Raw genomic sequence first — 212,479 nt, 5'->3', positions numbered from 1 at the left:
GCCCGCCACCCCGGCCCCCCCCCCCGGGGGCGGCCCGTGCGGCCGCCCCCCGGGGGGGGGGCCCCCGGGCCCGGGGGCCCCCCCCCCCCCCGGGGGGGGGGGGCCCGCCGCATGTGAAAAGCCGCGCTCAGGAGAGCTGGGTGGGAATCGGGCGGTTCCTGTCGAGTGAGGCGACACCGCCGGGAGTGAGTGCCTCGGTGAAGAGCTGTACGTCGGCCACCTTGCCGCTGGCGTACTCCCCATAGCGGCCCTCTGCGATCCTGCGCCCGATCTGCAGCGGCCCGTTCGCGTTCCACACCTTGCCCTCGTAGGAGGCGGTGGCGGCCAGGTCGCCGTTCACGTAGAGACGCAACTGCTGCGTGTCGGCGTCGAAGACGCCGACGAGGTGGAACCACGTGTTGGTCTTCGGGCTCTGTGCCCCCGTGTCGGGCCCGTAGGCACTGGTGAAGTCGCCTGAGGTGTCGTCCGCGTGGGCGTGGCCGAAGGCGAAGGCGTGCGCGCCGCTGGAGTAGTACAGCTGGAGGCCGTTGGCGCTGGTGCCGGACTGGGAGACGAAGGTGGAGTTCGCGGTCAGGCTGCTGAGGTTGGCCCAGGCCGAGACGGTGTAGCTGCGGCTGGTGTCGAGTGCGGGTCCTTGGGTGGCCGCGTATCCGGTGCTGCCGTTGAGGGCCAGCGCGCTGCCGCGTGCGGTGTCGGCGGTCACGGTGGCGCCACCTTGCAGGGTGAGACTGCCCTCCGGGCGGACGCTGTCGGTGGTGCCGTCCAGCTTCCACCAGTCGGCCGGCCGGTGCACGTGACCGATGCTCACCGGGGCGGTGAACTGTGCCAGCCCGCCTTCGGCCGCCGCGCCGGGGTACTCGACCATTCGGCCGGACCGAGAGGCCGCGTACAACGCGGGGAAGCCGGTGCCCTGCACGTCACCCGGAGAAGCGGCGGTCGGGAAGTCCTGCCCTCCGACGCCGACCGGGAGCACCGGCTGGGCGGCGGGCAGTGTATTGCCGCTCGTAGCGGCCCACTTCTGGTCGGCGATGTTCTTGCAGTCCCAGATGACGACCTGTGTGCGCGGGTTGCGGTTGCCGGCGGGGTCGGCGAGGCAGCGGCCGGACTGGGGGTTCTTGAGCGTGCCCGGGTACGGGCCGGAGACCCACTCCTGGGAGCCGGTGTTGTTGCACTGGTAGAGCTGCACCAGGGTGCCGTTGTCGGTGTCGCCCTTGGTGACGTCGAGGCACTTGCCCATGACGTGCACGGTGTGGTCGGTGCCCAGGGTGAAGTTCTGGGCGTCTGTGCCGTTGCAGGTGTACATCTGCGCCGGGGTTCCGTTGGCGGTGCTTGACTTGGCGATGTCCAAGCAGAGGTTCTTGTCGTCGGTGTCGAGTACTCCGGAGACCAGCGGCGCGTGCCGCGGGGCGGCCAGCTTGCTGGTCGGCACCCCTGCGGAGAAGGTCAGCGGGAAGCTGCTGACCGCACCGGTGGCGTTGTCACGGGCCCACAGGGTCGGAACGCCGCCCACGGTGCCGGGGGCGAGCAGGGTGGTGTCGGACCAGTCACCGGTACCGATCTTCACGCCCTTGCCGAGGTTGCAGCCGGCCTGGAAGGTGCCGGGGTAGTACCAGAGTTCTCCGTTGTCGACCGTGATGAGGTCGGGCACGTCCGCGTACTGGGCCAGTTTGCCGGGCGCCAGGATCTGCGTCACGTTGTTCCAGGTACGGTCCGAGCCCTTCGCGGGGCAGGAATCGGAGTTGCGGATCGGAACGACGTTCTGGGTCAGGGTGAAGTGCCCGGCGGTCCCGCCCGGGGTGACGGCGTCGTTGGCGTAGAGGTACAGCTCGTGGGTCGTCTTGTTGTAGGCGAACAGGTCGTCCACGTTGCTGCCGGTGGCAGTGCCGCGGTGGGCGAGGAGGTAGTTGTCCCAGCCGGTGCCGTCCGGGCTCTGCGCCTTGGACGACATCGTGCTGGGCGGAGCGGCCGGATCGGCGTTGCCGCGGACCAGGACCAGGTCGCCGTCGCGGGTGGGAGCGGCGAGGTCGGGTACGGCATCGCCGTCGAGGTCACCGGCGGTGACCTTGGTCTTCGGGTTCCAGGGTGCGAAGAAGCTGTACTGACCCACGGTGCCCTGGGTGTTGCCCGCGTTGTCGACAGCCCGGACGTAGAGCGTGTGCGCGCCCCACTGCGCGGCGCTCAGCACGATCGGGACCTCCGCGGTGGCCTTGCCGCCCGTACCGGCGACGGCGTCCACCTTGGCCGCGCCGCTGCCGGGGATGTTGGCGTCCAGCGAGTACTCGAACCGGTCGATGCCGCTGCTGACGCAGCTGCCCCGGGTGCAGCCGGCGGGCGTCGGGTCGCTCGCGGCCACCTTGATCTGGACGCCCTCGTCACCGGCGTGGCCGGTGGGCGCCTGGTCGGCGCCGAGCGGCGGGAAGACGGTGGAGTCGGTGAAGGAGGGAATGCTCGGCGCGCTGAGGTCGATCTTGAAGTAGCAGTTCGGCGACCAGCCGCTCATCAGCGTGTCGTCGTCGGCCCTGACGTGCCAGCCGTACTGGTGCCCGTCCGCCACCTTGAAGCCGATGTTGACCCGGGTCGTGCCGCCGTCGCTGACCCGGCCACTCACCGGTTTGCTCTTGCTCGTGGAGCTGCCGTCGTCGTCCGCCATCTTGGTGTCCCACACCTCGTACCGGGCGCGCAGGTTGACCCCGCTCATGTCGGTGTTCAGGTGCGCGTTCAGCGTGATGTCGGAGGTGTTGCCGGCGAGCCCGGACTCACCGATCCAGCCGTCGGCCGCGCCGTCGCAGCCGTTGCTCGCGGGGTTGATGGTGGCCGGTGTGGTGCCCAGACGGTCCGGCTCCGCGGGCGCGATGTCGAACACCGTGGTCAGGTACGGGTTGGTCGCGAACCGCACGAAATCGTAATTGTCATAGGACTTGGACTCGTTGCCCCACAGGCCGAAGGTCCAGCTGTCGTCCTTGCCTGCCAGCTTCCTGATCTGGCCCGTGACGTCGAAGTTGAGGTCGTGGTCGCCGCAGTGCTGGCTCATGTTGGAGCTCTTGACTTTCTGCGTACCACCGATGTAGCCGTCGCCGGCGAGCTTCGGCTGGTGGTCCCAGTCGGTGTTCTTGCTGATCCCGGTCACCGTGGCGAGCCGCACGCCCGTCTCGTGGTCGCAGTCGAAGGAGGCACCGTAGGTCGAGGTCAGGTGCACGACGGACTTGGAGATCACCATCGACTTGGTGAGGTTGCCGGTGTTGAGCTCGTAGTACGCGCGGTTGAGGCCGAAGCAGTTACGCCAGTGCTCGTAGCCGACCCCCTCGCCGTTGTCCTGTGCGTCGTCGTACGGGCTCTGCGAGGGGCAGCCCTCCTTGACCGTGATGAAGTGGCTCTTCTTGCTCGTGATCGGGCTGGTGTACGGATCGATGTAGAGCGGCCAGACCGTGTCCTTGCCGCCCAGCAGGTCCGCGTCCGGGGTCAGGGTGAGTGCGCCCGGTTCGCTGGTCACGCCGATCGGCTTCACCTGTGCGCCGCTGCCCGGCTGTTCCGGGGTCGAGGCGGTCTCACCCGTTGCGCCTTCCGCCGCCGTGGCGTTCGCCGCGCGGGAGGAGCTCCGGACCACCGTCTTCGGTGCCGCGGCAGGGGACTGAGACTTGGAGGAGTCCCACATCACCGGAGTGGGCGAGCTGAACAGGGCGGTGCCGTCCGACGCCGTGGCGGTCACCTGGCCGTCCCGGTCGGCGCTCACGGTCATGCCGTCGCTCGTGCCGGTGGTCAGCCGGAGCGAGTCGAGGGCGGGGTTGGTGGCGGCCTCGGCGTCGTGGACGATCAGGACCTCATGGAAGCCGCCCTGATCGGTGGTTCTCACCTTGAGGTCCACTCCGGGCAGGACATCGCTGTACAGCGCGCTGTCACCGCTGACGGCAGGGGTGGGCAGGTCGAACGGGAGGGTGTACGACAGCCGGTGCCCGGCGTCGTCGGTGAGGGTGGCCAACGGGCCGTCGCCTCCGCCGGACAGGGTCAGCGCCGACGGGGTGGCCTTGGTGGAGAACGTGCCGTCGGCGTTCCGGGCCAGGCCGGCGTCGACGTCCGTCCACGCGCCGTCCTTGCGGACGCGGGCGGGCTGCAGGTGGGTCGTCAGTGTGAAGGTGCCGTCCGCGTTGGCGACGGTCTCTGAGGTCTCAGTGGTCAACTGGTCGACGGTGACCGACTGTCCGGTCCTGGCGGCCTCGGCACGGGCAGTTGCGAGCGGCGAGCTGTCCGCGCCGTCGGCTGCCACCGACGGTTCTGTCGCCGCGACCGGGCCGACGGCGCCGAGCACCAGGCCGGTGACGGCCGTCGTCAGCGCCAGCCGACGTGTCAGATTGCGCCCCACATGCCTTCGGAAGCGGGTGCGTTCCCCCATGAATCGCCCTTTCGAGGAGCGTGGGCGTCGTCCCCCGGCGTGCCACTGTGGTCCTTCTCCAGGGCGCGTCCCCCCGAAGGTCGCCGCGTGTCGGATTTGCGGTACTTCTTCTCGCCGTGTCCCGCTGTGAAGGACGTATGAGGGACCTGTGTGAAGGCTGAGAGTGGTGCGACCGCTGGGGAAGGGTATTGCTGCGCGCATGTCATGGCAATACGGTTCCGATCTGACCAGACGGGCCGTCAGTTGACCACTGCACAACGGCTCCTGGACTTCTTCTCATGGGGGATCACGCATGCGCGCAAGACCGCGCGGAATCCAAGCTGCCCGAAAACGTGCATGGTTGCGGCGGGCGACCATCTGGGCCGCAGCAACTGCCGCCTTCACGCTGACCGTTCAGCCGGCCGTCGCCGACGTCGTGGTCGGCGGCTACGAGTACAAGGACGAGGTCTGGGCGGCCGATCCGCTGCCCGAGCAGCCGAAGGTCCCGGGCCACCCCGCGGACAGCCCCGGCGTCGACGAACCCACCCCGCCCCCCGGCGCCCACAAACTCGCCCGGCACCAGGTGAAGGCCCCCAAGTGGCCCGCCGACGCCACCGCCACCGTCGACCTCGGCAAGGCCACCCAGGTACGCAGCCGGGCCGCGGCCGCGGCCGGGGGCAAGGTGAAGGCAGCCTCGCTGCCCGTCTCGTTGTCGCCCGCCGCACCGTCGGCGATCGGCGGACGCGCCCGCGCACTCGTCGGCCGCGGCGCGCCGCTCGAGGCGGCCCATGCCGTTCGGGTGCAACTCGCCGACCGTGCAAAGGCCAAGAAGGCCGGCGTCGACGGCCTGCTGGTCGGCCTGTCACGTGCCGACCACCGCACCGGCGCCGGCGGTGTCTCCGTATCGGTGGACTACGGCGCAGTCGAGCAGGCGTACGGCGGTGGCTGGGCATCCAGGCTGCGCCTGGTGGCGATGCCCGCCTGCGCCCTGACGACGCCCCAGGCGGCGCAGTGCCGTGTCCGCACGCCGCTGGAGTCGGTCAACGACCCGCTGGCCCGGAAGGTGACCGCAACGGTCGCAGTGCCCGCCGGAACCTCTGCCAAGCCGTCCGACAAGCCCGCCGCTCCCTCCGCCCGTACCGCCCTTGCCTCCTCGGGCATGGCGGTCGCGGCGGTGGCGGGCAGCAAGGGTTCACAGGGCGACTTCGGCGCCACCTCCCTGTCCGCCTCGGGGGCCTGGTCCTCCTCGGCGTCGGGCGCCTTCACATACAACTACCCGATCACGGTGCCGCCCTCCCTCGGCGGTGAGGCGCCCAACGTCGGCCTGTCGTACGACTCACAGTCGGTCGACGGCGAGACCTCGGCGCGCAACTCCCAGTCCTCCTGGGTCGGCGACGGCTGGTCCTACAGCCCCGGGTTCATCGAGCGCTCCTACAAGAGCTGCAAGGACCAGGGCATCAAGGACTCCGGTGACGAGTGCTGGGGCGGCTGGAACGCCACCATTCAACTCGGCACCCACAACGGTCAGTTGGTCCGCGACTCCGACGGCGAGTACCACCTCCAGGCCGACGACGGAACCCGGATCCAGCGGCTCACCGGAGCGGCCAACGGACTGTGGGACGGCGAGTACTTCAAGGTCACGACGACCGACGGCACCGCCTACTACCTGGGCCTCAACCATGCGCCCGGCACCATCGACGACGATGCCACGAACAGCGCCTGGGGTGTGCCGGTCTACCACCCCAAGTCCGGCGACCCCTGCCACGACTCTGACAAGGGCGACGACTCGCAGTGCGACAAGCCGGTGGGCTACCGGTTCAACCTCGACTTCGTCGTCGACCCGCACGGCAACGTCCAGCGCTACGACTGGGCGACCGAGTCCAACTACTACAACATGGGCTACGGCCAGGTCGCCGACGACGACAAGGGTGGCAAGATCACCAAGTACGTCCGCGGCGGGCACCTCACCCGGATCTCGTACGGCTACCAGCTCGCCGACGCCAAGGCGGGCCGCGAGCCGGCGGCCAAGGTGGTCTTCCGCACCGCGCAGCGCTGCACCACCTCCGACACGGTCTGCAAGGCGGACAACCTCTCGTCCAAGACCGCGAAGGACTGGCCGGACACACCGTACGACCTGCACTGCGAGTCAGACTGGAAGAACAAGGTCGAGGACGACGACACCGACGGCGTCTGCCTGACCTCCGGTCCGACCTTCTGGACGACGTACCGCCTCAAGGGCATCGACACCTCGGTGCGGACCGCCTCCGGTTGGCAGGACGTCGACAGCTACGACCTCAAGCAGGTGTTCTCGGACGCGGGCGGCACCTACGACCCGGTCACCGGCAACACCCAGGACCCGAAAAGCACCGGCTCGCTCCAGTCGGTGATGTGGCTGTCCTCCATCGTCCACACCGGCAAGGACACCTCGGCCGGCGGCGACAAGCCCATCGCCCTCGACCCGGTCACGTTCGCCGGCATCGAGATGGACAACCGCGTGGACGGCCTGACCCCGGCCGCCCCGCCGCTGTTCCACCCGCGGATCACCAGCGTGCAGACCGAGACCGGTGAGTCGGTCGCCGTCACCTACCGCGCGCCGGAGTGCTCGCGGGAGAAGAAGAACATGCCGGACTCGGCCGACAGCAACACCATGGCCTGTTATCCGGTGTGGTGGAACACACCCGGCGGCGTGGAGCCCATCAAGGACTGGTTCCACAAGACGCTAGTCGCGCAGGTCACCGACAGCGACCGCACCAAGGCCGGTTCGCCCGCCAAGGTCACCAACTACACCTACAGCGGCGGCGCGGCCTGGCACCGCGACGACTCCGACCTGACCGACGACAAGCACCGGACCTGGAACGACTTCCGGGGCTTCCGCACCGTCACCACCACCACCGGCGCGGCGCCGGACCCGGTCACCCAGAACACCGTCTCCTACCTCCAGGGCATGGACGGCGACTACAAGTCCGACGGGTCCAAGCGCAGCGTCAAGGTCAAGAACGCCCTGGACGAGGAGATCACCGACAGCCCGTGGCTGGCCGGTACCCCGTACCAGTCGCTGACCTACACCAAGGCCGGCGGCACCGTCGTGGGCCGTACCCTCACCGACCCGCCCACCTCCAAGGTCACCGCCTCGCGGGACCGCACGGCATGGACGTCCGAGGACCCCAAGCCCGACAAGCTCTCCACCCTGCCGGACATGACGGCACGCCGGATAACCGCGACCTCGTCGCGCACGATGGGCCTGCTCTCCGACGGCACCTGGCGGACCACCCGCTCCAGCACCACCTTCGACGACAAGGGCCGCACCTGGAAGGTCGACGACGAGGGCGACGTCTCCAAGCCCGAGCAGGAGACCTGCACCACCACGACCTACGCCGACGCGCCCGCCGGCAACCCGATGATGCTGGTCTACCCCAAGGAGACCATCAGCGTCGCCGGGCCCTGCGGCACCACCCCCGGCAAGGACACCACCCTCTCCGACAAACGCATCTTCTACGACGGGGACGGCTCGGTCGACAAGGTCGGCACCCTTGGCAAGCTCGGCCAGAACGGCGACTCGCTCGGCCTGGTCACAGCGACCCAGTCGGTCACCTCGTACGACGCGAGCGGAGACCCGAAGTACCAGACGCTCGGCGGCATGTCGTACGACAAGTACGGCCGGGTCGTCGCGAACACGGACGCAGCGGGCAACACCACGGCCTCGTCGTACGAGCCTGGTTCGGGCATCCTGCCCACCACCCTGTCGACGACGAACCCGCTGAAGTGGACGGCCACCAGCACGGTCTCACCGGGCCGCGGATCGGTCACCCACGCGGTGGACGTCAACAAGCAGGTCACCGACGCGACCTACGACGCGCTCGGGCGGCGGGAGAAGGTCTGGGGCCCGGGGCGCGACAAGGACCGACAGAGCCCGGACCATGTCTTCAGCTACGACGTGCACGGAGCGGGGGACAACCCCACCCCGTCGTCCGTGACCACCCGGAACCTGCGTGAGGATGGCTCCTACAGCACTTCCGTCAGCATCTACGACGGCACTCTGCAGCTTCGCCAGACCCAGGCGACCGCTGCGGACAACTCGGCCGGACGGCTGGTCGCCTCGACGTACTACGACTCGCACGGTTGGAAGGTCGCCGACATCGCGGCCTATTCCGATGCTGAGCACGAGCCGGGCAACACCATGTGGGCGGAGACCAACCGCACCGGCCCGTCGGTCACGCGCACGGCGTACGACGGGCAGGGCCGACCGGTCAGCGCCACCCTGGCGTCCTTCGCCAGCACCATCTCCACGTCTTCGGTGACCTATCCGGGTGCCGAGCGGGTTGACACGACTCCACCGCACGGCGGCAAGACCATCACGACCTACACCGACGCGCTCGGCCGCACCACGTCCAAGGTGGTACGCGACACCACGCCGGACCGCAAGCTCGCCGGGGGCGGGAAGCTGGCGTCGGGCACGTCGCTGGTCTCTGCGGGCGTCAGACTGGCGATGCAGGCCGACGGCAACCTGGTGCTGACCTCGCTCGTCGGCGACAAGGTGCTGTGGTCGTCCGACACGGCTGGCAAGCCAGGTGCTTTCGCCGTCATGCAGACCGACGGCAACTTCGCGGTCATGGACGCCACCGGCAAGACCGCCCTGTGGTCCAGTCGGACCTCGGGCCACACCGGCGGCTATCTGAAGGTGCAGTCCGACGACAACGTCGCGGTGTACGACGCGTCGAACGCCGTGGTCTGGTCGACCGGCACCGCCGACAAGGCGGCGACAGCGGACATCACCACGCGCTACGCCTACACGCCCGCCGGGCAGGTCGACACCATCAAGGACTCGGTGGGCAACACCTGGTCCTACGAATACGACCTGCGGGGTCGCGTGGTGTCCCAGACCGACCCCGACGCCGGTACCTCCACCTCCCACTACGACGACCTAGGACGGCTGGACCGCACCACCGACGCCCGCAAGCAGACGCTGTCCTTCACCTACGATCTGCTGGGCCGCCGGAAGGCCGAGTACTCGGGTGACGGTACGACGGATCCGTCCAAGCTGTTGGCGGAGTGGACCTACGACGAGCTGGGCAAGGGGCTGCCCGTCGCGTCGATTCGCTATGTCGGCGGCAAGAACGGCAGCGCCTACGTCCAGCGGATCGACTCGTACAACGCGGTCGGCCAGCCGACCAGCACCTCGACAGTGATCCCGGAAACCGAGGGCGGCCTGGCCGGTACGTACACCGCCAAGGCCTCCTACACCGACAACGTCGGCCTGCTGGCAACGACCACGTACGGCGCCGACGGCGGTCTGCCGACCGAGACTGTCGGCTACGGCTACAACCTCCAGGGCGGCCTGGTCAGCATGGGCACGCCCACCCGACCGTACGTCGCCACGGTCAACTACAGCCCGCTCGGGGAGGTCCTACAGACAACTGTCGGCACCCCGTCCAAGCAACTGCGCACCGCGCAGACCTACGACCAGGCGACGGGCAGGCTGGCGACCAACCGGGTCACCCTGCAGACGAACACCGCCAACCCGATCTCGGACACCACCTACGGCTACGACCAAGCAGGGAACATCACCGCGGTCTCCGACATCCGCTCCAGCGGCGGCTCGGACCGGGTTGCCGACACCCAGTGCTTCGCATATGACGCCCAGAGCCGGCTGACCACGGCCTGGACCGACACCAAGGGGCTCACCACGGTCACAGCGGGCCAGCTGGCGCGGTGTGCCACCTCACGCCCAAGCCCGGCGACCGTCGGCGGACCGGCCCCGTACTGGATGGACTGGCAGTTCAACCAGCTCGGGAACCGCGCCCAGCAGGTCGCGCACGACGTGACCGGCAACGCGGCCAAGGACACCACCCAGACGTTCGTCTACCCGGGTGCCGGCACGGTCCCCGCCAAGCGGCCCGACGCGGTGTCCACCGTCACCACCCGCAACCCCACCACCGGCACCTCCGTGCTGACCCCGGACTACGACGACGCGGGCAACACGAAGGCCCGAACCACCACCGGAGCCCGCACGGGCAGTCAGAGTATTGAGTACAACGAGGAAGGCCTCACCTCCGCCACCACCACCGACGGCAAGAAGACCGGGTATCTGTATAACGCCGACGGCGAGTTGCTCATCCAGCGCAGTCCGGGCAGTAACACGCTCTACCTTTTCGGCGGCACCGAGCAGCTAAACCTCGACACCCAGACCAAGGCCGTCACCGGACTGCGCTACTACTGCGCGCCCGACGGAACGCTGACAGTCCGCTCCAGCAAGGGCGGGATCAGCTACCAGCCGACAACTCCACAGGGTACCGCCCAGCTCCAGGTGGACGGCGCCACGCTGGCCCTCACCCGGCGCGCCTTCGACCCGTACGGCAACGCGCGGGGCTCCGCACCGAGCGGTTGGGCCGACAACCATGGATTCCTAGGCAAGCCCGCCGACGCCACCTCGGGTCTGAATCTCTTCGGTGCGCGGAACTACGACCCGGTCACCGGCCGCTTCCTCTCGGTCGACCCGCTCTTCGAGACGAGCGACCCGAACCAGATGGGCGGCTACGGCTACGCGGCCGACAACCCCGTCTCCGGAAGCGACCCCAACGGTCTCTCCTGGTTCTCCGGCTGGGGTAGTTCGATCGGCGGCTTCTTCTGCGGCGTGGGCGACAGCTTCGTCGGCGACCCGTGGCAGTGGGGTGTCAACAAGTTCTCCGACAGTTGGAATGGGTTCGCCAGCATCGTCAACGGCGACAACCCGTGGTTCAACGGCTGGACGGGCTACTCGAACGAGACCCCGTTTCAGCTCGGTTACACCGGCTACGTCGACGACCATCCGCTGGCCAACCTCTTCGGCGTCGATACCGGCTCGAAATCGTATGTAGCCGGTCAGTGGACGGGCACGGTCGGCACCTTCGCCGCCGACGGCTACGGCGCCTACAAGCTGATCAGCGGCGGAGTCAAGGCCGTCAAGGCGATCAGGCTCGCGATGACGGAGGGTGACGACCTCGTCACCGCCGTCAAGAGGTTGCTCTCGGGCGACCTGCCCACCACGACGCCGGCTGACCCCGCGCCCACAACACCCAAGTCCGGTGACGCACCCTCGTCACCCAAGTCCGGCACGGGTAAGGGTGGCAAGGAACCTGGGGGCAGCGGCAAAACTCAGGCCAAGGGTGACAGTGGATCCGGCGGATCAGGGAGGTCCGGCAAGCCGAGCCCGACTTCCAAGGGCGCTGGCACCTCCGGCAAGGGTGAGGTGATGATCGACACTGGCACTGCCCGCGCGCTGACCAGTACCGACCGTACGGTGGCCGATCGGCTTACCGCACATATCGGCGGGCGTGGAATGGTCATGACCCGCACAGCGGTAACCGAATTCGAAGGCGCGGTCGCGAAAAATACCGCCTCCGGCTGGATCGGTCCCGATGAAGCGGGCATGATCTCGAATCTGCTGGGACAGGTCCGGGTCGTCCCCGACGCCCCTTCACCGAGATCTCTGGGGCTCAAAGTCACCAAGAAGGTCGGCGCTGAGGACATCCAGATCTTCGGTACTGCGGATGCCATGGGGCTTCAGATGTTCACATCCGACGAGAAGTTCCTGCGGGGCGCGGAAGCGCAAGGAGTAGTGTTCGATGCCATTGTCCATCCGCCAAGTTCCTGGAAGGGGAAATGATGCTGGAGGACAACCCCGAGTTGGCGGAAGTCGTACGGGAACTCGTCGAGGTCTTTCCGGATGGGGTCGATGATGATGACTACTATCCCCTCCTGGTGATCCTTTCCGGCGCACTGTCGGAAAGGAATCTGGGAGTGGCCGTGCACGCCGCATTCGGCCGAGACCCACACGTCGCTCGAAACGAAGCCGCCGATGCATGCACCGGTAACAAGCCTTCCCGACGCAGGATCGAGGACTTGCGAAGCCGCATGACGGCGAAGGGCTGGTCCATCGTCGAAGACGAGGACTGACGTCATGATGTGTCTGAAATCCGGCGCTGAGGTGACCTGACCGGCCGGGCGCCGCGGACAACGCCGCCACCCGGCTTTCGCCGCGGCGTCCGGCCTCACCAGAGAATCGACAAATGTCCTACTACGCGGATTTCTCGCTTTACGACTACGACTACCACGAAGAGCCGGAGGGTCTCACGGTCGGCTGGCTCGAGGATGGCTACGACTACGCCATCGACGAGGTCTCCGAGGAAGATCTCGCCAACATCATCGATCTCGGTTCCCTGCGGCAGCACGGGAGCAGGGGCTGGCACTCGTGCACCCTCTGCCCGGAGTACACCGAGCACACGGCGACCTCCGCACGGGAGGGTTTCACCTACCGGCTCGGCCATGCCGAGATCAGGGCCGTCTCGGACGATGGAGTGCTCTACGTCGCCCCAAACCTGATCATCCACTACATCGTCGACCACCTCTACAGGCCGCCCGCCGAGTTCATCCACGCCGTCCGGTCCGAAGTCCGAAGGCGATGGCCCGACGGGAAATGACCCGTCAGAAAGCTCGGGAATTCCGTGTCCCACCCCACCGAACGGGATACGGCTGGGCCGAACCCGCGTGGAGCAACTACTGAGTACTGAGGTGACCTGACCCGCCGGGCGCCGCGGTCAACGCCGCCACGCGGCTTTCGCCGCGGCGCCCGGCCCCGCCTCGTACACCGGAACGTCGGCCTGCTGGCAGCGACCAGACAGGGCGCCGACGGCGGTCTGCCGACCGATACCGTCGGCTACGGCTGCAACCTCCAGGGCGGTCTGGTCGGCGTGGGATCACCCGGCCGGCCGTACGTCGCCACGGTCAACTGCAGCCCGAAGTCCGAAGGCGCTGGCCTGACGCGAAATGACCCTTCGGAGAGGCATGGGACACCACTGTTGGAGCCAACATAGGGATCTGCCACTGGGGCGCATGCCGACGACCTGGAGTTGGGAATGGCTGAGTACGAGGAACTGTCCGTCTACAGTGACGGCTACTCCCCGTTTGAAATGCTCAATATCGGGTGGCTCGGAACCGCCTGCGGGGTGACGTCAGACGGTACTCGCATATCTGGCCGACTGTGCGATCGGTTGGCGGAGGAAGCGCGAAAGCCGCGAAGTCTGACTTGGGACGCATGGCTGCGAGTTCTGTGATGACGAGGACGGGCGTGGCGGAAACGGGGAAGTCCACCTGTACTCTGCCGAGGACTCTGCAGTGTTTTCCGCCCCTCTGCTCATCCTTCACTATGTGAAGCGCCACGGATATACGCCACCCTCGGATTTCCAGAAAGCTTTGGTGCCCGTGGACGAGCCTTTGGACTGGGATTCCCGGGCCGAAACCCTGGCTTCCATACTCGCGGATCCCGCAGGTTATGCGGGCTGGCGAATCAACGCTCTTTACGAGCTACCTAGATGGCGCAACGACGAACGATCCTACAGGGCGGTCGTCGACTCGGTGAAGGACGAAGAAATTCAGGAAACAGCGGAATACGAGCTCGGTGTTTCCCTGTCTCGGTTCTGGGTTGCGGCCGGAGGTGTTGACGAGGTGGTCTATTCTCACCTGTCTCCAGCGACTCGACACGTTGTTGGCGAGAAACTCTTCCGGTGCAGCGAAAGGCTGATGGATGAGGGAGATTTTTCGGTGATCCGCTGTCCACCTGCGGGTACGACCGGCATCAGCTGAGCTGAAGGCCATCAAGTCTGCTGCGACGGGTCGCCTCCCGTCGCAGCCGCCCCGTGCGTTGCCCATCGCCCCCAGAGAGGCCCGGAATTCCATGGCTCGCCCTTACGGTGAACATCACAGTGAGGCGCTCGGCGCCCAACTGCACCTACCGCTGTCCGAACGGATCTGCCCGATCTGCAACTACATGGCCATGCGCGTCTACCACCACACGAAGTACGGCCGGACCGAACCCGCGTGGATCAACTACCTGTGGTGTGGCAACTGCCGTGCCTACTCGTCGTCCTTCACGGGCGCCGGCCGCAAGATGGTCGAGAGCGACCCACTTTTTGAGCAATACGGCGACCGGATCAAGGAAGTCTTCCGCGATCACGAGCGCCTGCTCAAGATCCTCGACGGCCACTGGAAGGCGGGGCAACTCCCACAGGTGATCTCCCGCCGGCAACGCGGACGCTGACGGCTTCCTATCGTCCAATTCTCGCCGGGGTTGACGGCCCGCCCGTGACACCTGGTGACGTTGTTCCGGATAACGCGCCTGGCCCCACCCAAGAATCGACACATGACCTACTACGCGGATTTCTCACTCTACGACTACGACTTCCACGCAAAGCCCGAGGGTCTCACCATCGGCTGGCTGGAGGGTGGCCACGACTACGCCATCTACGAGGTCTCAGAGGAAGATCTCGCGAACATCATCGATCTCGGTTCGCTGCGGCAGCACGCGAGCAGGGGCTAGCATTCGTGCACCCTCTGCCCGGAGTACACCGAGCACACGGCGACCTCCGCACGGGCGGGCTTCGCGTACCGGCTCGGCCATGCCGAGATCCGGGTCGTTTCGGACGACGGGGTGCTCTCCGTCGCCCCGAACCTGATCATCCACTACATCGTCGACCGCCTCTACGGATCGCCCGCCGAGTTCATCGACGCCGTCCGGTCCGAGGTCCGAAGGCGTTGGACCCGCGGACAGTGACCCTTCAACACGAGGGCTGCCACTGGCCGCATGCCGAAGACCTGGAGTGGAGTGACGGCGACTCCCCGTTTGAAGTGCGACTACAACGGGGGCTGAGCTGATGACTGGCCGAGCCGCGTGGCTGGCACTGCTGCCCGTCATGACCGGTAGCCGGCAGGGGTGACCGGCCTGCCCGCGTTGCGGTTGCTGATCTGCATGCTCGCTACATCGTGATCGTGAGACCTGTGTGGGGTACTTGCTGATCTCGTGCGGCGTCTGTCTGCACCGTATTTCGGTCTCCCGGGTCCGGACACATGATGGAGCCGAAGCTCGCTGGTCCGGTGATGCAGACGCTCTTGAGGGCGTACCCGATTTCGTGCGTTGCGAGTGAGCCTGCGTTTGCCGGTTTGTCCCACGGCACGACCTGCCTGACTGCGCTCAGCGCGTGGTCGTCGATGCCCCAGTTGTTCCGAACTGAGTGATCCGGAATTGACGAGACGCGGAACATGGGCACCGTGGCCGAGGGCATCGCCGTCGTAGGGGTGCCAGGTGGAGAAGTCGCGGCCCCCGACCCTTCGCAGCCGACGAAGCCCGCCTGATGACGCGTCACGAAAGTCAGCAATCAGTCAGTGTGAGTCCTGAAACACCTGGCGACAGCTGACCACCCATGCGAAACGTTGTAGCCTCCGAACATCGCCCTTGACCTGCAGAAAGCAGGCAGGGAGCAGACAAACCGGGAGTTTCCCATGCTTCGCACCATGTTCAAGTCCAAGATCCACCGCGCCACCGTCACCCAGGCCGACCTGCACTACGTGGGATCGGTGACCATCGACGCCGACCTGCTCGACGCCGCCGACCTGCTGCCCGGCGAGCTCGTGCACATCGTCGACATCACCAATGGCGCGCGCCTGGAGACGTACGTCATCGAGGGGGAGCGCGGGTCGGGGGTGATCGGGATCAACGGGGCCGCCGCGCATCTCGTGCACCCCGGGGATCTGGTGATCATCATCAGTTACGCTCAGGTGACCGACGCCGAGGCGCGGGCGCTGGAGCCGCGGGTCGTGCACGTCGACCGCGACAACCGGATCCTGGCCCTGGGCGCGGACCCGTCCGAGCCGGTGCCGGGCTCGGACCAGCAGCGCAGCCCGCAGGCCGTACAGGCCTGACCTACGCCACCAGGAGCGTGCCCATGAGCGACATCGATATCCGCGACGACCGGGCGGCGGGGCGCCTCGAGGCGGTGGCCGGCGGGGAAGTCGTCGGGCATGTCGAGTACTTCGTTCTCGACAGCCCCGCGCGGGCGCTGGTGCCCGTGCACACGATCGTGGAACCGGCCCACGAGGGGAAGGGCATCGCCGGCTCCCTCGCCCGCGAGCTCTACACCATCGCCGAGCGCGAGGGCGTCCCGGTGGCGCCGCTGTGCCCGTATGTCGTCAAGTGGGCGGAGCGGCACCCGGACGTCGCCCCGGCATCCGACCCGGAACTGCTGCGCGCCGCGAAGGCGTGGCTGGTGGCGCACCCGGGCCGGTTCTGAGGCTCGTCCCGTCCTGCGCGGCGCCCACCCGGCCGCTCCGCCATACCCCCGGCGGGTGAGTGGCGGAGCGGCCGTCGGGTACGTGGGGGAGTAGTCCAGAGCCCACGTCGAGTGACTGGCCGGAGGACACCATGACGAACCCGTACCCCGACCCGGTCCGGCCCGGACCGACGCCGGGCCCGGACCCGCAGCACCCCGAACCGCCGCCGAACCCGGTCCCGCCCCCCGAGCCGTCCCCCGCCCCGGCACCGCCCCCGGTCCCGGGGCCGAACCCGGTTCCGCAGCCGCCGCCCGAGCCGGGCGGCCCGCCGGAGCCCTCGCCGTCCCCGGTCCCGCCCGGCCCCGAGCCGGTTCCGGACCCCGAGCCGGGACCACCGCTGAGCTGAGCCCGTCAAGAGGAGCGAACACGCCGGTGGGCGGCCACCCGGGCCGCCCACCGCTGCGTACGTCCTCCTGCCGGGAGGCCTACGCGGAGACCTCCGACCGGTCCCCGCCCCACAGCGTGTGGAAGGAGCCGTCCCGGTCGACCCGCCGGTAGGTGTGCGCACCGAAGAAGTCCCGCTGGCCCTGGGTGAGCGCGGCGGGCAGACGCTCGGCGCGCAGGGCGTCGTAGTAGGCGAGGGCGGCGGCGAAGCCGGGGGTGGCCACACCCTGCCGGGTCGCGGCGACGATCACCTCGCGCCAGTCGTCCTGGGCGTCCGCGATCTCCTGCGCGAAGGTCTCGTCCGACAGCAGGCTCGGCAGGTCGGGCCGGGCGTCGTACGCGGCGCGGATGCGGTCCAGGAAGGCCGCGCGGATGATGCAGCCGCCGCGCCAGATCGCGGAGACGGCGCCGAGGTCGATGTCCCAGTCGTACTCCGCGCGCGCCGCGTCGATCTCGTGGAAGCCCTGGGTGTACGACACGATCTTCGAGGCGTACAGCGCCTGCTCCACCCGGTCCGCGAAGGCCCCGGCCTCCGCCTCGCTCAGCGCGGCCGGCTTCGGCCCGGCCAGGCCCCGCGAGGCCTCCCGCAGTGCCGCGTGGCCGGAGAGGGAACGGGCGAAGACCGCCTCGGCGATACCGGAGACCGGGACGCCGAGGTCCAGCGCGATCTGGACCGTCCAGCGGCCGGTGCCCTTCTGCTCGGCCTGGTCGACCACCACGTCCACGAACGGCTTGCCGGTGGCCTCGTCCACGTGGGACAGCACCTCGGCCGTGATCTCGATCAGGTAGGAGTCCAGCCGGCCCTGGTTCCAGGTCCGGAAGATGTCCGCGATCTGCGCGGGGGAGTACCCGGCGACGTCGCGCAGCAGCTGGTACGCCTCGCCGATCAGCTGCATGTCGGCGTACTCGATGCCGTTGTGCACCATCTTCACGAAGTGACCGGCGCCGTCCGGGCCGACGTGCGTGACGCAGGGCGCGCCGTCCGCGGCCTTCGCCGAGATCTTCTCCAGCATCGGGCCGAGCGAGTCGTACGACTCCTTCGGGCCGCCCGGCATGATGCTCGGCCCGTGCAGTGCGCCCTCCTCGCCGCCGGAGACGCCCATGCCGACGAAGTGGATGCCCTGCTCACGCAGCGCCGCCTCCCGGCGGCGGGTGTCCGCGAAGTGCGCGTTGCCACCGTCGATGATCATGTCACCGGGCTCCAGGAGCGGGGCGAACTCCTCGATCACCGCGTCCGTCGGACCACCGGCCTTGACCATGATGACCAGCCGGCGCGGCCGCTCCAGTGCCGCCACGAACTCCTTGGCGGTCTCGGCCGCGATGAAGTCGCCCTCGTCCCCGAACTCCTCGACCAGGGCGTGCGTGCGCGACGCCGTCCGGTTGTGCAGCGCGACCGTGTAGCCGTTGCGCGCGAAGTTCCGGGCCAGGTTGCGGCCCATCACCGCGAGTCCCGTGACGCCGATCTGGGCTGAAGTGCTCATACCGCATGCTCCCTAACTACTTCGTGAGTACGGCCCTGCCAGTATTGCCGCAGTGGTGCCCTCAGCCCATCCTGACGTGCCGCTACGGCGGGCGCACATCCGACCCGCCAGGCTTGATTACGCACGGAAGGCGCCCCTTGCCTCACCGCGCGTCCGGTCCGTCCGGAAGCGGTCCGGACGAGGCCCCGGCAAGAAGGGCCGATTCCCGGCCACTTGGGCGCCGCAGGCGGCCGATTGCCGTCTTGTCATGGCCTGTTCGCAGCGCTTACTTTTGCCGCTCCTGACGCATGGCTAGGGGGCTTGAGACATGGCCGTACGCGGCCGGCACCGCCGGTATCAGCCGAACAGGATCAACCGCGCCTCGCTCACCGTCACCGCCGGCGGCGCGGGCCTCGCCATCCCCCTCGTCGCCGCCGGCAGCGCCGACGCGGCCGACGCGGCCACCTGGAACAAGGTCGCCGCGTGCGAGTCCAGCGGCAACTGGAGCATCAACACGGGCAACGGCTACTACGGCGGGCTCCAGTTCACCCAGTCCACCTGGGAGGCCTACGGAGGCACCGCGTACGCGGCCCGCGCCGACCTCGCCACCCGGGACCAGCAGATAGCCGTCGCCGAGAAGGTCCTCGACGGACAGGGACCCGGCGCCTGGCCGGTGTGCTCGGTACACGCCGGCCTCACCCGGGGCGGCGGCACACCCGGCGTCCACCCGGACGGGGCCGCGACCCGCCCGGCGAAGACCGCGCACGGCTCGCACAGCTCGCACAGCTCAGTGAAGGACGTTCAGCCGCAGACCACACCGCAGTCCCGGGCCGGCAAGGCCGAGATGTACACGGTGGTGCACGGCGACACGCTCTCCGGGATCGCCACCGACAAGCACGTGCAGGGCGGCTGGCAGCGGCTGTACGCCGGCAACCGCACGACCATCGGATCCGATCCCGACCTGATCATCCCCGGGCAGCGGCTGAGCCTGCGCGCCCAGGCGTCCCCGGCCGCCGACACCCGCACCCCGGCGAAGTCCGCGAAGAAGAAGGAGCCTTCGCAGAAGAAGGCGTCCACGCACCACAGCCACGCCACGCACCACACCCACGCCACGTCCACGAGCGGCCATTCGCTCGTCGCCCCCGTCGACGCCGCCATGGGCACGCCCTACCACGCCGCCGGTTCGCACTGGTCGAAGGGCTACCACACCGGCGTCGACTTCCTCGTACCCACCGGCACCTCCGTCAAGGCGGTCGCGGCCGGCCATGTGGTCGCCGCGGGCTGGGGCGGCTCGTACGGCTACCAGGTCGTGATCCGGCACTCCGACGGCCGCTACTCCCAGTACGGCCATCTGTCGGCCATCTCCGTGAAGGCCGGGCAGTCAGTGGGCGAGGGCCAGCGCATCGGCCGCTCGGGGGCCACCGGAAACGTCACGGGCCCGCATCTGCACTTCGAGGTGCGGACGGGGCCCGGTTTCGGTACGGACGTCGACCCGGTCGCCTATCTCCGGGCCGGCGGCGTCAGGATCTGACCCGCGCGCGGCGCCGTTCGAGCACCGGCAGCGGGACGTACAGGCCCGCGTAAGGGGCCGGGATCAGGAGCGCGACGTCGTCGTCGACCAGGCTCTCGACGTCGTCCGGGACGGTGTCCGGGACGACGGCGTCCGCCAGTACGGCCTCGACGGCGTCGACCTGGGCCGCTTCGCCCAGGGGCTCCGAGGTGCGCTGCTGGGGAAACGCCGGGACGCCCTCCCCGAGGCCGCCGAGCGGTGACACCGGCCCGGCGGCCCTGCCGACCGCGGACTCCGGCACGAGCCCGGCCTCTTCCGGCAGCAGCTCGGCTTCCGGCACAAGTCCGGCCTTCGGCAGCAGCTCCGCCTCCGGCACGAGCCCGGCCACCGGCGACAGTTCCGGCCCGGCCACGGCCACGGCCGCCGTCTCCTCGGCGTGGGCGTGCGGAGCGTGCTCCAGCCGTTCCGTCGTCAGCAGGATCAGGCCACCGGCGGCCACCACCCCGCAGCTCAGGGCGAGAGTCGTGCCCGTGGCGCCGTACCGGAAGGTCTCGCCGAACATCGTGATGCCGACCGCGGCGGCCAGCACCGGGTTGACCACCGTGAGCGTGGCGAGCGGCGCCGTGAGCCCGCCGCCGCGGTAGGCGGCCTGCGACAGCAGCACGCCCGCCACGGCGAAGACGCCGATCATCCCCAGGGAGGGCAGGTCCGCCGCCGAGACCCCGTCGGTCCAGTCGACCGCGACGGTCTTGGTGAACACCGACGACATGCCGAAGGCTATGCCGGAGCCGGTGGCGAGCAGCACGCTGCGCACCGCCGGGTGCCGGTGCGCGGCGCGGCCGGCGATCATCAGCGCGACGACCGCCCCGCCGGTGACCACCGCGACGCCGACCCGCTGGGCCGCGTCCAGCGCGTGACCGTCGGAGGTGCCGACGAGGGAGAGCAGGCCGGCCAGGCCGACGGTGGCCATGACGGCACCGCGCCAGGCGGTCGCCCCTGCCCCGCGGCCGACGAACAGGGCGGCCATGGGCAGCGCGAAGACGATGGTCAGCGCGCCCAGCGGCTGCACCAGGCTGAGCGGACCGTAGGCCAGCGCCACGACGTGCAGCACTCCGCCGAGGCCGTTCAGCGCGAGCGCCGCCCACCAACTGGCGCGGCGCAGCGGCGCGTACTGCCCGTCGGGAGAGGACAGCGCCACCTGCTCCTGCACGATCGCCCCGCCCGCGTACGCGACGGCGGAGACGAACGACAGCAGCACGGACAACGCGAGGGCGCTCATCAGCGGCTCCTCTGCGTGTGGCGGGGGCCCGGGGCCCGGCGCGGCGAACGGTCGGCTTCCATGAAGAACACTCTGCCCGCTCGGGTTGTTCCCGTCGTCGTCCCTGAGCAGGCAATGGGTCCTACTGCCGATGGAGTACGCGTGGCGTCCGATCCTCCCCAGGGTGGGCGACGCAGGGCGGAGACCGCCTCGACCGGGGCCGTGCCGACCCTGGTACTACTCTCCTCCGTGGACCTCGACCCCCAACTCGCCGCGCTCCGCCCGCTAGGCGGCTTCTTCGTCCTGCGCACGACCGCGGGCGCCGGCGCGGCCCCGCCCACCGCGCTGCCGACGCTCGCGCAGACCTATGCGGGCACGGCATCCCACCTGCGGCCAAGTGCCCTGACCGCGCGGGTCGAGACCGTCGCCGGCCGGCTGCGCACCCCCGAGCCGCGGGTCGCCGCGTCGATCGCCCACCAGGGACTCGCGGCCCGTCTGTGGTCGGCGGCCCTCGGCTGTGCCGCCCTGTACGGCCGCCTCCCCGACCTGGACCCGGCGCTGCTGCTCTGGGACTTCGCCGCGACCGCCCCCGACGACCTGTGGCTCACCGAGGTGCGCCCGCTGCCGTCGGACCCGTACCCGCCGGCCCCGTACCCGACGGACGCCGACGCGCTCGCGGACGCCGTACTGCGCGGCCACCTCGGGCCCCTAGGGGACGCCCTAGGGGCCCGCTACGGGGTCGCGAGGGGGCTGCTGTGGGGCAACGCGGGCTCCGCGCTGGCCGGCGCGGCCCGCCAACTGGAGCGGTGGGCGCGGACGAACGGCCGTACGGACATGGCAGACCGGACCCGTACGCTCACCACGGCCCTCTTCACCCACCCCTTGCTGAGCACCACCGGCACCCGCACCGGAACCGCCTTCCGGCGCCGCAGCTGCTGCCTGTACTACCGGGTGCCGGGCGGCGGTGTCTGCGGTGACTGTTGCTTCCCACGACCGCCGCGCCCTTCCCCACGGGCCGCATCTGGGTGACCATGGAGGTCCGGCCGTGTGAGACCAGGGAGTTGCCGGTGCGAGTGGGACTGCTGACCCGGGAGTACCCCCCGGACGTGTACGGCGGTGCGGGAGTCCACGTCGAGTTCCTCGCCCGGGAGTTGCGGCCCCTGGTCGACCTCGAGGTGCACTGCTGGGGCGAGGGCCGCGGGGTCGGCGTCGTCCGCCACCGGCCGTGGTCCGTGCTGGACGGCGCCAACGACGCGCTGCGCACCTTCTCGGTGGACCTGGCCATGGCCGGCGCCCTGGAGGGCCGCGAGCTCGTCCACTCCCACACCTGGTACGCGGGCCTCGCGGGCCATGTCGCCAAGCTCCTGTACGGCGTCCCGCACGTGGTCACCGCCCACTCGCTGGAGCCGCTGCGCCCCTGGAAGGCCGAGCAACTCGGCGGCGGATACGCCCTGTCCGGATGGGCGGAGCGCACCGCGGTCGAGGCCGCCGACGCGGTGATCGCGGTGTCGGGCGCCATGCGCGAGGACATCCTCGGCTGCTACCCGGCGCTGGACCCGGCGCGCGTGCACGTCGTGCACAACGGCATCGACACCACCCTGTACCAGCCGGACCACGGCACCGACGTGCTGCGCCGCCTCGGCCTCGACCCCGACCGGCCCTACGTGCTGTTCGTCGGCCGCATCACCCGCCAGAAGGGCGTGCCCCATCTGCTGCGCGCGGTCCGCGACATCGACCCCGCGGCGCAGGTCGTGCTGTGCGCGGGCGCGCCCGACACCCCGGAGATCGACCGGGAGTTCCGCGACCTGTTCCAGGAGCTCAGCCGCGTCCGCCCGGGCGTGCACTGGATCCCGCAGATGCTGCCGCGCGCGGAGGTGATCCAACTCCTCACGCACGCCGCCGTGTTCGTCTGCCCGTCGGTGTACGAACCGCTCGGCATCGTCAACCTGGAGGCGATGGCGTGCGGTACGCCGGTCGTGGCCTCCCGGGTCGGCGGCATCCCCGAGGTGGTGGAGGAGGGTGTGACCGGTCTCCTCGTGGAAGCCGACGACGACTTCGAGACGGGCCTCGCCCGCGCGCTGGACACCGTGCTCGGCGATCCGGCGGCGGCCGGGCGGATGGGCGAGGCCGGCCGGGAGCGCGCGGTGGGCGAGTTCGGCTGGGACGCGGTGGCCCGGCGTACGGTCCGGTTGTACGAGGAGATCCTCAAGCAGGCTTAGTCCCCGGGGACCGGGGGCAGGCATGGTGTCAACCACGGTGAGGGGAGCGGCCATGCGTCGTGGCGGACCTTCGGTGCTCGGAATCGTACTGGCGGGCGGGGAGGGCAAACGCCTGATGCCGCTGACCGCCGACCGGGCCAAACCAGCGGTCACCTTCGGCGGTACCTACCGCCTCGTCGACTTCGTGCTGTCCAATCTCGTCAACGCCGACATCATGCGCATCTGTGTGCTGACCCAGTACAAGTCGCACTCGCTGGACCGGCACATCACCACCACCTGGCGGATGTCCAGCCTTCTCGGCAACTACGTCACGCCGGTCCCGGCCCAGCAGCGGCTCGGCCCGCGCTGGTACCTGGGCAGCGCGGACGCCATCCTCCAGTCGCTGAACCTGGTGTACGACGACGGGCCCGAGTACGTCGCGGTGTTCGGCGCCGACCACGTGTACCGGATGGACCCCCGGCAGATGCTCCGGCAGCACATCGAGGGCGGCGCGGGCGTGACGGTGGCCGGGATCCGCGTGCCCCGCTCGGAATCCTCCTCCTTCGGGGTGATCACCCCGGCCTCCGACGGGCAGACCGTGGAGCGGTTCCTGGAGAAGCCCGCCGATCCGCCGGGCCTCGCGGACGACCCGGAGTGCGTCTTCGCCTCGATGGGCAACTACATCTTCACCACCAAGGCCCTGATCGAGGCCCTCCACCGGGACGCGGAGGACGACGGCTCGGTGCACGACATGGGCGGCTCGATCCTGCCCCAGCTCACCGCCCGCGGCGAGGCGCAGCTGTACGACTTCAGCGCCAACCACGTCCCCGGCGAGACCATCCGTGACCAGGGCTACTGGCGGGACGTCGGCACCCTCGACGCCTACTACGACGCCCACATGGACCTGATCGCCGAGCGCCCCGCCTTCAACCTCTACAACCGCCAGTGGCCGATCTACACCCACTCCGGCCAGCTCTCGCCCGCCCGCTTCAACGCCGGCGGCATCGCGAGCGAGTCCATCATCAGCGCGGGCTGTCTGATCCGCGGTCAGGTCACCCGGTCCGTGCTGTCCCCGGGCGTGCGGGTCGACCCGGGCGCGGTCGTCCAGGGCTCCGTGCTGCATGACAACGTCCGCATCGGCCGGGGCGCGGTCGTGCGCGGGGCGGTCCTCGACAAGAACGTCGAGGTGCCGCCCGGCGCGACGATCGGCGTCAACCCGGAGCGGGACGCGGAGCTGTACACGGTGTCCAAGGGCGGGGTGATCGCGCTCGGCAAGGGGCAGCAGGTGTCGTAGGCCCCGCTCAGCCGGTCAGCGGCGGGAAGTGGGTCATGGTCACCTCGCTGGTCCGGCGCAGGTCCTCGGCGAGGCTGAACTGGAGGTACTCGCTGCCCGGCTCGGTGTGCACGGGTACGTGCCCCGGCGGGGCGTAGAAGGCCTCCCCGCCGCGGTACACCTCGTCGTGGTCCGGGTAGCGGAACGTGAGCTCGCCCCTGAAGACGTACCCCCAGTGCGGGCACTGGCAGCGGTGCTCGGGCAGTCCCTGGAGCAGCGGGGTGTGGTCGACGTCCTCGCGGAACGTCAGGAAGTCCACCGTGTAGGGCTCGAGGTCCTCGGAGTGGTCGACCACCGGGCCGTAGTCGCCGCCCTGCGTGGCCGTGTCCCTGGAAACCTTCGGCATCGTCCTCGCCTTCTTCCCGCTGAGGGTGCCGCTGTGGACGGTCCGTCGTCGGTGCCGTCCTCCCTCCGCCGAGGGGGCTGCCTCCATTGTTGGCGCGCGACGCGTTCCGCGCGATCCGCGCGCCCTCCCCGGCTTCACGGCCTCGGGCCCGCAGGATGCGGACAACGATGTCGAACCTCCCGGAGGTCACATGAGAGGGACCCGGCGCCCGCGGCTGTGCCTGGCCGGGGTGATGATGGCGTCCGCGCTGCTCGCCACCCCCGTCGCACGGGCCGCCGAGCCGCCCGACGGCCACCTCACCGACCTGGTCAACCCCTTCATCGGGACCCAGAACGAGGGCAACACCTTCCCCGGCGCGGCCGTGCCCTTCGGCATGGTGCAGCTCTCGCCCGACACCGGGCACAGCACCGGCTACGACCACTCCCAGGACCACATCCGCGGCTTCTCCCTGGTCCACCTCTCGGGCGTCGGCTGCCGCATCGGCGGCGACCTGCCCGTGCTGCCGACCACCGGCGAGGTCACGGAGACCGACTACGCCCGGTACGCGGCCGGTTTCCGGCACGCGGACGAGACGGCGAGCCCCGGCTACTACCGGGTCGGCCTGGACTCGGGCATCGAGGCCGAGCTCACGGCCACCGAGCGCACCGGCGTGCAGCGCTACACCTTCCCCGCCACCGACCACGCCAACGTGCTGCTGAACGCGGCGCAGGCACTGCACAAACCGGTCGCCAGTTCGGTGGAGATCCTCGACGACCGGACCGTGCGCACCGCGATCACCGGCCACGGCTTCTGCCGGGAGACCGGCCCGTACACCGTGTACACGGTCACGCGTTTCTCCCGGCCCTTCACCGCGTACGGCACCTGGGACGGCACCACGGTCGCCGCGGGCTCCCGGGCCGGGCACGGCGGCGCCTACGTACGCTTCGACACGACCGGGGACCGCACAGTCGAGGCGACCACCGCGCTGTCGTACGTCGACGCGCGCGGCGCCGAGGTCAACCTGCGCGCCGAGGGCGGACGCCCCTTCGACGCCGTCCGCGAGCGGGCCCGGCAGGCCTGGGAGCGCCGGCTCGGCGCCGTCCGGGTCCGGGGCGGTGACGCGACCCTGCGCCGCACCTTCTACTCGTCCCTGTACCGCTCGTTCCTGGCACCGAACACCGGCAGCGACGCCGACGGCCGCTACACCGGCTGGGACCGGCGGATCCACCGGGCCGAGGGCTTCACGTACTACCAGAACTGGTCGCTGTGGGACACCTACCGCACCCAGTGCCAGCTCCTCGCCCTGCTCGCGCCCCGCGAGGCCCGGGACATGGCGATCTCGGTGGTCAGGGTCGACGAGGACGGCGGCTGGCTGCCCAAGTGGGGCTACGGGCCCGTCGAGACGAACATCATGACCGGCGACCCGGTGACCCCGTTCCTGACCACCGCCTACCAGTCGGGCCTGCTCAAGGGGTACGAGGAGCGGGCCTACCGGGCGCTGCGGAAGAACGCCGACGGGGTGCCGCCGGCCGGCTACCCGGGGGTGGGCCGGGAGGCCAACGCGGAGTACCTGGCGAACGGTTTCGCCCCGTACATCAAGGACCGACCGCGCACGAAGCCGGGGGACTCCGACTACCACGAGGGGGCCTCCGTCACCCTGGAGTACGCCCTCTCGGACGCGATGCTCGCGCAGATGGCCCGGAGCCTCGGCCACCACGAGGACGCGGCCCGCTACGCGGCCCGGTCGCGCAGTTACCGCAACGTCTTCGACCCCTCGACCGGCTTCTTCCGGGCGCGCGACGCCTCCGGCGCCTTCACCGGGCCGGCCGACCCGGCCGCCGGCGTGGGCTTCCACGAGGGCACCGCCTGGCAGTACCAGTGGCTGGTGCCGCAGGACATCCCCGGCATGGTCGGCCTGATCGGCGGCGAACGCGCCGCGAACGACCGGCTCGACGCGTTCTTCGCCTACGACCGGCTGCTCGCGGACCCGGCCCGGACCGCGCGCGAGGTGTGGGTGCACGGCGGCGCCTACGACTACTACGGCGCGGACAAGTACAACCCGCAGAACGAGCCCGACCTGATCGCGCCCTACACCTACCTCTCGACCGGCGAGCCGTGGAAGACGACGGACGTGGTGCACGCGGCGCTGACCCTGTTCACGGACAGCCCGACCGGCATGACCGGCAACGACGACCTGGGCACGATGTCCGCCTGGCACGTGCTGTCGTCGATCGGGATCTTCCCGGTGCAGCCCGGCTACGGCACCTGGGGACTGTCCACACCCGTGTTCGACCGGGTCGACCTCACCCTGGACCGCCGCTACTGGCCCAGGGGCGCCCTCACGGTCACCGCGCCGGGCACCTCGGCGAGCGAACGCTACGTCCAGGCCGTGCGCGCGAACGCGAGGGCCCATGACCGGACCTACCTGACGATGCGTGAGCTGCGGTCCCTGCGCTCCCTTGCGTTCACGGTCGGCCCGCGCCCGTCGGAGTGGGGTACGTCACCCCAGGCGGCGCCTCCGGTGCTGAAGTGACCTCAGGCGTCCCGTGTGTCCCGCCGGTTTCACCGGGGGCGGGACTTAATCTGCTGTTAACTGAGCGTAGCCTGACCGTACTTGACCGTAATCGCCTGGCGGGGATTGACTTCAGACTCACCGCCCACCCCCCTCCACCCGTCGTCGACGCGAGGCAAGCCATTGACTTCCGACCCGCTCGCTCCTCTGGATCTGGCGTTCTGGAACATCGAGTCCGGCCGGCACCCGATGCACCTGGGCGCGCTCGGCGTCTTCTCCGCGCACTCGCCCACCGCCGGCGCGCACGCGGCCGACCTGCTCGCCGCCCGTGCCGCCGCCGTGCCCGGCCTCAGAATGCGCATCCGCGACGTGTGGCAGCCGCTCGACCTGCGCCGGCCGGGCCGGCTCGGCTCCTTCGGCGGCGCGGCCCGTGAGCCGGACCCGGACTTCGACCCGCTCAACCACGTGCGGCTGCATGCCCCGACGGGTGACTTCCACGCCGTGGCCGGCCGGCTCATGGAGCGCCCCCTGGAGCGCTGCCGGGCGCCCTGGGAGGCGCACGTCATGCCGGGCGAGGACGGGGTGTCCTTCGCCGTCCTGTTCAAGTTCCACCACGCGCTGGCCGACGGCCTCAGGGCGCTGACGCTGGCCGCCGCCGTGCTCGACCCGATGGACATGCCGGAGCGCCGCCCACGCCCCGTCGAGCCGCCGCGCGGGCTGCTGGCCGAGTTGCGCGGGCTTCCCGGCCGGCTGCCGGGCCTGCTGCGCGGCACGCTGTCCGACGTGGGCCGGGCCCTGGACATCGGCGCCTCCGTCGCCCTGTCCACCCTGGGCGTGGCCTCCTCCGCGGCGCTGGCCTCCGGCTCCAGCGGCACCCGGTGCACCGCCGGGGTCGACCTGGACATCGACGACGTGCACCGGGTGCGCAAGGCCGTCGGCGGCACCGTCAACGACGTCCTCATCGCGGTCGTCGCGGGTGCGCTGCGCCGCTGGCTGGACGAGCGCGGCGACGGCAGCGAGGGCGTGGCGCCGCGCGCCCTGATCCCGGTCTCCCGGCGCCGCCCGCGCACCGCGCACCCACAGGGCAACCGGCTCTCCGGGTACCTGATACGGCTCCCGGTCGGCGACCCCGACCCGCTCGCCCGCCTCGCCCGGGTGCGTACGGCGATGGACCGCAACAAGGACGCCGGCCCCAACCGGGGCGCGGGCGCCGTCGCGCTGCTCGCCGACCACGTGCCCGCGCTGGGCCACCGGCTCGGCGGACCGCTGGTCGGTCAGGCCGCCCGGCTGTGGTTCGACATCCTGGTCACCAGCGTGCCGCTGCCGGGCCTCGGCCTCCGGCTCGGCGGACACCCCCTGACCGCGGTCTACCCCTTCGCCCCCCTCGCCCCCGGCCAGTCCCTCGCCGTCGCCATCTCCACCTACCGCGGCCACGTCCACTACGGCCTCGTCGCCGACGCCGAGGCGGTACCGGACCTGGACCGGCTGGCCCGAGCGGTGACGGCCGAGCTGGAGATGCTGCTCGCGGTTTGCGTCCCCTGACCGGGCGGGGCCCGGCCGCTGCCGTGCGCGTCGCGCATGCCCGAGGCCGGTATCGGCCGACGGGGCCGGGCACGGCCCGCACGGGTTCGTCGCTGACACCGAGGCAGCGCCGAAGCCGGGCCGGCTGGCCCGGGCGATGACGGACGAGGCGGAGGCGCTGTCCTGGCGAGGGGGCGTTCGGCGGCGGGGGCGGCCGCTGCTGTGGGCGTCGCCACTCGTTGCCGATGCCGAAGCGGTACGGGGCTTGGACCGGTCGCCCGGGCAGGTGAGGTGCGCGTACCAGCACGCCCAAGGCCGGCTCCGGACGGTGGGTTCGCGCGCGGTTCCAGGTGCGGTGCCATGGGCTCTCCCGGGCCCGGGCCCGGGGCAGGCCGGGCGGGCCTCGGCAGGCCGACCCGGTGGTGACGGATCCGTTCCCCCGGGCCGAGCCGGGCGTGTCCGGTCGGGGCGTCGCCGGTGGTGAGGCCGTGGTGGGCCTCGGGGCCGGGCAGGTCCCGCCGACCCGGGCGGCGTGGGGGTGATGGTCCGAAGCCGTGGGGCCCGAGCGGAACGGTTTGGCGGTGGGGGCCCGCGCTGCCGTAAAATCCCCCGTTCGAAAGCGGGCGCGAGTCGGAGCGCTGCGCAAGTGATCAGGGAAGCGGCAGCGCGATGACGGTGACACAGGACGGCCCGATGGCCGAGGACGAGGCGGTCTACGGCCCCGGCATCGACCCCGAGCGCCTGGCCGTCTGCCTCAGTGTGCTCGATGAGCTCGACAAGCTGGACGTCGACCACCCCGACGCCATCGCGGTGCGCCGGGCCACGGCCGGCATCTACCGCACGGTCAAGCAGCGCCGCCGCCAGGAGCGCCGGGCCGCCAAGACCGCCCACGACAAGGCGGTCACCGAGGCCACCGCGACCGGTTCCGCCCAGCGCATCGACGACGAGACGGAGGGGATCCTGCCGTCCTCGGTCACCGAGGAGGGCAGGATCGCGGGCATACTCCAGCGCCCGCGCTCCTGCTACACCTGCAAGAGCAGGTACGTCGAGGTCGACTACTTCTACCACCAGCTCTGTCCGGACTGCGCCCGGACGAACCGGGTCAAGCGTGACGTCCGGGCCGACCTCACCGGCAAGCGCGCGCTGCTCACCGGCGGCCGCGCCAAGATCGGCATGTACATCGCGCTGCGGCTGCTGCGCGACGGCGCCCACACCACGATCACGACCCGCTTCCCCAAGGACGCCATCCGCCGCTTCAAGGCCATGGACGACTCGGCGGACTGGATGCACCGGCTGGAGGTCGTCGGCATCGACCTGCGCGACCCGGCGCAGGCCGTGGCCCTCGCCGAGCAGGTCGCCGGGGCGGGCCCGCTCGACATCCTGATCAACAACGCGACGCAGACCGTGCGCCGCCTGCCCTCCGCGTACGCGGCCCTGGTCGAGGGCGAGAGCGCCCCGCTGCCCGCAGGGGAGCTCCCCGCCCACCACATCATCGGCGCCTTCGGCTCCGGCGCCGTCGACGGCATCGCCGCACTGCCCCTCGGCACCAGCGGCCTGGACGCACAGAAGGTCGCCGACCTCGCGCTCGTCGCGGGCAACGCCAGCGTCGCCCGGCACCTCGACGGCACCGCCATCGACGCGGGCGGCCTCGTCCCCGACGTCGTCGAGACCAACACCTGGGTGCAGACCATCGACCAGATCTCGCCGGTCGAGCTGCTGGAGACCCAGCTGTGCAACTACACCTCGCCGTTCATCCTGATCAGCGCCCTGCGCCCGGCGATGGCGGACGCCGCGAAGAAGGCCGCCAGCGGCCGTGCGTACGTCGTCAACGTCTCGGCGATGGAAGGCGTCTTCGGCCGCGGCTACAAGGGTGCCGGGCACCCGAACACCAACGCCGCCAAGGCGGCCATGAACATGGTCACGCGGACCAGCGCCCAGGAGATGTTCCAGTCCGACGGCATCCTCATGACCTCCGTCGACACCGGCTGGATCACCGACGAACGTCCGCACTACGACAAGCTGCGCCTGGCCGAGGCCGGCTTCCACGCCCCCCTCGACCTCGTCGACGGCGCCGCCCGCGTCTACGACCCGATCGTGCGCGGCGAGGCGGGCGAGGACCTGTACGGCGTCTTCCTGAAGGACTACGCGCCGGGCAAGTGGTGAGTAAGGCGACCGAGCAGGTCCAACGGGCTTAAACCGTTGGCCTGTTCGGGCAGCGGCGCCCTACCGTGGGGGACCAAGCGCCGAAGTGCCCGGTGCGCAGGTGACGCGTTCTTCGTGGTTCGACTCCACACAGGTCCACCACCCCGGGCCTGTGGCCCCTCGGGGGGCAAACCGCGTCACCGACCCGAACTCGGGCACCCGGCGCCCCCCGCTGCCCGCCGTGTCCTCGGCGGTCAGTCGACCGCCCCCAGGCGGGAGTTGCGCGCCGCCACCAGCTCGAGCACCGTGCGCCAGTCCTCCAGGACCCCGGCGTCGAAAGCGACGGCCGCGCCCTCCTCGGCGGCGTGACGCAGGCGCAGCAGATCGTCGTCGCCGCCGGGACCGTCGTCGCCGGGCTGCCCGCGTACGAGCCGGCAGACCCGCTCCCCGAGCAGGGGGCGCACCGCGCGGGCCGCGGCGTGCGCCTGCCCCGCCCGGTCGCCGGGCACGAGCAGCCGTCCGATGCCCGAGACCAGCCCGGCCACCTGGAGTTCCTTGTCGGCGGGCCGGGCGCGGCGCAGCAGCGCGGCGGTGCGCAGCCCGGGGTCGTACCGGCAGGCGTACAGCAGATCCATCAGCTCCTCGACGCTGCGCAGCTCCATGCGTCAGTCCTCCCGCGAGACAGCCGTTGCCACCCGCCAGCAGATCATGGCCTGCTTTCGACTCGGCCAACGGCACCTGAACTGCGCGGCGTGTGCCCCGTTCAGCCCCCCGCCTGATGGCCATGAGCGCCTCGCCGACCTTCTCGGCGTCGAGCAGCCGCGAAACAATAATCGAAGTTAGGTTCGATTATGTAGGCCGATCTGCTGACCCTCAAAAGGTGCGTCATGCGGCAAATGGGCGCATAGTCGGCCGATGGGCGACCGGATGACGCACGAAAGTTACCCCTTGTTTGCATTCCCTATCGAGCGGACCCCCGCTCATTTGGTTAATCTGGAGCGGACGGACAAGCAGCACGGGGTCCCACCCACACCCATGGTCCGTACGAGTTACCGGCGCCACCGCGTCCGAACTGGCCTTCTATCCAGACCCAAGCGGGCGTCAGGCGGCGGATCACAGACTGTCCGGTACGCCCCGAGGGTGACCCGACACATAAGGAGTGCGCGGTGACACCGGAGAAGACGAATCGCGATCAGCGCCCCAAGGAACGCACGGAGCGAGCGGGCCGCGGGCCCACGGAGCTCGGCAGCCTCGACGTGTGGGCCAGGTCCGCCCCGATCCGCCTCGCAGGCTACGAGGACGACCTCGCCGAACCGCACATCCTGCCGAGCGTGGACTGACCCCGCGCGGGGCCGTACCCCTCGCGATCGCCGAAGGCATGGGCCTGCGGGACCGGCGCCGTGCTGATCAGGGAAGCCGTGGCCGACGACTGGCGACGCATCTGGCCCATCTGGCACCGGATCGTCGCCGCGGCCGAGACGTACGCATGGGACCCGGACACCTCGCAGGAGGCTGCCCGCGCCCTGTGGATGGGCCCGGCCAAACGCGTCTACGTGGCCGAGGACCCCGGCGGAGCCGTGGTCGGCTCCGCCTATCTCACCCCCAACTACGGCGGTCCCGCCGCCGCGGTCGCGGGCGCCGGCTTCATGGTCGACCCCGACCAGGGCGGCCGTGGCATCGGCCGCGCCCTCGCCGAACACGTCCTCGCCGCCGCCCGGGCCGCCGGATACCGGGCGATGGTCTTCAACGCCGTCGTGGAGACCAATCCCGCCGTCAAGCTGTGGACGTCCCTCGGCTTCCGGATCATCGGCACGGTCCCGGAGGCGTTCGAGCACCCCCGGCACGGCCGGGTCGGCCTGCACATCATGTACAAGTCGCTGCACTGAGCGGCGTGTCAGCCGACCGGTGCCGTCCGCTGCCACGGGCGCAGGCCCTCCAACTGCTCCGCGACCTCCAGCAGCAGCCCCTCGGACCCCGGACGGGCGGCCAGTTGCACGGCGCAGGGCGCGCCGGAGGGCAGCGTGCCGAAGGGAACGGACATCGCAGGCCAGCCGGTCAGGTTCCAGGGCGGGGTCAGCGGCGAGTAGTTCGTGTTGGCCAGCACATTGCGCAGCCAGCCCCGCTCGTGCCAGGGCCCGGCCTCGGGCGAGCGCCGGGCGAGGGCCGGGGTGAGCAGCACGTCGTGCTCGGCGAAGAACGGCTCCAGGCGGCGGCGCAGCCGCTCCCGCTGCTCCCCGGTGCGGACCGTGCCGACGAAACGCCCCCCCACCGCCGCGTGCACCCGGGTCCGCCGGGTCAGCCGTGCCGGGTCCAGGCCTTCGGCGTCCACCGCGGTGCCCGCCGTCCAGTGCGTCAGCGCGGTGACGCCCAGCGACGCCGGATACGGCGGCTCGGCGCGCCGCAGCCGGTGCCCCGCCCCGGCCAGCAGCCCCGCGGCCTCCCGGACCGCGGCCGTGTACGGCTTGCCGACGCTCACCCCGGGCATCGGGCTGCGCAGCGAGACGGCGATGCCGAGCGGGGCCGGGTCCGCCCGGGGGCCGAACCCGGCGTCCGCCAGGACCGACAGCACCAGCCGCAGGTCCTCGACCGTGGTCGCCAGCGGCCCGTTCTCGGACATGCCGAACCAGTCGCCGTGGCCGATGCCCGCCGGCACCACCCCGTGCCCGGGCTTCAGCGTGACCAGGCCGCAGTTGGCGGCCGGGATGCGCAGACTGCCCATACCGTCGTTGCCGAGGGCGACCGGCACCAGCCCCGCGGCCACCGCGGCGGCGCTGCCGCCGGAGGAACCGCCCGCGGTCCGCGAGAGGTCCCACGGATTGCGCGCGGTGCCGTGCACGCCCTCGGTGGTGCCGAAGACGCAGAGTTCCGGCACGTTCGTCAGCCCCACGACCACCGCGCCCGCCGCCCGGAGCCGGGCCACGGTGACATGGTCGTCGGCCGCGGGCTCCTCGGAGGTCGCGGCGGAGCCGTTGCGGGTCGCCTCGCCGCGAACGGCCAGGTTGTCCTTGACGGCCACGGGCACGCCGGCCAGCGGGAGCCCGGCCAGGTCGGTGCGGTCCGCCACCTCGTCCGCCTCGACGAGCGCCGCCTCGGCCCGTACCGTCCGGAACGCGCCGGTGCGGGCGCCGAGCCGCTCGATCCGGGCGAGGTGCTCCGCCACCACCTCGCGCGGCGTGGCCCGCTTGTCGCGTACGGCGGCGGCGATCTCGGCGGCGGTCCGGCCGACCCAGCTGGTCACGGGCGCTCCTGGAGGGGAGGGGGCATGGGCGTACCGGTCGGTAGGCCCGGTACGTAGGGAGAACTGTGCCCGTTCGCCCGCCCCGCGTCGAGAGGCCCCGACCGCCGCTCACCAGGTGGTGAGCAGCAGATGGTTGGCCAGCAGGGCGAGGACGGCCTGGGCGGCGAGCCAGACGCGGGGCCGGGTGAGGAACGCGCAGGCCGGCAGGAGCCACATCGCGAACGGCAGCCAGATGCGTTCCGTCTCCGCCTTGCTCATGCCGGACAGGTCGGCGACGAGGAGGGCCAGGAGGGCGGCGAGGACGAGCAGGGCCAGGCGTGCCTCGCCGGCGGCCACCGGGGGAGTGCCGGCCGGCGGCCGGTCGAGCGGGGCGCGGGGTTCACGGGCGAGCGTGCCGCCGGCCCGGAGCAGGCCGGCCGCCGTGGCGAGCCCGGTGATCACCACCGTGCAGGCCAGGTTCGCCCAGACCCAGTAGCCGTAGGGCCGGGTACCGCCCACTCCCTGGTAGTAGCGCGTGATCAGCAGGCGGTAGGCCTGCCACCAGTCGAACCCGGCGAGGATGAAGGCGAACGGCACCACGGCCGTCGCGGCGAGCAGCGCCCCGAGCAGCAGCGGACGCTCGCGGACGCGGTGCCGGCCGAGGAACAGCACCGCCGCCAGGAGCACCGCGAAGAGCGTGAGGCCGTAGGAGAGGTAGCAGGTGAGCCCGAACAGCAGACCGGAGCCGGCCGCCCACCACACCGACCGCCCGGTCACCGCGAGGGCGAGCAGCGCCACGGCCCAGGAGGCGACGGCCGCGAAACACGCGTCGGCCGAGACGCCCAGCCACACCGCGGCCGGCGCCAGCACCAGAAACGGCGCCGCCCGCCGCGCCGGACCGTCCCCGGCGAGGGCCCGTACCGCGATCAGAACCGCCACACAGGCCGTGGCGCCCACGGTGATGCACCACGCCGCCGCCCAGCCACCGCCGCGCAGCCCGATCCGGTCCAGGAGGACGAACATCAGCGTCGCCGCCGGAGGGTGCCCGGCGACGTGGGCGGGCCACGGGTCGGGCGTGCCCCAGACGATGTGGTGGGTGAAGTCCCTCAGGGCGGCCGGGATGTCGTCGAAGCGGCCGACGGCCCGGAGGTACTCGGTGCGGGTGGTGAGCCGGCCCGCGACGCCCCGCTGCCAGCCGTCGACCAGCGCGAGGGACCAGATCCAGGCCATGGCCGTCACCCAGGCCGCGGCGAGCAGCGCCCCGGGGCGCAGCCGTGCGGCGACCCCCGGCCCGCAGGCCACCACGGCGGCCGCCACCAGGACGGCGGCGGGGGTGCCCGGCCCGAGGTGCGGGTCCCAGTCGGCGTGCAGCGGCGGCCAGTGCACGAACAGCGTGTGGCGGCTGTCCTGGATGCGGCGGCCGACGAGGACGGCGGTCAGCACCAGCAGGACGGCGGCCACGACGGCGTACAGGTCGCGGCGGTCGGGCGAGTCACGACGGTCGCGCAAGCCATGGCGGTCGCGCGGGTCACGGCGGAGAGGGCGGGTCACACCGGCACGCTAGGCCGGACGACGGGCGCGGTCCCGCCGCGCGCGGCGGACGTCAGCGTTTCGTCATGGGTCGTGGGCCCGCCGCCGGGCCCGTACCGGCCTACGGTCGGAACATGAGCGATCCACGGCTCCCCACCTCTCCCGCTTTCTGGCGCAGCCCGCTGCGCGGCCCCTGGTTCACCTCGGTGCTCGGCCTCGTCCTCCTCGTCGGCGTGACCGTGCTGTTCGTGACGGGCCTGGTGTCGTACGCCGCCTACAACCCGGGCCTCTCGCCGGTCAACGACAAGACCCCGGACAAGGGGATCCTCGGCTTCTACCTGTTCGCCTGGCCGACGAACCCGTACTGGCTGTACCGGCTCACCCAGGGTGTCCACGTCACGCTGGGCATCACCCTGATCCCGGTGCTGCTGGCCAAGCTGTGGTCCGTCGTGCCGAGGCTCTTCGCCCTGCCGCCGGCCCGTTCCCTCGCCCACGCGCTGGAGCGGATCTCGCTGCTGCTGCTGGTCGGGGGCGGCCTGTTCGAGTTCACCACCGGCGTGCTCAACGTCCAGCTCGACTACGTCTTCCCCGGGTCCTTCTACCCGCTGCACTTCTACGGCGCCTGGGTCTTCTTCGCCGCGTTCGTCGCGCACGCCGCGCTGAAGCTGCCCCTGGCGGTGCGGAGCGTGCGCCGGATGCGGGAGGGGAGGGGAGGGGCCGGGAACCCCGTGGAGAGCGCGGAAACCGGGACCCTCGTCCCACCGCGGCCCGATCCGCCCACCGTGTCTCGGCGCGGCGCGCTGTGGCTGGTCGGCGGCGGTTCGCTGCTGCTGTTCCTGACCAGCGCCGGCCGCAGCTTCGACGGGCCGCTGCGCCGCACCGCCCTGCTCACCCCCCACGGCGGCGCCGAGCCCGGCGGCGGACCGAACGGCTTCCAGATCAACAAGACGGCCCGCTTCGCGGGCATCGACACGGCTCGGACGAGCGAGGAGGCGTGGCGGCTCGTCGTCACCGGCCGCACCGGCACCGTCCGGCTCAGCCGCGCCGACCTGCTGCGCATGCCGCAGCACAGCTCCGCGCTGCCGATCGCCTGCGTCGAGGGCTGGTCCACCGCCGACCAGTGGTGGCGGGGCGTGCGGCTGCGCGACCTGGCCGCCCTCGTCGGGTACGACGACCCGCCCGACGTCTTCGTAGAGTCCCTCCAGCGGCACGGCGGCTTCCGCCGGGCGGCCCTGCGCGCCAATCAGACCGCCGACCCGCGCTCCCTGCTCGCCCTGGCCGTCAACGGCGAGGACCTGAGCCCCGACCACGGCTACCCGGCCCGGGTCATCGTGCCCGCGGCGCCCGGTGTGCTCAACACCAAGTGGGTGGCCCGGATGACCTTCGGAGACCTGTGATGCGTGTGATCGGAGACCTGTGATGCGTGTGAAGCGCCGCTGGATCCCGCTCGGCAGCCCTCTGCAACTGCTGCTGCTCGCCTGCTCGTTCGCGCTCGCCGGATACGCGGGGCTGCGGCTCCTCGCGGGCGACTGGTTCAAGGTGGCGCTGTGGTTCGTGGGGGCGGCACTGCTGCACGACCTGGTGCTGCTGCCGCTGTACGCGGCGGCCGACCGCGCCCTCGTCCGCTCGCTGGGCGCGGCCGGGCGGCGCGGCCGGGTGCTGTACGTCCGGGTGCCCGCCGCGCTGTCCGGGCTGCTGCTCCTGGTGTGGTTCCCGCTGATCAGCGGCCAGGTCGACGCGCGCTACCGGTCGGCCGCGGGGCTCTCGGCGGACGGCTTCCTGTCCCGCTGGCTGCTGATCACCGCCGTGCTGTTCGGCGGCTCCGCGCTGCTGCTGGCACTGCGAGGGGTGCGGTCGCGGCGGTTGCGCAGGGCCACGAAGCTGCGGGAACCGGCCGTCCACTGATCCTCGGCACGCCAGCCCGCCCGGGCCGCGTGCCGGAGCAGGGCCGGTGTGCCCAGCCGCGCCCAGGGGAACGGGCGGGTGGCCGGCCCCGGCGCGACGCCCGCGTCCACGACCTGGACCCGGGCGCGTTCGTCTACGTCGACCGGAGCGGTCTCGGCGACCAGCAGCCCGCCCGGGGCGAGCACCCGGGCGAGCCGTTCCAGCAATGCCACCGGGTCACCGCCGATGCCGATGTTCCCGTCCAGCAGCAACGCGGTGCCCCAGCCGCCCTCGCCCGGCAGCGACTCGAAGACGGAGCGGCACAGCGCCGTCCCGCCCCGCCGGACCGTGCGGGCGACGGCCGTCTCGCTGACGTCGATACCGAGGACCCGCCGCCCCTGCGCCGCGAGCGCGGCCACCAGCCGGCCGGGGCCGCAGCCCACGTCGATGACGGCGCCCTCGCACCGCGCCAGCACGGCCAGATCCGTCTCGTCGGCCCGTGCGCACCAGCGCTCCACCTCCAGCGGCAGCAGCCACCCGTCGGCCCGCCGCAGGAACAACGGGCCGCGCCCGGCCCGCAGCGCGGCGGAGTAGGAGTCATCGGCGGACCAGGCGGACCGGGCGGGCGAGGACGCGCCGGGGCCGGGGACGGCCGCGCACGGGCCGTCGACCGGCCGGGCGGGCCCGGGTACACGTGCGCCGAGGGCCGTGGGCCGGGTTTCGGCAGGGCCGGGGACGTCCTGCGGCCAGGGGCGCGGGCCGGTCGTCCGCCCGCAGGGCGCGGCCGCGGCCGCGGCCGCGCCGTCGGCCGGCGGTGCGGGGGAGCGGAGGTCGCCGGGCGGGCGGAGCGGGGCCGTGGGGCCGGTGCCGGCCGCCTGGCCCGCCCGGCGGGGGCCCGGGTGGCCGAGGCCGTGGGCCGCGGTCATCGGTCCGCCACCGAGGTGAGGCGGGCGAGCCGGGCGGCGAAGCGGCCGTGCGGGGCGAGGGCGGCGACCGCGCGCGCGTCGGCGGCCGTGTCGACGTCCCGCAGCCGGGGCAGATCACGCACCCGCAGGCCCGCCGCCACCAGCCGGTCCCGCTGCACGGCACCCGTGACCGGCGTCGACATGGGCACGCCCCGCAGCAGACCGGGATCGGGTGACGCCAGACCGAGCGCCCAGAAGCCGCCGTCCTCGGCCGGGCCGAACCACGCGTCGCAGTCGTCGAAGCCGACGGTCAGCAGGCGGGGGGTCACCTGCGGGGTGTCCATGCCGATGAGCAGGGCGGGCCCGTCGCAGCCGGCGAACGCCGCGGCCAGCCGCTCGTCCAGCCCGCCCGGGCACTGCGGTACGACGTCGAAACCGGGCGGCAGCCACGGCCCCGGGCGTCCGTCGAGGACGAGGACCCGCCGGCCGGCGGGCGCCGCGGCCACGGCGTCAAGGGTGTCCGCGAGGGCCGCCTCGGCGAGCCCGGCCGCCTCCCGGGGCGTGAACGGCGGGGTCAGCCGGGTCTTGACCCGGCCCGGCCGGGGCTCCTTGGCGATGACGAGCAGAGTGATCACCGGGGGCCGCCTCCTCGGACTGGCGGCCGGGCGGGCGCCTCGGCGAGGACGCGGCTCATGTCCCGTACCGCCTGCCAGGTGCCGCGCCAGGTGCCGGTCACCTTGGACACGCCGGAGCGCGGCCGGTAGGGGACGTCGTGCTCGGTGATGCGCCAGTCGGCGTCGGCGGCGCGCACCACCATCTGGAGCGGGTAGCCGCTGCGCCTGTCGGTGAGGTCCAGGGCGAGCAGCGGTTCGCGGCGGGCGGCGCGCAGCGGCCCGAGGTCCTTCAGGCGCAGTCCGGTGCGGCGGCGCAGCATCCCGGTGAGCGCGAGGTTGCCGGCCCGGGCGTGCGCGGGCCAGGCACCCCGGCCCTGCGGGCGGCGCCGGCCCAGCACCAGATCGGCCCGGCCGGAGCGCACCTCCCGTACGAAGGGCACCAGCAGTGCCGGGTCCAGTGAGGCGTCGCAGTCGCAGAAGCACACGACATCGGCGTCGGCGGCGGTCAGCCCCGCGTGGCAGGCGGCGCCGAAGCCACGGCGCGGCTCGTGCACCACGGTCGCGCCGAGCGCGCGGGCGACATCCGCCGAGCCGTCGGTGGAGCCGTTGTCCACGACCAGCGCGCGCCAGCCGGGAGGGATGCGGGCCAGGACCCAGGGCAGCGCTTCGGCCTCGTCGAGACAGGGGAGCACCACGTCGACCCCTGTGGGTGTGGGAGTGGTCGTCACGGCTCTCACCCTACGAACGCAAAACAGGCATACCGGGCTTCGGCTTCTTACGAAACGCGGACGTCAAGGTCCCGGCCGCGTCCGGTGGCGGCGCGGGCGGGGACGGCGGTGCGAGGCTGTACGCATGCAGCAGCCGTACGAGTCCACGCGGCCGGGGACCCCCGCCGAGCCGCTGGTGCCCGCCTCTGCCCGGGTCCTGGTCGTCGACGACGACCCGACGGTCGCCGAGGTCGTCGCCGGCTACCTCGGCCGCGCCGGTTACACGGTGGACCGGGCCGACGACGGGCCGGCGGCGCTCGCCCGGGCCGCCGCGCACCGGCCCGACCTGGTCGTGCTGGACCTCATGCTGCCCGGCATGGACGGCCTGGAGGTGTGCCGCCGGCTGCGCGCCCACGGGCCGGTGCCGGTCATCATGCTCACCGCCCGCGGCGACGAGGACGACCGCATCCTCGGCCTGGAGGTGGGCGCCGACGACTACGTCACCAAGCCCTTCAGTCCCCGCGAACTCGTGCTGCGCGTGGAGTCGGTGCTGCGCCGCACCCGGCCAGCCGCCCAGGCGCGCACGCTGAGCTCGGCCGGCCTGACCCTCGACCAGGCCGCCCGCCGGGCCACCAAGAACGGCGCCGAACTCGCCCTCACCCTGCGCGAGTTCGACCTGCTCGCGTTCCTGCTGCGGCACCCGGGGCGGGCCTTCGCCCGGGAGGACCTCATGCGTGAGGTGTGGGGCTGGGACTTCGGCGACCTGTCGACGGTCACCGTCCACGTCCGCCGGCTGCGCGGCAAGGTCGAGGACGACCCGGCCCGGCCCCGCCTGATCCAGACCGTGTGGGGCGTCGGCTACCGCTTCGACCCCCAGGGCCGGGAGGCGGGCTGACCATGCACGACACCCTCCTCATCGCCCTGTACGCCTTCCTCGGCGCCGCCGCCACCGGGCTGGCCGGCGCGGTCGTGCTGCGGCTGATCCGGCGGCGGTCGCTCACGGCGTCGCTCGGCGTGGTGGCGGCGGTCGGCGTGTTCGCGATGCTCGCGGGCACCATGGCCGTGGCGCAGGCGATGTTCCTGTCCGCGCACGACCTGAGCGTCGTGACGACCGTCGTCGCGATGGCGGCCGTCGTGTCCCTGGCCATCGCCCTGCTGCTGGGCCGCTGGGTGGTCGCCCGCAGCCGCGAACTCGCTCTGGCCGCCCGCTCCTTCGGTGACCGCGGCGACTTCGCCGCGCCCGCCCAACCGGCCACCGCGGAACTGGACGCGCTCAGCCGGGAGCTGGCCGCCACCAGTGCCCGGCTCGCCGAGTCCCGGGAGCGGGAACGCGCCCTGGAGTCCTCCCGGCGCGAGCTCGTCGCCTGGATCTCGCACGATCTGCGCACCCCGCTCGCCGGGCTGCGGGCGATGTCGGAGGCGCTGGAGGACGGGGTGGCCGCCGACCCGGCCCGCTACCTCACACAGATCCGCGCCGAGGTGGAACGGCTCAACGAGATGGTGGGGGACCTCTTCGAGCTCTCCCGCATCCACGCCGGGGCGCTGGCGCTGAGCCCCAGCCGGATCTCCGTGTACGACCTCGTCGGCGACGCCCTGGCCGGCGCGGATCCGCTCGCGCGCGAGCACGGTGTACGTCTCGTCGGCGACCGGGTCGAGCCGGTGCCGGTCGAGGTGGACGGCAAGGAGATGAGCCGGGTCCTCGGCAACCTGCTGGTGAACGCGATCCGCCGGACCCCGGCCGACGGCACGGTCGCCGTCGCCGCCTCGCGCTCACCGGAGGGCGTGGTGCTCTCCGTCACCGACGGCTGCGGCGGCATTCCCGAGGAGGACCTCCCCCGCGTCTTCGACACCGGCTGGCGCGGCACCCACGCCCGCACGCCTCCCGCCGGGGCGGGCCTCGGCCTCGCCATCGTCCGCGGCATCGTCGAGGCCCACCAGGGCCGGGCCACCGTCCACAACATCCCCGGCGGCTGCCGCTTCGAGGTGACCCTCCCGACAGCCGGGACGTGAACGACACCGAACCCGAGGTTTCCTCGCCCCCGCCGCCCCTACCCATTCCCATCCCCAGGGGCTCCGCCCCTTCAACCCCCGCCGGGGGCTGCGCCCCCGAACGTCCACGGGGCTTATGCCCCGGGCCCCCACGGGGGCTGCGCCCCCGGGCCCCGCCGGGGGTTGCGCTCCCGAAACCCCCACGGGGGCTGCGCCCCCGATCCCCCGCCGGGGGCTGCGCCCCCGAACGCCCACGGGGCTATGCCCCGGGCCCCCACGGGGCTACGCGCCCCGCATCGCCGACGCGGGTTCCGTCCCTTCGGGTCCACGAGGCTGCGCCCTTGCCCCCACGGGGCTACGCCCCGAACCGCCGCCGTGGGTTCCACCCCCTTCGAGCCCGCGGGGCTGTGCCCCCGAACGCCCACAGGGCTGTGTCCCCGAGCCCCCACGGGGCTGCGCCCCCGAGCCCCCACGGGGCTGCGCCCCCGAGCCCCCACGGGGCTGCGCCCCCGAACCCCCCACGGGGCTGCGCCCCGCCCCCCACCATGCTGTGCCCCGAACCGCCGCCGCGAGCTGCGCCCCCTTCGAGCCCACGGGAGCTGCGCTCCCGAGCTCGCGCCGCGGGCTCCGCCCCGTCAGCCTCACGCGGGCTGCGTCCTCGAACCCCCGTAGGGGGCTCCGCTGGTCGCCGAGGCGTGGGCGGTGGCCGTCGCCGCCCGCGTGGCGGCGGTGTGCGGCTCGGTTGTGGCGTACCGGCTTCGTCAGGCTTCTCGGAGGCGGGCCCGGGCGAACTCGCGCATGCCCTCCTCGAAGCTCACCTCCGGCTTCCAGCCGAGTTCCGTGCGCAGGCGGGCGGAGTCCGCGGTGATGTGGCGGACGTCGCCCAGGCGGTACTCGCCGGTGACCACGGGCTCGGGGCCGCCGTGGGCCGCTGACAGGGCGTGGGCCATCTCGCCGACCGTGTGCGGCTCGCCGCTGCCGGTGTTGTACGCCGTGAGCGTGCCGCCGGGCGGGCTCGCCTCCAGCGCGGCCACGTTGGCGGCGGCCACGTCCCGTACGTGCACGAAGTCCCGCCGCTGGCGGCCGTCCTCGTAGACCCGCGGGGCCTCGCCGCGTGCCAGCGCCGAGCGGAAGAAGGAGGCGACGCCCGCGTACGGGGTGTCCCGGGGCATGCCCGGCCCGTACACGTTGTGGTAGCGCAGCGACACCGCCGAGCCGCCGGTGTCCCGCGCCCACGCGGCCGCCAGGTGCTCCTGGGTGAGTTTGGTCGTCGCGTACACGTTCCGGGGGTCGGCCGGGGCGTCCTCGCCGATCAGCCCGGGCGCGAGATCGGCGCCGCAGAGCGGGCAGGCCGGCTCGAAGCGGCCCGCGTCCAGGTCGGCGACGGCGCGCGGGCCCGGCCGCACCACCCCGTGCCGGGGGCACTCGTACCGGCCCTCCCCGTACACGACCATCGACCCCGCCAGGACGAGGCGCCGTACGCCCGCCTCCGCCATGGCGGTGAGCAGGACGGCCGTGCCGAGGCAGTTGTGGGAGACGTAATCCGCCGCGTCGGCGAACCCGGTGCCGAGGCCGACCATCGCCGCCTGGTGGCACACGGCGTCCACGCCGGACAGGGCACGGGCGACCGCCGCCGGATTGCGCACGTCGGCGCCCGGTGCCCGCCGCACGTCGAGCACGAGCGGCTCGTGCCCGCGCGCGGTGAGCGCGTCGACGATCTGGGACCCGATGAACCCGGCACCGCCGGTGACCAGTACACGCATGCGGCCAGGCTAGGTCCGCGAGGGCGGCCCGCCGCGAGAGCGGGCCGCCGTGTCACCACTCCGTAAGACCCGGCGGGCCGGCGCGCTCGTCAGCCCGTCAGACCGCCCCGGCGGGTGTCGACGCGCGCCCACTCGTCGTCCCACTGCCGCAGCCGCCGCCGTTCCAGGCCCGCCCGTGCCAGCTGGGCCGTGCCGAACACGGCGGCGACCGTGCCGGTGGCGACCAGGGTGCCCGTCCACGCCGCCCGGAACCCGGCCTCGCCGGGCGACAGGGGCTTCGCGGTGACCCGTTGCCGCTGGTCCGTCCACACCGTGATCGCGGCGCCCGACTCCGTGCCGGGACGTACCTTCGCCCGGTCGGTGTGCACCGCGCCGTCCGGCGTCGTCCAGCGGACGGTGACCCAGACCCGGCCGTCGTTGCCGGTCCGCCCCGAGGCGACGTCGGGCGCCCGCCCCACGAGGACCGCGTGGACGGGGTGGCGCTGCTCCCACTGCCGGTCGAGTCCGCGGGCCACGGCGTTCGCCGCCACCAGCCCGGCGAGCACACTGCCCACCAGGGCGGCCAGCCACGCCACCAGCACGATCCAGGCCTCGACGACATCGCTGCGGCGCCTCAGTGAGTTGCGGCGCCACCGCCACGCCCACGGGCTGCCGTTTCGGGTCCTGGCCATGGTCACACCCCCTCGCGCGCACCGACCATCCGGCCCCTCCATCCCAGTGTCCGCCCGCCCGCGGTCCCGGGCACCCCCGGAGCCCGCGCTGCCCCCGGCACTAGGCCCGCGCCGCCCCCGTGCTGTCCCTCCCGACCAGCCGCGGCACCGGCACCCGTACGGTCCGCGCCGGGCCCCCGTCCAGCAGTGCGGTCAGCTCGGCCGCCGCCGTGCGGCCGAACTCCACGCTGTCCCGGGACAGCGCGGACAGCCACGGCTTGACCATCCGGCACAGCGCCGAGTCCTCCCAGGAGACGACCGACACGTCCCCCGGCACCGAGTAGCCGAGTTCGGCGGCGGCGGCGACCCCGGCGACGGCCATCACGTCGTTGTCGTAGATCAGCGCGGTCGGGGCGGGGGAGCGGCCGAGGACCCGGCGGGTCACGGCGGCGCCCTGGGCGTCCGAGTAGTCGGTGGTCACGGACCGCACCTCGGTCAGCCCGCGCCGCTCGGCCTCCGCCCGCAGGGTGCGTACCCGGCGCTGGGTGTGCGCGAGGACGGGCAGGCCGGCGATGTGCACGATCCGGCGGTGGCCCAGGGCGGTCAGCTCGTCGACCACGGACGCCATCGCGCCCGCGTCGTCCGCCCAGACGGCGGACAGGCCCGGGTGCCGCTCGTCCGGCGCCCCGCCGATCACCACGGCGGGCAGGCCGAGTTCGTCGAGCAGGCCCGGGCGCGGATCGTCGGTGCGCGGGTCGACGACCAGCACCCCGTCCACCCGGTGCTCGGCCCACCAGCGCCGGTAGACCGCGCACTCCTCCTCGACGTCCTCGGCCACCTGGAAGAGCAGCCCGAGGTGCCGCTCGGCCAGCACCTCCTGGATGCCGGAGACCAGTTGCAGGAAGAAGGAGTCCACGCCCAGCGTGTGGGCGGGGCGGGCGAGGACGAAGCCGACCGTGGCCGCGCCCTCCCCGGACAGCGCGCGCGCCGCCGTACTGGGCCGCCAGCCCAGCTGCTCGGCGACCCGGCGTACCCGGTCGCGGGTCACCTCCGACACTCCGGGACGGCCGTTGAGCGCGAAGGAGACCGCGCTCTCGGAGACCCCGGCACGCCGCGCGATGTCCTTCATCGTCGGCCGGCGCGCGGGGGACCTTTTGTCCGGCATGTTCCTCCATCCTCTTCTCTTCGTTCTCTGCGTCACTGTAGCTAATGCGCTTGAGTGACTTCAGTGTCCGGTCGTTCTAAAGCGCATTAGTGGAAAGCGGTCGAATCTCGCCAACCTGCCTTCTGACGTGCACTAATGAAGGCCGGATTTCTTTAGTTCGGGTGAATGCATTGACTTTCCCCGAAGCCGCCGGGCAAGGTCCTTCGCGTCACCGCCACCGAGGCCGCAAGGGAGCCGTGTCACCGTGCCCACATCCCGCAGAACCCTCGCCGCCGCCGTCGTCGTCGCCCTCGTCCTGCCGCTGAGCGCCTGCGGCTCGGGGGCCGGCGGCGGCGGTTCGACCGACGCCTCCGGCAAGATCGAGGGCGACATCACCTTCCAGACCTGGAACCTGCGCGCCAACTTCAAGTCGTACTTCGAAGGCCTGATCGCCGGCTTCGAGAAGCAGCACCCCGGCACCCATGTGAAGTGGATCGACCAGCCCGCCGAGGGCTACGCCGACAAGATCAGCGCCGACGCGGCCGGCGGCACCCTGCCCGACGTCGTCAACGTCTCCCCGGACCTCGTCGCCCCGCTGGCCAAGGCCGGCCTGGCGCTCGACCTCGACAAGTCCGCCGCGAAGTACCGCAAGGAGTACCTGGCCGGAGCCTGGGCCGGCCACCGGATACCGGGCATGACCGGCACCTACGCCTTCCCCTGGTACCTCAACACCGGGCCGCTGTTCTACAACAAGTCCCTTTTCCGCAAGGCCGGCCTCGATCCCGACCAGCCCCCGAAGACGTACGACGACCTCTTCGCCGACGCCCTTCGGATGGCGAAGGAGAGCGACGGCAAGGTCGCCACCCTCGCGGGCGTCCCCACCGTCGAGGACTTCGGCCGCTACGGCGTCGAACTCATGAACAAGCAGGGCACCGGCTTCGCCTTCAACGACGCCAAGGGCGTGGAACTCCTCAGCAAGTACAAGGAGTTGTACGACGCCAAGGCCCTCGACCCGCAGGCCCTGACCGCCACCCCCGAGTCCTCGGGGAAGAAGTTCCTCACCCAGGCCGTCGCCATGAACCCGGGCAGCGCCCTCGACCTCGGCAACTTCAAGAAGCAGGCGCCCGGCCTGTACGAGAACATCGGCATCACCGACCAGATCACCAGCACCGGTCACGTCAACATGTACGTCATGGGCGTGATGGTCAACTCCAGGACCAAGCACACCCCGGCCGCCGTCGCCTTCGCGCACTACGTCACCGACGCCCGCAACCAGATGTCCTTCGCCAAGAAGGTCGCCATCTTCCCCAGCACCGCGGGCTCCCTCGACGACCCGTACTTCACCAAGGAGGACGGCAGCGACGAGACGCGGGTGCGGATCGCCGCCGCCAAGTCGCTGAAGAACGCCGTCAACTACACGCCCGTGCTGTTCAGCGAGCAGATGAAGACGGCACTGCGCAACGAGGTCGCCAAGGCGCTCCAGGGCAAGGAGAGCCCGAAAGCGGCCCTCGACAACGCTGTCAAGGCCTGCGACACGCTGCTCCAGCAGCAGGGATAGCGTGCGATGGCCACGTCCACCCTCTCCCGCGTTTCCCGGGTACGGCGTCAACTGCCGTCCAGTCCCTGGCTGTTCGCCGCGCCCGGGCTGCTGATCACCGGTGCGTTCGTCCTGTACCCGTTCCTCTCCACGCTCGCCAACGCCTTCACCGACCGCCGAACCCTCGTCCCGGGCCGCTTCGTCGGCCTCGCCAACTTCCGCGAGCTGCTCCACGACGACATGTTCTGGACCGGCCTGCGCAACAGCACCCTCTACGTCCTCGGAGTCGTCCCCGCGCTGGTTATCCTGCCCCTGCTGCTCGCCCTGCTGGTGCAGAAGAACATCCCCGGCATCACCTTCTTCCGGTCCGCCTTCTACACCCCGGTCGTCGCCTCGATCGTGGTGGTCGGGCTCATCTGGGTGTGGCTGCTCGACGAACGCGGCCTGATCAACTCGCTGCTGGCGACCGTCGGGGCCGGCCGGGTCGGCTTCCTGAGCGACCAGTGGCTGCTCCTGCTGAGCGCCATGGCCGTCACGGTGTGGAAGGGCCTCGGCTACTACATGATCATCTATCTGGCCGCGCTGGCCGATGTGCCGCGTGAGCTGCACGAGGCCGCCGCCGTGGACGGGGCGGGCGCGGTGCGCCGCTTCCTGACGGTCACCGTGCCCGCGGTCCGCTCCACGATGGTCCTGGTCGGGGCGCTGTCCTCGGTCGCCGCGTTCAAGGTGTTCTCCGAGGTGTACCTGATGGCGGGCCCGAACGGCGGCCCGGCGGGCGAGGACACCACGCTCGTCATGCTCGTCCAGCGCACCGGCACCGGCCTGACCGGCCGCGTGGGCTACGCCTCCGCCCTCTCGGTCGTCGTCTTCGCCGTCACCGTCGCCCTGATGCTGCTCGTGCTGCGGGCGGACCGGAGGGACGAGGCGTGAGCATCACCGACCAGCACGGCCGCCGCATACCGGTGTGGGAACTCGTCCTGCGCTACGCGCTGCTGCTCGCCGTACTCGCCCTGACCGTCGGCCCGTTCCTGTGGCAGCTGTCCACCTCGCTCAAGGGCCCGACGGAGGACGTCTTCAGTTCGCCGCCGAAATTCCTGCCCAGCCATCCCACCCTGCACAACTACGAGCGGGTCGCGGACACCATCCCGGTGTGGGACTACGCCCTCAACTCCCTCAAGGTCGCCACCGCGAGCGTCGTGACCAACTGCGCCGGCTCGGCCCTGGCGGGCTATGCCCTGGCCCGGCTGCGCTACCGGGGCCGCGGCGTCGCCACCCTCGTCTTCGTCCTGGCGATGCTGGTGCCCGTCGAGGGCATCATCATCGCCCAGTTCACCACGATGCGGGAGCTCGGCCTCAACAACACCCTCATCGGCGTCGTCCTGCCGGGCTGCGTCGGCGCCATGAACGTGCTGCTGATGCGCAACGCCTTCCGCAACCTGCCGTACGAGATCGAGGAGGCCGCCTACGTCGACGGCGCCAACGTCTGGCAGCGGTTCCTGCGGATCGCCCTGCCCTCGGTGAAGGGAACCCTCGCGGTCGTCGCGATCCTCGCCTTCATGGGCGCCTGGGACGACTTCCTGTGGCCGCTGATCGTGCTGAGCGACCCCGGAAAGTTCACGCTGACCATCGGCCTCAACTATCTGCACGGCACCTTCGCCAACGACGAACGCCTGGTCGCCGCGGGGACCGTGATCGCCGTGGCGCCGCTCATCGCCCTCTTCGCCTGCCTCCAGCGGTACTTCTTCCGCGGCGTCGGCGAGGGCGCCGTCAAGGGCTGAACCCCGCCGCCCCGTTCCGAGGGATCTCCACACATGCCTCCTGCCGTGCGCTTCGGCGTCAACTACACCCCGAGCGAAGGGTGGTTCCACCACTGGCTCGACTTCGACCTCGACTCCGTGCGCGCCGACCTGGACTCCATCGCCGCGCTGGGCCTCGACCACATCCGGGTCTTCCCGCTGTGGCCGTACTTCCAGCCCAACCGCACCCTGATCCGGCCCCGCGCCGTCGAGCAGCTTCTCGCCCTCGCCGACGCGGCGGCCGAACGCGGCCTCGACGTCAACGTCGACGGTCTCCAGGGGCACTTGAGCAGCTTCGACTTCCTGCCCGCGTGGACCCGGACCTGGCACCGGCGCAACCTCTTCACCGACGCGGAAGTCGTCGACGGTCAGGCCGCCTACCTGCGCACCCTCGCCGCCGCCCTCGCGGACCGGCCCAACTTCATCGGGATGACGCTCGGCAACGAGGTCAACCAGTTCGCCGCCGAACCCCATCCCGACCCTGACCGGGTCACCGCCGAGGAGGCCGAACGGTGGCTCGTACGCCTGCTGTCCGCCTGCGCCGAGGGCGCCCCCGGCCGGCTCCATCTGCACGCCTCCTACGACGCCGCCTGGTACCAGGACGACCAGCCCTTCACGCCCGCCCACTCCGCCCGTCTCGGCGAGGTCACCGCCGTGCACTCCTGGGTGTTCGACGGCACCGCCCAGCGCCACGGCCGCACCTCCGTCCAGACCGAGCAGCACGCGGCCTACCTCGTCGAGTTGAGCAAGGCCTGGGCCGAGGACGCGCGCAGGCCCGTATGGCTCCAGGAAGTCGGCGCGCCCGCCCCGCTGGTCCCCGCCGAGCACGCGGCCGCGTTCGCCGAGGCGACCCTCACCGCCGTACTGGACTGCCCCGACCTGTGGGGCGTCACCTGGTGGTGCTCCCACGACGTGAGCCGCGGCCTTGCCGACTTCCCCGAACTCGAATACAGGCTCGGCCTGTTGACCAACGACCGCAAGCCCAAGGACATCGCACGCGTGCTCGCCGACGCCTCCCCGACCGGGCCGCCGGCCGCACGGGGCACAGCCCTCGTCGTGCCGTCCGACCCGGCCCGGCGCTCCGGGTGCGCGCCCGGCGGACCCGTCTTCGACGCCTGGTTCCGGCTCGCCGCCGACGGAGCCCGGCCCACGGCCGTCCTCGACACCCACGCCGACGACCGGGACCATCTGACGGCGCGCGGCATCACCGAAGTCGTCACTCCCGAACAGGTACTCCCCATCCCACGAGGACCCCAAGGAGGCACCAACTCGTGAACCCCTCCAGACGCACCGTGCTGGTCGCCGGCACCGCCGCGGCCCTGCTGCCCGCCCCGTCCGCCGCGGCGGCCCCGAAGACCAAGGAGGCGGCCACCCCGCCGTACGCCTCCTACTGGTACCCGGACTCGCTGCCCTCCGGCACCCCCGGCACCGGCATCACCTGGCGCAGCCTGAAGACCTGGAGCGCCGCCGACGACGCCGACCTCGCCTTCAACGCCGCCTCCGTGCCGCTCGCCCCCCGCTTCACCCCGGTCCCGGCCAACACCACGGCCCGCACCGGCCAGGCCCGCGTCCAGGCGCTGGTCTCCTTCGGTCCCACCTCGGCCAACCCCTCCCAGGGCTCGGCCACCGCCGACTACTACACGCCCACCCACTGGGCGTACCTGGACGAGCTGGTGTTCTGGGGCGGCTCGGCCGGCGAAGGCCTGATCCTGGCGCCCAACGCGCCGGTCGTGGACGCAGCGCACCGGCACGGCGTGCCCGTCCTCGGCACCATCTTCCTGCCGCCCACCGCCTACGGCGGCCAGCTGCGGTGGACCCGTGACCTGGTGCAGAAGGACTCCGCCGGGCACTACCCGCTCGCCGCGCGGCTCGTCGCCGTGGCCGCCGCGTACGGCTTCGACGGCTGGTTCGTCAACGCCGAGACCGGCGGCGGCAACACCGCGCTCGGCAGCGACATGCTCGGCTTCGTCCGGGAGCTGAAGACCCTCGCGGCGGCGAGGGGGCAGCGGGTCACCTGGTACGACGCGATGACGGTCAATGGCACGGTGAACTGGCAGGGCGCCCTAGACAGCCAGAACCAGGCGTTCTTCCAGGCCGCCGACGACATGTTCGTGGACTTCCGGTGGAGCGCGGGCACACTGGCCTCCTCCGGGCAGAAGGCCGTCGGGCTCGGTCGCGGCCGCTACGAGCTGTGGGCGGGCGTGGACGTCGAGTCGAACGGCTCCAGCACCTCGGTGAACTGGGACGCGATCGTGCCGACGGGCAAGTCCCACATCGCCTCGATCGGCTTCTACCGGCCCGAATGGACCCGCAACCACCTGCCCGCGGGGCGCACCCCGGGCGACTTCCACGCCGCCGACGACCGGTTCTGGACCGGGCGCTCGCTGGATCCGTCGCGGCCGGACGGCACCGACCCCTGGCGGGCGCCCGCGGTGTCGGTCGCGGACCGGTCGACGGTCTCGTCGGTGCCGTTCGCCAGCGTCTTCAACACCGGGCACGGCCTGCGCTGGTACGAGGACGGCCAGGTCACCTCGGACCTGCCGTGGAACCACCTGGGGCTCCAGGACCGGCTGCCGTCACGCCGCTGGACGGTGCGCACGGCCGGGGAGCGGCCGGCCGTCACCTTCGACTTCGCGGACGCGTGGCGGGGCGGCAGCAGCGTGCTCGTCGACGGTGAACTGGACGAACCGGCGGTCCTAGACCTGTACGTGACACAACTGCCGATCACTGTTGACACGGTTGTCGAACTCACCCATCGGACCGACGCCGGCCGTGTGAACGTCGAGCTCGCCGTCGCCACGGCCGAGCCGGGCGGCGCCGGTGCGACATCCCCGTACACGTACGTGCCCGTGAACGCGGTCGACACCTGGCAGACCTCGACCGTACGGCTCACCGGGCTGTCCGGCACCGTCCACGCGCTCGGCGTCCGGCTCACCGCGACCGACGGCCCCGTGCGCTGGCGGCTCGGCGGACTCACCGTCCGGGACGCGGTCACCACCCCCGCCGCGCCCACCGGCCCAAGGATCACCGCGGCCACCGGAGGCGACCTGCGCCTCGCCTGGGACGCGGCCCCGGGCGAGGTGCGCCACTACACCCTGCACCGTGTGCTGCCCGACGGCACCCGCCGCTTCCTCGGCGGCACCTGCCAGCGGGCGTACTTCGTCTCCGGGCTCCAGCCGGAGCAGGGCGAGCGGGCCGCACGGTTCGAGCTGCGTTCCGTAGGGGAGCTCTACACCTCGTCGGCACCCGTGGCCGTGACCCACCCCTGGCCGTGATCCACCCCTGGTAACCGTCCCCCCAGCCTTGGAGCACCCCGCATGCATGACGACCGCAGCCTGGTCGAAGCCCGCCTCAGGCGCGTCCTCGACGAGCGTGTCCGCCCCGCCGTGTACCCCGAGTCCGTGCCGCTCAAGGTCGCGGTGTGGCACGCGCCCGGCGAACCCGTACCCGTCGCCGAGGGCCTCGCGGCCGAGCCCGAGCCGATCGAGGTGGGCGCCCGGTGGGGTGCTCCGTGGGGCACCAGCTGGTTCCGGGTGACCGGGACCGTGCCCGAGGCCTGGGCGGGCAGGACCGTGGAGGCCCTGCTCGACCTCGGCTTCGACGAGAACATGCCCGGCTTCCAGTGCGAGGGCCTCGTCCACCGGCCCGACGGCACCCCCGTGAAGGGCCTCAACCCGCGCAACCAGTGGGTCCGTATCGGCGCGCCCGTCGAGGGCGGCGAGGAGGTGCGGCTGCACATCGAGGCCGCCTCCAATCCCGTCATCCTCGACTACCACCCGTTCCTGCCGACCCGGCTCGGCGACAAGGAGACCGCGGGCAGCGAACCCCAGTACACCCTCGCCCGCATGGACCTCGCCGTGTTCGACGAGACCGTGTGGCACCTGGTGACCGACCTGGAGGTGCTCGGCGAGCTGATGGCCGAGCTGCCCGAGGACTCCGCGCGGCGCTGGGAGATCCTGCGCGCGGTGGACCGGGCACTGGACGCGATCGACCTCCAGGACGTGGGCGCGACCGCGGGGGAGGCCCGGGCGCGGCTGGCGGACGTACTGGCCGCCCCCGCCGTCCCCTCCGCCCACCGCGTCAGCGCCGTCGGGCACGCGCACATCGACTCGGCGTGGCTGTGGCCGCTGCGCGAGACGGTCCGCAAGGTGGCCCGCACCACCGCCAACATGACCGCGCTGATCGATGACGAGCCGGACTTCGTCTTCGCCATGTCACAGGCCCAGCAGTGGGCCTGGGTGAAGGAGCACCGGCCCGAGGTGTGGGCGCGGGTGAAGAAGGCGGTGGCTGACGGGCGGTTCGTGCCGGCCGGCGGGATGTGGGTGGAGTCGGACACCAACATGCCCGGCTCTGAGGCGATGGCCCGGCAGTTCGTGCACGGGAAGCGGTTCTTCCTGGACGAGTTCGGCATCGAGAACCAGGAGGCCTGGCTGCCCGACACGTTCGGCTTCGCCGCGGGCCTGCCGCAGATCATCCGGGCGGCCGGCGCCAAGTGGCTGCTGACCCAGAAGATCTCCTGGTCCCGCACGAACAGGTTCCCGCACCACACCTTCCGGTGGGAGGGCATCGACGGCACCCGGATCTTCACCCACTTCCCGCCCGTCGACACCTACAACTGCTCCATGAAGGGCAGCGAACTCGCCCACGCCGCCCGCAACTTCCGCGACAAGGGCCGCGCCCGCCACTCGCTGGCGCCCACCGGCTGGGGCGACGGGGGCGGCGGCACCACCCGCGAGATGGTCGCCAAGGCGGCCCGCCTGCGCGACCTCGAAGGCTCGCCCACCGTCACCTGGGAGACCCCCGAGGCGTTCTTCGCCCGGGCCGAGGCCGAATACCCCGACCCGCCGGTCTGGGTCGGCGAGCTGTACCTCGAACTCCACCGGGCCACCCTCACCAGCCAGGCGAAGACCAAGCAGGGCAACCGGCGCAGCGAACACCTCCTGCGCGAGGCCGAACTGTGGGCGGCCACGGCCGCCGTCCGCACCGGATTCCCCTACCCGTACGGGGAGTTGGACCGCATCTGGAAGACGGTCCTGCTGCACCAGTTCCACGACATCCTGCCCGGCTCGTCCATCGCCTGGGTCCACCGCGAGGCCCGGGCCACCTACGAGCGGCTCGCCGGGGAACTGACCGGGATCATCGACGCGGCCCAGCGCGCCCTGGCCGGCGAGGGCACCACACCGCTCCTGTTCAACGCGTCGCCGCACACCGGCGCGGGCGTCCCGGCGGGCGGCGCCGCCACACCGGTGACGGAGGGCCGCACCGCCCTCACCCCCCGCGCCGGCGGCGGACACGTCCTGGACAACGGTCTGCTGCGGGTCGAGATCGACGGCCGCGGCCTTGTCGTCTCCGTGTACGACCCCGAGGCGGACCGCGAGACCGTCGCCCCTGGCCGCGCGGCCGGCCTCCTCCAGCTCCACCCCGACTTCCCGAACATGTGGGACGCCTGGGACGTGGACGAGTTCTACCGCAACACCGTCACCGACCTGACCGGCGCCGACGAGGTGACCCCGGGCGAGGACGGCGCGTCGGTGCGGGTCGTGCGGTCCTTCGGAGCCTCCCGCGTCACCCAGGTGCTGTCGCTGCCGCCGGGGGAGCGGCGGCTGGTCCTCGACACCGAGGTCGACTGGCACGAGACGGAGAAGTTCCTCAAGCTCGCCTTCCCCCTGGACGTGCACGCCGAACGGTACGCGTCGGAGACCCAGTTCGGGCACGTCCACCGCCCCACGCACACCAACACCAGCTGGGAGGCGGCCAAGTTCGAGGCCTGCAACCACCGCTTCGTCCACCTGGAGGAACCCGGCTGGGGTGTCGCGCTCGTCAACGACTCGACGTACGGCCACGACGTGACCCGTACGGTACGCACCGACGGCGACCGGGGTACGACCACCACCGTGCGCGCGTCCCTCCTGCGGGCCCCGCGTTTCCCGGACCCCGAGACGGACCAGGGCGTCCACCGTTTCCGGCACGCGCTGGTGCCGGGCGCGTCCATCGGTGAGGCGGTGCGCGAGGGATGGCGGATCAATCTGCCCGAGCGGCGGGTGACCGGCGCCGGGGAGGTGGCCCCGCTGGTGACGGTGGACCGGGACGCGGTGGTCGTCACGGCGGTGAAGCTGGCCGACGACGGCAGCGGGGACGTCGTGGTGCGCTTCCACGAGGCCCACGGCGGGCGCGCGCGGGCCACCCTGACCGCCGGGTTCGAGGTCGCCGGCGCGGCGGTGACGGACCTGCTGGAGCGCCCGCTGCCTCAGGCCGGCACGCCGGAGCGGGACGGCCCCCGGTTCACGGTGCGGCTGCGGCCGTTCGAGCTGGTGACCCTGCGGCTGCGGCGGACCTGAACGGGCCCGCTACTCACCCAGCTGCGCCCGCAGCCACTCCTCCACCTCGCCCACGTGCGCGGCCGCCGCGGCCCGCGCGGCCTCCGGGTCGCGGGCGGCCAGGGCGCGGTGGATGGCGGCGTGCTCGCGGCGGGTGCGGGCGAAGGCGCCCTCCTCCTGGTAGCCGCGCCAGACGCGGGCGCGGAAGGTGCGGGAGGACAGGCCCTCCAGGATGGCCGCCATGGTCTCGTTGCCCGCGGCGGCCGCGATCTCGCGGTGGAAGGCGAGGTCGTGGGCGAGGATCTCCTCCGGGTCGTCGGTGGCGTTCATCGCCGTCAGGTGCTTCTCGACCTCCGCCAGCTGGTCCGGCGTGATGCGGGCCGCCGCCAGGGCGGTCGCCGTGGACTCCAGGACCCGGCGCACCTCCAGCAGCTCCACCAGGCGCGGGCCCCGGGACAGGTCGGCGACCACCCCGAAGGTCTCCAGCAGGTCACCGGCCTGGAGCTGGGTGACGTAGATCCCGGAGCCGTGCCGGGCCTCCAGCACGCCGAGCACCGTCAGCGCGCGGATCGCCTCGCGCATCGAGCTGCGGGAGATGCCCAGCTGGGCCGCGAGATCGCGCTCGGTGGGCAGCCGCTGGCCCGGTTCGAGGCGGCCCTCGCCGATCATCACCTTGATCTGTTCGATGGCGCGCTGCGTCACCGTGCCCTTCTGCGGGGCCGTCCCGTCCACGCCATACCTCCACTCACCGGGGTGCGCCGCAGTCTAACCACCAGGTTGGTCGGACCACTACGGCCCAGAACCGGGAAAATCTGCCGACGAAGGGTGTTGTTTCGTGGAAGTGGTCTGATAAGTATGCGGTCGTCTGCTCGAAGTCGCTCAACGAGGAGCCGTCAGATGCCCGGCAGGAAAATGTGGAAGCGAAGCAGGACCCGGATCGTCGGCGCGGTGGCCACAGCCGTCGGCGCCGCGCTCGCGCTCGCCGCGTGCGGCAGCACCAAGGACACCGGCGCGGGAAGCGCCCAGGGCGGCGGCACCGGCAAGGTCGGGGTGATCCTGCCCCTGCTGACCTCGCCGTTCTGGCAGTCGTACAACGACTACGTACCGAAGATGGCCAAGTCCCAGAGCGTCGAGACGCTCAAGACGGTCAACTCCAACAGCGACCCCTCGCAGCAGATCACCGACATCAACAACGAGCTCAACCAGGGCGTCAAGGGCCTGGTCGTCGCCCCGCTGGACAGCGCCGCCATCGAGGCCGGCCTCGACCAGGCCGAACGCAAGGGCGTACCGGTCGTCGCCGTGGACGTCGCGCCCGACAAGGGCAAGGTCGCCATGGTCGTACGCGCCGACAACGTCGCCTACGGCGAGAAGGCCTGCGACTACCTCGGCGGACACGTCACCAGCGGCAAGGTCGTGCAGATCATGGGCGACCTCGCCTCCGTCAACGGCCGCGACCGCTCCGCGGCGTTCCGCTCCTGCGTGAAGAAGAAGTACCCGAAGCTGAAGGTCCTGGAGATCCCCGCCAAGTGGGAATCCGACACCGCCGCCTCGAAGCTCGACACGCTCCTCAACGCCAACCCCGACATCAAGGGCATCTACCTGCAGGCCGGCGGCGTCTACCTCGCCCCCACCCTCCAGACCCTGAAGTCCAAGAGCATGCTCAAGACGGCGGGCCGGCAGGGCCACATCGTCATCGTCTCCAACGACGGCATCCCGCAGGAGTTCGACGCCATCCGCAAGGGCCAGATAGACGCCACCGTCTCCCAGCCCGCCGACGCCTACGCCAAGTACGGCATGTACTACATCAAGGCGGCGATGGAGGGGAAGACGTTCAAGCCCGGCCCGACCGACCACGACTCCACCATCGTCAAGCTGCCCAGCGGCATCCTCGAGGACCAGCTGCCCGCGCCCCTGGTCACCAAGGACAACGTCGACGACCCCAAGCTCTGGGGCAACACGGTCAAATGAGCACCCCACCCGCAGAGGCGCTCGTGGAGGCGCGGGGCATCGTCAAGCGGTACGGCCCCACCACCGCCCTCGCCGACGGCCGGCTCACCGTACTGCCCGGCGAGTCCCACGCCCTGGTCGGCCGCAACGGCGCCGGCAAGTCCACCCTGGTCAACGTCCTCACCGGCCTCCAGGCACCGGACGAGGGCACGGTCCGCTTCGACGGCGAGCCCGCGCCGGCGCTCGCCGACCGGGACGCCTGGCGCCGCAGGGTCGCCTGCGTCTACCAGAAGCCCACGGTCGTACCGGAACTGACGGTCGCCGAGAACCTGTTCATCAACCGGCAGCCGCTCAAGGGCCGTCTCATCAGCTGGCGCAGGCTCAGGGCCGAGGCCGCGCAGCTCCTCGACACCTGGGACGTGCGCGTCGACCCGGAGGCCCGCACCGCCGACCTCAAGGTCGAGGACCGGCAAATGGTGGAGATCGCCCGGGCGTTGAGCTTCGGCGCCCGGTTCATCGTCCTCGACGAACCCACCGCCCAGCTCGACAACCGAGAGATCGAGCGGCTGTTCACCAGGATGCGCGCCCTCCAGGGATCCGGCGTCACCTTCCTGTTCATCTCGCACCACCTGCAAGAGGTGTACGAGGTCTGCCAGACCGTCACGGTGCTGCGCGACGCCCGCTGGATCGTCACCGCGCCCGTCGCCGAACTGCCCAGGGCGGCACTGGTGGAGGCGATGGCGGGGGAGTCGGTGGCCGACCACCGGCCCGCGCACGCCGCCGCCGCGGCCGCCGAGGGGCCCGTGGTGCTCGACGTGCGCGGGCTCGCCTCCGACGCGTACCAGGACATCGCCCTGAGCGTCCGCCGCGGCGAGGTCGTCGGGCTCGCCGGATCCAGCGGCAGCGGCAAGACCGAGCTCGCCGAGGCCATCGCCGGACTGCGCACGCCCACGGCCGGGACCGCGCGGCTGGAGGACCGGGACCTCCCCTTCGGCGACGTACGGGCCACGCTGGAGGCGGGCGTCGGCTGCGTGCCCCGCGACCGGCACGACCAGGGCCTGGTCCCCGGCATGACCATCGGCGACAACACCACCCTCGGCGTCCTGGACCGGCTCGGCCGGTTCGGCTTCGTCGCCCCCGACCGCAAACGCGGTTTCGCCACCGACCTCATCGAACGCCTCGACATCCACGCCGAGGGCCCCGACCAGCCGGTCTCCGACCTGTCCGGCGGCAACGCGCAGAAGGTCGTCATGGCCCGCGCCCTCGCCCGTGACCCCCGACTGCTCGTCCTGATCAACCCCACCGCCGGCGTCGACGTGAAGTCCAAGGAATCCCTGCTGGCCCGGGTGGACGCCGCCCGGGAGGACGGCACCGCCGTCCTCGTCGTCTCCGACGAACTCGACGACCTGCGCCGCTGCGACCGCGTCCTCGTCCTCTTCCACGGCCGTGTCGTCGCCGAACACCCGGCCGGCTGGCACGACCACGAGCTGATCGCCTCCATCGAAGGAGTGGACCATGGCTGAAACCAAGGCAGCTGTGCCGCTCGCCCCCCTCGGGGCCCCCGACCCGCGCGCCACCAAGGCCGTCCTGCTCCGCCGGGCCCGCGAACTCGCCCTCGTGCCAGCTCTGTTGCTGCTCATGGTGCTCGGCGCCGTGGTCAACGACTCGTTCCTCACCGAACGCAACCTGATCTCGATCCTCGGCGCGTCCGCCGCGCTGGCCATGGTCGTGCTCGCGGAGTCCCTCGTCCTCATCACCGGCAAGTTCGACCTGTCCCTGGAATCCGTGGTCGGCATCGCGCCCGCCGTCGGGGCCCTCCTCGTGCTGCCGTCCGCGCAGTCCGGCTGGGGCACCGAACTCCCCGCCCCGCTCGCCCTGCTGGCGGTGCTCGTGGTGGGCGCGGCCGTCGGCGCCTTCAACGGCGTCCTCGTGGTCAAGTTCAAGCTCAACGCGTTCATCGTGACGCTGGCGATGCTGATCGTGCTGCGCGGCCTGCTGGTCGGCGCGACCAAGGGCAAGACGCTCTTCGGCATGCCGGACAGCTTCTACTCCCTGGCCACCAGCACCTTCCTCACCGTCCCGATGTCGGTGTGGCTGGCCGCCGCGGCCTTCGCGGTCGCCGGGTTCCTGCTGAAGTACCACCGCGTCGGCCGCGCGCTGTACGCCATCGGCGGCAACCAGGAGGCGGCCCGGGCGGCCGGCATCCGCGTGGAGCGGGTGATGCTCGGCGTGTTCGTGGTCGCCGGGGTCCTCGCCTCCGTCGGCGGGATCATGCAGACCGGGTACGTCGGCGCGATCAGCGCCAACCAGGGCAACAACATGATCTTCACCGTGTTCGCCGCCGCCGTGATCGGCGGCATCAGCCTGGACGGCGGCAAGGGCACCATGTTCGGCGCGCTGACCGGCGTACTCCTCCTCGGCGTCGTGCAGAACCTGCTGACCCTCGCCCAGGTGCCGTCCTTCTGGATCCAGGCCATCTACGGCGGGATCATCCTCGTCGCCCTCATGATCGCCCGCGTGACGACGGGCCGGGCCCAGGACTAGGCCCTGTCGTTTGGATCAGGCCGGTCTTGGGTCACGGTGCCTTGCAGCCGACCCGAGCGGGGTCTGGTGCGTGCAGCTGCAAGGCGGAGGAGGGCGCCAACGCGGAGCGTTGGCAACCGACGACAACGCCGCAGATGTGCGTGCCAGACCCCGCGACGCCGGGATGATCCAAACGACAGGGCCTAGCCCCGGCGTCCACCCAACCCCTGACGGAAAGGCCTGCTGTGTCCCCGACCCCCGCCCGTGTCACCGCGGTCGACACCTACGACATCCGCTTCCCCACCTCGCGCGAGCTGGACGGCTCCGACGCGATGAACCCCGATCCCGACTACTCGGCGGCCTACGTGGTGCTGCGCACCGACGCGGCCGACGGGCACGAGGGACACGGGTTCACCTTCACCATCGGGCGGGGCAACGATGTCCAGGTCGCCGCGATCGACGCGCTGCGGGACCACGTGCTCGGCCGCCCGGTGGCGGAGATGTGCGCCGACCCCGGATCGCTCTTCCGGGACCTGATCGGCGACAGCCAGCTGCGCTGGCTCGGCCCCGAGAAGGGTGTGATGCACATGGCGATCGGCGCCGTGGTCAACGCCGTCTGGGACCTCGCCGCCAAACGCGCCGCAAAACCGCTGTGGCAACTGCTCGCCGACGCCGAACCCGAGTGGCTCGTCGGGCAGATCGACTTCCGGTACCTCACCGACGCCCTCACCCCCGAGGAGGCCCTGGACCTCCTGCGCCGGGGCCGGGAGGGCGCCGCCGGGCGCCGGGCCCGCCTCCTGGAGCGCGGCTACCCCGGCTACACCACCTCCGCCGGCTGGCTCGGCTACGACGACGACAAACTCACCCGGCTCGCCGCCCAGGCCGTCGCCGACGGCTTCACCCAGATCAAGCTGAAGGTCGGCGCCGACCTCGACGACGACGTACGCCGCTGCCGGGTCGCCCGCTCCGTCGTCGGACCCGGCGTCCGCCTGGCCATCGACGCCAACCAGCGCTGGGACGTCGAGGAGGCCATCCGCTGGACCAAGGCCCTCGCCGAATTCGACCCGTACTGGATCGAGGAGCCCACCAGCCCCGACGACGTCCTCGGCCACGCCGCCATCCGCGCCGCCGTGGCCCCGGTCAAGGTCGCCACCGGCGAACACGTCCAGAACCGGATCGTCTTCAAACAACTGCTCCAGGCCGGCGCCCTCGACATCGTGCAGATCGACGCGGCCCGGGTCGCCGGAGTCAACGAGAACCTGGCGATCCTGCTGCTCGCGGCCAAGTTCGGCGTCCCCGTCTGCCCGCACGCGGGCGGCGTGGGCCTGTGCGAACTCGTCCAGCACCTGTCGATGTTCGACTACCTGGCCCTCTCCGGCACCACCGAGGACCGGGTCATCGAGTACGTCGACCATCTGCACGAACACTTCCTCGCCCCGGTGGTGATCCGCGAGGGCCACTACACGGCACCCACCGCGCCGGGCTTCTCCGCCGCCCTGCGGCCCGAGTCCATCGCGCGGTACACGTTCCCCGGCGGCACCTTCTGGGCCACCGACCCCGAGACGCGGAAAGGAAAGGCCGCATGAGCGACTTCGAGGGCCTGAAGGCCCTGGTGACGGGCGGCGCCTCCGGCATCGGCCGGGCCACCGCCGAACTCCTCACCGAGCGCGGCGCCCGGGTGGCGGTGCTCGACCTCGACCCCTCCTCCGTCGACAAGCCCCTGCTGGCCTTCCGCGCCGACGTCACCGACGACGCCTCCGTACGCGCCGCCGTGGACCGGGCGGCCGAGAACCTCGGCGGACTGGACGTCCTGGTCAACAACGCGGGCATCGGCGCCCAGGGCACCGTCGAGGACAACGACGACGAGGAGTGGCGCCGCGTCTTCGACGTCAACGTCCTCGGCATGGTCCGCACCGCCCGCGCCGCCCTCCCGTACCTGCGCCGCTCCCGGCACGCCGCGATCGTCAACACCTGCTCCATCGCGGCCACCGCCGGCCTGCCGCAACGCGCCCTGTACAGCGCAACCAAGGGCGCCGTGCAGTCGCTCACCCTCGCCATGGCCGCCGACCACGTCCGCGAGGGCATCCGCGTGAACTGCGTCAACCCCGGCACGGCGGACACCCCGTGGATCGGCCGGCTGCTCGACGCGGCCCCCGACCCGGCCGCCGAACGCGCCGCCCTTCAGGCCCGCCAGCCCACCGGCCGCCTGGTCTCGGCCGCCGAGGTCGCGGGCGCCATCGCCTACCTCGCGAGCCCCCTGTCCGGCGCCACCACCGGCACCGCCCTCGCCGTCGACGGCGGCATGCAGGGCCTGCGCCTGAGGCCGGTGGGCCAGTGAGGACGCTCGGCCGCAGCGGGGTCCGGGTCAGCCCGCTGGGCTTCGGCGCCGCCGTGATCGGCAACCTGTACACCGAGATCGTCGACACCCAGGCGTACGAGGCGGTCGGCACGGCCTGGCAGCGGGGCATCCGCTACTTCGACACCGCCCCGCACTACGGCCTCGGCCTGTCCGAACGCCGCCTCGGCGCGGCCCTGCGGGACTTCCCCCGCGCCGAGTACACGGTCTCCACGAAGGTGGGCCGCCGCCTGGAGCCCTCGGACGCGGGCGGCGACGACCTCGCGCACGGCTTCGCCGTACCCGCCACCCACCGCCGCGTCTGGGACTTCAGCGCGGACGGCGTACGGCGCTCCCTCGAGGCGAGCCTGGAACGCCTCGGCCTGGACCGCGTGGACGTCGTCTACCTCCACGACCCCGACGACCACGCCGAGCAGGCCTTCCGCGAGGGCTACCCGGCCCTGGAGAAGCTCCGTGCCGAGGGCGTGGTCGGCGCGATCGGCGCCGGCATGAACCAGGCCGGGATGCTCACCCGGTTCGTCCGCGAGACGGACGTAGACGTGGTGCTGTGCGCGGGCCGGTACACCCTCCTCGACCAGAGCGCGGCGGCCGAGCTGCTGCCCGCCGCCGCCGAACGCGGCGTGTCGGTGGTCGTCGGCGGCGCCTTCAACTCCGGCCTGCTGGCGGACCCCAGGCCCACCGCGACGTACGACTACACCCGGGCGCCGGCCGAGCTGCTGGAGCGTGCCCTGCGCATGAACGAGGCCGCCACCCGGCACGGCACCACCCTGCGGGCCGCCGCCCTCGCCTTCTGCGCCGCGCACCCGGCCGTGGCGAGCGTCCTCGTCGGTGCCCGCTCGGCGCACGAGGCCGGCGACTGCGCCGAGCAGTTCGCCGCCCGCGTCCCGGCCGCCTTCTGGCAGGAGCTGCGGGACACCGGTCTGCTGCCCACGCAGGAGCCGTCATGAGAGTCGCCCTGCACACCAGGGTCCGCGCCGACCGCGTCACCGAGTACGAGGCCGCCCACCGGGAGGTCCCGGCCGAACTCACCGACGCGATCCGCGCCGCCGGCGCCACCTCCTGGACGATCTGGCGCAGCGGCACCGACCTCTTCCACGTCCTGGAGTGCGAGGACTACCCGCGCCTGCTCGCCGAACTGGAGAAGCTGCCGGTCAACGTCGCCTGGCAGGCCCGGATGGCCGAGCTGCTGGACGTCGTGCACGACTACTCGGGGGCGGGCGCGGACGCCGGCCTGCCCGTCGTCTGGGAGCTGCCATGACGGTGGACGCCCACCACCACGTGTGGGACCTGTCGGTCCGCGACCAGGGGTGGATCACCGGCCCGGCCCTGAGGCCGCTGCGCCGTGACTTCCGCGTGCCGGACCTCGAACCCCTGGCCCGCGCGGCCGGCGTCGACCGCACCGTCCTGGTGCAGACGGTCACCGTGCCGGAGGAGACCCCGGAGTTCCTCGCCCTGGCCGAGGAGCACGGCCTGATCGCCGGCGTCGTCGGCTGGACCGACCTCACCCGTCCCGACGTGGCCGAGGAACTGGCCCGCCTGCGCGAACTGCCCGGCGGCCGGTACCTGAAGGGCATCCGCCACCAGGTCCAGTCCGAGGCCGACCCAAGGTGGCTGCTGCGCCCGGACGTGCGCCGCGGCCTGGCCGCGGTCGCCGGGGCGGGCCTCGTCTACGACCTGATCGTCCTGCCGCACCAGCTCCCCGCCTGCGTCGAGGCGGCCGCGTCGCTGCCCGGTCTCACCTTCGTACTGGACCACCTGGGCAAGCCGCCCATCGCCTCCGGCGCCCGCGAGCCCTGGGCGTCCGCCCTCCGGTCGCTCGCCGCGCTCCCCAACACCGTCGCCAAACTCTCCGGCCTGCTCACCGAGGCCGACCCCGCCGCCCGGACCGCCGCGGACCTGCGCCCCTACACGGACGTGGCCCTGAGCGCCTTCGGCCCCCACCGGCTGATGTCCGGCTCGGACTGGCCCGTGTGCACCCTGGCGGCGACCTACGAGGAGGCGCTCGCCGTGGTGGGGGAGGTGACGGCCGGCCTGAGCGCGTCCGAACGCTCCGCGGTCCTCGACACCACCGCCACCCGGGTCTACGACCTCTGAGCCATCCCCGCCAGCCGCGTCGGCGGCAGGTACTCCCGGACGAAGGTCCGCTCCCAGCACGTGCCCGTCTCCCGCAGCTCCCGCCAGGTGGTGTAGCGGTAGCGGAAGAGACGGGCGCGGACGTGACGCGGGGGCTCACCGGGCGGGAAGGGGGAGCGGCGCAGCAGCCGGAGGGTGTCGGGGTCGTTCTCCAGCAGGCGCTCCACCAGACCGCCGAACCACGCCCCCGCGTACCCGGGCGACAGCGCGGCGAACCACATCAGCCAGTCGAGGCGCAGATGGTAGGGCGCGAACTGGCGCGGCCAGCGCCCGGGATCTCCCGGCTTGCCCTTGAACTCGTACTCCCGCCAGCCCGAGTCCTCCCGCGGTACGGCGTCGAGCGTGCCCTCCACCACCACCTCGTACCGGATCCGGCTGACGCTGCCGAACGCGCCGTAGGTGTTCACCAGGTGCAGCGGGTCGAAGGAACGGTTCATCACCTGGGCGCGCGAGACCATGTTCACCACCGGGTGGTAGCTGAGGAACACCAGCAGCGCGGCGACGGCCAGGACCACGATCTCGTACCACAGGGGCGCCGCGGGCACGGACGGCGGACGTGTGGGGAACCGGACCGCCGACAGGGCCACCACGATGGTGATCCAGTTCAGCCACGCGAAGTTGCCGGACAGCACCAGCCACAGCTGGGTGACGATCATCAGGGCGGCGGCGGCCGTCGCCACGGGCTGCGGGGCGAACAGCAGCACCGGCACGACCAGTTGGGTGAAGTGGTTGGCGGCCGTCTCCACCCGGTGCACGGGCCTGGGCAGATGGTGGAAGAACCAGCTCAGCGGGCCCGGCATCGGCTGGGTCTCGTGGTGGTAGTCCAGACAGGTCAGCTTCCGCCAGCAGGCGTCCCCGCGCATCTTGATCAGGCCCGCGCCGAACTCCACCCGGAACAGCACCCAGCGCAGCAGGAAGAGCACCACGACCGGCGGGGCGACCTCGTCGTTGCCGAGGAGGACGGCGAGGAAGCCGACCTCCAGCAGCAGCGACTCCCAGCCGAACGCGTACCAGGTCTGGCCCACGTTGACGATGGACAGGTACAGCGCCCACGGGACCAGCCACAGCAGCATGCCGCCCCACAGCGGCAGCCGGGAGTCGAGGCCGGCGAGCAGCGCCGCCGAGACGGCACAGCCCGTCCAGGCGCAGGCCGCGAAGAGGCGGTCCGAGTAGCGCAGATGGAACAGGCTCGGGGCGCGCCGGAACGGCACCCGCTCGACGAACCGGGGGATCGGCAGCATGCCCCGCTCGCCCAGCAGGGCCCGGAACTGAAGGGCCGCGCCGAGGAACGCGACGAGGTACAGGGCGGCCAGCGCCCGCTGGAAGACCAGCCGGCTCAACCAGTACTCGGGTGCGGTGAACCAGTTCACGGCCGTGCGCTCCTCCCTCCACGGTGGACGCCCCGGATGCCCGTCACTCCGTGTACCGCACGCCGGCGGTTGCGTAACCCGGCCGGTCCCGGGCCGTCGTCCCACTCGAAGAATCGCCCGAATCCTGGCAAGGTGGCTCCATGGCTCACCGGGGCGCGAGCGCCCTGTCACTCCCGGACGACTGGACCGCCCATCCGGATCCGATCCTGGCGCTCAACCACATGGGCACCTTCGACTGGGACCTGGACACCGGTCTGTTCCACATGGACGCCCAGGCGCACGAGGTCTTCGACATCCTCCCCGAGGAGTACGACGGCCGCCCGGAGACCCTCGCCAGCCGGGTGCCCCCGCCGGAGGCCGGCCAACTGGACGCCGTGGTGGCCCGGGCCATCAAGGACGGCAGCGAGAACTACGGCGCGTACTTCCGGCTGCGCTGCCGCGACGGCAGCCGGCGCTGGACGCACACCCAGGGTTACATCCGGCGCGACGAGACGGGCCGTCCGCGCCGGGTCATCGGCATCGTCCGGGACGCCACCCAGGAGCTGGCGGAGAGCGAGGCCCGCAGCCTGCGCGCCGCCCAGGACGCGGCGGTGCGGCGGCAGACCGGCGTCGTACAGGTGATCACCGCGGCCCTCTCGCACGCCCGCAGCGTCCAGGACGTCATCGACGTCCTCAAGGACACCCACGGCGTCCGCCACCTCGGCGCGACCAGCCTGGTCATGGGCCTGGTGGAGGCCGGCCGGATCCGGATGGTCGCCGAGGGGCCGGAGACGGGCATCGTGCCCGGCACCAGCATCACCCGGATCGACGAGCCCTACCCGATGAGCGAGGTCGTGCGGACCCTCGCCCCGCGCTTCATCGAGTCCCCGGAGGAGTTCGCCGAGGGCTACCCGATCCTGTGGCCGCACATCACCGACTTGAGGATCACCTCCGCCGCCTATCTGCCGCTGATCGCGCAGGCCCGCCCGATCGGCGCGATGGGCCTGCTCTACGGCGACCGGCGCGGCTTCTCCGACGAGGAGCGCACCGTCCTGGTCGCCCTCGGCAGCAGCATCGCGCAGAGCCTCCAGCGGGCCATGCTGTACGAGGAGGAGAAGGACCTCGCCCAGGGCCTCCAGCAGGCGATGCTGCCCCGCACGATCCCCAGCGTGGCCGGGGCGGACGTGGCGGTCCGCTACCGCTCGGCATCGCTCGGCCGGGACATCGGCGGCGACTGGTACGACCTGATCCCGCTGCCCGGCGGCCGGGTCGGCGCGGTCATCGGCGACGTCCAGGGCCACGACACGCACGCGGCCGCCGTCATGGGCCAGCTGCGCATCGTGCTGCGCGCGTACGCCGCCGAGGGGCACACCCCGGCCACCGTGATGGCCCGCGCCTCCGGGTTCCTGCACGAACTCGACACCGACCGGTTCGCCACCTGCCTGTACGCGGAGGCCGACCTCGCCACCGGCGTGGTCCAGATGGTCCGCGCCGGCCACATCGACCCGCTGATCCGGCACACCGACGGGTCCTGCCGCCGGATATCCGTCGAGGGCGGCCTGCCGCTGGGACTGTCCGCCGAGTTCGGCCGCCTGGAGTACCCGGTGTCCACCGTCGAGCTCGACCCCGGCCAGACCCTGCTGCTGTGCACCGACGGACTCGTCGAACAGCCCGGCGCCGACCTCGACGACGGGCTGCGCACCCTGACCGCGCTCATCGAGTCGGGCCCCGACGACGTACGCGACCTCGCCGACCGGCTGATCGACGTGGCCGAGGAACGCGGCGGCGACGACGACGTGGCCCTGCTCCTGCTGCGCCGCCGCGGCCGGGACCTGCCGCGCACCGGCGGCCGGCTCCAGCAGCACGTGGCCCCCGGCGACCCCGAGGCCCTCAGACTCGCCCGGCACATGATCCGCGCCGCGGTCCGCGCCTGGGGCATCGGCGAACGCGCCGACGAGATCGAGCTGGTCGCCGACGAACTGATCACCAACGCCCTGATGCACACCGAGGGCTCCGCGATCGTCACCCTGCGGGTCCTCAGCGGCATCGACCACCGGCTGCGCGTCGAGGTCGAGGACTCCTCCAGCGCCCTGCCCCGCCGCCGCGACGCGGGCGAGTCCCAAGTCTCCGGCCGAGGCCTGCTCCTGGTCGACCAGCTCGCCGACGCCTGGGGCGTGGAGGCCAGGGGCGGCGGCAAGTGCGTGTGGTGCGAGTTCACGGTCCCGGACCAGGCCTGACCGCGCGGGCCGCGGTAGATGTACGCCCACACGCCGGCCGGGTGGCCGACGTGCGGGGTGCGGGTGGGGCGGTACCCGCGGTGCGGGTGCACGGTGCCGGGCCAGGTCTCACCGCATGGGTCCGGGACGGCGCCCGGGCGCTCGGGCGCTCGCAGGAGGTGTCTGGGGTGGGAGTTCGCGGTGCCGGAGCTGACCTGACCGAACCGGTCCCGGATGGCACTCTGGACGTATGCCGGAACTGCCAGAGGTGGAGGCGCTGAAGGACTTCCTGGCCGAGCACCTGGTCGGCCACGAGGTGGTGCGGGTGCTGCCCGTGGCGATCAGCGTCCTGAAGACGTACGAGCCGCCGCTCACCGCCCTGGAGGGCCGCGAGGTCACGTCCGTGCGGCGGCACGGCAAGTTCCTCGACATCGCGACGGACGGCGGCCCCCGCCTGGTCACCCACCTGGCCCGCGCCGGCTGGCTCCAGTGGAAGGAACGACTCCCCGACGGCCCGCCCCGCCCGGGAAAGGGCCCCCTCGCCCTGCGCGTGGCCCTGGAGACCGGTGAGGGCTTCGACCTCACCGAGGCCGGCACGCAGAAGCGCCTCGCGGTGTACGTCGTGCACGATCCACGGGAGGTCCCGGGCATCGCCCGCCTCGGCCCGGACCCGCTCGCCGGCGACTTCGACGCCGACCGGCTCGCCGCCCTGCTGAAGGACGAACGCAGACAGCTGAAGGGCGCCCTGCGCGACCAGAGCCTCATCGCGGGCGTGGGCAACGCCTACAGCGACGAGATCCTGCACGCGGCGCGCATGTCCCCGTTCAAGCTGGCCGCCTCCCTCACCCCGGACGAGGTGCGCACCCTGCACACGGCCCTGCGCACCACCCTCACCGAGGCGGTCGAACGCTCCCGCGGTCTGGCCGCCGGCCGGCTGAAGGCGGAGAAGAAGAGCGGCCTGCGGGTGCACGGCCGCACCGGCGAGCCCTGCCCGGTCTGCGGCGACACCATCCGCGAGGTCTCCTTCAGCGACTCCTCGCTCCAGTACTGCCCCACCTGCCAGACGGGCGGCAAGCCACTCGCGGACCGCAGGATGTCACGGCTGCTGAAGTAGCCGCCCGCCCGCACAGCGGCTACCCGGCGTCCAGCGTCAGCAGCTTCTGGCCCTCCGCGGTGCGCACCTCGTACGTGGCGACATCGGCCATGTGCATCGAGGAGCCGCCCTCGACGGTGGCCATGCCGGCGCCGTGGCCGGCCTGGGCCCAGCTGGTGATGACCTGCTCCGAGCCGTCGCGGCCGACGGCGACGAGCCGGCAGGAGCGGGAGCCGACGCCGTCCTTGACCTTCAGCTGCACGTCGCTGCCGTGCTCGTCGTCCTTGACGGTGACCTGGGCCCACACACCCGAGTGCGCGTCGGTCGCCGCCATGACCTGCGCGGTGGCGCCGCCGGTGCCGCTCCCGTGGGTCGCGTACATGGCGATCGAGGGACCGGCCACCGCGAACACCACCGAGGCGGCCAGGCCGTACAGGAAGCGCCGGCGGCCGGCCCGCCGCCGGGTGGACACCGCGGCCAGCAGGCCGTCCAGCATCCGGGGCCCGGGCTGTGCCATGGGGTGCACGAAGCGCGGGGTCGCCCGCCGGTACAGCAGCAACTGCCGGGCCGCGGGCCCGAATTCGGTCACGTGTGCCGCGCACTGGGGGCACTCCATGAGGTGGTCCTCGAAGCGGAAAGCCTCCGCCTCGTCGAGCACGCCGAGCGCGTAAGCGCCGACGTCGCGATGCCGTTCCAGGGACCTCATGCCGAATCCTCATGCCGATGGGTGCGGGTGGGGTTACTCCTTGCTCCCACCCGTACGCACCGGACAGAGGAATCACTCAAGGCGCGTACAGAATCGTAACCAACGGATTCGTAACGGCCGGGCACGCGGATTGGTCCGTCTTCGAAAAAAGTTCAGAAGGCACTTCAGAAGAGGTGGATGGCCAGGTGGCCGAGCGGCAGTCCGAGCCGCCACGCGGGCGTCCAGACCTTCGGTCCGTCCTCCTCGCCGACCACCGGTCCGCCGCCCGGCACGGCGTCCAGATCGGGCGCGAGCAGCTCGGTCTCCTCCAGCCACCGCCAGGCGTCCGCGGCCAGCGCCAGGTCCGGCGACGGGGTGTCCGTCGGCTCGGCGGCGAGCTCCGCCATGCGCTCGCGCACCCAGTCCTGCCACGGCTGGTCGTACGCCGTCAGCGACAGCCAGGTCTCCAGCTGGGAGACGACCCGGATGCCGGAGAGCTCGCCGTCGGTGTCGGACAGGAAGACGGTCAGCGCCAGCGCGTCCCGGCCGGCCCGGAACTCGAAGGACGTCGGCGGCATCAGGTCCCCGGTCCGCAGCAGCTCGTCGGCGATGTACTCGGCGTACAGCCAAGCCATGGGGACGGTCAGTTCACCGCCGTCGGCACCGGGCGTGCCTTCTTGGCCTCTGTGCAGCATCCCTTCCTGCCTTCCTCCGGTACGTGCGGTACGTGCGCGCGTCGCCCGAACCCCCAGTCCGGAACACGGATGAAGACAGCTGATTGCTCAACCGGGGTCCTCAGCAAGGCGCTTTACGAAGCCTTTGCCCTGAAGAGGTTTCATCGCAGGTCGGCCGCGTAACCCGGAAGCACCCGGCGCAGGGCGCGCAGCGCGTAATACGCGCGGGACTTCACGGTACCGGGCGGAATCCCGAGGGTTTCCGCGGCCTCCGCAACACTCGCCCCTTGGAAGTACACGAGCACCAGGACTTCACGGTGCTCCGGAGTGAGTGTCTTCACAGCCTCGCGCACGTCGAGCATCGCGGCCGCCCGCTCGGCGTGGTCGCCGATCACCCGGGCGTTCTCCAGCACCGCGTCGCCGACCTCGGGCGGCCGTGCCTGCCGGGCCCGGCGGGCGTCGATGGCGAGCCGCCGGCCCACGGTCAGCAGCCAGGGCCGTACGGAGTCGAAGTCGTCGGCGCGCAGCGCCTCGGGATGCTGCCAGGCGCGTACGAGGGTCTCCTGCGCGAGGTCCTCGGCGCGCTGCCGGTCCCCGTCGCACAGCCGCAGCAGCAGCGCGAAGAGCGGTCGGCCGTGCTCGCGCTGGAGCGCGGCGAGCTCGTGCTCGGCGGTCGTCGTCCCGGTGGGCAGGGTGGTTCCGGCCGTCATGGCCGTATGGCACCGCAGGGTCCGGCCCGGCGACAGGGGGCGCACGGGGATCTGCGACGGACGGTCGATCGCGTCGACGAACGGTTCGGTGAACGGTCCGCTCCGCTGCCGCGGTGACACCGGACGGGTCAATGAGGGCGCCTGAGCCGTTTGCGACGCCATCCAGCTTCGTACCTATTTATCTGTTTTATCGGTTTTATCTTTAAATGCGATAACCGTGGGGTGAACTGATGATCGCACTCAGACGGCAGGTGGCCCTGGCCCTGACCGCGCTCCTCGCAGGGGGCGCCGCCTGCCAGGCCCAGATGCGGGACGAGCCGAGGCCGCCGGGCCCCTCGGCACGGCCGGGAAGGCCCGCGCCGCCCGCGCTCGCGCCCGGCTTCACCCTGGTCGCCTCGGGAGCCGTCCTGCCGGACGGTGCCGCCGTGGACCGGGCCCGCTTCGACGCCCGCGGCACCGGCCACGACTTCCGCCCGATGCTGGCCGGCTCCCAAGGTGCCGTCTACACGGCCGACCTGGCCCTGTGTCACCTGGAGACCGTCCGGGGGGCGCGGCCCGGCACCGGCGGGCGTCCGGCCTTCGAGTCCCCGCCGGAGCTGGCCGAGGCGCTCGTCGCCACCGGTTACGACAGCTGCTCCACCGCCTCCGACCACGCCACCGACAGCGGCCCGGCCGCCATCCGGCGCACCCTGGACGCCATGGACAGGGCGGCCCTGCGCCACACCGGGACCGCGCGCACCGAGGCCGAGGCGCACACCCCGACGATCCTGCGCGCGGGCCCGGCGAAGGTCGCGCAGCTCGCGTACACGGACGCCACCGACGCCCTCCGGATGCCCCCGGGGCAGCCCTGGGCCGTCGACCTGATCGACGAGAACCGGGTCCTCGCCGACGCCCGCGCCGCCCGGCAGGCCGGCGCCGACGTGGTCGTCGTCTCCCTGCACTGGGGCACCGAGGGGCAGGCTGCCCCCGACCGGCGCCAGCTCGCCCTCGCCGAGCGGCTCACCGCCGCGCGTACGGGCGGCCGCCCCGACATCGACCTCGTCCTCGGCACCGGCGCCCACGTCCCGCAGGCCTACGAGAAGGTCAACGGCACCTGGGTGGCCTACGGCCTGGGCGACCAGATCACCGGCACCCCGCCGGACGACCGGAACGTCCGCAACCGGGGCGGCAACGAGTCCACCCTCGGCCGCTTCACCTTCACCCCGCCGACCCGTCCCGGCGGCCGCTGGGAGGTCACCCGCGCCGAGTTCGTCCCGCAGATGTACGACCTCGACGCCGGCCGGGTGGTCGACCTCGGCCAGGCGATCGCCGGCGGCGCCGACCTGACCGGTGTGCGCGACGAGATCCGCGGCACGGTGCTCGCCCGCGGCGCGGCGAGGGACGGCCTGCTGATGGGCCGGTGACACCGCGAGCGCCCGCCCTGACCGTCAGCCGGCCCGACCCTCCGCCGGCCTAACCCTCCGTCGGCGCGCTTCTCGCCAGCGCCGACCGCCGGTACGAATAACCGAAGTAGATCACGCAGCCCACCACGAACCACACGGCGAACCGCACCCACGTCTGCCACTGGAGGAACGTGATCAGCCAGATCGAGAAGACGACCCCCAGCGCCGGCACGAACGGCATCCACGGTGTGCGGAAGCCGCGCGGCAGGTCCGGCTGCCGGTAGCGCAGCACGATGACCGCGGTGCACACCACCACGAACGCCAGCAGGATGCCGATGTTGGTCAGCTCCGCCGCCTCCGCGATCGGGACGAACCCGGCGATCAGGGCCGACGCCGCGCCGACGATCCACGTGACCCGTGTCGGCACGTGCCGCGTCGGGTGCGTCTTGGCGAACCACTGGGGCAGCAGCCCGTCGCGGGACATGGAGAACCAGACCCGGGTGACACCCAGCATGAAGGTGAACATCACCGTGAGGATGCCGATGATCGCGCCCACCGCGATCACGTCCGCGAGCCCGTTCAGCCCCACCGCCTTGAACGCCGAGGAGAAGCCGCTCTCCGGGTCGATGTCCTTGTAGTTCTGCATGCCGGTCAGCACCAGGCAGGCCGCCACGTACAGGACCATCGAGATCGCCAGCGAGTAGATGATCGCCTTCGGCATGTGCCGCTGGGCGTCCTGTGACTCCTCGGCCGCCGTCGACATCGCGTCGTAGCCGAAGACCGCGAAGAACACGGTCGCCGCGCCGGTGAACGCCCCGCTGATCCCGAACGGGAAGAACGGGTGGTAGTTCGCGGAGTCGATGTGGAACACGCCCACGCCGATCACCACCAGCACCACCAGCACCTTCACCGCCACCACGAACGTCTCGAAGCGGGCCGCGCTGCGGATGCCCTGAGTCAGCAGCCAGGCGATGAGCAGGCAGAGGATCGCGGCGAACAGGTCGACCCGGTGCCCGTTACCGGTTCCCGGCGCCCCCAGCATCCAGGCGGGCAGGTGCGCGCCCAACTCCTCGACCAGGAACCCGAAGTACCCGGAGATGCCGATCGCGACCACCGCCACGATCGCGGTGTACTCCAGCAGCAGGTCCCAGCCGATGAACCAGCCCGCGAACTCGCCGAGGACGGCGTAACCGTAGGTGTAGGCGGAGCCGGCCTTCGGGATCAGCCCCGCGAACTCGGCGTACGACAGGGCGGCGCAGGCGCTGGCGAGACCGGCGATGAGGAAGGAGACCAGCACCGCGGGCCCCGCCGTGCCGTTGGCCACCGTGCCGGCCAGGGTGAAGATGCCGGCCCCGATGATGCCGCCCACGCCGATCGCGGTGAGCTGCCACAGACCGAGCGATCTGTCGAGGCGGGGACCCTCGCCGAGCTCGGTCTCCTCGATGTGTTCGATGGGTTTGCGGCGGAGAATGCCTTCACCCGCGCGGAGCCTGGCCATGCGCCTCACCTCTTCGCCCACCGTAACGGCTGACGGCGGATCATGATGGCTCAGTGGCGCGCCGGAGTGAACCCCCCGCGCACGGACGCCCGAGTTCGCGGCGGGCGGGCGGAGGCACCGTACAACCCACGGTTGTGAAAGATCGCCCCGGAGGTTGTTTGATCCGGCGGTCACCCGCCCGATTTCATGTCCCGGGGCTACGGGGAGGTCGGGCATGGGACGGCGGTTCGGGTGGCTGTGGGCCGCGTACTCGGTGAGCGCGGTCGGTACCTGGCTCGCCTTCGACGCGTTCTCGGTGATCGCGGTTCTCGCGCTGCACGCCGGGTCCGCCGAGGTGGCGCTGCTCGCCGCGACCGGGCCCGCCGTGGGTGCCGTGGCGGCGGTGCCGCTCGGGCCGTGGGTGGAGTTCCGGCGCAAGCGGCCGGTGATGGCGGGGATGGACCTGATCAGGTGCGCCGCCCTGCTGACGATCCCCGCCGCCTACGCGTTCGGCTGGCTCGGCCTCGGCCAGCTGCTGCTGGTCTCCGTGATCGTCGCGGCCGCCGACATCACCTTCAACGCGGCCTCCGGCGCCTTCCTGAAGAGCCTCGTGCCGGCCGACCGACTGCTCATCGCCAACGCCCGGTTCGAGTCCACGAACTGGACCGCGCTGGTCCTCGGGCCGCCCCTCGGCGGCGCCGCGATCGGCCTGTTCGGCCCGGTCACGACGGTCGTGGCGAACGCGGTCAGCTTCCTGCTGTCGGCGCTCGGCATCCGGGCCGTCGGTGGCGGCGAGCCGCACCCCGAGCGGGGGAAGGCGGAACGCCCGCGGGCCGCCGACCTGCTCGACGGCTGGCGGCACATCCTCACCAGCCCGGAGCTGCGGCCGCTGTTCTTCAACAACCTCGCGGCCAACGCCCTGATCATGGTCGCCGTGCCGCCGCTGGCCGTCCTCATGCTCGGCCCGCTCGGCTTCGCCCCCTGGCAGTACGGCCTCGCCTTCGCCGCGCCCTGCCTCGGCGGCCTGGTCGGCTCCCGGCTGGCCGGACCGCTGGTCGCCCGCCACGGGCAGGTGCGGGTGCTGCGCGCCGCGGGCGCCCTGCGCGTCGTCTGGCCGCTCGGGCTGGCCTTCGTCCGGCCCGGGCTGCCCGGACTGCTGCTGGTGATGGTCCTGGAGCTCGGGGTGATCACCTGCTCGGCCGTCTACAGCCCGGTGTACGCCACCCGCCGCCTTCAGTGCACCCCGGACGACCGGGTCGTCCGCACCCTGTCCGCCTGGTCGGTCACCGGCAAGGCCACCACCGCCGCGCTGACCGCCCTGTGGGGCCTGCTGGCCGGTCTCACCGGCCCGCGCGTCGCGATCGCCCTCGCCGGCGTCCTGCTCCTCGCGACCCCGCCGCTGCTGTGGCGCGGACCCCGCGAGGCTACGGAACGACCGTCACCGGCCACCGCCCCGCCTTCACCAGCCGGATCGCCACCGAGCCGATGATGCGGTGCCCGGCCTGCTCCGAGGCACCGACGACCACGGCGTCGGCCTTCAGGTCGTCCGCCGCCTTCACCAGGCCGCTGAAGGGGTCGCCGCGGAAGGTGTGGAACTCCCAGCGGACGTCGTAGATGCCCTTGACGCGCTCCGCCGCCTCCCGGATCTGGGCGGCCAGGTCCTCGGCGATCTCGTCGGTCGTCTCCGCCACCGGCGCCCCGAGGGCCGCGCCCGCCGCCATCACCGGCTGTACGTACACGACCGCGAGCAGCGCGTGCTGGCGCCGCGCGAGACCGCCCGCGTAGGCGGCGGCCCTGAGCGAGGACTCGGAGCCGTCCACGCCGGCGACGATGACCTTGGGCCCGTCCGTGCCCCGTTCGAACTGGTGGGAGTGCTGTTCCGTCACGGCTGCGAGGCTATCGGAACCCCACCGGCGCGCCGGTGCCGGAGTCCGCCACCGGGGCCCGCCACCGGGCCGCCTCCGGGCCGCCACCGGGTCCCGCGTTCGGCCGGACACGGCTGGGCCGGGCGAGTGCTTCCGTGCCTCCGCACCGGTGTCGTCGTGGTGCGCCGACGGCGTGCGGGCGACTGATGAGTCATGACGAAGGACCAGTTGCTCACGCGCCGCCAGGCTCTCCTCGCCGGCGCCGCAGCCGTGGGGGCCGCGGGGACGGCCGGACTGTTCATCGCGGGGACGGGCGGGGAGGAACCCCTGCGGGCCGGTGCCGGTCCCGCCGCCGGCCCGCAGGCCCGCGCCGCGCTGAGGCCGTCCGCCTACCGCCTTCGGCCGCTGACCGGAGACGCGCCGCCGCCCGCCCGGCCCGGACGGCTCGCGGTACGCAGTGAACCCATCATGCGGTTCCCCGTACGCGGCCGGACCATGGTGCTGACCTTCGACGACGGACCGGACCCCCGCTACACCCCGCACATCCTGGACACCCTGGCGAAGTACGACGTCCGCGCGATGTTCTTCGTGTGCGGCGAGATGGCCGTCGACAACAAGGAACTGCTGGCGCGGATGGCCGACGCCGGGCACGTCGTGGGCAACCACACCTGGACCCACCCGCAGCTCACCCAGCTGGACCGGGCGGAGATCCGTGACGAGATGGAGCGCACCAGCGACGTCATCGAGGACGCCTACGGCGAGCGCCCCCAGTGGTTCCGCGCCCCCTACGGCGCCTGGAACCGCGCGGCCTTCCAACTGGGGGCCGAGATGGGCATGGAGCCGCTCGCCTGGACGGTCGACAGCCGCGACTGGACGACCCCCGGCACCCGCACCGTCGTCGACCGGGTCGAGAGCGGCGCCGGCCCCGGCGTCGTGGTCCTCTCCCACGACGCCGGGGGCGACCGCTCGCAGAGCGTCCAGGCGCTGCGCACGTACCTGCCGTACCTCCTGGACTCCGGCTACCACGTCACCGTCCCCCACCGGCGCCGCGGTTGACCGGAAGTGCCGAGGCGCTCAGCGGACCTCGGTCAGGCGGGCGAAGACGACGACGTTGCCGTCGTAGCCGTTCTGCTTGGAGAAACCTCCGCCGCACGTGATGACCCTGAGTTCCGGTGTGCCCTTCGACGCGTAGACCCGGTCACCGGGGAAGTCCTTCTTCGCGAAGACCTCGACGCCGTAGATCTCGAACACCGCGATCTTTCCGTCCTGGCGGGCCACCTCGATCCGGTTGCCCTTCTTCAGGGCCCCGAGCCCGTAGAACACGGCGGGGCCCTGCTGGTTGTCGACGTGGCCGACGATGACGGCCGTGCCCTTCTCGCCGGGGGACACCGCACCGGTGAACCAGCCGGCCAGGTTGGGGTTGTCCGGGGGCGGCGCGGCGACCCAGCCGTCCGAGTCCAGACCGACCGGGACGACCGGGGCGTCGACCTGGATCGCTGGGATCCGCACCCGGTCGACCACGGAGAACGCCAGCGGGGCGGGGGAGTCCGCGAAGGCGCCGGCGCCCGCGCCGCTGTCCGCGGCCGCCGCCGACGCGGGCTGCGGCGGGCCTGTGTCGAACTCTCCCGAACCGTTGCGGATCAGGGCCAGTCCGGTCAGCAGAACCAGCGCGACCACGCCCCAGGGTGCGCGCTTCCGCCGCCGCGCCTCCTCTTCGGCCAGCGCGGCCGGATCGGACGCGGGCGTGCGCCATCCCCAGTCGACACGGCCGTCATGACGTCCCTCGCGCATGGGCAAACGCTAAGTCCCCCGGACGCGCCCGGCGACGGGGCGGCGGGCGAACGGGTGGCCCGAACGGAGTGGCCGTGCGCCATCCGAGTTGCCGTTCCGAGAATTTTTCTGACGGCCCGTGACCTGCGCAATTATCCGATGGTGCGCTTTTCTCGGGGGGTGCTGTCTCACCCGGACGGACCATTCTCGACATGCGGGCGTGTTCCGCGCGCCTCAGGGTCTATGCGGGAGGTGCTTTCTCGCCGATCGTCCGGGGACGGACCCCGGAACGCCTCCCGCGGAGGATCACATGCGCAACTCTCGTGCCCTGGCGGCCGCGTGCACAGCGGTCGCCGTTCTCGGGCTCACCGCCCCCGTGGCCGTCGCGGACGGCATGGGCAACGGAGGCGTGACGGGCAACAACGACCTGGGCGGTGCGAGCGGTGTGGTCATCGACCCGTTCGCCGGTCAGGGGCGTAGCAACTTCGGCAACCAAGGCCGTGGCAACATCCCGGGCAACGGCAACTTCCCGGGGAACGGGAACGTCTCGGGCAACATCCTCGGCAACGGCACGCTCCAGGGCAACGGCGCCCTCCAGGGCACCGGCAACAATTTCGGCACGCGCAACATCGTCGCCTCGCCCAGCGCGATCGCCCCCGGCGGACGGCTCAGCGTCACCGTGGAGGGGTGCAACGGCGGAAGCATGACCTCGCCGGCCTTCGGCAGCGCCGTGCTGACGGCGATCGGCAACAACGTCTCGAGGGGCATCGCGACGGTCAACAGCGGCGTCCGTCCCGGCACGGACGAGATCAGGGTCAACTGCAACGGCCGTACCCTGACCAACCCGACGGCGTTCACCGTGATCGGCGGCGTACTGGGCGGGGTCGGCGGCAGCAGCTCCTCCGGGGCGACCGCGGCCGACATGGCCATCGGCGGCGCGCTGGTCGCCTCGGCCGTGATCGGCGGAGGCGTGTACGTGCTGCGCCGGCGCAACGAGAAGCGGACCTGACCGGGTCTGACGGGCTTTCGCCCCGGACTCCCGACGGAGCCGGGGCGAAAGCCCGTCAGGTCACCCCCTGATGCTCGGGAAGAGGTTCAGGAACGGCTCCGCCGAGGCCGCGATGCCCCGGCTGTAGGGCGCGTCGAAGTCCCAGATCAGGAAGAGCAGGAAGGCGATCAGGGCGGAGAACAGCCCGGCGAGGACCAGTTCGCGTGCCGTACGTCTGATCTGCAACGCGAAGACCATGCAGATGGTGATCACGGCACCGGTCAGCAGCCCGAACCAGACCACGCCCGGCATGGTCGAGCCGGTCGAGTCCGCCCGCGCGTTGCGCGCCTGGTCGGCGGCGGCCACCTGGTCGACGAGCGGCTGGTACGCCTGCGCCTGGAAGTCCGTCTTGGGCTCGTAGTCCGTGACGTCCTCGCGGACGCGCTTCAGCAGCGCGGTACCGCGCGCGGTGACGTGGCCGTGGTCGGACATGGTCTTCCACTCGGTGGTGACGACGTGTCCGACATAGGCGTTGACATCGGCTCGAATGCGGTCACGGACGTCGGGCGGATAGACCCGGACCCGCTCGGAGATCTCGTGCAGCGCCTGGGCCTCCGCCTGCACGTGGTCCTGGGCGGCGCTGCGGGCCTCCCACACCCCGGCGATGGCCAGGCCCAGCACGATGGCGTACACGACGCCGATCCACATCGTCATGTACTCGATGACGTCGGGGGTGTCGCTGGGGTCCTCGTCCTCCGGCGCCCTGCGGTGCCTTACCAGGGTGATGACGACCACCACGGCGCACGCGGCCAGCATCGCGAAGGCGAGAACAAGCCATTCCGACAAAGGACTCCTCCAAGGTTCGGCGCTTCACCGCGGGCGCAGCGCGGCGACGGCGACCACCGCGGGCACGGTGATGAGCAGGACGTAGGTGACGGGAGAGGTGCCGCCGTGCGACGGGTGGTGGGGCGGCTGCGGCTGGTACCGCGGATAGCTCACCGGGGTCGGCGAGGGGTGCGGGGTGGGCCTGGGCGGCGGGGTCGGCTTCGGCGGGGGCGGTGGGGGCGGTGTCGGTGTGGGCTTCGGCGGGGGCGGCGCCGGGGCGGGAGGCGGCGGCTTCGGTCTCGGCTCGGGGGCCGGGGCCGGAGTGGGCTTCGGCTTCGGCTTCGGCGGGGGCGGGGGTGGTTCGGGCGTGGGGGTGGGCTTGGGTGGCGCGGGCGTCGGTGTCGGGGTGGGGGTCGGCGTCGGGCACGGCGGTGGAGTGGGCGTCGGGCAGGGCGGGGGCGTCGGCCAGGAGTCCCCGGCGACGGCCACCGCCCATGTGCCGTCCGGGCCCGTGGAGGCGTACGCGCAGGCGTCGGCCGTCGCCGTGCCGACCGGACAGCCCACGAGCCCCCAGGTCAGCGCCGCCAGGGCCAACACCCTTGCGGCGGACGCGAGTCGGGTCGGTTCGGGTCCATGCACGACGGAGATCATGAGGCGTCGCCGGGCTCCGTAAGCCGGATAGCGGGCGGATTGACCCGAAGGGTGGACAAACAGTGCGGGGTGGTTTGTCCGCCAGCGGACGGCGCGGACCCCGGCAGGCACAGAGTTCCGAAAGAAATTTGTGCGCCCGTTGAACACTTCCGCCCGTCCCGTCCGTACCCAGTGTCGTGCGGCGGCGCAGCAGGCGCTGCAATATCCAGGCGATTATGGGGAGTTAGCGATGAAGACCTCCTGGCGGAGCGCCTCACTGGCGGCGACAGCCGTGTCGGTGCTGGCGCTGACGACGGCGTGCGGTCAGGACAATTCCACGACCCCGTCGTCGGCGGCCCAGAACGTCGGCGCCACGGCCCCGGCGACGTCCGGCGGCGTCGGCACGGGTACCGGCACCGGGACCGGTACGGGCACCGGTGCGGGCAACGGCTACGGCGCCGACGGGCAGCAGAGCAGCGCCTCCCCCGCCGCGGTGGAGCCCGCGGGCAAGCTGACGGTGGCCAGCAACCCCGACCTCGGCAAGGTACTGAACGACGGGGCGGGCCTCACCCTCTACCGTTTCGACAAGGACACCGCCAACCCGCCCAAGTCGAACTGCGAAGGCGACTGCGCCACCACCTGGCCGCCGGTCCCCGCGGACGACGCCGAGGCCGGTGCCGGCATCGACAAGTCGCTGCTGGGCGAGGTCACCCGCCCGGACGGCACCAAGCAGCTGACCATCGGCGGCTGGCCGGCCTACCGTTACGCCAAGGACGTCAACGCCGGTGACGTCAACGGCCAGGGTGTGGGCGGCAAGTGGTTCGCGCTGGCCCCCGATGGCAAGAAGGCGACCCTCTCGGCCCTGCCCGGCCTGTCCGTGCGCAAGGACGCCAAGCTCGGCGACATCATCGTCGACAAGAACGGCATGACGGTCTACCGCTTCATCAAGGACAAGGCGTGGCCCAAGCCCGTCTCGAACTGCACCGGCGCCTGCCTGGAGAAGTGGCCGGCCGTCGCCGAGGTCAACGCCAACGACACCAAGGGCGTCGAGAAGAAGGGCTTGATGGGCTTCGCCCGTACCGACAACGGCGAGAAGCAGATGACGGTCGACTGCTGGCCGATCTACACCTTCTCCGGCGACAAGAAGGCCGGGGACACCAACGGTCAGGGCGTGGGCGGCACCTGGTACGCCGTCTCGCCGACCGGCAAGCTGGTCGGCGCCCCGTCGAAGTAGTCATCACCTCCCCAGGGTTGATCGCACGACGACAACAGGCGCCCGGCCACCGGTCCGCCCCCTCCGCACCGCACGGAGGGGGCGGACCGCTGTGCCGGGCGCCCGTCACGTGGCGGCACCGCACCGGCACACACCGCAGGCCGTGACCGGGAACGGATGGTCAATTTCCGTTTCGGGTCGCTCCTTTGGCGGGCGATCAGTAGCCTCAGCTCGAACACCGGATCGCCTATGCCTTGGAGAGATACATGGAACGTCCCGCCTGGGCTCCACGGAGCATCGACATCTCGGTGCCGAGCGTCGCGCGCATCTACGACTACTACCTGGGCGGTTCGTACAACTTCGAGGTCGACCGGGAAGCGGCCCGCAGGGCCCTGGACTTCATGCCGGGACTTCCCAAGATCATGCAGGCGAACCGGGCGTTCCTGCGCCGTGCCGTGCGCTTCGCCTGCGCCGAGGGCGTCACCCAGTTCCTCGACATCGGCTCCGGCATACCCACCTTCGGCAACGTCCACGAGGTGGCGCAGGCGGCCGCCGAGGACGCACGCGTGGTGTACGTGGACCACGACCCGGTGGCCGTGTCGCACACCGAGGCGGTCCTGGCGGGCACCACCGGCACGGGTGTGGTCGCCGCCGACCTCCGCAAGCCCGACGAGATCCTGGCCAGCCCCCAGGTCGGGGCACTGATCGACCTGAATCGGCCAGTCGCCCTGCTTCTCGTTGCCATACTGCACTTCGTGGAAGACGCGGACGACCCCTACAGTGCGGTGGCCCGGCTGAGCGAGGCGCTCGCGCCCGGCAGCCTGCTGATCCTCACGCATGCCTCGTACGAGGGAATCCCCGTCGCCGCCGAGCGGGCCGAGGGCGCGGTGGACGTGTACAAGGGCATTCGCAATCCGCTGATCATGCGCTCGCGCGACGAGATCGCGCGGTTCTTCGAGGGGTACGACATGGTGGAACCCGGACTGGTGCCGATGCCGCACTGGCGGCCTCAGACGCCGCCGGAGGAGGAGGATCCGTACGCCTTCTCCGGATTCGCCGGCGTGGGGCGTACGGCGTGAGCGCGGAGCCGGACGGGCCGGAGGACAGACTTCGCCGGTTCGCGACGATCTGGAGCCGGGCGGTGTTCCCGGTGACCTCGACGTCGCTGACCCGGCCGGAGTTCGAGGAGCAACTGCTGCCGCTCGCACGCCGGCTGAGCGAGGTGGTGCGGGCGCGCAGCTTCGACGCGGACGAGGGCAGGGCGGTCGGCGCGGCGCTGATCCAGGCGCACTGCACCGACCCCGAGGCGCTCAGCCGCACCCTGGACTGCGTCGACGCCTACCTGGTGCTCTACTGCGGCGCGGACGGCCCCCAGGACGAGCTCCGGATGCGTTCCTCCAGGCTCCAGCACGCGATGGCCGCCGGGTTCGCGCAGGCGCTCAGGGAGCGCACCCTGGCCGAGCAGGAGGCCATCGCCCAGGCCGCGCTCAGGGCGCAGGGCGTGGTGGCGCAGGCGCTGCACGCCAGCGAGGCCCGCTTCCGCGCCGTCTTCGAGGGCGCCGCGATAGGGATCGGCATCGCCGACCTGGACGGCAACATCCTCCAGGTCAACACCGCGCTGCTGCGCATGTTCGGCGGCTCCGAGCAGGCGATGCGCGGCCGCAACGTCATGGAGTGGACGCACCCCGAGGACGCGCCCCACGTCTGGAAGCTCTACGACGAACTCGTGCGCGGCGACCGCGAGCACTACCACGTGGAGAAGCCGTTCAACCGCCCGGACGGGACCGTCCTGTGGACCAACCTGACGGTCTCCCTGCTGCGCGACGCCGACGGCGACCCGCAGTACCAGCTCGCCCTCATGGAGGACACCACCGAGCGGCGGCTGCTCAACCTCCGGCTGCGCTACGAGGCCACCCATGACGCGCTGACCGGCCTGCCCAACCGCACGCTGTTCTTCGAGCGCCTGGAGAAGGCGCTGAACGCGGGCGAGGGCCAGCGCTTCGGGCTGTGCTACCTCGACCTCGACGGCTTCAAGACCATCAACGACAGCCTCGGCCACGCGGCCGGGGACCGGCTGCTGGTGGAGGTCGCCGACCGGCTCCAGTCCTGCGCGACCGCGCCCGGCGAGATGGTCGCCCGGCTCGGCGGCGACGAGTTCGTGGCGCTGACCACCGGGCCCGGCACCGAGCAGGAGGTCGACGAGCTCGCCGAGCGCATCATGCACGCGCTGGTCACCCCGGTCAGCATCGACGGCCGTGACCTGCTGGTGCGCGGCAGCATCGGCATCGTCGAGGGCCCGGCGGGGGAGCGGACCCCGGCGGAGGTGCTGCGCAGCGCCGACATCACCATGTACCGGGCCAAGTCGGCGGGCGGCAACCGCTTTGAGCTCGCCGACCCGGAGGCCGACGCCCGCGCCATCACCCGCCACGGGCTGACCACGGCCCTGCCCACGGCCCTGGACCGCGGCGAGTTCTTCATCGAGTACCAGCCGCTGGTGCACCTCGGCGACGGCAGCGTGCGGGGCGCGGAGGCGCTGGTGCGCTGGCTGCACCCGCAGCACGGGGTGCTCGGCCCGGACCGGTTCATCCCGCTCGCCGAGCACACCGGTCTGATCGTGCCGCTCGGCCGCTGGGTGCTGGAGGAGTCCGTGCGGCAGGCCCGCGACTGGCGGGAACGGTACGGCGACCAGGAGGCCTCCGGTCCGCTGCGCATCAACGTCAACCTCTCGCCGTGCCAGCTGACCCACCCCGGGCTGGTGCAGGACACGGTGGACATCCTGGAGCGGATCGGCATCGCCCCCGACTCGCTGTGCCTGGAGGTCACCGAGTCCGCGCTCATCGGCGCCGACGACGACCTGCTCAAACCCCTGCGCCGGCTGCACGAGATGGGCGTCGACATCGCCCTCGACGACTTCGGCACGGGGTACTCCAACCTCGCCAACCTGCGCCGCCTGCCGGTGAGCATCCTCAAACTGGACCGCTCCTTCACCCAGAGCATGCAGCGCTTCCCGGCCGACCCCGTCGACCTGAAGATCGTCGAGGGGATCGTCTCCCTCGCCCACAGCCTCGACCTCGCGGTCACGGTGGAGGGCGTGGAAACCGGCGCCCAGGCCGAACAACTCCGCATCCTCGGCTGCGACACCGCCCAGGGCTGGTACTACGCCCGCCCGGGCCCCCCGGAACGACTGCACGACCTGGCACTGGTGGACGCGACGGGGTGACTTCGCATGAGTGATGCGAGCGATGTGCAGGGGGCCGTCGACGGGGAGCTCCGGCTCATGCACCCCGTGGTGCGGTCTTCGCGGGCCCTCGCTCTGGAGCTGCTCGATCCGGAGTTCGTCGAGGTCGGCGCCTCCGGACGGCGTTACACGTACGAGGAGATGATCGCCGGCCTGCCCGACAAGCCGGGCAGCTCGGCGGACGGCCCGCGTTACGAGCCGTCGGACATCCGCGGCGTCCTGCTGGCACCCGGCCTGGTGCACCTCACCTTCGAGACGGTCTTCGCCGGGCGGCGCGCCCGCCGCACTTCCCTGTGGCGCAAGCGCGATGAGGAGACAGGCTGGCGCATGTACTACCACCAGGCCACCCCGGTGCCCCCGGACACGGCCTGACCGACCCGCCCCGGCAGGGGCACGGGGCCGTCGCGGGCGGCGCTCGCGGGAAGGTACGGCCGGCGGAGCCTCACCGCTCCAGCAGCATCCGCTGCAACTCCCTCGCGGCCCGAGGCGGAGCCACATCGCTGCGGTGGGCCAGCGCGATCGTGCGGTGCAGGCCCGGCCGGGCCAACGGGGTGACCCGTAGTCCGTGTCCGGACCTCGTCGCGACCATGCGCGGTACGACGGCCACCCCGAGCCCCGCCCGTACGAACCCCAGCACGGCGTCCATCTCGCCGCCCTCCACCGCGAAGTCCGGCTCGAACCCGGCGGAGCGGCAGGCGGCCACCGTCAGCTCCCGCAGGTCGTAGCCGTGCCGGAACATCACCAGCCGCTCGGTCTCCAGGTCGGCGATGCGGACCTCCCGGCCGCCCCGGCCCGGCGCCGTCGACTCCGGTGACGACACGACCACCAGGTCCTCGCGCAGCAGCTCCACCGTGTTCAGCGCCGGCGACGGCGTCGGCAGCGGGAGCACGACCAGGGCGAGGTCCAGGGCGCCGCGCGCGAGCTCCCGTACCAGGTCGTGGGAGCCGCCCTCCTCGACCAGCAGCCGGATGCCGGGATACCGGTCGTGGAAGGCGCGCAGCACGTCCGGCAGCAGACCGGTGCACAGGCTCGGTGTGGCGCCCAGCCGGACCCGGCCGCTGCGCAACTGCACCAGCTCCTGCACCTCGTGCCGGGCGGTGTCCGCGTCGGCCAGGATCCGCCGGGCCAGCGGCAGCAGTGCCTCACCGGCGTCGGTCAGTGTGATGTTGCCGCGCGCCCGCAGGAAGAGATCCGCCCCGAGCTCCCGCTCCAGCGCCTTGATCTGCTGCGACAGCGAGGGCTGCGCCACATGGACCAGATCGGCGGCCCGGGTGAAGTGCCGGGTCTCGGCGACCGCGACGAAGTACTGGAGCTGCTGGAACTGCACCCTCCCAGCATAGCCGTTCTCTATCGAAACGAGCCGTACCATGTCTTGGACCGATGAGCATGCCTCGCTTTAGCGTCTTGTGCCATGGCACTGGCAACGCGGACGGACCGACGGCCGTCCATGGCACGCACCGTGTGGGACTCGACCGTCGGCAAGAAGACCGTGATGGCCGTCAGCGGCCTGATCATGCTGCTCTACCTGGTCGCCCACGTGATCGGCAACCTGAAGATCTTCTTCGGGGCCGGGGAGTTCAACCACTACGCGCACTGGCTGCGCACCGTCGGCGAGCCGTTCATGCACTACGAGTGGACGCTGTGGCTGGTCCGAGTCGTCCTGGTCGTCGCCGTGGCCGCCCACGCCACCTCCGCCTACCAGCTCAGCCGCCGTGACATCAGGGCCCGGCCGAACAAGTACGTGCACAGCCGGCCACGGGCCAGTTACGCGACCCGCACCATGCGGTGGGGCGGGATCATCCTCGGCCTGTTCATCGTCTGGCACGTCCTGGACCTGACCACCGGCACCGTGCACTCCGGCGGCTTCCAGGAGGGCCACCCGTACCAGAACGTCGTGGACACCTTCTCCACCTGGTACGGCAACGTCATCTACATCGTCGCGATGCTCGCGCTCGGCCTGCACATCCGGCACGGCTTCTGGAGCGCGGCCCAGACCCTCGGCGTCGGCAGCCGCACCCGCGACCGCGCCCTGAAGGCCGTCGCCGACGTCCTCGCGCTGCTGCTCACGGCCGGCTTCATCGCCGTACCCGTGGGCGTCATGACCCAAGTGGTGAGCTGACATGACCTCTTATGCGGACTACGCGACCGGTGAGCCGGTCGTCGACACCAAGGCCCCGTCCGGACCCGTGGCCGAGCGCTGGGACAAGCGCCGGTTCGAGGCCAGGCTGGTCAACCCCGCCAACCGGCGGGGGCACACCGTCATCGTGGTCGGCACCGGGCTCGCGGGCGGCTCGGCCGGCGCCACCCTCGCCGAACAGGGCTACCACGTCGTCCAGTTCTGCTACCAGGACTCCCCGCGCCGGGCGCACTCGATCGCCGCGCAGGGCGGCATCAACGCGGCGAAGAACTACCGCAACGACGGCGACTCCGTCCACCGCCTCTTCTACGACACCGTCAAGGGCGGCGACTTCCGGGCCCGGGAGTCCAACGTCCACCGGCTCGCCCAGATCTCCGTGGAGATCATCGACCAGTGCGTGGCGCAGGGCGTGCCCTTCGCCCGCGAGTACGGCGGCCTGCTCGACACCCGCTCCTTCGGCGGCGTCCAGGTCTCGCGCACGTTCTACGCCCGCGGGCAGACCGGCCAGCAGTTGCTGCTGGGCGCCTACCAGGCCCTCAGCAGGCAGATCGCGGCCGGGAACGTCGAGATGCATCCGCGCACCGAGATGCTGGACCTGATCGTCGTCGACGGCAGGGCGCGCGGGATCGTGGCCCGGGACCTGATCACCGGGAAGATCGGCACCTACTTCGCCGACGCCGTCGTACTGGCGAGCGGCGGCTACGGCAACGTCTTCTACCTGTCGACGAACGCCATGAACTCCAACGCCACCGCGATCTGGCGGGCGCACCGGCGCGGCGCGTACTTCGCCAACCCGTGCTTCACGCAGATCCACCCCACCTGCATCCCGCGCACCGGCGACCACCAGTCCAAGCTCACCCTGATGAGCGAGTCGCTGCGCAACGACGGCCGGATCTGGGTGCCCAGGGCCAAGGGCGACGACCGGCCGCCCCGCGAGATCCCCGAGGACGAGCGCGACTACTACCTGGAGCGCATCTACCCGTCCTTCGGCAACCTGGTCCCGCGCGACATCGCCTCCCGCGCCGCGAAGAACGTCTGCGACGAGGGCAGGGGCGTCGGCCCCGGCGGGCAGGGTGTGTACCTGGACTTCGCCGACGCCGTCGAGCGCATGGGCCGGGCGGCGGTGGAGGCCAAGTACGGCAACCTCTTCGACATGTACCAGCGGATCACCGACGAGGATCCGTACGAGGTGCCGATGCGCATCTACCCCGCCGTGCACTACACGATGGGCGGCCTCTGGGTCGACTACGACCTCCAGACCACCGTCCCGGGCCTGTTCGCGGTCGGCGAGGCCAACTTCTCCGACCACGGCGCCAACCGGCTCGGCGCGTCGGCGCTGATGCAGGGCCTGGCGGACGGCTACTTCGTGCTTCCCGCGACGATCAACGACTACCTGGCCCGCAACCCGCACCAGGAGACGGTGACCGAAGAACACCCCGTGGTCCAGGAGGTGCTCGCCGAGACCGAGGACCGGCTGGGCCTGCTCCTCGCCGTCGACGGCGACCGCACCCCCGACTCCTTCCACCGCGAACTCGGCGAACTGATGTGGGAGTTCTGCGGCATGGCCCGCAGCGACGCCGGACTGCGCAAGGCCCTGGAGCGGATCCCGCAGATCCGCGAGGAGTTCTGGCGCCGGATCAAGGTGCCCGGCACCGGCGAGGAGTTCAACCAGTCGCTGGAGAAGGCCAACCGGATCGTCGACTACCTCGAACTCGCCGAGCTGATGTGCCTCGACGCGCTGCACCGCACCGAGTCCTGCGGCGGTCACTTCCGCGAGGAGTCCCAGACCCCCGACGGCGAGGCCGCCCGCAAGGACGACGAGTTCTCCTACGCGGCCGCCTGGGAGTTCACGGGTACGGGCGAAGCCCCGACCCTTCACCGAGAAGACCTGGTCTTCGAGTACGTCCACCCCACCCAGCGGAGCTACGCATGAAGCTCACCCTGCGCGTCTGGCGGCAGCGGAACACCGACGCCGAAGGCGCCATGTCCACGTACGAGGTGGACGGCATCTCCTCCGACATGTCCTTCCTGGAGATGCTCGACACCCTCAACGAGGAGCTCATCCTCAAGGGTGAGGACCCCGTCGCCTTCGACCACGACTGCCGTGAGGGCATCTGCGGCGCGTGCTCCCTCGTCATCAACGGCGACGCGCACGGCCCGGAGCGCACCACCACCTGCCAGCTGCACATGCGGTCCTTCAGGGACGGCGACACGATCGACATCGAGCCGTGGCGGGCGGCGGCGTTCCCGGTGATCAAGGACCTGGTGGTGGACCGGTCGGCGTTCGACCGGATCATCCAGGCCGGCGGATACGTCACCGCGCCGACCGGATCCGCGCCGGAGGCGCACGCCACGCCGGTGCCCAAACCGGACGCCGACTTCGCATTCGAGCACGCGGAGTGCATCGGCTGCGGGGCGTGCGTCGCCGCGTGCCCCAACGGGGCGGCGATGCTGTTCACCTCCGCCAAGGTCAACCACCTGAACGTGCTGCCGCAGGGCGCGCCTGAGCGGGAGACCCGGGTGCTGGACATGGTGGCGCAGATGGACGACGAGGGCTTCGGCGGGTGCACGCTCACCGGTGAGTGCGCGACCGCCTGCCCCAAGGGCATCCCCCTCATGTCCATCACCGGCATGAACAAGGAGTGGCTGCGGGCCACGCGGAAGGCGGCGAAGCGGTAGCGGCGCGCGGGGACGTGCGCCGTTCAACATCCGCACATCCCTTCTCCTGGCTTCGGTCACACGGTCGCCAACCGGCGTCGGAAGAACTTGGGGGAGCGGGCCGCGTCCGAGCGGTCCCGCCGTCCCCGCCGACCCGGCCCGTGTCCAGGAGTAAGCCATGACCGGCGTCATCACGCTCGACCGCGCTCCGCAGTCCGCCGCACCCGTCCGCTACACCGTGACCCTCGCCCGCGACGAGGCCGACGTACGTGCCGCGCAGCGGTTGCGGCACGAGGTCTTCGCCGGGGAGATGGGCGCCCTGCTGTCCACCCCGCAGCCGGGGTACGACATCGACCCCTTCGACGCGTACTGCGACCACCTGCTCGTGCACGACACCGTGACCGGGCAGGTGGTCGGCACCTACCGGCTGCTGCCGCCGGAGCGGGCCGCCGTCGCCGGGCGCCTGTACTCCGACGGCGAGTTCGACCTCGCTCCGCTGGACGCGATCCGGCCGGGCCTGGTCGAGGTCGGCCGGTCCTGCGTGCACCCCGACCACCGCGACGGCGCGGTCATCGGCCTGATCTGGGCCGGGATCGCCCGCTACATGACCGACCGCGGCCACGAGTGGCTGGCGGGCTGCTGCTCCATCCCGCTGGCCGACGGCGGTGTGCTGGCGAGCGCCACCTGGGACCGGGTGCGGGACAAGCACCTGGCTCCTCAGGAGTTCCGGGTACGCCCGCTGCTGCCCTGGACCCCGAACGAACCGGCTCCCCCGGCGCGCACCGAACTCCCGGCCCTCCTGCGCGGCTATCTGCGCCTCGGTGCCTGGGTGTGCGCCGAGCCCGCACACGACCCGGACTTCCGTGTCGCCGACCTGTACGTGCTGCTGTCGATGCGCCGGGTCAACCCGCGCTACCTGCGGCACTTCCTCTCCCTCGTACCGGCCTGATGAGCGTCTGGCTGCCCAGCGCGCCCTGCACCCCCAGGGCGTGCGTGGAGCGGGCGGGGTCCGCGGCGGCCGTGCCGCGTGCCGTGCTGCGGCTGGCGGGGGTCACCGCCCTGCTGCTGGCCGGGATCGCGCTGTCCCCACTCGGCGGGAGGATCCCCGCCGGGTGGGTCAGGCGCTGGTGCCGGGCGGTCGTCCGGGCCGCGGGGGTCCGCGTCCGCGTCACCGGTGGCGTCCCGCCCGCCGGCGGGCTGCTGCTCGTCGCCAACCACATCTCCTGGCTGGACATACCGCTCCTGGCCGCCGTGCGTCCGGCACGGATGCTCGCCAAGAAGGAGATCCGCGGCTGGCCGGTGGCGGGCGCGCTGGTGGCCCGGGGCGGTGCCCTGTTCATCGAGCGGGACCGGCTGCGTGCCCTGCCGGACACGGTCGCCCGTGTCGCGGGGGCGCTGCGGGGCGGGGCGGCCGTCGTGGCCTTCCCCGAGGGCAGCACCTGGTGCGGGCGGTCACAGGGACGCTTCCACCGGGCCGTCTTCCAGGCCGCGCTGGACGCGGGCGTGCCCGTGCAGCCGGTGCGGCTGCACTACCGGGCCGCCGGGGGCGCGGCCAGCACGGTCCCCGCGTTCGTCGGCGAGGACACACTGCTGGCCTCGGTGTGGCGGGTGGTCTCGGCACGCGGCCTGGCCGCCGAGGTGGAGGTGCGTCCGCTGATCGAACCGGGCACCCACCCCGACCGCCGCTCCCTGGCCCACGCCGCCCAGCCCCTCACGACCGAGCCCGCCTGGACCCACACGGCCCTGGTGCTCAGCGGCCGCACTCCGGGCCCGGGTTCGAGCAGCCACCGGGACGGCGCCGGCTCCCGCGCCGGGTAGGACGCCGTCGCGCTGCCCGCGCCGCGCCCCGGTGCGGCTTGCGCAGGCCGGGAGTAGGCGCGGCTCACCGGGACGGTGCCGGCTCCCGGGACAGGTAGGGTGCCGTCGCGCTGCCCGGCGCCCGTGCCACGTCCGCCGGGGGCCCCGTCGCGACGACCCGGCCGCCCGCGTCGCCGCCGCCCGGGCCCAGGTCGATCACCCAGTCGGCGCCCGCGACCACGCTCATGTCGTGCTCGACGACCACCACGGTGTGCCCGGCGTCGACGAGCCCGTGCAGCTGGCGCATCAGCACCTCCACATCGGCCGGATGCAGACCGGTGGTCGGCTCGTCCAGGAGGTAGAGCGTGTGGCCGCGGCGCCCGCGCTGGAGCTCCCCGGCGAGCTTGATGCGCTGGGCCTCCCCACCGGACAGCTCCGTCGCGGGCTGCCCGAGGCGCAGGTAGCCGAGACCCACGTCGAGCAGTGTGCCAAGGCTGCGGACCGCCGCCGGGATGTCCGCGAAGAACTCCGCCGCGCCCTCCACCGTGAGGTCCAGCACCTCGGCGATGTTCCGCTCCCGGTACGTCACGTCGAGCGTCTCGGGGTTGTAGCGGGCCCCGCCGCAGTCCGGGCACGGCGCGTACGTGCTCGGCAGGAAGAGCAGCTCGACGCTGACGAACCCCTCGCCCTGGCAGGTTTCGCAGCGCCCTCCCGGCACGTTGAAGGAGAACCGGCCCACGCCGTAGCCGCGCTCCCGGGCCGCGTCGGTCGCCGCGAACACCTTGCGCACGACATCGAACAGGCCGGTGTACGTGGCCAGGTTGGAGCGCGGGGTACGGCCGATCGGCTTCTGGTCGACCGAGACGAGCCGTCCGACCCCGGGGAGCTCCTGAGTGATCGCGCCGATGAGCGTCGACTTCCCGGATCCCGACACCCCGGTGACGGCGGTGAACGCCCCGAGCGGGAACGCGGCGGTCACGCCCCGCAGGTTGTGCCGGGTGACCGGGCCGACGTCCAGCCACCCGCGCGGAGTGCGGACCCGGCGCCCGGTCCCGGAGGACCGGCCGAAGAGGAAACGGGCCGTCGCCGACTCGTCGACCGACGCCAGCTCCGCCACCGGGCCGCTGTGCAGCACCCGCCCGCCGTGCTCGCCCGCGCGCGGGCCGACGTCCACCAGCCAGTCGGCGCCGCGCACCACATCCAGGTGGTGCTCGACCACGAACACCGAGTTGCCCGCCGCCTTCAGCCGCGCCAGCACCGTCAGCAGGGCCTCGGTGTCCGCCGGGTGCAGTCCGGCGGACGGCTCGTCCAGGACGTACACCACCCCGAACAGCCCGGAGCGCAGCTGGGTGGCGAGCCGCAGCCGCTGGAGCTCGCCCGCCGACAGGGTGGGCGTGGCCCGGTCGAGGCTCAGATAGCCGAGGCCGAGCTCGACGACCGGTGCGATCCGGGACCGCAGGTCCTCGGTGAGGACCCGCGCGGTCTCGGAGCCGCCCACGAGCAGGCCGGTCAGCTCCGTGAGCGGCAGCGCGGCCAGCTCGGCGATCGTGCGGCCGGCGAAGGTCACTGCCAGCGCCTCGGGCCGCAGCCTGCTGCCGCCGCACGCCGGGCAGGGCGCGCCGGTCAGGAAGCGTTCCGCCTTGGCACGCAGGGCCGGGCTCCTGGAGTCGGAGAAGGTCTTCATCACGTACCGGCGGGCGCTCGTGTACGTGCCCTGGTACGGGCGCTGGATGCGGTCGGCGTCCCGCACCGGGTGGACGGTGACCACCGGCTGCTCGTCCGTGAACAGGATCCACTCCCGCTGCTCGGCCGGCAGCTCGCGCCAGGGCCGGTCCACGTCGTACCCGAGCGCGTCGAGGATGTCCCGCAGGTTCTTGCCCTGCCAGGCACCCGGCCAGGCGGCGATCGCACCCTCCCGGACGGACAGCCCCGGATCGGGGACCAGCAGTTCCTCGCTGGTCCGGTGCACCCGGCCCAGCCCGTGGCACTCCGGGCAGGCGCCGGCCGCCGTGTTGGGGGAGAAGGCGTCGGAGTCCAGCCGCTCGGCGCCCGGCGGGTAGCTGCCGGCGCGGGAGAAGAGCATGCGCAGCGAGTTGGAGAGGTTGGTCACCGTGCCGACGGAGGAGCGCGAGGTCGGCGCCGCGCGGCGCTGCTGGAGCGAGACCGCGGGCGGCAGCCCGGTGATCTCCCCGACCTTCGGCGCCCCCACCTGGTGGATCAGCCGGCGGGCGTACGGGGCGACCGACTCGAAGTAGCGCCGCTGGGCCTCGGCGTAGATCGTGCCGAACGCCAGCGACGACTTCCCCGACCCCGACACGCCCGTGAACACCGCCACGACGTCCCGGGGGATGTCGACGTCCACGCCCCGCAGATTGTGCTCACGGGCACCGCGGACGCGGACGTACGGGTCGTGAATTCGGTGCGGCCCGTCGGGACGAAGATCCGAATGAGGAAGATCCGAATGAGAATGCTTGTGAGTCAATTCACTGGGATTCAACTGGATTGCTCCTAAAGCCGGGCTCTAGTGTCTTCGTCATACATGTGACTCTCATGGGTGATATCCGGAGAGACTCGACCCTGGAAGGTGGACAAGTGAGCGAAGACGCCGTGTGGGTCCGAGGCGTGACCGGAATCCAACTGCACCACGTCACGGATCTCCAGGACGCCCGTCGGTTCCTGGGTAACGCTGTCATGGCACTGAGCGCCGCCCATGTGCGCACCGGCGACGACAGGTTCTCCGGCCTCGCGGACCAGCTCAAGAGCGTGGTAGCCGCGGCGCGCGATCTGGAGGGCGAGGCCCGGGAGCGTATGCACCAGCTGCACACCACGGACCCCGAGCGGTTCGTGCGCTGCCGGGAGGGCGAGGAGCCCTGGCCGGACGAGCATCAGGCGGGCTTCGTGCCGCGCCACACGTGCCGGGACGAATGCCTTTACCACGACCACGGGGTGCTGGGCGGAATCATGCAGTGCACCTGCGGCCGGCCTCCGTGCCGCGCGTGCGCGATTGCGGGTACGCCCTGACGTCGCACCGGCACAATCGCCCTTAATTACCTCCGGCACACATACTCACAGCTCAAGGCGGCGCCCCGCGGGCGCCGCCTTGAGCTGTCTTGAGCTGCCTTGACACCCGGCCCTCCGAGGCGTTGCCTGGTAATTAAGTACGGAGCATTGCGACGCCCTTCGGCTTGATGCGAGTTGGAGGTTATATGGCCACGTACGAATATTCGTGCAGCCGCTGCGGAGCGTTCGACGTACGGCTGCCGATCGGGGCCGCACCGGCGCGGCAGAGCTGCCCCCGATGCTCCGCACCGGCGCGGCGCGTGTACTCCGCGCCTGCGCTGGTGTCCACGTCGCCCGCCGTCACGGCCTTGCATGAGCAAGAAGAGCGGTCGCGGGAAAACCCGGCGGTGGTCACGCGAGTTCCGCCCAGGAGAGCTGTGCGGAGGCCGGCCCATCCGGCGGTCGCCCGGCTCCCCCGGCCGTGAGAATCGGGAGGTGAGTCCCCTTGGGCAACGTCGGACTTCTCTTCGTCGGTGCGGTGCTGTTCATGAACGGGCTGATGCTGCTGGGAAAGGTGGACGCCCGGGCAGCGGCGGTCTTCAACCTGTTCGTGGGCGGGCTTCAGGTCCTGACACCCACCTATCTCATCATCGTCGCGAACGGTAATCCCAGACTGATAATGCTGGCCTCCGGCATATTTCTCTTCGGTTTCACGTACTTGTATGTGGGAATCGGGCTCCTGATCGGGCTGGACTCGACGGGCGTGGGATATTACTCGCTGTTCGTGGCCATCGTGGCCTGTGGTTATTCGTTCGTCAGCTTCCGGCTCGTGAACGACAAACCCTTCGGGGTGATCTGGCTCTACTGGGCGTTCCTGTGGTTCCTGTTCTTCCTGCTCCTGGGACTGAAAATGGAGGCCCTGACGACCTATGTCGGCTGGGTGACCGCGATCGAGGGCTGGGTGACCGGTGTCATACCGGCATTCCTGCTCCTGACCGGTTACTGGGTCGCGCCGAACTACAACGAGACGGCGATCGCGCTGGGCGCGTTCGGAGTGCTGGTCTTCGGGGCGCTCTGGTTCGTTCTCCGGCACAGGGAGCACGGAAGGCCTTCCCCGGAGTACGGCGCCGCGGGCGCCCCGACCGGCAGCCCCGGCTGACGGCCGGTGCCACCACCGTGCGGGAGGTGGTCGACGGGACAACAGAGGCGCACAGCGGGGGACGGCAGCACCACACTAGGAACCGACATGCCAGAAATAATCTTCAGCGTCGACCAGTCCCGGCCGATGGCTGAACAGGACGTACCGGGACACAACAGGTGGCATCCGGACATACCGACTGTCGCCATGGTCCGCCCGGGCGACGAGTTCCGTGTCGAATGCCGCGAATGGACCGACGCCCAGATCGGCAACAACGACTCCGCCAACGATGTCCGTGACGTCGATCTGATGCGGGCCCACATGCTCAGCGGACCGATAGGCGTCGAAGGCGCCGAGCCGGGCGACCTGCTCGTCGTGGACATCCTCGACCTGGGGGCGGTACCCCAGGAGGTGGGGGAAGCGCCGGGTCAGTCCTGGGGATACACCGGTGTCTTCGCCAAGGCCAACGGCGGAGGCTTCCTGACCGACTACTTCCCGGACGCCTACAAGGCGATATGGGACTTCCACGGCCAGACGGCGACCTCCAGGCACCTCCCCGGTGTCCGCTTCACCGGCATCACCCACCCCGGCCTCTTCGGCACCGCACCGTCCGCGGAGCTGCTGGACCAGTGGAACAGGCGTGAGCAGGCACTCGTCGACACCGACCCGGACCGGGTCCCGCCCCTGGGACTCACGCCCGACCCCGACAAGGCCCTCGCCGGCCAGGCGACCGGATCGGACGCCGAACGCATCGCCCGGGAGGGCGCGCGTACCGTCCCCGCACGGGAGAACGGCGGCAACCACGACATCAAGAACTTCACCCGAGGAGCACGAGTCTTCTACCCCGTCCACGTCAAGGACGCCAAGCTGTCGGGCGGTGACCTGCACTTCAGCCAGGGCGACGGTGAGATCACCTTCTGCGGCGCCATCGAGATGGGCGGCTTCATCGACTTCCACGTCGATCTGATCAAGGGCGGCATGGAGAAGTACGGCATCAGCACCAACCCCGTCTTCATGCCCGGCAACGTCGAACCGCGGTACTCGGAGTTCATGTCCTTCATCGGGATCTCCGTGGACCACGACACCAACACGAACTACTACCTGGACGCGACGGTCGCCTACCGCCGGGCCTGCCTGAACGCCGTCGAGTACCTGAAGAGGTTCGGCTACAGCGGAGAGCAGGCCTACCTGCTGCTCGGCGCGGCCCCCATCGAGGGACGCATCAGCGGAATCGTCGACATCCCCAACGCCTGCTGCTCCCTCTACCTGCCCACGTCGATCTTCGACTTCGACGTCCGTCCCACCGCGGAGGGACCGAAGCGCGCGGAACGCGGGCAGTGCGCGGTGACCTCCTGACACCCGGGGATGCCCGGATCGTGGGTGATCCCGCCTCCCGGCACCCGCACGGCGGACCACCGGCCTCGCCGTGCGGGTGCGCATCCGTCCGGAGGAACTTGCCCCGCGGTGCCGCCCGGGTCCTTCCCGGGCCACCGTCCGGCGACGATGCTGAGGCCGTATGGACATCCTCCTCGTCGCCAGCGCCTTCAACAGCCTGTGCCAGCGCGTCCACGTCGAGCTCGCCGACCGGGGCCACCGCGTGGAGGTGGTGCTGGCCTCGCACGGGGACGACGCGGTGCGCGAGGCCGTCCGGGACACCGCTTGCGAGCTGATCGTCGCGCCGATGCTGAAGACCGCCCTCCCCGAGGACGTGTGGCGGGAGCGCGCCTGCCTGATCGTGCACCCCGGCCCGCCCGGCGACCGGGGCCCGTCGTCCCTGGACTGGGCCGTCGACGAGGACGCCGGACGGTGGGCGGTGACCGTGCTCCAGGCCGAAGCGGGCATGGACGCCGGTGCCGTCTGGGCGTCGGTGCCGTTCACCGTGGAGCCCGTCGGCAAGAGCGACCTGTACCGGGGCGAGGTCTCCGACGCCGCGGTGACCGCCGTCCTGCTGGCGGTGGAACGCTACGCCGGCGGCTCGTACAAACCGCGCCCGCAGAGCGACCCCGCGATCTCCGTGACCTGGCGCGACTTCTTCCGGCAGGAACGGCGCCGCATCGACTGGTGCTACGACGACACCGCCACCGTGCTGCGCAAACTGCGCTGCGCCGACTCCCAGCCGGGCGTCCTCGACGACCTCCTCGGGCACGAGGTCTTCCTGCACGGCGGCCACCCCGAGGACGAGCTGCGGGGCCGCCCCGGCGAGCTGCTCGCCACCCGGAACGGCGGCGTCTGCCGGGCCACCCGGGACGGCGCGGTGTGGATCCCGGAACTCCGCCCCCGCCGCGGCTCCGGCGACCCCGCGCCCTTCCGGCGCCCGGCGGCCGACGTGCTCGGCGACCGGCTGCCCGGCGTACCGGAGGTGCCCGCCCCCCTGGAGCCGCTCCCGGGCAGGCACACCTGGAGCGACATCCGCTACCACCGGCACGGCGACGTCGGCCACCTGGCCTTCTCCTTCCCGGGCGGCGCGATGAGCACCTCCCAGTGCCGCCGCCTCCTCGCCGCCTACCGGCACGCCCTGACCCGGCCCACCTCCGTCCTCGTCCTCGGCGGGGTGCGCGACTTCTTCTCCAACGGCATCCACCTCGGCGTCATCGAGGCCGCCGCCGACCCGGCGGAGGAGTCGTGGGCCAACCTGGACGCCATGAACGATCTGGTCGAGGCGGTGCTGCGGACCACGGACCGCCTGGTGGTCGCCGCGCTCGGCGGCAACGCGGCGGCGGGCGGGGTGATGCTGGCGCTGGCGGCGGACGAGGTCTGGTGCCGCTCCGGCGCCGTCCTGAACCCGCACTACCGGCGGATGGGCCTGTACGGCTCGGAGTACTGGACGTACAGCCTGCCCCGGCGCGTCGGCGAGACCGCGGCCGAGCGGCTGACCCGCGAGGCGCTGCCGGTGAGCGCCGCCACGGCCGTCCGGCTGGGCCTGGCCGACCGGGTGGTGACCGCCGCCCCGGGTGCGTTTCCCGAGCGGGTGCGCCGGCTCGCCGCCGCCCTCGCCGCGACACCGGACGTACGGGAGCGGATCGCGGGCAAGACGGCGGCACGGGCCCGGGACGAGGAACGGCGGCCGCTCGCCGCGTACCGGGAGGAGGAGCTCACCCGTATGCGCCGCGTCTTCTTCGACCCGGGGGCGCCGTACCACGCCCTGCGCTCCGCGTTCGTCCGCAAGCAGCCGAGCGGCTCGCCCCGGCCGCTGTCGCCCGCCCCGGCACCGCTCGGGGAGGCCCGATGACGGCTCCGCGCCTGCTGGTCGCCGGCATCGGGAACATCTTCCTCGCCGACGACGCCTTCGGACCCGAGGTGATCAAGGCCCTGGCCGGGCGGCCCCTGCCCGCGGAGGTCCATGTGCGGGACTTCGGTATCCGCGGCATGGACCTCGCGTACCAGCTCCTCGACGGCTACGACGCCGCCGTCTTCGTCGACGCCGCCCCGCGCGGCCTGGCACCGGGCACGTTGTCGTTGATCGAGCCCGATCTCCCCGACGCCGCGGACACCGCCCGGCACGTCCCCGAGGCGCACGGCATGGACCCGGTGAAGGTCCTGGCGCTGGCCGCGCACCTCGGGGAGGGCGCGCTGCCCCGCGTCGTCGTCCTCGCGTGCGAGCCCGAGGCGGTGCCGAGCACTGACGACCCGGACGTCACCGTCGGCCTGAGCACGCCTGTGCGCGACGCCGTCGAACGGGCCGTGCCGCTGCTCCACACGGTGGTGGAGCGGCTGCTGGCCGACGCCGGCGCCGCGCTCGCGGCCGGCTGACCCCGCGGGTCAGTGGGCGTGCCGCACGCCCGAGGAGGAACCGGCCATGCGCCAGATCCTGATCTCGCGCATCAGCCCGGGGAGCTCCCAGGCCAGCAGGGCCAGCGCCGCGCTCCCGACGAGCACCGCCTGTGCCGTCAGTACGCCTTTGGCCGTCACCGTCGTCCTGGTCCTTGTCGTCCTTGCCCTTGCCATCTCTGCTCCCTAAGCGCGCTCAGCCCGGCGGAATGTTCGGCATGATCTTCAGGATCGCCTGGTGCTTCTTCCAGTGGATGCCCGTGGACCGGCGCGCGTCGGCGGTGCCGTCCCCGTGATGCCCCGTCTGGTGCTCGTACGGGCCCTTGTTGCCCTGGTGGAGGCCGAAGACGTGGGTGGGTGTGTCGGGCTTCGCCTGCGCTCTCCCGACCCGGATGCTGCCCATGGTGTCCTCCTTACGGTTGTGCGGCCAGCTCGGTGAAGAACCGCTCCAGTACCGGCCAAATCGTCTCTCCGCCGGACATTCCCTGCCACTCCTGGCGTACCAGCCCGACGATCCGGAAGCAGTCGTCGACCGGCACGATCCAGTGGTGGTCGAGGCCGCGGGCGGTGTTCACCAGCAGCGCCTCGACCTCGGGCGCCAGGCCGGCCAGCGGCGGACAGCCGGCCACGACCTTCCGCCAGGCGTCCGCGTCCACCTCCCAGCGGGTGGCGCCCGCCGGGCTCGGGTAGTGCGCGAGGACCGTGCCGTCCGGGCGGGCCACGAAGAAGGCCAGCCCGACGGGCACGCCCAGCGGTCCGGTGTCCACCGGGGGCAGCCGGAGCCGGCGCAGCGGGATCAGCCGGTAGCGCCCGTCGCCCTCCTCGCCCTCGGTGAACAGCAGCGCACAGGGCCGGCAGGCGCACAGCACCTCTTCCCGTACGCCGTCGTGGAGGTGGCGGTGGTCGTCCGGCACCGGGGCCGCGCACAGGTCGCACAGTTCCTCGGCCGCCGTCCGCCGGGCGGCGGCCGAGCGGATGACCCGCCCCAGCGCGCCGCCGGTCACGGTGCCACCCGCGGCTGCCGGGCGCGGTGGGTGAGGGTGTCCAGCGGTACGAACGCGGGGGCGGGGGCGTCCCGCACCTGCTCCACCGCCTCGAGCTCGGGGGCCACCCCGAGGACCGCCTCCCGGACCGCGTCCAGGATCCCGGCGGACGACGAGCCGCAGCCCCTGACCGTCAGGCGGACCCGGACCACCGCCCCGTCGATGCCGACCAGTTCGAGGTCGCCGCCCCGCTCGCGCAGTTCCCCGCGCAGTCGCTCCACCTGCCGGGCCACCCGGGCCCGAACCGGTTCCGGGTGGATGCCGTGCAGGACCATCAGGTGGGCGAGGAGTTCGTCCTCGGCCAGTGCCCCGGACAGCCGGGCGTCCGCGCGGTCCAGGACCCTGGCCAGCGCCTCGCCGTAGACCTCGGCCAGCGCCCGGACCGCCTCCAGGGCCTCCCGGGCGGTCGGGCCCGGGGTCTCCTCCAGATGGTCCAGCAGACCGTCGAGGCGGGCCAGCCGCGCGGCGAGGGTCGCCTCGTCGAGCCGGGTGCCGTCAGCCATGGCCGGCGGCACCGTACGTCGGCGAGTGCAGCGTGGTCAGCGTCTTGCCCTTGCCCACGTACATGTGCACACCGCACGGCAGACAGGGGTCGAAGCTGCGCACGGTGCGCATGATGTCGACGCCCTTGAAGTCGTCGGGGCCGTTCTCCTCGAAGATCGGCTGTCCCTGTACGGCGTCCTCGTACGGGCCGGGGGTGCCGTAGATGTCCCGGGGGCTGGCGTTCCACGGGGTGGGCGGGTACGGGTGGTAGTTGGCGATCTTCTTGTCCCTGATCACCAGGTGGTGGGAGAGCACCCCGCGCACCGCCTCGTGGAAGCCGCAGCCGATCGCCTCGTCCGGCACCTCGAAGTTCTCGAAGATCTTGGTGTCGCCGGCCCGGAGCAGCCCCATCGACTCCTCCAGGAACTGAAGGGCCATGGCGGCGGCGTAGGCGATGAAGTACGGCCGGGCGCGGTCCCGTTCGATGGTGTTGCTCCACTTGGGGATGCGCCACTCCAGCGTCGTCTCGGGCAGGCTCTCGCCCTTGGGCAGCGAGATGCGCACGCTGCTGCCGGTGGCCTTGACGTACGGGGTGTCGACGATGCCGCTCAGCGCGGTCGACCACAGCCGGGCCAGCGGGCCGCCGCCGGTGTCCAGGGCGAGGTGGTCGCCGGTGCGCTGGTCGTACCAGCGCGGGCTCATCACCCAGCTGTACTTCTCGGCGAAGTCACGTTTCTGCGGTACCGGGACGGTCGTCTGGTTCCACGGGTGGCGCATGTCGACCGGGTTCCCGAGCGGGTCGTGGGTGACGAACGGCTGCTCGTTGACCCAGTCCTCGTAATACGAGCTGCCGAGCATGATCCGCATGCCGAGGTTGATGTCGATCAGGTTGTTGGTGACCAGTTTGCCGTCGACGATCACGCCTGGGGTGACGTACATCGCCTTGCCCCACTGGTTCATCGTCTCGTAGCGGTAGTCGACGACGTCCGGGTTCTGCCAGGCGCCCCAGCAGCCGAGCAGGATGCGGCGCCTGCCGACCTCCTCGTAGCCCGGCAGCGCCTCGTAGAAGAAGTCGAAGACGTCGTCGTTCATCGCGACGGCCTTCTTCACGAAGTCGATGACCCGCATCAGCCGGCTGAGGTAGTCGGTGAAGGTGTTCGGCTGGGGCATCGTGCCCACGCCGCCCGGGTACAGCGTCGACGGGTGGACGTGCCGCCCCTCCATCAGGCAGAACATCTCCCGGGTGACCCGGCTGACCTTCAGCGCCTCCTTGTAGACCTCGCCCTCGAACGGGTTGAAGGCCTTCATGATGTCGGCGATGGTGCGGTAGCCGTGGATGTCGCCGTGGGGCGCGTCGGTGCGCTCGGCACGGGCCAGCAGGCCGGGGTTGGTGGCCTTGACCATCGCCTCGCAGAAGTCCACGAACACCAGGTTGTCCTGGAAGATCGTGTGGTCGAACATGTACTCGGCGGCTTCGCCGAGGTTCGTGATGTAGTCGGCCAGCCGCGGCGGCTTGACGCCGTAGGCCATCTGCTGGGCGTAGTTCGAGCAGGTGGTGTGGTTGTCGCCGCAGATCCCGCAGATGCGCGAGGTGATGAAGCCGGCGTCGCGCGGGTCCTTGCCCTTCATGAACACCGAGTAGCCGCGGAACAGCGACGAGGTGCTGTGGCATTCGACGACTTCCCGGTTGGCGAAGTCGATCTTCGTGTAGATGCCCAGGTTGCCGATGATCCGGGTGATCGGATCCCAGGACATGTCCACGAGCTGGGCGGGCTTGCGCCCCGTGGACCGGGCCTCGGTTGTCGTCATCTGGCTTGCTGCCCCTCGCTGTTCGGGTTCCGTCGGTGAGTGGTGGTCCCCCCCATCCCCCCGCGTGCCGCCGTGTCAGGCGCGCCAGTGCGGGTCGTAACCGCTGGTGAGCTTGCGCTTGTTGTGCCGCCACTTGGGCTCGTGGTTCACGATGTCGTTGGTCAGGCCGCGCAGCCGGCGCACGACCGCCCCGTACGGCTTGACGACCAGCGACGACAGCGTCGCGCCGGGAGGTTCGTCCATGAACGGCATGAACGCGTCGGGGAAGCCGGGCATCGTGCAGCCGATGCAGATGCCGCCGACGTTCGGGCAGCCGCCGATGCCGGCCATCCAGCCGCGCTTGGGCACGTTGCAGTTGACGACCGGGCCCCAGCAGCCCGTCTTCACCAGGCACTTGGGGGAGTTGTAGTCCTTGGCGAAGCTGGCCTGCTCGTAGTACGAGCCCCGGTCGCAGCCCTCGTGCACGGTCTTGCCGAACAGCCACTGCGGGCGCAGCATGTGGTCCAGCGGCGGCGGGGGAGCGGCCCCGGCCGCGTGCTGGAGCACCCAGATCAGGGTCTCCATGAAGTTCTCGGGCTGGATGGGGCAGCCGGGCACGTTGACGACGGGCAGACCGCCCTGCGACACGAAGTCCCAGCCGAGGTAGTCCGCGAGGCCCATCGAGCCGGTGGGGTTGCCCGCCATCGCGTGGATGCCGCCGTAGGTGGCGCAGGTGCCGGCGGCCACCACCGCCCAGGCCTTCGGTGCCAGTTCGTCGATCCACCAGTTCAGGGGCAGCGGCTGGCCGGTGTCCGGGTCGTTGCCGAACGACGTCCAGTAGCCGTCGCCCTTGATGATGTTCTGGTTCGGGATCGAGCCCTCGATGACGAGCATGAACGGGGCCAGCTCGCCGCGCGCCGCCGCCCGGTACGGAGCGAGGAAGTCCTCGCCGCCCAGGCTCGGTGACAGCACCTTGTTGACCAGGTTCACCTTCGGCAGACCGGGGATCAGGCCGAGCACCACGTCCTCGATGGAGGGCTGGTCGGCGGCGGTGAGCGAGACGGTGTCGCCGTCGCAGCTCATGCCCTCGGAGATCCACAGGATGGTGATCTCGTCGAAGCCCTCGCGCCGTTCGGACCGGCTGGGGTCCTGGCTGACTTCGGTGGTGCCGCTTTGGGTGGTCATGTCCTCGGCCTCCGCTGCAATCGGTCCCTGAGTCGGTCGAACGCCGCGGCCACCGGCCCGGCGAAGGTGAGCGCGGGTGGATGGTCCGGCGCGTGGGGGTGGGGGCGGGTCGGTACGTCCTGCCTGGCTCTCGCCAGCAGCCGCCCGAGGTCGTCGAGTTCCTGCCGGGGGACACAGGCGCGCAGCCGGGGCATGAACACTTCCTCCTCCTCGCGCACGTGCTCCTCGACCTCGCGGCGCAGCCGGGCGACGAGTTCGTCCGTGCGCTCGTCGCCTTCGGCGAGCCGGTCCAGGGCGAGCAGCGACTCCTTGACCGCCATGTGCTCGCCGAGGTGCTCGTCGATCTCGCGTCCGCCGTCGGCGAAGACCTTCCTCGCCAGCGGGTAGACGTACATCTCCTCCAGGGCGGCGTGCCGGGACAGTTCCCGCACGAGCAGTTCGACGACACCGCGCCGCTGCCGGTCCGAGGCGGCCGAGTGGTAGTCGCGGAACAACTGTTCCACCCTGCGGTGGTCGTGGGTCAGCAGCTCAAGGGCGTCCATCGGGCGCTCCCTCGTCGACGGCGGCGGCCAGTGGCTGAAGTTCGTGCGGGCGGAAGTAGAGGTAGCGGCCGTACCAGGCGTTGAGCTCCGCGGCCGGATCGTCGTCGAGCGTGACGGCCAGGTGCGTACTGCCGTCCACGTCGTGGAACACGGCCGCCACGCGGGCGGTGCGGCCGGCCAGGAACATGTCCTGCGCGTCCGCTCCCCGCCCGGCCGGACGCAGCCGCACGGTGCTGCCGGCCGCGACGGGCACGCCGTCCACGGTCACGCTGTCGGTCGTGGGCGACAGACCCTCCTCGCCTCCCTCCTGCCACCAGGGGACCACTCCACGCGGCCCGGCGGCCACCGGCGCTACGCCGAACGGGTCTTCGCCCCCTCGGCCCCCCGCCCCGGCGGGACGGGTGGGAGCGGGGTCGGGTCGATCGGCGCCGGGCTCGGGGGTGCCGGCCGGGGTGACGCAGTGATGGGCCGTGTCCGAACGGGTGGGGTCGGCCGATGGCGGAGCGGCGGCTGTTGTGGTGGGGGCCGTCGGCCGGAGGGAGCGGATCGCGCCGTGCAGGCGGGCGAACATCTCCGGTGGCATGTTCTCGACCCGGTCGAGGATGTCCGCGGCCCGCGGGTCGGTGGCGCGGGCCTCGCGCTTCTCGTCGTCCGTCAGCAGCAGTGTGCGCAGGCTCAGGATCTCGTCGATCTCGGCGGCGTCGTGCAGGTCGCCCGGGCTCTCGGGGGCCACCTGCGGATGGTCCGGCAGGATGATCGGCGAGGACAGGACGGTGTCGCCGCGGCCCGGTTCGCCGCCCAGGACGGGGAAGGTGAACAGGTTCCGGCAGCCGCGGGCGTGCTCCTCGTCCGCCTCGGGCGGCTCGATCAGGGATCCGAACTCGACGCCGGTGCCGCAGAGCAGGGTGTGGGTGGCCATGAGGGCGTACCGCAGCGCCTCGGCGCGGGGCACGCCGGCACCGCCGGGCAAGGACCCGGTGTTCTCGGTGCGCACCCGCAGCCGGTACAGCGCGCTGCCGTCGCCGTCGTCCCGGACGAGCTCGGCCCGGACGGTCGTCACGGCGTGGACCGGGTCCCGGCGGCGCACCACCCGGCCCGCCCCGCCGCCCAGTTGCTCCGTCCCCGCACCGCCGGGCGACCCCACCGTCGTGCGGTGGGGGCCCTGGAGGAGCCGGGCCAGCGGGATGTCGATCTCCGCCTCGCGGGGAACCGCCTCGTCGAAGGTCAGATGGACCTCCGCCCCGGTCCGAAGCGTCTCCACCGGCCGGTGGAGGCCGTCGCCGGTGGACTGCTCCACCTGCTTGCGCTGGAGCTGGAGGTAACGCACCGTCACCCGCAGCCGGGCGTCGCCGGACGCCCGCAGCAGGCACTCGGTCTGCTGGTACCAGGAGTCCACCGAGCCGGACACACCCGGCGGCACCGGCCCGTCCGCCTCGGCCCACTCGCGCGGGGTGAGGACGCCGAACTGCCATCGCACCCGGTTCTTGGGGGATGACCGGCGGTACGGATAAAGAAGGTAGCCCTCGTAGAGCACGGCGTCGGCGACCGTGCGCAGCCGCTGGAGCGCCTCGTCACGTGATGCGAGCGCAGCGCATCCGCTCCGAGCGGTACCGTCCACCATCCTGTCTCCTGTCACGCCGGCCATCCCTTCCACCAGCGTCACACCGCTCACACCGGTCGGCCTCCTGTGGCCCACCGAGTTGGTCCACTCGGGGGACCGCCACCGCGCGGCCCCCTCGTCCGCCGGGCCGCGCGTCCGGCCCAGGCGGGACTCAGCGCCGTACCCCCCGCCCGCGCGGCGCCCGGACGGGGCCGTCGGCCGGGGTGTGCGCAGGCGGCCGGCGGGTGGCCGCCCGGGGAGACGATGTCAGCCGCGCGGGCGGCGGTGGATGGCCGTCCGCCATGCCGCGAGCAGCAGCGCCGCCAGTTCGGCCGCCGCCTCGGGAGACACGTGCCCGAGGGTGATGAGCAGCCAGCCGGTGACGACGATCGCGAGGAAGTCCGACCGGCCGTCGTCGGCGGCCGGGCCCTGAGCCGGACGCGGGTGGTTCGACATCTCGGTTCCTTTCCTGAAGCGGTACCGCCGTGGTGCGGCATCTGGGGACACGGTTGCTCAGGAACACGGCAAGCAGCGTCAGTTGGCGGTTGTCGCCGTCAATAGCTGCTAGTCATCGGTCCGTTGACAAATCTCGCATTCTGATTGACATGCGTACGGCCTGTGCAGGAATGTCGTTTGACGGTCCTTGACGAGCGGGCTCCCTGCCGTTGCTCGGTACGGTGGTGGGGAGGGACGCGTGAGCGTGAACGGCGGCTTTCTGTCGGAGTCCCACCGTGCGCTCGTGGAAGCCATGAACACGCTCTACAACAGCGCGGGACGGCCCGCTCTGCGCAAGGTCAGCCGGGAAGTCACGGCGAAGCGCCCCGAGGAAGGCGTGAGTCATGAGTGCTTCCGCTGGATGCTGTCGGGGGAACGCCTGCCCAAGTGGGCGAAGTGGGAGCCCGTCGTGCGGCACCTGTCGGCCGTAGCCGGCGAGCGGCTGGACGTCGACGGGGAGGTACGGCGGTTCCAGGTCCTCTGGTACAGCGCCTATGCCGACGATGCCCGCCCGTCACCGGGAGCGGCGTCTGCCGGTGCGGCGGACGCGGAGAGCGTCTCGGTCCTGCGGTCACGCCAGGAGACCGTGGCCGAGGAACAGCTCGCTCGGGAGCGTGCCGCCGAAGAGGCGCTCGGCCGGGCCTACGCCGCCGCGCACGAGGAGGCCCAGAGAATCCATGCCGCCGCCCGCGCCGAGGCCGCGGAAATCGTCGCCAGGGCGCGGGCCGAGGCCGAGGCCGTACGGTCGTTCCCGGCTCGCGGTGTCGGCCCCGGACGGGAGGACCTGTCGCACTGCCTCGCCGGTCTCGCGGCGTTGGCCCTGTTCGGCGCTCTGGTGGGGGTGATGGTGGGGGCGCTGGACCACGGCATCCTCGCCCCGACCGTCAAGACCCAGTGGTACGGATTCGTCTGCGTGGTGACGGGACCCGTGGTCGGACTGTTCGCCGGAGCCGCCATCGGTGGCATGGCCGGTACCGGCCTGGAGCGTCTGCTGGCCGACGACGACGTCCTGCTGACCTTCGTCGCGTGCGGCGGGTTGGTCGGTCTGGCAGTCAGTGTCGTAACCGTCCAGGGGCCGTCGAGTGGATTGTGGTTACCGGTGCTGGCGGCGGGGGCGGGCTGCGTCTTCGGAGGCGCGGCAGGTTTGATCGTGTCCGGTGGCCGACTCGTGGGAAGAGACCGGGAGGCCGTGACGGACCGGCGGGAGGAGCTTCTTGACTGAGAGCCGCGGCGCCGTGCTGCCCTTCTACATCGCCGTCGACGAATCGGCCTCCATGACCCCCTACCTCGGCGACCTCAACGAGTCTCTGCGGGCCCTGCACCACGTGCTTCTCGGTGAGCCGATGGCAGCGTCCAAGGTCCGCATCTGCGTCATCGGCTTCTCGGACGACGCCGTCGAGCGCCTCCCGCTCAGCGACCCGCGCGGGCTGGACCGGATGCCGGCGCTCTCATCGCGCGCCCACACGAGTTACGGCGCGGTCTTCGGCTGGCTCGTGGACCGGATCCCGCTCGACGTGGCGCGGCTGAAGGCGGAGGGGTACCTGGTCCACCGGCCGGCCGTCTTCTTCATGACCGACGGTCAACCCAACGACGACTGGAAGCCACTGTGGATCCGGCTCACCGACCGTGGAGTGACGCCGGCCGCCCCCAACATCATCGCCTGCGGCATCGGAACCGCGGACGCGTCGACCATCGCGGCCGTGGCCACGGCACCGCAGTTCGCGTTCGTCTCCCAGGCGGTTCTGGAACTGAACACGGCCGTGGCCGCCTTCTTCTCGTCGCTGACGCACAGCGTCGTGGCGTCGGGATACAGCCTCGGCAGCGCCTCTCCAGAGCTGATCGTGGACAAACCGGAGGGCTTCACACTGGCCATCGACGTGATCTGATCGCATTACAGGCGGAGGGCGGAGAAAGGGGAGCCGATGACGGGAACGGAGCCCGGTGTGTCCTGCGAGACGGTCGTCGTCGGCCGTCCCATCGACGCGTTCGAACCCCTGCCTCCGTCCGCTTCGCTGTACCGGCCCGACACGGTTTGCGACGGCTGGTCGACCGCCGCGGCCACCGTGAGGGCCGCCTCCGTACGTGGCTACCGGCACAGGTTCGAAGGGCGGCCCCGCGAGGACGACTTCGCGCTGGCAGTGCACGAAGCCACCGGAACCGTCGTCTTCGCCGTCGCAGACGGTGTGTCGGCGGCCTGGCAGCCGCACGTGGGGGCCGCTCTGGCATGCCGGACCTCCGTCGACGACGTGCTGGCCCAACTGAACGCAGGCGCCGAGGAGATCGACTGGCGCCGGACCTGCGGGGCAGCGGCCTGGCAGCTCGTCATGCGCATCACAGGTGGAGCCGAGCCGGGCCCCACGTCCCGGCAGGAAGCGGAACGGCAGCTGGCCACCACCCTGGTGTGCGGTGTCGTACGTCCGGTCTCCGACGGGTCGCTGGCGCTGGCGCTGACGCGGATCGGTGATTCCGGGGCCTGGATTCTGCGGGACGGGCGCTACTCGCCGCTCTTCGAGGACCCTGAGGTGGCTGCGGACGAGCCGGAGTCCTGCGCCGTCACGCCGCTGCCCAGGGTTCCCGCAGAACTCGTGCCGGTGTCGGTCCTCGTGCCGCCAGACGCGGCGCTGCTGATCGGCACGGACGGGTTCGGTGACGCTCTCGGGGACGGCAGCGGCTCGGTCGGGGACCTGTTCGCCCGGCTCCTGCGCAACCCGCCCGCTCCCGTGGTGCTCGGCCATGTCCTGGACTTCTCGAGGGAGAACTTCGACGACGACCGTACGCTGGTGGCCGTCTGGCCCCGTCTCGCGGGGGAGGTCCACCGATGACGGGGGAGACGGCTGTCGTCCGCTGGGACAGCCGGCGTCTCGCCCTGCGTGAGGTCCTCGGACGCGGCGGTCAGGGCGTCGTCCACGCCGTGCCCGACGTGAAGATCGACGGCGTGTGGCCGGCCGTCTGCAAGAGGTACGCTCCTGGCCTGGTGGACCAGGTGGACGAGGCGGCGCTCGAAGCCATGGTGTCGTTCCCGCACAGTCTCGCTCCCGAGCCGCGGGCCTGGCTGGGGGACCACGCGGCCTGGCCCGCCGCCCTGCTCGTGGAGGAGGGACGGACCAGCGGGTTTCTGATGAGGCGGGTGCCCGAACAGTTCTACCTGAAGCTCAGGGTGGACGCCGGCCCGGCCAGGGTCGCAGGTTTCGAGTATCTGCTCAACCCACCCGCGTACCTTCAGCGGATCGGCCTCGCCGTGTCGTCGGCGCAGCGGCTCACGCTGCTGGCCGAGCTCGCGGACACCCTGCGGCGGCTGCACGCCATGGAAGTGACCGTCGGCGACCTGTCGCCGAAAAACGTCCTCTTCACGCTCGAGCCGCGGCCCGCCTGCTTCATCATCGACTGCGACACCATGCGGTTGCGGGGGAGGGACGTGCTTCGCCAGATCGAGACGCCGGGCTGGGAGTTGCCGTCCAGGGCGGAGACGGGGACGTCGGCCGGTGACGTCTACAAGTTCGGCCTGTTGGTCGTCCGGGCCCTGTCGGGTTCCCAGGACTCGTACGACCTCGGTGGTGTCCGCGCGGTGAGCCGGGAGCTGGCCACCCTTGCCCAGCGCACCATGTCCGCGGATCCATCGCGCAGGCCGTCGCTCGAGGAGTGGGCACGTGCGCTGGCCGGCGCTCGCCGCCACACGGTCACGAGGTCGGAGGCGCACCCGCCCGACGAGAGACCGCGACCGGTGTCCGCCGGCCCGGTCCCCGCGCCGATGCGGCCCAGCAACCGCCGGAGGCGCTTGGCTGCCCTCCTGTCCGCCACCGTCCTGCTCGTGCTCCTGCTGATCGCCGTGGCCGTCCTGATGACCTGAGGGCTGGCTAGGCTGGCCGTGTGACAGACAGCAGCCGGCGGCCGCTCGCCGTGTTCGATCTCGACAACACCCTCGCCGACACGGCGCACCGGCAGCGGTTCCTGGAGCGCAAACCGCGGGACTGGGACGCCTTCTTCGCCGCCGCGCCCGCGGACCCGCCGCTCGCCGAGGGCGTGGCGCTGGCGCGTGGCAGTGCCGAGGAGTGCGAGGTCGTCTATCTCACCGGGCGGCCCGAGCGCTGCCGGCGGGACACGCTCGACTGGCTCGCCGCGCACGGTCTGCCCGAGGGGCGCGTGTTCATGCGGCGCGACGCCGACCGCAGGCCCGCCCGTCGCACCAAGCTGGAGATCCTGCGCCGGCTGGCCCGGGACCGGGAGGTCCGGGTCCTGGTGGACGACGACGAACTGGTGTGCGGCGACGCCGAACGGGCCGGGTTCACCGTCGTACGGGCCCGCTGGGCCCAGCCGTCAGCCGCGCTGGCCGACGCCCAGGAGCGGGAGGGGCGGACCTGAGGAGGGCCGGGCCGGTCACCCCTCGTCCTCGAGGCGGAAGCCCACCTTCAGCCCGACCTGCCAGTGACCGATCTCGCCGTTCTCGATCTGCCCCCTGACCTGGGTCACCTCGAACCAGTCGAGGTTGCGCAGGGTCTGGTTGGCGCGCGCGATGCCGTTGCGGATGGCCTGGTCGACGCCTTCGGGGGAGGTGCCGACGATCTCGGTGACCCGGTAGGTGTGGTTCGACATGGCGGGTGCTCCTCTCCTTGGTGACAGGTGTGCCACGCGTCACTCCACCGTGCCGTATGCGGAGGTGGATTGCGAGGCGTCCGGCCGTAACCCCGGGTAGGCCTTGACCTCCGTATTGGTCCATACCAAAATCCACCACGCCCGTACGAGCGCCCGTGCTCGTCCCCCACGTCGGGCCCCCTCCCCTGTCCGCCAGACAGAACAGGACCCCTCGTGCGACGTCGACTCCTCGCCCTCGTCTGTGTCTCCGCCGCCCTCGCGGCCGGCTGCGGTGTCCTGCCGGGCGGCAGCGAACGGCACACCGTCACCGTGTGGCTGATGAAGGACAGCGCGTCCAAGGACTTCCTGCGCCGCTTCACCGAGGACTTCGAGCGCACCCACGGCGACATCCGTCTCGACATCCGCATCCGGGAATGGACCGGCATCGTCGACAAGGTGCAGAGCGCGCTCAGGAGCGACGCCGAGGACGGCCCCGACGTCATCGAGGTCGGCAACACCCAGGTCCCGCGCTACGTCGAGGGCGACCGCCTCACCGACCTCACACTGGAGTCGGTGCGCGACTGGGACAAGGAGCACTGGCTGCCCGGTCTGACCGAACCCGGGCACCAGGGGACCCAGCAGTACGGCATCCCCTGGTACGCCGCCAACCGCGTCGTCATCTACCGCAAGGACCTCTTCGAGCGGGCCGGCATCACCGCTTCGCCGAAGACCCGTGAGGAGTGGCTCGCCGACACGGAGAAGCTCGACTCCGGGGGCAACCAGGGCATCTACCTGGCGGGACAGGACTGGTACACGCTCGCCGGATTCATCTGGGACGAGGGCGGCGACCTGGCCGAGGAGAAGGGCTTCCGCTGGAAGGGCGCCCTGGACACCCCGGCGGCGCTGCGCGGCATGGACTTCTACCGCAGGCTCCAGGCGCTCGGCAGGGGACCGGTCGGCGCCGACGAGGAACACCCGCCCCAGGCGGGCGTGTTCGCGGGCGGCAAGGTGGCGCAGATCGTGGCCGTCCCGGGGCTCGCGCAGGCGATCGTGCAGCAGAACCCCCGACTCAAGGACGAACTGGGCTACTTCCCGGTGCCCGGGAAGACGGCGAGCCGGCCCGGCACCGTGTTCACGGGCGGCTCCGACCTCATCGTGCCCCGCAAGACCGACCAGCCGGACCGCGCCGTCGAGGTCGTCGCGGCCCTCACCGGCGCCAAGTGGGACACCGAACTGGCCCGCACCATGAACTACGTGCCCAACAGGACGACCCTGGCGAAGGCGGTGGCGGGCGAGGAGGGGGTCGCCGCCATGGCGGCGGGCGCCGCGCACGGGCGGGCGACCCCCAGCACCCCTCAGTGGACCGCGGTCGAGACCGACAACCCGATCAAGGAGTACATGAGCAAGGTGCTCGGCGGTGCCGACCCGGCGACCGAGGCCCGCCGCGCCTCCCGCCGGATCACCGGCGAACTCGCGCCCGACCTGAACTGAGGCGGATGGCGCGGACGGGCCCCCGAGGTCACCGGGCCATGCTCAGCGACAGCGCGAAGCGCCCTTGCGAGTCGGTCCACCAATGGGTCAGATCCAGCCCGGCGAGGGCCAGTTCGTCGGTGATCCCGTCCCGCCGGAACTTCGCCGACACCTCGGTGCGCAGTTCCTCTCCCGCCGCGAAGTCGACCGCGAGGTCCAGCGCGGGGACCTTGACGGTCTGGGCCGCTCGGGAGCGCAGCCGCATCTCGATCCACTCGTTCGCCGTGTCCCACAGGGCCACGTGCTCGAAGGCACCGGGATCGAAGTCGGCGCCCAGTTCACGGTTGACGACGGCCAGGACGTTCTTGTTGAACTCGGCCGTCACCCCGGCCGCGTCGTCGTAGGCCCGGACGAGGACGTCCTCCTCCTTGACCAGGTCCGTGCCGAGCAGCAGGGCGTCGCCCGGCGAGAGCAGGGCGCGGACGGAGGCGAGGAAGCGGGCGCGTTCGGCGGGCAGGAGATTGCCGATGGTGCCGCCCAGGAAGGCCACCATCCGGGGGCCGGGCGTGTCCGGAAGGGTCAGCGCGGCCGTGAAGTCGGCGATCAGGGCGTGCACTTCGAGCCACGGCCGCTCCTCGGCGAGGGCCTGTCCGGCCTGGGTCAGGGCGCTCTCGCTGACGTCGACGGGGACGTAGACGCGCAGGCCGGTGAGCGCGTCGATGAGGTACCGCGTCTTCTCGGAGGAACCGGAGCCCAGTTCGACCAGCGTGCGGGCCCCGGTCGCTGACGCGATCTCGCCGGAGCGGGTGGTGAGGATCTCCCGTTCGGCGCGGGTCGGGTAGTACTCGGGCAGTTCGGTGATCTGCTCGAACAGCTCGCTGCCCCGGGCGTCGTAGAACCACTTCGGCGGCAGGGTCTTGGGGGTGGCGGTGAGGCCGTCGAGGACGTCGGCGCGCAGCGCGGCGTCCGTGGCGTCCTCGGGAAGGGTGCGGGTGACGTGCAGGGGACTCACGTGCAGGGCTCCTTCGGTGGTACAGGGGCGAGGGCTTCCGTCAGGGGGGTCAGCCGGGCGCCGGCCCGGTCGGCCGCGAGCAGCGTGCGGTCGGGGACCTCCTGCCAGCGCGGGTCGTCGTCGTACGGCTCGGAGGCCACGACGGCGCGGCCGGGTTCCGTGCGGTACCAGAGGGTGTCGCCCCAGGCGGTGGCGGTGATGGTCTCGCCGTCGGTGAGCAGCAGGTTGAGCCGGGAGGCGGGGGCCGCCTCGGCGACCTGGAGAACCGTTTCGGCGAGGGCTGGTCCGGCCTCCTCGCCGGAGTGCAGCCGGTGCAGCACCAGCGCCCAGACGAAGGCCGAGTCGGTGCGCGCCTCCAGCGACAGCAGGTCGACCGGCGGCAGTGTGGGGGCCAGCGGGGCCACGGACCGGGGCCAGCCCCTGATCGCGCCGTTGTGGCTGAACAGCCACCGGCCCGCCGCGAACGGCGCCGCGGCGGCCTCCGCGTCGGCGCCCGCCAGGGTGGCGTCGCGCACCGCGGCGAGCAGCGCGCTCGTCCGGACCACCCGGGCCAGGTCCGCGAAGGACTGGTCGGCCCAGATCGGCCCGGCCCGCCGGTAGCGGGCCGGCACCGGGTCGTCCGGGGCGTACCAGCCGACCCCGAAACCGTCGGCGTTCACCGTGCCGTACCGCTGCCGCCGTGGCGCCCACGACTGGCGGTACAGGCCGTGCGGGGGCTCGGTGATCAGCTCGCCCAGCGGCTCCGGCGGCCCCACGTACGCCAGGTGACGGCACATCAGACGTCCTCCGAGCGGGCGGTGCGGAAGCCGGAGAAGATCTGCCGCCGGATCGGGTAGTCCCAGTTGCGGAACGTGCCCCGGCAGGCCACCTGGTCCACGGCGAACGAGCCGCCGCGCAGCACCTTGTACTCGGGCCCGAAGAACACCTCCGAGTACTCCTTGTACGGAAACGCGGTGAACCCCGGGTACGGCAGGAAGTCGCTCGCCGTCCACTCCCACACGTCGCCGATCAACTGGCGTACGCCGAGCGGCGACTCGCCCGCCGGGTAGCTGCCCGCCGGGGCGGGGCGCAGGTGCCGCTGGCCCAGGTTGGCGTGGACCGGCGCCGGGTCGGCGTCGCCCCACGGGTAGCGCCTGGAGCGTCCGGTGGCGGGGTCGTGCCGGGCCGCCTTCTCCCACTCGGCCTCGGTGGGCAGCCGGCGCCCGGCCCAGCGGGCGTAGGCGTCGGCCTCGTACCAGCACACGTGCAGTACGGGCTCGTCGGGCGGGACGACCTCGGTGACGCCGAAGCGGCGCCGCAGCCACTGGCCGCCGTCACGGCGCCAGAACTGCGGTGCGGTGATGCCGTGCCGGCGTATGTGCGCCCAGCCCTCCTTCGTCCACCAGCGCTCGGTGTCGTAGCCGCCGTCCTCGATGAACGCCAGGTACGCGGCGTTCGTCACCGGTGTGGTGTCGATGCGGAAGGGGGCCACCTCCACGCGGTGCGCGGGACGTTCGTTGTCCAGCGCCCATGGCTCGGTGGACGTGCCCATGGTGAACGGGCCGCCGGGGACGAGGACTTCGGCCGGCCCGGTGAACAGCGGCGCCGGCTCCGGGTCGGGTGCGGTCAGGACCTGTGGGCCCTTGCGGAGCTGATGGGTGATCAGCATCGTCTCGTCGTGCTGCTGTTCGTGCTGGGCGATCATGCCGAAGGCGAAGCCCGCCTCGGTCAGCCGGGTGCCGTGCAGCGCCGCGCTCTCCAGCAGGTCCAGGGCCCGGCCGCGTACCTCGGCCGCGTAGCCGCGGGCCTCCGCGGGCGGCAGCAGCGGCAGCGAGGGCCGTTCGGCACGCGAGTGCTCGAAGGCGTCGTAGAGGCCGTCGATCTCGGGCCGCATCGGCTCCCGGCCGCCGACCGCCCGCAGCAGCCACAGCTCTTCCTGGTTGCCGATGTGGGCGAGGTCCCACACCAGCGGGGACATCAGCGGCGAGTGCTGCGCGGTGAGGTCCGGCTCGTCCACGCAACTGGTCAGCAGGGTGGTCCGGGCGCGCGCGGTGGTCAGGGAGGCCAGCGCCCGCTCCCGGACGGCTCGGTGATCGCTCTCGTGCTCGGTCTCGTGCTCGGTCTCGGGGGCGGTCATGGGCGGATGTCCTTCCCGTGGGTGCGGGGAGCCGTGCCGCGCAGGCGGTCCAGCATGTCGTCGGCGGGGCAGCGGCCCCGGGCGACGTAGCGGTCGTGGTACGCCGCCACGGCGTCCGTGACCTCGGTCGTGGCGCCGAGCCGGGGGAGCGCCTCCAGCGCCGCCGCGAAACACGCGACGGCGGCCTCCCGCAGCTCGGCGTCGGCCAGCGCGTACCGGGCCGCGTCCGTCCACAGCGGGTTGTGCGGCGCCGGCAGCCCCAGCGTCCGTTCGGCCAGGGGCTTCACGGTGCGGTACGCGGTCTCGGCGGCCTGAGGATCGTCGAAGAGCGCGGCCGTGACCGCGAGCGGCACGATCCACCCGTCGTCGCCGGGCTGCGCGTCGATCATGCGCAGCTCCAGGTGGCCGCGCGGTCTGACCGGCGGGAAGAGCGTCGTGAGGTGGTAGTCGAGGTCCGCGCGGGTCGGTGGCCGGGGCCGCGCCCCGCGGATCCAGTCCCGGAAGGTGAGCCCCTCGGGCACCTCCCAGGGCGCGCCGTCGAGCCGTACGCACATCACCGGCGCGTCGAGCACGTGCCCCGCCCAGGCGGCGCGCGGTTCACCGGCCGGGGGCGCGCCCGCGCGGCCCGCGCCGATCTCCATCCACAGCAGCTGCCGGGTGGACAGCCAGCCTGTGGGTTCCCCCGCGACCAGCGGGGAGTTGGCGAACGCGGCCACCAGGACCGCGCCCAGCTGGTGCGCCAGCCACCAGCGCCGCCCGTGGCCCAGCGGGCCCGGCTCCTCGTACCCGGCGTCCAGGCACACCTGGACGGATGCGGAGGTGCACATCATGTGGCGGCCGGCCGCTCCCGTGCGGTCCAGGCAGGTCTCCAGGGCGTCGTAGCGCGGTTCGCGCAGGAACCTGCGGGGCTCGTGCCAGGGGTCGTGGCCGACGCCGACGAGACCGAGGCCGTCCTCCGCCAGGACCGCGCGGACGGCGTCCAGGTCGGCGGAGACGGTGCCTATGCACTCCATGAGGGAGGCGGCGGGCGGCGAGCTCAGTTCCAGCTGGCCGCCGGGTTCGACGGTGAGCGCCGAGCCCAGGGGGACGGTGCGCAGTGCGGCATAGGCCGCTTCGAGTCGTTCGGGTGTCACCGGCAGCCGCGGCCGCCGGAGCTCGTGAACGAGCCATTCCACTTCGACCCCGAGCGTGCGGGGCGGTCCGGTCTTGAAGCAGATGCCCCTGACCAGGGCCTCTACCTCGGGTTCGGTGACGGCGGTGCGGTCCTCCGTACAGTCGCCACAATCACTTACCGAATCGGACATGTCGGGATCCTCCTGAGATTCCACCATGCCACCGCCCGGCCGGGGTGGGCCGGGACGGCATCATCCGTCCCACCCAAGACCTTCTCGCCGATTCGCACAAGGGTGCAAATCGGGGCAACCGGGTGCTGGAAACTCTCTTTCCTCGGCCGGGAAACTCTGTTGCACCCCAGGACCAGCATCGCTCACGATGCGTTCATGAGCACGACGGGGGAAGCCGCGCGGGCCGCGGTCATGGCGCCGACGGGGGTGGTGCCATGAGCGCGCGCCTGCGCGGCATCGCACGCGAGACCGAGGAGATCGTGGCGGCGGGCGCGTACCGCGCGCCCGGCGGCCGTGAGGTCGCGCTGGCGGCGGAGATCGAGGCCGCCCGGGCCGGCACGCGGCTGCACGGCCCCGACCCGGTGCCGGTGCCGGCGGCCCCCGTGGCCGACACGGTCTTCGAGGTCACCGGCGAGAGCAGCCTGGAGGCCGCCCGCCGCCTCACCGGACCGGCCGCTCCGGTCGCCGTGCTGAACTTCGCCTCCGCCCGCAATCCCGGCGGCGGCTACCTCAATGGCGCCCAGGCGCAGGAGGAGGCCCTGTGCCGCGCCTCCGCCCTGTACACGTGCCTGCTGCGGGCCCCGGAGTACTACGACCACCATCGCGCCCACCGCGACCCGTTCTACACGGACCGTGTCATCCACTCACCGGCCGTGCCCGTCTTCCGGGACGACCGCGGCCGCCTGCTGGACGAGCCGTACGCGGCGGGATTCCTGACCTCGCCGGCCCCGAACGCCGGAGTCGTCCGGCGTACGGCCCCACAGCGCGCGGCCGGGCTGCCGTCCGCCCTGTCGGCACGCGCCGAGCGGGTGCTGGAGACCGCCGCGGCGCACCGGTACCGGCGGCTGGTGCTGGGTGCCTGGGGCTGCGGGGTCTTCCAGAACGACCCCGCGCAGGTCGCGGGCGCCTTCCACGGGCTGCTCGGCCCCGGGGGGCGGTTCGCGGGGGCCTTTGAGCACGTCGTGTTCGGGATCCTGGACCGCACACCGGGAGCCGTGGTGCGCGAGGCCTTCGCACGGGCCTTCCCGGAGCGTCAGCTCCAGCCGTAGCGCTCGTGCAGCCGGTGCCTCACCAGGTTGAACCGGCCGCGGTCCAGCGCGCACGCCTCCCGGCGCATGCCCTCCTCGTGGAGCCGCAGGACGCGGTCCACGTCGACCCAGGAGTCGCGCCCCGTACGGTCCCAGGGCCCGCTGCCGATCGCCACCCACTCCCGGTCGCCGTCGTGCCGCTTGCTGGACAGCTGTACGGCGAGGAACGTGCCCGCGGCCTCCCGGGCCACCACGAGCACGGGGCGGTCCTTGCCCCGCCCGTCGTTCTCCTCGAAGGGCACCCAGGTCCACACGATCTCCCCGGGATCGGGGTCGCCGTCGTGCGCGGGGGAGTACTCGGTGCGCACCCGGCCCACCTCGCGGGGGTCGGCCTCGGTGGTGGCGCGGTGGCCGTGGCGGCCGGGGGTGTTCTCGTCGGTCTCTTCGGTGAAGGCGGTCACGGGTGGCACCCTACGGGGCGTCGTGCGCGACCTGCCCACCGGTCCGGCGCAGATGCTCGTCCACCAGCGCGAAGGTGGCGTCCGGCCGTTCCAGTTGCGGGAGATGACCGGCTTCGGGGACGAGTTCGAACCGCCCCCGGGCGAACGCGGCCGCGTAGGCGGCACCGTAGGCGGGGGTGGCGATGCGGTCGCTCTCGCCCCACAGCAGCAGGGCGGGCTGCTCGACGCGGGCGAGGCGGCGCAGGAGCTTGGGGTCGTGCATGTACGGGTCCGAGGCGAGGAGCCGCATGGTGGCCATGTTGCCCTGGCGGCGGGCCAGTTCCTCGGCGGGGAGGCCGGCGGGGTCGACGTGGAACCGGTCCGGATCGTGCCAGGAGTGCTCCGCGGCGGCGCGGGCGTCGAGCGCGAAGAAGTCCGTGACCGGCTCCGAAGGGATTTGCACGCCCACGGCGTTGATGAGGACCAGCCCGCTGATCAGGCCCGCCGTGTCGCGTACGGCCATCTCGGCGGCGATCCAGCCGCCCAGTGAGGATCCGACGACCAGGACGTCGTCCAGGCCCCGGTCCTGGAGCAGGTGCAGGTAGGTCAGGGCGAGGTCGTCGACGCCGGTCAGCCAGTCGGGGCGGTGGGTGCCGTCCCAGCCGGGGTGCACGGGCGTGAGGACGTGCGCGGTCGCGGACAGCCGGTCGGCGAGTCCGGCGACCGTGGCCCGGCCGCCGCCGCCGTGCAGGACGAGCACCGGTCGGCCGGATCCGGCCTCGGAGAGGGTGAGGGGCAGGTCGGAGTACACATGAGTGATCTGGTCCGTCAGCATGCGAGGAGTCTAACTAAAGATCTTTATATAAGCTAGTTTAATCGTCGGTTAGACTTGGCCCATGCGCGATGAGCTGCAACTTCTCGGCAGGGCGGTCAAACAGGCCCAGTACCGGCAGCACCGGGCCCTCGACAGCGCCCTCACCGCCGTCGGCACCACCCTCGCCCAGTGGGACGCGCTGCGCGCGATCGACCGCTCACCGGGCGCGTCCGCGCGCGAACTGGCCGCGGCCACCTTCCAGACCGAGCAGGCCTTCGGGGCGCTCGTGGGCCGGCTGGCCGCCCAGGGCCTGGTCGAGCGCCGCCCGGGCCACGGCCGGCGCATCGAGCACCACCTCGCGCCCGAGGGCGAACGGATCCTGGCGGCGGGCCACGCGGTCGCCGACGAGGTGCTGGCCGAGTGCTTCTCCGCCCTCCCGGCGGCCGACCGCGCCACCCTGCTGGCCCTGCTGCGACGCCTGAACGACACAGGCGGCGCACGCTGACCGCGTGCGCCGCCCCCGCGTCCGAGCCGGGGTCTACCTCCCGTCGTCCTCCACCGGCACCTTCTGTGCCGCGGGCGGCGCCACGACTCCGTTCAACGGCGAAGTCCCCGCCGGGCCCTGCCCGTCGTGGTGCATCGAGGAGAGCAACTGGCGGGCCAGCCCCAGGCCCGTGCCGCCCATGGTGAGCGCCTTCGCGAACAACTCGGCCATGCCGTCGGCGCCGTTGAGCAGCACCATGTTGTCCACGTTGCCGAACGCCGACGCGCCCGCCTGGACGATCTCCGGCCAGTTCTCGGCGAGTTGCTGGGCGACGACCGCCTCCTGGTTCTCGGCGAGGGCGGCGGCACGGGCCTTGATCGCCTCCGCCTCGGCGAGACCCTGGGCCCTGGTCGCCTCGGCCTCCGCCAGACCCCTGGCCTGCGCGGCGGCCGCCTCGGCCTCACCGGTGGCCCGGGTCGCCGCCGCGGTGGCCGCGCCCCGGGTCTGCGTCGCCTCGGCCTCGGCGCCCGCGGCCGTCTTCACCCGGGTCGCCTCGGCCGCCGCCGCGAGCTCCGTCTCCTTCGCCTTGGCCTGCGCCGCCGAGATACGGGCGTCACGCTCGGCCTCGGCCAGCGTGCGCTTCTCGTAGGCCTTGGCGTCGGCGGGCTTGCGGACATCGGCCTGGAGCTGCTGTTCGCGCCGGTGCGCCTCCAGCTCGGCGACCCGCGTCTCCTGGACGACGACCTCCTGCCGGGCGGCCGCGTCCGCGAGCGGACCGGCCTGCCTGGCCTTCGCCGCCGCCTTGTCCCGCTCGGCCTGATAGCCCGCCTGGAGGATCTCACTGTCCCGGGTGGCCTCCGCCATCCGGGCGAACGACTGCTGCTCCGCCTCGGTGGCGAGACGATTCGCCTCCGCCTGCGCGATGCGCGCGTCCCGCTGGACGGCCGCCGCGTGCGGCATCGCCAGGTTCTGGATGTACCCGGTCGGGTCCTCGATCTCGTGGATCTGGAGCGAGTCGACGATCAGGCCGAGCTTCTCCATCTCCGTACCGCAGGCCGCCCGGGTCTGCCCGGTCAGCTTCTCCCGGTCGCGGATCATGTCCTCCACCGTCAACCCGCCCACGATCGAACGGAGATGGCCGGCGAAGACGTTGTGCACCCGCTCCGACATCAGCTTCTGCTGGTCCAGGAAACGGCGGGCGGCATTGGCGATCGACACATAGTCGTCGCCCACCTTGAAGATGACCACGCCCCGCACCTTCAGCGGGATGCCCTGGTGGGTCGCGCAGTCCACGTGCAGTTCGGTCTCGTTCAGGTCGAGGGAGAGCTTGCGCACCGCCTGCACGCCGGGCAGCACCATCGTGCCGCGCCCCGTGACGATGCGGAACCCCATGCCCTCCTCGAGGCCCTCGGTACGGTGCTTGGAACCGGAGATGATGAGCGCCTCGTTCGGCTCGGCGACCCGCCACATCATCTTGAAGAGACCGATCAGTACGAGAACGGCGACGACCGCCGCCCCCGCAACGACGCCGACAACCATCGGCATACGCCCCCTTTGCATGGTGCCCTTTCGGCACCGAACGAAGGGAGTGTGCTCCTCGGCGAGACCGGGGAGAAGGCGCCGGCGAATCCTTGTTGCAATCTTGACGCACACACCCCTCACCTGCGGCGCGGCATGCTCAACTGTCGTACGCGGGAGCCACGTACACCGTTCTCGGCGGCAGGTACTCGACCACCATCACCACCGTGCCCGGCTCGATCCGGCCGCCGCTGTCGGCCGCGTACGCCAGGAAGTGCTCGGCGCCGCCCCGCACCCGGACGATCACCTCGCCGACCAGACCGGGTCCGATCGTCCCGGTGACCCGCCCCATGAGCCCGACCATCGACGCATCGTCCATGGCCACAGCGTACGGGCCGAGCCACGTCACGCGGCCGGGGTGTCCATGAGCTCGTGCTCCGGCGGCCACAGCTCGTACCACCGCAGCTCCGCCTCCAGTTGGGCGGCGAGGGAGAGCAGCAGCGGCTCGCTGTTCGCCGGGCCGAGCAGTTGGGCGCCCACCGGCAGGCCGCCGTCGACGAAGCCGGCCGGGACGTTGACACCGGGCCAGCCCAGCACGTTCCACGGCCAGGCGTAGGGGCAGGCGGCGATCATGGCGCGGTCGGTGGCCAGGCCGCCGAGGTCGTGGAAGGCGCCGATGAGGGGCGGGGGAGCGGCCGTCGTCGGGGCGAGGACGACGTCGTACGACTGGAAGAACCCGCCGATCCTGCGGTGCAGAGCCGCCTCGGCGCGCCGGGCCGCCCGCAGCGGGGCCCCGCCCAGCAGCCGGCCCATCCGGGCGGCGCCGTGGGTGCGCCGGTCGAGCAGCGCGGGCTCGGGCGCCTCGCGGACCCGTTCGGCGATGCCGGCCGTGGCGCGGGGCACGAAGGTCAGCCCGATCTGCCCGTACGGCGGGTCGGCCTCCTCGACGGTGTGCCCCAGCGCGGCGAGCTTCCCGGCGAGTTCGACGACCCGGGTCCGCACCTCCGGCCGGAGCCGGGCGGGCACGGCGGTGAACGGCGGTTTGAGGGAGAGCGCGATGCGCAGCCGGCCGGGGTCGCGCCCCACCGCGGCGAGGGCGTCGACGGCCGGCGGGCGGTGCGGGTCGAGCGCGTGGTTGCCGCTCGCCGCGTCCAGCAGCAGGGCCGCGTCCGCGACCGTACGGGCCAGGGTGCCGTTGACCGTGATGCCCTGGAAGGACTCGCCGCGCGGCCAGGTGGAGACGCGGCCGCGCTGCGGTTTGACGCCGATCAGATGGGTCCAGGAGGCCGGGATCCGCACCGACCCGGCGCCGTCGGAGCCGAGCGCGGCCGGGACCAGACCGGCCGCGACGGCGGCGGCCGAACCCCCGGAGGAGCCGCCCGGCGTGTGCTCCGTGTGCCACGGATTGCGGGTCTCGCCGAACGCGGGCCCCTCCGTGAACGGCCACTGCCCGAACTCGCAGGTGTTGGTCTTGCCGACGATCACGGCCCCGGCCGCCCGCAGCCTGCGTACCGCCTCGCCGTCCTCGGGCACCGCCGGGAACGTGCCCCGGCAGCCGAACGCGGTGGGCTCGCCCGCCACGTCCATGTCGTCCTTCACCGCGACGGGCACCCCGAGCAGCGGCCGCCGGGCTCCGGTGGCCAGTTCCCGGTCGGCGGCGTCCGCCTCGCTGAGCGCGGCTCGGGTCCGGACGATCCGGAAGGCGTTGAGCGAACCCTGGGTGGCCTCGATCCGCGCCAAAGCCGCCTCGACCAGGGCACGGGAGGTCACCTCCCCCTCGGCCAGGGCGCGAGCGGACTCCGCCAGGCCTGCGGCACGGTCGAGCGTCATTGCGGGACACCTCCGGGAGCGGACGTCGTCTACCGAACGGTAACGTCCGAGAGGCGCGACGGACAGCTTTTCCACAGGTGGCATCCAGCCACGTCGAAAGCATTGACGTGCACCTGCCGCAATTCTTCGAGTTCCCTCAGGGAGAGCCGCCCGCGAACCACCCGCCCCCAGCCCCCGCCCCGTCCCGCCGCAGCCTCCTGCGCGCCCTGGCCGCCCTGCCCGCCTCGGCGGTCGTGCTGGGCGAGCTCCCGGGCCTGCTCGGCACGGCCGCGGCCGCCCCGCCCGCGAGCGGCTCCGCCACCCGCTACACGATCGTGCCGTTCCTCGACAGCGACGACGGTACGGTCGACGTCTACCAGTCGGACGACGCCACCGACTTCCGCCTGGTGAAGGCCTCCGCCCGCGACAGCTACGACACCTTCGCCACGTGGAGCACGCCGAAGGCGCTGCCCGGCATCTCGGGCACCGCCCGCCACTTCACGGTCGTCAAGGAGACGGTGCCCGGCGGCGCGAGCCTCACCGTGAACGCCACCCGCTCCTTCCGGTCCGCCAACTACCCCACCCGGTACTGGCAGGAGCAGTCCGCCCTGCTCAACCTGCCGGTGGTGACCGCCTCCAGCGCCACCGCCGACAAGCAGGCCGCCACGTTCACCGTGGTCGCCGGCCTGGCGGACGCGGGCGGCTACTCGTTCCGTGACGCGTCGGGCAACTACCTGCGGCACTACGGCTTCCGAGACCGCTTCGACGCCGATGACGGGACGGCGACGTTCGCGAAGGACGCCACGTTCATCGCGCGGGTGGGCTCGGCCACCGGGTCGGTGCGCTTGGAGTCGTACAACTACCCCGGCCACTACCTGCGCCACTACGGCTACCAGTTGCGCGTCGAGGTGTCCGACGGCACGGACCTGTTCCGGCAGGACAGCTCCTTCGTGCCGATGACGGCCTGGGGCTCGTAGGGCGGGGTCAGGGGTGGAGCGGCCGGATCCGCATGCCGGGGCGGCGCCGGTGGACGGTCAGGTACGACAGGCCGGCCGCGCCCGCCACCAGGCCCCGGGTGCTGCCGTGCGGCAGCCAGACCAGGCTCCCGGTGCCCAGGGGCTGCGAGCCCTCGGTGGAGACCAGCGTGCCCTCACCGGCGACGACCAGCAGCAGGACATCGAGGTCCGGCTCGGTGTGCGGGTCGACGCGCCGCGTGGGCGGCAGGCGGACGACGTTGGCGTCGAGCTGCCGTCCGGGTTCGGCCAGCCGCCACAGCGCGCCGGCCGACGTGTCGTCGGACGGGGCGAGCGACCCGGTGTCGCACAGGACCCGGGGGACCGGGGTGCGCGCGGCCGGAGGGGGGTGGCCGCCGTCGTCATGTGTCACGCCCATAAATTAGCATCCAGCGTGCATATTTCTGATGCGCGAGTGCGCGGATGCGGAAGGGAAGGGGTGACGGTATGGCGACCGGGTCGGCAGCCGTGGCGGCGGGGGTCACGTTCGTCTGGCTGGGGATGGTGCTCGCCATCTCCTTCCTGGAGGCGCCGCTCAAGTTCCGGGCCCCGGAGGTGACCGTGCGCATCGGGCTCGGCATCGGCCGTCTCGTCTTCCGGGCCCTCAACCTCGTCGAGGCGGTGCTGGCCGCCGCCGTGGTCACAGCCGTCGCCGTCGGCGGTCCGCCCGCTCCCGTGGCCGTCCTGACCGGACTGGCGGCGGCCCTGCTCGCGGTGCAGATCGCCGGGGTGCGCCCGGTGCTCAACCGCCGCTCCGACCGGATCCTGGCGGGCGAGGAGGCCGGGCGTTCCCGCGCTCACCTGGTGTACGTGGCCTTCGAGGCGGCCAAGGTGGTGGTCCTGCCGGCGCTGGGCGTCACCGCGCTCGCGGCGATCACCTGACCGGGCATGTCCTGGTCAGCTCGGGTTACTCCGCTCGTATGGCACCCACAACGCGATCCACTCAGCCGGACGAGCCCGTACAACCATCCCAACTGTCCTGGTGGGCGGTGCTGAAGGGCACGGTCAAGGAGTTCCAGGACGACGAACTGGCCGACCGGGCCGCGGCACTGACGTACTACGGGGTGCTGTCGATGTTCCCGGCGCTGCTCGTGCTGGTCTCCCTGCTGGGCATCGCCGGCGAGTCGGCGACCAGGGAAGTCCTGGACAACATCAGGAAGCTGGCCCCGGGGGCGGCCCGGGACCTCATCGGCCAGGCGGTGCAGCAGTTGCAGGGCAGGGGCGGCATCGGGTCGCTCATGGCCGTCGTCGGCATCCTGCTGGCGGTCTGGTCGGCCTCCGGCTACATCGCGGCGTTCATCCGCTCGGCCAACGCCGTCTACGACATCCCCGAGGGCCGGCCGGTGTGGAAGGTCCTGCCCGTACGGGTGGGCGTGACGGTCGCCCTGCTGTTGCTCGCGGTGATCAGCGCGCTGATCGTGGTCTTCACCGGCGGCATCGCCCGCCAGGCCGGCGGGGCGCTGGGCATCGGCGACCCGGCCCTGACGGCCTGGTCGATCGCGAAGTGGCCGGTGCTGGTCGTTCTGGTCATGGGCATGATCGCGCTGCTGTACTGGGCGGCCCCGAACGTGAAGGGCCGCGGCTTCCGGTGGATCACTCCGGGCAGTGTGCTGGCCCTGGTCGTCTGGATGATCGCGTCGGCCGGTTTCGCCTTCTACGTGTCGAACTTCGCCTCGTACAACAAGACCTACGGCACGCTCGCCGGTGTGATCGTCTTCCTGGTGTGGCTGTGGATCAGCAACATCGCGATCCTGCTGGGCCTGGAGTTCGACGCCGAGATGGCCCGTCGGCGCGCCGTCGCCGAGGGTCTGCCCGAGGACGCGGAACCGTATCTGCCGCCCCGCGACACCCGGGCCTGGAGCGAGGAGGAGCAGCGCCACATGGAGGAGGTGGAGGAACGGGCGCAGGAGGAGGCCCGGCACCACGGCGAGTGAGGGCGCCCGGTCACGGCTCGCGGTGCTCGTGCGCCGCGCTCTCCAGCGCAGCCGCCTCGGCCTCCGCCAGCCGTGTCTCCGCGGCCACGTCGATGTCGCGGGTCAGCAGCCAGTACAGGACCGCGGACACCGGCAGGCCGACGAAGAGGGAGATGTCCGCGCCGTCGAGCGCCCTGGCGATCGGGCCGACGTACAGGGTGCCCACGGAGAAGAACGGCACCATCACGGCGAACCCGACCAGGTAGGCGATGATCCCGTGCCAGCCCCAGCGGCCGTAGATCCCGTGCGGGTGGAAGATCTCGGCGATCGCGTAGTGCCCGCGGCGCACGACGTAGTAGTCCATCAGGTTCACCGCGGTCCAGGGGATGAAGAGGTAGAGGACCAGCAGCAGGAAGTTGTTGAAGTTCTCCAGGAAGTTCGCGGTCGCGGCGAGCGCGCCGAGCAGGGACAGGACCGCGGTCAGCCCGATGGTCACCAGCCGGACGCTCAGGGTCGGTGTGACCCGCCGGAAGGAGTCGATGGCGCTGATGAGGGTGAGCGACCCGCCGTACATGTTCAGCGCGGTGACGGACACCAGGCCGAGCGTGGCGAAGAGCAGCACGATCGCGCCGAACCCGTCGAACACCTTGTCGCCCGCCGCGTTGATCGAGGCGATCGTGTCGAAGCCCTTGCCCGCCCAGGCGGCCAGCAGCGTCCCGAGGACCATCAGCCAGATGCCGCCGAGCGCCGAACCGAAATAGGTCCAGTAGAAGGTCTTGCGGACGGTGACGTCCGGCGGGAGGTAGCGGGAGTAGTCCGAGACGTAGATGGCCCAGCTGATCTGGTAGCCGGCCACCACGCCGAACTGGGCGAGGAACGGCGTCCACGCGAAACCGGCGAGGTCGAAGGAGCCCGGCGGGTAGTGCAGGGTGGTCAGCACGCCCACCGTGAACACGCCGAACACCACCAGGAAGGTGTACGTCAGGACGCGCTCGGCCTTGTGGATGACGTCGTAACCCACCAGCGCGATGACGAACCCGACCGCGGTCACCACGACCACCCACAGCTTGACGCCCCCGTGCAGCGTGCTGTGCAGCGCCTCTCCGGCGAGGATGGTGTTGAAGACGTTGAACCCCGCGTACTGCACATACGCGAAGATCCACACCAGCAGGGCCCCGACGTAGCCGAACTGGGGCCGCGACTGGATCATCTGCGGGAGTCCGAGCTGGGGGCCCTGGGCCGAGTGGAAGGCCATGAAGAACGTGCCGATGACCGTCCCGACGACGATCGCGATGAGCGACCAGATGAGGTTGCCGCCCGAGGTGATGCTGATCAGCCCCACCGCGAGCGTCGCGATCTGCGCGTTGGACATGAACCACAGGGGTCCCAGATGCCACAGCTTGCCGTGCCGCTCGTCCAGCGGCACGTAGTCGATCGAGCGGACCTCCAGACCCGTCACCCGGGGAGCCGTTGGGGTGGTCATGGTGCCTCCCGAGTGCTCGATCGCCTCTGTGGCCATGTTCTTCCCCTCGCGGCGGAAGTACCAGTCCTGTGCGGCTGCCCCGCGCGGCACCGGCCGGGAGCAGCCGCGTTCCGCGTGTCGACCCCCAGGCGCCGGGTACTAGGAGAACCCGGCCGGAGGCCGGGGCCGAAGGGGACCGCGCGGGGCACGGCGGGGCGTGGAGATGGGAGTGGCCATGACGCAGAACGGGGAGGACGTGACACTTGCCCGGCGACGGGCGGAACTCCACCTGGCGGCGGAGGGCTCCGGGCCGCCCCCGGTGCCCACGGAGTCCGTACCCCCCGTGCCCACGGAGCCCGTACCGCACCCGCAGGCACGCGAACTCCCCCAGGACCGCAGCCAGGCGATCCTGGAGGCGGCCAAACGGGTGGGCGCGGTCCTCAAACGGAAGGGACACACCTTCGCGCTGGCCGGCAGCGTGGCCGTGTACGCGCACGGCGGCAGCCGGCACCTCCAGCACGACGCCGACTTCTGCATCCTCCCTCAGGACGCCGAGGCGGTCGCCGCGACCCTGCGCGAGGCCGGGCTCGGCGTCCGGGTGCCGCCCGAGGACTGGCTGCTGAAGGCGACCTGCTTCGAGCAGGACGTCGACATCATCTTCGAACTGGCGCAGCAGCCGGTCAGCCCCGACCTGCTCCAGCGGGCGCAGTACCTCCCGGTCGACTCCGTGCACATGCCGGTACTGGCGCCTACCGACCTCATGCGCAGCCTCATCAGCGCCTTCTCCGAGCACCACTGCGACTTCGGGTCGGTACTGCCCGTCGCCCGGGCGCTGCGCGAGAAGGTCGACTGGGAGGAGGTGCGCAAGAGCTGCGGGGACGAGCCGATGCCCGCGGCCTTCCTCTTCCTCCTCGAACGACTGCACGTCATCGAACCGCGTAAGGAGCAGCCATGACCGACCAGGGCGCCGTCCACGCGCCTGGCCCGGAGACGGTCGAGCACCTGGACTACCGCGTCGCCCACCTCGCCGACCGGCTGGCCGCGGGACCCCTCGGCGAGCTGGGGGTCCGTGCCGAGATCCGGGGCGAGGCGGTCCTGCTGACCGGCACCGTGCCGTCCGCGCAGTGCCGCGACGACATCCTCCGCCTGGCGCGCGAGGCGCTGGCGGGCCACCCGGTCCACTCGGACATCTGCGTCGCGGGGACCTCCTCGCCCGGCGAGGCGGAGGAGCTCGCATGATCCGCGTCGCGGCCGTGGGGGACATCCACATGGGGCTCGAGAGCCAGGGCGTGCTCCGGCCCTCGTTCGAAACGCTGCACGACTGCGCCGACGTGCTGCTGCTGGCCGGGGACCTCACCCGGCACGGCACACCCGACGAGGCGCAGGTGGTCGCCCGGGAGATCAAGGATCTCGGCGTACCTGTGGTCGCGGTGCTGGGCAACCACGACCACCACGACGACCGGCCCGAGGAGGTCACCGCCATCCTGCGGGGCGCGGGCGCGCACGTGCTCGAAGGACAGTCGGCCGTCGTGACCGGCGCGGACGGATCCCGGATCGGCGTGGCCGGCACCAAGGGGTTCGGCGGCGGGTTCGTCGGGCGCTGCGCCGGGGAGTTCGGCGAGCCGATCATGAAGGAGTTCGTCCGGTACTCACGGCGGTGCGCGGACGCCCTGTGCGCGGCCCTGCGGGAGCTGGACGAGTCCGGGTGCGACGCGCGGATCGCGCTGACCCACTTCTCGCCCGTGCCGGACACCCTCGCCGGGGAGCCGCTGGAGATCTATCCCTTCCTCGGCAGCTATCTGCTGGCCGAGGCGATCGACACCGGCGGTGCCGATCTCGCGGTGCACGGGCACGCGCACGCCGGTACGGAACACGGGATGACCGGGGGTGGCGTCAAGGTCCGCAATGTGGCCCAGCCGGTCATCGGGCGCGCCTTCCACGTCTACCACCTGCGGGAACGGGAGCCGGTGGCGGTGTCGGCGGGGGACGGGTCGGCGTCGGGCTGAGGCGGGGTGTGGTGGGGTCTGGCGGGGTGTGGCCGACGACACGTCAACGGCGGGGGTCGGCGGGGCTACCGTTTTACGTAGTCACCTTTTGTCCCCCTTCCCCGGCAACTCGGACGGCCCCTGAGTGCTCTCAGACCTCTCCCCGCTCATCGCGGCTACCGCCCACTGGCTGACCCGCGCCTACCCGCCCAGCGGCGGGGCGCTCGCCTCCGCCCTGTGCGAGGTGCAGGCGCGGCAGGCCGTCACGGTCGCCGCCTGGCTGCGGTACCCCACCGCCATGGACGCCGCCCTGGTCGGCATGGCCGGTCCCGGAGGCTCCGGCGCGCTGGACTGGATCACCGGAGTGACCGTCTCCGAGGACGACGAGCCGGAGACGTGGGCGTGGCGCACGTGGGTCGACGAGGTCGTCGCCAGCTGGGCGGCCGGCCTGCTCACCGACCCGGAACTGGCCGCCGAGGCGGTGGCCGCGCTCGCGGACGGCGAGCACACGGTGGGCACGCCGGTCGAGTTCCGGCGCCTGACCGGCCCCGACGAGGCCGACCGCCGCGCCGCGGCCCTGCTGCGCCACCCCGACCTCCTCGCCCCGGTCGCTGAGCTCCACCGCGCCCAGCTCCTGGACCGACTCGGCCCGGGCCGGGCGCTGGCCGCCTGAGGGGCGGAAGCCCGGCGGGGCCGGCGAGCGCCCGTAGGCTGTGCCGGCCCTGGCCCCCGGCCGGGAGAAGCGCCCGCCGGAACGCCCACCACGTGTTTCCCGCCCCCGCCGCCCCTACCCATTCCCCTCCCCAGGGGCTCCGCCCCCCGACCCCACCGGGGGCTGCGCCCCCGAAGCCCTGCGGGACTGCGCTCCTGCGCCCTGCCGGGGGTTGGGCCCCGGACCCCTGTGGGGCTGCGCCCCCGAACCCCCTGTGGGGTTGCGCTCCTGCACACCGCCCAGGGCCTGCACGCTCGCGTCCTTGCGGGGCTCCCCCCGCGCATCCCGGCAGGGCTGCGCCTCTCGGCTGAGGCTGTGCGACCGGACCCCCTGCGCGGCTGCGCCCCTGTGCCCTGCCCAGAGCCTGCGCGCTCGCGTCCTTGCGGGGCTGCGCCTCCTGGGGCCGTTGCGGGCTTTGCCCCTGCGCCCGGCTGGGGGCTGTGCCCCGGGCCCCTTGCCGGGCTGCGCCCCTGCATCCCGCCGGGGTTGCACCCCCGAACCCTTGCGGGGCTGTGGCCCCTGGGCCCCTTGTGGGGGGGGCTCCGCGCCTGCGCCCCGTACCCTTGCGGGCTCCCTGGTCCTGTGTGCTCTGCCGGGGCTGTGCCCCTGCGGCCCGTCGGCATGCCCGGACACTTGCGGGGCTGTGCCACCTTGGCCCCGCGGGATCGCTGCTTTCGGGCCCCGCCGGGGCTGCCCGGGCGCGCTGCGGGGTTACGCCTCTGGCTTTGCCTGGGCTGCGTTCCCGGGCCCTTGTGGGCCCCGCCCTGTGCTCGGGGCTGTGTCCCTGGGCCCCTGCAAGGACTCGCCCGGTTGTCGAGAGCCCGCGAGGGTGTCTGGGGCCTGTGCGCCCCGTCAGGGGGTGCCGGCCGGGCTTCGTCGCGTTGGTCCGGCTGTCGGGGTGGGGCCTCAGGCCGCTGTTTCCAGGGCCGCCTGGTCCGTGATGTCCCCCTCGCGGGTCGGGAGGGGGAGGGGGGTCGGGGTGCGGCGGGAGCGGAGGAGGAGGGCGGTCGTGATGGGGGCGGCGATGAGGAGGCCGCCGGCGATGAGGGCGCCTCGGGCGCCGGCGTGCTCCATGAGGAGGCCGAGGGCCGGCGGTCCGCCGAGGCTCCACACCGTGCCGATGCTGCTCCAGACACCGAGGACGCGGCCGCGCAGGCGGGCCGGCGGGTCGGTCTGGAGGACCGCCGTGCCCGCGGTGTCGGAGACGGACTCGACCACGGCCATCGGGAGGACCAGCACCAGCAGGACGGCCAGCGACGGGGACAGCCCCGCGGCCACCTGGAGCAGCGCGCCGGCGGCGGCCAGCGTGCCCACCAGCCGCACCGAGGGCCGGCGCATGCGGGCACCGAGGACCGCGCCGAGGATGCCACCGACCGCGAGGACGGTCGACACCGTGCCGAACGCGCCCGCACCGCCCGCGAGCGGCCCGGTGACGAGCACGGCCAGCGTCAGCTGGTAGTTGCGGCCGAAGACGGAGCTGAGCCCGGTGACGGCGGCGAGCGCGACCAGACGGGGGCGGCGCGCGAAGAACAGCAGGCCCTCGCGCACCGTCATGGCGGGAGTGGAGGGGGTGGAAGAGGGGGTGTTCGGGGGTGTCTGGGGCGCCGCTGTCCGCGTCGGGCGCAGGAACGGGACCACCGAGGCCACGAAGAGGAACGACAGGCCGTTGGCCGCGTAGGCGGCGGCCGTGCCGAGGAAGCCGACCGTCAGGCCCGCCAGGCCGGTGCCGACGAGCCGCCCCGAGCTGTGCACGAGCGCGCCCACGCCGATCGCGGAGGGCAGGTCCTCCGCCGGTACCAGGTCGTTGCCCAGCAGGGCGCACGCCGGCCCGTCGACGGTCGCGATGATTCCGGTCACGGCGGCCAGCACCAGCAGGGCGGTCATGTCGAGCCGGTCCAGCGCCACCAGGAGGGCCGTAGTGAAGGCGACCGCGCCGAGGAGGGCCTGGCTCGCCGCGACCGTCAGCTTCCGCGGCCAGCGGTCGACGGCCGCGCCGCCCAGCAGGCTCATGAACAGCGCGGGAGCGGCCTGTACGGACATCGACAGACCGGTGGCCGCGGCGGAGCCGGTGATCTGGAGCACCAGCAGGTTCTGCACCGTCAGCTGCATCCACGTACCGGCGTTGGACACGAAGTTCGCGGCCGACCACCAGCGCATGCTCCGGTGCCGCAGCGACCGCCACGGGGAGCGCGAGGGCTTCCGGGGCGGCACGGGCACGGTTTCGGGCGCGGGGGAGGGCAGGGCGGGGGCGATAGACACAGTGAGGCTCGGCAAACGTCAGTCAGAGGGGACCGGCGGAAACCAAGGAAGCCGGCTGTACTGCACGGCCGCTCCACCGAGTCGGTCACGGCGTCGACCATGGTGACAGACCGGACGGCCGAGCCGACGGCACCGCCCACCCGCAGGGGGCCGAGTGAAGCCTCAATTGCCGGGCGTGACGCGGGGTTTGGTCCGGCCAGTGGGTTTGCTCACAGGTGTCTCGCGGTGTCGGTTTCAACAGGTGAAGCCGACTGCGTACGGGGGCGGGGGCGGGGGCGCGGGCAGGGGAAGGGCCCGCCGCTCACGGCGACGGGCCCGCCTGCGCCCCGGCCTGGAAGCCCGGCCGGGCGTCAGTCCGTCTTGCCGCGGCCGGACAGCGCGTCCCGCAGCCGGTCGACCAGCCCGGCGCCCGGCGCCAGCATCTTGTTGGCCGGCGGCTTGTCCGGGGCGGCCGGGTGGGGCCGGGTCGGTGCCGTCTTCTTCGCCTGCCGGACCTTGTCGCCGAGCTCGTTCAGCGCGTCCGCGGGGCACGCCGCGCGCAGCCGGGGGAAGAGGTTCTGTTCCTCGTCGTCGACGTGCATGCGGATCTCGCTCATCAGCGAGGTCATCAGCCGGTCGAAGTCGGGGTGATCGGCCTCACAGCTCTCCAGGTCCTTCATGATCTGCTCGGCCTTGGCGTGGTCCTCGAGCTCCTTGTCGGCCAGGGGGCCGCCGCCGTCCACGTGCTCCCGCACGGCCGGGTACAGATAGGCCTCCTCGGCCACCGAGTGCCTTACCAGCTCCATCGTGGCCTGGTCGGCGTAGAGCTTGCGCTTCTTGTCACCGGACGGCAGCGCCTCGATCTTGCCGAAGAGGTCTTCGACCTCCCGGTGATCGGTCACCAGTTCGTCGATGACGTTCCCACCGTGTCCCATGTCCTTACCTCCAGCCTGAGCACGACGGCTCCGGTCGGATCCGCCACGGACCCCGAGTGCCCGGCGACGGTCGACTCACACGAATCGCGCGTACCGGCGGGTTCTCGCACACTAGGCATAAACGTGTGAAAACTACTGAGACGGGCACTCCGTGTCAGTGCCGTCGGGACCACGGCGGCGACAGGAGCGGCACGGTCGCTCCGACCACGACTGCCGACTGTCCCCACGACCGGCTCTTTCACTTCCCCCACAGTTTCTTTTCCCGCTTCTCCCCCCGCGCCGGGCGGGTCGCGCCCGGCCGCCGGGCTCCCGTGCGCCCATGCGCGCCCTCCCGGGACCCGTGACGCGGACGAAGGGCCTTCCATGACTGATGCGACGACGCGCGCCCCCTGGGGGCGGGCCGTGGTGACCGGCGGTGCCGGTTTCCTCGGCAGCCACCTGTGCGAGCACCTGCTGAATGCGGGTGTCGAAGTCGACTGCGCCGACAACCTGCTGTCCGGATCGCGCGAGAACATCGCCCACCTCGACGGCCGCCGGGGTTTCCGGTTCGTCGAGTGCGACGTCTGCGCGCCCGACGCGCAGCGCCGGCTGGCGGGACCGTACGACCTGGTCCTGCACTTCGCCTGCTGTGCCTCGCCCGCCGACTATCTCCGGCTGCCGCTCCAGACGCTGGACGCCGGCAGCCTCGGCACCCGCAACATGCTGGCCCTCGCCGAGCGCGACGGCGCACGGTTCCTGCTCGCCTCCACCTCCGAGGTGTACGGCGATCCGCTTGTGCACCCGCAACGCGAGGACTACTGGGGCAACGTCAACCCGGTCGGCCCGCGCAGCGTGTACGACGAGTCCAAGCGGTTCGCGGAGGCGCTGGTCACCGCCCATGTGCGGGCCAAGGACGCCGACGCCGGCATCGTCCGCCTGTTCAACACCTACGGCCCCCGGATGCGCGCCCACGACGGCCGAGCCGTGCCCACCTTCGTCTGCCAGGCCCTGGCCGGCGAGCCGCTGACCGTCGCGGGCGACGGCAGCCAGACCCGCTCCCTGTGCTACGTGGACGACACCGTCGAGGGCGTCCTGCTGGTCGCGGCGAGCCGCTCGGTGCGCCCCGTCAACGTCGGCGGCACCGACGAGGTCCCGGTCCGGGACATCGCCCGCCGCATCGTGGAGCTGACGGGCTCCTCCTCCCGCATCGAGTTCGTCGACCGCCCCGTCGACGACCCGCAGCGCCGCCGCCCCGACACCACCCTGGCGCGTGAACTCCTGGGCTGGGCGCCCCGCGTGCCCTGGGAGGAGGGCATCAAGCAGACCATCGCCCACTTCGCCGCGGACCGGCCGGCCCGCGAACCGGCCCGGCAGCCGTAGCGAAGCCGCCGGAAGCCGCCCGCAGCCGCGGGAAGCCGCCCATCACGCCGCCACGGAGGCAGTATGCGCGTCCTGGGAATCAACGCCCTCTTCCACGACCCCGCCGCGGCCCTGGTCGTGGACGGCCGGATCGTGGCAGCCGCCGAGGAGGAGCGCTTCAGCCGGCGCAAGCACGGCAAGCGGCCACTCCCCTTCTCCGCCTGGGAGCTGCCCGAACTGTCCGCCCGATGGTGCCTGGACCAGGCCGGGCTGACACCGTCCGACCTGGACGCGGTCGCCTACTCCTACGATCCCGAACTCGCCCGGCCTGCCGAGCGGATGGGCCTCGACGACCCCTGGGACCACCTGCGCCAGGAATACGCCCGCCGGGCACCGGAGTTCCTCGCCGAGGCGCTGCCCGGACTGGACCCGGAGAAGGTCCGGTTCGTCGCCCACCACGTCGCCCACGCAGCCTCGGCCGGGCAGGCCTCCCCGTATCCGGACTGCGCCGTGCTGGTGCTGGATGGCCGCGGCGAATGCGGTTCCCACCTCGCCGGACACTACGTCAACCGCGAACTGACCGTGCTGGGCTCGCAGTCGCTGCCCGACTCCATGGGCCTGTTCTACGAGGACCTCACCCAGCACCTGGGATTCCTGCGCAGCAGCGACGAGTTCAAGGTGATGGCCCTCGCCTCCTACGGCACACCCCGCCACCTCGACCGGCTGCGCGAGTACGTGCACCTCGACGACCGGGGCGGCTTCCGGGCCCGGCCCGTGCCCTGGGCGTCGCTGGTCCCGCCCCGCCCGGCCGGCGGCCCCTGGTCGCAGGACCACGCGGATCTGGCGGCGAGCGCCCAGGCCTGTCTGGAGGAGGTCCTGCTCGGCCTCGTGCGGTCGCTGCACGAACGTACCGGCGGCGAGGACGTGCTGACGCTGGCCGGCGGTGTGGCGCTCAACTGCGTGGCCAACACGCGGCTGCACCGCGACGGCCCCTTCGAGCGGATCTGGGTGCAGCCCGCCGCCGGCGACGCGGGCACCGCGCTGGGCGCCGCCCTGCACATCGCCCACCAGAAGGAGACGGTGGAGGCCATGCCGACCGCCGCCCTGGGGCGCGGCTGGGGCGACGACGAACTGCGCGCCTGGCTGGAGCGGGCGGCCGTCCCCTACGAGGAGCCCGCCGACATCGCCGAGACGGTCGCCGAGGAGCTCGCCCGGGACGGCGTCGTGGCATGGTTCCAGGGGCGCAGCGAGTACGGTCCCCGCGCCCTCGGCCACCGCTCGCTGCTCGCCCACCCCGGACGCGCCGAGAACCTGGAACGCCTCAACGCCGTCAAGGGACGCGAGGAGTTCCGGCCCGTCGCCCCGATGGTGGCGGCCGAGCGGGCCGCCGAGCTGTTCGACGGCCCGCTGCCCAGCCCGTACATGCTGTTCGTGCACGACGTCGCGGAAGAGTGGCGCGCGCGGATCCCGGCCGTCGTCCACGTGGACGGCACGGCCCGCATCCAGACCGTGGACCGCGCTGACGAGCCGCTGGTGGCCCGGATGATCGACGGGTTCGAACGGCGGACCGGGCTGCCCGTGGTGGTCAACACCAGCCTCAACACCGCGGGCCGGCCGATGGTCGACGACCCGCGCGACGCCCTGGAGTGCTTCGGTTCCGCGCCCGTGGACCTGCTCGCGCTCGGCCCGTACGCGATCCGGCGGAAGAAGGTGTTCGCATGACGGATGCCCGCACGGCGGGTGCCCCCGCCTACTCCGTGGTCATCCCGACCATCGGGCGTGACTGCCTCGCCGACTGCCTGCGCGCGCTCGCCGCCGCCACCGCCTTCTACCAGCCCGAGGACGTCGTCATCGTCGACGACCGCACCGTCCCGGCCGAGCCGCTGCCCCTACGGGCGGCCGGGGTCCTCCTCGACCGCGTGCGGGTGATCGGCAGCGGGGGCCGCGGCCCGGCCGCCGCCCGCAACGCCGGGTGGCGCACGGTCGGTTCACCCTGGACCGTCTTCCTCGACGACGACGTCCAGGTGCTGCCCGACTGGTCCGACCGCCTCGCCGAGGACCTCACCGAGGCCTCCGCCACCACCGGCGGCATCCAGGGCCGGCTCACCGTTCCGCTGCCCGCCGACCGCCGGCCCACCGACTTCGAACGCGGCACCGCCGGGCTGGAGCAGGCGGCCTGGGCCACCGCCGACATGGCCTACCGGACGGCGGCGCTGGCCGGCGTCCAGGGCTTCGACGAGCGGTTCCGCCGCGCCTTCCGGGAGGACGCCGACCTGGCCCTGCGGATCCTCGAAGCCGGCTGGACGCTGCACCGCGGGCGGCGCACCACCCGCCACCCGGTGCGCGACTGCGACCGGTGGGTGTCGCTGCGGGCCCAGCGCGGCAACGCCGACGACGCGCTGATGCACCACCTCCACGGCCGCGACTGGTGGGACCGGGCCCGGGCCCCGCGCGGCCGGCTGCCCCGGCACGCCCTCGTCACCTCCCTCGCGTGCGCCGCGCCCCTGCTCGCCCTGACCGGCCGCCGCCGCGCCGCCGGTGCCGCCGGCGCCCTGTGGGCCCTGGGCACCGCCGAGTTCGCCCTGGCCCGCATCCGGCCCGGGCCCCGCACCGCCTCCGAGATCGCCACCATGGCCGCGACCAGCGTGGCCATCCCCCCGCTCGCCGTCCGGCACTGGCTCACCGGCATGGTCCGCCACCGCGGGGCCGCACCGCTCGGGAGCACGCCGTGAACGCACAGACCGCACACCACGGGGCCGAGGAGCACTCCCCGGACGCCTGGTCCGCGGAGCCGGCCGCCGTGGAGGATCCGGTGCACCCCCGGACACCCAACCGCACCGCCGTGGCCGCGGTCCTCTTCGACCGCGACGGCACGCTCGTCGAGGACGTCCCCTACAACGGCGACCCCGACCGGGTGCGGCTGCTGCCCGGCGCCGCGGAGGCCGTCGCGCTGCTGCGCACGGCCGGCATCCCGACCGGGGTGGTCAGCAACCAGTCCGGCATCGGGCGCGGGCTGCTCACCGACGCCGACGTGCGGCGCGTCAACGACCGGGTCGACGCCCTGCTCGGCGGGCTCGGCACCTTCGTGTACTGCCCGCACCCGCCCGAGGCCGGCTGCCCCTGCCGCAAACCCCGCCCGGGCCTGATCCTCGAGGCCGCCCGGCGCCTGGGCGTGGACCCCGGGCACTGCGTGGTGATCGGCGACATCGAGGCCGACGTCCTGGCCGCCCGAGCCGCGGGCGCCCGGGCCGTACTCGTGCCCAACCCCGCCACCCGCCGCGAGGAGATCGCCGCGGCCCCCGACACCGCCACCGACCTGCTCACGGCCGTACGGGACATCCTCACCGGGGAGCGAGGTGACCGCTCGTGAGGAGCCTGGTCATCCACCCGGACGGCTTCGGCGACGTGCCGCTCGCCGGCTCCGGCGCGCGAGTGGTCGGGGCGCGCTGTTCACGGGGCGGGTCGCGGTGCGGACCGCGTGGTGCCTGCGCGGCCGGCCCGCTGACGGCGCTTCGTGGCGGCCTCGCCCCGCAGGGAGGTGACCGTTCGTGAAGAGCCTGGTCGTGCGCCTGGACAGCTTCGGAGACGTGCTGCTCGCCGGCCCCGCCGTGCGCGCGGTCGCCGCGCACTCCTCGCACGTCACGATGTTGTGCGGCCCACGGGGGGAGCCCGCCGCGCGGCTGCTGCCCGGTGTCGAGGACGTGATCGTCTGGGAGGCGCCCTGGGAGGGCTTCGAGCCGCCCGAGGTGAGCGAGGCGGACGTCGACGGGCTGGTGGGGCGGCTGAAGGCGGCCGCCTTCGACACCGCCCTCGTCCTGACCTCCTTCCACCAGAGCCCGCTGCCCACGGCCCTGCTGCTGCGGCTGGCCGGGGTCGGCCGGATCGGCGCCGACAGCGTCGACCACCCCGGCCGCCTCCTCGACGTACGCCACCGGCGGCTGCCAGGCCGGCACGAGGCCGAGGCCGCGCTCGACACCGCCGCCGCGATGGGCTTCACGCCGCGGCCGGGCGACGACGGCAGGCTGCGCGTCGTACCCCCGCCCGACACGGCCGCCCTGACCGGCGACGGCCCGTACGTCGTCGTCCACCCCGGCGCCAGCGCACCCGCCCGCGCCTGGAGCCCCGGGCGCTGCGCGGAGGCGGTCGCCCTGCTCGCCGACGCCGGACACCGGGTCGTCGTCACCGGCGGCCCGGGGGAGAGGGACCTCACCCGGCGGGTCAGCGGTGACACCGGGGTGGACCTCGGCGGCCGTACCGACTCGCGCACCCTGGCCGGCGTGCTGCGCATGGCCGACGCCGTGGTGTGCGGCAACACCGGACCCGCGCACCTGGCGGCGGCCGTCGGCACGCCCGTGGTGTCCCTGTTCGCGCCGGTGGTCCCGGCCGAGCGGTGGGCGCCGTACGGCGTGCCGTGCGTGCTCCTCGGCGACCAGCGGGCGCCGTGCGCCGACAGCAGGGCCCGGCACTGCCCGGTCCCCGGCCATCCGTGTCTGACGGAGGTCACGGCCCAGGACGTGGTGAGCGCGGTGCACAAGCTCCGCAAGGAGAGGACCAGGGAGAGCACATGAACATCCTTGTCTGGCATGTGCACGGCTCATGGCTGACCTCGTTCGTACAGGGGCCGTACACCTTCCTCGTGCCGGTGCTCCCCGACCGCGGGCCGGACGGCCTGGGCCGGGCCCGCACCTGGCAGTGGCCCGAGTCGGTGCGGGAGACGACCCCCGAGGAACTGCGCGAGGCCGACATCGACCTGATGGTGCTCCAGCGGCCGCACGAACTGGAGCTGGCCCACCGGTGGACGGGCCGCCGCCCCGGCATCGACGTGCCCGCCGTGTACGTCGAGCACAACGCCCCGCACGGGACGGCCGACGGCAGCCGCCACCCGCTCGCCGACCGCACCGACATCACCCTCGTCCACGTCACCCACTTCAACCGCCTGATGTGGGACAACGGCAGGGCGCCGACCGACGTCGTCGAGCACGGCATCATCGACCCGGGCCACCTGTGGACCGGCGAGGAGCCCCGCGCCGCCGTCGTCGTCAACGAACCGGTGCGGCGCGGCCGTACGACCGGCACGGACCTGCTGCCGACGTTCGCGCGCTGGGCGCCGCTGGACGCCTTCGGCATGCGCACCGAAGGCCTCGCGGACCACCTCGGCATCCCGCCCGGCCGCTGCCGCGGCCGTGACCTGCCCCAGGGAGAACTGCATCCGGCGATGGCCCGGTGCCGCCTCTACGTCCACCCGATCCGCTGGACCTCGCTCGGACTGTCCCTGCTGGAGGCCATGTTCCTCGGCATGCCGGTGGTGGCCCTGGACACCACCGAGGTGCGCGAGGCCGTCCCGGACGGAGCGGGGGTGGTCTCCAACCGGTTCGACGTGCTCGAGGACGCGGTGCGGGGCTTCCTCGCGGATCCCGCCCACGCCCGGCTGACAGGGGAGGCCGCCAGGGCCGCGGCACAGGCCCGCTACGGAGAGCGGCGCTTCCGGGACGACTGGGAGCGACTGATCAAGGAGGTCACCCGATGAGCCACAGCTACCCCTCGGCCGGCCGCGTCGCCATGGTGTCCGAGCACGCCAGCCCACTGGCCGAGCTCGGCGGACCGGACGCGGGCGGCCAGAACGTGTACGTGGCCCAGGTCGCCCGCCAACTGGCCCGCCGCGGCCACGAGGTCGTGGTGTACACGCGCCGGGACGACCCACGGCTGCCGGACCGGGTCACCACGCCCGACGGCGTGCGGGTCGCCCATGTGCCCGCCGGACCGCCGGCCCCCATACCGAAGGACGAACTCCTGCCCTACATGGCGGAGTTCGGTGCCTGGCTGGCCCAGGAGTGGGCCACGGAGCCACCCGACGTCGTGCACGCCCACTTCTGGATGTCCGGGATGGCGGCCCTGACCGGCGTACGCGGGACGGGCATCCCCGTGGTGCAGACCTACCACGCCCTGGGCACCGTGAAGAAGCGCCACCAGGGTGCCGCCGACACCAGTCCGGCCGACCGCATCGCGATCGAGACAGCCGTGGGCCGCGAGGCCGACGCCGTCATCGCCACCTGCCGGGACGAGGTGGCCGAACTCCAGGCCATGGGCCTGTCCTCCCGGACCATCTCCGTCGTGCCCTGCGGGGTCGACCCCGAGCAGTTCGCACCGGTCCCCGGCGCCAGGCGCGAACGGCGCGCGCCGCGGCGGCTGCTGACGGTCGGCCGGCTCGTCCCCCGCAAGGGCTTCGACCGCACCATCCGGGCCCTCGCCGACGTCCCCGACGCCGAACTCGTCATCGCCGGCGGGCCCGAACAGGCCCTGCTCGCCGCCGAACCGGAGGCCGAGCGGCTCTGGACGATCGCCGAGGAACACGGAGTCGCCGACCGCGTGACCCTGCTCGGCGGAGTGAGCCGCGAGGCGATGCCCCGGCTGATGTCCAGCGCCGACCTGGTGCTGTCCCTGCCCCGCTACGAACCGTTCGGCATCGTCCCGGTCGAGGCCATGGCCTGCCGGGCCCCCGTGGTCGCCACCGCCGTCGGCGGGCAGCTCGACACCGTGGTGCACGACCGCACCGGCGTCCTCGTCCCCGCCGACGACTCCGCGGGCGCGGACCGCGACATCGGTGCGACCGTCCGCCGCCTGCTGGACGACCCGGCCCTGCTCGCCCGGTACGGCGCCCAGGGACGGCAGCGCGTCCTCGACCGCTACACCTGGGACCGCGTGGCCGACGGCGTGGCCCGGGTCTACTCCGCAGTCTCCTCCGTCCCCTCGCTCTCGGGAGTCGTCCGATGAAACTCGTCACCGAGGTCACGCACTGCGACGACCTGATGAAGGCACTCGAAGGGTTCCGCGAGGACGCCCCGCTCATCCAGCGCTGGGGCACCGCACTGGCCGGCCGTCTCGGCGGCGGCGCCCGGCTGCTCGTCGCGGGCAACGGCGGCAGCGCCGCCCAGGCCCAGCACCTGACCGCCGAACTGGTCGGCCGCTACCGCGAGGACCGCCCCGCGTTCTCCGCGCTCGCGCTGCACGCCGACACCTCCTCCACCACCGCCATCGCCAACGACTACGGCGTCCAGGAGATCTTCGCCCGGCAGGTCGCCGCGCACGGCCGGGACGGCGACCTGCTGGTGCTGCTGTCCACCAGCGGCGCCAGCGCCAACCTGCTGGTCGCGGCGGACGCGGCGCACCGGCTCGGCATGGCCGTCTGGGCCCTGACCGGCCCCGCGCCCAACCCGCTCCAGGCCGCCGCCGACGAGGCCCTGTGCGTCGAGGCGTCGACCGGCGCCACCGTCCAGGAACTGCACCTGGTGGCCGTGCACATGCTCTGCGAGGCCTTCGACCGGGCCGTGGCGGAGCGGGACCGGGAACAGCGGACCGTCGGCCGGGAACAGCACGCCGTCGGCCGGGAACAGCGGGCCGCGGCCCGGGAGCGGCGACGGCGCTGGACGGCGCCGGGGGAGGACGCCGTATGACCACCCCCGCACCGCTGCTCGTCGTCGGGGACGCCCTGCTCGACCACGACCTGACCGGCCGCGCCGAGCGGCTCGCCCCCGACGCGCCCGTGCCCGTGGTCAGCGGCGTCCGGCGCGCCACCCGCCCGGGCGGCGCCGCCCTCGCCGCCTGCCTCGCCGCCGTTGACGGCCGCGAGGTCACCCTGATCACCGCGCTGGGCGACGACCCCGCCGGCGAAACGCTGCGCGCGCTGCTGGCGGGCCGGGTCCGCCTGGTCCGGCTGCCCATGACCGGCGCCCTGTCCAGCAAGACCCGCGTCCTCGCCGAGGGCCGGCCGCTGCTGCGCCTGGACGACGGCGACGGCCGGGCCCGCGACGCCACCGACGAGGCCCGCCGGACGGTCGCCGAAGCCGGGGCCGTCCTCGTCGCCGACTACGGCCGCGGCACCGCCGACGTCCTGCGGGACACGCTCACCGGCGCCGCGGCGCACGTCCCCGTCGTCTGGGACCCGCACCCGCGCGGCGGCCCGCCCGTGCCCGGCGTCCGCACCGCGACCCCGTCGGCGACCGAGGCCCGCGCCCTCGCGAGCCGCCTCGGCGGCGACGGCGAGCCGCGGCCCGGCGGTGAACTCCGCAGCGCCGCCCGGGACGCCGACACCCTCGTCCACGCCTGGCGGGCCGCCTCCGTCACCGTCACCCTGGGCGGCCGGGGCGCGCTGCTGTCGCACGGCGGGACCCCGCTGATGGTGCCCTCACCGATCACCGCCGAGGGCGATGCCTGCGGGGCCGGGGACCGGTTCGCCGCGACGGCCGCCGGACTCCTGGCGGACGGCGAACTCACCGAGACCGCCGTCCGGGCAGCCGTGCACGCCGCCACCCGGTACGTCGCCGAAGGCGGCGCCCGCTCCCTCGGCACCCTCGACTCCGCGAGCTCCCCGGACTCCCGCGCCGATGCCGCCGGCGAACCCCGCCCGACCGCCGCGGGCGAGCCGGCCGAGCACGCGCTGCGCACCGCCGCCCGGGTCCGCGCCGCGGGCGGCACCGTCGTCGCCGCCGGCGGCTGCTTCGACCTGCTGCACGCCGGACACGTCGCGCTCCTCCAGGCCGCGCGCCGGACCGGTGACTGCCTGATCGTGTGCGTCAACTCCGACGCGTCCGTGCGCCGCCGCAAGGGCGACGGCCGCCCGCTCGTGCCCCAGGCCGACCGGATCAGGGTGCTGCGCGCCCTGGAGTGCGTCGACGCGGTCGCCGTCTTCGACGAGGACACCCCCGAGCGGCTGCTGGGCGAACTGCGCCCGCACATCTGGGCCAAGGGCGGCGACTACGCCCTGGCCGAGCTGCCGGAGGCGTCGCTCGTGGCGAGCTGGGACGGGCAGGTCGTGCTCTTCCCCTACCTCGACGGCCGCTCCACCACCGGCATCGCCGAGCGGGCGGCCCTGGGACCGCGACCGGAGCACCTGGCCCGCACCGGCCCGAACGGACGGAGGTGACGGTGACCGCCCCACCGGAGAAGCGTGAGAAGCTAGGGAAGCCCCGTCTGCTGGTGCTGCGCGCGCTGGGCCTCGGCGACCTCCTCGCCGCCGTACCCGCACTGCGCGGCATCCGCCGGACCTTCCCCGGGCACCACATCGTCCTCGCGCTCCCCGCGGCCCTCACCGAAGCCGCCCACGCCACCGGGACCGTCGACGACGTGCTGCCCGCCGAGGCACCCGGCCGGGGCGTGCCCTCGCTGGAGCACTGGCCGGGACCGCCCCCCGACCTCGCGATCGACCTGCACGGCAACGGCCCCGCCAGCCGCGACGCCCTCGCCGCCCTCGGCCCCCGCCGCCTGCTCGCCTTCGCCCACCCGGACCAGGCCCCCCGCCGCCCCGCCGACTGGCGGCGGGACGAGCACGAACGCGAGCGGTGGTGCCGCTTCCTGCGGGCGTACGGCATCCCCGCACACCCCGCCGACGTACGGCTGCCCCCGCCGGCCACGCCGTCCCCGGCGCCCGGCGCGGTCGTCGTCCACCCCGGTGCGGAGTCCGCCGCCCGCCGCTGGCCCGCCGAGCGCTACGCCGAGGTGGTGCGGCGGCTGCGGTCCGGCGGGCACCGGGTCGTCCTCACCGGCGGTCCGAAGGAGGACGACCTGGTGCTGGACCTGGCCGCCCGCAGCGGCCTGCCCCCACGGGACGTGCTGCGCGGCGGACTGCCCTTCGGCGCCCTGTCGGCGCTCGTCGCCGACGCCGCGCTGGTCGTCAGCGGTGACACCGGCCCCGCCCACCTCGCGGTGGCGCACGGCACGCCGTCCGTCACCCTCTTCGGCCCGGTGCCGCCCCACCTGTGGGGCCCGCCACCGTCCCCGCACCACCGCGTCCTGTGGCATCCCGGCCCGCCCGGCGACCCGCACGGCGCCGCCCCCGACCCGCAGCTGCTGCGGATCACGGCCGACGAGGCGGCCGCCGCGGCGCTGGCGCTGCTGCGGCCCGACCAGTCAAGTGCCGTCGCCTGGAGGGGAGATGAGTCCCGTGTTCCCACGGACCGGCCCTGACGCGCCGCCCGCCCGTGCCACCGCGCCGGACGGCCGGGTCACCGTCGCCGTGATCACCCGGGACCGCCGCGCCAGCGCGCTGCGCACCCTCGACGCCCTGACCGCGCTGTCCGAGCGGCCGCCCGTCATCGTCGTCGACAACGGCAGCGACGATGCCACCCTGCGCGCGATACGCCGCCACCCGGTGGCCGCCCGCGTCCTGAGGCCCGGCCGGAACACCGGCGCCCTCGGCCGCAACCTCGCCGTGGAGTACGCCCGCACCCCCTATGTCGCCTTCAGCGACGACGACTCCTGGTGGGAACCGGGCAGCCTCGGCCGGGCCGCCGACGTGCTCGACGCCCACCCCCGCCTCGGCCTGCTGGCCGCCCGCACTCTGGTCGGCCCCGAGGGCACCGAGGACCCGCTCAACGACGTGCTCGCCGCCTCCCCGCTGCCGGACGAACCCGACCTGCCGGGCCGCCCGGTCCTGGGGTTCCTCGGCTGCGCGTGCGTGGTGCGCCGGGACGCCTTCCTCGCCGCGGGCGGCTACCACCCGGTGCTCTTCTTCGGCGGCGAGGAGACCCTCCTCGCCTACGACCTCACGGCCGGCGGCTGGGGCGTCGCCTACGAGCCCTCCCTGACCGCCCGCCACCACCCCGAGCCCTCCCACCGGGCGGGACGCGGCCCTCTCCAGCTCCGCAACGAGGTCCTCACCCTGTGGCTGCGCCGCCCGGTCCCGGTGGCCCTCAGGGCCAGCGCCCGGCTGACCGCCGCCGCCGTCACCGGCCGGCCCGCCGCCCGCCCGGCCCTGCGCGGGCTCGTCACCCGCCTGCCGGCCGCGCTCGCCCGGCGTCACCGGCTGCCCCCGCACGTCGAACGGGCGGCCCGGCTGCTCGACGAGCGCCCACTCGCGCCGACCCAGGGGAGCGCACCGGCATGAGCGCACACGCCGCCGAGCGGGACGGCCGTACGACCGTGGTGGTGATCACCCACAACCGGCGCGCCGAACTGCTGCGCACCCTGCGGCTGCTGCGGGAACTGCCCGAGCGGCCCCCGGTGATCGTCACCGACAACGCCTCCACCGACGGCACCGCCGACGCGGTCCGCCGCGACTTCCCCGAGGTCCGGCTGCTGACCCCCGGCCGGAACATGGGAGCCGTCGGCCGCAACCTGGCGGTCCGCCGGGTACGCACGCCCTACGTCGCCTTCTGCGACGACGACTCCTGGTGGGAGCCGGGCAGCCTGCGGCGCGCGGCGGACATCCTCGACGAGCGGCCCAGGCTCGCCGCCGTCACGGCCCGCATCGTCGTGGAGCCCGCCGGCACGGAGGACCCCGTCGTACGGGAGCTGCGGGAGTCCCCGCTCACCGGTCCCGACTGGCTGCCGGGGCCGCCGCTGGGGTCCTTCCTCGCGGCGGCCACCGTGCTGCGGGCCGGTGCCTTCCGCGGCGCGGGCGGCTTCCACCCCGGACTCTGGCTCGGCGGGGAGGAGGAACTACTGGCCACCGACCTCCAGCGGCAGGGCTGGTGGCTCAGCTACGCCGAGGACCTGACGGTCCATCACGCGGCGTCCGAACTGCGGGACAGCACCGACCGCCGGATCCTCGGGCTGCGCAACACGCTGTGGTTCACCTGGCTGCGCCGCCCCCTCCTGCCCGCGCTGCGCCGCACGGCCCACCTGATGGCCACCGTCCCCCGGGACGCCGCCTCGGCCCGCGCCTTCGCCCACGCGGCGGCGGGGCTGCCCTGGGTCCTGCGGCAACGCGACCCCGTACCGCCGGAACTCGAACACCGGCTGACGACACTGCAACACGCCCGGCGCGACTCGCCGGCCCGGCGGTACGTGGGGTGAGCGGCCGGGGGCGGCCCGCTCACTCCTCGGTCGTCTGCTGGGTCCAGGTCCAGGCGTACTGGAGCCAGTCCGCCACGGTCAGCGCGCCGAGACCGCCGCACACCAGGCGGGTGGCGCGCGGCGCCGAGGCGTAGCAGCACACCAGGACGCCCGCCAGCCAGGCCGAGGTGCAGAACGGACAGGACACCAGCTCACCGACGGCCCGCCGGACCCCGCTGCCGCGCGGTGTGTCCGAGACCTCGCTCGCCTCGCCCTCGGACTCGCGGCGGGTGAACGGCGCCCTGACGAAACTGGTCACCTTGTCCCTGGTCAGCAGCCTCGAGCCCTTGTACGCGGCGGTCCCCATCAGGGCGACGTCCCAGGGCGGCACCCGCTGCGGCAGCCGTACACCGCGGCGGCGCGCCACCGCGGCGAACGCGGCCGCACCCGCCGTGAACACACCCGCGAGCACGGCGTAGCCGCCGAGGGGCTCCTCGCCCTCGTCGTCGTAGCGCACGCTGTCCGTCGTCATGGCACCTCCCCGTGGCACAACGGCCCTCGCCCCCGGTGGGCCGGCCCCGAGTTCCCCGGGGCGCGGCCGTCACACGTCGTCCTGAGGCGGGGCGCGACCCGACCGCCCATACTGTTGCTACGTACGGATCTGCGTACGGAGCCCTTCCCGGAGATGAACCCGCCGTCGTGCGGCTGCCCCGGACCGCTGTCCGGTCCCCTCACCTCCTTCGACAAGGAGTTCCGGATGACCCAGACCCAGCGTCCGTCTCCCTCCCCGCCCGCTCTGCGGATCGGCCTGCTCGGCTCGTACGGCGGGTGCAACATCGGCGACGAGGCGATCCTGAAGTGCGTGCTCAGCTGCCTGCGCGGGCACCGCCCCGACGCCCGCCTGGTCGTCTTCAGCCGGCACGCCGAGCACACCCGGCTCCACCAGCCGCAGGCCGACGAGGTGGTCGCCTGGGAGGGAGTCCCGCAGAAACCCGTGCTCGACGCCCTGGCGGGCCTGGACCTGCTGGTGCTCGGCGGCGGCGGAATCCTCTACGACGGCGAGGCGCGCCGCTACCTGAGGCTGGTCCGCGCGGCCCACGAAAGGGGAGTGCGCACCTTCGCCTACGCCGTCGGCGCCGGCCCCCTACGCGAGCCGGAGGACCGGGAGGCGGTGCGCGCCGTGCTGCCCGCGATGGACGACGTCGTGGTCCGCGACGAGGAGTCCCGGCTGGTGCTGGAGGAGGTCGGCGTCGAGTGCGAGCTCACCGTCACCGCCGACCCCGCGCTGCTGCTGCCGCCGGAGCCGTTCACCGAGAAGATGATGCGCGAGGAGGGCCTCCCCGTCGGCGGCCGCCTCATCGGGATGTCCGTACGGGAACCGGGCCGGGCGGCGGAGAACCTCGACGAGGCCAGCTACCACGCGCTCCTCGCCGACGTGGCCGACTTCCTGACCCGGCGGCTGGACGCGCACGTGGTCTTCGTGCCGATGGAACGCCAGGACGTCCACCACGCGCACGGCGTGCTGTCCCGGATGAGCGCCCCGGACCTCGGGCGCATCCTCCACAACCGCTACAGCCCGGGCCAGGTGCTGGGCTTCATGCGCCAGCTCGATCTGGTCGTCGGCATGCGCCTGCACTTCGTGATCTTCGCGGCGGTCACCGGCCTGCCCTTCCTGCCGCTGCCCTACGCCGGCAAGGTCTTCGACTTCGCCCGCCGCACCGGCGCGCCGACGCTGGTCGGCGTGGCCCGGGAACAGGCCGGGCTGCTGCTCGCCGAGGTGGACCGGCTCTGGGACGAGTTCCCGCAGCGCCGCGGGGACCTGGGCACCCGGGTGGCCGGGCTGCGGGCACTGGCCGGGGAGACCTGTGTCCGCTGCGGCGACCTCATCGACTCCCTCGACGGCGGCCCGCGGGACACCGCACGGCACCTGGTGCCCGAGCCCGGCCTGTGCCTGTTCACCACGGGCGCGGCGGCGGTGCGGGCCGACGGGAGGTAGCGCGGCGATGCCCCTGCTGGAAGAACCGAGCCGGCCCAGGACCGTCACCCTCCCGCCGCGCCCCGCCCGGCACGGCGGGAGGGCGGACGTCCTGGTGGTCGGCGGCGGCCCGGCCGGCACCGCCGCCGCGTACGCGGCCGCCGACGCCGGCGCCGACGTGGTGCTCGTGGAGCGCTACGGCTTCCTCGGCGGCAACGCCACGGTGGCCCTGGTGATGCCGCTGATGTCCTTCCACAACGAGCACAAGCAGGCCGTGTTCGCCGATCCCTGGGAACAGGGCGACCGGCTGCTGCCCGGCGACCACGGCGAGGGCGAGGCGGTGGTCGCCGGCTTCCTGTGGCGGCTGCTGGACCGGCTCACCGAACGCGGCGGATGTATCCCACCCTCGCTGGAGACCGGCTACACCGTGCCGTTCGACCCGGAGATCTTCAAGCTCGTCCTGCTGGACCTGCTCGACGGCGCGGGCGTGCGGCTGCTGCTGCACGCCTTCGCCTCCACCGCGCTGCCCCTGGACGACGGCTGGCGGGTGGCGTTCGAGACCAAGTCGGGACCGGTGGTGATCGACGCCGCGGCCGTGGTCGACGCCACCGGCGACGGCGACGTGGCCACCGCCTGCGGAGCGCCCTGCGAGATCGGCCGCCCCGAGGACGGCCTGGTGCAGCCGATGACGCTGATGTTCCGGGTCGCCGACTTCGCGCGGCCGCGGTTCGCCGAGTACGTGCGCTCCCACCCCGACCAGTGGCGCGGTGTGCACGGGCTGTGGGACCTGGTCGAGGAGGCCACCGCGGCGGGCGAGCTGAACCTGTCCCGAGAGGACATCCTGTTCTTCGGCACCCCGCACCCGGGCGAGGTCGCCGTCAACAGCACCCGGGTCACCGGCGCGCTGGGCACCGACGTCTGGGACCTGACCCGGGCCGAGTACCTCGCCCGCCACCAGATGGCCCAGATCGACCGGTTCCTGCGCAGCCGCGTCCCGGGCTTCGAGAACGCCTACGCGGTGCAGAGCGGCACCCAGATCGGCGTCCGGGAGACCCGCCGCATCCTCGGCGACTACCAGCTCACCGGGCACGACATCCTCCAGGCCCGCGCCTTCCCGGACGTCGTCGCGCACGGCGCGTACCCGATCGACATCCACAACCCGCAGGGCACCGGAACCGTCCTCAAGCGCGTGCCCCGGGGGCGTTTCTACGACATCCCGCTGCGCGCGCTGCTGCCCCGCGGCATCGAACGGCTGCTCGTCGCCGGCCGCTGCATCTCCGGCACCCACGTGGCGCACTCCTCGTACCGCGTGATGCCCATCGCGATGGCCACCGGCCAGGCCGCGGGCGTCTGCGCCGCGCTCGCCGTCCGCCTGGGCCGGCGCCCCCGCGAGGTGCCCCACCGGGTCGTCCAGCAGGAACTCCTGCGCCAGGGCGCCCGCCTGCACTGCGAGACCACCGACCTCGCGCCGACCCCTCGGTGACCGTCGGGGCTCACACCGGGGACGGCTCCGGTACGGGACCGGGCTCGGGCGGACGCGGGTCGGGGGGCGGGGTGGGCGACGGACCGGGCGGCGGTTCGGGCACCGGGTCCGGCAGCGGGGGACCGGGCGCCGGATCGGGGCGCCCCGGACCCGGCACCGGCGGTGTGGGCTCCGGCGGGACGGGGATGGGTGGCTGGACCATGTTCGCCTCCTTCGTCAGAAATGCTGTGTGTTCCCCGTATCCCGCGCGCCACGCCCGCGCCACTGGAAGACTGCCCCCGTGATCGACGATCTTCCCGAGGGCCTGACGGCCCGGCACCCCGCCGCCGACGACCACCCGAGGGTGCTGGCCGTGCTCGAGGCGTGGTGGGGCGGCCTCAAGGGCGCGGCCGGGGCCCGGGAGCGCGCCCTGCTGCTGCCCCGCCTGTACTTCCAGCACTTCACCACCACCAGTTACCTGGTCGAGCACGCGGACGGCGAGCACGGCGACGGCGCGCACGCGGACGGCGAACTCGCGGCCTTCCTCGTCGGGTTCCTGTCGCAGACCGACCCCGACGCCGCGTACGTGCACTTCGTCGGCGTCGACCCGGCACTGCACGGCCGGGGTGTCGGCCGTGCCCTCTACCGGTCCTTCTTCGAGCTGGCCCGGTCCGACGGCCGCCGCTTCGTGCACTGCGTCACCAGCCCGCAGAACACCGCCTCCCAGGCCTTCCACACCCGCCTCGGCTTCACCGTCTCCCCGGTCCGGCCCGACTACGACGGCCCCGGCCTCCACCGCGTGACCTTCACCCGGGACCTGGCGTAGACCTTGCCTGAGCTCGGGTGCTCGGCGCACGCTGGTGGTATGCCTGGTCACGACGGCCCGACGCTCATCGGCTCCGTGCAACGGGCGTTCCGCCTGCTGGAGGCGGTGAGCGCGCACGCCAACGGCGCGCCGGCGAAGCAGCTGGCGCGGGAGACGGGCCTGCCCCTCGCCACCGCCTACCACCTGCTGCGCACGCTCGTGCACGACGGGTACGTGCGCAAACTCGACGACGGTGTCTTCGTCCTGGGCGACAAGCTCCAGACGCTGCACACCAGGGGCAGCGGGCAGGCACTGCTCAGCCGGATCCGGCCCACGCTCGCCGCGCTGCGCGACGAGTTCGCCACCGCCACCTACCTGACCTTCTACGAGGAGGGCGAGATCCGGGTCGCGGAGATCGTCGACGGTCCCAGGGCGCCCCGGGTCGACCTGTGGGTGGGATTCGAGGACGCGGGGCACGCCACCGCGCTGGGCAAGTCCGTGCTGCGCGAGCTGGACGAGGATTCCCGCCAGGACTACCTCTCCCGCCACCACCTGCCCGATCTCACCCCGCGGACCATCACCAGCGCCGTCGAACTGCTCCGGCGGCTCGACACCTCGCCCGTGGCCCCGGCGGTCACGGACCTGGAGGAGTACTCTCTCGGCACGGTGTGCATCGCGGTGCCCGTCTACAGCGGGGACACACTCGGCTCGCTCGGCGTCTCGCTGCCCGCGGACCGGATCTCCCGGATCGAGGAGATCAGGGCGCGGCTGCTCCCGACCGCGAGCCGCGTGACCAGAGGCCTGTCGCTCACTATCTGAAATTCCGCTGCTTGTCTCGCGGGGGAACAAACCCGTTTCCTGGATGAAACGGACTTTTCGGGAGTCTCCCCCCGGCGCACAGGTGAGGACTGCGGAAAATACATGAGTCAGGCCCGAAACCATGGCCTCGGCCACTGGCCGACACGACTGCTCAGTGGCCGAGCGGCCGGTCATCGAGCGGCCCCCGTACTGCCCGTGCTGATCGTCTGCCTCGTCGTGCTCGTCGACCTCCTCGGCGGAGCAGGGATGATCTGGCTGCCCCTGCTCGCCGCCGGACCCGCGCTGTCCGCCACGACCAACGGTCCGCGCGGAGTGCTGTGCGTGGGGCTCCTCGCCGCCACTCTGAGCGCGACGCTGGGCGCCCGCGACGGTGTTCCGCTCGGCGAACTGACGGCCGTGCTGTCCGCCCTGCTGGCCGTCACCCTGGCCAGCTGCCTGACCAGCGCGCGGCGCGGCCGCCGGGAAAGGGTGCTGGCGGCCGTCCGGTCGGTCGCGGAGGCCGCCCAGCACGCGCTGCTCAAGCCCGTACCCACGACGGTCGGACCGTTCCAGGTGGCCGTCCGCTACAGCGCCGCGGCGGCGGAGGCCCGTATCGGCGGGGACCTCTACGCCCTGGTGCCCACCCCCTACGGGGTGCGGCTGATCGTCGGTGACGTGCGCGGCAAGGGACTGCCCGCCGTGGGCACCGCCGCCCTGGTCCTCGGTGTCTTCCGGGAGGCCGCCTACGACGAGCCCGATCTCCTCGCCGTGGTCGGCAGGATCGAGCGGAGCCTGGCACGCAACCTCGGAGACGACGACTTCGTCACCGCCGTGGTCGCCGGATACCCGTCGCCCGGACGTCTGGAGGTCGTCAACTGCGGCCACGCGCCCCCGCTGCTGGTGCGCGACTCCGGAGGCGTCGAGGCGGTGGAACCGGCCCACCCGACCCCGCCCCTGGGCCTGCGCGCCCTCTCCGGCCAGGCCCCCAGCCTCCAGGTGCTGCCGTTCGCCGACGGGGACCAGCTGCTGCTGTACACGGACGGGGTCACGGAGGCCCGCGACCACGACCGTGAGTTCTACCCTCTCGCCGAGGGGCTGGCCCGCCATGTCTCCGGCGAACCGGCACGCACCCTCGACGCGCTCCATGACGAACTGCTGGCCCATGTGGGCGGCCGGCTGCACGACGACGCCGCGCTGCTCCTGCTGCGCGTACCGGCCGACACGGAAGGGCCGGCCGCCGGGTCCGCCGTCGCCGGGTTCGCTCAGGTCTGAGCCGTCCGGCCGTGTGCCGCCGTGACGAGGTCGGCCCACCGGGTGATTCCGCCGGAGTGGATACGGATGCCGTGCCGGGCGGCCAGCGCGTGGACGATGTGCTCGCCCCGGCCGTGCTCGTCCGGGTCGACACAGGCCGGTGACTGCCCAGCCGTGCGCGCCGGCCCCGCGTCGGTGACCTCGACACGCAGGGTGCCGGTCCCCTCACCCCGGACCCAGGACAGCCGCAGCTCCGCCGGGGGCAGGGCGTGCACGAGCGCGTTGGTGAGCAGCTCCGACACCACGAGCAGGGAGTCCTCGAGGATCTCCGGGGACACGTCCCAGCCGGCCAGCACCGCCCCGGCCCGTCGGCGCACGGCGGAAACGGCCCCGCTGACGGGCGGCAGCGCGAAGACGTGCTCCACTGTGTCGCGAGGCATCGGATCGAGCTCCAGCTGTACCGACATCAGGTCTCCTCCCGTGAACCGGCGGTGCGCCTGGCCTCAGCGCGCGGTGCCGGGCCTCGTAGCAAACTATGAAGCCGGACGAACCCGGTCAATGAACGTCGGTCGGCATTGCCGAACGCTCCCGAGCGGCCCCCGCCGACCCCTTCGACCTGCACGAAAAGCGGACAGCCCACAGCGGTAATAGGCTCGGTCCATGACCGGCCCGGTCCAGTCGATCGAACGGGCGGCGGCGATCCTGCGTCTGCTCGCCGGTGGCCCCCGCCGACTCGGACTCGGCGAGGTGGCGGCCTCGCTCGGGCTGGCGAAGGGCACCACCCACGGCATCCTGCGCACACTCCAGCACGTCGACTTCGTGGAGCAGGACGCGGCGACCGGTAAGTACCAGCTCGGGGCCGCCCTGCTGCACCTCGGCACCAGTTACCTCGACGTCAACGAGCTGCGGTCGCGCTCCATCAACTGGGCCGACGCCCTGGCCGCCCGCAGCGGCGAAGCGGTCCGCCTGGGTACCCCGCTGGAGGGCCAGGTCCTCGTCGTCCACCACGTCTTCCGGCCCGACGACAGCCTCCAGACCCTGGACGTGGGCTCGCTGCTGCCGCTGCACGCGTCCTCGCTCGGCAAGGTCCTGCTGGCCTTCGGGACCGCCCCCCTGGAGGAGGCCCTGGAACCCGGCCTCGAGGCGTACACCCGTCACACCCTCGCCGTCCCGGAGCAGCTCAACCGGGCCCTGGCCGAGGTCAGGGAGGTCGGCTGGGCCGCCGAGGTCCAGGAGATGAGCATGGGCGAGGCCGGTGTCGCCGCGCCGATCAGGGGGCACGGCGGCCTCGTGGTGGGTGCCATCGGACTGTCCGGCCCGGTCGAGCGGATCTGTGACAGTCAGGGCCGGCCCCGGCCGAACCTGATCACGCTGCTGCGCGAGGCCGCCCGGGCGATCTCCAGAGACCTGGGAGCGGCCCGCTGGTGATGCGCCGCCAGCACCCGCCGCGACACATCGGAAGGACAGAACCGATCATGGTTGAGCGGTATGTGATGTCCGTCGATCAGGGCACCAACTCCACCCGATGCATTCTGTTCGACCACCATGGCCGGCTGGTGACCGTGGCCCAGCGCGAGCACCGTCAGCACTTCCCCAGGCCCGGATGGGTCGAGCACGACGCCGTCGAGATCTGGCGCAACCTGGTGCGGATCGTGCCCGAGGCCCTGTCCGGTGCCGATGTCGCCGTCCAGGAGGTCGCCGCCATCGGCATCACCAACCAGCGGGAGACGACGGTGCTCTGGGACCGGCGGACGGGCGAGCCGGTGGGCAGGGCGATCGTCTGGCAGGACACCCGCACGGCACCGCTCGTGGAGGACCTCAAGCGCGAACCCGGCGAGGAGTTCTTCCTGGACCGCTGCGGCCTCCCCCCTTCGACTTACTTCTCCGCGCTGCGCATCCGCTGGCTGTTCGACCGGGTCGACGGGCTGGAACAGCGGGCCAGGGACGGCGAGGTGCTGTTCGGCACGATGGAGAGCTGGCTGATCTGGAACCTCACCGGAGGCGTGGACGGCGGCCTGCACATCACCGACCCCACCAACGCCAGCCGCACCATGCTGATGAACATCCGCACGCTCACCTGGGACGAGGAACTGCTGGCGTTCTTCGGTGTGCCCCGGCCGATGCTGCCCGAGATCCGGTCCTCCGCCGAGACCTACGGCGAAGCCCGCTCGGTCATGCCGGGCATCCGTGTCACGGCCGCCCTCGGCGACCAGCAGGCCGCACTCTTCGGGCAGACCTGCTTCTCCCCGGGCGAGGCGAAGTGCACCTACGGAACGGGCAGCTTCCTGCTGCTCAACACCGGCGCCGACGTCATACGGTCCCGGCACGGGCTCCTCACGACCGTCGCCTACAAGATCGGCGCCCAGCCCCCGGTCTACGCCCTGGAGGGCTCGATAGCCGTCACCGGCTCCCTGGTCCAGTGGTTCCGCGACCGCCTCGGCCTGATCAGCTCCGCGCCGGAGATCGAGACCCTCGCACGATCGGTCGAGGACAACGGCGGCTGCTACATCGTCCCCGCCTTCTCCGGGCTGTTCGCGCCCCGCTGGCGCAGCGACGCACGCGGGGTCATCGTCGGCCTGACCTCGTACATCACCAAGGGGCACCTGGCGCGGGCCGTCCTGGAGGCCACCGGCTGGCAGACGCGCGAGGTCGTCGACGCGATGAACGCCGACTCCCCGTTCGGCCTGCGGGAGCTGAAGGTGGACGGCGGCATGACGGCCGACAACCTGCTCATGCAGTTCGTGGCCGACGTGCTCGACGTGCCCGTGGTGCGGCCCATGGTCGCCGAGACGGTCTCCCTCGGCGCCGCCTACGCCGCGGGCCTCGCCGCCGGCTACTGGCCGGACCTGGAGGTCCTGCGCCGCAACTGGCACCGGGCCGCCCAGTGGCTGCCCGACATGGACCCCGAGCGGCGGGAGCAGGAGTACGACAACTGGCAGCGGGCCGTGGAGCGCTCACTGGGCTGGATCAGATCGCCGAAGAACGGCTCGTGAGGAGCACCCGGTCAGCTCTGCGCCCTCGCCCAGACCGCGTCGGCCGTGGAGAGCCGGTGCGTGGCCAGCGAGGTGACCGCCAGCAGCACGAGGGCGAGGCCCAGCGTCAGCACCAGGTGGCCGTGCCCGAGGAGTGCGGCGCCCGCGAGCGCGCCGGCGAACATGGCCAGCACCGACAGCAGCCGGCGGCCCGGCCGTGGCGCCGCCCCGCCCGCCGGAGCGGAGTCGGCGGCCAGTCCGGTCAGGGTGAGCGTCAGGACGGTGGTGGTGAGGTCGGGCACGCCCAGCCGGCGGGCCACCGCGTTCTGGAGGCCCATGGCGAGCCCCAGCGACACGATCAGGGCGTACCGTGCGCCGGTGGTGACGTGACCGTCGCAGAGCGCGGCGACCGCCACCGCGGCGGCCACGAGCACCGTCTGCACTGCCGTGGCCGTACGCAGCAGGAGCCCGCGGTGGGCGGCGAACCGGGTGCCCAGCCGGCCGCCGGCGAGCGCCCCCAGCAGGAACGCCGCCGGCGACACGACGGACGCGAGCGCCGACAGTCCGGCCGTGCCCGCCAGGGCGAAGCCGAGGAAGACCACGTTCCCCGTCATGTTGGCGACGAAGACGTGGCCGAGCGCCAGATAGCTCACCGCGTCGACCAGCCCCGTGACCACGGTCAGGGTCAGCATCAGCGGCGGCAGCGGGCCGTGCCGGTCGCCGGCGGGCGGCACCAGGGTGCGGGCCGCGTCAGTCAGCAGCCGGCGCATACCGGGCCCCCTCGGGCGCGGGGCGGCGCAGCACCGCCCGGGTGAGCAGCCCGCTGACCGGACCGGCGACGATCGCCGCGACCCCGGCCCACCACGGCCACGGAGTCAGCCCGAGGACGTGGTCGGCCGACCAACGGCCGGGGCCGGTCAGCGCCAGTGCCCCGGAGACGACGACGAGGACCACCGGATACTCGTAGCCGTCGTTCTGCACCCACAGCCCGTTGCGCCACTTCACGGTGGAGGCGACCGTCATCACCCCCATGGCGGCCATCGCCGCCGCGGGAGTCAGCAGCCCGGCCGCCAGGAACACGCCCGCGCCGACCTGGCTGCCGCCCGCGGCGAGCGCGGTGAGCCGGCCGCCGCGGAAGCCGTCGTGCCGGAACTCCTCGGTACCGCCCGCCAGACCGTTGCCCCCCAGCCGGAAACTGACCTTCTGCACTCCATGGCCGGCGATGAGGAGACCCGCCACCAGCCTCAGGACCAACAGTCCGGTGTCCATCGTGTCGTTTCCGCCCCGCTCAGCCGGCCGCGTGGGCGCCGAGGACGGACTGCGCGTAGACGATGCCCATGCCGTAGGCGCCGCCGTGCTCCTTGACGACGTCCGTGACCGGGACGTACGTCTCCGTACGCGCCCAGTCCCGCTGGAGTTCCAGCAGCACCTGCACCCAGGTCACCGGCACGGCGCCCGCCTGGACCATGCGCTGCACCGCGTGCTCGTGGGCCTGTGGGCTGACCCCGCCGGACGCGTCGGTGACCACGTACACCTCGTAGCCCTGGGCCAGCGCGGACAGGGTCGGCAGGACGACGCAGACCTCGGTCCACAGCCCGGCGATCACCAGCTTCTCACGGCCGGTGGCCTTGACCGCCTCGACGAAGGCGAGGTCCTCCCAGGCGTTCATCGTGCTGCGGTCGATGATCTTCCGCTCCGGGAAGACCGCCGCGAGCTGCGGCAGGATCGGGCCGGAGAAGGACTCGGCGGCCACCGTGCTCAGTACCACGGGGACGTCGAACACCTCGGCGGCCTTGGCCAGGCCCACGGTCGCGTTGATGATCGCGGTGCGGTCGCCGCTGCCGGTGCCGAAGAACATCTGCGGCTGGTGGTCGACGAACAGCACCGCGCAGTTGTCGGGGGTGAGCAGGTCGGGGCTGGGAGCGGCGGTGACCTCGGTGATGTCGGGCATGAGTGTGCCTTTCCTTGTGTGAGGGGGTCTTGAGAGTGGTGATCAGAGGGAGAAGCAGGGGTCGAAGGCGGCGCCCGCCGTGGGCGCGAGGGTGCCGCGCCGTACCCGCCACCGGCGGTGCAGTTCCGCCTCGGCGACGGCCTCGGCCAGCGACTCGGCCTGCCGGGCGCCCGGCAGACCCGCGCCGGGTGCCGCCTGGTAGCCGCCGAAGTGCGCCACCGGGCTCCAGGCGGGGCTGACCGGGGGCAGTTCCTCGTCGAGGCCCTCGTACTCGGCGGCGGCGTACACGATCCGGCCGCCGGTGACCGTCAGCAGCGACTCGATGTGCGGGATCAGCGGCTCGGCCACGGTGAGGAAGTCCTCGGAGAGGACCGCGAGGTCCGCGAAGCAGCCGGGCCGCAGCACGCCCTTGACGTCCTCCTCGCCGGTCAGCGCGGCCCCGGACCGGGTGAACAGCGCCAGCGCGGTCTCCCGGTCGAGACGGTGCCGGGGCGCGCGGAGCGCCAGGTCACCGACGGTACGGCCGCTGACCAGCCAGTGCAGGGCGATCCACGGGTTGTAGCTGGAGACCCGCGTGGCGTCCGTGCCGGCGCCGACCGTCAGCCCGCGCTCCAGCATCGCGCCGATCGGCGGAGCCTGAGCGGCGGCTCCCGTTCCGTAGCGGCGTGCGAAGGCCTCGCCCTGGAAGGACAGCCGGTTCTGCACGGACAGCGCCCCGCCGAGCGCGGCGATGCGGTCGAGGCTGTCGGGGGAGACGGTCTCCGCGTGGTCGAACAGCCAGCGGTTCCCGGCCGGGAAGAGCCCGTCCGCGGCGAGTGACTCGAACACCGCGAGGTCGCGGCGGATGGTCTCGTCGTAGGTGGCGTGCAGCCGGAAGCCCCAGCCGTGCTCCATGAGCAGCCGGACCGCGTTCTCGAACTCCGCCTCGTAATCGGGGGCGAGTTCCGGACGCGGCTGGCTGAAATTCTCGAAATCCGCCGCCGCCCAGGTCAGGTTCTCACCCGCGCCGTTGAGGCGCAGCCAGGCGTCCCCGTCCCCGGGCCGGGCCATTTCCATCCAGCGGGTCAGGTCGGATATCTCCTGCCCCGGTGTCTGCGGAAAGAGGTGATAGGCGATCCGCAGTGACAGCCGGCCTTCCGCGGCCAGTTCCACGACCGTCCGGTAATTGTCCGGGAAATTCTGGAATCCGCCGGCCGCGTCGATCGCGGACGTCAGCCCGAACCGGTTGAGTTCGCGCAGGAAATGCAGGGTCGAGGTCTTCTGGTCCTCGCCTTCCAACACCGGCGCCCTGGCCAGCGTCGAGTACAGGACCAGGGCGCTCGGGGCGGCCAGCAGCATGCCCGTCGGCTCCCCGTCCCGGCCGCGGACGATCTGCCCGCCCCTGGGGTCGGGCGTGTCCCTGCCGAATCCGGCCGCCTTGAGCGCCGCCCGGTTGAGCACGGCCGCCTGGTAGAGGTGCAGGACGAACACCGGGGTGTCCGGCGCGGCGGCGTTCAGCTCCGCGACCGTCGGCAGCCGCCGCTCGGCGAACTGCTCCGCCGACCAGCCGCCCACCACCCGCACCCACTGCCCCTTCGGGGTGCGCGCGGCCTGCTCGCGCAGCATCGCCAGGCCCTGGCGCAGGGTCGGCACGCCGTCCCAGCGCAGTTCCAGTACGTAGTTGAGCCCGCCGCGGATCACGTGCAGATGGGCGTCGTTGAGGCCCGGCACCACCCGCCGGCCGAGCGCGTCCACGACCCGCGTGTCCGGACCGACGCGGCCCGCCACGTCGGCGTCGTCGCCGACGGCCGTGATGAGACCGTCGCGCACGGCGAGCGCCGTCGCGTACGGGCGGCGCGGGTCCTGCGTATGGATCCGCGCATTGCGGACGACGAGTTCCGCGGCATTGTCGGTGGCTCGCGGGACCAGCCCGCCGACCGGCATGGATGACACCGTGGGAAACCCCTCCCGAAATCGATTCGCTGCGGTGTCACGCTAAGCCGGACCGCCGGGTGCGGAAGTTCCGTCCGTGCACCGAATCCGTTCTCACAGTGCACTGGCATTCGGTGCGCTGTGAGAACACAGCGAGTGCACTCGTGGGCAATTGACGGCCCTCCGGCGCATTTACCGTTACCGGCGTATCGACTCATCACCGCACCACTGTGAACACCAGGAGAAACCCATGTCCGACGCCGCCCGGCCGGTCACGCCGGTACTGGAGCCCGCGGCGGCCGCCTTCGCGGAGGCGACCGCCAACCCGCCCTACCTCTTCGACCTGCCCCCCGCCGAAGGGCGCAAGGCGGTCGACGAGGTGCAGTCCGGCGACATCGACAAGCCCGCCGTCGACGAGGAGTGGATCACCGTCTCCGGCGGCCCGACCGGCGAGGTCCGCGCCCGTGTCGTCCGCCCGGCGGGGGCGACGGGACGGCTTCCCGTGATCCTCTACATCCACGGCGCCGGCTGGGTCTTCGGCAACGCCCACACCCACGACCGCCTGGTCCGCGAACTCGCCGTCGGCGCCGGCGCGGCGGTCGTCTTCCCCGAGTACGACCTCTCGCCCGAGTCCCGCTACCCGGTCGCCATCGAGCAGAACTACGCGGTCGCCCGGTGGGTCGTGGAACAGGGCGGCACCAAGGACCTGGACGGCTCGCGCCTGGCCGTGGCCGGTGACTCCGTCGGCGGCAACATGACCGCCGCCCTGACCCTGATGGCCAAGGAACGCGGCGGCCTGCCGCTTCTCCAGCAGGTCCTCTTCTACCCGGTCACCGACGCGAGCTTCGACACCGGCTCCTACCACCAGTTCGCCGAGGGCTACTTCCTGCGCCGCGACGGCATGCAGTGGTTCTGGAACCAGTACACGACCGACGAGGCCCAGCGCGCCGAGATCACCGCCTCCCCGCTGCGCGCCACCACCGAGCAGCTCACCGGTCTGCCCCCGGCCCTGGTCATCACCGCCGAGGCCGACGTGCTGCGCGACGAGGGCGAGGCCTACGCGAACAAGCTGCGCGAGGCCGGGGTCCCGGTCACCGCCGTCCGGGTCCAGGGCATCATCCACGACTTCGTGATGGTCAACGCCATGCGCGGGACCCACGCGGCCCAGTTCGCCATCACGCTGGCCGCGGACACCCTGCGCGCCGCCCTGCACACCGCCTGAACCCCGGGAGACACACCGACATGACCACCTCCACCCCCACCGTCGTCCTGATCCACGGCGCCTTCGCGGACGCCGGCAGCTGGTCCGGGGTCGTCGCCGAACTCCAGGGCCACGGCATCCCCGTGATCGCCCCGCCCAACCCGCTGCGCGGCCTCGCCTCCGACGCCGCCTACGTCGCCTCCGTGGCCGCCCAGATCGACGGCCCCGTCATCCTGGTCGGCCACTCCTACGGCGGTGCCCTCATCACCGTGGCCGGCACCACCGAGAACGTCGTCGGCCTGGTCTACGTGGCCGCCTACGTCCTGGAGGAGGGCGAGAGCCTCGGCGAGCTCCAGGGCCGCTTCCCGCTCTCCCCGCTGGTGAGCAACCTCAAGGAGTGGACGTACCCGGTGGCGGGCGGCGAGAAGGCCGTCGAGGTCACCATCGCCGAGGACGCCTTCCCGTCGGTCTTCGCCGCCGACGTGCCCGCGGGCGTCACCAAGATCCTCGCCGCCGCCCAGCGTCCGCTCGCCGCCGCCGCTTTCGAGGAGACCGCGACCGCGGCCGCCTGGAAGACCAAGCCCTCCTGGGCGCTGATCGCCGGCGCGGACGAGGCGATCAACCCCGAGGTGGAACGCTTCGGCGCCAAGCGCGCCGGCGCCACCGTCGTGGAACTCGAGGGCGCCTCCCACGCGGTCGCCGTCTCCCGGCCCAAGGAGGTCGCCGACCTGATCCGCGAGGCGGTCCGCACGACGAGCTGACCGGCACGCACTGGTTCCGCCGCGCGGACGCGCCCCTCCGGGGGAGCGTTCGCGCGGTGTGCCTCGTGCGGCGGGGCTCACACGGCTTCGGCCCGCCGTGTGCGGCGGTCTTAACTCCCGACGATCCGCTGAGCGACCTTCGTGTAATGAGCCCTTCGTACCGTCGCCGCGTACGACAGGACGACCCAGTACACGAAAAGGGGGCGCCCGTGGCCGCGCCGGACTCGGGGAGCGACGGCATGCCGGAGACGGTGCGGACGGTCTGCTCGTACTGCGGTGTCGGCTGCGGCATGGTCCTCGACGTCGGCAGGGGACCGGACGGGCGCCGTACGGTCCTGAAGGCGTCCGGCGACAAGGAGCACCCGGCGAACTTCGGCCGGCTGTGCACCAAGGGCGCCACCACCGCCGAGATGCTCTCCGCCCCGGGGCGGCTGACCACGGCCCTGATCCGGCCCGAGCGCGGCGACGAGCCGGTGCCCGCCCCGCTGGACGCGGCGGTCGCTCAGACGGCGGGCCGGCTGCGGGCGGTCGTCGACGAGCACGGGCCCGACGCGGTCGCCCTGTACGTGTCGGGACAGATGAGCCTCGAAGCCCAGTACCTCGCCAACAAGCTCGCCAAGGGATTCATCCGCACCAACCAGATCGAGTCCAACTCCCGGCTGTGCATGGCCAGTGCCGGCACCGGCTACAAGCTGTCGCTCGGCGCGGACGGTCCGCCCGGCTCCTACGAGGACCTCGACCGGGCGGACGTGTTCCTGGTCATCGGCTCGAACATGGCCGACTGCCACCCCATCCTCTTCCTGCGCATGATGGACCGGGTGAAGTCGGCCGGCGCCAAGCTGATCGTCGTCGACCCGCGCCGCACCGCCACCGCCGCGAAGGCCGACCTGTTCCTCCAGATCAGGCCGGGCACCGACCTCGCGCTGCTCAACGGCCTGCTGCACCTGCTGCACGAGAACGGGCACACCGACCCCGACTTCATCGCCGCCCACACCGAGGGCTGGGAGGCGATGCCCGCTTTCCTCTCCGAGTACCCGCCCGCCGCCGTCGCCGAGCTCACCGGCCTGGCCGAGGACGACATCCGCGAGGCGGCCCGGCTGATCGGCGAGGCGGGGGAGTGGACCAGCTGCTGGACGATGGGCCTCAACCAGTCCACCCACGGCACCTGGAACACCAACGCCCTGGTCAACCTCCACCTCGCCACCGGAAAGATCTGCCGCCCCGGCAGCGGCCCCTTCTCCCTCACCGGCCAGCCCAACGCCATGGGCGGCCGGGAGATGGGCTACATGGGCCCCGGCCTGCCCGGCCAGCGGTCCGTCCTCGTCGACACCGACCGCGCCTTCGCGGAGGAGCTGTGGGGGCTGCCCCCGGGCACCGTCCGCGCCGACGGTGTCGGCCGGGGCACCGTCGAGATGTTCCGGAAGATGGCCGACGGCGACATCAAGGCCTGCTGGATCATCTGCACCAACCCGGTCGCGTCCGTCGCCAACCGCCGCACGGTCATCGAGGGCCTGGAGGCCGCCGAGTTCGTCGTCACCCAGGACGTCTTCACCGACACCGAGACCAACGCGTACGCCGACGTCGTCCTGCCCGGCGCCCTGTGGACCGAGTCCGAGGGCGTCCTCGTCAACAGCGAACGCAACCTCACCCTCGCCAGGCCCGCCGCCGACCCGCCCGGCGAGGCCACCGCCGACTGGCGGATCATCGCCGCCGTCGCCCGCGCCATGGGCTATGAAGAGGGCTTCTCCTATGACAGCGCCGAGCAGGTCTTCGAGGAGATCAAGCGGGCCCACAACCCGCTGACCGGCTACGACCTGCGCGGGGTGACGTACGAGCGGCTGCACGGCACCCCCGTCCAGTGGCCCGCGCCGGCCCCCGACGGCCCCGACCGCAACCCCGTCCGCTACGTCGGCGAGGACGGCACCCTCACCTTCCCCACCCCCTCCGGCCGCGCCGCCTTCCACGCCCGCCCGCATCTGCCGCCCGCCGAGATGCCGGACGACGACTATCCGTACGTCCTCAACACCGGCCGCCTCCAGCACCAGTGGCACACCCTCACCAAGACGGCGAAGGTGCCCAGGCTGAACAAGCTCAACCCCGGCCCCTTCGTCGAGGTGTACCCCGAGGACGCCGCCGCCCTCGGCATAGCCGACGGTGACTCGCTGGAGGTCGCCTCCCGGCGCGGGCGCGCCGTGCTGCCCGCCGTCGTCACCGACCGGGTACGGCCGGGCTGCTGCTTCGCTCCCTTCCACTGGAACGACCTGTTCGGCGAGTACCTCAGCGTCAACGCCGTCACCAACGACGCCGTGGACCCGCTGTCCTTCCAGCCCGGGTTCAAGATGTGCGCGGTGTCGCTGGCCAAGGTGCCGGCGCCGGTGACCGTGCGGCCCCCGCGCGAGGAGACACCGGTGGTCGTGGTGCCTCAGCCCGGGTCCGCGAACCCGCCCACCGCCGCCGCCTCGGTCTTCGGGCTCGACCCCGCCCCGCCGCCCGTCCTCACCGAGCGCGAACGGCAGTACCTCGTCGGCTTCCTGGCCGGTGTACCCGTCGGCGCCCCCGGAGTCCCGGTGCTGCCGCCCGACGCCCCGTTCAGCCCCGAGCACGCCCTGTGGGTCAACGGCACCCTCGCCGGGATGTACTCCAGGACGGCCGGCGTCCCGCAGGCCGTGACCCCCGCGGGCCGCCAGGTCGTGATCCTGTGGGCCTCGCAGACCGGCAACGCCGAGGAGTTCGCCGCCGCCACCGCCGACCGGCTCACCTCCGGCGGCCACGCCACCTCCCTCGTCGCCATGGACGAGGCCGACCTCACCACCCTGCCGTCCGACGCCGACCTGCTGCTCATCACCAGCACCTTCGGCGACGGCGACGCCCCCGACAACGGGGCCGGCTTCTGGGACACCCTGGCCGCGCCCGACGCCGGCCGCCTGGAGGGCCGGCGGTACGCCGTACTGGCCTTCGGCGACTCCTCGTACGACGACTTCTGCGGGCACGGCCGGCGCCTGGACCGCCGCCTGGACGAACTCGGCGCGGTCCGCCTGGCCCCGCGCACCGACTGCGAACCCGACTACGCGAGCACCGCCGAGGCCTGGCTCGACGAGGTGCTCACCGCGCTCAAGGACGCCCGGACGGACCCGGGCCCCGCCCTGCCCCCTGCTTCGGCCCCTGCCGCCGGTCGCGCCCGGAAGCCCGCCCCGGTCACCGCCCGCCTGACCGGCAACCGGCTGCTCAGCCTGCCCGGCGCGGGCAAGGAGGTCCGCCGCTTCACCTTCGACACCAGCGGCAGCGAGCAGCCCCTCGTCTACGAGGCGGGCGACGCGCTGGGCGTACGGCCCCTGAACTCCCCGGAGCTGGTGACGGAATGGCTCGCCGTCACCGGCCTGGACGCTTCCGCGGCGGTACGGGTCGACGGCGTGGGCGAGGTGTCCCTCGGCGACGCCTTCCTGCGCCACCTCGACATCACCCGCCTCGGCCCCGGCCTGCTGCGCTTCGTCGCCGACCGGGCCCGCGACCCGCGCGAGCTGCGCAAGCTGCTGCGTCCGGACAACAAGGGCGAGCTGGCGAAGTGGTCCTGGGGCCGGCAGGCGGTCGACGTCGTCACCGAGTACGGGGTCCGCGCGGACGCGCAGGCCTGGGCCGACGTGCTGGGCCGCCTGCAACCCCGCCTGTACTCGATCTCCTCCAGCCCGCTGACCGACCCGCACCTGGTGTCGCTGACGGTGTCCGTCGTCCGGTACGAGAACCGGCGCGGCCGCGCCCGGCAGGGCGTCTGCTCCCCCTTCCTCGCCGACGCCGAGGCGGGCACCCCGGTACCCGTCCACGTCCAGCGCTCACCGCACTTCCGGCCGCCCGCCGACCCCGCCACCCCCATGGTGATGGTCGGCCCGGGCACCGGCGTGGCCCCGTTCCTCGGCTTCCTCCAGGAGCGCCGGGCCCGTGACCACCGGGCCCCCAACTGGCTGTTCTTCGGCGAACAGCACCGGGCCACCGACTTCTACTACGAGGAGGAGCTGACCGCCCTGCTCGCCGGGGGCACGCTCACCCGTCTGGACACCGCCTTCTCCCGCGACCAGCGCGCCAAGGTCTACGTCCAGGACCGGATGCGCGAACACGGCCCCCTGCTGTGGTCCTGGCTCCAGGACGGCGCCCACTTCTACGTCTGCGGCGACGCCTCCCGCATGGCCAAGGACGTCGACCGCGCCCTGAGGGACATCGCCGTGGTCCACGGCGGACTGACCGAGGACGAAGCGGCGGCGTACGTCAAACAGCTCACCGCCGACAAGCGGTACGCGCGCGACGTCTACTGACCGCCACCGTTGGCCGTGTCCCGCGCCAAGTGCCGCATGGTGAGGGCGAGTTGCAGCCGGAACCGGCCCTGCGGGCTGCGCACCGGCCAGCCCAGCAGGTGCTCGGCGTGGGCGAGGCGGCCCCCCGCACCAAGGCCTCCAGCCCGGCCCGGCTCTCGGCCAGCCGGTCGAAGTAGGCGATGACCCGCACGGCGGCCCCGGCATCCGGATCCACCGCGGCCAGCCGCCCGGCCAGTTCTTTCATCCCCACATGGTGCGGCATACCACCGGCGTCGGTCAGCCCCCGGCGAGGAGTCTGCGCAGCCACTCCAGCTGTGCCGCCCGGGCCGCCTGGGACAGGGCCGCCTGGGGGGCGAAGCCGTCGAAGCCGTGGAAGCCGCCGGGCCAGACGTGGAGTTCGGCGGTGCCGCCGCAACTCCAGATCCGGGAGGCGTAGGCGACGACCTCGTCGCGGAAGGTCTCCGCGGAGCCGACGTCGAGGAAGGCCGGCGGGAGGCCGGAGAGGTCGGTGGCGCGGGCGGGGGCGGCGTACGGGGACACGTCGGGGCCGCCCCGGCTCGCGCCGAGGAGGGCGCCCCAGCCGGTCTCGTTGGCCGTGCGGTCCCATATGCCGAGGCCCGCCATCTGGTGGCTGGAGACGGTGTCGTTGCGGTCGTCGAGCATCGGGCACAGCAGCATCTGCCCGAGGGGCCTCGGCCCCCGGCGGTCGCGGAGCAGCAGGGCGAGCGCCGCGGTGAGGCCACCGCCGGCGCTGGCCCCCGCGAGCACGATCCGCTCGGGGTCGCCGCCGATCTCCTTGGCGTGCTCGGCCGTCCACAGCAGGCCGGCGAGGACGTCGTCGACCGGCGCCGGGTGAGGGTGTTCCGGGGCGAGCCGGTATTCGACGGAGACCACGACCGCGCCGAGTTCCCGCGCCCACTCCAGCGGGCCGTCGACCCCGACCCGGTTGTTGCCGAGGATCATGCCGCCGCCGTGGACGTGGTAGACGACCGGCAGCGGGCCGCTGCCCGCCGGGGCGACCGGGCGGCAGACCAGCAGGGAGACGTCGGGTGCGTCCTCGGGGCCCGGGACCGTGCGGTCCTCCACGTCGAACACCCCGCCGAGGGTGAGGTCGAGATCCGCGAGCAGGTCGATCCCCGGTCCCTGCCGGGCGGTGTCGATCTCCTCCGGGGTGAGCCCCGGCGAGATGGCGTCCTTGATCGTCTCCAGGGCGGCGGCGAGTTCCGGGTCGAACGGGGGCGGGGGCGGGGTCGAAGGCATGGCTTCTCCTCACACGGGGTGCTGCGGCTCGTACGGTCATCATCGGCGCGCCGCCGCCCGCCGGGAGGCCGCCGTACGGCGGAACCTGCCCGCCGGACGGCGGGTGGCCCGACGGCGTCCCGCCCCGCCCACCGGTCTTGACTTCGAGAGCGCTCGAAGTCCTGGCCTCGCACTCGTCGATCGAAGACCGGGTGGAACGGAGACGGACATACGGGTGGGCGTACACATCAACCGGTTCGACCACTCCGGGGGCGGCCCCGCGCTCGGCGCCGAACTGGCCGCCGCGGGAGCCGCGGCCGAGGCGGTGGGTGTCAGCTGGCTGTCGGTGATGGACCACTACTTCCAGATGGAGTTCAACGGCGGCGCCGAGGACCCGATGCCGGAGGCCTGCACGACCCTCGGCCACCTCGCCGGGAACACCTCGACCCGTGCGGCTCGGAGCGCTGGTCACCGGAGCCACCCTGGGCATCGGCGCGGCCTGGTACGACCGCGAGCACCAGGGGCTGGGCGTGCCCTGTCCGCCGCTCGCGGAGCGGTTCGAGCGGCTGGAGGAGACCCTGCGGATCCTCTCTCCAGATGTGGGATCCGGACACCGACGGCCCCTTCGAGGGACGGCACTACCGGCTCGCCGAGACGCTGTGCGTGCCCACGCCGGTGAGCGACCCGCACCCGGAGATCATGATCGGCGGCGGGGGAGAGAAGAAGACGCTGCGCCTGGTCGCGCGCTACGCGGACGCCTGCAACCTGGTCCCCGCGTCCCCGGGGGAACTGAGGCACAAGCTCGACGTCCTGCGCGGCCACTGCGACACCGTCGGCCGCGACTACGACGCCGTCCGCAAGACCATCGCCTACACCGGCGAGCCGGCCACCACCGGCCACCACCGGCGACCTCGACGCCTTCACCCGGGACATCGAGGGTTACACGAAGCTGGGCGTCGACACGGTGATCCCGGCCCCGCGCCGCGGCGAGACGGCCGCGTGGATGGAGCGGTTCGCCGCACCGGCCGTCGAGCGGCTGGCCGGGCTCGCCTGACGCGGTGAGGGCGGTGCCGGCGCGGTGGCGCGGGCGCGGCGAAGGGGCCGGAGCCCTCTACGGCTTCCGGCCCCCTCGGGGTGTGGTGCCCGGGATCAGGCGGCCACGCCCACGTTGCCGTGCAGGCGCGCGACGACCTCGGTCAGCTGGGCGGCGACCTCGGCGTCGTCGGCCGGGTGGGTCTCGGCGAAGCGGGTCACGGAGCCCGGGATGGAGAGCTTGATGTCCTCGATGACCTTGCCGCCGGCGATGCCCACGGCCTTGCGGGCCTCGTCCTGGGCCCACACGCCGCCGTACTGGCCGAACGCGGTGCCGACGACGGCGACGGGCTTCCCACCGAAGGCGCCGGCGCCGTACGGACGGGACAGCCAGTCGATGGCGTTCTTCAGGACGGCCGGGATGGTGCCGTTGTACTCGGGGGAGAACAGCAGGAACGCGTCGGCGGCCTGGGCGGCCTCGCGCAGCTTGGCGGCGGCGGCCGGGACGGCGCCCTCGACGTCGATGTCCTCGTTGTAGAAGGGGATGTCGGCCAGGCCCTCGAACAGGTCGACCTCGGCACCCTCGGGAGCGAGCTTGACGGCCGCCTCGGCGAGCTGACGGTTGTGCGAACCGGCGCGGAGGCTGCCGACGAGCGCAAGGATGCGAACAGACATGGGGGTTCTCCAAGGGGCTGAAACATCGCTGTAACGATCCGGACCGAGGTCCGGTTAGCTTTCTAGCACCTTAACCGGACCGCGGTCCAGTTTTGTTCCCGGTGCTTTACGCTGTCTTCATGTCCAGCGCCCTGCCGCCCTTCCCGAAGTCCGAGGAGCCCGTCGACACGCCACAGTTGCTGGAGGTCGGCCCGGCCCCCGACGAGCCGTGCCTGCGCGCCGACGCCGCCCGCAACCGCGCCAAGCTGCTTCAGGCCGCGGCCAGGCTGATCGCGGAGCACGGGGTCTCCGGGGTCACCATGGAGGCGGTGGCCTCGGCGGCCCAGGTGGGCAAGGGGACCGTCTTCCGCCGGTTCGGCGACCGCACCGGACTGCTGATGGCGCTGCTCGACCACTCGGACAAGGAGTTGCAGGCCGACTTCCTCGGCGGGCCGCCGCCGCTGGGCCCCGGGGCGCCGCCCCTGGAGCGGCTGAGGGCGTTCGGTGTGGCGGTGCTGTACCGCTCCGCCGAGCGGCTGGACCTGCAACTGGCCGCGCAGTCGGAGCCGACCCGCCGGTTCTCCCACCCCGCGTTCCTGGCCCTGCGTACGCATGTCACGGTGCTGCTGCGGCAGATCCTGCCGGACGCCGACTGCGAGCTGCTCTCGCTGACGCTGATGGCGTACCTCGACCCCGCCCTGATCAGCCATCTGACCAGGCAGTGCGGGATGCCGATGGAACGGCTGGAGGCCGGCTGGACCGACCTCGTCGACCGTGTGACGGGTGCGGCGCGGCCCGCCTGAGGCCCGCTCAGCCGTCGTGGGCGCCGAACATGTCGACCAGCCCCTGCGGGGCGTCGGCGCGGAACAGAAGCGCGCCGCCCTCCGCGGACCGGACCGCGGAGTTCTCGCTGCGCGGGAACAGCTTCTCCTCGTACGCGGCCAGGGCCGCCTCGGTATCGCCCAGGTGCGCGGCGACCGCGAGACCCAGTTCGGCGCCGTCGAGCAGGGTGACACCGGGGACGCGCCCCCAGCGGTGGCCCGTCGGCAGGATCCGCCGCGGCACCAGCGCGCCGTCCGCGTCCGCCACCAGCGCCCTGAGGCTCTTGTCCCAGTCCGCGAAGTGTTCGAGCACGGCCGCCTCGGCCGCCGCGGTGTCCGTGAGGTCGATGCCGTCCAACCAGTCCTCGGGCGCCTGAAGGGCCGTATACACATGGAGGCCGCCGTCGCTCTCGCGGTGGGCGAGGAAGCCCCGGCCCGCACCGAGCGCGAACAGCATGCCGCCGCCGACCACCTCCGCGACCCGTGCAACCGTGAACCACCTTCCCCCGCGCGTCCCGGGCCCCCGGCCTTCTGCCAAGATGCGGTACGTCATGGTGCAGATACCGAACTCGTCCTCGCCCGGGTCGCCCGCACCGCGCTCCGTTCCCACGAGCGCCGATGTGGCCCGCCTGGCAGGCGTCTCGCGCGCGACCGTCTCCTACGTCCTGAACAACACCAGTGCGGTACGGATCAGCGAGCCGACGCGCCGCCGTGTCCACCAGGCCGCGAAGGAACTCGGGTACGTGCCCCACGCGGCCGCCCGCAGCCTGCGCGCCGGACACAGCCGCATGGTGCTGATGCCCGCCCCCACCGTCCCCGCGGGCCCGCTCTACGGTCAGTTCATCAACGAACTCCAGTGGGCCCTCGGCCGGTTGGACTACACCGTCGTGCAGTTCGGCACCGTCGGCCTGCACGGCGACGAGGCCGCCCGGGCATGGGCCGAACTGCGGCCGGTCGCCGTGCTGTTGCCCGGCGCCGGACTCGGTCCCGCGGGTGTCGCCGTACTCAAGCGGGCCGGTGCCCGAGCCGTCGTCACCCTCGGCCCCGAGCGGATCGAGGGCGCGCACGCGTTACTGATGGATCATGCCGGCGTCGGTCACTGCGCCGGCGCCCACCTGTATGCCCGCGGCCGGCGCCGCATCGGGGTCGTCGTCCCCGAGGAGCCCGGCCTCGAGGTCTTCTCCCGGCCCCGCCTGGAGGGCGTACGGCAGGCCCTGCGCGACACGGACGCAACGGTCACCGCGCTCCCGCTCGCCCATGACGAGCAAGCCGCCGCCCGACTGGCCGCCGGGTGGCGGGAGTTGGGCCTCGACGCGGTGTTCGCGTACAACGACGAGTACGCGATGCTGCTGATGCGCGCCCTCCAGGACGAGGGCGTGCGCATCCCCGAGGACACGGCGGTGATCGGGTCCGACGACCTGATGCTCGGCCGGCTGCTGCGGCCCCGGCTCAGCACGATCCACATCGAGCTGCCCTCCGGCCGCGAACTCGCCGAACTCGTCGACCGGGCGGTGCGCGAACCCGGCGTCGCACCCGAGACGCACAAGGTGCTGGGTGCGTCGGTGGTCCAGCGGGACTCCAGCTGAGCGCGCGGCCGATCGTGTCGCCGAGTGCGCGACTGATCGCGGACTAGGATGTTGCGCGCTCAACCAAATGCCCCCCGGCGATCGGAGAGCCGCCATGCCGTTGCTCGAACCCAAGACCTGGCAGTCCGTCAACTCCCGTGTACTGCGCGGAATCCAGTACACCGTCACCGAGCCCGCCACCGGCGACCCGCTCGGCACGGTCGTCCTCGCCGCCCCCGAGGACGTCGAGGCGGCCGCGCGGGCGGCCCGCACCGCACAGCGGGACTGGGCCCGCACCCCCCACTTCGTCCGAGCCCAAGTGCTGCGCAGGGCCGGTGACTTGTTCACCGCGCACGCCGAAGAACTGCGCGAGTGGATCGTCCGCGAGTCCGGTTCCGTCCCCGGCAAGGCGGACTTCGAACTGCACGTCGCCGCCCAGGAGTGCTACGAGGCCGCCGCCCTCGCCTCCCGCCCCGCCGGACAGGTCCTGCCCAGCGAGGCCCCCCGGCTGTCGTACACCCGCCGGGTCCCGGCCGGCGTCGTCGGCGTGATCTCCCCCTTCAACGCCCCGCTGATCCTCTCCATACGCTCCGTCGCCCCGGCCCTCGCCCTGGGCAACGCGGTCGTGCTGAAGCCGGATCCGCGCACCGCGGTCTGCGGCGGACTCGCCCTCGCCGCCGTCCTCGCGGAGGCGGGGCTGCCGGAGGACCTGCTGCACGTGCTGCCCGGCGGCGCCGACGTCGGCGCCGCCCTGGTCGAGGACCCGCGGGTGCCGGTGATCTCCTTCACCGGGTCCACCGCGGCGGGCCGCGCGGTCGGCGAGGCGGCCGGCCGCCACCTCAAGCGCGCGCACCTCGAACTGGGCGGCAACTCCGCGCTGCTCGTGCTGGAGGACGCCGACATCGACGCGGTGATCTCCACCGCCGCCTGGGGCTCGTTCTTCCACCAGGGGCAGATCTGCATGACGACCGGCCGCCACCTGGTGCACGCCTCCCTCTACGAGGAGTACGTCGAACGGCTCGCCGCCAAGGCCGACTCCCTGGCGGTCGGCGACCCGCACCGCGACCAGGTGCACCTCGGCCCGGTCATCGACGAGGGCCAGCTCACCAAGATCCACGGCCTCGTCGGGGCGAGCACCGCGCGCGGCACGAAGCTCGCCGCGGGCGGTACGCACGACCGGCTCTTCTACCGGCCGACGGTCCTCGCCGGCGTCGACGACGACAGCCCCGCGTACACCGAGGAGGTGTTCGGCCCGGTCGCGCCCGTACGGTCGTTCCGTACCGCCGACGAGGCGGCCGCCCTCGCCGCGGACAGCCCGTACGGGCTCTCCCTGGGCATCGTCACCAGGGACGCGGCACGCGGCCTGGACCTGGCCGAGCGCATTCCCACCGGCATCGTCCACATCAACGACCAGACGGTGAACGACGAGGCCGTGGCCCCCTTCGGCGGGATCGCCGCGTCCGGCACCGGCGCCCGCTTCGGCGGCGAGGCCAACCTGGAGGCCTTCACCGAGGTGCGCTGGACGACGGTGCGCGGGGACGTGGCGACGTATCCGTTCTAGACGAACGCGTCCAGACGTACGTGTTACCGGGGCTACTCCTTACCGGGGTTACTCCGCCTGCCCGTCGCCCTGCTGTGCGGCGATGCTCTTGCGGACCTCGTCCATGTCCAGCTTCCGGGCCTGCCCGATGACGTCCGTGAGCGCGGACTCGGGCAGCGCGCCGGGCTGGGCGAACACGGCGACCTGGTCACGGACGATCATCAGGGTCGGGATCGACTGGATACCGAAGGCCTGCGCCAGCTCCGGCTGGGCCTCGGTGTCCACCTTGCCGAACACCAGGTCCGGGTTCTCCTCGGCCGCCTTCTCGTACACGGGCGCGAACTGACGGCACGGCCCGCACCAGGAGGCCCAGAAATCGATCAGGACGAACTCGTTGTCCGTGACCGTCTGGTCGAAGTTCTCCTTGGTGAGCTCCACGGTGCTGCTCATGCGTCTACCTCTTCCTCGACATGGGGGCGCGAGCCGTGGGGAGAACACGGCCCGCTGAGTACATATTCCGGCCCCCTACCCGTGTGGCCACGGGGCACACCACCCACCAGACTGGGCCCATGACGGAAACGGAATCCATCGTTTACGACGTCGTCGTGCTCGGGGCCGGCCCGGTGGGGGAGAACGTCGCCGACCGCACCCGTGCGGCGGGTCTGACCACCGCGGTCGTCGAGAGCGAACTGGTCGGCGGCGAGTGCTCCTACTGGGCGTGCATGCCCAGCAAGGCGCTGCTGCGGCCGGTCATCGCCCGGGCCGACGCCCGCCGCCTGCCCGGCCTGAGCCAGGCCGTCCAGGGGCCCCTCGACACGGCCGCCGTGCTCGCCCGGCGGGACGAGTACACCTCGCACTGGAAGGACGACGGCCAGGTCGGCTGGCTGGACGGCATCGGCGCCGACCTGTACCGGGGCCACGGCAGGCTCGCCGGGCCCCGCACGGTCACCGTGACCGGTCCCGACGGCCGGCTCACCACCCTCACCGCCCGGCACGCCGTCGCCGTGTGCACCGGCACCCGGGCCGGGCTGCCGGACCTGCCCGGGCTCGCCGAGGTGCGGCCGTGGACCAGCCGGGAGGCCACGAGCGGGAAGTCCGCGCCGGGCCGGCTGATCGTGGTCGGCGGAGGTGTCGTCGCCACCGAGATGGCCACCGCCTGGCTGGCCCTGGGCTCGCAGGTCACCGTCCTGGTCCGGGGCAAGGGCCTGCTGTCCCGCATGGAACCGTTCGCCGGCGAACTGGTCGCCGAGGCGCTCACGGAGGCGGGCGCCGATGTCCGTACCGGCACGTCCGTGGAGTCGGTGACCCGGGAGAACGGCACCGTCGTGGCCGTCACCGGCTCGGGCGACCGCATCGAGGCCGACGAGATCCTGTTCGCCACCGGGCGCGCCCCGCGCACCGACGACATCGGCCTCGACACCGTCGGCCTGGAACCGGGCTCCTGGCTGGACGTCGACGACAGCCTGCGCGTCACCGGCACCGAGTGGCTGTACGCCGTCGGCGACGTCAACCATCGCGCCCTGCTCACCCACCAGGGCAAGTACCAGGCCCGTATCGCGGGCGCCGCCATCGCCGCCCGGGCCTCCGGCGGGACGGTCCCGGACTCGGAACCCTGGGGCGCCCACGCGGCCACCGCCGACCACGAGGCCGTACCGCAGGTCGTCTTCACCGACCCCGAGGCCGCCGCGGTCGGCCTCTCCCTCGCCGAGGCGGAACAGGCCGGGCACCGGGTCCGCGCCGTCGACGTCGAGTTCTCCTCCGTCGCCGGGGCGGGCCTGTACGGCGACGGCTACCGGGGGCGTGCCCGCATGGTCGTCGACCTCGAGGACGAGATCCTGCGCGGCGTCACTTTCGTCGGCCCCGGTGTCGGCGAACTCATCCACTCGGCCACGATCGCCGTCGCCGGCCAGGTCCCCATCAGCCGCCTGTGGCACGCCGTCCCGTCGTACCCGACGCTGAGCGAGGTGTGGCTACGGCTGCTGGAGGCGTACCGGGGCTGAGCGCGTCCGCGCGGGGCGGTGGGGGCGGCCAGCGCGGTCTCGCCCCCGCCGCCCCTACCCTCCCCCGTCCCCAGGGGCTCCGCCCCTTCGACCCCGCGGGGCTTCGCCCCGGATAAGAGTGGGCCGGAACTGGAGAGGGGAGCCGCGCCTTTCAGCCCACTCGCACGGGTGGTGGGTGGGCATGGGCCGGGGGTCTGGGGGCGGAGCCCCCAGCAGGCTGGACCGCCTACGGCAGCTCGAACCCCAGCTCCCGCGCGGCCCCCTCCGGTACCGGCTCCGTCCACCGCTGCGCCATCGTCTCGTTGGACGACAGCGAGCGCAGCTCCGCGCGGTCGAGGTACAGGACACCGTCGAGGTGGTCCGTCTCGTGCTGGACGATACGCGCGGGCCAGCCGGTGAAGAGCTCGTCGACCGCGCGCCCGTGCTCGTCCTCGGCCCGCAGCCTTACCTCGGCGTGCCGGGCCACCACCGCCTGCCAGCCGGGCACGCTCAGGCAGCCCTCGAAGAATGCCGCCCGGGCATCGCCCACGGGCTCGTACGACGGGTTGACCAGCACCCGGAACGGCTGCGGCACCCGCCCCCGGGCCAGCCGGATCTCCTCCGGCACCGGCGCCGGGTCCTCGATGACCGCGATCCGCAGTTCCACCCCGACCTGCGGCGCGGCGAGCCCCACGCCCGGGGCCGCGTGCATGGTGACGCGCAGCGCCTGGACGAAGCGGGCCAGCAGCGCGGGCTCCAACTGGCCCTCGAACGGCTCGGTCCCGCGCCGCAGCACCGGGTCACCGGCCGCCACGATCGGCAACGGACCGTCGGTGGCGAGGAGTTCCTCGACCCGCTCGGCAAGGGGCGTACGACCGGAGGGAGATGCGGATGCCATCTCGCCAGGATCGCACGGCCCCAGCACCGCCCGTGTGACGCAGAGCACTTCACCTGCGGGGAACTGGCCCGTCCGCCGCCCCGACTACTGGACCACCAACCGTGCGATACGAGCCCCCCGGAGAACCCCGCCGATGTCCACCGCTCCCTCGACCACCACGGACGAGGCTCCCCGACGCCCCGCCCCGGGCCCCTCCCCGAACCGCTGGGCCCCGCTGCGTCCCCTGATCCTCCGCCTGCACTTCTACGCGGGCGTACTCGTCGCGCCGTTCCTGCTGGTCGCCGCCGTGACCGGCCTGCTGTACGCCGGCTCGTTCCAGGCCGAGAAGCTCGTGTACGGCCATGAACTGACCGTCCCGGTCGGCAAGAGCCAGCTGCCCGTCTCCGAGCAGGTGGCCGCAGCCCGCAAGGCCCACCCCGAGGGCACCGTCTCGGCCGTGCGCCCCGCGCCGGAGGCGGACGCGACCACCAGGGTGCTGCTGTCCGGCGTCAAGGGCGTCGGCGCCGACCACACCCTCGCCGTGTTCGTCGACCCGTACACCGGCAAGGTGCGCGGCGCGCTCGAACAGTACGGATCCACCGGCGCGCTGCCCCTGCGGACCTGGATCGACGAACTCCACCGCGATCTGCACCTCGGTGACACCGGCCGCCTCTACAGCGAGTTCGCCGCGAGCTGGCTGTGGGTGGTCTCCGGCGGCGGGCTGGCGCTGTGGTTCTCGCGGCGCCGCGCGCTGCGCAAGGTGCGCGGCACCAGCGGGCGGCGCCGCATCCTCGGTCTGCACGGCACGGTCGGCGTGTGGGCCGCGGCCGGCTTCTTCTTCCTGTCGGCGACCGGCCTGACCTGGTCGACGTACGCCGGAGCCAACATCGACGAACTGCGCACCTCCCTCGGCCAGGCCACCCCCTCGGTCTCGGCCGCGGCGAGCGGCGAGCACGCGGGCCACGGCACGGCCGCCGCCTCCGGAGGGGACGCCGAGCACGGCGTCGGCCTCGACAAGGTCCTCGCCGCGGCCCGGGCCAAGGGCCTCACCGACCCGGTCGAGATCGTCCCGCCCGCCGACGCGAGCACGGCGTACGTCGTCAAGCAGGTCCGGCGCAGCTGGCCCGAGAAGCAGGACGCGGTCGCCGTCGACCCGGCCACCGGCCGGGTCACCGACGTCCTGCGGTTCGACGACTACCCGGTGCTCGCCAAGCTGACCCGCTGGGGCATCGACCTGCACACCGGCATCCTGTTCGGGATCGTCAACCAGATCGCGCTGGCGCTGCTCGCGCTCGCCCTGATCCTGCTGATCCTGTGGGGCTACCGCATGTGGTGGCAGCGCGGCCGCGGCTCCGCCTTCGGCCGCCCGGTCCCGCGCGGCGCCTGGGCGCAGGTGCCGCCGTACGTCCTCGTCCCGGCGATGGCGGCGATCGCCGTCGTCGGCTACTTCGTGCCGCTGCTCGGCATTCCGCTGGCGGCCTTCCTGGCCGTGGACATCGTCCTCGGCGAGATCGCCCACCGCCGTGGGCGCAGGACGTACGGGAGCGCGGCCGACGTGAAGTAGCGTGGTCCGACACGCCGACGCCGGAGGGAGGCGGGACATGGCGCGGGAAGGCGGCCGGGCCCGGCGGCGCGGACAGGGCGAACTGGAGGGCCAGGTCCTCGGCGCGCTGCGCGAGGCGGAGGGGCCGGTCACCGCGGCCTGGGTGCGCCAGCGGCTCGGCGGCGACCTCGCCCACACCACCGTCGTGACCATCCTGACCCGGCTGCTCGCCAAGGACGTCGTCTCCCGCGAACGGCGGGGCCGCTCCTTCGTATGGACGCCTACCGCCGACGTGGCCCGTCTCGCGGCCCTCAGGATGCGCCGTCTCCTCGACGGCGAACGGGACCGCGAGGCCGTACTCGCCAGCTTCGTCACCGCCCTGCCGCCCGGCGACGAACAGGTCCTGCGCGCCCTGCTGGAGGCGGCGGACGCCCGGGCGCCGCAGGAGGCGGGGGAGGACCGGGAGGCGCGGGGCTCGGTGGACACTCGGAGCACCGGACCCGGACGGCCCGGCGGTACGGAAGACTGACGGCCCCTGGGGGACTTGGTCTTCCTGCCGCTGGTGCTGCCGCTGTCCGCGTGGCCGGTCGCCCGGCTCCCCGAGGTGCACCTGCACCCGCGCACGGCCACCCGGCTGCTGACCGCGGTCGCCGTGGCCATGGCCGGGTGCAGCACGCTCTGCCTGGCCGCCGGCGCCCGCACCCGTGGCCCGCACCTGGCCGCCGGAGTTCACCGCCGTGGGCACCCTGGTCTCCGTCATGTCCTCGGCGAACTCGGCGGTCACCCTGTTCCTGATCCTGCGCGCGGCGACGCCGCTCTGATCCGGGGACCCGAGCAGAGAGGGTCCGGTTCCTCGGCGGAACCGGACCCTCTGCCGTGTCGCGTCCGTGCTGCTCAGACGGTCTCGAAGTCGCCCGCCAGCGCCGAGGCGATCCGCAGGTGCGACTCCGCCTCGGCGTGCCGCCCCTGCCGCTGGAGCGTGCGGCCCAGCATCAGCCGGGCGTAGTGCTCGACCGGGTCGCGCTCGACGATGAGGCGCAACTCGGACTCGGCGCGGCGCAGTTGGGCCGAGTGGTAGTAGGAGCGCGCCAGCAGCAGCCGGGGTCCGGTCTGCTCCGGCACCTCCTCGACCAGCCCGGCCAGCACACGGGCCGCGCCCGCGTAGTCCTTGGCGTCGAAGAACAGCCGAGCCCGCTCCCAGCGCTCCGCCGCCGTTCCCTGGTCGTAGTACGTCGTGTCCACTCGAGACTCCACTGGTGACCTCCTTCGGGGCCGACAACGGAACCAGGTTGTTCAATATTCCACTACCTGCTCAGGGTGGCCAGTTCGGCGTCGGCCCGTTCGGTGATCAGGGCCAGGACGCGCCCCGCGACGGCCCGGTCCTCGTCGGAGATACCGGCGTAGATCCTGGCGGTGACGGGCGCGGTCGTGGCGGAGATCCTGGCGTAGAACTCCCGTCCGGCGTCCGTGATGCGGATGAGGGACGGTTCCTCGGGGGCCAGGAAGCCCAGGGAGATCAGCTCCTCGATGGTCCCGCGCACGTCGGCCTCGTCCACCTTCAGGGCGCCGGTGACGCCGTCGACGAGGTGGGCCGGCGTGACCGGCCCGTCCGCGACGGCGGCGAGCCGCAGGGTGACGGACTGCTGGAAGCTGACGCCGTGCGGGGCCAGCGCGCTTTCCAGGACCGCGCGGGAGGCGTAGTGGGCGAGCGCGATGACGCGGGGGCCGAAGGTGGGTGCGGTGGTGGTCATGACTGCTCCGTCTCGTTGCCGTTCGTGGTGAAGGGGTCAAGCGGTGCGTCGAGCAGGGTCGCCAGGTCGCGGGTGAACTCACGGGCCCGCGGGCTGCCGGGTCCGCCGAGCGGCTCCAGCAGTTGCCGCAGCAGTCCCTGTACGACCTCGATGGCCCGCCCGGTGACCTCGTGGCCCTGCTCGGTGAGCGCCAGCTGCACCGCGCGCGGGTCGCGGGGGTCCCTGGCGCGTTCGATCAGTCCGGCGGACTCCAGGGAGCGCGCCAGCTTGGACACGTACAGCGGCTCCAGGCCGGTGTGGTCGGCGAGCCGGCGCTGACTGGGCCGCAGCCCCGAGCGCCGCATCCCGTACAGCGACGCCACGAGCGAGTACTGGGCGTGCGTGAGGCCCAGCGGGGCCACCGCCCGATCGACCGCGACCCGCCACTTCATCGACAACCGCCACACCAGGAATCCGGGCGTGGCCCCTTCGGAACCGCTGCTCATGACGGATACAGTACATGGCTACTATGTACATGGCTACTATTTTTGGGCGGCGGAGTCGTGCGGCCGAGCGCCCGGCGGTGTCCGCCCCGTCGCCGCGGCGAGCGCCCCGGTCAGGCCGTGGTGGCGGGCCCCGGCGGCAGATGGACCGTCATGATCAGGTGGCAGGTCTCGTCGCCCGCGCCGCGGTAGGTGTGCGGGGTGTCGCCGTCGAACGTGGCGGTCTGGCCGGCCTCGACGGGGTGCTCGGTGCCGTCGACCACCAGGGTCATGCGGCCGTGGACGACGCTGACGGTCTCCACGACTCCGGCCTGGTGGGGATGGCTCGGGTACTCCTCGCCGGGTTCCAGTCGCCAGCGCCAGACCTCGACGGGCGCCGGGCCCGAGGTCGTCAGCATCAGCCTGGCCTCGCTGCCCCGCTCCGAGGTCCACAGGGGCGCGACGGCGTCGGCGGACACGACCCGGACCCGGTTGTCGGACGGTCCCTGCATCAGCGCGGACACCGAGATGCCCAGGGTGTCGGCCAGCCGGACCAGGGTGGCCAGGTTGGGATTGCCCTGGGCCTTCTCCAGCGCCACCAGGGCCCCCTTGCTGACCTGGGCGCGCCGGCCGAGCTCGTCCAGGGACAGGCCCGCGCGGGTGCGGGCCGCCCGGACGTTGTGTGCGACCGTCCGCAGGGCTGCGGCCGTCTCGGCCATGTGAACTCCATCCTCGGCGGTGGTCCGTGGTCCGTGGTCCGTGGTCCGTGGTCCGTGGTCCGTGGTCCGTGGTCCGTTGTTCGGTGGACCGGTGGTTCGATAGTCCGCTTCGATGCACCGCGCGGTCGTTCGGTTGACAACGGCCGGTCGTTGCGTTGTACGGTCTGGTCGTTCCACTGATGATAAGGGATGTACTGTGATCGCTCTGCTGCTGGCCCTGGGCAGCTCACTCGCCTACGGATGCGCCGACTTCCTCGGCGGTCTCGGCGCCCGCAAGGCCCATGTGCTGCGCACCGTGATGGTCGCGGCCCCGGCCAGTCTCGCGGTCGAGCTGCTGCTGTGGCCGGTACTCGGCGCCTCGTTCGGCGCCGGTGCTCTGGTCTGGGGCGCCGCGTCCGGGGTCGCCTCGGCCGCCGCGTTCGCCCTGCTCTACCGCACCCTGGCGATCGGCCCGATGAACGTGCTGTCGCCCGTGACCGCGCTGGTCTCCGCCGCGCTGCCCGTCGGCGTCGGACTGCTCCAGGGCGAGCGGCTGACCGCTGCCGGGCTGGTGGGCCTGCCGCTCGCGCTGGTCGCGGTGGTGCTGGTCAGCGCCGGGCACGGCGCGGGCGCCGGCCGCCCGTCGCGTACGGCGCTGCTGCTGGCCTTCGGCGCGGGTACCGCCATCGCCCTCCAGCTGGTCTGCCTGCACCAGGCTCCGTCCGACAGCGGAGTGGCCCCGCTGATCACCGGCCGGGCCGTCGCCTCGGCCGTCACCCTGGCCGCGGCGGGGCTGCTGCACCGCAAGCTGGGCGCCGAACGGCCCGCGTACCCGATGTCGGCGGCCGCCGGCGTACTGGACTCCCTGGCCAACCTGCTGTTCCTGCTCGCCGCCCGCAGCGGGGACCTGACCGTGGTCGCCGTGATCACCGCGCTCTACCCGGCCGGCACCGTCCTGCTCGCCCGCGGCGTGCTCGCCGAGCGCATCCACCGCGGCCAGCTCGTCGGCCTGGGCACCGCCGCCGTGGCCGTCGGCCTCCTCGCCCTGACCTGAGCCCCACCCCAGCGGTCGCGCGGCCCGCCCCGGCCGCGCCCCCGACCTCGACCGCGCAAGGAGAACCCGCATGTTCATACAGCCCTGGGACACCAGCCTCGACGAGGCCGAATGGCAGACCTGGATCGCCGACGGCCACGACTTCGGGCAGCTGAGCGTCAACGGCCTGCCCGGCCGGCCGCCCACCGTCGTCCCCACCCACTTCTCCTGTGACGACCGCGACCTCCTCGTCCACCTCGCCCGGCCCAACCCGGTCTGGACGGCGATCGAGCACGACCCGAACGTCACCTTCACCGTCATCGGCGACTACGCCTTCGTCCCCGGCCCCTGGCGCGCGGGGCCCGGCACCCCGCCCACGGACGGCGTGCCCACCAGCTACTACGCGGCCGTCCAGTTCAGCTGCCGCGCCCACATCGTCGACGACCCCGAGGCCAAGGCCGAGCTGCTGCGCCGCCAGCTGACCCACTTCCAGCCCGACGGCGACCACGCCCCCGTCGCGGTCGGCCAACCGCCCTACGGCCGGATGCTGTCCGGGATCCGCGGGCTGCGCCTGGAAGTCACCGACGTGCTGGCCAAGTTCAAGTACGACGACCACAAGCCGGTCGAACACCGTGCCGCCGTCGCCGACCGCCTCACCGAACGCGGCCAGGGCCTGGACGTGCCCACCGCACGCCAGCAGCTCCGCCGCCTGGACCGCGTCGGCCCCTGGAAGCCCTGACCCCCGTACGCAACGTCCGCACGCAGAAACGGAAACCCCGCCCATGCCCGCCTTCCGCCTCGCCCCCGCCGTCGCAGCGGCCTTCCCCGACACCCTCATCGCCCTGGTCACCGCCACCGGCCTGCACGGCCACGAACCCTGGCCGCACACCGACGCCGCCCTGACGGAGCTGGAGCAGCAGCTGGCCGACGGCACCTGGCAGCCCGCCGACGAGACCGACCCCCGCATCGGGGCGTGGCACACCGCCTACCGCTCCTTCGGCACCAACCCCCGCCGCATCCGGCCCAGCGTCGACGCCCTCGGCCGCCGTCTCGCCAAGAAGGGCAGCCTGCCGCGCATCAACCCGGCCGTCGACTCCTACAATGCCGTCTCCGTCCGCCATGGCCTGCCCGCCGGTGCCTTCGACCTGGACCACGTCACCGGCGACGTCGACATCCGCCACGCGGACGGCACCGAGTCCTTCACCCCGCTCGGCGAACCCGGCACCGTGGAGAACCCCAAGCCCGGCGAGATCATCTACGCGGACACCACCGGCGTGCTGACCCGCCACTGGAACCACCGCGACGCCCATCGCACCCGTGTCACCGAGGACTCCACGCACGTCGCCTTCGTCCTCGAAACCCTCGACGCCACCCGCGACGGCGACCTCCTGAAGGTCGCGGCCGACGAACTCCAGGCGCTCCTGGCCGCACACGCCGGACAGACCACCGTGGCCTACCTCAGCCCGGCCCAGGCCCAGGCCACCGCCTGACCGTTCCCCGGTCCTTCTCGGTGGCGACCGCGGCGGCCAAGAGGCCCGGTCACGAGGCGGGGCGCAGTGAGCCTCCGCCCCGCAGGGCGTAGGTGCGGCCGTCCAGGTCGCTGTTCGCGTCGAGGGTGGGGTCGTACGTGACGGTGTGACCGTTTCCGATGATGTTGGCGATGGTGTCGCCGGAGATGCCGTCGGGGTCGGAGAGGGTGGTGAGCGCGGAGTCGGCGGTGACGTTCCAGCGGCTGCCGGCGTCGAGGGTCAGTGCCGTACCGGTCGTGCTGCCGGACAGGGCCGTTCCTCCCGTGAGGGCGACCGAGGCGTGGCCGCCACCCGTGGCGAGTACGTCTCCGGTCAGCGTCTCGGCGACCGCGGTGAGGGTGGCCGTGCCGCCGTTCAGCACGGTGAGGAGGCGGCCGTCGGCGGTGATCGCGGCGCCGTCCTGGACGGTGAGGGTCGCGTTGGTGCCGTCGACGCGGAAGGCGTCGCCGCCGCCCGCGTCCAGCGAACCGCCCCGGACCGTCACCGTGGCGGAGCCGCGCGGTGTGCCGTCGGCGCTGTCGAAGGCCCTGATACCGCCTGCCGCGCCGGTGGCGGTCACGTGGTCGAGGGTGAGGGTGTTGGCGCCGTCCACGGTGGCCGCGTAGTCGTCGGCCGAGTCGATCGTGGTGTCGGAGGCGGTGAGCGTTCCGGTGGAGGCGAGGGCGGGCGACGACGGGCCGGTGGCGGTGGCGGTGCCGCCGGTGAGGGTGAGCCGGGCGCCGGCCAGCGTGGCCGCCGCGGCGGCGGACTGTTCCCCGGTCGTGGTGAGGTCGACGTCCCGCAGGCTCATCGTGGCGCCGAGATTGGCGTCGGCGGCGTTGGAGTGGCCGCCGGAGGTGGTGACGCGGCCGCCCGTCACGGACAGGGCCGAGCCGTCGTTGGTGACGAAGACCCCGCCGGCGCCCTTGCCGTCCGTGACGACCTCGCTGTCGGAGAGGTTGATCGCGGCGCCGTACTCGGCCAGCACCGCGGCGTTCTGGCCGTAGATGCGGCTGTTGTCGAGATCGGTGGTGTCGCCGGACTTGGTGAGCGTGGAGTCGCCCAGATTCAGGGTGCCGCCCGAGACCAGTACGGCGTTGATGTCGGCGGCGGTGGTGCCGTACTGCCGGCCGGTGAGGGAGACGGTGCCGCGGCTCTGGTTGTACGTGCCCAGTGCCTCGGCCCGGGCCGCGGCCTGCGCGGGGTCCGGGAGCGCACTCAGGGCGCCGACGAGCAGCACCATGGCGGGGACTGTGGTGCGTAAGGGCCTGGGGAGCGGGTGAGCCACGGCATGTGCCTTTCTTGTCCTTGCGGGGGGATCGAACGTGGTGATTCTTCCAGTCACGGCCGGCGCCACCCACGGCTCCGCGGCAACAACAGACCGCGGTGCGATCGACGTTTGGCATGCCTGCCATCCGCCATGGGCGTAGCTCGTCTCCGGGCTCTTCTCCGGGCTCTTCTCCGGACAGACCCGGCGCCTCGGCCCACGGATTCCCGTCGGTCGAGGCGCCCCAACTGCTCCGTCAGCCCGCGGACGGTGCTAGCCGCAGGTCAGCGTCGGCTTCGCCCAGTCACCGTGGTCCTGGCCGTTGCCGTCGCCGGCGTCACCGACCCTGAGGTCGACCACCTGGGCGCCGCTGACGTCGACGTCGATGGGCACCGCGGCCTGTTTGCCGTGGAGCGTCGGCGTGGTCACCAGGGTCTTGCCGTCGGCGACCACGGAGAACGTCACCGTTCCCCCGCCACCTGTCTCGTCGTCGACACCGACGTCCGCCGTCAACCGCGAACACCGTCCGGCGAGATAGAGCTCGACGTCGCTGACCGCGTTGGTGCCCAGGCCCTTGGTGTAACCGGTGCCGGCGATACCGATCGGGCGGCCGTCGCCGGCGGCCTGCTCGCCGACGCTGCTGTCCCGTTCCACCGGGCCCCACCCGTTGGTGGCCGACAGGAACGACAGGTCGCTCACAGCGCTCTTCCCGGACGGGGGAGCCGGCGGAATCCCGCCCACGATGCGCTCGTCGCCGCCGGTGGTCTGCCGTCCGTTCTGCCGGTAGCGCACCGTGGCGGTGACCGCCGAGGCGGACGGCAGCTGTCCGTCCGGCGGCTGGACCTTCCAGGTGAAGGTGGCCGAGGCGCCTGCGCGCAGGCGCTCGACCGACGTGGGGCCCGTGGCGCTCACGCTCCAGCCGTCGGGCGCGGAGAGCGAGGCCGTCAGCCGGGAGGCGGACGCTCTGTCCTTCGGTACCCGCACCGTCGCCTCGGCCGTGAAGGCCTTTCCTGACTGAGCGGTGTCCGGCACGTCCAGGGTGATTTCCGTCCCCGGCCGTTTCGGCATCGCGTACTTCTTGTGACTGTAGCGGGGGCTGTCGTTCTGCGCGATGCGCAGGGACGAGGCATAGCTGCCGTAGTTCGTGAGCGAGACCTTGCCGAGCCCGCCGGTGCTGCCGTCCAGGTTCCACACGGCGATGGCGACGCTGTTGTGGCCGTTCGGGTTCAGGATCCCGTTGGGGACGGGGAAGGTGTGCTGCGGGCCGAGGTAGTTGACGTAGTTGCCGACCTGCCAGCCGTTGACGAAGATCGTCGCGCGGTACTTGCGCGCCGGGTCGTCGGTGAACGTCAGCCCGAGCGAGGTGTCCTGGCCGCGGGGCAGGTCCAGGGCGACGTCGGTGCGGTACCAGGAGACCCCGGGGCGGGTGTCGGTCGTCGGCAGGGACACCTTGCTCCACTTGTCGTCCGGGTAGCCCGGCAGGGACCAGCCGGCCCGCTCGCCGTACAGGCCGCCGGTCGAGAGCGGGCCGCGCACCGTGTCCTGCGGGTCCTCGCCGCCGCATACGCCCTGGAGCCGCCAGGTGACGGAGGTCAGCGGCGCTCCGACGAGGGAGGCGCTGGTCAGGCCGCGGGCTGTCTTGTTGCCGTTGGTGGAGTTGTAGTCCTCCTCGTGGCCCATGTTCACGGTGAGCACGGAGATGACGTTGTCGTCCTTGGACCCCTTGGACCTCACCGAACCGGCCGGGAAGGTGAAGTCGGCGCTGCCCGTGGTGGAGCTGCCCAGGAAGGTGCCGTTGAGCCAGGCGGAGAACGCCTGCGCGTCCCCACCGGAGTCGGAGACCAGGTGGATGCCGGTCTCCTTGCCGCCGGCGCGGAAGCGGCCGCGGTACCAGGTGTTGCCGGTGTGGAAGCCGTAGTCGTCCGCGTAGAGCACCGGCAGCGAGTTGACGCCGGAGACGCTGTTGGTGGTCGTCCTGTCGGCCACCTGCCAGCCGGAGTCGTCGAAACCGGGGGCCGCTTCGGGGGACTCGTCGGCGTGCTTCCAGTTCGTCAGCGCCGGCAGGTGCACCGGGGCGGCCACCGGGATCTGCCCGGTGAGGCTTCCTGTGTCGGTGGCCTTGGTGTCCAGCGCCCTGCCGTTCCAGGTGACGTGGTCGGCGGAGGTGAACACCTCGATGTCCTTGTCGTCGGCGTTGTCACCGGTGAGCGCCACGGTGTGGCCGCCGTCCGGACCGGTCGCCGTCCGCAGCAGGTGGGTGCCGCGCACGAGGACGGGGCCGGCCGCCGTGTCCTGGCGCCAGAAGGTCTTCGCCGTGGCCTTGTCGCCGACGAGCAGCAACAGCGGGCGCTTTCCGCCGCCGCTGACGCTGACGCGGATCAGGCCCTTGTGCGTGTAGTTGAGGCGCAGGTCACCGGTGGCCTCGTCCCAGGTGGTGGTGACCGTGCCGCCGCTGGTGGTCACCGTGGGCCTGGCGGAGTAGCGGAGGACTGTCTCACCGTCGCTGCCCGGGTCGCCGTAGAGCACGGCGACGTCCCGGTCGCCGATGGCCGCGTGGGTCATGATCTCCGACGTCGAGTACCGCAACTGGGAGTCCCCGAGCCGGTAGTCGGCCACGATCACGTGCGAGTCGCGCCCGTCGAGCGTGATCGCGGTGCCCGGCTGCTGCGGCACGACCGGGTAGGTCGGCGTCGCGGTATCGGCCGTCGGCACGTCGATGGCGTCGATGGACACGTAGTTGTCCGTGGACCCCGAGCTGTGGTTCCCGTCGACGACGATCTTCAGCGTGTGACCCCCGGGCGCCAGCCCGGTCTTCTCAAAGAGCACCGCCTGGTTCTCGCTGCCGGAGTCGTCGACCGTGGCCACCTTGGTGCCGTCGAGGTAGACGTCGGCGTAGCCGTGGTTGTCGGTCTTCGAGCCGATCCAGCGGATCGCGGTGCCGTCGAAGGGGACGGTGACCGAGTCACCGGCCTTGCCGGAGAACGACTCGGTGTGCTTGTAGTCGCCGCCCGTGTAGCTCGTGTCGGCCACGTGCGACCACGAACCGCTGTACTGGAGCGCGGCGTCGGGGTCGTCCCAGGTGTAGGTGGTGTCCGTGGACGGCTGGGCGTCGAAGTCCAGCGAGATGTGCGTCTTGTCGACCGCCGTGGACGTGGAGTTCCCGTGGCGCAGGACGTGGAACTGCGTCTTGGTGTCGGGGTTCATCCGGGCGGTGTCGACGACCGCGGAGTCGTCCGGCGGCGTGGTCCTGATCGCCGCGGTCTTGGTCAGCGGGGCGACCGCCTGCGTGAAGTATCCGATCAGCTTGTCCTCGTCGTACTTCGGATCGAGCCGGCGGTTCTCGCGGATCGCGGCCCCGTAGTCGTAGGAGGTGTAGTTCTCCGGCATGCCGAGCCAGCCCCAGTTGGTGCCGCCGTAGGTCATGTAGAAGCTCTGCGCGGTGGCGCCGACGGCTATGTTCTGCTTGTAGAACACGTTGGCGAACTGGTCGTTGATCAGCTGGGCGCACTTGTCGTAGCCGGGGCCGCCCCAGGGGTCGAAGGCGCCGCCCTGGAACTCCGGTGAGTACAGCGGCCTTCCGTCCGGGTGGTCGTAGCTGATGTCGGGGACGCCGTTCCACTTCGAGGGGTTCGAGCAGTTGAAGCCCTGCGGGTAGGAGTCCGGTCCGTCGACGTCCAGGGCGCCGGTCCCGGAGTTGAAGGTGCCGTTGTTGTTGCCGGTCAGCGGTACGGTGATGCCGTCGGCGCGGGCCTTGTCCTGAAGGTGCTTCATGTAGGAGTGGCCGGCGGCCGAGCCGTTGTAGTACTCGTTCTCGACCTGGTAGGCGATGACCGACCCGGTGCCGTTGGTCAGTTGGTGGCGGGCGATGATCCGGTCGATCCGGGTCAGCCACTCGTCCGCGTACTTGAGGAACTGCGGGTCGTCACTGCGGTTGCGCCCTTCCTCGGTGGTCATCCAGCCGGGCAGGCCGCCGCTGTCGACCTCCGCGTTGATGTACGGCGCCGGGCGCGCGATCACGTAGAGCCCGGCCTCCTGGGCCATGTCGAGCAGCTTGTCGACGTCACGCACCCCGCTGAAGTCGTACACACCCGGCTTCGGCGAGTGGTACCCCCAGTCGAAGTAGAGCGACGTGGAGTTGAACCCGGCGGCCTTCATCTTCTGGAAGATGTCGCGCCACAGGTCCGGACTGGGGAGCCGGAAGTAGTGGAACTCGCCGGACCACAGGTAGGTGCGCTTTCCGTCGACGAGGAACGAGTAGCCGTCCAGGCTCACCGTGTGCGCCCCGTCACTCGCGGCGGACGTGACGGCGGATGCCTGCCCGCCGACGTCCCGCGCCGCGGCGGGCGCGGTCGTGCCCGCGCCCAGGGCGATGGTCGCGGCCGTCGCGAGGACCGTCCTCCACCAACGACGGCGACCGGGCCTCGCAGCTTTCGAATCGATCCGATTACTCCGCACTGCGGCCTCCATACCGCCTGAGCAATCAGTATCGAACAGACTCAGGCAAAGCCGAACAGTAAAGGGGCACAAGGCGCAACACAATGGGGCGGGGCTGGTTCGGCATGCGATGGCACGGTTCGGGCGTCAGGCTGGAAGTGGGCGAAAACCGTAGGTCTCACCAGCACCGCGAGCGAAGGAACTCAGCAGATGTTTCCTCCCATGCCTCTTGCCGAGTGGCGTGACACCAAGGAGACGGTCCACCGGTTCACGCAGGTCGTCGGCAAGATCCGGCTCGCTGAGAGCCCCCGGCGCAACCATTGGTGGAACGTCGCCTTCCACCTCACGGGACGTGGCATCACGACGCGCCCGATGGGCCGCGTGGACGGAACACGGATCTTCACCATCGACTTCGACTTCGTCGATCACCAACTGGTGGTCACCACACTGGAGGGCCGCACGGTCGCCTTCTCCCTGCTCGGCCAGTCGGTCGCCTCCTTCCATCGCCTGACTCTGGAAGCCCTGGCCGCGCTGGGCGTCGACGCCGAGATCGCGCTTCCCCGTCCGTTCGATCTGCCCGATGCGGCACGGCCGTTCGCCGAGGACGTCGAGCACGCCGCGTACGATCCCGTCTGGGCGAACCGCTACTGGCAGGTGCTGAGCCAAGTGGCCCTGGTACTGGAGGAGTTCGCGGCCGGGTTCTCGGGCAAGGTCAGCGCGGTGCACCACTTCTGGCACACCTTCGACATCGCCTGCACCCGGTTCTCCGACAAAAAAGTCGACCAGCCGCCGCAGGTCGATCGGGTCACCCGCGAAGCCTATTCACGCGAGGTCATCAGCTTCGGCTTCTGGTTCGGCGACGCCCACTGGGCCGAGCCCGCCTTCTACTCCTACACCGCGCCCGAGCCGGCGCACCTGACCGACGAGCCGCTCACACCCGCCGCAGCCGAGTGGGTCCCCCGCGCGGGCAGCCACCTGGCTGTGCTGCGCTACGACGACGCACGCGGTCAGGCCGACCCGAAGGGGGCGGTCCTGGCCTTCTACGAGAGCGCCTACCTCGCCGGCGCCCGCCGCGCCGGATGGGACATCGACGCCCTGGCCTGTCCGCACGGGATCACCGACCCGTGCCTGCCCGCCACACGGCCGTGAACAAGCTCTGAAAGGGTGGGTGCCATGACCGTAGCGGTGCTCGGAGCCACCGGTGGCCAAGGCGGAGCGGTGGTCAGCGGCCTGCTGGACCTACGGCGACGGGCCGGCGACGACATGGTCGCCATGTGGGCCCTCTGGCTCGCCACGGTCGCGCCGTCACTGTGACGGCCGAGCGCCGGGCCGGCCGCGGACGGTCGCGGCCGGCGTGGGAAGAGGGCAGGTGCCGACTGGGTTCCTGCCTGCCGTAGCCGGCCGCCGTGAGGTTGGCCTGTACGGCGTTCTCGGTGGCGTCCGACGGGTAGCCGGACGTCATGACGCCTTCGTAGAAGGTGCCGGCGGAACCGTGACTGTTGTCGCCGCCGATGCCGAGGATGATGGCCCTTCCTTCTTCATCGGGTTGTAGCCCGAGACGTTGGGGCGCGTGCCGTTGTAGAAGGTCGACAGGCCACCCGACTGGGCGTTGCCGCCGCGGATGGCCCAGTGGTTGGGTCCGCCCTTGACGACGGCGGTCAGGTAGCGGTGGCTTATCGAGGGGTCGCCCGCGTTGTAGTGCTGGTTGACGCCGGAGAACAGGCCGTTCTCGAGGTCGGCCATGACCCAGGGGCCGTTGCCGGAGCCGTAGCCCCAGACCTTGATGTTGCCGAAGTAGATGGCCTCCATGGTGCCGTTGCCGTCGTCCCGGCTGTTGGTCTCGGCGTTGCCGTAGTCGAAGCAGCAGCCGCCGTTGTAGTGGGTGCCGTCCAGGACGGCGTACATGCCCTCCGCCTGGTCCCCCTTGGCGACGCCGTCGGTGTTGTTGTTGCGGTGCCCGGGGCCACGTACACGCCGTGCGCCTTGTGACCGCCGATCGTGATCGGTGCCGCGGTGCCGCGGTGCCGCGGTGCCGCGGTGGCGTTGGCGAGGTTGTCGTACCCGCCCGCGGCCGGGCCGGAGAACCCGCCGGGGGGTGCCTGGGTGAGGCGGTTGTTCCGCCCGGACTGGTCGTAGATGACGGTGATGAGACAGGTCGTGCGGGCGCAGAAGGCGTCCTGGGGTCGCGATGTGGGGCGCCGGGGAGGTCCCCCGGTACCACCCCGACGGCCGCCCGCTCCACACGACGCTGAACCCTCCGCGTCCACCGCACGGCCGGAGCAGTGACCGGTCAGGCGGTCGTACCGGTCACCGTGCTGCCCGTCTTGGTGACGCGGTAGGTCACCGAGGCACCGCTCCAGAAGTGGAAGGTGAGCGTCACCCGGGAGTCGTCCTTGAGGGAGTCGACGAAGTCGGAGGTCAGCTTGATGGAGTCGCCGGTGTATGCCGAGAAGGCCGTGTCCCACTGCTGATAGGGGGTCCAGCTCGCCGGTCCTGCGTTGCTCCCGTCGTCGTACGTGGCCTCCATCGTGGCCAGTTGGTCGCCCCGGAACCGGGTGGGGATGGTCAGGCCACTGGTGCTTCCGGAGGCGTTCGACAGAACCGGGTTGTCATAGGTGATGACATCGATCCGCCATGGGACACCGCGTGAGAACCTCGCCTCCAGTGTCGCGTCGACCCCGTACGCCCGGTCGCCGGCCAGTTCGGTGAGTGCGGCGGCGGTCAGCGTGAGCTGGTTGCCGGAGACGGTGTAGTCCTTGCCTTTCACGAGGTCGCGGGAGCCGTGCCGCAGTCCCTGGAAGTCGGTGCCGTTCGGGTTGAGCGTGAGCGTCCGGCTGGTGACGGCACTCGACTCGGGGAGGAACACCATGTCGCTGGAAGCGGTTCCCGAACGGGTGGTCCAGCTCGACTTGATCTGGGCGAACAGCTCCGGGTCCCGCCATCGCAGGGTGGTGCGGTTCAGGAACTGACCGGCGTCCCAGAGCATGGTGGTGAGCTTGCGCCGGCGGGCGTAGTCGCCCAGGAACTCGAAGTACTTGCGCACCTCGCCCCGTTCGATGATGCCGGGGCGGGTGTGGTCGTAGGCGAGCAGGGCGTACTCGCCGATGATGACCGGGATGCCGCGGGCGGCGAACGTGTCGTACACACGGTCGAAGGTGTCGGTGAGGTCCTTCTGCGAGGTGGCGTCGAACCGGGTGTATCCGGCGATGTTCACGCTGAACGGCCACCATCCGTAGAAGTGGATGGTCGTGGCCACCATGGGATCGTGCAGGGCCGTGATGCTCGCGGCCAGCGCGTCCAGCCGCCCCTGGTCGGCGTTGGTGTACAGGGTGGGCAGGACGAGCAGCCGGTCGGCGTTGCGACCCCCTGACGCGCGGACGATCCGGTGGAAGACGGTGTTGAGCTCGTCCAGCAGCCGGTAGTTGTCGTCGTCACCGGAAGTGCCGCTGAACGTCGGCTCGTTGATGCTCTCGAAGACCAGTCTGGACGCCTCGTCGCGGAACTCCGCCGCTATCTGGGTCCAGGTGGCGGTGTAGCGGGCGAGGACGGCGTCGTGATCCGTGGAGAGGTTGTTGACCCACATCCACGAGTCGTGGTGCATGTTGATCATCACGTAGAGGTTCTCGTCCAGCGCCCAGTCGACGACCTGCCGCACCTTCGCCATCCAGGCCGGGGCGATCGTGTAGTCGGGTGCGGCGCCCTGGTGGCCGCCCCAGGTGACGGGCAGCCGGATGCTCCTGAATCCCTGCGACTTGACCTTTCTGAGCAGTGCCCTGGTCACGGGCGGATTGCCCCAGGAGGTTTCGTCGGGGATGGCGTCATAGGTGTTGCCCAGGTTCCAGCCCGGCTGCATGGCGGCCACCGCGCTGCGGGCGGCGGGCGCACTGGGCGGGGGCGGGTCGGCGGCCCATGCGGTGGCGGGTAACAGCGGGAGCAGGGCCGACGCCAGGAGGAGTGCCAGGAGGCTTGCCAGTCTCCTTGTCATCACGTGCACCTTCCGGTCGGAGGTACGGAAACTCTCTCTCCATGCGGCGGAGAAGTTAACATGAAGGGGTGTTGGGAGCACACCACGTGCGCACGCATTCGGCGTCTACCAGGCGGCACGCGAGGCCGGCCTGCGGATCCCCGACGACCTGAGCGTCGTGGGTTTCGACGACCTCCCGGTCGCGGCCTGGATCGACCCGCCCCTGACCACCGTCCACCAGCCCCTGACCGAGATGGCGGTGGCAGCGACGGAACTGGCGCTCACCCTCGGCCGCGGCGAACAGGCGCCCCAGGTGGGGCTGGAGATCGCCACGACACTGACCGTCCGGGGCAGTACGGCCCCGCCGCGGTACTGACGCAGCAAGCCTCCAGCGACAGAAACGCTCTATATTTCGACAGCGAAAGTTTCGGCCTTGTCAAGGTACTTGCCAAGCACTCGTGACCCGCAGAGTGTGGTGCGCGTCCCGAGTGCACGCGCCTCGGTCGTCGTTCTGCTGGAGGAACTCGTGCGGAGATCGATCCAAAGGCACCGCGGACGCCTCGTCGGACTGGTCGCCACCGTGTGACCGGCCGCGGCCGGTCCGATCACGGTCACGATCCCGTCGGCGAAGGCCGCTCCAGCAGCGGTCGACGCCTCCGACGCCGGCATCGGCACGGTCCGCTGTCCCGGCGGGCCGACCCTGCACACAGTGAGCCAGTGAACCAGTGAGAGGACTCGATCAGGGTGTCGAGCATGCCCGAGACGGGCGCCACCATCAACAACCCGGTGATCCCGGGGTTTTACCCCGATCCGAGCATCTGCCGGGTGGGCGAGGACTACTACGTCGCGTGTTCCAGCTTCGAGTACTTCCCCGGCGTGCCCATCTTCCACAGCCGGGACCTGGTGCACTGGACCCAGATCGGCAACGCCCTGGACCGGCCGGGCCAGTTGCGCCTGCCGCTGGACTCGCCCTCCTCGGGAGGGATCTACGCGCCCACGCTGCGGCACCACGACGGCCGCTTCTGGCTGATCGTCACGAACGTGAGCAGTGACGGCAATCTGCTGTTCACGGCCACCGATCCGGCGGGGCCCTGGTCCGATCCGGTCCGGCTGCCCTCAGTCCCCGGCATCGACCCTGATCTCGCCTGGGACGACGAGGGCAACTGCTGGTGCACCGTCGCCGGTGTGGGACAGGTCCGCCTCGACCCCCACACCGGCGAGACCCTTGGTCCCGACCGCAAGGTCTGGTCCGGATCGCCCGGCGCCAAGGCCCCGGAAGCACCGCACCTGTACCGGATCGGAGACTACTGGTACCTGCTCATCGCCGAGGGCGGCACCGAGCGCTGCCACGGCGTCTCGATCGCCCGGAGCCGCACACCCGACGGGCCGTTCGAGCCTTGCCCGGCCAACCCGGTCCTGACCCACCGCGGCACCGACCACCCCATCCAGAACACCGGCCACGCGGACCTGGTCCAGGCATCCGACGGCTCGTGGTGGATGGTGCTGCTCGGCGTGCGGCCGGGCGGTGGCACGCCCGGGTGGCACGTACTCGGCCGGGAGACGTTCCTGGTACGGGTCGAGTGGGTGGACGGCTGGCCGGTCGTCGGCGAACTGTCGCTCGAGGCGCCCGCGCCTCCCTGGCCGCTCCAGCCGGGCCCCGTCACGCCGGTCCGGGACGACTTCGACGTGAGCGAGTTGGCCCCGTACTGGGTCTCTCTGCGCCATCGCCCCCCGGAGGACTGCACCACCAAGGACCGGCCCGGATGGCTGTCCCTGCGCGCCCGCGGCGGATCGCTCGACGACACCGACGTGACGTTCGTCGGCCGGCGGCAGCAGCATCTGTCCTGCCGGGCGCGAGCCCTGGCCGACGTGTCGGAAGGGCGCGGCGGCCTGGCGGTGCGCCTCGACGAGCAGCACCACTACGACATCGAGGCCGCGGCCGGTGAGGTACGGGTCCTCGCCCGTATCGGCCCGTTGAGCACAGTCGTGGCGTCGCGGCCGGTGCCGCCCGGACCTGTGGTGCTCCGGGCAGAGGTGACCGCGGTCCGGACCCTGACCGACGCACGGACCGGCCCCGACACCGTCTCGATCGGCATCGAGGAGCCGGACGGCACATTCGTCGAGCTCACCTCTCTCGACGGCAAGTACTTGTCCACGGAGGTGGCGGGCGGCTTCACCGGCCGCGTCATCGGCATGTTCGCGGCGGCAGGGTCCGTGCACTTCGACTGGTTCGACTACGAGCCGCTCGAAGACTGAGCCTGCCGCGCACGCGCCTGGTCCCACGGTCATCCTGGGACCAGGCGAGCCGTCTTCCCCTTGGGCCAGGCCGCACGCGCCTCCCGATCCGATGACTTTGCCGAACGCGGGTTCCCGAGTCGGGTGATCCGGCGGCGACCAGGCACGGCCCGAACGGAATCGAGAACGATGCAGCGCCCGTCATCGTTCAGAGACCCAGGTGATGCCATTGCTCACGAGCGTGTTTCCTCGGTCTGCTGGGGGCTCTTGATGACTGCGGCGGCCAGTTCTCCAGTGAGGATCAGCTCTCTCGGCAGGGTGAGTCCGAAGCGTTGTTCGAGGAGTTCAAGTGCAGGAGTGACTTCGGCGGCCGTCTCCATGTCGGCGACCAGGGCGGCATCGTCGCCGTCGACATCGAAGAGGTAGGGGGCCTCGTCGGTGTCGACGTCGAAACACAGCCGCACGCTGCCATCGTGGGCGTAGCGGAAATGCGGCTCCGGGACGTTCGGGTGCTCGGCGAAGTAGTACAGCTCGTACGTGTGGACGTCGCCGTGCCAGATGACCGGTGTCTCATGCCGGCCCAGCGCGAATTCCCACTGTCCGCAGCCCACGGCGAAAGAGAGATCACCTACCGATCCGTACCGAACACCCGCCATGGGGTAGTGCCGGCCGGTTGTACGCAGCAACTCACGTAGCTCGTCCTCGAACGCCGCCTGTGTGCGCGGGCCCAACTGGCGCGGCTGTGCATCGGGAACGAGGCGTTGTACGAGGTCTTCGGGCGTGAGGTTGCGGGCGAGGATCACGCAGTATCCGCCAGGCAGCAGCTCGTCTTCTTCGGCGACCCAGGTGATGCCGTCGGACATCGTGATGTCTCCTGTCGGGAAGGGCCAGGGGCGGCGCCACCGTAGCCGATGGGCACCGCCGCCCCTGTACGTCGGTCAGATCACTTCGGGGTGCACTTCACGGTCGTCTTGCTGGCGTCGCACCCCGTGAACTCGGGGCGAGTCGCACCCAAGTCGAGTGCCGTACGGGGGGAGATCGGGTCAGCTGAAGCGGGTTTTCGGTCACTTGCTGTGCGTCAGCTGTGCGAAGGCATGTGAACCGCCCTCACGTCGGCAGATAGGAGCGGGGGCGGACTGTGGATGCAACGAGCCAGTCAGCGAAGCGCCGCCAGGACGCGGCCCCCAAGGGTCCGCTCGGCCAGCCTCTCAGGAGACCGCCAGGCGTAGGCAGTGACCTCCTCTTCCTGAAGGGGGACCTTCGGATCCCTCCGAAGACGGAAAAGGAACGAAAGGTCCAAAGGGTCGCTCCTCGATTCGGCGGCGTGCTGATGAGCCCGGCAGAGGGTGGAGCCAACGTCGGCTTCTTTGTGCACCGTGAGCGACGGCGACGTAGGCCACGCCGCCGTGGACCTGGAGCATCACATCGGACCGCACCTTTCATGCAGCGGCATGCAAGGGTAGGCGGATCGCGTCAGGCTGAGGCCAGACGGTTGGCGAGGTGCAGCGCGTCGGTGGCCACGGACAGCGCGGCGTGAAGGCCGACGACCTCCAACACCGTGGGGTGTATGACGGGGGTCCAGTCGCCGGAGAGGTTCGACCAACTGGCGAGGACGACCTCCGCCGAGGCGAGACCGAGGCGAGCAGTCACGTCCATTCCGCCTCCCGTGCCGGGCTCCCAACTCAGCAGGATGGTCCCAGGGCGTAGTTGGCCGGAGTCCCGGTCGGCTGCCCACAGTGTGCGGATCGGCTGGGCGGGATGGGAAGGCACGCAGCGGAGGAGGGCCCCGCGTGCAGACCGAGGCATGGGATCACGGACAAGGTCACTGAGGACCAGGTGGCGCGAGAAGTTGATCGGCGGCGCGGACGGCTGCGGATTGGGACGGCAAGTCATACGTCGGACCAGTCCAGCTGGTGCGAACTGCGGGCGGCAGCACGCCCTCCTGGCCGTTCTCGGCTATGTAGACGCCTCCGTTGGACCCGGTGATCTCCACTATGCCGCCGATGCGGTGGGCCTGGGGCCAGTTCGGGTTGACAGCCAGGTACGCGGGAAGGTCGGGATCGAAGGTATGGGCGAGTCGGTCGGGGGCGGTGCACACGGTTGCCGCCCAGCTGTCAGTGCGCTCCCACCCTGCTTGCGTCAGGGGCCGCAGGGCCTTGCCGACGGGGTGAGCCGTACCGCCCAGGTAGCTGTTCGGACCCTTGGCGTAGCTGTTGGCAAGGGCGATGGTGAAGGCGGTGACCAACTCGGTGGGGGTGGCCGAGTCGAAGGTGGCCATCCATTGCGGAGGACCGAAGGGATCGGCGTGGACGGCGACCAGGTTGTCCCACGCTGCTTGGCGAGCGGAGCCCCCACGGAGGCCTGACTACCTGTCAGTGAAGTCAGCATGGGTCAGCATCCGTCCGACCAGAGCTGACTACGGATGGCGAAACTCGCACCTCACGGTGGAGTGGATCGGCTGCTGCGAAGGGGATTCGCTCACGCGGTCTGAGCGAACCGGGCCGAGTGCGCTTCCCCGCACCCGACTATATGCGCGCCTGGCTGGAAAATACCAGCTCAGCGCACTCGACCCCGCGGCTTCAGCGGCACCGACGGCAGTTCCGGCGCAGGCAACGGATCCCCGTCGTACCCCTTCACAACCCCAAATCGCGACCCGATCATCCACTCCTCCCGGGCCTGTTTGATTTCATCCTGCGAACGCCCGACGAAGTTCCACCACATGATGAGCTCCTCGGCGAAGGGCTCGCCGCCGAGCAGCATGACTCCGGCGGCGGACTCGGCGCGCAGGGGCAGTTCGGTGCGGCCGCAGCCGAGGTACAGCATGGAGCCGGGCAGTACGGGGACGCCGTCGACGTGCACCTCGCCGGACATCGCCAGGACGCCGTACTCGAAGTCGGGTTCGAGGGGCAGGTGGACGTCGGCGCCCCGGGTGAGCGCGAGGTCGGCGCCGACGATCGGTGTGTACGCGGTGCCGGGGGAGGTGGCGCCGTCCAGGCCGCCGAGGAGGACGGTCGCGGTCAGGCCGGGTGCGGTGACCGTGGGGAGCACCGGGTGGTGTTCGAACATCGGCTCGGTGTGGCGGTGGGCGTCGGGCAGCGCGACCCAGAGCTGGGCGCCGTGCAGGAAGCGGGCGTGCGACCTAGGGCTTTCCTCGGAGTGGCTGATCGCCCGGCCCGAGGTCATCAGCCCGAGCTCCTTGGGGCGGATCGTCTGGAGGCTGCCGGTGGAGTCGCGGTGCAGCACCTCGCCCTCGTGCAGCCAGCTGACCGTCTGGAGGCCCATGTGCGGGTGCGGCGGGACCTGCATGCCGGGTTCGTCGGCGATGTCGTCGGGCCCGTAGTGGTCGACGAACGCCCAGGCGCCGATCATGCGCCGGCCCAGGTTCGGCAGCAGTCGGCGCACCTCGGTCGACTCGCCCAGTTTGACGTGTCGGGGGCTCAGCAGTTCGCGGACGGGCTCGGCGACGACGAATCCGCGGCCACCGCACACGCTCGGTACGGGCGCCCGGTCAAGGTTGCTCATGCCGCCCAACCTAGTCCCTGCCGCCCCGTTCCCGCGCGGACGCCACCGCCCCTTCCCGAGCGGTCAGCCGGTCGTGGCGAATCCGTTGCGGAGCGCGTCGAGGACGGGGCGGAAGGTGGACCACCGGGCGTCGGGGGCCGAGAGGTAGAGGTCGTACTCCCGTCGGCCCTCCCGGCCGTAGCCGAGGTCGGCGGCACGGAAGACGCGGGCGCGGCCCCGGAAGGTGAACTCCCACACCACGGCCGGCTCGTCCCGGAAGGTGGGTCCCTCCGTCTGTTGTGCCCCCTTCGTCCTGCCCCGCCACCATAACCGTCGGTGCGTGGCCGTCCGCCCGGAGTGTGGGCGGCCTCACGTGCGGGGGGTTCCCGTGCCTGCCGACATCAGGCGCGGGAACCCCCCGGTCTCCGGAGGCGGGCGTCAGCGCGCCGTCAGCTTCCACAGGTGGTCGGCGGTGCCGTTGTCGTCCCACTGGAGCACCTGAGCGCCGGTGGAGGTGCTCATCGAGTCCACGCCGAGCAGGAGGCCGCTGTTGTAGTTGGCGATCTTGTAGTAGCCGTCGCCGGACGGGATCAGCTGCCAGAGGTGGTCGGCGGTGCCGTTGTCACCCCAGACCAGGGCCGTGCCGCCGTCGGCCGTGTTCATGTCCTTGATGCCGAGGAGCAGCCCGCTCGCCTTGTTGGAGATCTTGTAGAGGCCGGAGCCGGCGGAGGTCAGTGTCCACGACTGGGTGCTGCCCGTGCCGGAGGCGGCCTGGACGACCGCGGTGCCCTGGGCCGTGCCCGAACCCTGGGTGTCCAGGGCGAGGCCGCTGTTCCGGTTGGTGACCTGGTAGGTCCCGGCCAGGGAGGAAGCGGCGCCGGCCGGGGTGATCGTCAGGTGGTAGCCGTCGGTGGCGTTCGTCGTCACGGGGACGGTGATCTGGCCGTTCGAGACGGTGTAGTCGGTGTCCGAGATCGTGACCGGGCCGGACACCGCCGTCGTACGGCCCTTGGACGGCGTGTACTCCAGCTTCACGTGCACCTTGCCGCTCAGCGCGGAGAGTGAGCCGAGACCCTTGACCGTGACGGCGCTCGACCCGGCGCCCCCGCCGAAGATCACGCTGATCTGCTTGCCGTCGCCCGTGAGGGAGGCGGCGCCGTCGATGCCGGTCCGTGCCGGGGGAGTGGTGACCAGCATGGTGCCGGACATGGCGCCGTACCACTTGTAGAGCCAGTACGAGCCGTTCGGCGAGGCTCCGGTGTCGGTGAGGGTGTCGCCGAGGGTGCCGTAGTGGTTCCAGAAGGCCAGCTCGGCGTCGTGCACGCCGGCCCGCTCGAACTTGGCGACGTAGCCGACCAGCGAGCCGGGCACACCGACCTCGCTCGGGGTGCCGTACTCCTCGATGGCGATCGGCCGCGGGCTGATGCCGAGGCTGCTCTCCAGCGCCCGGTACGCCGAGACGTGCGCGGCGATGTCCTTGCTGCCCTGGAGCTCGTGCCAGGCGATGATGTCGGGCAGGGTGCCACTGACCTTGGCGTCGGTGAGGAAGGTGCTCATCCAGGACTGGTTCCACGCCGAGTAACTCGGGCCCTGGACGGGCGTCTTGCTGTCCTTGGCGCGGACATCCTCGTACGTGCGCGCCCAACCGGCGTCGAACGCACCAGCGTTGGTCGTGTCCCAGGTCCAGTCGGGCTCGTTCCACAGCTCGTACGCGGCGATGTTCGTGGCACCGGAGGACCGCACCGAGGCGACCTGTTTGTCGACCGCCGACAGCCAGTCGCTCCAGCTCACCCACTTGTAGGGGAAGTTCGGGTACCAGTCCGGCATGCGGACGACCACCTTGGCGCCCGCCCGCGCAGCCTTGGCGGCCACCACGAGCGCGTCACCGGCCGGCTTGGGCTCGCCGTTGGGTAGCTGGGAGCCGCCGGGGGCCATCTGCACGAAGGTGTTCGGGCTGAGGGGGGTGACCAGGCTGTCGGCGGGGGTCGTGGAGTCCGCCAGGCCGTAGAGGCTGCCCGTGGCGACGTGGGTGACCGGGCGCAGGGTCTGGTCGGCGTTGACCACCAGGGTGGTGGCGGTGGTGGGGGCCGCCTGGGCGGGGGTGGCGAGCGCGGCCGTGAGGACGGCCGTGCCCACGGCGGCCGTCAGGCGTCCGGAGAGTCTCGTGCGGCTCATGGAAGGGGGTTCTCCTCATGGAGGGAGGGGGGAAGGAGAGGGGACCTGACGAGCTCGGGTCCCCCGAGGTCCTGACGAGCTCAGTCCTTCACCGCGCCCGCGGTCACACCCGCGGCCACATAGCGCTGCGCGAGGACCAGCAGGACCGTTGCGGGGACGGACGCGACGACGGCGGTGGCCATGATCGCGTTCCACTCCTGGTTGTTGTTGCCGATGTAGCGGTAGATGCCGAGGGTGATCGGCTTCCAGTCGCCGCCGCCGTCCAGGGTGTTGGCGAAGACGAAGTCGCTCCAGGCCCACAGGAAGCCGAAGAGCGAGACGGTGACGATCGCGTTGCGGCTCAGCGGCAGTACGACCGACCGAAAGGTGCGCCAGGCGCCGGCGCCGTCGATCCGGGCGGCGGAGATCAGCTCGCCGGGGATGCCGGACATGAACGCGGTGAAGATCATCACGCCGAACGGCACGGCGATGGTGGAGTCGGCGACGATCAGTCCCCACCAGGAGTTGAGCAGCCCCAGGTCGAGGAAGACGCCGTAGAAGCCCATCGCCATGACGATGCCGGGGACCATCTGCGCGATCAGCAGCCCCAGGCTCAGCGCGCCGCCGCCGCGCGGGCGCAGCTTGGCCAGGGAGTACCCGGCGGGGGCGGAGATGACGAGGGTGAGCGCGACGGTGCCGAGCCCGATGAGCAGGCTGGTGCCGAGGTAGGGCAACTGGTCGTCGAGCACCGCCTTGTAGCCCTCGAAGGTGGGGTGCAGCGGGAACAGGTCGGGCGGGTCCTTGCGCATGTCCTGCTGCGGGGTGAGGGACACGTTCAGCATCCAGTACACCGGGAACAGCATCAGCGCGGTGAGGACCAGCCCGATGGCCGTGTAACGGCGGGCGGGCGTCGGGGACTTCACGCTTCCTGCCTCCTCTGGACCCTGATGTACAGCAGACCGAAGACGAGCGCGATGAGGATGAGGATGTCGCCGACCGCCGCGCCGGGGCCGAACTTGGGCAGCAGCGTGCCGAAGCCGAGCTGGTACGACCAGGTCGCCAGGGTGGAGGAGGCGTCCCCGGGACCGCCCTTGGTCGTGATCCAGATGAGGTCGAACACCTTGAGGGTGTAGACGAACCCGAGCAGCAGCGTGATCGCGGACACCGGGCGCAGCAGCGGGAGGGTGATCCGCCGGAAGCGCTGCCAGGCGTTCGCCCCGTCCAGGGCCGCCGCCTCGTACACCTCCGCCGGGATGTTCTGGAGCCCGCTGTAGAGGATGACCAGGTTGAACGGGATGCCGATCCAGATGTTGGCGACGATCACCGAGGTCAGCGCCCAGTCCGGGGAGGTGAGCCAGCCCACCGGGTCGACGCCGACGAAGTGCAGGAAGTAGTTCACCACGCCGGACTCGCTGTTGAACATCCACGACCAGGTCGACGCCGACACGATCAGCGGCAGCAGCCACGGGATGAGGAAGAGCGCGCGCAGCGTGGCGGAGAGCCGGAAGTGCCGGTTGAAGAAGACCGCGAGGGCGAGCCCGATGGCGTACTGGAAGGCGATCGACACGAAGGTGAAGAGCATGGTGTGCCGCATCGCGGGTCCGAACGTCGGGTCGTCCAGCACCTTTTGGAAGTTGTCCCAGCCGGAGAAGGGCGCGTCCCCGGCCACGAAGGACCGCACGGTGTAGTCGCGCAGGCTCAGGTCGAGGTTGCGGTAGAGGGGATAGACGTAGAAGGCGGCGAGGTAGGCGATCAGCGGGGCGGCGAAGGCGAGCGCGGTCAGCCGGCTCCGGCGCCGCTGCCGGCGTTCCAGCGGCGGCCGGGCGGAGCCGCTCGCCCCCGGCGTGTCCGGGGCCCGGCGCGGCCGGTCGACTCGGGCGATGGTCATGTCGCGGGCCTAGCCCTTCCGGGCGCTCGCCTGGGCCGTGTCCAGCGCGGCCCGGGCGCTCTTGCCGCCGGACAGGGCGGCCTGGACGGCGGTCCACATCGGCTGGGAGATGGTGGGGTACTTGGAGCCCAGTCCGCCGCTGGTGCGGCCACGGGCAGCGGCCACGGCGGACACCCACGGCTTGAGCTCCGGGTTCTTCGCCACCTGCTGGGCCTGCACCGCGGCGGTCGGGGCGACGTACATCAGGGTGGTGTCGGTGGCCAGCAGGTTCGCGGAGCTGGTCAGACAGGTGACGATCTTCTTGCTGGTGTCGTAGCGCGCGGTGTCCTTCTGCACGGGGACGGTGACGAACTCGCCGCCGGTCGGCACCGGTGCCGAACCCCCGTTCTGCGCGGGGACGTTGATGATGCCGTAGCCGAGGCGCGCCTTGTCGGCGTTGCCGAGCTGCCAGGTGCCGTTCTCGCCGAACGCGTAGTCCCCGGTGGCGAACTCCTGCCAGCTGGTGGTCTGCGTGTTCTGGAGGACGTCCTTGGGCGCGTAGCCCTCGTCGACCCAGTTCTTCCACAGGGACAGCGCGGCCTCGCCCTTGGCGGAGTTCAGCTTGCTGAGGTCGCCGCCGGCGCCCCAGAACCACGGCAGGAACTGGAAGCTGCCCTCCTCGGTGTTGATCGCGGAGAAGGTGATGCCCTTCTTCCCGGCCGCCTTCACCTTCTTCAGGGCCGCGTCGAGCGATGCCCAGTCCTTGACCGAGGCCGGGTCGACCTTGGCCGCGGACAGCACCTTCTTGTTGTAGTAGAGGGCGAGGGTGTTGGCGCCGATCGGCACGCCGTAGGAGGCGCCTGCGATGGTGCCCGCGCCGATGATGTTCTTCTGGATCGACTTGGTGTCGATGCCGAGGTCGCTGGTCTTGTTGAGGATCCCCGCCTCCACCAGCGTCGAGACGACCGGGTTGTCCACGAGCATCACGTCGGGCGCGTTGCCCTGCTGGGCGGCCAGCAGCGCCTTGTTGCCGAGGTCGGTGGTGTCGTAGGCGGTCCGCTTCAGCTTCACCCCGGCCTGGGTGCCGCACGCGGTGACCCGCTTGCCCCAGGGCGAGGAGGCGTCGAACTGCGGGTACGGGTCCCAGAAGGTGTACGTCCCCCCGGACGCCTTGGAGGAGCCGGAGTCGTCGGAGCCGCCTGAGCAGGCGGTGAGGGAGGCGAGGGCGCTGACGGCGGCTGTCGCGGAGAGGAGGGTGCGGCGGGTGGGTATCACGGGGCTGACCTCGTTGTCGTAGGAGGGTGGTTCAGGAGGTGGGCAGCCAGACGCGCATGCTGCCGTCTTCGCGGTTGGCCCAGGCGTAGTAGGGGACGGCGGTCAGTTCGACGGGCTCGCCGTCCGCCGCGGGGGAGTCGCCGGCCGTGGCGTACGGCCACCAGCCCGCGTCGGTGAGGTGGCGCCGCCGGCCCGCCGCGACGACCGTCGTGACGCCGCCGAGGAGGTCCGGGCGGTGTTTCACGGCGAGTGGGCGGGTGGTGTCGACGACGACGTCGTCCAGTCCGCCGCCGGGGTGGTCGGCCTGCTCCAGGCAGTACACGAGCGGCCCCCGCTCGATCGCCACGCAGCCGCGTACGGCGTCCACCCGGGGGTCCGCGGCCGACAGCCGCGGCTCCAGGCCGAGTTCGAGGACGACCCGGTCGCCGGGGGACCAGGTACGGGTCAGCCGCGTCCAGCCGTCGGCGACGGGGGAGTCGTACGTCTCGTCCCCGCACCGCACCCGGTACTCACGGCACCACTGCGGGATGCGCAGGGAGAGCGTCCAGGGGCGGTCGGCGGGGGTCTCCTCGACGGTGAGGGCGACGGTGCCGTGCCAGGGGTAGTCGGTCTCGCAGCGGACGGTGACGCCCTCGGCGGCGTAGTCGCCGTCGACGTACTGGTGGATCTGGAGGCCGTCGTCGTCGCTGGTCGCCAGGTAGTGCTCGAGGGAGGCGAGCAGCCGCATCACGTTGGGCGGGCAGCAGGCGCAGCGGAACCAGCGGGTGCGGCGGGCCGACTGGTCGCCGCCGGGGTCGGTGTGGCCGTCGCGGACCTGGAGCGGGTTGACGTACAGCCAGCGCTCGCCGTCCAGGGAGACACCGGCGAGGAAACCGTTGTAGAGGGTGCGCTCGATCAGGTCGGAGTAGCGGGCCTGCCCGGTGAGCAGAGCCAGGCGCCAGCTCCACTGCACCGAGGCGATCGCGGCACAGGTCTCGCAGTAGGCACGCTCGTTGGGCAGTTCGTAGGGGTCGCCGAAGTCCTCCTGGTCGTGGTGGGCGCCGAGGCCGCCGGTGATGTGGGTCTTGGTGGTGGTCATGGCCTGCCACAACCGCTCGTTCGCCGCGCGGAGTTCGGGCTCCCCGGTCTCCGTGGCCAGGTCGGCCGCCGCGGCCAGCAGGTACAACTGCCGTACGGCGTGCCCCTCGACGTTCGTCGCCTCGCGCACGGGGACGCGGTCCTGGCAGTAGGCCTCGCCGCCGAGCAGGCCGTGGCCGTGGCGGTCGACGAAGTAGCCGGCCAGGTCGAGGTAGCGGCGCTCGCCGGTCTCCCGGTACAGCTCGACCAGGGCGGTCTCCACCTCGGGGTGGCCGTCGATGCCGTCGATGGGCCGGCCGCTGCCCGGCGGGCCGAAGACGGAGTCGATGTGGTCGGCGAACCTCACCGCCACGTCGAGGAGTTCGCTGCGCCCGGTGGTCCGGTGGTGGGCCACGGCGGCCTGGATGAGATGGCCGGCGCAGTACAGCTCGTGGCCCCAGCGCAGGTCCTGATACCGCTCGCCGCCCTTGACCAGCTGGAACCAGGTGTTGAGGTACCCGTCGGGCTGCTGGGCGGCGGCGACCAGGGAGACGATCCGGTCCACCTCGGCCGCGAGCTCCGTCGCGCCGCCGTCGGCCAGTTGCCAGGCCGCCGCCTCCAGCCACTTGTAGACGTCCGTGTCCACGAACGGGTAGGCGCCCTGGAACTCGTCCTCGGCGGTGCCTGCCGCCAGCCGCAGATTGTGCAGGTTGCCGGCGGACTCCAGCAGGCCGGGGCCCTGGGGGAGGGAGACGCGGGCGTTGGTCTCGCGGCGGGCCTGCCAGAAGCCGGCGTCGATACGAGTGGTCGCGGGGCGCAGCGCGGCGTGGGCGTCCGGACCGGGGCGGACCGGGCCGGCGGGGGTGCGGGGCATGGCTCTCCGGGGTCGGTAGGTGGCGGCGGCACGGAACCACCGTGCGCAAGCATTTTGCGCAACCGTTTTCTCGGGGTGAAAGTAGAGGGCAGTGCGGGAGGCCGGTCAAGAGCCGCGGCAGGAGTTTTTTCCGTTTCCCAGCGGCTTGGCAGGTACGCTGGCCAACTGTCACCATGTCAGGCGTCCGCGTCACCCAGGAAAAGGTTTGCCCGTGACCTCTGCTCCAGGCTCTCCCCTCGCCGGCCGGGCCCGGCTCGCCGACGTCGCCGCGCTGGCGGGCGTCAGTGTGGGCACGGCGTCGAAGGCGCTCAACGGCGGCGGCCGGATGCGTCCCGAGACCAGGCAGCGGGTGCTGGACGCGGTGGAGGCGCTCGGCTTCCGGCCCAACCAGCACGCCCAGAGCCTGCACAGCGGGCGGAGCTGGACGGTGGGCCTGATGACCACGGACGGCATCGGCCGGTTCAGTACGCCCGTGCTGCTGGGCGCCGAGGACGCGCTGGGCGCCGGGAAGATCTCCGTGCTGCTGTGCGACACCCGGGGCGACGCCATCCGGGAACAGCACCACCTGGCCACCCTCACCGACCGTCGGGTGGACGGCATCATCGTGGCCGGCCGCCGCACGGACCCGCGCCCGCCGCTGACCGGCCTCGACCCCTCGATACCCGTCGTCTACGCGCTCGCCCCGTCCACCGACCCCGCCGACACCTCCGTCGTCACCGACGACCACGGCGGCGCCCACCTGGCCGTCGAGCACCTGCTGGCCACCGGCCGCACCCGCATCGCCCATGTCACCGGCCCCGAGCACCACCAGGCCGCCCGCGACCGCGCCCGGCACGCCGTCGAGCACCTTCAGAACGCCCAGCTCGGCCTGGCCACGGGCCGCGTGCACTTCGGGGAGTGGAGCGAGGCCTGGGGCCGCCGCGCCGCGGACGCCCTGCTGCGCACCGCCCCCGACACCGACGCCGTTTTCTGCGGCAACGACCAGATCGCCCGCGGCGTCGCCGACACGCTCCGCGAGCGGGGCAAGGACGTGCCCGGTGACATCGCCGTGGTCGGCTACGACAACTGGGACACCATGGCGCTGGCCTGCCGTCCGCCGCTCACCACGATCGACATGAACCTCTCCGAGATCGGCCGCATCGCCGCCCTGCTGCTGCTCCAGGCGATCGACGCCGAGCCGGAACCCGGTGTGCACACGGTGCCGTGCCGGCTGGTGGTGCGCGAGTCGAGCTGAAGCGCCTTGCAGGCCCTCGGCCCCATGGCCGCAGGCCGCCACCCTCGCGGTGGGCGCCGCGCCGGTCTCGTACGACGTGCGGCCCGGCGGCACTCGTGCGCCTGCCGGTCCGGCTCGGGTGGTGGATGGCGGGGCGCGGGGCATCCGGGTGGTGGGCGTCGTTGCCGGTGGTGTGGAGAGGTGCGGGCCCTGCGGGCCCGGCGGGAGTGTGCCTCGGGCTCAGCGGGGCGTCGACCGTGGAGCGGTGGTGATCATGCGGTCCCTTCCAGCCGGGGCTCGCCGGCGTCCGTGGGGCGTGCGGTTCGGTGGCGGTCGCTTGCGTGCCGGGTGGTGGATGGCGGGGCGCGGGCGTCCGGGTGGTGGGCGTCGTTGCCGGTGGTGTGGAGAGGTGCGGGCCCGGCGGGAGTGTGCCTCGTGCTCAGCGGTGCGTCGACCGTGGAGCGGTGGTGATCATGCGGTCCCTTCCAGTCGGGGCTCGCCGGCGTCCGTGGGGCGTGCGGTTCGGTGGCGGTCGCTTGCGTGCTCAGCGGGGCGTCGACCGTGGTGCCGTGGTGATCATGCCGTCTCCTCCAGCCGGGGCTCGCCGGTCTCGGGCCGCAGGATGCCGGTCACCGAGCCGGTCAGCGCCACCAGCAGGACGGCGGAGCCGGTGAACAGGCAGACCGTGGTGACGCCCAGACCGGACGCCGCCGCCGTGGTGGCGGTCGCGCCCAGTGGGCCCAGGGCCGAGTGGACGGTCCAGAACGACGAGGTGACCCGGCCCAGCAGAGGGGCCGGGGTGACCTCCTGGCGCAGGGACATCGAGCAGATGCCGGCGATGCCCGTGCACATCAGCTGGACCGTCACCAGTGCCGCGACCACCGGGACGGTCCGGGCCACGCCCAGGCAGGCGACGGCGAGGCCCGCGACGGAGAAGGAGCCGATCCAGCTCACCCCGAAGCCCAGGCGCCGCCGGAGGCGGGCGACCACGGAGGAGGCGGCGAACGTGCCGACGGTGCCGACGGCGAGGACATAGCCGACCGTCGCGTCCGCGTGCCCGAGCTCGTGCTTGACCAGATAGACCACGAGGTCCGTCAGACCGTACGTGAGGAACGTCAGCACGGACAGCAGGACCGTGAGCGGGCGCAGTACCGGATGCGCCCACAGAAAACGGACGCCGGCCAGGAACTCCCCGCGCGGACGGCGGCGTTCGGCCGCGACGGGCGGTCGCGCCGTGGCGTCGAACCGGACGAACCGGATGCCGAGGGCGGAGATCGCGAAGGTCGCGGCGTCGATACCGATGGCGGTGGCGGGCCCGGCCGACGAGGCGACGAGACCGGCGAGCGCCGGCCCGGCGACGCCCGCGGCGGCGTAACTCGCGTAGAGCCGGCCGTTGGCCCGGGTGATCTGCCCCGGCCCCACGAGCGCCGGCACCACGGCCACGTAGGTGACCTGGAACAGCATCGAGAAGATCCCGGCGACCGGCACGACCGTATAGATCAGCCACACCGGCGTGGCGAACGCCCACACCACCGGGACGAACAGGTACAGCAGACAGCGCGCCGTGTCGCTGACGATCAGCAGCCGCCTGCGGTCGACCCGGTCGGCGAGTACGCCGGCGAACGGCCCGGTGAGGATGGAGGCGAGGCCGGTGAGCCCGGTGACCGCGCCCATCTGGACCACCGAGCCGGTGCTGTGCAGCACCAGCAGCGGGATCGCCACGTAGGCGAAGGAGTCACCGAGGGCCGACAGGGTCTGGACAGCCAGGAAGACGCGCTGGGCGGAGGTGCCCGATAACGGCGGACGATCGCCTTCCGCTGCCGTCACGTCCGCCTCCCCTGCCGACCCGGCACATGGACCGACGAATGGATCACACGCTACACCGATCGACGTCCCCTCGGGCGAACGTCGTTCGGCCCGGCGTTCAGCCCAGCCGCTTCAGCAGTTCGGCGGCGAGCGGGGCGGAGGAGGCCGGGTTCTGGCCGGTGACCAGGTTGCGGTCCACGACCACGTTCGGCGCCCACGGCTCGCCCACCCGGACCACCACGCCCGCCTCGGTCAGGCGGTCCTGGAGCAGCCACCTGGCCTTGCCGGCGAGACCGGCCTGGGTCTCCTCGGCGTTGGTGAACGCGGCCACCTCGTACCCGGCGAAGGCGTTGGAGCCGTCGTCCGTGACGGCCGCGAGCAGGGCGGCCGGGCCGTGGCAGACCACGCCCAGCGGCTTGCCCGACCGCAGGGTTTCCACGAGCAGCCGGCCGGAGCCGGCGTCGACCGCCAGGTCCTCCATGGGGCCGTGTCCGCCGGGGTAGAAGACGGCGTCGAAGTCGTCGAGCCGCACGTCCTCCAGCCGGGCCGGGGAACGCAGCTCGGTCATCTCGTCGAGGGTGCGCCGGACGGCGTCGGCGTTGTCCTGGCCCCCGTTGACCTCGGCGGCCAGGCTGCCCGCGTCCACGGTCGGGACCACACCGCCCGGGGTGGCGACGACGACGTCGTGACCGGCTTCCTTGAACGCCCGGTACGGGGCGGCGGCCTCCTCCGCCCAGAAACCGGTGGGGTGCTTGCTGCCGTCGGCCAGGGTCCAGTGGTCGGCGCCGGTCATCACGAAAAGGATCTTGGACATGAGTCGCTCCGGGGAGGGGGAAGGTCACTGACGTTCCTCGAACGTAGGGCACCGGACCCATAAGCATCCAATGAAAGATCCAATGCCTGGCATTGGAAAACCAATGGGCGGCGCGGGGATACTCGGAGGCGTGGACAGCACCTCCCTCGATCTGAACCTCCTGCGCACCTTCCTCGCGGTTTACCGCTCGGGCTCCTTCACCGGCGCCGGCCGGCTGCTGGGACTGTCCCAGCCGACGGTGACCACGCAGATGCGCGCGCTGGAACGGCAGGCCGGACGGGAGCTGTTCGAGCGGCTGCCGCGGGGCGTCGTGCCGACGGCCGTCGCGGACGAACTCGCGGCCCGTATCGCCGCGCCCCTCGACGAGCTGGCCGCCGTCGCCGGGCCGGACCCCGCGGCGGGCGGACCGGCCGACCCGGTCCACCTGGCCGGGCCTGCCGAACTCCTCTGCACGCGCGTACTGCCCGCCCTGGCGCCGCTGGTGGCCGAGGGTGTACGGCTGCGCGTGGCGACCGGACTGACCGACCCGCTGCTCGACGAACTCCGGGCGGGCCACCACGACATGGTCATCGCGACCGCCCGGCCACGCGGCCGCACGCTGAGCGCGGTCCCGCTGATGGACGAGGAGTTCGTCCTGGTCGCCGCCCCCGTCTGGGCCCGGCGGGTGAAGGAACGGCTGGCCGTCGACGGGCCCGCCGTCCTGCACTCCGTGCCCCTGATCACGTACGCGGAGGACCTGCCCATCGCCCGCCGCTACTGGCGCCACGCCTTCGGCCGGCGGCTCTCCTGCCCCGCCGCCGTGACCGTGCCCGACCTGCGCGGGGTGCTGGCGGCCGTGGCCGCGGGCGCGGGATTCACCGTCCTGCCCCGCTACCTCTGCCTCGACCAGCTCGACTCCGGCGCGCTCGTCCCCCTCCACGAGGCCGAGGACCCGCCCATCAACACGGGCTTCCTCGTCCAGCGCCCCGGCCCGGCGGAGAACCCGGACGTGCCGCGCGTCCGCGACCTGCTGCTGCGGTCGGGGCGGTCCTGGTAGCGGGGGACGCCATGGCCGCCCGTACGGTTCACCGGACCGGGTGGGACGCCTGGTAGGCCAGTCTCCGGTCGGCGTCCTCACCGACGTCCGTGAGGAAGGAGTCCAGACGCAGGAACGCCTCCCACGGCGGCCGGCCACCCGCTTCGGCGAGCCGTGCCACGACGAGGTCCTCGAGCTCCGTGACACGCTTGTTCTTCCAGACCTTGTCGGCCAGGCTCACCAGCAAGTCCTCCACGCGGACGCCCGGTTCGGCCCATGACGCGTGCGTCCCGGCGAACCGGGCCAGCTCCGCGTCCACCCCGTGCGCGAGGAGCAACTCCCGCCCGGCCGCCTCGTGCCGTGCACCGGGGCCCGACAGCTCGGCGGGATACAGGGTCTTGCCGATGTCGTGCGTGGCGGCCCCGAAGAGCACCGCGTCCCGGTCGAACTCCAGGGCAGGGCATTCCGCTTGTACCCAGCCCACGAGCCGTACGGCCACGTCGTGCACCGCCCGGAGGTGGGCGACCAGCCGGGGCGGGGCGGCCACGCGCCCCAGCAACTCGGCGACGTGCGCGGGCAGTGGCTCCAGCGAGGGATCCCCGGTGTCGTCCATGGCCGTCGACAGCACGTCGGTAGGGGGCATCGTGCCAGAGTAGTCGCCGGCGCGCACCGGAGCGCGGTACCTGACGGAGGGTCACCATGCGGGCGTTACACACGGCGTTTCTTCTCGGGACGGGTCTCTTCTGGACGGCTGCCTATGTGCTGCTGATCCGCACGGGGCTGCGGGAGCGGACCTTCGGCATGCCGGTGGTCGCGTTCGCCACCAATATCAGCTGGGAGTTCATGTTCTCCTTCGTGCGGCCCCCGTCCGGTCTCATGCAGGTGATCAACATCGTGTGGTTCTGCTTCGACCTCGCCATCGGCTACACCCTCGTCCGCTTCGGCCGGGCCGAATTCCCCTACCTGCCCCGCCCGTTGTTCCTGCCGGCACTGGCCGCCGTGCTGCTGCTCGCCTACCCGGGCATGAACTTCGCCTCCGAGCAGTTCGACCACGGCGAGGGCGCCCTCACCGCGTTCGGCAGCAACGTGGCGATGTCGGCCATGTTCCTCGCGATGCTCGCCGCCCGCCGGGGCGTCCGCGGCCAGTCCCTCGCCATCGCGCTGACCAAGCTCATCGGCACCGGCTGCGCCTCCCTGACGCTGCTCACCGACCCCGACGCGGTGCCGCGCCACGAGACCGCGCTCATGCACTACTTCTACGTGGCCTGCTTCGTCCTGGACGCGGCCTACGCCTACGCGGTGTACGCGGTACGGCGGCACGCGGGCGAGGCCGGCCGTGCGGCGGCCGCCCCGGCTCGCGAGGCTGGACTCCCCGTACACGGCCTGGACGGGTAGTCTCGTCACGGCCCGCAGAGCGAAGGAGTCCCGATGACCGACGTGCCCCCCGAGGCGGAGCGGGACGCGATCATCGCCGCGCTGGGTCCGATCGTCGACGGCATCGTGGCGACCTTCGGCCCGGTCTGCGAGGTGGTCCTGCACGACTACCGGCGGCCGGAGCAGTCGGTGGTCGCCATCGCCGGCGAGGTGACCGGGCGCACGGTGGGCGGCGCGATGAGCGAGATCGGCATGCGCATGGTCGCCCACGGTGACGCGGCGGCCGATGAGCTGAACTACCTCACCCGGACCCCGGCCGGGAAGCTGGTGAAGTCCTCCACGATGCTGCTGCGGGACTCCGGCGGCGCGGTGTTCGGCGCGCTGTGCGTGAACCTCGACGTCACCGCGCTGACCCAGGCGCACACCCTGCTGGGCGCCCTCGCCGGCACCGGCCCGGACACCGCCGAACCGCCGACCACCGCCTTCGGCGACGACATCGACACGGTGGTCGACGCCATCGTCGACGCCCACCAGCTGCGGCAGAACGCCGGCTGGTCCCAGCTGGACCGGGCGCAGCGCCTGGAACTGTTCCGCGGCCTCGACGAACGGGGCGTGTTCGCGGTGCGCCGTGCGGTCGAACAGGTCGCCGGACGCCTCGGGATCTCCCGGGCCTCCGCGTACAACTACCTCGCGCAGGCCAGGGCGGCGGCCGGCGGGTCCGAGGGGGACCGGCCGTAGGGCCTGTCCCCCGAATGGCGCGGCCAGGTCGCGGGGCCGACGATGGAGTGGTGGGGGCCGGTCGTCGTGTGCCGCGACGGGGCGACGCGGCCGCCGGGTGGCGACGGACCGGCCCCGGCCGTGGTGAGCGGCCGGAAGGGAGGACACCGTCATGGCCATGCTGGAAGTGAAGACGGTCGAGAAGCCCGATGAACGGCGCGACTTCCCCCGGGGCCACCTCGAAGTGGTGCACCTCACGGGGCTCGACTTCGCCGTGGGCACCTTCGAACCGGGCTGGCGCTGGTCGGAGTCCGTTGGCCCGATCGCGGGCACCGCGAGCTGCCAGGTCCACCACAACGGCTACGTCGTGCAGGGGCGGATGCACGTGCGGATGGACCGGGGAGGGCGGCGAGGCCGAGATCGGTCCCGGCGACGTCTTCGTGTCCCCGCCCGGCCACGACGCCTGGGTGGTCGGTGACGAACCGGTCGTCGTGTACGACTTCGCCGGGCAGATGGCGACGGAGTACGCGAAGGCCGAGGGGACGTAGCGGGTCGGGCGGCGGCCCACCGCCGGCGTCATGATGCGGCCGGGCGCCGCTGCGGGTACGCCGCGAGGGCGGGGGCAGCGCGTTCCCGTGGATGGCCCCGGCGGCAGACGGCATGTCGATCGCCACGCCCGGCGCGTGGCGGGCCGTGCCCACAGTCCGCGGCCCTGCCCGGGCGCCGCTGCGGGGGTGTCGTGCGGGTGTGGGGGTGGCGTGTCGTCGTGGGTGGCCCTGGTGGGCAGGCGGTGCGTGGCCGTGCCCACCGTCAGCTCCGCGCCTGCCCGGCTGCTGCTGGGGGAGTGTGGTGCGGGTGTGGGGGTGGCGTGTCGTCGTGGGTGGCCCTGGTGGGCAGGCGGTGCGTGGCCGTGCCCACCGTCAGCTCCGCGCCTGCCCGGCTGCT

At 72.3% G+C, this 212,479-nt stretch carries 189 protein-coding genes and 7 pseudogenes; 115 read left to right on the top strand and 81 right to left on the bottom strand.

Annotation, left to right across the window (positions count from 1 at the left end; translation table 11 throughout):
- Nucleotides 1-127: 127 nt before the first annotated feature.
- Nucleotides 128-4,387 carry a LamG-like jellyroll fold domain-containing protein gene (locus ACFY01_RS02430; RefSeq protein ID WP_390733752.1) on the bottom strand — a complete coding sequence of 1,420 codons (4,260 nt, stop codon included), beginning with the start codon at nt 4,385-4,387 and terminating at the stop codon, nt 128-130.
- Between the two features lie 340 nt (nt 4,388-4,727).
- On the opposite strand from ACFY01_RS02430, the gene ACFY01_RS02425 reads away from it, so the two are divergent.
- The 10 genes from ACFY01_RS02425 to ACFY01_RS02380 all read left to right on the top strand — a co-directional run bounded on the left by ACFY01_RS02425 (nt 4,728) and on the right by ACFY01_RS02380 (nt 16,850).
- Nucleotides 4,728-12,008, top strand: a complete 7,281-nt coding sequence (locus ACFY01_RS02425) for an RHS repeat-associated core domain-containing protein (protein WP_390733751.1) — start codon at nt 4,728-4,730, stop codon at nt 12,006-12,008.
- Complete coding sequence (locus ACFY01_RS02420) at nt 12,005-12,298, top strand: DUF3349 domain-containing protein (protein WP_390733750.1); 294 nt, start codon at nt 12,005-12,007, stop codon at nt 12,296-12,298. The genes ACFY01_RS02425 and ACFY01_RS02420 overlap by 4 nt, the downstream gene beginning before the upstream one ends.
- A gap of 113 nt (nt 12,299-12,411) precedes the next feature.
- Nucleotides 12,412-12,822 (top strand): hypothetical protein, encoded by a 411-nt coding sequence (locus tag ACFY01_RS02415; RefSeq protein WP_390733749.1) that lies wholly within the window; start codon nt 12,412-12,414, stop codon nt 12,820-12,822.
- 727 nt (nt 12,823-13,549) lie between these two features.
- Complete coding sequence (locus tag ACFY01_RS02410; protein ID WP_390733748.1) at nt 13,550-13,984, top strand: hypothetical protein; 435 nt, start codon at nt 13,550-13,552, stop codon at nt 13,982-13,984.
- A gap of 91 nt (nt 13,985-14,075) precedes the next feature.
- Nucleotides 14,076-14,438 (top strand): hypothetical protein, encoded by a 363-nt coding sequence (locus ACFY01_RS02405; protein WP_390733747.1) that lies wholly within the window; start codon nt 14,076-14,078, stop codon nt 14,436-14,438.
- Between the two features lie 102 nt (nt 14,439-14,540).
- The gene (locus ACFY01_RS02400) at nt 14,541-14,717 is read left to right on the top strand and encodes a hypothetical protein (protein WP_390733746.1); all 177 of its coding nucleotides are present in this window, start codon (nt 14,541-14,543) and stop codon (nt 14,715-14,717) included.
- 111 nt (nt 14,718-14,828) lie between these two features.
- On the top strand, nt 14,829-14,951 hold the full coding sequence (locus ACFY01_RS02395; RefSeq protein WP_390733745.1) for a hypothetical protein: 123 nt from the start codon (nt 14,829-14,831) through the stop codon (nt 14,949-14,951).
- A 725-nt stretch (nt 14,952-15,676) separates the two neighbouring features.
- Nucleotides 15,677-16,096 carry an aspartate 1-decarboxylase gene (gene panD / locus ACFY01_RS02390; protein WP_390733744.1) on the top strand — a complete coding sequence of 140 codons (420 nt, stop codon included), beginning with the start codon at nt 15,677-15,679 and terminating at the stop codon, nt 16,094-16,096.
- A gap of 23 nt (nt 16,097-16,119) precedes the next feature.
- On the top strand, nt 16,120-16,464 hold the full coding sequence (locus ACFY01_RS02385) for a GNAT family N-acetyltransferase (RefSeq protein WP_390733743.1): 345 nt from the start codon (nt 16,120-16,122) through the stop codon (nt 16,462-16,464).
- 131 nt (nt 16,465-16,595) lie between these two features.
- Entirely contained in the window at nt 16,596-16,850 is a 255-nt protein-coding gene (locus ACFY01_RS02380; RefSeq protein WP_390733742.1) for a hypothetical protein, read from the top strand.
- Between the two features lie 79 nt (nt 16,851-16,929).
- Here the strand turns inward: ACFY01_RS02380 and gndA are convergent, their stop codons facing one another.
- Nucleotides 16,930-18,369, bottom strand: coding sequence for an NADP-dependent phosphogluconate dehydrogenase (gndA, locus tag ACFY01_RS02375; RefSeq protein WP_390733741.1), 1,440 nt, complete (start codon nt 18,367-18,369; stop codon nt 16,930-16,932).
- Between the two features lie 307 nt (nt 18,370-18,676).
- Here gndA and ACFY01_RS02370 point away from each other — a divergent pair, with 307 nt between their 5' ends.
- Complete coding sequence (locus tag ACFY01_RS02370; protein ID WP_390733740.1) at nt 18,677-19,879, top strand: transglycosylase family protein; 1,203 nt, start codon at nt 18,677-18,679, stop codon at nt 19,877-19,879.
- On the opposite strand, the gene ACFY01_RS02365 is transcribed toward ACFY01_RS02370, so the two are convergent.
- Nucleotides 19,869-21,137, bottom strand: a complete 1,269-nt coding sequence (locus tag ACFY01_RS02365; RefSeq protein ID WP_390733739.1) for a DMT family transporter — start codon at nt 21,135-21,137, stop codon at nt 19,869-19,871. The genes ACFY01_RS02370 and ACFY01_RS02365 overlap by 11 nt on opposite strands.
- Before the next feature lie 228 nt (nt 21,138-21,365).
- On the opposite strand from ACFY01_RS02365, the gene ACFY01_RS02360 reads away from it, so the two are divergent.
- The 3 genes from ACFY01_RS02360 to glgC are packed head-to-tail and all read left to right on the top strand — an operon-like array spanning nt 21,366 to nt 24,608.
- Nucleotides 21,366-22,145, top strand: a complete 780-nt coding sequence (locus ACFY01_RS02360; protein WP_390734026.1) for an IucA/IucC family C-terminal-domain containing protein — start codon at nt 21,366-21,368, stop codon at nt 22,143-22,145.
- A 38-nt stretch (nt 22,146-22,183) separates the two neighbouring features.
- Nucleotides 22,184-23,335 carry a glycogen synthase gene (glgA, locus tag ACFY01_RS02355; protein ID WP_390733738.1) on the top strand — a complete coding sequence of 384 codons (1,152 nt, stop codon included), beginning with the start codon at nt 22,184-22,186 and terminating at the stop codon, nt 23,333-23,335.
- A 52-nt stretch (nt 23,336-23,387) separates the two neighbouring features.
- A complete protein-coding gene (glgC, locus tag ACFY01_RS02350; RefSeq protein ID WP_390733737.1) occupies nt 23,388-24,608 on the top strand; it encodes a glucose-1-phosphate adenylyltransferase in 1,221 nt (406 codons plus the stop codon).
- Nucleotides 24,609-24,615: 7 nt separating this feature from the next.
- On the opposite strand, the gene ACFY01_RS02345 is transcribed toward glgC, so the two are convergent.
- A complete protein-coding gene (locus ACFY01_RS02345) occupies nt 24,616-24,993 on the bottom strand; it encodes a hypothetical protein (RefSeq protein WP_390733736.1) in 378 nt (125 codons plus the stop codon).
- 190 nt (nt 24,994-25,183) lie between these two features.
- Here ACFY01_RS02345 and ACFY01_RS02340 point away from each other — a divergent pair, with 190 nt between their 5' ends.
- The 3 genes from ACFY01_RS02340 to ACFY01_RS02330 all read left to right on the top strand — a co-directional run bounded on the left by ACFY01_RS02340 (nt 25,184) and on the right by ACFY01_RS02330 (nt 31,168).
- Nucleotides 25,184-27,505, top strand: coding sequence for a GH92 family glycosyl hydrolase (locus tag ACFY01_RS02340; RefSeq protein WP_390733735.1), 2,322 nt, complete (start codon nt 25,184-25,186; stop codon nt 27,503-27,505).
- Nucleotides 27,506-27,667: 162 nt separating this feature from the next.
- Nucleotides 27,668-29,026 carry a wax ester/triacylglycerol synthase family O-acyltransferase gene (locus ACFY01_RS02335; RefSeq protein WP_390733734.1) on the top strand — a complete coding sequence of 453 codons (1,359 nt, stop codon included), beginning with the start codon at nt 27,668-27,670 and terminating at the stop codon, nt 29,024-29,026.
- A 648-nt stretch (nt 29,027-29,674) separates the two neighbouring features.
- Nucleotides 29,675-31,168: an SDR family NAD(P)-dependent oxidoreductase gene (locus ACFY01_RS02330; RefSeq protein WP_390733733.1), complete on the top strand. Its 1,494-nt coding sequence runs from the start codon at nt 29,675-29,677 to the stop codon at nt 31,166-31,168.
- 233 nt (nt 31,169-31,401) lie between these two features.
- On the opposite strand, the gene ACFY01_RS02325 is transcribed toward ACFY01_RS02330, so the two are convergent.
- Nucleotides 31,402-31,809 (bottom strand): hypothetical protein, encoded by a 408-nt coding sequence (locus tag ACFY01_RS02325; protein ID WP_390733732.1) that lies wholly within the window; start codon nt 31,807-31,809, stop codon nt 31,402-31,404.
- Nucleotides 31,810-32,313: 504 nt separating this feature from the next.
- Here ACFY01_RS02325 and ACFY01_RS02320 point away from each other — a divergent pair.
- Nucleotides 32,314-32,487 (top strand): hypothetical protein, encoded by a 174-nt coding sequence (locus tag ACFY01_RS02320; RefSeq protein ID WP_361452329.1) that lies wholly within the window; start codon nt 32,314-32,316, stop codon nt 32,485-32,487.
- Nucleotides 32,488-32,547: 60 nt separating this feature from the next.
- Complete coding sequence (locus tag ACFY01_RS02315; RefSeq protein ID WP_390733731.1) at nt 32,548-33,033, top strand: GNAT family N-acetyltransferase; 486 nt, start codon at nt 32,548-32,550, stop codon at nt 33,031-33,033.
- A gap of 8 nt (nt 33,034-33,041) precedes the next feature.
- Here ACFY01_RS02315 and ACFY01_RS02310 read toward each other — a convergent pair whose 3' ends face one another.
- Both ACFY01_RS02310 and ACFY01_RS02305 read right to left on the bottom strand, forming a co-directional pair.
- The gene (locus tag ACFY01_RS02310; protein WP_390733730.1) at nt 33,042-34,385 is read right to left on the bottom strand and encodes an amidase; all 1,344 of its coding nucleotides are present in this window, start codon (nt 34,383-34,385) and stop codon (nt 33,042-33,044) included.
- A 108-nt stretch (nt 34,386-34,493) separates the two neighbouring features.
- Nucleotides 34,494-35,873 carry a hypothetical protein gene (locus ACFY01_RS02305; protein ID WP_390734025.1) on the bottom strand — a complete coding sequence of 460 codons (1,380 nt, stop codon included), beginning with the start codon at nt 35,871-35,873 and terminating at the stop codon, nt 34,494-34,496.
- Between the two features lie 155 nt (nt 35,874-36,028).
- Between ACFY01_RS02305 and ACFY01_RS02300 the strand changes: the two genes are divergently transcribed.
- Nucleotides 36,029-37,291, top strand: a complete 1,263-nt coding sequence (locus ACFY01_RS02300; protein ID WP_390733729.1) for a molybdopterin-dependent oxidoreductase — start codon at nt 36,029-36,031, stop codon at nt 37,289-37,291.
- 345 nt (nt 37,292-37,636) lie between these two features.
- On the opposite strand, the gene ACFY01_RS02295 is transcribed toward ACFY01_RS02300, so the two are convergent.
- Genes ACFY01_RS02295 through ACFY01_RS02285 form a run of 3 tightly spaced genes read right to left on the bottom strand, consistent with a single transcriptional unit; the run spans nt 37,637 to nt 40,034 of the window.
- On the bottom strand, nt 37,637-38,704 hold the full coding sequence (locus ACFY01_RS02295) for a class I SAM-dependent methyltransferase (protein ID WP_390733728.1): 1,068 nt from the start codon (nt 38,702-38,704) through the stop codon (nt 37,637-37,639).
- Nucleotides 38,701-39,318 carry a DUF2064 domain-containing protein gene (locus ACFY01_RS02290; RefSeq protein ID WP_390733727.1) on the bottom strand — a complete coding sequence of 206 codons (618 nt, stop codon included), beginning with the start codon at nt 39,316-39,318 and terminating at the stop codon, nt 38,701-38,703. The genes ACFY01_RS02295 and ACFY01_RS02290 overlap by 4 nt, the downstream gene beginning before the upstream one ends.
- Complete coding sequence (locus ACFY01_RS02285) at nt 39,315-40,034, bottom strand: glycosyltransferase family 2 protein (RefSeq protein WP_390733726.1); 720 nt, start codon at nt 40,032-40,034, stop codon at nt 39,315-39,317. The genes ACFY01_RS02290 and ACFY01_RS02285 overlap by 4 nt, the downstream gene beginning before the upstream one ends.
- Before the next feature lie 115 nt (nt 40,035-40,149).
- On the opposite strand from ACFY01_RS02285, the gene ACFY01_RS02280 reads away from it, so the two are divergent.
- Together ACFY01_RS02280 and ACFY01_RS02275 are read left to right on the top strand one after the other, a co-directional pair.
- Nucleotides 40,150-40,899, top strand: a complete 750-nt coding sequence (locus ACFY01_RS02280; protein ID WP_390733725.1) for a response regulator transcription factor — start codon at nt 40,150-40,152, stop codon at nt 40,897-40,899.
- 2 nt (nt 40,900-40,901) lie between these two features.
- Complete coding sequence (locus ACFY01_RS02275) at nt 40,902-42,014, top strand: sensor histidine kinase (RefSeq protein ID WP_390733724.1); 1,113 nt, start codon at nt 40,902-40,904, stop codon at nt 42,012-42,014.
- Between the two features lie 740 nt (nt 42,015-42,754).
- Here the strand turns inward: ACFY01_RS02275 and ACFY01_RS02270 are convergent.
- From ACFY01_RS02270 to ACFY01_RS02260, 3 genes are all read right to left on the bottom strand, one after another.
- Nucleotides 42,755-43,756 (bottom strand): NAD-dependent epimerase/dehydratase family protein, encoded by a 1,002-nt coding sequence (locus ACFY01_RS02270; RefSeq protein WP_390733723.1) that lies wholly within the window; start codon nt 43,754-43,756, stop codon nt 42,755-42,757.
- An 89-nt stretch (nt 43,757-43,845) separates the two neighbouring features.
- Nucleotides 43,846-44,427, bottom strand: coding sequence for a hypothetical protein (locus ACFY01_RS02265; protein WP_390733722.1), 582 nt, complete (start codon nt 44,425-44,427; stop codon nt 43,846-43,848).
- Nucleotides 44,428-44,527: 100 nt separating this feature from the next.
- Nucleotides 44,528-45,571, bottom strand: a complete 1,044-nt coding sequence (locus ACFY01_RS02260) for a LacI family DNA-binding transcriptional regulator (RefSeq protein WP_390733721.1) — start codon at nt 45,569-45,571, stop codon at nt 44,528-44,530.
- Between the two features lie 244 nt (nt 45,572-45,815).
- On the opposite strand from ACFY01_RS02260, the gene ACFY01_RS02255 reads away from it, so the two are divergent.
- Genes ACFY01_RS02255 through ACFY01_RS02230 form a run of 6 tightly spaced genes read left to right on the top strand, consistent with a single transcriptional unit; the run spans nt 45,816 to nt 55,221 of the window.
- Nucleotides 45,816-47,108, top strand: a complete 1,293-nt coding sequence (locus tag ACFY01_RS02255) for an ABC transporter substrate-binding protein (RefSeq protein ID WP_390733720.1) — start codon at nt 45,816-45,818, stop codon at nt 47,106-47,108.
- 6 nt (nt 47,109-47,114) lie between these two features.
- Entirely contained in the window at nt 47,115-48,017 is a 903-nt protein-coding gene (locus ACFY01_RS02250; RefSeq protein WP_390733719.1) for a carbohydrate ABC transporter permease, read from the top strand.
- Nucleotides 48,014-48,865 (top strand): carbohydrate ABC transporter permease, encoded by an 852-nt coding sequence (locus tag ACFY01_RS02245; protein WP_390733718.1) that lies wholly within the window; start codon nt 48,014-48,016, stop codon nt 48,863-48,865. The genes ACFY01_RS02250 and ACFY01_RS02245 overlap by 4 nt, the downstream gene beginning before the upstream one ends.
- Before the next feature lie 33 nt (nt 48,866-48,898).
- Nucleotides 48,899-50,158, top strand: a complete 1,260-nt coding sequence (locus ACFY01_RS02240; protein ID WP_390733717.1) for a glycosyl hydrolase — start codon at nt 48,899-48,901, stop codon at nt 50,156-50,158.
- On the top strand, nt 50,155-52,158 hold the full coding sequence (locus tag ACFY01_RS02235) for an endo-beta-N-acetylglucosaminidase (RefSeq protein WP_390733716.1): 2,004 nt from the start codon (nt 50,155-50,157) through the stop codon (nt 52,156-52,158). The genes ACFY01_RS02240 and ACFY01_RS02235 overlap by 4 nt, the downstream gene beginning before the upstream one ends.
- A 42-nt stretch (nt 52,159-52,200) precedes the next feature.
- The gene (locus ACFY01_RS02230) at nt 52,201-55,221 is read left to right on the top strand and encodes an alpha-mannosidase (RefSeq protein WP_390733715.1); all 3,021 of its coding nucleotides are present in this window, start codon (nt 52,201-52,203) and stop codon (nt 55,219-55,221) included.
- Between the two features lie 9 nt (nt 55,222-55,230).
- Here ACFY01_RS02230 and ACFY01_RS02225 read toward each other — a convergent pair whose 3' ends face one another.
- Nucleotides 55,231-55,932, bottom strand: coding sequence for a FadR/GntR family transcriptional regulator (locus tag ACFY01_RS02225; protein ID WP_390733714.1), 702 nt, complete (start codon nt 55,930-55,932; stop codon nt 55,231-55,233).
- 165 nt (nt 55,933-56,097) lie between these two features.
- On the opposite strand from ACFY01_RS02225, the gene ACFY01_RS02220 reads away from it, so the two are divergent.
- The 8 genes from ACFY01_RS02220 to ACFY01_RS02185 all read left to right on the top strand — a co-directional run bounded on the left by ACFY01_RS02220 (nt 56,098) and on the right by ACFY01_RS02185 (nt 64,120).
- Nucleotides 56,098-57,168, top strand: coding sequence for a sugar ABC transporter substrate-binding protein (locus ACFY01_RS02220; protein ID WP_390733713.1), 1,071 nt, complete (start codon nt 56,098-56,100; stop codon nt 57,166-57,168).
- Nucleotides 57,165-58,670 (top strand): sugar ABC transporter ATP-binding protein, encoded by a 1,506-nt coding sequence (locus ACFY01_RS02215; RefSeq protein ID WP_390733712.1) that lies wholly within the window; start codon nt 57,165-57,167, stop codon nt 58,668-58,670. The genes ACFY01_RS02220 and ACFY01_RS02215 overlap by 4 nt, the downstream gene beginning before the upstream one ends.
- Nucleotides 58,663-59,691 (top strand): ABC transporter permease, encoded by a 1,029-nt coding sequence (locus ACFY01_RS02210; protein WP_390733711.1) that lies wholly within the window; start codon nt 58,663-58,665, stop codon nt 59,689-59,691. The genes ACFY01_RS02215 and ACFY01_RS02210 overlap by 8 nt, the downstream gene beginning before the upstream one ends.
- Nucleotides 59,692-59,915: 224 nt before the next feature.
- Nucleotides 59,916-61,256: an L-fuconate dehydratase gene (locus tag ACFY01_RS02205; RefSeq protein WP_390733710.1), complete on the top strand. Its 1,341-nt coding sequence runs from the start codon at nt 59,916-59,918 to the stop codon at nt 61,254-61,256.
- A complete protein-coding gene (locus ACFY01_RS02200; RefSeq protein ID WP_390733709.1) occupies nt 61,253-62,008 on the top strand; it encodes an SDR family NAD(P)-dependent oxidoreductase in 756 nt (251 codons plus the stop codon). Before ACFY01_RS02205 ends, ACFY01_RS02200 begins: the two co-directional genes overlap by 4 nt.
- Nucleotides 62,005-62,973 carry an aldo/keto reductase gene (locus ACFY01_RS02195; RefSeq protein ID WP_390733708.1) on the top strand — a complete coding sequence of 323 codons (969 nt, stop codon included), beginning with the start codon at nt 62,005-62,007 and terminating at the stop codon, nt 62,971-62,973. The genes ACFY01_RS02200 and ACFY01_RS02195 overlap by 4 nt, the downstream gene beginning before the upstream one ends.
- The gene (locus tag ACFY01_RS02190; protein ID WP_390733707.1) at nt 62,970-63,284 is read left to right on the top strand and encodes an L-rhamnose mutarotase; all 315 of its coding nucleotides are present in this window, start codon (nt 62,970-62,972) and stop codon (nt 63,282-63,284) included. The genes ACFY01_RS02195 and ACFY01_RS02190 overlap by 4 nt, the downstream gene beginning before the upstream one ends.
- Nucleotides 63,281-64,120 (top strand): amidohydrolase family protein, encoded by an 840-nt coding sequence (locus ACFY01_RS02185; RefSeq protein ID WP_390733706.1) that lies wholly within the window; start codon nt 63,281-63,283, stop codon nt 64,118-64,120. The genes ACFY01_RS02190 and ACFY01_RS02185 overlap by 4 nt, the downstream gene beginning before the upstream one ends.
- Here ACFY01_RS02185 and ACFY01_RS02180 read toward each other — a convergent pair.
- Nucleotides 64,108-65,529: a lipase maturation factor family protein gene (locus ACFY01_RS02180; protein WP_390733705.1), complete on the bottom strand. Its 1,422-nt coding sequence runs from the start codon at nt 65,527-65,529 to the stop codon at nt 64,108-64,110. The genes ACFY01_RS02185 and ACFY01_RS02180 overlap by 13 nt on opposite strands.
- 140 nt (nt 65,530-65,669) lie before the next feature.
- Here ACFY01_RS02180 and ACFY01_RS02175 point away from each other — a divergent pair, with 140 nt between their 5' ends.
- Nucleotides 65,670-67,745 carry a SpoIIE family protein phosphatase gene (locus tag ACFY01_RS02175; RefSeq protein ID WP_390733704.1) on the top strand — a complete coding sequence of 692 codons (2,076 nt, stop codon included), beginning with the start codon at nt 65,670-65,672 and terminating at the stop codon, nt 67,743-67,745.
- 229 nt (nt 67,746-67,974) lie between these two features.
- Nucleotides 67,975-68,838, top strand: coding sequence for an Fpg/Nei family DNA glycosylase (locus ACFY01_RS02170; protein WP_390733703.1), 864 nt, complete (start codon nt 67,975-67,977; stop codon nt 68,836-68,838).
- A 19-nt stretch (nt 68,839-68,857) separates the two neighbouring features.
- Here ACFY01_RS02170 and ACFY01_RS02165 read toward each other — a convergent pair whose 3' ends face one another.
- The 3 genes from ACFY01_RS02165 to ACFY01_RS02155 all read right to left on the bottom strand — a co-directional run bounded on the left by ACFY01_RS02165 (nt 68,858) and on the right by ACFY01_RS02155 (nt 70,886).
- Nucleotides 68,858-69,523, bottom strand: coding sequence for a zf-HC2 domain-containing protein (locus ACFY01_RS02165; RefSeq protein WP_390733702.1), 666 nt, complete (start codon nt 69,521-69,523; stop codon nt 68,858-68,860).
- A gap of 164 nt (nt 69,524-69,687) precedes the next feature.
- Nucleotides 69,688-70,197, bottom strand: a complete 510-nt coding sequence (locus ACFY01_RS02160; protein ID WP_390733701.1) for a hypothetical protein — start codon at nt 70,195-70,197, stop codon at nt 69,688-69,690.
- 140 nt (nt 70,198-70,337) lie between these two features.
- Nucleotides 70,338-70,886, bottom strand: coding sequence for a sigma-70 family RNA polymerase sigma factor (locus ACFY01_RS02155; protein WP_390733700.1), 549 nt, complete (start codon nt 70,884-70,886; stop codon nt 70,338-70,340).
- Between the two features lie 230 nt (nt 70,887-71,116).
- Here ACFY01_RS02155 and ACFY01_RS02150 point away from each other — a divergent pair, with 230 nt between their 5' ends.
- Entirely contained in the window at nt 71,117-72,289 is a 1,173-nt protein-coding gene (locus ACFY01_RS02150) for a CapA family protein (protein WP_390733699.1), read from the top strand.
- Nucleotides 72,290-72,338: 49 nt separating this feature from the next.
- On the opposite strand, the gene ACFY01_RS02145 is transcribed toward ACFY01_RS02150, so the two are convergent.
- A complete protein-coding gene (locus ACFY01_RS02145) occupies nt 72,339-73,766 on the bottom strand; it encodes an amino acid permease (protein WP_390733698.1) in 1,428 nt (475 codons plus the stop codon).
- A 214-nt stretch (nt 73,767-73,980) separates the two neighbouring features.
- On the opposite strand from ACFY01_RS02145, the gene ACFY01_RS02140 reads away from it, so the two are divergent.
- Nucleotides 73,981-75,234, top strand: coding sequence for an MFS transporter (locus tag ACFY01_RS02140; protein WP_390733697.1), 1,254 nt, complete (start codon nt 73,981-73,983; stop codon nt 75,232-75,234).
- Here ACFY01_RS02140 and ACFY01_RS02135 read toward each other — a convergent pair.
- Nucleotides 75,170-75,631 carry a universal stress protein gene (locus tag ACFY01_RS02135; protein WP_390733696.1) on the bottom strand — a complete coding sequence of 154 codons (462 nt, stop codon included), beginning with the start codon at nt 75,629-75,631 and terminating at the stop codon, nt 75,170-75,172. The genes ACFY01_RS02140 and ACFY01_RS02135 overlap by 65 nt on opposite strands.
- 192 nt (nt 75,632-75,823) lie before the next feature.
- Here ACFY01_RS02135 and ACFY01_RS02130 point away from each other — a divergent pair, with 192 nt between their 5' ends.
- Nucleotides 75,824-76,666 (top strand): polysaccharide deacetylase family protein, encoded by an 843-nt coding sequence (locus ACFY01_RS02130; protein WP_390733695.1) that lies wholly within the window; start codon nt 75,824-75,826, stop codon nt 76,664-76,666.
- A gap of 18 nt (nt 76,667-76,684) precedes the next feature.
- On the opposite strand, the gene ACFY01_RS02125 is transcribed toward ACFY01_RS02130, so the two are convergent.
- Nucleotides 76,685-77,401, bottom strand: coding sequence for a class F sortase (locus ACFY01_RS02125; RefSeq protein WP_390733694.1), 717 nt, complete (start codon nt 77,399-77,401; stop codon nt 76,685-76,687).
- Nucleotides 77,402-77,690: 289 nt separating this feature from the next.
- Between ACFY01_RS02125 and ACFY01_RS02120 the strand changes: the two genes are divergently transcribed.
- Nucleotides 77,691-78,389, top strand: coding sequence for a hypothetical protein (locus ACFY01_RS02120; protein WP_390733693.1), 699 nt, complete (start codon nt 77,691-77,693; stop codon nt 78,387-78,389).
- 60 nt (nt 78,390-78,449) lie between these two features.
- Here the strand turns inward: ACFY01_RS02120 and ACFY01_RS02115 are convergent, their stop codons facing one another.
- Both ACFY01_RS02115 and ACFY01_RS02110 read right to left on the bottom strand, forming a co-directional pair.
- The gene (locus ACFY01_RS02115; RefSeq protein ID WP_390733692.1) at nt 78,450-79,214 is read right to left on the bottom strand and encodes a DUF4239 domain-containing protein; all 765 of its coding nucleotides are present in this window, start codon (nt 79,212-79,214) and stop codon (nt 78,450-78,452) included.
- A 24-nt stretch (nt 79,215-79,238) separates the two neighbouring features.
- Entirely contained in the window at nt 79,239-79,367 is a 129-nt protein-coding gene (locus ACFY01_RS02110; RefSeq protein WP_361808036.1) for a hypothetical protein, read from the bottom strand.
- Between the two features lie 22 nt (nt 79,368-79,389).
- Here ACFY01_RS02110 and ACFY01_RS02105 point away from each other — a divergent pair, with 22 nt between their 5' ends.
- The 5 genes from ACFY01_RS02105 to ACFY01_RS02085 all read left to right on the top strand — a co-directional run bounded on the left by ACFY01_RS02105 (nt 79,390) and on the right by ACFY01_RS02085 (nt 84,646).
- Complete coding sequence (locus tag ACFY01_RS02105; protein WP_390733691.1) at nt 79,390-79,866, top strand: hypothetical protein; 477 nt, start codon at nt 79,390-79,392, stop codon at nt 79,864-79,866.
- A gap of 207 nt (nt 79,867-80,073) precedes the next feature.
- Complete coding sequence (locus ACFY01_RS02100; protein ID WP_390733690.1) at nt 80,074-81,057, top strand: SCO0930 family lipoprotein; 984 nt, start codon at nt 80,074-80,076, stop codon at nt 81,055-81,057.
- 245 nt (nt 81,058-81,302) lie between these two features.
- The gene (locus ACFY01_RS02095) at nt 81,303-82,115 is read left to right on the top strand and encodes an SAM-dependent methyltransferase (protein WP_390733689.1); all 813 of its coding nucleotides are present in this window, start codon (nt 81,303-81,305) and stop codon (nt 82,113-82,115) included.
- Entirely contained in the window at nt 82,112-84,256 is a 2,145-nt protein-coding gene (locus ACFY01_RS02090) for a putative bifunctional diguanylate cyclase/phosphodiesterase (protein ID WP_390733688.1), read from the top strand. The genes ACFY01_RS02095 and ACFY01_RS02090 overlap by 4 nt, the downstream gene beginning before the upstream one ends.
- Before the next feature lie 6 nt (nt 84,257-84,262).
- Nucleotides 84,263-84,646, top strand: a complete 384-nt coding sequence (locus ACFY01_RS02085) for a DUF4440 domain-containing protein (RefSeq protein WP_390733687.1) — start codon at nt 84,263-84,265, stop codon at nt 84,644-84,646.
- 70 nt (nt 84,647-84,716) lie between these two features.
- On the opposite strand, the gene ACFY01_RS02080 is transcribed toward ACFY01_RS02085, so the two are convergent.
- Nucleotides 84,717-85,601 (bottom strand): LysR family transcriptional regulator, encoded by an 885-nt coding sequence (locus ACFY01_RS02080; RefSeq protein ID WP_390733686.1) that lies wholly within the window; start codon nt 85,599-85,601, stop codon nt 84,717-84,719.
- Between the two features lie 120 nt (nt 85,602-85,721).
- Between ACFY01_RS02080 and ACFY01_RS02075 the strand changes: the two genes are divergently transcribed.
- The 5 genes from ACFY01_RS02075 (at nt 85,722) to ACFY01_RS02055 (ending at nt 90,887) form a co-directional block, all read left to right on the top strand.
- Complete coding sequence (locus ACFY01_RS02075; RefSeq protein ID WP_390733685.1) at nt 85,722-86,393, top strand: succinate dehydrogenase; 672 nt, start codon at nt 85,722-85,724, stop codon at nt 86,391-86,393.
- Between the two features lies 1 nt (nt 86,394).
- Complete coding sequence (locus ACFY01_RS02070) at nt 86,395-88,344, top strand: fumarate reductase/succinate dehydrogenase flavoprotein subunit (protein ID WP_390733684.1); 1,950 nt, start codon at nt 86,395-86,397, stop codon at nt 88,342-88,344.
- Nucleotides 88,341-89,090, top strand: a complete 750-nt coding sequence (locus ACFY01_RS02065) for a succinate dehydrogenase/fumarate reductase iron-sulfur subunit (RefSeq protein ID WP_390733683.1) — start codon at nt 88,341-88,343, stop codon at nt 89,088-89,090. The genes ACFY01_RS02070 and ACFY01_RS02065 overlap by 4 nt, the downstream gene beginning before the upstream one ends.
- A gap of 157 nt (nt 89,091-89,247) precedes the next feature.
- Entirely contained in the window at nt 89,248-90,018 is a 771-nt protein-coding gene (locus ACFY01_RS02060) for a GNAT family N-acetyltransferase (RefSeq protein ID WP_390733682.1), read from the top strand.
- Nucleotides 90,018-90,887 carry a lysophospholipid acyltransferase family protein gene (locus ACFY01_RS02055; protein ID WP_390733681.1) on the top strand — a complete coding sequence of 290 codons (870 nt, stop codon included), beginning with the start codon at nt 90,018-90,020 and terminating at the stop codon, nt 90,885-90,887. Before ACFY01_RS02060 ends, ACFY01_RS02055 begins: the two co-directional genes overlap by 1 nt.
- Before the next feature lie 64 nt (nt 90,888-90,951).
- Here the strand turns inward: ACFY01_RS02055 and ACFY01_RS02050 are convergent, their stop codons facing one another.
- Nucleotides 90,952-93,282, bottom strand: a complete 2,331-nt coding sequence (locus tag ACFY01_RS02050; protein WP_390734024.1) for an ATP-binding cassette domain-containing protein — start codon at nt 93,280-93,282, stop codon at nt 90,952-90,954.
- A 176-nt stretch (nt 93,283-93,458) separates the two neighbouring features.
- Between ACFY01_RS02050 and ACFY01_RS02045 the strand changes: the two genes are divergently transcribed.
- The 6 genes from ACFY01_RS02045 (at nt 93,459) to ACFY01_RS02020 (ending at nt 98,754) form a co-directional block, all read left to right on the top strand.
- Complete coding sequence (locus ACFY01_RS02045; protein ID WP_390733680.1) at nt 93,459-93,887, top strand: hypothetical protein; 429 nt, start codon at nt 93,459-93,461, stop codon at nt 93,885-93,887.
- A 167-nt stretch (nt 93,888-94,054) separates the two neighbouring features.
- Nucleotides 94,055-94,351, top strand: coding sequence for an FmdB family zinc ribbon protein (locus tag ACFY01_RS02040; protein ID WP_390733679.1), 297 nt, complete (start codon nt 94,055-94,057; stop codon nt 94,349-94,351).
- Between the two features lie 20 nt (nt 94,352-94,371).
- Nucleotides 94,372-95,025, top strand: coding sequence for an AmiS/UreI family transporter (locus ACFY01_RS02035; protein ID WP_390733678.1), 654 nt, complete (start codon nt 94,372-94,374; stop codon nt 95,023-95,025).
- An 87-nt stretch (nt 95,026-95,112) separates the two neighbouring features.
- Nucleotides 95,113-96,360, top strand: a complete 1,248-nt coding sequence (gene fmdA, locus ACFY01_RS02030) for a formamidase (RefSeq protein ID WP_390733677.1) — start codon at nt 95,113-95,115, stop codon at nt 96,358-96,360.
- A 160-nt stretch (nt 96,361-96,520) separates the two neighbouring features.
- Entirely contained in the window at nt 96,521-98,233 is a 1,713-nt protein-coding gene (locus ACFY01_RS02025; protein ID WP_390733676.1) for a hydrogenase maturation protein, read from the top strand.
- A complete protein-coding gene (locus tag ACFY01_RS02020; protein WP_390733675.1) occupies nt 98,230-98,754 on the top strand; it encodes a hydrogenase maturation protease in 525 nt (174 codons plus the stop codon). Before ACFY01_RS02025 ends, ACFY01_RS02020 begins: the two co-directional genes overlap by 4 nt.
- Nucleotides 98,755-98,763: 9 nt before the next feature.
- On the opposite strand, the gene ACFY01_RS02015 is transcribed toward ACFY01_RS02020, so the two are convergent.
- From ACFY01_RS02015 to ACFY01_RS01975, 9 genes are all read right to left on the bottom strand, one after another.
- Nucleotides 98,764-98,949, bottom strand: a complete 186-nt coding sequence (locus ACFY01_RS02015; protein ID WP_390733674.1) for a hypothetical protein — start codon at nt 98,947-98,949, stop codon at nt 98,764-98,766.
- A 19-nt stretch (nt 98,950-98,968) separates the two neighbouring features.
- Nucleotides 98,969-99,175 carry a hypothetical protein gene (locus ACFY01_RS02010; protein WP_390733673.1) on the bottom strand — a complete coding sequence of 69 codons (207 nt, stop codon included), beginning with the start codon at nt 99,173-99,175 and terminating at the stop codon, nt 98,969-98,971.
- A 10-nt stretch (nt 99,176-99,185) separates the two neighbouring features.
- On the bottom strand, nt 99,186-99,776 hold the full coding sequence (locus ACFY01_RS02005) for a DUF5947 family protein (protein ID WP_390733672.1): 591 nt from the start codon (nt 99,774-99,776) through the stop codon (nt 99,186-99,188).
- Nucleotides 99,773-100,318, bottom strand: coding sequence for a NifU family protein (locus ACFY01_RS02000; RefSeq protein WP_390733671.1), 546 nt, complete (start codon nt 100,316-100,318; stop codon nt 99,773-99,775). The genes ACFY01_RS02005 and ACFY01_RS02000 overlap by 4 nt, the downstream gene beginning before the upstream one ends.
- Nucleotides 100,311-102,107 (bottom strand): nickel-dependent hydrogenase large subunit, encoded by a 1,797-nt coding sequence (locus ACFY01_RS01995; protein ID WP_390733670.1) that lies wholly within the window; start codon nt 102,105-102,107, stop codon nt 100,311-100,313. The genes ACFY01_RS02000 and ACFY01_RS01995 overlap by 8 nt, the downstream gene beginning before the upstream one ends.
- 75 nt (nt 102,108-102,182) lie before the next feature.
- On the bottom strand, nt 102,183-103,271 hold the full coding sequence (locus ACFY01_RS01990) for a hydrogenase expression protein HypE (protein ID WP_390733669.1): 1,089 nt from the start codon (nt 103,269-103,271) through the stop codon (nt 102,183-102,185).
- Nucleotides 103,268-103,813 (bottom strand): hemerythrin domain-containing protein, encoded by a 546-nt coding sequence (locus ACFY01_RS01985; RefSeq protein ID WP_390733668.1) that lies wholly within the window; start codon nt 103,811-103,813, stop codon nt 103,268-103,270. The genes ACFY01_RS01990 and ACFY01_RS01985 overlap by 4 nt, the downstream gene beginning before the upstream one ends.
- On the bottom strand, nt 103,800-105,434 hold the full coding sequence (locus ACFY01_RS01980) for a hypothetical protein (RefSeq protein ID WP_390733667.1): 1,635 nt from the start codon (nt 105,432-105,434) through the stop codon (nt 103,800-103,802). Before ACFY01_RS01980 ends, ACFY01_RS01985 begins: the two co-directional genes overlap by 14 nt.
- Nucleotides 105,435-105,680: 246 nt before the next feature.
- Complete coding sequence (locus tag ACFY01_RS01975; protein ID WP_390733666.1) at nt 105,681-105,869, bottom strand: hypothetical protein; 189 nt, start codon at nt 105,867-105,869, stop codon at nt 105,681-105,683.
- A 238-nt stretch (nt 105,870-106,107) separates the two neighbouring features.
- On the opposite strand from ACFY01_RS01975, the gene ACFY01_RS01970 reads away from it, so the two are divergent.
- The 5 genes from ACFY01_RS01970 to ACFY01_RS01950 are packed head-to-tail and all read left to right on the top strand — an operon-like array spanning nt 106,108 to nt 110,267.
- Nucleotides 106,108-107,130, top strand: coding sequence for a hypothetical protein (locus ACFY01_RS01970; RefSeq protein WP_390733665.1), 1,023 nt, complete (start codon nt 106,108-106,110; stop codon nt 107,128-107,130).
- Nucleotides 107,123-107,794, top strand: a complete 672-nt coding sequence (locus tag ACFY01_RS01965) for a hypothetical protein (protein ID WP_390733664.1) — start codon at nt 107,123-107,125, stop codon at nt 107,792-107,794. Before ACFY01_RS01970 ends, ACFY01_RS01965 begins: the two co-directional genes overlap by 8 nt.
- A gap of 36 nt (nt 107,795-107,830) precedes the next feature.
- Complete coding sequence (locus ACFY01_RS01960) at nt 107,831-108,730, top strand: protein phosphatase 2C domain-containing protein (RefSeq protein ID WP_390733663.1); 900 nt, start codon at nt 107,831-107,833, stop codon at nt 108,728-108,730.
- Nucleotides 108,727-109,755: a hypothetical protein gene (locus ACFY01_RS01955; RefSeq protein WP_390733662.1), complete on the top strand. Its 1,029-nt coding sequence runs from the start codon at nt 108,727-108,729 to the stop codon at nt 109,753-109,755. The genes ACFY01_RS01960 and ACFY01_RS01955 overlap by 4 nt, the downstream gene beginning before the upstream one ends.
- A gap of 20 nt (nt 109,756-109,775) precedes the next feature.
- The gene (locus ACFY01_RS01950; protein ID WP_390733661.1) at nt 109,776-110,267 is read left to right on the top strand and encodes a hypothetical protein; all 492 of its coding nucleotides are present in this window, start codon (nt 109,776-109,778) and stop codon (nt 110,265-110,267) included.
- A gap of 15 nt (nt 110,268-110,282) precedes the next feature.
- Here the strand turns inward: ACFY01_RS01950 and ACFY01_RS01945 are convergent, their stop codons facing one another.
- Nucleotides 110,283-110,498, bottom strand: a complete 216-nt coding sequence (locus ACFY01_RS01945) for a dodecin (RefSeq protein ID WP_390733660.1) — start codon at nt 110,496-110,498, stop codon at nt 110,283-110,285.
- A gap of 213 nt (nt 110,499-110,711) precedes the next feature.
- Between ACFY01_RS01945 and ACFY01_RS01940 the strand changes: the two genes are divergently transcribed.
- Entirely contained in the window at nt 110,712-111,968 is a 1,257-nt protein-coding gene (locus ACFY01_RS01940; RefSeq protein WP_390733659.1) for an extracellular solute-binding protein, read from the top strand.
- A gap of 28 nt (nt 111,969-111,996) precedes the next feature.
- Here ACFY01_RS01940 and egtD read toward each other — a convergent pair whose 3' ends face one another.
- Genes egtD through egtA form a run of 4 tightly spaced genes read right to left on the bottom strand, consistent with a single transcriptional unit; the run spans nt 111,997 to nt 116,379 of the window.
- Complete coding sequence (gene egtD / locus ACFY01_RS01935; RefSeq protein WP_390733658.1) at nt 111,997-112,959, bottom strand: L-histidine N(alpha)-methyltransferase; 963 nt, start codon at nt 112,957-112,959, stop codon at nt 111,997-111,999.
- Entirely contained in the window at nt 112,956-113,735 is a 780-nt protein-coding gene (gene egtC, locus ACFY01_RS01930; RefSeq protein WP_390733657.1) for an ergothioneine biosynthesis protein EgtC, read from the bottom strand. Before egtC ends, egtD begins: the two co-directional genes overlap by 4 nt.
- Entirely contained in the window at nt 113,735-115,075 is a 1,341-nt protein-coding gene (gene egtB, locus ACFY01_RS01925; protein WP_390733656.1) for an ergothioneine biosynthesis protein EgtB, read from the bottom strand. Before egtB ends, egtC begins: the two co-directional genes overlap by 1 nt.
- A complete protein-coding gene (gene egtA, locus ACFY01_RS01920; RefSeq protein WP_390733655.1) occupies nt 115,072-116,379 on the bottom strand; it encodes an ergothioneine biosynthesis glutamate--cysteine ligase EgtA in 1,308 nt (435 codons plus the stop codon). Before egtA ends, egtB begins: the two co-directional genes overlap by 4 nt.
- A gap of 254 nt (nt 116,380-116,633) precedes the next feature.
- Here egtA and ACFY01_RS01915 point away from each other — a divergent pair, with 254 nt between their 5' ends.
- Nucleotides 116,634-117,467, top strand: a complete 834-nt coding sequence (locus ACFY01_RS01915) for a TIGR02452 family protein (RefSeq protein ID WP_390733654.1) — start codon at nt 116,634-116,636, stop codon at nt 117,465-117,467.
- Here the strand turns inward: ACFY01_RS01915 and ACFY01_RS01910 are convergent.
- Both ACFY01_RS01910 and ACFY01_RS01905 read right to left on the bottom strand, forming a co-directional pair.
- Nucleotides 117,452-117,907, bottom strand: a complete 456-nt coding sequence (locus ACFY01_RS01910) for a type II toxin-antitoxin system PemK/MazF family toxin (RefSeq protein WP_390733653.1) — start codon at nt 117,905-117,907, stop codon at nt 117,452-117,454. The genes ACFY01_RS01915 and ACFY01_RS01910 overlap by 16 nt on opposite strands.
- A 10-nt stretch (nt 117,908-117,917) precedes the next feature.
- Entirely contained in the window at nt 117,918-118,721 is an 804-nt protein-coding gene (locus ACFY01_RS01905; protein ID WP_390733652.1) for an alpha/beta fold hydrolase, read from the bottom strand.
- Nucleotides 118,722-118,782: 61 nt separating this feature from the next.
- Here ACFY01_RS01905 and ACFY01_RS01900 point away from each other — a divergent pair, with 61 nt between their 5' ends.
- The gene (locus ACFY01_RS01900; protein WP_390733651.1) at nt 118,783-119,205 is read left to right on the top strand and encodes a MarR family winged helix-turn-helix transcriptional regulator; all 423 of its coding nucleotides are present in this window, start codon (nt 118,783-118,785) and stop codon (nt 119,203-119,205) included.
- A gap of 33 nt (nt 119,206-119,238) precedes the next feature.
- Here the strand turns inward: ACFY01_RS01900 and ACFY01_RS01895 are convergent, their stop codons facing one another.
- From ACFY01_RS01895 to ACFY01_RS01885, 3 genes are all read right to left on the bottom strand, one after another.
- Nucleotides 119,239-120,729, bottom strand: coding sequence for an SPFH domain-containing protein (locus tag ACFY01_RS01895; protein WP_390733650.1), 1,491 nt, complete (start codon nt 120,727-120,729; stop codon nt 119,239-119,241).
- Between the two features lie 133 nt (nt 120,730-120,862).
- The gene (locus ACFY01_RS01890; RefSeq protein ID WP_390733649.1) at nt 120,863-121,081 is read right to left on the bottom strand and encodes a hypothetical protein; all 219 of its coding nucleotides are present in this window, start codon (nt 121,079-121,081) and stop codon (nt 120,863-120,865) included.
- A gap of 26 nt (nt 121,082-121,107) precedes the next feature.
- Nucleotides 121,108-122,532, bottom strand: coding sequence for an amidase (locus ACFY01_RS01885; protein WP_390733648.1), 1,425 nt, complete (start codon nt 122,530-122,532; stop codon nt 121,108-121,110).
- 113 nt (nt 122,533-122,645) lie between these two features.
- Here ACFY01_RS01885 and ACFY01_RS01880 point away from each other — a divergent pair, with 113 nt between their 5' ends.
- Nucleotides 122,646-123,488 (top strand): AbfB domain-containing protein, encoded by an 843-nt coding sequence (locus tag ACFY01_RS01880; protein WP_390734023.1) that lies wholly within the window; start codon nt 122,646-122,648, stop codon nt 123,486-123,488.
- Nucleotides 123,489-123,495: 7 nt separating this feature from the next.
- Here ACFY01_RS01880 and ACFY01_RS01875 read toward each other — a convergent pair whose 3' ends face one another.
- Nucleotides 123,496-123,897, bottom strand: a complete 402-nt coding sequence (locus ACFY01_RS01875; RefSeq protein ID WP_390733647.1) for a cupin domain-containing protein — start codon at nt 123,895-123,897, stop codon at nt 123,496-123,498.
- Between the two features lie 74 nt (nt 123,898-123,971).
- Here ACFY01_RS01875 and ACFY01_RS01870 point away from each other — a divergent pair, with 74 nt between their 5' ends.
- Nucleotides 123,972-124,406, top strand: coding sequence for a hypothetical protein (locus ACFY01_RS01870; RefSeq protein WP_390733646.1), 435 nt, complete (start codon nt 123,972-123,974; stop codon nt 124,404-124,406).
- Between the two features lie 38 nt (nt 124,407-124,444).
- Nucleotides 124,445-125,458 (top strand): YihY/virulence factor BrkB family protein, encoded by a 1,014-nt coding sequence (locus ACFY01_RS01865; protein WP_390733645.1) that lies wholly within the window; start codon nt 124,445-124,447, stop codon nt 125,456-125,458.
- A 10-nt stretch (nt 125,459-125,468) separates the two neighbouring features.
- On the opposite strand, the gene ACFY01_RS01860 is transcribed toward ACFY01_RS01865, so the two are convergent.
- Nucleotides 125,469-126,920, bottom strand: coding sequence for a purine-cytosine permease family protein (locus ACFY01_RS01860; protein ID WP_390733644.1), 1,452 nt, complete (start codon nt 126,918-126,920; stop codon nt 125,469-125,471).
- A gap of 214 nt (nt 126,921-127,134) precedes the next feature.
- On the opposite strand from ACFY01_RS01860, the gene ACFY01_RS01855 reads away from it, so the two are divergent.
- The 4 genes from ACFY01_RS01855 to ACFY01_RS01840 all read left to right on the top strand — a co-directional run bounded on the left by ACFY01_RS01855 (nt 127,135) and on the right by ACFY01_RS01840 (nt 129,557).
- Complete coding sequence (locus ACFY01_RS01855; RefSeq protein ID WP_390733643.1) at nt 127,135-127,854, top strand: hypothetical protein; 720 nt, start codon at nt 127,135-127,137, stop codon at nt 127,852-127,854.
- Nucleotides 127,851-128,138, top strand: a complete 288-nt coding sequence (locus ACFY01_RS01850; RefSeq protein ID WP_390733642.1) for a BON domain-containing protein — start codon at nt 127,851-127,853, stop codon at nt 128,136-128,138. The genes ACFY01_RS01855 and ACFY01_RS01850 overlap by 4 nt, the downstream gene beginning before the upstream one ends.
- Nucleotides 128,135-128,905 carry a metallophosphoesterase gene (locus ACFY01_RS01845; protein ID WP_390733641.1) on the top strand — a complete coding sequence of 257 codons (771 nt, stop codon included), beginning with the start codon at nt 128,135-128,137 and terminating at the stop codon, nt 128,903-128,905. Before ACFY01_RS01850 ends, ACFY01_RS01845 begins: the two co-directional genes overlap by 4 nt.
- Before the next feature lie 124 nt (nt 128,906-129,029).
- A complete protein-coding gene (locus tag ACFY01_RS01840; RefSeq protein ID WP_390733640.1) occupies nt 129,030-129,557 on the top strand; it encodes a hypothetical protein in 528 nt (175 codons plus the stop codon).
- Between the two features lie 945 nt (nt 129,558-130,502).
- On the opposite strand, the gene ACFY01_RS01835 is transcribed toward ACFY01_RS01840, so the two are convergent.
- Entirely contained in the window at nt 130,503-131,753 is a 1,251-nt protein-coding gene (locus ACFY01_RS01835) for an MFS transporter (RefSeq protein ID WP_390734022.1), read from the bottom strand.
- A 452-nt stretch (nt 131,754-132,205) separates the two neighbouring features.
- Nucleotides 132,206-132,769 carry a hemerythrin domain-containing protein gene (locus tag ACFY01_RS01830; protein ID WP_390733639.1) on the bottom strand — a complete coding sequence of 188 codons (564 nt, stop codon included), beginning with the start codon at nt 132,767-132,769 and terminating at the stop codon, nt 132,206-132,208.
- A gap of 363 nt (nt 132,770-133,132) precedes the next feature.
- On the opposite strand from ACFY01_RS01830, the gene ACFY01_RS01825 reads away from it, so the two are divergent.
- From ACFY01_RS01825 to ACFY01_RS01770, 12 genes are all read left to right on the top strand, one after another.
- Complete coding sequence (locus tag ACFY01_RS01825; protein WP_390733638.1) at nt 133,133-134,128, top strand: NAD-dependent epimerase/dehydratase family protein; 996 nt, start codon at nt 133,133-133,135, stop codon at nt 134,126-134,128.
- A 63-nt stretch (nt 134,129-134,191) separates the two neighbouring features.
- Complete coding sequence (locus tag ACFY01_RS01820) at nt 134,192-135,829, top strand: carbamoyltransferase (RefSeq protein ID WP_390733637.1); 1,638 nt, start codon at nt 134,192-134,194, stop codon at nt 135,827-135,829.
- On the top strand, nt 135,826-136,839 hold the full coding sequence (locus ACFY01_RS01815; RefSeq protein WP_390733636.1) for a glycosyltransferase family 2 protein: 1,014 nt from the start codon (nt 135,826-135,828) through the stop codon (nt 136,837-136,839). Before ACFY01_RS01820 ends, ACFY01_RS01815 begins: the two co-directional genes overlap by 4 nt.
- Nucleotides 136,836-137,477, top strand: a complete 642-nt coding sequence (locus ACFY01_RS01810) for a D-glycero-alpha-D-manno-heptose-1,7-bisphosphate 7-phosphatase (protein ID WP_390733635.1) — start codon at nt 136,836-136,838, stop codon at nt 137,475-137,477. The genes ACFY01_RS01815 and ACFY01_RS01810 overlap by 4 nt, the downstream gene beginning before the upstream one ends.
- 178 nt (nt 137,478-137,655) lie before the next feature.
- On the top strand, nt 137,656-138,675 hold the full coding sequence (locus ACFY01_RS01805) for a glycosyltransferase family 9 protein (RefSeq protein ID WP_390733634.1): 1,020 nt from the start codon (nt 137,656-137,658) through the stop codon (nt 138,673-138,675).
- On the top strand, nt 138,672-139,634 hold the full coding sequence (locus tag ACFY01_RS01800; RefSeq protein WP_390733633.1) for a glycosyltransferase: 963 nt from the start codon (nt 138,672-138,674) through the stop codon (nt 139,632-139,634). Before ACFY01_RS01805 ends, ACFY01_RS01800 begins: the two co-directional genes overlap by 4 nt.
- Nucleotides 139,631-140,878 (top strand): glycosyltransferase, encoded by a 1,248-nt coding sequence (locus ACFY01_RS01795; protein WP_390733632.1) that lies wholly within the window; start codon nt 139,631-139,633, stop codon nt 140,876-140,878. The genes ACFY01_RS01800 and ACFY01_RS01795 overlap by 4 nt, the downstream gene beginning before the upstream one ends.
- A complete protein-coding gene (locus ACFY01_RS01790; protein WP_390733631.1) occupies nt 140,875-141,558 on the top strand; it encodes an SIS domain-containing protein in 684 nt (227 codons plus the stop codon). The genes ACFY01_RS01795 and ACFY01_RS01790 overlap by 4 nt, the downstream gene beginning before the upstream one ends.
- On the top strand, nt 141,555-143,027 hold the full coding sequence (locus tag ACFY01_RS01785) for a PfkB family carbohydrate kinase (protein WP_390733630.1): 1,473 nt from the start codon (nt 141,555-141,557) through the stop codon (nt 143,025-143,027). Before ACFY01_RS01790 ends, ACFY01_RS01785 begins: the two co-directional genes overlap by 4 nt.
- Complete coding sequence (locus ACFY01_RS01780) at nt 143,024-144,067, top strand: glycosyltransferase family 9 protein (RefSeq protein WP_390733629.1); 1,044 nt, start codon at nt 143,024-143,026, stop codon at nt 144,065-144,067. Before ACFY01_RS01785 ends, ACFY01_RS01780 begins: the two co-directional genes overlap by 4 nt.
- Nucleotides 144,045-144,986 carry a glycosyltransferase family 2 protein gene (locus tag ACFY01_RS01775; RefSeq protein WP_390733628.1) on the top strand — a complete coding sequence of 314 codons (942 nt, stop codon included), beginning with the start codon at nt 144,045-144,047 and terminating at the stop codon, nt 144,984-144,986. Before ACFY01_RS01780 ends, ACFY01_RS01775 begins: the two co-directional genes overlap by 23 nt.
- A complete protein-coding gene (locus tag ACFY01_RS01770) occupies nt 144,983-145,897 on the top strand; it encodes a glycosyltransferase family 2 protein (protein WP_390733627.1) in 915 nt (304 codons plus the stop codon). The genes ACFY01_RS01775 and ACFY01_RS01770 overlap by 4 nt, the downstream gene beginning before the upstream one ends.
- A 19-nt stretch (nt 145,898-145,916) precedes the next feature.
- On the opposite strand, the gene ACFY01_RS01765 is transcribed toward ACFY01_RS01770, so the two are convergent.
- Nucleotides 145,917-146,408: a DUF1360 domain-containing protein gene (locus ACFY01_RS01765; RefSeq protein WP_390733626.1), complete on the bottom strand. Its 492-nt coding sequence runs from the start codon at nt 146,406-146,408 to the stop codon at nt 145,917-145,919.
- A gap of 225 nt (nt 146,409-146,633) precedes the next feature.
- Here ACFY01_RS01765 and ACFY01_RS01760 point away from each other — a divergent pair, with 225 nt between their 5' ends.
- From ACFY01_RS01760 to ACFY01_RS01740, 5 genes are all read left to right on the top strand, one after another.
- A complete protein-coding gene (locus ACFY01_RS01760; RefSeq protein ID WP_390733625.1) occupies nt 146,634-147,872 on the top strand; it encodes a polysaccharide pyruvyl transferase family protein in 1,239 nt (412 codons plus the stop codon).
- A 7-nt stretch (nt 147,873-147,879) separates the two neighbouring features.
- The gene (locus tag ACFY01_RS01755) at nt 147,880-149,334 is read left to right on the top strand and encodes an FAD-dependent oxidoreductase (RefSeq protein ID WP_390733624.1); all 1,455 of its coding nucleotides are present in this window, start codon (nt 147,880-147,882) and stop codon (nt 149,332-149,334) included.
- A 280-nt stretch (nt 149,335-149,614) separates the two neighbouring features.
- Nucleotides 149,615-150,139, top strand: a complete 525-nt coding sequence (locus ACFY01_RS01750) for a GNAT family N-acetyltransferase (protein ID WP_390733623.1) — start codon at nt 149,615-149,617, stop codon at nt 150,137-150,139.
- Between the two features lie 39 nt (nt 150,140-150,178).
- The gene (locus ACFY01_RS01745) at nt 150,179-150,937 is read left to right on the top strand and encodes an IclR family transcriptional regulator (protein WP_390733622.1); all 759 of its coding nucleotides are present in this window, start codon (nt 150,179-150,181) and stop codon (nt 150,935-150,937) included.
- A gap of 102 nt (nt 150,938-151,039) precedes the next feature.
- Nucleotides 151,040-152,188: a PP2C family protein-serine/threonine phosphatase gene (locus tag ACFY01_RS01740; protein ID WP_390733621.1), complete on the top strand. Its 1,149-nt coding sequence runs from the start codon at nt 151,040-151,042 to the stop codon at nt 152,186-152,188.
- On the opposite strand, the gene ACFY01_RS01735 is transcribed toward ACFY01_RS01740, so the two are convergent.
- Nucleotides 152,179-152,634 carry an ATP-binding protein gene (locus tag ACFY01_RS01735; RefSeq protein WP_390733620.1) on the bottom strand — a complete coding sequence of 152 codons (456 nt, stop codon included), beginning with the start codon at nt 152,632-152,634 and terminating at the stop codon, nt 152,179-152,181. The genes ACFY01_RS01740 and ACFY01_RS01735 overlap by 10 nt on opposite strands.
- A gap of 193 nt (nt 152,635-152,827) precedes the next feature.
- Between ACFY01_RS01735 and ACFY01_RS01730 the strand changes: the two genes are divergently transcribed.
- Nucleotides 152,828-153,595: an IclR family transcriptional regulator gene (locus ACFY01_RS01730; RefSeq protein WP_390733619.1), complete on the top strand. Its 768-nt coding sequence runs from the start codon at nt 152,828-152,830 to the stop codon at nt 153,593-153,595.
- Between the two features lie 47 nt (nt 153,596-153,642).
- Nucleotides 153,643-155,160 carry a glycerol kinase GlpK gene (gene glpK, locus ACFY01_RS01725; protein WP_390733618.1) on the top strand — a complete coding sequence of 506 codons (1,518 nt, stop codon included), beginning with the start codon at nt 153,643-153,645 and terminating at the stop codon, nt 155,158-155,160.
- Nucleotides 155,161-155,171: 11 nt separating this feature from the next.
- On the opposite strand, the gene ACFY01_RS01720 is transcribed toward glpK, so the two are convergent.
- The 4 genes from ACFY01_RS01720 to ACFY01_RS01705 are packed head-to-tail and all read right to left on the bottom strand — an operon-like array spanning nt 155,172 to nt 159,013.
- On the bottom strand, nt 155,172-155,909 hold the full coding sequence (locus ACFY01_RS01720) for a YoaK family protein (RefSeq protein ID WP_390733617.1): 738 nt from the start codon (nt 155,907-155,909) through the stop codon (nt 155,172-155,174).
- On the bottom strand, nt 155,890-156,408 hold the full coding sequence (locus ACFY01_RS01715; RefSeq protein WP_390733616.1) for a DoxX family protein: 519 nt from the start codon (nt 156,406-156,408) through the stop codon (nt 155,890-155,892). The genes ACFY01_RS01720 and ACFY01_RS01715 overlap by 20 nt, the downstream gene beginning before the upstream one ends.
- Before the next feature lie 19 nt (nt 156,409-156,427).
- Entirely contained in the window at nt 156,428-157,090 is a 663-nt protein-coding gene (locus ACFY01_RS01710) for a hydrolase (protein ID WP_390733615.1), read from the bottom strand.
- A 42-nt stretch (nt 157,091-157,132) separates the two neighbouring features.
- Complete coding sequence (locus tag ACFY01_RS01705) at nt 157,133-159,013, bottom strand: amidohydrolase (RefSeq protein ID WP_390733614.1); 1,881 nt, start codon at nt 159,011-159,013, stop codon at nt 157,133-157,135.
- 238 nt (nt 159,014-159,251) lie between these two features.
- Between ACFY01_RS01705 and ACFY01_RS01700 the strand changes: the two genes are divergently transcribed.
- The 3 genes from ACFY01_RS01700 (at nt 159,252) to ACFY01_RS01690 (ending at nt 165,267) form a co-directional block, all read left to right on the top strand.
- Nucleotides 159,252-160,223 carry an alpha/beta hydrolase gene (locus tag ACFY01_RS01700; protein WP_390733613.1) on the top strand — a complete coding sequence of 324 codons (972 nt, stop codon included), beginning with the start codon at nt 159,252-159,254 and terminating at the stop codon, nt 160,221-160,223.
- A 20-nt stretch (nt 160,224-160,243) separates the two neighbouring features.
- Nucleotides 160,244-160,963 carry an alpha/beta fold hydrolase gene (locus tag ACFY01_RS01695; RefSeq protein ID WP_390733612.1) on the top strand — a complete coding sequence of 240 codons (720 nt, stop codon included), beginning with the start codon at nt 160,244-160,246 and terminating at the stop codon, nt 160,961-160,963.
- A 239-nt stretch (nt 160,964-161,202) separates the two neighbouring features.
- Nucleotides 161,203-165,267 carry a molybdopterin-dependent oxidoreductase gene (locus ACFY01_RS01690; RefSeq protein WP_390734021.1) on the top strand — a complete coding sequence of 1,355 codons (4,065 nt, stop codon included), beginning with the start codon at nt 161,203-161,205 and terminating at the stop codon, nt 165,265-165,267.
- Nucleotides 165,268-165,382: 115 nt separating this feature from the next.
- Here ACFY01_RS01690 and ACFY01_RS01685 read toward each other — a convergent pair.
- Nucleotides 165,383-165,511: pseudogene (locus ACFY01_RS01685) on the bottom strand (PucR family transcriptional regulator); the annotation flags it as partial.
- A 32-nt stretch (nt 165,512-165,543) separates the two neighbouring features.
- Complete coding sequence (locus tag ACFY01_RS01680) at nt 165,544-166,527, bottom strand: alpha/beta hydrolase (RefSeq protein ID WP_390733611.1); 984 nt, start codon at nt 166,525-166,527, stop codon at nt 165,544-165,546.
- Nucleotides 166,528-167,103: 576 nt separating this feature from the next.
- Between ACFY01_RS01680 and ACFY01_RS01675 the strand changes: the two genes are divergently transcribed.
- Entirely contained in the window at nt 167,104-167,568 is a 465-nt protein-coding gene (locus ACFY01_RS01675) for an LLM class flavin-dependent oxidoreductase (RefSeq protein WP_390733610.1), read from the top strand.
- Nucleotides 167,569-167,655: 87 nt separating this feature from the next.
- On the opposite strand, the gene ACFY01_RS01670 is transcribed toward ACFY01_RS01675, so the two are convergent.
- On the bottom strand, nt 167,656-168,213 hold the full coding sequence (locus ACFY01_RS01670) for an NAD(P)H-dependent oxidoreductase (protein WP_390733609.1): 558 nt from the start codon (nt 168,211-168,213) through the stop codon (nt 167,656-167,658).
- 101 nt (nt 168,214-168,314) lie between these two features.
- Between ACFY01_RS01670 and ACFY01_RS01665 the strand changes: the two genes are divergently transcribed.
- A complete protein-coding gene (locus tag ACFY01_RS01665; protein ID WP_390733608.1) occupies nt 168,315-168,995 on the top strand; it encodes a TetR/AcrR family transcriptional regulator in 681 nt (226 codons plus the stop codon).
- Nucleotides 168,996-169,002: 7 nt separating this feature from the next.
- Here the strand turns inward: ACFY01_RS01665 and ACFY01_RS01660 are convergent.
- A pseudogene (locus ACFY01_RS01660) lies at nt 169,003-169,491 on the bottom strand (FAD-dependent monooxygenase); the annotation flags it as partial.
- Nucleotides 169,492-169,552: 61 nt separating this feature from the next.
- Here ACFY01_RS01660 and ACFY01_RS01655 point away from each other — a divergent pair.
- Together ACFY01_RS01655 and ACFY01_RS01650 are read left to right on the top strand one after the other, a co-directional pair.
- Nucleotides 169,553-170,599 carry a LacI family DNA-binding transcriptional regulator gene (locus tag ACFY01_RS01655; RefSeq protein ID WP_390733607.1) on the top strand — a complete coding sequence of 349 codons (1,047 nt, stop codon included), beginning with the start codon at nt 169,553-169,555 and terminating at the stop codon, nt 170,597-170,599.
- Nucleotides 170,600-170,693: 94 nt separating this feature from the next.
- Nucleotides 170,694-172,139, top strand: a complete 1,446-nt coding sequence (locus tag ACFY01_RS01650; protein ID WP_390733606.1) for a benzaldehyde dehydrogenase — start codon at nt 170,694-170,696, stop codon at nt 172,137-172,139.
- A 48-nt stretch (nt 172,140-172,187) separates the two neighbouring features.
- Here the strand turns inward: ACFY01_RS01650 and trxA are convergent, their stop codons facing one another.
- On the bottom strand, nt 172,188-172,568 hold the full coding sequence (gene trxA / locus ACFY01_RS01645; RefSeq protein WP_390733605.1) for a thioredoxin: 381 nt from the start codon (nt 172,566-172,568) through the stop codon (nt 172,188-172,190).
- Between the two features lie 119 nt (nt 172,569-172,687).
- Between trxA and ACFY01_RS01640 the strand changes: the two genes are divergently transcribed.
- Complete coding sequence (locus ACFY01_RS01640; protein WP_390733604.1) at nt 172,688-174,118, top strand: dihydrolipoyl dehydrogenase family protein; 1,431 nt, start codon at nt 172,688-172,690, stop codon at nt 174,116-174,118.
- Nucleotides 174,119-174,344: 226 nt separating this feature from the next.
- Here the strand turns inward: ACFY01_RS01640 and ACFY01_RS01635 are convergent, their stop codons facing one another.
- Nucleotides 174,345-174,995, bottom strand: a complete 651-nt coding sequence (locus ACFY01_RS01635) for a peptide deformylase (protein ID WP_390733603.1) — start codon at nt 174,993-174,995, stop codon at nt 174,345-174,347.
- A 133-nt stretch (nt 174,996-175,128) separates the two neighbouring features.
- Between ACFY01_RS01635 and ACFY01_RS01630 the strand changes: the two genes are divergently transcribed.
- The 3 genes and pseudogenes from ACFY01_RS01630 to ACFY01_RS01620 all read left to right on the top strand — a co-directional run.
- The gene (locus ACFY01_RS01630; RefSeq protein WP_390733602.1) at nt 175,129-176,538 is read left to right on the top strand and encodes a PepSY-associated TM helix domain-containing protein; all 1,410 of its coding nucleotides are present in this window, start codon (nt 175,129-175,131) and stop codon (nt 176,536-176,538) included.
- Between the two features lie 37 nt (nt 176,539-176,575).
- Nucleotides 176,576-177,046, top strand: a complete 471-nt coding sequence (locus ACFY01_RS01625) for a BlaI/MecI/CopY family transcriptional regulator (RefSeq protein WP_390733601.1) — start codon at nt 176,576-176,578, stop codon at nt 177,044-177,046.
- A 6-nt stretch (nt 177,047-177,052) separates the two neighbouring features.
- Nucleotides 177,053-177,205, top strand: a pseudogene (locus ACFY01_RS01620) (M56 family peptidase); the annotation flags it as partial.
- A gap of 206 nt (nt 177,206-177,411) precedes the next feature.
- Here ACFY01_RS01620 and ACFY01_RS01615 read toward each other — a convergent pair.
- The 4 genes from ACFY01_RS01615 to ACFY01_RS01600 form a co-directional block, all read right to left on the bottom strand.
- Nucleotides 177,412-177,759, bottom strand: a complete 348-nt coding sequence (locus ACFY01_RS01615; RefSeq protein WP_390734020.1) for a tetratricopeptide repeat protein — start codon at nt 177,757-177,759, stop codon at nt 177,412-177,414.
- Between the two features lie 62 nt (nt 177,760-177,821).
- Complete coding sequence (locus ACFY01_RS01610) at nt 177,822-178,268, bottom strand: MarR family winged helix-turn-helix transcriptional regulator (RefSeq protein WP_390733600.1); 447 nt, start codon at nt 178,266-178,268, stop codon at nt 177,822-177,824.
- The gene (locus ACFY01_RS01605; protein ID WP_390733599.1) at nt 178,265-178,753 is read right to left on the bottom strand and encodes a MarR family winged helix-turn-helix transcriptional regulator; all 489 of its coding nucleotides are present in this window, start codon (nt 178,751-178,753) and stop codon (nt 178,265-178,267) included. The genes ACFY01_RS01610 and ACFY01_RS01605 overlap by 4 nt, the downstream gene beginning before the upstream one ends.
- A gap of 110 nt (nt 178,754-178,863) precedes the next feature.
- A complete protein-coding gene (locus tag ACFY01_RS01600) occupies nt 178,864-179,448 on the bottom strand; it encodes a helix-turn-helix domain-containing protein (protein ID WP_390733598.1) in 585 nt (194 codons plus the stop codon).
- A gap of 196 nt (nt 179,449-179,644) precedes the next feature.
- Here ACFY01_RS01600 and ACFY01_RS01595 point away from each other — a divergent pair, with 196 nt between their 5' ends.
- The 3 genes from ACFY01_RS01595 (at nt 179,645) to ACFY01_RS01585 (ending at nt 181,950) form a co-directional block, all read left to right on the top strand.
- Nucleotides 179,645-180,481 carry an EamA family transporter gene (locus ACFY01_RS01595; protein ID WP_390733597.1) on the top strand — a complete coding sequence of 279 codons (837 nt, stop codon included), beginning with the start codon at nt 179,645-179,647 and terminating at the stop codon, nt 180,479-180,481.
- A 70-nt stretch (nt 180,482-180,551) separates the two neighbouring features.
- Entirely contained in the window at nt 180,552-181,199 is a 648-nt protein-coding gene (locus tag ACFY01_RS01590; RefSeq protein WP_390733596.1) for an FMN-binding negative transcriptional regulator, read from the top strand.
- A 43-nt stretch (nt 181,200-181,242) separates the two neighbouring features.
- A complete protein-coding gene (locus ACFY01_RS01585; RefSeq protein ID WP_390733595.1) occupies nt 181,243-181,950 on the top strand; it encodes a B3/4 domain-containing protein in 708 nt (235 codons plus the stop codon).
- 49 nt (nt 181,951-181,999) lie between these two features.
- Here ACFY01_RS01585 and ACFY01_RS01580 read toward each other — a convergent pair whose 3' ends face one another.
- Nucleotides 182,000-183,211: a hypothetical protein gene (locus ACFY01_RS01580; RefSeq protein ID WP_390733594.1), complete on the bottom strand. Its 1,212-nt coding sequence runs from the start codon at nt 183,209-183,211 to the stop codon at nt 182,000-182,002.
- 297 nt (nt 183,212-183,508) lie between these two features.
- Entirely contained in the window at nt 183,509-187,690 is a 4,182-nt protein-coding gene (locus tag ACFY01_RS01575; protein ID WP_390733593.1) for a beta-galactosidase, read from the bottom strand.
- A gap of 201 nt (nt 187,691-187,891) precedes the next feature.
- On the opposite strand from ACFY01_RS01575, the gene ACFY01_RS01570 reads away from it, so the two are divergent.
- Together ACFY01_RS01570 and ACFY01_RS01565 are read left to right on the top strand one after the other, a co-directional pair.
- Nucleotides 187,892-188,818, top strand: coding sequence for a DUF5996 family protein (locus ACFY01_RS01570; protein ID WP_390733592.1), 927 nt, complete (start codon nt 187,892-187,894; stop codon nt 188,816-188,818).
- Nucleotides 188,819-188,842: 24 nt separating this feature from the next.
- Complete coding sequence (locus tag ACFY01_RS01565; protein WP_390734044.1) at nt 188,843-188,983, top strand: hypothetical protein; 141 nt, start codon at nt 188,843-188,845, stop codon at nt 188,981-188,983.
- Between the two features lie 139 nt (nt 188,984-189,122).
- On the opposite strand, the pseudogene ACFY01_RS01560 reads toward ACFY01_RS01565, so the two are convergent.
- Nucleotides 189,123-189,936 (bottom strand): annotated as a pseudogene (locus tag ACFY01_RS01560) (arabinofuranosidase catalytic domain-containing protein); the annotation flags it as partial.
- Between the two features lie 23 nt (nt 189,937-189,959).
- A complete protein-coding gene (locus ACFY01_RS01555; RefSeq protein ID WP_390733591.1) occupies nt 189,960-191,654 on the bottom strand; it encodes a cellulase family glycosylhydrolase in 1,695 nt (564 codons plus the stop codon).
- Between the two features lie 94 nt (nt 191,655-191,748).
- Between ACFY01_RS01555 and ACFY01_RS01550 the strand changes: the two are divergent.
- Nucleotides 191,749-192,009 (top strand): annotated as a pseudogene (locus tag ACFY01_RS01550) (substrate-binding domain-containing protein); the annotation flags it as partial.
- 377 nt (nt 192,010-192,386) lie between these two features.
- Nucleotides 192,387-193,889, top strand: a complete 1,503-nt coding sequence (locus tag ACFY01_RS01545) for a glycoside hydrolase family 43 protein (protein ID WP_390733590.1) — start codon at nt 192,387-192,389, stop codon at nt 193,887-193,889.
- Between the two features lie 212 nt (nt 193,890-194,101).
- On the opposite strand, the gene ACFY01_RS01540 is transcribed toward ACFY01_RS01545, so the two are convergent.
- The 10 genes and pseudogenes from ACFY01_RS01540 to ACFY01_RS01495 all read right to left on the bottom strand — a co-directional run bounded on the left by ACFY01_RS01540 (nt 194,102) and on the right by ACFY01_RS01495 (nt 204,595).
- The gene (locus tag ACFY01_RS01540; RefSeq protein WP_390733589.1) at nt 194,102-194,731 is read right to left on the bottom strand and encodes a hypothetical protein; all 630 of its coding nucleotides are present in this window, start codon (nt 194,729-194,731) and stop codon (nt 194,102-194,104) included.
- A gap of 610 nt (nt 194,732-195,341) precedes the next feature.
- Nucleotides 195,342-195,524: a hypothetical protein gene (locus ACFY01_RS01535; protein WP_390733588.1), complete on the bottom strand. Its 183-nt coding sequence runs from the start codon at nt 195,522-195,524 to the stop codon at nt 195,342-195,344.
- Nucleotides 195,525-195,690: 166 nt separating this feature from the next.
- Nucleotides 195,691-196,194 (bottom strand): annotated as a pseudogene (locus ACFY01_RS01530) (DUF317 domain-containing protein); the annotation flags it as partial.
- A 230-nt stretch (nt 196,195-196,424) separates the two neighbouring features.
- A complete protein-coding gene (locus tag ACFY01_RS01525) occupies nt 196,425-197,390 on the bottom strand; it encodes a pirin family protein (protein ID WP_390733587.1) in 966 nt (321 codons plus the stop codon).
- 63 nt (nt 197,391-197,453) lie between these two features.
- On the bottom strand, nt 197,454-197,630 hold the full coding sequence (locus ACFY01_RS01520) for a hypothetical protein (RefSeq protein ID WP_390733586.1): 177 nt from the start codon (nt 197,628-197,630) through the stop codon (nt 197,454-197,456).
- A gap of 177 nt (nt 197,631-197,807) precedes the next feature.
- Nucleotides 197,808-199,544 (bottom strand): RICIN domain-containing protein, encoded by a 1,737-nt coding sequence (locus tag ACFY01_RS01515; RefSeq protein ID WP_390733585.1) that lies wholly within the window; start codon nt 199,542-199,544, stop codon nt 197,808-197,810.
- Between the two features lie 80 nt (nt 199,545-199,624).
- Nucleotides 199,625-200,446: a carbohydrate ABC transporter permease gene (locus ACFY01_RS01510; protein ID WP_390733584.1), complete on the bottom strand. Its 822-nt coding sequence runs from the start codon at nt 200,444-200,446 to the stop codon at nt 199,625-199,627.
- Nucleotides 200,443-201,411, bottom strand: coding sequence for a carbohydrate ABC transporter permease (locus ACFY01_RS01505; RefSeq protein WP_390733583.1), 969 nt, complete (start codon nt 201,409-201,411; stop codon nt 200,443-200,445). The genes ACFY01_RS01510 and ACFY01_RS01505 overlap by 4 nt, the downstream gene beginning before the upstream one ends.
- A 9-nt stretch (nt 201,412-201,420) precedes the next feature.
- Nucleotides 201,421-202,665, bottom strand: coding sequence for an extracellular solute-binding protein (locus tag ACFY01_RS01500; protein ID WP_390733582.1), 1,245 nt, complete (start codon nt 202,663-202,665; stop codon nt 201,421-201,423).
- Between the two features lie 31 nt (nt 202,666-202,696).
- Entirely contained in the window at nt 202,697-204,595 is a 1,899-nt protein-coding gene (locus tag ACFY01_RS01495; protein WP_390733581.1) for a glycoside hydrolase family 127 protein, read from the bottom strand.
- 211 nt (nt 204,596-204,806) lie between these two features.
- Here ACFY01_RS01495 and ACFY01_RS01490 point away from each other — a divergent pair, with 211 nt between their 5' ends.
- The gene (locus ACFY01_RS01490; RefSeq protein ID WP_390733580.1) at nt 204,807-205,829 is read left to right on the top strand and encodes a LacI family DNA-binding transcriptional regulator; all 1,023 of its coding nucleotides are present in this window, start codon (nt 204,807-204,809) and stop codon (nt 205,827-205,829) included.
- Nucleotides 205,830-206,384: 555 nt separating this feature from the next.
- On the opposite strand, the gene ACFY01_RS01485 is transcribed toward ACFY01_RS01490, so the two are convergent.
- Entirely contained in the window at nt 206,385-207,635 is a 1,251-nt protein-coding gene (locus ACFY01_RS01485) for an MFS transporter (protein ID WP_390733579.1), read from the bottom strand.
- Between the two features lie 97 nt (nt 207,636-207,732).
- Nucleotides 207,733-208,428, bottom strand: a complete 696-nt coding sequence (locus ACFY01_RS01480) for a type 1 glutamine amidotransferase domain-containing protein (protein ID WP_390733578.1) — start codon at nt 208,426-208,428, stop codon at nt 207,733-207,735.
- Between the two features lie 103 nt (nt 208,429-208,531).
- On the opposite strand from ACFY01_RS01480, the gene ACFY01_RS01475 reads away from it, so the two are divergent.
- Nucleotides 208,532-209,464, top strand: a complete 933-nt coding sequence (locus ACFY01_RS01475) for a LysR family transcriptional regulator (RefSeq protein ID WP_390733577.1) — start codon at nt 208,532-208,534, stop codon at nt 209,462-209,464.
- 28 nt (nt 209,465-209,492) lie between these two features.
- Here the strand turns inward: ACFY01_RS01475 and ACFY01_RS01470 are convergent, their stop codons facing one another.
- A complete protein-coding gene (locus ACFY01_RS01470) occupies nt 209,493-210,086 on the bottom strand; it encodes an HD domain-containing protein (protein WP_390733576.1) in 594 nt (197 codons plus the stop codon).
- Nucleotides 210,087-210,142: 56 nt separating this feature from the next.
- On the opposite strand from ACFY01_RS01470, the gene ACFY01_RS01465 reads away from it, so the two are divergent.
- The 3 genes and pseudogenes from ACFY01_RS01465 to ACFY01_RS01455 all read left to right on the top strand — a co-directional run bounded on the left by ACFY01_RS01465 (nt 210,143) and on the right by ACFY01_RS01455 (nt 212,082).
- On the top strand, nt 210,143-210,838 hold the full coding sequence (locus ACFY01_RS01465; RefSeq protein WP_390733575.1) for a hypothetical protein: 696 nt from the start codon (nt 210,143-210,145) through the stop codon (nt 210,836-210,838).
- Between the two features lie 33 nt (nt 210,839-210,871).
- Entirely contained in the window at nt 210,872-211,555 is a 684-nt protein-coding gene (locus tag ACFY01_RS01460; RefSeq protein WP_390733574.1) for a transcriptional regulator, read from the top strand.
- A 157-nt stretch (nt 211,556-211,712) separates the two neighbouring features.
- Nucleotides 211,713-212,082 (top strand): annotated as a pseudogene (locus tag ACFY01_RS01455) (cupin domain-containing protein).
- The last annotated feature ends 397 nt before the right edge of the window (nt 212,083-212,479 follow it).

This window comes from Streptomyces sp. NPDC001480, assembly GCF_042894725.1.
Classification (GTDB): Bacteria; Actinomycetota; Actinomycetes; order Streptomycetales; family Streptomycetaceae; genus Streptomyces.
The sequence above is the reverse complement of the archived record's forward strand: the minus strand, read 5'-3'. Positions and strand labels throughout refer to the sequence as shown.

Excerpts from the sequence above, each read along its gene's own strand:
- ACFY01_RS01855 (WP_390733643.1), top strand. The coding sequence starts at position 127,135 with ATGACGCAGAACGGGGAGGACGTGACACTTGCCCGGCGACGGGCGGAA.
- ACFY01_RS02100 (WP_390733690.1), top strand. The coding sequence starts at position 80,074 with ATGAAGACCTCCTGGCGGAGCGCCTCACTGGCGGCGACAGCCGTGTCG.
- ACFY01_RS01470 (WP_390733576.1), bottom strand. The coding sequence starts at position 210,086 with ATGCCCCCTACCGACGTGCTGTCGACGGCCATGGACGACACCGGGGAT.
- ACFY01_RS01740 (WP_390733621.1), top strand. The coding sequence starts at position 151,040 with ATGAGTCAGGCCCGAAACCATGGCCTCGGCCACTGGCCGACACGACTG.
- ACFY01_RS02265 (WP_390733722.1), bottom strand. The coding sequence starts at position 44,427 with ATGGCCAGGACCCGAAACGGCAGCCCGTGGGCGTGGCGGTGGCGCCGC.
- ACFY01_RS01655 (WP_390733607.1), top strand. The coding sequence starts at position 169,553 with ATGCGGTACGTCATGGTGCAGATACCGAACTCGTCCTCGCCCGGGTCG.
- ACFY01_RS01715 (WP_390733616.1), bottom strand. The coding sequence starts at position 156,408 with ATGGACACCGGACTGTTGGTCCTGAGGCTGGTGGCGGGTCTCCTCATC.
- ACFY01_RS01995 (WP_390733670.1), bottom strand. The coding sequence starts at position 102,107 with ATGACGACAACCGAGGCCCGGTCCACGGGGCGCAAGCCCGCCCAGCTC.
- ACFY01_RS02270 (WP_390733723.1), bottom strand. The coding sequence starts at position 43,756 with ATGCGTGTACTGGTCACCGGCGGTGCCGGGTTCATCGGGTCCCAGATC.
- ACFY01_RS01890 (WP_390733649.1), bottom strand. The coding sequence starts at position 121,081 with ATGGACGATGCGTCGATGGTCGGGCTCATGGGGCGGGTCACCGGGACG.
- ACFY01_RS02240 (WP_390733717.1), top strand. The coding sequence starts at position 48,899 with ATGCCTCCTGCCGTGCGCTTCGGCGTCAACTACACCCCGAGCGAAGGG.
- ACFY01_RS02185 (WP_390733706.1), top strand. The coding sequence starts at position 63,281 with ATGACGGTGGACGCCCACCACCACGTGTGGGACCTGTCGGTCCGCGAC.
- ACFY01_RS02015 (WP_390733674.1), bottom strand. The coding sequence starts at position 98,949 with ATGGCAAGGGCAAGGACGACAAGGACCAGGACGACGGTGACGGCCAAA.
- ACFY01_RS01785 (WP_390733630.1), top strand. The coding sequence starts at position 141,555 with ATGACCACCCCCGCACCGCTGCTCGTCGTCGGGGACGCCCTGCTCGAC.
- egtA (WP_390733655.1), bottom strand. The coding sequence starts at position 116,379 with ATGTCCGATTCGGTAAGTGATTGTGGCGACTGTACGGAGGACCGCACC.
- ACFY01_RS02250 (WP_390733719.1), top strand. The coding sequence starts at position 47,115 with ATGGCCACGTCCACCCTCTCCCGCGTTTCCCGGGTACGGCGTCAACTG.
- ACFY01_RS01540 (WP_390733589.1), bottom strand. The coding sequence starts at position 194,731 with ATGTCCGACGGCATCACCTGGGTCGCCGAAGAAGACGAGCTGCTGCCT.
- ACFY01_RS01600 (WP_390733598.1), bottom strand. The coding sequence starts at position 179,448 with ATGGCCGAGACGGCCGCAGCCCTGCGGACGGTCGCACACAACGTCCGG.
- ACFY01_RS01585 (WP_390733595.1), top strand. The coding sequence starts at position 181,243 with ATGCCCGCCTTCCGCCTCGCCCCCGCCGTCGCAGCGGCCTTCCCCGAC.
- ACFY01_RS02145 (WP_390733698.1), bottom strand. The coding sequence starts at position 73,766 with ATGGCCAGGCTCCGCGCGGGTGAAGGCATTCTCCGCCGCAAACCCATC.
- ACFY01_RS02025 (WP_390733676.1), top strand. The coding sequence starts at position 96,521 with ATGGACATCCTCCTCGTCGCCAGCGCCTTCAACAGCCTGTGCCAGCGC.
- ACFY01_RS01475 (WP_390733577.1), top strand. The coding sequence starts at position 208,532 with ATGGGCGGCGCGGGGATACTCGGAGGCGTGGACAGCACCTCCCTCGAT.
- ACFY01_RS01690 (WP_390734021.1), top strand. The coding sequence starts at position 161,203 with ATGCCGGAGACGGTGCGGACGGTCTGCTCGTACTGCGGTGTCGGCTGC.
- ACFY01_RS02125 (WP_390733694.1), bottom strand. The coding sequence starts at position 77,401 with ATGCGCGAGGGACGTCATGACGGCCGTGTCGACTGGGGATGGCGCACG.
- ACFY01_RS02010 (WP_390733673.1), bottom strand. The coding sequence starts at position 99,175 with ATGGGCAGCATCCGGGTCGGGAGAGCGCAGGCGAAGCCCGACACACCC.
- ACFY01_RS02155 (WP_390733700.1), bottom strand. The coding sequence starts at position 70,886 with ATGACGGCCGGAACCACCCTGCCCACCGGGACGACGACCGCCGAGCAC.
- ACFY01_RS01515 (WP_390733585.1), bottom strand. The coding sequence starts at position 199,544 with ATGAGCCGCACGAGACTCTCCGGACGCCTGACGGCCGCCGTGGGCACG.
- ACFY01_RS02140 (WP_390733697.1), top strand. The coding sequence starts at position 73,981 with ATGGGACGGCGGTTCGGGTGGCTGTGGGCCGCGTACTCGGTGAGCGCG.
- ACFY01_RS01700 (WP_390733613.1), top strand. The coding sequence starts at position 159,252 with ATGTCCGACGCCGCCCGGCCGGTCACGCCGGTACTGGAGCCCGCGGCG.
- ACFY01_RS02070 (WP_390733684.1), top strand. The coding sequence starts at position 86,395 with ATGACCTCTTATGCGGACTACGCGACCGGTGAGCCGGTCGTCGACACC.
- ACFY01_RS02370 (WP_390733740.1), top strand. The coding sequence starts at position 18,677 with ATGGCCGTACGCGGCCGGCACCGCCGGTATCAGCCGAACAGGATCAAC.
- ACFY01_RS01675 (WP_390733610.1), top strand. The coding sequence starts at position 167,104 with ATGTGGGATCCGGACACCGACGGCCCCTTCGAGGGACGGCACTACCGG.
- gndA (WP_390733741.1), bottom strand. The coding sequence starts at position 18,369 with ATGAGCACTTCAGCCCAGATCGGCGTCACGGGACTCGCGGTGATGGGC.
- ACFY01_RS02295 (WP_390733728.1), bottom strand. The coding sequence starts at position 38,704 with ATGACCGCGGCCCACGGCCTCGGCCACCCGGGCCCCCGCCGGGCGGGC.
- ACFY01_RS01680 (WP_390733611.1), bottom strand. The coding sequence starts at position 166,527 with ATGCCTTCGACCCCGCCCCCGCCCCCGTTCGACCCGGAACTCGCCGCC.
- ACFY01_RS01695 (WP_390733612.1), top strand. The coding sequence starts at position 160,244 with ATGACCACCTCCACCCCCACCGTCGTCCTGATCCACGGCGCCTTCGCG.
- ACFY01_RS01635 (WP_390733603.1), bottom strand. The coding sequence starts at position 174,995 with ATGGCATCCGCATCTCCCTCCGGTCGTACGCCCCTTGCCGAGCGGGTC.
- ACFY01_RS02275 (WP_390733724.1), top strand. The coding sequence starts at position 40,902 with ATGCACGACACCCTCCTCATCGCCCTGTACGCCTTCCTCGGCGCCGCC.
- ACFY01_RS01765 (WP_390733626.1), bottom strand. The coding sequence starts at position 146,408 with ATGACGACGGACAGCGTGCGCTACGACGACGAGGGCGAGGAGCCCCTC.
- ACFY01_RS01525 (WP_390733587.1), bottom strand. The coding sequence starts at position 197,390 with ATGAGCAACCTTGACCGGGCGCCCGTACCGAGCGTGTGCGGTGGCCGC.
- ACFY01_RS02325 (WP_390733732.1), bottom strand. The coding sequence starts at position 31,809 with ATGGAGCTGCGCAGCGTCGAGGAGCTGATGGATCTGCTGTACGCCTGC.
- ACFY01_RS01945 (WP_390733660.1), bottom strand. The coding sequence starts at position 110,498 with ATGTCGAACCACACCTACCGGGTCACCGAGATCGTCGGCACCTCCCCC.
- ACFY01_RS02400 (WP_390733746.1), top strand. The coding sequence starts at position 14,541 with ATGACCTACTACGCGGATTTCTCACTCTACGACTACGACTTCCACGCA.
- ACFY01_RS01555 (WP_390733591.1), bottom strand. The coding sequence starts at position 191,654 with ATGACAAGGAGACTGGCAAGCCTCCTGGCACTCCTCCTGGCGTCGGCC.
- egtC (WP_390733657.1), bottom strand. The coding sequence starts at position 113,735 with ATGTGCCGTCACCTGGCGTACGTGGGGCCGCCGGAGCCGCTGGGCGAG.
- ACFY01_RS01505 (WP_390733583.1), bottom strand. The coding sequence starts at position 201,411 with ATGACCATCGCCCGAGTCGACCGGCCGCGCCGGGCCCCGGACACGCCG.
- ACFY01_RS01535 (WP_390733588.1), bottom strand. The coding sequence starts at position 195,524 with ATGGACGTGACTGCTCGCCTCGGTCTCGCCTCGGCGGAGGTCGTCCTC.
- ACFY01_RS01960 (WP_390733663.1), top strand. The coding sequence starts at position 107,831 with ATGACGGGAACGGAGCCCGGTGTGTCCTGCGAGACGGTCGTCGTCGGC.
- ACFY01_RS01915 (WP_390733654.1), top strand. The coding sequence starts at position 116,634 with ATGAGCGCGCGCCTGCGCGGCATCGCACGCGAGACCGAGGAGATCGTG.
- ACFY01_RS01640 (WP_390733604.1), top strand. The coding sequence starts at position 172,688 with ATGACGGAAACGGAATCCATCGTTTACGACGTCGTCGTGCTCGGGGCC.
- ACFY01_RS01580 (WP_390733594.1), bottom strand. The coding sequence starts at position 183,211 with ATGGTGCTGCTCGTCGGCGCCCTGAGTGCGCTCCCGGACCCCGCGCAG.
- ACFY01_RS01610 (WP_390733600.1), bottom strand. The coding sequence starts at position 178,268 with ATGACCACCACCGCACCCACCTTCGGCCCCCGCGTCATCGCGCTCGCC.
- ACFY01_RS02060 (WP_390733682.1), top strand. The coding sequence starts at position 89,248 with ATGACCGGCGTCATCACGCTCGACCGCGCTCCGCAGTCCGCCGCACCC.
- ACFY01_RS02385 (WP_390733743.1), top strand. The coding sequence starts at position 16,120 with ATGAGCGACATCGATATCCGCGACGACCGGGCGGCGGGGCGCCTCGAG.
- ACFY01_RS01815 (WP_390733636.1), top strand. The coding sequence starts at position 135,826 with ATGACGGATGCCCGCACGGCGGGTGCCCCCGCCTACTCCGTGGTCATC.
- ACFY01_RS01730 (WP_390733619.1), top strand. The coding sequence starts at position 152,828 with ATGACCGGCCCGGTCCAGTCGATCGAACGGGCGGCGGCGATCCTGCGT.
- glgC (WP_390733737.1), top strand. The coding sequence starts at position 23,388 with ATGCGTCGTGGCGGACCTTCGGTGCTCGGAATCGTACTGGCGGGCGGG.
- ACFY01_RS02120 (WP_390733693.1), top strand. The coding sequence starts at position 77,691 with ATGCGCAACTCTCGTGCCCTGGCGGCCGCGTGCACAGCGGTCGCCGTT.
- ACFY01_RS01955 (WP_390733662.1), top strand. The coding sequence starts at position 108,727 with ATGACGGGGGAGACGGCTGTCGTCCGCTGGGACAGCCGGCGTCTCGCC.
- ACFY01_RS01865 (WP_390733645.1), top strand. The coding sequence starts at position 124,445 with ATGGCACCCACAACGCGATCCACTCAGCCGGACGAGCCCGTACAACCA.
- ACFY01_RS01630 (WP_390733602.1), top strand. The coding sequence starts at position 175,129 with ATGTCCACCGCTCCCTCGACCACCACGGACGAGGCTCCCCGACGCCCC.
- ACFY01_RS01460 (WP_390733574.1), top strand. The coding sequence starts at position 210,872 with ATGACCGACGTGCCCCCCGAGGCGGAGCGGGACGCGATCATCGCCGCG.
- ACFY01_RS02150 (WP_390733699.1), top strand. The coding sequence starts at position 71,117 with ATGATCGCACTCAGACGGCAGGTGGCCCTGGCCCTGACCGCGCTCCTC.
- ACFY01_RS01625 (WP_390733601.1), top strand. The coding sequence starts at position 176,576 with ATGGCGCGGGAAGGCGGCCGGGCCCGGCGGCGCGGACAGGGCGAACTG.
- ACFY01_RS01480 (WP_390733578.1), bottom strand. The coding sequence starts at position 208,428 with ATGTCCAAGATCCTTTTCGTGATGACCGGCGCCGACCACTGGACCCTG.
- ACFY01_RS01900 (WP_390733651.1), top strand. The coding sequence starts at position 118,783 with ATGCGCGATGAGCTGCAACTTCTCGGCAGGGCGGTCAAACAGGCCCAG.
- ACFY01_RS02095 (WP_390733689.1), top strand. The coding sequence starts at position 81,303 with ATGGAACGTCCCGCCTGGGCTCCACGGAGCATCGACATCTCGGTGCCG.
- ACFY01_RS01800 (WP_390733633.1), top strand. The coding sequence starts at position 138,672 with ATGAACATCCTTGTCTGGCATGTGCACGGCTCATGGCTGACCTCGTTC.
- ACFY01_RS02340 (WP_390733735.1), top strand. The coding sequence starts at position 25,184 with ATGAGAGGGACCCGGCGCCCGCGGCTGTGCCTGGCCGGGGTGATGATG.
- fmdA (WP_390733677.1), top strand. The coding sequence starts at position 95,113 with ATGCCAGAAATAATCTTCAGCGTCGACCAGTCCCGGCCGATGGCTGAA.
- ACFY01_RS01885 (WP_390733648.1), bottom strand. The coding sequence starts at position 122,532 with ATGACGCTCGACCGTGCCGCAGGCCTGGCGGAGTCCGCTCGCGCCCTG.
- ACFY01_RS01710 (WP_390733615.1), bottom strand. The coding sequence starts at position 157,090 with ATGCCCGACATCACCGAGGTCACCGCCGCTCCCAGCCCCGACCTGCTC.
- ACFY01_RS01670 (WP_390733609.1), bottom strand. The coding sequence starts at position 168,213 with ATGTCTGTTCGCATCCTTGCGCTCGTCGGCAGCCTCCGCGCCGGTTCG.
- ACFY01_RS01820 (WP_390733637.1), top strand. The coding sequence starts at position 134,192 with ATGCGCGTCCTGGGAATCAACGCCCTCTTCCACGACCCCGCCGCGGCC.
- ACFY01_RS02220 (WP_390733713.1), top strand. The coding sequence starts at position 56,098 with ATGCCCGGCAGGAAAATGTGGAAGCGAAGCAGGACCCGGATCGTCGGC.
- ACFY01_RS02075 (WP_390733685.1), top strand. The coding sequence starts at position 85,722 with ATGGCACGCACCGTGTGGGACTCGACCGTCGGCAAGAAGACCGTGATG.
- ACFY01_RS02065 (WP_390733683.1), top strand. The coding sequence starts at position 88,341 with ATGAAGCTCACCCTGCGCGTCTGGCGGCAGCGGAACACCGACGCCGAA.
- ACFY01_RS02210 (WP_390733711.1), top strand. The coding sequence starts at position 58,663 with ATGGCTGAAACCAAGGCAGCTGTGCCGCTCGCCCCCCTCGGGGCCCCC.
- ACFY01_RS01825 (WP_390733638.1), top strand. The coding sequence starts at position 133,133 with ATGACTGATGCGACGACGCGCGCCCCCTGGGGGCGGGCCGTGGTGACC.
- ACFY01_RS01650 (WP_390733606.1), top strand. The coding sequence starts at position 170,694 with ATGCCGTTGCTCGAACCCAAGACCTGGCAGTCCGTCAACTCCCGTGTA.
- ACFY01_RS01860 (WP_390733644.1), bottom strand. The coding sequence starts at position 126,920 with ATGACCACCCCAACGGCTCCCCGGGTGACGGGTCTGGAGGTCCGCTCG.
- glpK (WP_390733618.1), top strand. The coding sequence starts at position 153,643 with ATGGTTGAGCGGTATGTGATGTCCGTCGATCAGGGCACCAACTCCACC.
- ACFY01_RS01605 (WP_390733599.1), bottom strand. The coding sequence starts at position 178,753 with ATGAGCAGCGGTTCCGAAGGGGCCACGCCCGGATTCCTGGTGTGGCGG.
- ACFY01_RS02085 (WP_390733687.1), top strand. The coding sequence starts at position 84,263 with ATGAGTGATGCGAGCGATGTGCAGGGGGCCGTCGACGGGGAGCTCCGG.
- ACFY01_RS01465 (WP_390733575.1), top strand. The coding sequence starts at position 210,143 with ATGCGGGCGTTACACACGGCGTTTCTTCTCGGGACGGGTCTCTTCTGG.
- ACFY01_RS02040 (WP_390733679.1), top strand. The coding sequence starts at position 94,055 with ATGCGAGTTGGAGGTTATATGGCCACGTACGAATATTCGTGCAGCCGC.
- ACFY01_RS02170 (WP_390733703.1), top strand. The coding sequence starts at position 67,975 with ATGCCGGAACTGCCAGAGGTGGAGGCGCTGAAGGACTTCCTGGCCGAG.
- ACFY01_RS01870 (WP_390733646.1), top strand. The coding sequence starts at position 123,972 with ATGGCGACCGGGTCGGCAGCCGTGGCGGCGGGGGTCACGTTCGTCTGG.
- ACFY01_RS01570 (WP_390733592.1), top strand. The coding sequence starts at position 187,892 with ATGCCTCTTGCCGAGTGGCGTGACACCAAGGAGACGGTCCACCGGTTC.
- ACFY01_RS02415 (WP_390733749.1), top strand. The coding sequence starts at position 12,412 with ATGTCCTACTACGCGGATTTCTCGCTTTACGACTACGACTACCACGAA.
- ACFY01_RS01745 (WP_390733622.1), top strand. The coding sequence starts at position 150,179 with ATGCCTGGTCACGACGGCCCGACGCTCATCGGCTCCGTGCAACGGGCG.
- ACFY01_RS01795 (WP_390733632.1), top strand. The coding sequence starts at position 139,631 with ATGAGCCACAGCTACCCCTCGGCCGGCCGCGTCGCCATGGTGTCCGAG.
- egtB (WP_390733656.1), bottom strand. The coding sequence starts at position 115,075 with ATGACCGCCCCCGAGACCGAGCACGAGACCGAGCACGAGAGCGATCAC.
- ACFY01_RS01845 (WP_390733641.1), top strand. The coding sequence starts at position 128,135 with ATGATCCGCGTCGCGGCCGTGGGGGACATCCACATGGGGCTCGAGAGC.
- ACFY01_RS01895 (WP_390733650.1), bottom strand. The coding sequence starts at position 120,729 with ATGCCGATGGTTGTCGGCGTCGTTGCGGGGGCGGCGGTCGTCGCCGTT.
- ACFY01_RS01755 (WP_390733624.1), top strand. The coding sequence starts at position 147,880 with ATGCCCCTGCTGGAAGAACCGAGCCGGCCCAGGACCGTCACCCTCCCG.
- ACFY01_RS01545 (WP_390733590.1), top strand. The coding sequence starts at position 192,387 with ATGCCCGAGACGGGCGCCACCATCAACAACCCGGTGATCCCGGGGTTT.
- ACFY01_RS01590 (WP_390733596.1), top strand. The coding sequence starts at position 180,552 with ATGTTCATACAGCCCTGGGACACCAGCCTCGACGAGGCCGAATGGCAG.
- ACFY01_RS02200 (WP_390733709.1), top strand. The coding sequence starts at position 61,253 with ATGAGCGACTTCGAGGGCCTGAAGGCCCTGGTGACGGGCGGCGCCTCC.
- ACFY01_RS02165 (WP_390733702.1), bottom strand. The coding sequence starts at position 69,523 with ATGAGGTCCCTGGAACGGCATCGCGACGTCGGCGCTTACGCGCTCGGC.
- ACFY01_RS02280 (WP_390733725.1), top strand. The coding sequence starts at position 40,150 with ATGCAGCAGCCGTACGAGTCCACGCGGCCGGGGACCCCCGCCGAGCCG.
- ACFY01_RS02215 (WP_390733712.1), top strand. The coding sequence starts at position 57,165 with ATGAGCACCCCACCCGCAGAGGCGCTCGTGGAGGCGCGGGGCATCGTC.
- ACFY01_RS01720 (WP_390733617.1), bottom strand. The coding sequence starts at position 155,909 with ATGCGCCGGCTGCTGACTGACGCGGCCCGCACCCTGGTGCCGCCCGCC.
- ACFY01_RS02055 (WP_390733681.1), top strand. The coding sequence starts at position 90,018 with ATGAGCGTCTGGCTGCCCAGCGCGCCCTGCACCCCCAGGGCGTGCGTG.
- ACFY01_RS02405 (WP_390733747.1), top strand. The coding sequence starts at position 14,076 with ATGGCTCGCCCTTACGGTGAACATCACAGTGAGGCGCTCGGCGCCCAA.
- ACFY01_RS02160 (WP_390733701.1), bottom strand. The coding sequence starts at position 70,197 with ATGCTGCACAGAGGCCAAGAAGGCACGCCCGGTGCCGACGGCGGTGAA.
- ACFY01_RS02020 (WP_390733675.1), top strand. The coding sequence starts at position 98,230 with ATGACGGCTCCGCGCCTGCTGGTCGCCGGCATCGGGAACATCTTCCTC.
- ACFY01_RS02130 (WP_390733695.1), top strand. The coding sequence starts at position 75,824 with ATGACGAAGGACCAGTTGCTCACGCGCCGCCAGGCTCTCCTCGCCGGC.
- ACFY01_RS02175 (WP_390733704.1), top strand. The coding sequence starts at position 65,670 with ATGGCTCACCGGGGCGCGAGCGCCCTGTCACTCCCGGACGACTGGACC.
- ACFY01_RS02300 (WP_390733729.1), top strand. The coding sequence starts at position 36,029 with ATGAGCGATCCACGGCTCCCCACCTCTCCCGCTTTCTGGCGCAGCCCG.
- ACFY01_RS01760 (WP_390733625.1), top strand. The coding sequence starts at position 146,634 with ATGACCCAGACCCAGCGTCCGTCTCCCTCCCCGCCCGCTCTGCGGATC.
- ACFY01_RS01980 (WP_390733667.1), bottom strand. The coding sequence starts at position 105,434 with ATGGTGGACGGTACCGCTCGGAGCGGATGCGCTGCGCTCGCATCACGT.
- panD (WP_390733744.1), top strand. The coding sequence starts at position 15,677 with ATGCTTCGCACCATGTTCAAGTCCAAGATCCACCGCGCCACCGTCACC.
- ACFY01_RS02430 (WP_390733752.1), bottom strand. The coding sequence starts at position 4,387 with ATGGGGGAACGCACCCGCTTCCGAAGGCATGTGGGGCGCAATCTGACA.
- ACFY01_RS02380 (WP_390733742.1), top strand. The coding sequence starts at position 16,596 with ATGACGAACCCGTACCCCGACCCGGTCCGGCCCGGACCGACGCCGGGC.
- ACFY01_RS02420 (WP_390733750.1), top strand. The coding sequence starts at position 12,005 with ATGATGCTGGAGGACAACCCCGAGTTGGCGGAAGTCGTACGGGAACTC.
- trxA (WP_390733605.1), bottom strand. The coding sequence starts at position 172,568 with ATGAGCAGCACCGTGGAGCTCACCAAGGAGAACTTCGACCAGACGGTC.
- ACFY01_RS01975 (WP_390733666.1), bottom strand. The coding sequence starts at position 105,869 with ATGTCGAACCACCCGCGTCCGGCTCAGGGCCCGGCCGCCGACGACGGC.
- ACFY01_RS01850 (WP_390733642.1), top strand. The coding sequence starts at position 127,851 with ATGACCGACCAGGGCGCCGTCCACGCGCCTGGCCCGGAGACGGTCGAG.
- ACFY01_RS01990 (WP_390733669.1), bottom strand. The coding sequence starts at position 103,271 with ATGACCACCCAAAGCGGCACCACCGAAGTCAGCCAGGACCCCAGCCGG.
- ACFY01_RS02260 (WP_390733721.1), bottom strand. The coding sequence starts at position 45,571 with ATGCCGGACAAAAGGTCCCCCGCGCGCCGGCCGACGATGAAGGACATC.
- ACFY01_RS02000 (WP_390733671.1), bottom strand. The coding sequence starts at position 100,318 with ATGGCTGACGGCACCCGGCTCGACGAGGCGACCCTCGCCGCGCGGCTG.
- ACFY01_RS02345 (WP_390733736.1), bottom strand. The coding sequence starts at position 24,993 with ATGCCGAAGGTTTCCAGGGACACGGCCACGCAGGGCGGCGACTACGGC.
- ACFY01_RS01830 (WP_390733639.1), bottom strand. The coding sequence starts at position 132,769 with ATGGGACACGGTGGGAACGTCATCGACGAACTGGTGACCGATCACCGG.
- ACFY01_RS02190 (WP_390733707.1), top strand. The coding sequence starts at position 62,970 with ATGAGAGTCGCCCTGCACACCAGGGTCCGCGCCGACCGCGTCACCGAG.
- ACFY01_RS01835 (WP_390734022.1), bottom strand. The coding sequence starts at position 131,753 with ATGCGCTGGTGGTCGGCCGCGAACTTCGTGTCCAACGCCGGTACGTGG.
- ACFY01_RS01790 (WP_390733631.1), top strand. The coding sequence starts at position 140,875 with ATGAAACTCGTCACCGAGGTCACGCACTGCGACGACCTGATGAAGGCA.
- ACFY01_RS01770 (WP_390733627.1), top strand. The coding sequence starts at position 144,983 with ATGAGCGCACACGCCGCCGAGCGGGACGGCCGTACGACCGTGGTGGTG.
- ACFY01_RS01735 (WP_390733620.1), bottom strand. The coding sequence starts at position 152,634 with ATGTCGGTACAGCTGGAGCTCGATCCGATGCCTCGCGACACAGTGGAG.
- ACFY01_RS01565 (WP_390734044.1), top strand. The coding sequence starts at position 188,843 with ATGACCGTAGCGGTGCTCGGAGCCACCGGTGGCCAAGGCGGAGCGGTG.
- ACFY01_RS02230 (WP_390733715.1), top strand. The coding sequence starts at position 52,201 with ATGCATGACGACCGCAGCCTGGTCGAAGCCCGCCTCAGGCGCGTCCTC.
- ACFY01_RS02330 (WP_390733733.1), top strand. The coding sequence starts at position 29,675 with ATGACGGTGACACAGGACGGCCCGATGGCCGAGGACGAGGCGGTCTAC.
- ACFY01_RS01985 (WP_390733668.1), bottom strand. The coding sequence starts at position 103,813 with ATGGACGCCCTTGAGCTGCTGACCCACGACCACCGCAGGGTGGAACAG.
- ACFY01_RS01905 (WP_390733652.1), bottom strand. The coding sequence starts at position 118,721 with ATGCTGACGGACCAGATCACTCATGTGTACTCCGACCTGCCCCTCACC.
- ACFY01_RS01705 (WP_390733614.1), bottom strand. The coding sequence starts at position 159,013 with ATGCCGGTCGGCGGGCTGGTCCCGCGAGCCACCGACAATGCCGCGGAA.
- ACFY01_RS02365 (WP_390733739.1), bottom strand. The coding sequence starts at position 21,137 with ATGAGCGCCCTCGCGTTGTCCGTGCTGCTGTCGTTCGTCTCCGCCGTC.
- ACFY01_RS01495 (WP_390733581.1), bottom strand. The coding sequence starts at position 204,595 with ATGCCCCGCACCCCCGCCGGCCCGGTCCGCCCCGGTCCGGACGCCCAC.